The organism is Phyllobacterium sp. 628, assembly GCF_014189505.1.
In the GTDB taxonomy this organism is placed as follows: domain Bacteria; phylum Pseudomonadota; class Alphaproteobacteria; order Rhizobiales; family Rhizobiaceae; genus Phyllobacterium.
Genome location: NZ_CP050303.1, coordinates 173,015 through 403,700, shown reverse-complemented (window position 1 = coordinate 403,700; position 230,686 = coordinate 173,015). Strand labels below are relative to the sequence as shown.

Here is a 230,686-nt window from a genome sequence, read left to right as displayed (position 1 = left end):
CATTTCGCGCCAACGGTCTATCCGCGTCGCGTTCACGGGCTGTGCACTCCCGGGCATATGACCGATATCGTGATTTCCGGGCAGGCAAAGCACCTGTACTGAAAGTTGGTTCAGCAAATTGGCGGAGAATGCGAGGTCATCCTCAATATCCGCCCCGTCTACAGAAAGATCGCCGGTATGGATGACCAGATCCGGCTTTTGATCCGCGACCCATTGCGCCAAGGGCGACCAGTTCGCATTGAAATGCGGTTTGGACGGGCTGAGGTGAGTGTCAGTAATCTGGATGATCCGCACGGGATATCTCTCTTCAAAATCGAATTGTCGGGTCGCGGATTGCGGCAGACAAGCTGGTTTCAACCCAAGCTTGCGCGGGGTCTTCATAGGCTTGGTCTGTGACAGCTGCGTTTCATGCCGGTGACAATTCGATGAACGTCCGGGCAAACTGGACAACGATAAAGGAAGCCCGAATAGGGGCGGATGAATGATTGATGGATAATCGCTCGTTCACCATGATTGTTTACGCCTTATCAACCTGGGTTTAAGTAGCCTTAAGACTTCAGCCAGTTGCCGTTGATCTGACCCTTTGCATGTTTTCTCGATAGGAGAGCGGAATGCCGTTTCATTGTGTTCATCAAGGGTTTTTACGCTCTTTGAGAATGGTGCTGGTTGCATGCATTGGCAGCTTGGCAATCGGAGCTGCCGCGCATGCACAAGCTGTGGACCAGCCTTGGCTTGTACTCGACGTGCCAACTGGAAACGTGCTGGGTCAAAGCAATGCCAATGTTCCGCACGGCCCGGCGTCGCTGGCAAAGATGATGACACTGTATTTGACCTTTGAGGCTATCAAGAAGGGTAAGCTCAACTGGGACGATAGAATTAACGTGTCTGCCAATGCGGCCCGCAAGATTCCGGCAAAACTCTGGCTGCGTCCGGGAGACACTCTGAGCGTGCGCGAAGCGGTTGACGGTATGATCATTCTGTCCGCCAACGATGCCGCTGCGGCAATGGGCGAACATCTTGCCAAGACAGAAGCGGCTTTTGGGCAGCAAATGACTCAGCGTGCGCGCCAGCTTGGTCTGCGCGATACCGTGTTCCGCAATGCGTCGGGGTTGACGGAAAAAGGGCAGACGACGACAGCGCGGGATATGGCGGTTCTCGGCGTGGCCGTCATGCGGGATTTCCCCAAGGAGTATGGCCTGTTCTCGCAGCGGTCCTTCGTTTTCCGTGGCAAGCAGATCAATGGCCACAATAATTTGATGTACCGGTATGCGGGTGTGGATGGGATCAAAACCGGTTACACCGATGCTGCGGGCTTCAATCTGGTATCCTCATTTACCGATAACAATCGCCATATCGTCGGTGTCGTACTTGGAGGCAAAACCGGGAGGTCTCGTGATGACCGGATGGCACAACTTCTGACCCAGTACATGCCGATGGCGAGCAATGGTGTCCAGCCGGGTAGTGTACCTGTTGCGACGGCTGTTCCCGTTCCACAGTTTGCCGACAGGGTCACGAAGGCTGTCCAGCGCAAACCCGGTATCGCTGATATGATTGATGAATCAACCATCGAGCAGGGTGATGGCGGGCTGCAACCTCTCACAACGACGGGTCAATGGAACGTCCAGATTGGAGCCGTCGATACGCGCGCCGGTGCCAATCAATTGTTGAGCAAGGCCAAATCTTATGTTCAGTCGATTTTGCCTGACGCAAAGGGATATATTGAACCAGCTGCAAAACAGGGAAAGCAGTTTTACCGCGTGAGATTTGGTGGGTTTGGAGATGCACAAGCCGCGACGGCCGCCTGCTTGCAGTTGAAGCGCCACTCATTTTCGTGCGTCGCGGCGCGCATGTAGCGCGCGCTTATTTACCCTTGCCGAATTTAACCGGTTTGCCATCGGGGTCGGCGAGGGCGGTCTTGATCGCGTTGAGAAATGCTTCGGGATTGTCGATGGAGATATTGACGCTTTTAGCTTCCTTGAAGGGGTTCAAACCGGAAAGCTTGAGGTTTGCAGTCTCCTCTTCGTATCTGATTTCCTGAAGTTCTCTAAGGCGCATAGGGACATCCGATTGCTGGTTAATGTAAAACGTCCCGTCACATATTCGTAAAATATCTGTCATAATCAACAACAGAAAATCAATCCTGAAGCATTTCCTTTGTCCGGTGGTGGGTACGAAGGACAGAGGCGTCAGATATCGCCGACGGTTCCCGGCGTTACAAACCGCTCGAGTGTCCCAGCGGATTTCGAGAGTTGGTTCCACCTGTCAACATCGAAATCGATAACGGCAAGTGCTGCTGTCGGATATTTATTGGCAAGTCCGAGCAGGTCGGCTTGATGCCCTTTTTCAATGAGATAAAGGGCAAGATCCTGCAATCCGGGATTATGCCCTACAATCAGTAAAGTTTGAGCCGTCACGTCCGTTTCGTGAATGACATGAAGGATATCAGAGGCCGATGCCTCATAAATGCGTGGTTCGTCTTGTTGAGAAATATTGTGGGTGAAGGCAAGGCGGGTAATTTCCCACGTTTCTTGTGTCCGGCGCGCGGTAGAAACGATAGCTATGTTTGGCCGAAGTCTTTCCCGATTCATGTAAGCGCCCATCAACGGGCTTGCTTGCCTGCCACGCTTCGCGAGTGGGCGCTCGTGATCGTCGGTATTGTCAGGCCAATCGGATTTGGCATGACGGAGAAGTATCAGGCGAAGCATGGCGGGTCCTCGTATGTGGTGCAGACTTCTTCAGGTGTACCACAGAGGATGTGCTCGTAACCCGCCATATTCTCAAAGGGTACAGCCAGCGGCTGTGTTTTCACCGCTGGCTGCTACCTCTCATTATTTCGCTGCGAGGCCGGGGATCGTTACCTGATAGACCTGAAACATCGTGTCTACATCGGCGCCGCCATCACCCTTGTAACTCGCGCCAACCTGAAAACCATCCTGTGTCAGGAAGTCATTGTCATTGGCGAGGAACAGGAAATAATCATCAGGCAGTTTTGGATCGAGAACGCTGACCAGCGACATGGCTTCCCATTTTTCCGAAAGATTGTTGCGGTCGTTCGGTGCGCCATTGTGCAGGCCGAAACGTGCCAGACTTGCGCTGTCATTGATGTCGATGAACGGTGTCAATGTTGCCGGCGTTACGGATGGATCGAGTACACCTTTAGGAGCCACGGCTTTGTCGGCATCGAATGCGCCGCCGGCAATGTCCGTCGCAGCAGATGTATCGACGACCGTGATATTGCGATAAAGCGACGTGTCGCCCTCCAAGCCATAACCGTTGTTGCTGTCACGTGCCAGCATCAGAAACGAATGGTCAGAGAGCGCGACGATCTCGCTCTGTGCCGCAACAGCCTTCTTGCCCTTGGCATTGGTGAAAACTGGCAATGGCACGACATATTCATGCACCAGCTTGAGATGAGCTGGGTCAGCCGCATCGTAAATGAGCGCTCTTGTATTCTGGCGCGTCGAACTTGAGTCACCACCATCCTGCCGGGGAGCTGATTGCAGAACGGCAATGAGGAATTTGCCGTCAGGCGTCAGAGCCATGCCTTCAAGGCCCTGATTATTCTGGCGCCCGTTATCCGGGTCTTTTGGGTCAGGTGCCTGGGCCCCTGGACCAGGATTGTTTGATGCGAAGTTTGGTTTGCCGTGGCGCATGGGTACCAATGCTGCAGGCGGCTGGGTAGCGGACAACATGCGACCCTCGGCGGAAAAGCGATAGATATTCGGGCCATATTCGTCGCTGATCAACATTGAACCATCGCTAAGGCGAACGATCGCTTCATTATCAAGTGCGATCTTGCCGTTCTTCGCCTGTGGAAGGATCGGGAAATCGCCACTTGCTGCACGAACGTCGGACTCCGGGTCGAGACCGGTTGTATCGCCGCCCTTGTCATCGACGAGCAACATGGAATCGGTGAGCTTTGCATCTACGCCGGATTGCTGCTTGTCGGCTGAGGGAACGGCGCCGGGTGCAACGGGAGCAAACTGTATAGCAAGCGTATTGATACGCGGCCGGTAATCAGTGGTGCCGACGGAATTGTATCCACGGTCCGGCAGCAGCAGCATTGTGCCTTTGTAATTGTCTCCATCGCGAATCCATGTTGCCGGATCCATTGCCATGCCCGAGCCGGAGCCAAAGGTTTCGCCGAACTTGTCACGCTGGTTTGCGGGAATGCGTCCAACCCCCACTAAGCCTTTATTGACGAGTGTCGAACTTCCAACAGCAACTGAATTTTCAGCAATTGCCGCGACGGGTATGCTAGCGACCGAAGCGGCCAATGCGGCACCAAACAATCGCAAAGCGACTGAAGACAGACGATGCATGGAGGAATCCTTTGACACTATATTTAAGGGGTAGCCTCAATTTTGATGTTCGGGACGTATGAACTGTTCCGGAATCGTCCAAAGAGACCTTTCCAGAATGGCTTAAGGGTGAAATGTAATACTGACATGACAGAGCATGTCAGGGTAATGTTGCGCGAAAAGAGTTCCGTTGCGTTCAGTAGCGCGTGAAAGGCAGGAATGCTTGTGGTGGCAGTTTTGGCTCAGGGAAATGATAATGAAGCAATCCATGATAATTCTGTGGTTGCACCGATTGAAGTCGAACTAAAACTTCGTGCCTCTCCTGGCGCACTTGATCTTGTTCGAATGTCAGCTCCCGTTCAGTTGGCTGCCCGGAACAAGGGAATAATCCGCAAACTTGAAGCGACGTATTACGACACGGCAGATCACACGTTGTTCAATGCTGGTTTGTCGCTGCGTGTTCGCAAGGCGGGTAAACAATATGTTCAGACTGTCAAACGTGCGGCTGTTAATGGTTCGCTGTCGCGGCTTGAATGGGAAGCGGCTGTTGCAGGTATGGCACCGGACCTGACCGTAATGCCGGTTGCGGACATTGGTTCGCCATTCGACACAGTTGATGCCGCACAACTCATACCGGTGTTCATCACAAAAGTACGACGGCATCTGCTGATGATCGATTTGCCGGATGGACAAGTCGAAATGGCGTTTGACGATGGTTTCATAGAGGTGGACACGAACAAATCCACTCTGTCTGAAATTGAACTGGAACTGAAGAGCGGGAATACAGCGGCACTTTACCAATTTGGGTTGAGTCTGATGGACGTCTCACCCCTGTGTCTTGAAACGCAAACCAAATCCGCACGCGGCTACGCGCTGTCTCTGGGCAACCCTCAATTGCCGGTGAAGGCGGTTCCTTCAGGACTTGCGCGCGGTGATACCGTTGATGAGGGCATCACAAAGCTGCTGTTGAATTGCCAACAGCAGGTGCTGGGTAATCTGTTTGAGGCAAACGCCAGTTTTGGGCCCGAGAGCATTCACCAATTGCGTGTCGGCCTGCGGCGCCTGCGCACCGTATTGCATTTTCTACGGCATGAGTTGGATGCGGCATCTCTGCTGGCTTTGGACGCCCAGGCAAAACGGTTTGCACAATCATTGGGCCCCGCCCGCAATTGGGACGTTTTTATCAATTCCACGCTTTCAACAGTTGAAAGAGCCAATCTGCAAGATATTGAGATTGCCTCGTTGCGAACTGCAACCACGCTTTTGCAGGAGCAAAGCTACCGCGCCGTTCAGGATGCTGTTGCCGATCCGCAGACCAATCGGTTTTTATTGTCTTTGGGACTTGTCATCGAGAAGAAAAGCTGGCGCACCGATGTCACCAGCAACGATTTGAAAGTACTGACCGAGCCTGTGGCAAACCTGGCCGTCCGGATTCTTAATCGACTGGAACAAAAGGCCCTCAAGCGAGGGCGCGCTTTTCGTGATCTTCGCTCGGAGGAGCGTCATAAGCTACGGCTCACTCTGAAGAATTTGCGATATGCTTCCGAGTTTTTCCTGCCCATTTTCCCGGGCAGGAAAATGGCCGAAAAAATACCTCAAGAGATTGTCCAAATTGCAGGATCTGCTCGGCGAAGCCAATGACATCAGAAGCACACGAGCGCTTCTTCCATTGCTGCAGGAACAGGTGCAGGACGCTGCCGCACACCGGGCTATTGGAGCGGTAATCGGTTGGCAAGGGCATCTTGAGCAGAGCAGTGCTGAACCGCTTACACGGGAATGGCGAAAGTTCAAACGAACTGCTCCATTCTGGCCCGAGTAGGCCAGCTTTACACAACCAGTTTTTGCAGCGCGGCAGCGTCAGCTGGTTTTCCGCAAAGCCACCCCTGTCCATCAACACTGGTATCGAGTGTCGCAAAGTAATCCTGCTGTTGAGATGTTTCGATGCCTTCGACGACGATTGCAAGATTATGGGCAAGTGCCATATCGATGATTTGCGGTACGATAGAAACGGTGATCGAACGTGTTCCCACGGTCTGGGTGAAGGACTTGTCGAGCTTGATCCCATCGACGTTGAGTTCACCCAAATAGGCAAGACTGGAATAACCGGTTCCAAAATCGTCGATGTAGATTTTATGCCCTTGTGAGCGAAGTTGATGAATAGCCTGCACCGCAGGCCCGGCGTTTGCCGTGGATCGCTCGGTGATTTCAAGGCCGACTTGTTGGCTGCGTACACCCGCCTGCTTGAGGCGCGCCGCTAACAGAGAACTGAACCTTGGATCCATGAGATCATCGGCTGAAATATTGATATTGATGCGGAAATCCGGGTATTTCTTCAGAAAGTCACCCATTTCCAGCAGAACGCGATCTATCACGTAGAGGGTGAGCCGCCCGATTAATCCCTCTTTTTCCGCCACTGCTATGAATATATCCGGCGAGATAACCTCTTTGCCGTCGCGCCAACGGACGAGAGCCTCTGCACTGCGCGTTTCGCCGGTCTGCAAGTGAATAATCGGCTGGTATTCGACTTTGAGAAGGCGTTTGTCCAGCGCACGTGACAGGCGTGTTCCAAGCGATAGGCGCTTACGCAGCAACAGGAGTAAAATTACACCCAAAGCCCCGCCCAAGGCTCCTCCAAGCAACGCGATGCTTGCCTCAATTGGAAAAGCTGCTGCTTCAAGATCTTGCACATGCGCGTGTAGACTGACGCAAGCTTGGCCATGACACTGGTTTCGGTAGACGATATCCCCTTCTCGTCCGGCATTTTCGGTAAGCCCGTTTGTTTGCACGCCTTTGTGGATCGACCCAAATATCCCAATCGGGTTTTGTTCGTCGGAAGGAGAGAACATAATACCGAACGGATAGGCTGGGTCGTTGAATGCATCGAAGGCCGCCGGATCAAGCACGACGTTGGCATTTCCCCGGCCGATAATGGGTGCTGACAGGTTGGATATGGCCAAAGGTGTATCGGCGTAGATCAGCGCGCCGTTGACAGTCGTAATGTTGGGTTGTGCCAAAGGGGCGGGCTGTTCGGCTGCACCGAACACTGCCGAGCAATAAAATTTACCGTCTTTGACGCGCCCGATGTCCTTCAGATATTTCGTGGTGAAAAGAACATTGCGAAGATAGGCAAGTTCTTTGTCGGAACAGAAGGTCATGTCCGAAGCATTTACTTTTGACAGGATGACGTCGGCTTCGTTGAAAACAGCTTCCGCCCGTTTCAACAATTGGCTGGAAAGGGCATGCATGTGGCCGCGGTCACTGCGAATAATGACCAGTCTGCCAATCCACGAACCCGCCAGACTACCGAGGACAATGAGCGCAATAACCAGTGTAACATGGAGATAAATTCGCCATTGCAACGGCTGTATCACTCGCATCGGGCTGATCTCATCTGTGCTATAGCTTCGCGAACTATATTGAAGACAAGATAACAATTGGTAGAAAATTCAATTGAGTTTGAAACAGTACAATCCGCGCTGCCTGGCCGGTGAAATCTGTTTTCCCGGCTAGACAAAATATGGGCATTTCAGATGTGGTGGCGATGAAGCTTGGTTGCGATATGGTTTGATCTATCCGTAGGAGCGATCACAGAGAGGTCGCTCCATGGATCGGCCAGAAGGCACTCGTTTTCATCTGCACACCATACCGCGCCGGCAAGGTGATCGCTTTCAGCCGCAGCGAAATTCATAGCGGATTCCTTGTCGGCAAAGAGCCCGCCGACCAGACGTTTGCGGTCGCAGACGATCCAGCAGCCGTCCAGATTTCGTCCGACAAGAAACCGGTAATGGAGATTTGAATTGTCATGCTTATGAAGGGCGTAGAACATGATGTCTCACTTTCCGCTTCAAGCAAGTCTTGAAGCGATAGGAAATTGTTTGATGGGAATTGTTTTTCAAAGCCGCCACGCCAGCGGTGCCGAAAGCATCCGCGTCAGGCCATCAATTGTGTTTGTTCTTGGAACTTCGCGCATTGCTTGTTCGCATGCAGCCGGGCCGCCAAGGTCATCCAGCGCAATCCTGATTTGATCTGCTGTTTCCGGCGTGACAGGCACAAGCGGAAGACGAACTTCGTCACTCATTCCACGGCGGTGGTTCAGTGCATATTTAATTGGACACGGATTTGTGTCGAGATCGAATGCATTGATCAGCGGTTGTAGCCGTTGCTGGATGTAACGGGCCGTCGACCAGTCATTCTTTCGACAGGCATTCTGCAATGCGACACATACGTGCGGGATGACATTGGCCATAACTGATATTGTCCCGCTTCCGCCCATCAGGTTGAAGGCATGTGCGGTCGCGTCGTGACCAGACAAAAGTATAAACCGATCTTGAAATGTGTGCCTGATCTCGTCCACACGCTTCATGTCACCTGTCGCATCCTTGATACCGACGATGGATGGAATTTGTGCAAGCCGGTCAAGCGTTTGCAGCGAGAGATCAACGCCAGTTCTCGACGGAACATTATAGATGAAAATGGGTATCTGAACGCGTTGTGCGATAGCCTCGAAGTGTTGGGCAAGGCCGTTCTGACTGGGCTTGTTGTAATAGGGCGTGACGATAAGTGCGGCATCTGCACCACACGACTGGGCGGCTGATGTATGCGCAATCGTCAGGTCCGTGCTGTTCGTGCCTGTGCCGGCAATGACGGGTACTCTTCCGTTCGACGTTTTGATGCAGGTTCTGATGATTTTCAAACGTTCATCCCACGCGAGAGTGGGTGCTTCGCCGGTTGTTCCACAGGGCACGAGGCCTTCGATACCGGACTGGATCTGCCACTCGATGTGCGCAGCGAGTGCTGTGTAGTCAACGGCACCATTTTGAAAGGGCGTGACGAGCGCGGTCATCACGCCCCTTAATCGTGATGGCGTTTCTTGACTGGGGGTGGTCATGATTTTCCTCTTCGTAGCAATCCATGCCCAAACATGACGACGATACGGACGTGTCTGGGATAAGTGCTTGAGCACTTTTGTTTTACGGATCAGATGAAGTGATGGAGTGCAGCCCAGAATCTCAAACCTGCGGCACCGATGAGAAGTGCGGTAAGCACCACTAAGGCCATGACGGTAAGGCCGTGTGTGTTCGGAACGGTTGCTTCAATGACTGGATCATTGGCCGATGTCGTTTTGTTCGAAATTATCATCATATCCTTGCACTCCAATGTTTTGGGTACGAGGCAAAGATAGCCCACGGTCTGATAGGAATTCGATTGCAGGTTCGGGTGAATTACATCAAGAAATTATAAAGGCGGTATGGACCGTTCGCCCATTTTCTACGTCATATCTTGCCGCAGCAGTTTCGTTTCGACGAGGCTACCGCTTGTCCACGTTGCCTGAGCGGAAGGACAAACAAAAACGGCGAACCCTTGGGTTCACCGTTTCCTGCGGAGGATTTGACTGGAGATCGTATCAACTTCGCAATCTGGCGGTGTTCTTGATAAGAGCACCGCCAAATTTCTTGATCAGATATTAGAAGTTACGCTGGAAACGGATGACGCCGCCGAATGCATCGTCATTACCGCCGTGTGCAAGGGAGTAGTCCTTACGCGCGCCGTCGAACTTGGTGTAGTTGAGTTCCGGAGTGATCGTGAAACCGGGAACGATTTCATAGGCCACGTTCAGAGCAGCAGCATAGGTGCCTTCGGATTCGTAAGCGAGCTGGGCATTGATGGTTGCCTTGTCGGTAACCTTGGCAGCCAAACCGCCCCAGACAGCATAGTCGCCTTCCCATGTGCCGAACCAGTTGCGCTGGCCGAGCGGTGCATCGTCATAGTTTGTCTGATAACCGCCCATGACCCAGGCAGAAACGGTGTCCGTGAACTTCACGTCCAAACGCAGCTTGCCTGCCCATTCTTCAATCTTGGAGTCATAACCGACGATGCCGGAAATCTTGCCCCAGGACTGTTCAAACTTCGCACCAACGAGAACATGCGGCATGTAATCGTCGATACGATAATCGTAGTTGAAGTAGCTTGCAGTCTGCGATTGACCCTGTTCAGCACCGATGATGGCGGAGAAGCCATTGCCTGCATTGAACGTGTAGCTGACCTGGTTGCTGTAGCCGGACTGGTAGTTGATGACGTCATCGTTGACGACGTTGCCGGCGTCGCCTGTCCAGGTGCCGAAGATTTCGTCGACTGTACCGATGCGGAAACCACCAAGCTCAATGAAGGCCTGAGGAATGGATGAATCATTGGAACCGTTCTTGTAGTTGAAACGTGTTTCAATGAAGGAGCGCAGCGTGCCGAGTTCTGTTTCGCTGCGAGCGTCGAAACGAACTGTTGCACGGGTCAGAAAGCTGTATGTACCGTCGCCATCCGGATCGGAACCCTGGTTGACGTGACCGCCCTTATAAACACTGTCGCCGCCCTGTACATCAACGCGCAGGTAGCCGCCGATTTTCAGGCAGGTTTCGGTGCCGGGAATGTAGAAAAAGCCTTTGCCATATGTGTCGCAGACGCGGACATATTCTACGGCTTCCGGCTCAGCGACAACAACCGCATCCGCAGCACGCGCGCCAGTTACTGCGACGAGAGCCGCAGCGGAGCCCAGAAGAAAGCTCTTGATGTTCATTTGTGATCTCCACACATTTTTGGGAAAGTTGTTCAGCCATATGCATTACAACTGACAGTCGTATGCGCTGTCTGCCTGTTCCGTAATGACCTTTTGTAACGGTTTTATCACGCAACTGATGTGGTTGGTGCGAAGCACGATTTTTGCCTTCAAAACGAGTGCTTGATTGCACGTGTGTGGCTTTCAAGCCACATCCATTTGGCTGGCTGTTTGAGATCAGGCTCGTTTGAGCGGGCAGTGATTCTGCCCGCGCGCGGTTTGAAAATTGAACAAATCGCCTCTACCGGAACAAGCCAAGATCGATTGATTCCGCCATTGCTTTGTACCCGGCTGCGTTCGGGTGCAGCCGATCGCCAACGTCGAAATCTGCCCGGATGCGGGAGGGATGGGCAGGGTCGCGGACGGCTGTATCGAAATCGATAATTGCATCGCAATTACCTGCTGTTCGGATCCAGCTATTGACAGCCTGACGCTTCGTTTCACCTTCCGGTTTGAAATAATTGGCAAAAACCGTGCCTTCGTAGGGTGTCAGCGTGGCGCAGTAGGCTTTTGCTCCGTGTCCGCGCACACGGGAGACCAGTTGTTTCAGTCCGCCGATGAGTTCTTCAGGCGTAACCGCCTGCTCGGACAGTCCGGCAGACGTGGAATGGCCGATATCATTGATGCCTTCCATGATCACGACCCAACGCAAACCGGGAACAGAGAGAACATCCCGATCCAGCCGGGAAAGTGCGCTGGGGCCGAACATTGCTTCAGGCATATCGTGAAGAATGCGATTGCCGCTGATACCAGCATTCACAATGCCGACAGCTGCCCCTTTGTCTTTGTTAAGCCGCTCAGCCAGAATATCGGGCCAACGCTTGTTCGCATCGGTTCCTGAGCCATAGCCATCTGTGATTGAATCGCCCAGCGTCACGAGTGTGCCGCCATCAGCCTCTACCTCAACCCGTGACAGCATGAAGCGCATCGTCTGGGTGGTTGCTTCCGGCAAGGCCGGAGCATCGGTTACATCCCCGGCAGCTGAAAGATACGCCGTTTGCTCACCCAGCGGATGAACCACGGATGGACCAGTCCAGCGTGGCAGAAACAGGCTGACAGCCAACGTATCCAACGGAGAGACGGCAATGTCGATGGGATCTGAGAGGGCTGGCGCACCGGGTGATACCGTGATTGATGCGGCTCCCCCAAAGGTAACGGCCACGCTCGTGGCTGGATCAATCGAACCCGGGGCATTGCCGGGCCGGGCAACGCGCGCCGAGCCAATAACCAGTGGCTGGGTGCCGGTTTCATTTGAAAAGCGAAGTCGAACCTTTGACCCGCCTGCACTGAGACGGACAAATTGGCGAATGGTGGTGTTGCTCAGCTCAGGGCCAACTGCAAAAGCAGGGCTGGCGCCCCAGCTTCCCTGCCAGTTTTCTTGCGCAGACGCAGCATTCATTCCGCCTAGCGCTACCAAGCAGCTTGCGAGCAATGTGGCCCGCAATTTCATTCCGCACTTAATCATCAGGTTTCTCCTCACCTCTGGGCATCAAGGGGCGGGCGACGTAGCCCGTCGAAACAGCGGGAACAACATACACAGAAGAGTTGGCGTCTAACAACCAGGTACAATTTCCAGTAATTGTCCCGCAGCTAGTTCTGCCGCGTCAATTAACGCGGCGTTTTTCCAGCTTGCGGGCGAGCGTGCGCCGGTGCATGCCAAGCCGCCGCGCTGTTTCCGAGATGTTGAAATCGGTTTCCAGCAACGTCTGATGGATGCGTTCCCATTCCAGTGTTTTTATGGATGTTGGCCGCGCCGTGAGTGCCACCCCGGCGTCGCCTGCCGCCTTGCTGAATGCAGCTTCGATGTCGTCGGTGTTGGAGGGTTTTGCGAGGTAGTGACAGGCGCCGAGTTTAATCGCTTCAACAGCCGTAGCGATGCTGGCAAACCCCGTCAGCACGACGATCAGCATTGCAGGGTCGTGGGCGTGCAAGACTTCAACACAAGCAAGCCCCGACGCTCCAGCGAGCTTCAAATCCACAACCGCATAGCCGGGTGATTGGGTTTTCAGGATATCGCCGAGTTCCTCAATCCCGGCTGCGAGCACAACTGTATAATCCCGCCGCTCGAACGAACGCTTGAGTGTGCGGGCAAAGGCGGTGTCATCTTCGACGATGACGAGCAGGCGGTCATTGGACATGGCCGCGTGCTCCGATTGCAAGCGATGCCAGTGGCAGGTTCAAAGTTACTGCTGCGCCGCCCTGTGGCAGATTCCGGGCATTCACGGCCCCTCCGAGTTTACGCACTGCATTGACCACGAGAAACAATCCGAGGCCGCCGCCGAGCTTCCCCTTGCTTGACTGATACGGCTTGCCGAATTTGGCCAGCATTTCCGGTGCAAAGCCCGGCCCTGCATCGCTGATACGAAGCACGAGCATCTCGCCGTCCCGTTCGGCCACGAAGCCAATCCAGTTTGGCGATGCTTCAAACGCATTGTCGAGGACGGTAAAGATCACCTGTTTCAAGGCGGAGTCCGAAACGATTGCAAGGTTCAGTCCAAATGCATTGCCATAGGACAATGTTGTGGCGGATCTCGCCGCGCGCCATTCACTCACAAGTTCATCGAGAAAAGCATTCACAGTGGTCACGCTCGGAGCCTCACCGCGCGCCTCACCTGCGGACAAAAGAATGCCTGTGACGATGGCCTTGCAGCGTCCCACCTCGGCCTGCATTTCATCAATTTCCTGCAGCATGACGGGATCAGCCGCAAGTGAAGGCACACGGCGCCAATCGCCCAGAATAACCGAAAGCGAGGAGAGTGGAGTGCCAAGCTCATGTGCTGCACCCGAGGCCAGAAGCCCCATGCGGACAATATGATCTTCTTCTGCAGCATGTTGTTTGAGTGCAGCGAGATGCGCATCGCGTTCGCGAAGGTTGCGGGTGATCCGGGAAACGAAGACCACAAGGAGTGCGGCATCGAGAACAAAGCAGATGAACATGCCCACGATGTGCAGTTGGAAGAGTTCTTCTGCGGCATGACCCGGCAAGATAATCGGCTGGTAGTAGACAGTCAGCCCCGCGAAGCTGACGCATGCAATGGCAACGATGGCGGTTGTTAGCCGGGCATCGAGAAGGACAGCAGCCAGCGTTACCTGAAGCAGATAAAGGAAAATGAACGGGTTCGTCGCACCGCCGCTTAAATAGAGCTGCGCTGTCAATGCGGAGACATCAAGCACGAGCACCACAAACAGCGAGGCCGATGTGACGACCTTGTGTTCTTTCAACCAGAAGATGCTTCCAAGATTGAGCGCGATCAGGCCACAAAGAACGAGAAACATTGGTACCAGAGGCAGAGCAATGTTGAACCCGAGGCGTACCACGGCGATCGTCAATATCTGCCCAACCACGGCGATCCAGCGCAACTGGATCAGGAGCGCCATATTCTTCCAGCTGGCCATATAATCGGCCGGCGGCAGCGTGGGGGCGGCTATGTTATTGTCCGCAACTGCTGCGCTCGTCGTAGCGTCGGACATGGCAGGATTCAACAAATGGCTCAGCATATGGTCCTGGCGGCGTCCTGTGTGGTTTTGACGGGTTGTGATGTTGCCCGTTCAACTCTTGCCACATCACGTGCCGAGGTGGAAGCCGTGCGGCGGCGCCACTCGCTGCGCAGAACGAAGACTGATGCGCCTGCGAGCAGGATTGCCATGGCAAACCATGTCAGAGCGTACACCAAATGATTGTTCGGAAAGGCAATGATTGTCAGTCCGCCAATAGGCAATTTGTCCGTGTTGGCATTGGCGTCGGCATCGATGAAGTAGGGTGCGACTTGCGCGATGTTCCGGGCCGCGGCAATCGCGCCGACATCGCGGGAGTACCAGCGATCGGCTACCGGATCATTGCTGCGTAAAAAAGCGCCGCCCGGTTCTGTCAATCGCAATAGCCCGGTCAGGCTGGTCATGGCTCCAGCTTGAGCATCCGGTTTCCATCCATTTCGAACCGTCTCAGAGGGCACAAAACCGCGATTGACAAGAACAATAAAGCCTTCGGCTGTTTGCAACGGCGCAATCACCCAAAAACCATCGCCACGATTTGTAACCGCCTTTACCAGCGTGTCGCGATTGTCAAGAAAATGACCCTCAACGCGAACATGGCGATAGGCGTCATCGGCGCTGATGTCGGCCCACATGGCAGGTTCAGGCGCAGATACCGCTGCTGCGTGAATTCTCTGTTGGACGTGGTCAATCAGTTCCAGCTTCCACGTACGGCGTTCAATTTGCCAAATACCCAGTCCCGTCAGGATGATTACGCAGAAAAGCGCAAGGCTGCCAAGCAGAGCAAGCTTGAGCAGAGAACTTGGCATAGTATCCGAGGTCTCATCCGGGTTATGTACTTCGAAGTGATCAGTCTTGTCACCGCCGGGGCCAAGCCTGTTCTCACTTCGATCTTCTGTCATGGCAGCTGACTCATATCGTGGCCGGGCATCATGTTGGTATTAAGATGATACATGACCCAAAGTGACCCGGTCAGGGTAATGACGACAAGCACAAGCGTGAAGATCAGCGCCATCATCGTCCAGCCGTGTTCCGACCGCACATTCATATGCAGAAAGAACACCATGTGGACAACGATCTGCACCACAGCCAAAGCCATGATGGCGAGGCCAGTCGCCTGCTTGGAATCCAGAACGCCACTCATCACGAGCCAAAATGGAACGGCTGTCAGAACAACCGAAAGACCGAAGCCGATGAGATAGGAACGGAGCGAGCCATGTTCATGACCATCATCGTGGCCATGGGTATCGTGACCTGTTTTCACTTTCGAGCTCATCGTAACATTCCCATCAGATAAACGAAGGTGAAAACACCGATCCAGATGACGTCAAGGAAGTGCCAGAACATGCTCAGGCACATCAGACGGCGTGTGTTCGCTGGGATCAACCCGTAGCGGGCAACCTGCACCATCAGTGTCACCAGCCAGATCAAGCCAACAGTAACGTGCAGGCCATGTGTTCCCACCAGTGTGAAAAAGGAGGAAAGGAAGGCGCTTCGTTGCGGTGTAGCGCCTTCATGGATCATGTGGGCAAATTCGTAGAGTTCGATGCAGATGAAGGCAACGCCGAACAGGCCGGTCAAGGCGAGCCAGCCCTGTGTCGCGCCAACCTTGCCCTTGACCATCGTCAACATGGCAAAGCCATAGGTGATTGACGAGAACAGCAACATCGAGGTGTTGATGGCGACGAGTGGCAGATCGAACAGGTCTTTCGGTGCAGGACCCGCCGCATAATTGCCGCCCAGAACGCCGTAAGTTGCGAACAGAACCGCAAAGATGAGACAATCGCTCATCAGATAGATCCAGAAGCCGAACATGGTGCTGCCACCTTCGGCATGGTCATGTTCATCTTTCAGATAAAACACCGGCGTTTTGGTACTCTCGTGTGTAGCGGAAGCGGTTGTACTCATCGTGCCAATCCCGCCAGCATGGTTGTGCGTTCGTTTTCAGATTTGACAACCTCATCGAGCGGTATGTGGAAGTCACGGTTATAGTTGAACGTGTGGGCGATGGTCACAACCAGCAGAGCCACAAAACTGACCGCTGCAAGCCACCAGATGTACCAGATCATCGCAAAACCAAAGATGATGCTGAGAACCGCGAGTATCACGCCCGTGCCAGTGTTGCGCGGCATATGGATAGCGCGGAAGCCTTCTGTCGGTCTGACATAGCCACGCTTCTTCATGTCGTACCAGGCATCCAGATCATGGATGACAGGTGTATGGGCGAAATTATAAGCAGGCGGAGGCGATGCCGTTGCCCATTCCAGCGTACGGCCATCCCATGGATCACCTGTCAGATCGCGCAGTGCTTCGCGATTACGAATGCTGACATAAATCTGGACGAGGAAAGACAGGATGCCGAGAGCCACAAGGAACGCTCCAAAGCCGGCGATAATGAACCAGATTTGCAGTGAGGGGTCTTCGAATGTACGTAGGCGCCGTGTTACGCCCATCAGGCCGAGGACATAGAGCGGCATGAAGGCGAAGTAGAAGCCGATAACCCAGAACCAGAATGACATCTTGCCCCAGAACGGATCGAGCCGGAAACCGAACGCCTTGGGAAACCAGTAGTAAATACCGGCAAACAGGCCAAACAGCACGCCGCCGATAATCACGTTGTGGAAATGCGCAACCAGGAACAGGCTGTTGTGCAGTACGAAGTCTGCCGGAGGAACGGCGAGAAGCACACCGGTCATGCCGCCGATAACGAAGGTCAGCATGAAGGCAATCGTCCACATCATCGGCAGTTCGAAGCGGATGCGGCCGCGATACATGGTAAACAGCCAGTTGAATATTTTTGCACCTGTCGGGATCGAAATGATCATCGTAGTGATACCGAAGAACGAGTTCACGCTGGCACCCGAGCCCATGGTGAAGAAGTGGTGCAGCCAGACGAGATAGGCGAGAATGGTGATAACGATCGTGGCATAGACCATCGATGTATAACCAAACAGGCGCTTGCCAGCGAAGGTCGAGGTAACTTCGGAGAAGATACCAAAGGCGGGCAGAATGAGGATGTAAACTTCCGGGTGACCCCAAATCCAGATGAGGTTCACATACATCATCGGATTGCCGCCAAAGTCATTGGTGAAGAAGTTCGTGCCAATATAGCGGTCGAGGGTCAGCAGGGCCAGAACGGCCGTCAGAACCGGGAAGGCGGCGACAATCAACACGTTGGTGCACAGGGCAGTCCAGGTGAAGATCGGCAGCTTCATCATGGTCATGCCGGGTGCGCGCATCTTGACGATGGTCGCAACAAGATTGACGCCCGACAGCAATGTCCCGATACCGGCAATCTGCAATGCCCAGATATAGTAATCCATACCGGCATCTGGACTGTAGCCGATATTTGACAGCGGTGGGTAAGCCAGCCAGCCGGTCTTGGCGAACTCGCCGACAAACAGCGACATCATGACGAGGATGGCACCGGCCGTTGTCATCCAGAAGCTGAAATTGTTGAGGAACGGGAACGAAACGTCCCGCGCACCGATCTGCAGCGGTACCACAAAATTCATGAGGCCGGTAACAAGCGGCATCGCCACAAAGAAGATCATGATCACGCCATGCGCCGTGAATACCTGATCGAAATGGTGGGCAGGAAGATAGCCGTCTGAACCATTGAAGGCCATTGCCTGCTGCAGGCGTATCATGATGGCATCGGAGAAGCCGCGCAGCAGCATGACGATACCGAGCACCATATACATCACGCCGATCCGCTTGTGATCCACGCTGGTAAACCACTCGTGCCAGAGGTAGCCCCAGACACGATAGTAGGTCAGCAAGCCGACGAGCAATGCGCCACCGAGAGCAACGACGGCGAAGGTCGCTACCAGAATTGGCTCGTGATAGGGAAACGACTCCAGCGTAAGCCGTCCGAAAATGAGTTTTATAAGATCGGGATTATCAAACATATCGGGTTCGATCCGTTCAGGAATTCGACGGCCGGCGCTGTGGGCCGAACAATGGGGAGAAACAGGGCGAGGCAAACCTGCGCCGAGGACGGGTGATGTATTGAGCGGCGTTGTCAACTGCGCATTGATGCCTGACTGAAGCGCTTCCTCGGTGCTGCAGATGCCGGCTACAAACGTTGGTTCAGGCCCAAAAACAGCGCCGCGCCGTGTGTATTTGTCATATTCCAGCGCGCGAACATTGTAGATGCCTGCCATGCCAAGGCCGCCCTTGGCATCAATGGCGTCCATCTCGCTCATGCACATTTTGCCCCGTTCGACGCAGCGGTTGAGAACCGCACTGAACAGTTCCGGGTCAACACTGGCATAGTGTTGGACCGGCACGTTCTCGCTGGGCCGTTCGAGTTGCAGATAAGTCTCGCGATCAAGTGCACTGCCTTTGGCTTTGAGATCAGAAACCCATTTATCAAATTCCGCGTCCGGCAGTCCGTGGAATGCAAAACGCATCCCTGAAAAACCCGCGCCGCTATAATTGGCAGAGAAGCCTTGATACATGCCGGGATGGTTGATCACTGCGCTCAGCTTCGTCTGCATGCCTGGCATAGTGTAAATCTGACCAGCCAAGGCCGGAATGTAGAATGAGTTCATCACAGCCGAAGACGTCAGGCGGAAATTAATGGGACGGTCCACCGGCGCAGCCAGTTCATTGACTGTGGCGACGCCATATTCCGGATAGATAAACAGCCATTTCCAGTCGAGGGCGACCACTTCAACCTGCAGCGGTTTGACGTCTTGTGAAACAGCCTTCCCGGGAGAGATCCGTCCGAGCGGACGATAGGGATCAAGCAGATGCGTCGCCATCCATGTCACCGCACCCAAACAGATGATGATGAGCAACGGCGCGGCCCAGATGATCAATTCGAGCTGCGTCGAGTGATCCCATTCCGGATCGTAGGTGGCGCTGGTGTTTGATTGCCGGTATTTCCAGGCGAAGAAAACCGTCAGGAACATGACAGGTATGATGATGATGAGCATCAAGACCGTCGAGACGATCACAAGATCGCGTTGCTGCACGGCAACGTCGCCGGATGGACTCATAACCACGGCATTGCAAGCGGACAGCAATGCAAGGAGCGGAAGCAAGGCGATGGCGAGAAGACGGTTCAAGAGACTTCCTGTCAATGAAAACAGCGCGAAAGTCGGAAACTCAGGCCATCTGGTTGGTGAGTTCACAACTTAATTGCGCCATCACTAGCTGCACCATAGTCAGGGCGACATTGGACAATTTGCCCAATCCTCCCCTAGTGTGTCACAATGATAGGAGATACGCTAGCAGGAGCCACGAAAAGGCGCAGCTGCAGGGTTTCAACTATTATGCTCGAGGAGCGCAATCGGCCATGAGCGCGAAAACAGGGGCGGTACTAACCACGACGCTCGAACGGGATGCACGAAATTTGCATGCCGGACATGATGACGTCAATGTTGGTGAAATCGCCATCGGCGTTGTCATTGGCCGGACGTCCGAATTCTTCGACTTTTTCGTGTACGCGATCGCATCCGTTCTGGTTTTCCCGAAGCTGGTTTTCCCGCACCTCGATGCGCTCACCGGCACGGTCTATTCGTTTCTTATCTTTGCGCTGGCATTCATCGCCCGTCCGCTCGGTACTGTCATCTTCATGGCTATCGACCGCACTTACGGGCGCGGCGTGAAGCTGACCATCACGCTGTTCCTGCTTGGCAGTTCCACTGTGGCTATCGGCTTCCTGCCCGGTTACGAACAGGTCGGATGGGCATCGGCTGCACTCTTGGCGCTGTTCCGCATTGGTCAGGGTCTTGCGCTGGGCGGTGAGTGGGACGGTCTTGCCTCACTGCTCGCGCTCAATGCGCCGAAGCAGCGACGCGGCTGGTATGCGATGATCCCGCAGCTTGGCGCGCCGCTCGGCCTTATGGTTGCGGCAGGCCTGTTTGCGTTCTTTGTGGCCAATCTTTCTGCTGAAGATTTCCTGAGTTGGGGCTGGCGCTATCCGTTCTTCGTGGCCTTCGCCATCAATGTTGTGGCGCTTTTTGCGCGTCTTCGCATGGTGGTGACGCCGCAATATGCCAAGCTTTTTGAAAGCCGTGAATTGCAGCCGACGACTGTTACGAACACGCTGCAGAGCGAGGGCCGTCATGTCGTCATCGGCGCATTCGCTCCGCTCGCCAGCTTTGCATTGTTTCACATGGTCACGGTGTTCCCGTTGTCATGGGTGTTTCTTTATACGGATCAGGGCCCGGCGCGGTTTCTCCTGATTGAAGCCTTCGGTGCTGCCGTCGGCGTGATTGCAGTATTTGCATCCGGCAATATTGCAGACCGTATCGGGCGGCGTAATCTGCTTGGCGGTACAGCAATTGCCATCGCCGTGTTCAGTGGCTTCGCGCCTCAATTGCTTGATGGCGGAGATATCGGCGAACTGGTCTTCATGGTTCTCGGCTTTATATTGCTCGGCCTGTCATTCGGCCAATCCTCCGGCTCGGTAGCATCGCGGTTCTCCAAAAAGTTCCGCTATACGGGGTCTGCCTTGACAAGCGATCTCGCTTGGCTTTTTGGCGCGGGGTTTGCCCCCCGTGGTTGCGCTGATGCTTGCCAGCCACTTCGGTTTGATTGCAGCCGGGGCCTATCTGCTTTCGGGTGCTGTCTGTACCCTGATTGCATTGGCTATGAACCGCCAACCGGACGCGCAGGATCAATAAATACAACGATCGCTGGTTTGGGGATAAATGAATCCCACCCAACACTCCTGACAGTCCGATGTCAGGAGCACTTCTGTATGGTTTGAGACAGAGCGGCTTATTCCGCATCCATCCTGCACCAGACCGGAGTTATCTGAAGCACATGTCTGAGTTTGAAGTCAGCGATCTGCTCGATACAGGTATCGTATCGCTGCAAAATGTCCGGTGCAGCTGTACTTGCCGTCATCGCAGCGCCGAAGAGTGCACCTCGACCACCTATCTCGTGTTCCCCTATCGTGGCATCTACATTAGACATGTCGGTGGCGAACAGGCTGTCGCGGATGCCAATCACGTCCTGTTCTTCAATTCGGGTGAGGCCTATCAGGTTAGCCATCCCATCAATGGCGGGGATGCAAGCCTGTCCGTCGGGCTGTCGGAATCGGTGCTGCGCGAACTGGTCCCGCGTTCTCTCTTGAACAATCGCGCCGAGCTTGGTTTCCGTCTGCAAAGCCAGCGTATTGACCCGCGCGCCCAAGCTTTGGTTGCCCTCCTGCGGTATCATCTTGAGAACGGCACCATCGAGCCGCTTGAGGCGGAAAGCCTGTTGCTTACTCTGATATGCCGCAGTTTCGGACCGCGCACCTCACACGAGTCCCGCTCGACATTTGCCCGAAGCCGGCTGGCGGATCGCGTGAAAGTTTTGCTTGCCAGTGATCTCTCACGGCGCTGGACATTGAACGAGATTGCCGCGGAGATTGGCGGTTCGCCGGTTTATCTCACGCAGGTGTTCCAGCAGGTAGAGGGAATACCGCTTTACCGTTATCACCTGCGATTGCGCCTCGCGCGCGCCCTTGATCTGATCACGCACTATGATGATTTGTCAGCGCTGGCTCTGGAGCTGGGGTTTTCCAGTCATAGTCATTTCACCGCTGCATTCCGCCAGGCCTATGGCCGGTCGCCGACGGCTTTCACACAAACGCCCCGGCATTCTCAAAACAGCTAAAGATCTCGATAGCGGCGTTTGGCGCACGATGGTCTCCTGATCAGGCCCGATAGGCGGGCTGCCAAGGAGATAAATTATGGCTGAGAAAACGTGTGCCGTCTGCGATGACAAGCTTGATGCAACTGTCATTGAGGTCAAAATCGGCGATCAGACCGTCGAGGTCTGCTGCGAAGAATGTGCGCTGAAGCTGCGTGAAGCAAGGACAGCGTCATGAGCAGCAAGCAGTTTGAAGCTGCCAAGAAGTATGTGGATACGGCCTCCGGCCGTATCCATTATGCCGAGGCAGGCGTGGGGCCGGTTGCGCTTTTCGTGCACGGTATTCTCGTCAACAGCTATATCTGGCGACACCAGCTGTCAGCACTGTCTGACATCCGGCGCTGCATCGCAATCGATACGCTTGCGCATGGTGCAACGGCAGTTGCCGATGAGCAGGACGTATCGTCAACCGCGCAGGCGACGATGCTCGGGCAATTTCTTGACGGGCTCGGCATCGATAAAGTCGATCTCGTCGGGAATGATGGGGGCGGGGCCGTTTGCCAGATTTTTGCCGTCAACAATCCAGAACGGATTCGAACCCTGACACTGACGGACTGCGATACACATGACAATTGGCCGCCGGAAGCATTTCAGGGTTTTGTCGATATGTGTGCCGCCGGTGGTTTGCGCGACACGCTCACGGCGCTGGTGAATGACAAGGACATCTTTCGTTCTCCCGGAGCGCTCGGTCCCTGTTATGAAGATGCCGCCACGATCACTGACGATACAATTGACGTCTACCTGCAACCATACTTTTCAGGGCCCAATCGGGTGCGTGGTCTGGAGCGTTTTGTTGCGGCATTCGATTGCTCGCAAACGGTCGATATTGAACCGAACCTTCGCAAGTTTCATGCACCTACCCTGATCGTTTGGGGAACCGATGATGTCTATTTCGACAAGAAATGGGCGCATTGGCTGGCGGAACGCATACCCGGAACACGCCGCGTGGTTGAGGTTGAGAATGGGCGCTTGTTCTTCTTCGAAGAGCGGCCTGATGTTTTCAATCAGGAACTCCGGGCTCACTGGTCCTGACAATGGCTTTGAGCTGGTTCGGGACGGCGTGTTCTGAACCAGCTGAATCAAAAGGAGAGGTAGAAATGGCTCGCTGGAATTCGAATAATATAAGTAAACTCACGCGGTTGCTTTCAAACATTGCTAGACGCAGGCGCATGGCGCGGACTGAGCAACATATCAAAGAACTGCCCGAATATATCCTTCGGGACATTGGCTGGCCGGATGCCTATGCCGAGCGGTTGGAAACCGAGCCGGTGCGGATTGATCCTTACACCAAAAGAGCTTTCACCTTCTTTGCCGATCCCGACGGATTGCCCATTGAGATTTACGAAGTGAGCTAACGCCCAGCTTACTGCCGATACCAGCGTAACGTTGCGGGCTGTTCCATTGATGCAAACTCCAGCGCCGAGTACCCGCGTGTCTCATGAACCATCGTCGAAATCATATGTCGCGGACAGAACGGCCAATGCATGATTTCAGCCTATGGTGTGGGTGCTGTTCGTCGCGAACATGACGAACGGACCCAAGCTTTACAAGCCTGAGTACTGTTGAGGCGTTCAGTAACGGTTTCCTGATCGGGAGCCGGTTGGTTTGCACACAATCCACGGGAGGAGTTCGGAATGAGCAAAAACAGAGGCGTTGTCTACGTCGGACCGGGTAAAGTCGAAGTACAGGATATTCTTGATCCGAAGCTGGAAGCGCCGGATGGCCGCCGTATTGAACACGGTGTTGTTCTCAAAGTCATCTCGACCAATATTGCGGGTCCGACCAGCATATGGTGCGCGGCCGTACAACAGCGGAGCCGGGCCTTGTGCTGGGCCATGAAATCACCGGAGAGATCATCGAAAAAGGCCGCGATGTTGAAATGCTCTGTGTCGGCGACATTGTTTCGGTTCCGTTCAATGTTGCCTGTGGACGCTGCCGCACCTGCAAGTCACAGGACACCGGTGTCTGCCTGACGGTCAATCCGGCACGCGCCGGCGGTGCCTATGGTTATGTCGACATGGGTGGATGGATCGGTGGTCAGGCACGCTACGTCACCGTTCCCTACGCGGACTTCAATCTCCTGAAAATTCCGGATCGTGATCGTGCCATGGCCAAGATGCGCGATCTCACCATGTTATCGGATATCTTGCCGACAGGTTTTCATGGAGCGGTAAAAGCGGGTGTTGGTGTCGGTTCCGTCGTCTATGTCGCCGGTGCCGGTCCGGTTGGACTTGCCGCAGCGGCGTCAGCCCGCATTCTCGGTGCGGCGGTTGTCATGATCGGCGATTTCAACAAGGAACGGCTCGCCCATGCTGCGAAGGTTGGTTTCGAACCCATTGATTTATCAGCAAGTGACCGGCTTGGTGATATGATCGCTCAGGTGACAGGCAGCAACGAAGTGGACAGTGCGATTGATGCTGTCGGCTTTGAGGCACGCGGTCACAGCGGCGGCGAACAGCCCGCGATTGTGCTCAATCAGATGATGGAGATCACCCGCGCAGCCGGTTCAATCGGCATTCCTGGTTTGTATGTGACCGAAGATCCGGGCGCTGTCGACGGTGCCGCCAAACAGGGCAATCTGTCCCTGCGCTTCGGACTTGGCTGGGCCAAGGCTCAGTCTTTCCATACAGGTCAGACACCAGTGCTGAAGTACAACCGTCAGCTCATGCAGGCAATCCTTTATGACCGTCTGCCTATCGCGGATATCGTCAATGCAAGGGTTATTTCGCTTGAAGACGCAGCACAGGGCTATGAGAGCTTTGACAAAGGCGCAGCACAGAAGTTCGTGCTGGATCCGCATGGGGATCTGGCCAAGGCTGCGTAAGACTTTCCTTTCAACAAAAAATGCCAACGCTCGATGGTCGAGCGTTGGCCGCTCTGTCAGGCATTGATCCCGAGCGGATCTGCTTCCAGCGGTGCGCGCGCTTCGGCTTCACTGTTATCGACAGGTAGAAGCAGGCTGCATACGAAACTCGTCCCGGCAATGAAGATGAACAGGAACGCCAATGGCGCCCACTGCACGCCATATTTGTGCACGAGCCAAACACCGATCATTGGTGTCAAGCCGCTGAAAATCGCACCGCTCAAAGACGAGGATAGCGAGATACCTGTGTAACGCAGATGTACAGGGAAAGCGCGGGTCAGGAATGGTGCCATCACCGCATAGTGCGCAGCGAGGAACACTGTCGCTACGAGAATAGCGATATATATGTTCGTCAGATTGCCGGAGACGATGAGCATCATCATCGGAATGGCAAACAGCAAGGCTGCGCCTGCCATCAACACCAGCAGCAATGGCTCGCCATATTTGGTGGCGATGTAGGAGCCGGCCGGGAAGGCGAAGAGTTCAACGACGCCGACCCAGGAGATCAACTCGAGCATATCAGAACGGTTGATGCCAAGGGACGTTGTTGTGAATGTCATCATCAAAGTGGTGATGAAATAGAAGCCAGCCACACCCAGCAGACAAAGCCCCATGCCCAGAAGCAGTGACACCTTCTTGGTGCGGAATATCTCCTTCGCCGGGATGACATCTTGAACAGACTTTTCCTTCAGTCTTTCAAGCAATTCCGGGCTCTCGTTGATGCCTGCACGAATGATGAAGGCGAAGATAATCAGCACGCCACTGAGCAGGAATGGCACGCGCCAGCCCCAGCTCAAAAAATCTTCCTGTGGCAGGCCTGAAACCGAACGAAAAGCAAGAGCCGCAAGGATAAGCCCGATCGGGCTGCCATATTGCGGCGCCGAGGCAAGAAATGTGCGCCAGCGCGGCGGAGCGTGTTCCGCAGCGATAAGCACAGCACCGCCCCATTCACCGCCAACGGCCACGCCTTGTACCAGGCGTAGCAGCACCAGCAGCACTGCCGCCGTGACGCCGATGGAGTGAAAACTGGGCAACAGTCCGATCAGAACCGTCGCAACACCCATCAGCAACAGCGTGATGATCAACGACTTTTTGCGGCCGACCTTGTCGCCAAAATGGCCGAACAGCAAAGCGCCGAAAGGGCGCGCAACGAAGCCGATGGCAAACGTGCCGAGTGAGGCCAGAACACCCATGAGCGGGTCTGATGAAGCAAAGAATACATCGCCGAACACAAGCGCCGCCGCAGTGCCGTAAATATAGAAATCATACCATTCGATCATGGTGCCGACGAAGGCACCCAAAGCAGCCCTAATCGGTTGTCTTTTACTGGCAATATCCGTCATATGCTCATCCCCTTTGTATAGTGTCCGGCCTAAGCCTTGCGGCGCTGGCTCTGGTAGGCAGCGATAAAGCGCGGCGCTGCCTCTGCAACGGCGCTCAGCGAATAGCCACCTTCCTGAACGATCACTGTGGGAACATCGACAGCACCCCAGATTGCACCGATTTCGGCGTAAGCTTCTGTCGTGACTTTCAGCCGTGATAGCGGATCGTCATGGTGAGCGTCCCATCCTGCCGAGATCACCAGTGCTTGCGAGCCATGGCTGGCAACCGCTCTGGCAAGCTCGCGGTTGGCTTCGATAAAGGCCTCGTCGCCGCTGCCTTCTGCCAATGGCAGATTGAGCGTGGTGCCCCGGCCAGCGCCAGCACCCGTCTCGTCGGCGTAACCACTATAATGCGGGTAGTAATTTGACGGGTCCGTATGGGTCGAGCCAAAGAAAACATCGTCGCGTGTGTAGAAAATTGCTTGCGTTCCATCGCCATGATGCGTGTCGAAATCGATGATCGCAACGCGGTCATACTGCTTGCGCAGGTGTTGGGCGACTATGGCTGCATTGTTGAAATAGCAGAAGCCCGCTGCGCGATCGGCATAAGCGTGATGGCCCGGCGGGCGGCACAGGGCAAAAGCTTCACGCTCGCCCTTCAATACCGTATTCGCCGCGGCAATTGCTGTTTGTGCCGACGCGTATGCCGCTGCATATGTGTGCTCCATCATGGCGCAAGACAGGCCATTGATGTACCAGCCGGCTTGCCCGAGAACGCCGGTCGGCCGCGGGATGGCACGCGCCCCGTAATCCTGTCCGGCTCCCTGATAAGCACTGACATTCGGCAGGACTTCGGGCCCATGATTGGGCAATTGCATGAAGCGGTCATAGGCAGTCTGGAGGAAAGCCACATAGTGATCCGCGTGGACAGCAAGGATAGGATCAGGGCCGGTATCTTCCGGTTCATGCTGGGACAATCCCAGCTTTGTCAGCACATCGATCAGCGCATGGGCACGGGCGGGATTTTCAAGCGGATCGGTAATCCGGCCATTGATCATATATTGCTTGGGCTGATGAGCCATTTGCTGGCTGGAAAAGAACAATTTCATGGGAATCCGCTTCTCGATGAAAAGATTATGAGTCGTCAGCAAAGCTTATTCGCTGACGCCTTCAATGCAATCCGATAGACAACGAAACCATGGGTCTCATATGCAATAGGCAGATTATCGCCTCTGATCCTGATGGCAAATCGCGTGTTTCCATGCGCCCGATTGTTTATGCTGGATGGCAATGTCAGGATCGTGCTGTACGGCGCAAAACATATCTTTGTATCGGGCTCGAGAGTGATAGGAGCTGTAACCAAAGAACCACGTGCAGGCAAAAACAAACAAGGCAACGGGAGCAAGCCAGAGAAAAGTCCGGAAGGGGTCGCCTGGCGTCATGCTTACCTATGGTAGGATAATGGTTGTATGTCCCTCCCAACTTATTGTGGGTTTTGAAAACTAGTCAATCAAAGAGTCCATTATTATGGAAGAATTAGGCGGCAGATGTGGCGCGTCTTCCACATCCGTCTCATCAAATGCTTGATGATTATGCTTAACCGGAACTTAACGGCCTCAACCTAGAGTATACGCCAAGGGGATATTTCCCCACGGCGCTATTTCGGGGATTAGGGATGAATTTTACAAAAGTGGCTCTGTCAGCAACATCTTTGCTGATCATGTCCGGACCGCAGTTGCTGGCAGCTGATCTGGATCCAACACCCTATACGCGGGAGGTGCCGGAATATGCGCCGTTGCCAAGCGCTTCGGGCTGGTATCTACGCGGCGACGTCGCCTATAACTTTAAATCGACGGTCGATGCCCATGTCGATTATCCCAGCGGCACCAGCCCCAGCAATTACGATATGAAGCGCAGCTTCTCTCCGTTCATCGGCGTCGGTTATCAGTTCAACGAGTATCTGCGCGGTGATTTGACCGTTGGATATAATCAGCGCGATACGACCTACTTCGAGACGACCACCGATATCTGGGAAGCGATGGCCAATGCCTATGTCGATCTTGGCAATTATCATGGTCTGACGCCTTATGTCGGTGGCGGCATCGGCTTGGCGAATGTCAATTACGATTTCCAGGGACCGGTCTATCCGGGTCTTACATCGGGCAGTACCAATCGCTTCGAATGGGCGCTGATGGCCGGTGTTGCGGTCGATCTAACACCCAATCTCAAGCTGGATCTCGGTTATCGTTACGCCGATATTGCCGGAAAAGACCTGTATCGGAACGGTGACGTTACCGTTCGCGATGATGGCATTAAAACGCATCAACTGCGCGCCGGTATCCGCTTCAACACATGGTAACAATCTGAATTTGATCAACCGGGCTCGGGTCAGTCCGGTTGATTCTGCCGATTTGTCTAACACCGCGATATTAAAATCGGCTCAGGCGCCGCCGAGGCCAAGAGCTGCACGCAATTCCGCCTTGGCTGGTTCGTATTCCGCCTTGAAGTCATCATGCTTCATGATTGTAGCGGCAATAATGCTACCGGAAATACGCCCCATTTCCACATCGGAACGAAAGTGGATACCGCCCACGATACGGTTGTTGCCGTATTCCCAGGCGCGCGCCATGATCTCTGCTTTCTTCTCGGGAACCATATCTGACAATACAATGCCCATCAGCGTGCCAACCGTTGTATGGCCGGATGGCCAGGCACCTGAATTCGATAATTTTACCGCAGGTTTGACGAGATCACTCAACTGATGCGGGCGGGGACGCTTGAAAACGTCCTTCGCCGGATCAACGACAGCGCCTTCCGTTTCGACAATCCGGTCGAAAAAGGCCGCAAGTTTCGGCAGTTTTTCCTTGGTGAATTCGGGACCCATGACATCCGCAAAACGCCAGACGTTTTCTTCCGCATCCGCTTGAGCACGCGCGACCATTTCCGGTGTGCGCGCAACCTGCAGTGTCAGAACTTCACCAAGTTCTGCCTTGGTCTGCGCCGAGTCATTGGCTGGCGGTGGCGGCAAGATGGTAAGCAGATCGATTTCTTTGTTGTCGCTGAAAGGCTTGGCTTCTTCTGCGTAGGCGGCAGTGAGACCGACAAGAGCAAATGCTGCCAGCATGCTGAGAAAGGTGCGCATAATGATCCTCGTTACTATGGTGATTGCCAGTCAATCATGCGCTTTGCGGATGTCGCCTCTGTGACACGTTGTGCATGAGGCGGTGCTGAAGTGGCAAGAAGACGCATCAAAGCGCAAGCGCTTTCCGTTGTGTGACTCGCTTGTGAAATATAACTAGAAATCAAAGCTGCCAGATCGGACGCCATGTTTCGCACCATCGATAAAATCATCCAGCATCCGGCCATGCCCGGAAGAACGGCGTGGATATTTGCGTTGAGAACCAACGTAGCTGCGCTTGTCGCGCTGATGACTGCATTCGCGCTGAACTTGCAGCAGCCGCAATGGGCCATGATGACGGTTTTCATCGTATCCCAGCCGATTGCCGGTATGGTTATCAGCAAAGGCCTGTTTCGTCTGGCCGGGACGGTGGCAGGAGCACTGGCAGCCATCGCAATTACGGCGCTGACCAGTGATATTCAATGGCTGTTTGTAATCTCGATTGCGCTGTGGGTCGCGTTTTGCACCTATGCCGCTTCCATGCTGCGCAATCCTGAATCCTATGGCGCCGCTTTGGCCGGCTATACGGCCGTTATCATTGCGCTGCCCGCCTTCGGTCAGTCTCATTTGCTCACGGAAATTGCCTATGCCCGTTGCACTGAAATCATGCTCGGCATTGTCTTCGCCGGTATAGCCAGCCGCTTCTTCAGACCCCAACTTGCGCGCGCCGCCCTCGTTGAAGGTCTGGAAAACTGTATCGCCGATCTTGCGCGGTACACCAGCAGCGCCATTGCCGGACGCGATGCGAATGAGCTCAAAATTGCCCATAGGAAATTGATTGCCGATACGCAGGCTCTCGCAGCCATGCGGGCGCACGCCCGGCTTGAAGCGCCAAGTCTTGTCACGCACGGGCGTCATTCCCGCCACACTGTCGGGCACCTCATGTCCTGCCTGTCGATCGTGAACATCCTTGTTGCCCATAGGGCCTCGTCGGACGCCACATGGCAGGCTTTGCGCGATAAACTCGGCAGTCTGCTCGATGCTATGGCGCAGGATTTCAAGCTTGATGCAACCGGGCCCTGGCTGGAACGGCTGGAAGCGATCGCCGGTGAAATTACCGAACTCAAGGACAAGCCCTGGTCTGACGATCAGATCGGTATGATGGCGCGGTTGACTCTGCTTGGCGAATTTGTTGACGGCCTGAAGGCAACATTGAGTGGCTTGTCAGCTTTGCGCAGCCGCTCGCAGTATGGAACGGTAAACAAGAGGCCCCCGGCTTTGCCAGTTTATCGTGATCGTAGCACCGCATCTGTCAATGCCATCCGGGCTGTTGTTGCTACAGCTCTGATGACGGCTTACTGGATGCAAAGCAGGCATACGGATACTGCCGCTGCAGCAATCATCGTGGCAGTCGTCTGCAGCCTTTTTGCCTCGATGCCAAACCCGCTCCAGACCAGTTGGGGCTTTTTCAAGGGCACTCTCTATGCGGTGCCCTTTGCGTTTATACTCAGCCAGCTTGTCCTGCCGCATTTTCCCGGCCTCTTCTGGTTTACCGTCTTTGTCATCCCCATCCTTGTGCCGGTTGCCCTGTTGATGGCTGATCCGCGTCATGTTGGTCCGGCAACGGCTTTCGCCATCAATTTCATTGTCTTCTTGAAGCCGCATGAAACAATGGCTTTTGAACCCTATATATTCATGGAAACGTCCTTGTCGGTTCTGGCCGGCATACTTATCGGTCTTCTTGTTTTTATCGTCGTCCTGCCAAAGCGCCCTCAGGTAACGGTGAACAGAATGATGAATGCATTGCGAACGGATGTTGTGCGGCTCTGTTTGCGTGATCGCATTCCCAATTCTTCGGCTTTCAACAGTCTTGCATACGACCGTATCAATCAGCTGATGCCAATTTTGAGAAACATGAAAGAAGCTGGCGACGCGTTGCTCGAAGATGCCTTGTCCTCCGTCACCTTGGGAGCCGAAATCATCCGGCTGCGCAGGCTGCTGTTGTGGGGGCGTCTGGAAGAGAATGTTGCTGACCGTGTCTCGGAAAACCTCGCGCAACTGGCGCGAATGATGAGTTTGCAGACGCAGAATATTGGTTCGATCAGTGGCTTCGTCGCATCGGCACGCTTGTTGGCAAAGGAAATTACTGCGATCTCAGCTTCGCCACTGACCTTGCAGGCTGCCGCATCCCTGAGACTCATCGCAGTCATGGTCGAAGATCATCCGTCGCTGATCTCAGGTTCATCAACTGCTACCCGCCGTGGGAATACCGGTGCTTTTCATTGGCGGTCACTTTGAAAGGTGCGTGGAACCAAACTGTTTGCATCGTTCCCGATTGAAGAGTTTTCTTTTATGGACCGGGCAATAGCTTCACTTTCACTATTCCCTTATCATTATTTCAATGACTTATGATTCTACGGACTACTCACTCAAAGATCTGCTTCGCCCGGTTGTTGCTGCCGAAGATGCCTTGGCGCGGCTGGATGAGCGCGTAGCGCGCAAGGGTGACTTTGGTGAGTTGGGTAGCCGTCAATCAAAAGATGGACTCCTGCGTGAGAACGAGGGCTGGATTGCGCGTTCGCATTTTATGGAAGCCTGCAATTCGCTCTGGCTGTCGGGGGAACTTGTTCATGTCGAAGACCTCGTGCTGCATGATGCCCGGATGGACATCCGTACCCCAACGCACGAATTGACCCGGGCGCATGCCATCTTGCGAACGCGCCGGCAGATTTCTGCCAGTCCGGCGCAATGGGCACTCAGTCCCAAAGGTATTGCCAGTCTGCGTGGCCGCTGGGGTACTGACACGCTGCTCGCGCCCATTGTCAATGAACGCGTCATACGCCCGGAACCCGACAATGAGAGTGAACCAAGCTCCGAAGCTGAAAATGCTTTCGAGGAGGAGTTGGCGCGGCTCGATGCTTTGCTTGACCGGTCGGCGCGTCTGTTGAACCAGCCCTCGTCTGACGAGCAACCGGCGGAAGCCGGACACCCGGAAAAAGCATCCAGAAACAGAAAGGCTTCGGCCAGTGACGTGACGCCGGATGGCGACCCATTGGTCTATGATCCTGACTGGGACGAAGACAGACGATTGGAGCAATGGTACGCCGTGCTTGACCGGACCCGCGATTTGCCGCCGATGCTTGCGGCTGCGCTGCTCTGGGATGCATGGGAAGATATCGAGCCATTGCAACATCAGCATTGGCTTGGGCCCATGCTTGTCGCATCGATGCTGCGCGAACGGTCGAAAACGCGCGCCCATCTGGCGGCCTTCAATGCCGGTTTGCGAACAATCCCGCGTGACCGCCGCCGTGCGCGTGACCGTAACACGCGGCTATCGGCCTTTCTGGAAGCCGCACAAACATCGGCTATTGCCAATCTGAAGGAAATTGACCGCCTCAGTCTCGCGCGAGTGCAGATGGAGCGGAAATTGAAGGACCGGCGTTCCACCTCAAGTCTGCCGGGTATGATCGATTTGATTCTGTCGCGCCCCATGGTCTCGACTGCGCTGATCGCCAAAGAATTGAAGGTGACGTCACGCGGTGCGCTCAATCTTGTTGCGGAGCTGGGTGTACGCGAGATGACGGGCCGGGGCCGGTATCGCGCCTGGGGTATCGTTTAAGGTCACGCACCAATGCTGATATTTGTTAGCCGGTTGCCGAAATAAAGCTCTTAACCGGCAAAGATCGGTCTGCGTAATCCAGATATTTTGTGCTTTTTAATACCGCGCGCGGACGGGTGAGGTGTGAGGCCATCGCTGACCCGCGAGCCGGATATATTGCGATGATCCGCCATCTGATTGCACGGCTTCTCCCGGATCATTTGAGCACCCGATTTCAAGCGAAATAGACCCATTTTTATGCAAATTCCGATTGGCGAGCGTCGTAAAAATCGGCCAAGAATCATTAATTCTTGTCATATGCAAAGCATCCATACCATTTGTATTACTATAATATGTATCGTTATAATATTGCCGTTGGAGCGTGGATAATATTTGAATCTAGTTTATTCGTATTTGAATCACGGCAGATGATATATTTTTAATATATTAAAGATTAACCCGGATTTGCTCAGGCAAAACGCCTCGCTCGCGCGCAAAATTTCAAAAGTAAAATATTAGTAGAAATTTATACCGGAAATCGGTGCAAAATCCAATTTCCCCTTGACCCCTACTTCTTGGGTGCACTATTATCGTGACTCACAACTGCCGATTGCGCAGTTTGGGGCAGGGGTTGCGTATTTTTTTATGTTGCAGCGTTTTTGAGCGCGGCTTTTTTGCGTTTGATTGTTCAATCTACGGTTGAACAGTTTTTCCTGTTCAATTTTAAATAGTTTAATACGGGGTAGGATTAATTGGAATACGGCGGCGCAACCATCATTCAAAAACACCTTCTGCGTCTTCCATTTGTCTTTGCTTTTTTATTGCTTTTCTTTGCAGCAGCATTGCCCGAATTTGCTTACGGGCAGGTTCAGCGCAGTTTCATCAACCAAGGTTTTGAAAGCCCCAATCTGGGCGGAACAAACTGTATTGCGTTCTTCCCTGACAGCGAGGTTCCGGGTTGGGAAACAACACATCCATCTGCCGCAACGAGCAGCAGTTGCCCAACCAAGCCGGTTGCATCGACCGGGCGGTTGATGGAGTTTTGGGGCAGCGGGTTCCAAGGCGTGCCAGCGGCACAGGGGTCGCAGTTCGTTGAGTTGAATGCGAACGTCTCTTCGCGTCTGTACCAGAACGTTTGCCTTGTCAGTGGTGAACGCTTCAACTGGCAGTTTTCGCATCGCCGCCGGGCAACCAGTGGTACAGAAAGCATCTCGTTCAACATTGCTTCGACACCCACGGGGGCGACGACGCAGATCTCCAGATCGGATGCGAATGCAAGTTCGTGGTTCAACAGAAGTGGCACCTACACATATAACGGTGCCTCAGGTGTGCAGACGCTTGGATTTGAATCGCTTAATTCAGGCAGTGTCGGCAACTTTCTTGATAACATTCAGATTACCTTGTCGCCTTACGTGGAATTCCAGCCCGGAAGCGCGTCGGGTGCCGAAAGCATCCCGACCGCGAACCTGCCTGCCTTCCGCGTTGCGGGTACTCTGACCTCTGCAATAACAGTACAGGTAACACTTAGTGGTACAGCCGCACTGACGACCGATTACACCACGCCAAACGGGACGAACACATTTAACGTGACCATCCCTGCCGGTGATTACGACGGTACGCAAACCATTGCGACCGGCGTCTCAATCGTCAATGACACTGTCATCGAACCGAACAAAACAATCGTGTTTACGATGACGGCCAATCCAGGATCGTACACGATTGCCAGTGCGACGTCCTGTGGCGCCGCTGCCAACGGTACCTCGACCTACACGATCCTCGATGACGATGCGCGCCTTACCGTGAAGAAGGCATTGACCGGAACACGTGTCGCGGCAAGCGATCAGTTTGCGCTGACGATTGCAGGTGCCAATGGGCCGGTTTCCGTCGATACGACAGGCGCAGGTGCAGCGGCCAATGGTCAGGCTCAGCTTTCCAATATTTCGGTTGGCACGGCCTACACGCTTTCAGAAGCGATGGCGAGCGGCAGCTCCAGCCCTATCGCACTCTATGGCGGTACGATCGCCTGTACAAATGCCAAGTCCGGGGCAACGACGACATTGCCGTCGGGAGCCGGGACAAGTTTCTCTGTTACCCCAACAGCGGGTGACGACATCACGTGTACCTTTACCAACACGCCAAAACGCCCATCCATGACGATGGTAAAAAGCGCGGGTACGCCAACTGGAACAACAGCTGGATCGAAGATTACGTACAGCTTCACCATTACGAATACCGGCGACGTTCCGCTTACACCATCGTCGATCACCGATCCGAAGCTGGACGCAGCGGCTACCTGTCCGTCCGCGCCGCTGGCACCGGGTGCCAGCGCGGTTTGCACGGGCACGCACACGATCACACAGGCGGAAGTGGATGCGGGCACTGTCACAAACAGCGCGACCGCAACAGGCACACCGCCCGGTGGTGCGACACCAATCACAACGCCGCCAAGCACGACGACGACAACGATTGCGTCCACCCCTACAATAACAATTGCGAAGGCTGCAGGCGTGCCGAGTGGCAGTACGGCGGGCTCGACGATCAACTATAACTTTACCGTAACGAATACCGGCAATGTGACGCTGAAATCCATCGTGGTCACTGACCCCAAGATTCCCGCTCCAGGTCCGTTATGTCCCGTTACGCAGCTGGCCCCGAATGCCAACACGATCTGCACCGGTACGCATACGATCACTCAGGCTGAAGTGGACGCCGGTAAGGTTGATAATAGTGCAACGGTGCGTGGCACACCGCCAACCGGTGATCCCGTCAATGGCGGTCCCAGCACGACATCAACACCGCTCACCCGGACTGGTTCGGTTTCCATTGTGAAGACTGCGGGTGCGCCATCGGGCAATACCACAGGTTCAACCATTGCTTATTCCTTCCGGGTTCAAAACACCGGCAACACCACGCTGATCACTCTGGTTATTAACGACGCAAAGCTTGATGCGCCGGGTGCCACCTGCGCGCAGACGACACTGGCGCCAGGTGCAGTAACCACCTGTACCGGTACCCACACGATCACCCAGGCCGAAGTCGATGCCGGGACCTCCAACAATACGGCAAGTGCAACCACGACAGGTCCTGATGGCAGCCCGGTCAACAGCGGTACTTCAACTGTCAATACGCCGCTAACCCGCTCCGCATCGATGACCGTCAACAAGGTTGCGGGTACTGCAACTGGAGCAACAGCCGGATCGACGATCCCTTACACGTTCACGGTGAAAAACACAGGCAATGTCACCCTCACAGGGGTTGTCATCAACGATGCGAAATTGGATGCCGCCGCAACATGCGCTGCAACGACGCTTGTACCGAATGCCAGCACAACGTGTACCGGTACACATACGATTACGCAGGCGGAAGTAAACGCCGGAACATCGAACAACAGTGCCACTGCGAGTGGGACACCGCCAACCGGTGGCGCCATCACCAGCCCGCCAAGCACCACAGCCACCCCGCTTGCCAGCGCACCGGCGCTGACGATCGACAAGGCCGCAGGCACGCCAACTAGCAATGCAGCGGGCGGTACCATTGCCTACACGTTCACCGTGAAGAACACCGGCAACGTCACGTTAACATCCGTCGGCATCAATGATGCGAAACTGAGCAGTCCTGCCACCTGTCCGGCGACGACATTGCAGCCGGGCGACAGCACGATCTGCACTGGCTCGCATACGATCACGCAGGCTGAGGTTGATGCGGGAACTGCGGATAACAGCGCCACTGCCAATGGCACACCGCCGACCGGACCCAAGGCGATCAGCACCCCGGATGGCACAGCCACGCCATTGACACGTTCGTCATCAATCGCAATCGCGAAGTCCGCAGGTGCACCGACAGGCAACACCCCGGGATCAACGATCGCCTATTCGTTCACAGTAACAAACACCGGCAACGTGACATTGACCAATATTGCCGTGAACGATTCGAAGCTTCCGGCTGCGCCGGTTTGTACGGTAACGACGCTGGCACCGGGCGCAAACACCACCTGTACAGGCACTTATGCGCTGACCCAGGCCGATATTAATGCCGGTCAGGTCGCCAACTCGGCGACATCTACGGGCACATCGCCAACGGGCCCTGTTACAAGCACGCCGTCAACCACCACGACTCCGATCACCCAGTCGAAGTCAATCACCATCGACAAGGTTGCGGGAACACCGACGGGCAATACGGCGGGGTCGACAATTCCCTATACGTTTACGGTCAAGAACACTGGTAACGTAACGCTGACGACGATTGCAATCACGGATGCAAAGCTGGATGCGGCTGCGGTCTGCGCGGCAACCACACTTGCGCCCAATGCCAGCACGACATGCACGGGTACGCATACCATCACCCAGGCGGAAGTGAACGCCGGCAGGGCCAGCAACTCGGCAACGGTGAGCGGCACGCCGCCGTCCGGACCGGCCATTACTGGCGGCCCGTCCACGACAGATACAACACTTACGCGCGTACCTGCATTGACCATCGACAAGGTAGCGGGAACGCCGACCGGTAATGCTGCAGGCGCAACGATCAGCTATACATTCAACGTTGTTAATACGGGCAATGTGACGCTGACCGGACTTGTGATCAACGATGCGAAACTGGATGCAGTTGCTACCTGTCCTGTAACGACATTGGTTCCCGGTGCAAACACGACATGCACAGGCACCCATACGATTACACAGGGCGAAGTTAACGCCGGAACGGTGACTAACAGCGCAACGGCAACGGGAACGTCTCCGACCGGTGCTAGCGTGACAAGCACACCGGATACCACAGCGACGCCGATCACCCGCACGCCGAACCTGACCATCGTCAAGACCGCCGGAGCCCTCACAGGCAACCGGGTGGGCGACACGATTACCTATTCATTCCGGATCGAAAATACCGGCAACGTGACGTTGACAAACGTGAAAGTCGCGGATCTTTTGCCAAACATCATTCTGGCCGGTGGTCCGATCCCGACATTCGTGCCGGGTGCTGTTGATACGACCACATTCACGGCGACATACACCCTTGTCCAAGCGGACATTGAAGCGGGCGTTGTCAACAACAGCGCGACTGCGACAGGTACACCGCAGGGTGGCGGTGCTGATTTCACCAGCGCGCCATCGACAACATCAACGACGATCAGCGCGGCACCAGCTTTGTCGCTGGTCAAGCGCGCCGCTGCGCCGTCGGGCAATGCCGCAGGCTCAACGATTGTCTATACATTTGAAGTCACCAATACGGGTAACGTGCTTGTCACAAATATAGCGATCAATGATCCGAAATTGACGAGTGTTACATGCAATCCTACCTCGCTTGTGCCGGAAGCGGTAACGACCTGTACGGGCACTTACGCCATCACGCAGCCCGAGGTGAATGCCGGCAAGGTGGTGAACACGGCGACTGCAAGCGGCACGCCATCGCGCGGTACGTCACCCGTCAACAGTAATTCATCCGGCACGACAACGCCGATTGCAGCAGAGCCAAACATCAGTTTGGTCAAAACGGCTGGAACGCCATCCGGCAATACGGCTGGTTCAACCGTTGTTTATACGTTCACGGTTAAGAACACCGGCAACCTGCCATTGAGCAATGTCAATGTTACAGATCCGCTGGTAACGGTTCCAGGTGGACCTGTGGCTCTTGCGGTGGGTGATACACATGTATTCACGGCCACGTATATCCTGACCCAGGCGGATGTGAACAAGGGCGAGGTGGTAAACACTGCTTCAGCCGCTGGACAGACGGCCGCAGGCGCTTCCGTTGATGCCAGCGCCAGTGCGATTGTCGCCATTGCACAAACGCCGCAATTGACGCTGGTCAAGACCCATGGAACACCAACGGGCAGCACTGTCGGATCGACCATCCCTTACACATTTGCGGTTACAAATACGGGTAATCTGCCGCTCACAAACGTCACGGTAACAGAAAGCCTCGCCGGTGTTGTCCTTTCAGGCAACCCGATTGCCACATTGGCAGTGAATCAAACCAGCTCGGCAATAACCGGTGTTTACACAATCACGCAGGCTGACATTGATCGCGGCCATGTGACCAACAGCGCAACGGCATCGGGTACCGACACGAACGAAACAGCGGTTCCAAGCCTGCAAAGTTCAACCGATACGCTGCTTGAGCAAAAGCCTTCCTTGTCCATCGTCAAAGCGGTGGTTGCCGGGACACCTGCCCAAAACAGGGCTGGTTCGAAGATTGATTACACCTTTACGGTAAAGAATGACGGCAATCTGCCACTGACAAACATCGCTGTCAGCGATGGTAAGCTCGATGCGGCGGCTTCCTGTCCCGTGACGTCGCTTGCGCCGGGTGCGCAGACAGTCTGCACCGGTTCACATACGCTGACCCAGGCTGACGTCAATGCCGGCAAGGTCACAAATACTGCGACTGCTGCAGGTCAGACGGCGACCGGCAAGTCTGTGATCAGTCCGCCATCAACCGTTGAGAAGATCATCCCGGAAGAGGGTTCGCTGGTCATCGTCAAGACGGCGACTCCACCAACAGGCAATACGGCCGGATCGATTGTTCACTACACCTTTACAGTGACCAATACCGGCAATATCCCGCTGACGCTTGTCGATGTGGCCGACAACCGGATCAGTGTTGATGTCAGCGGTGGCCCGTACACCATGCAGCCGGGCGAGAGCAAAGTATTCACTGCGGATTACACCCTGACGCAGGCGGATATCGAAAACGGCACGATCACCAATACAGCGACGGCTTCCGGCTTTACGCCGACCAATCAAAAGATCACTAGCCCGCCTGACAGTTTTACCACAAACGTTCCGGCCGCTGCTGCCTTGTCTATAGTGAAGTCGGCAGGAACCTTGTCGGGACAAAGTCAGGGGTCGACAATTCCGTACACATTCACGGTTACCAATACCGGCAATGTGAGGGTCACCGCGATTGTCGTGCATGACGTCAAGATCGCATCGATCACGTGCGACAAGACTGCGCTTGATCCGAAAGACGTCGCACAGTGCACAGGCACCTACGCCATTACGCAGCCGGAAGTGAACGCCGGTGTTGTCAACAACACAGCCAATGCCACGGGTACGCCGTCGCGGGGCGCACCATCTGTAACCAGCAACAATTCAACCACATCGACTCCGGTGGCTTCAGCTCCCGGTATCTCGCTTCAGAAGTCTGCGGGTATACCAAGCGGCAGCGTCAAAGGTTCGACAATTCCCTACACCTTTACGGTGCAGAATATCGGCAATGTGACCCTCAAAGGAATAGCCATTACCGATACAAAACTGGCCGTTGCTCCGACATGCGCCGCGACGACACTAGAACCCGGCATAAGCACAACCTGTACCGGCAGCTATACGCTGGACCAGGGCGATGTGAATACCGGCAGTGTTGTTAATCAGGCTACGGTGAGCGGCACGCCGCCCACGGGGGCCGCTGTCTCAGCGGGAGATCAGGCGACCGTGCAGATTACCGCTGCACCCGCTCTGAAAGTAGAAAAGACCGCAGGCACGCCATCCGGCAATACCGTTGGTTCGACCATTGATTACACATTCCGGATTGAAAACACGGGCAATGTCACGCTGACACAGGTCATGCTCTCGGATCAGCTGGCGGGTGTCGTACTGTCCGGAAATGCGATCGCGACTTTGGAACCCGGAGCAGTGGACACGGCGACATTTACTGCGCGCTATACGCTCAAACAGGAAGATATCGATAAAGGCTTGGTCATCAACACTGTGACCGGCTCCGGCACAGCGCCGAATGGTATCGTGGTCAAGAACGATAGCACGGTGACATCGACGATTACTTCCGCTGCCGGAATCTCGCTGGTCAAAACGGCAGGCCCGCCATCGGGCAATACCGCAGGTTCGACGATCGTCTATACTTTCACGGTCAAGAACACCGGTAATGTGACGCTGAAGGCCATTGCCGTTACCGATACGAAACTTCCGACACCGCCAGTTTGCGCAGTGACGGAACTGGCGCCAAATGCAACAACAACCTGTACCGGTACCTACACGCTCAAACAGACGGATGATGTGGATGCTGGCAAGGTCGACAATGCGGCCAGTGTCAAAGGTACACCACCGACCGGGGCTGACGTAACTGGTACAAGCGGTACCTCAACGCCTATCGCATCTGCCGCTGCCATTACGGTGGTGAAGACTGCCGGTCCTCCTTCCGGTAATATTATCGACTCGACCATTGATTACACATTCACCGTCAAGAATACGGGCAACGTGACGCTGAAGGGCATCACGCTCACCGATACGCTGACTGATATTGTGCTGACCGGTGGTCCGATTGATCTGATCCCCGGTGCCGAGGATAGCACGACATTCAAAGCTAGTTATAAGCTTAAGCAGAGGGACATCGACGCGGGTAAAGTTGACAACGAAGTCACTGCCACTGGCAAACCCGCTAACAGCGCAGCGGTAACGGGCAATAGCAAAGTTTCGACGCCAATCACGTCGGCACCAGCGCTGACGATTGTGAAAACGGCAAGTGCGCCGACGGGCAACACTGTTGGGTCGAAGATCAGCTACACGTTCAAACTTGAGAATACCGGCAATGTGACGTTGAAAGATGTGATGCTTTCTGAACAGCTCGCTGGCGTTACGCTGAATGGTACGGCGATCAACACCTTCATTCCGAAGGCTGTGGACAGCACGACCTTCACTGCCGAATATACGCTCACTCAGGCTGACGTCGATCTTGGGTCAGTAAAGAACAAAGTTACCGCAACGGGCACTACGCTGGATGGCAAACTTGTCAGCGCGACTGGCAGCGTGACGTCAACTATCACGGCGGCTCCGGCGATCGTTCTCGTCAAGAGCATAACGTCAGGCAATCCCTATGCTGTGACGGGAGATGTGGTGACCTATGAATACGTGGTCACCAATAGCGGTAACGTCACCATCAAACAGCCGCTTTCGGTTAACGATGACAAGATCACAGCACCCAATGCTGTGCAGTGCCCATCATTACCCGCGGGCGGTCTTATCCCGAAGGGGACGCTGACCTGTACCGCAAGTTATAAGGTGACGCAGACAGACATTGATGCCGGTTCCGTCACCAATAAAGCAACAGCCACTGACGGAACAACGGTTTCGCCAGAGGTTGAAGCGAAGGCGCTGGCAACAAAAACGCCTGCACTAACGATGGTGAAGTCGATAACTGCTGGTGATCCTTATACGGCCGTGGGCAGTGTTGTCAGCTACCGCTATCTGGTGACCAACAGCGGTAATGTGACGATCACGCAGCCGATTTCCGTTGCGGACGACAAGATTGCCGCCGTAAATTGCCCCGCTCTACCGGTGGGCGGTCTCGCGCCAAAAGCTACCCTTACCTGCACAGGCACTTATACGGTCAAGCAGCCTGACCTTGATACTGGATCAGTCACCAACAAAGCCAAGGCGACCGATGGAACCACTACGTCGCCGGAAGTAACGGCTACAGCCAAGGCAACACTTTCCCCGGCGCTGACGGTTGAGAAAAAGGCTGGAACTCCATCCGGGAATACAGTTGGTTCGACGATCGATTACACCTTCATCGTCAAGAACACCGGTAATGTCACGATGAACGGTATCACGCTGAATGATAGCCTTGCGGGCATCGTGCTCACAGGCGGACCCATTGATCTGGCACCTGGTGCGCAGGATACCACGACGTTCAAGGCGCGTTACACGCTGACGCAGGCTGATCTGAACAAGGGCAAAGTCGAAAACTCGGCAACGGTATCTGGCACGCCCGCAACGGGTGGCAATCCGATTGTCAGTCCTCCTAGTCAGGTGACCACACCGGTGACCCCGGTTGCCACATTGACTGTCGTTAAAACCGGCGGAACGCCATCGGGAAGCACGGTCGGCTCGACGATTGATTACACATTTGTCGTGACCAACACGGGCAACGTGGATCTGACAAATGTCACGCTCGCCGACACATTGCCCAATGTGGTCGTCTCTGGCGGGCCTATCGCATTGCTTACGACGGGAACGACGGATAGCACGACCTTCACAGCTCGCTACAAGCTGACACAGCAGGATCTTGATGCGGGGCAAGTGGTGAATTCAGCCACGGCTTCGGGCACACCGTCCAGCGGCGGCGCCGCAATCACCAGTATGCCGAGTTCGGTCACTTCGCCGATCCAGCAGGATCCAAAAATCGAAGTTACAAAGACGGGGAAGGTCAGTGACGTCAATGGCAACGGATTTATCGATGCCGGCGATACAATCACTTACAATTTCGTGGTGACAAATGTCGGCAATGTGGTTGTCAACGACATTGCCCCGATCGATGCCGGTCCGACTTTTAACGGGAAAACAGCAGCCAACAAACTCGGTGCGTTCTCACCGGGGCTGACTGCTATCGCGCCCGGCCAAAACCATACCTTCACCGCGACATATACATTGGCTCAGTCCGATGTGGATGGTGCTGCAGGCGTCAAGGACGGCGTTCTGAATAAGGCGACAGCTCGCGGCTACTATCGTGGCGGTGCCAGCGGCGGAACGGCCATCGATGCGGCTGAAGCCAAGTCGCTCATCGATCTTCCCGCCGCGCAGCCTTCCGATGTGACGATTACCAAGCAGGCTGGCCTGCGTCAGATAAGGCGTGGTGAAAAGGCACCGTTCACCATCAAGGTCACCAACAAGACCAACAGCAATGTTGGCGGGGTGAATGTCGTTGATCGCATGCCTTCCGGTTTCCGCTATGTCGAGGGATCAGCATCGATTAACGGCGTGGCTGTCACGCCGGTTGTCAACGGTCTGAATGTCTTCTTTGAAAACATAGCTTTGGGACCGAAGGCTGAAGTGGTCATTCGTCTGCAGATGCTGGCATTGAGCACGGCCGGGCCGGGCAAGCATGTGAACAGGGCGCGTGTCACAGGACCGGGCGGTAATTCGCTTGCACCGGAGGCCAGCGCATCCGTTGAGATTATGGTTGAGCCTGTATTCGATTGCGGTGACATCGTCGGCAAAGTGTTCGATGACTTGAATGGCAATGGCTATCAGGACGATGGCGAGCCGGGCTTGCCGGGCGTGCGCGTTGCCACGGTGCGCGGCTTGCTTATTACAACGGACAAGTTCGGACGCTTCCACGTGGCCTGTGCCGATCTTCCGGATTCGCGCATCGGTTCCAACTTTATCATGAAGCTTGATCCACGTACGTTGCCGACCGGCTATCGCCTGACGACAGAAAATCCGCGTGTCATCCGTCTCACCGCAGGCAAGATGTCATCGCTGAATTTCGGTGCATCGCTTGGCCGTGTTGTGCGGCTCGACCTAAAGGATGAAGCGTTCCAGCCCGGAAATAGCGAGCTGAAGAATGAGTGGAGCAAGGGTGTTGATCAGCTCATCAGCGTGCTGAAGGAGAAACCATCAACCCTGCGGATCAGCTACGCCGCGAACTCGAACAAGGACCTCGCCAAACAGCGTATGGACGCGGTTCAGGAGGAAGTCGCAAAACGATGGAAAACGGTTGGAGGAGACTACGAACTGAACATTGAGACACGCGTGGAGGCAGGCCAATGAAAATGACCCGCGTTAACTCAAAGGTTCGTAACACATCCACTTTGGATATTGGTATGCGCCGCCGTTTGCTGCTCGCCGGTTGTGCCATTGTTGGTGCAAGTTTTGCCGCTGTTCCGGCGCGTGCACAGGAACAGGCTCCGAAGCAGGAGTGCCTCGACACGGCCTGCACATCTGCGCTGCGCGGCAAGGTTCTTGACAGCAGCGTCGCCGTCAAAGGCGCGCGCATTGCCCCCAATGTCGAACAGGAAAAACCCGGCGAAGCCGGAAATATTCCCTTCTCGATCAGTGTTGACGGCGAACCGGTTGTCGAAAGCAAGAAGCCGGAAAAACCCGGTGCAGCGCCAGCGAAGCCAGCTCAGGTATCTGCCGAGAAGACCCCGGACCGCCAGCGCAAAGCCGATGTGGGTTTGAGCGCTGTCGACATTCAGGTGAAGTTCGACGGTCTCGATACCAAACCGGTATTGAACGTCTCGACCACGCCGGTCAGGCGGTCTTATCGCGTGGGGGAACCGGTCCGGTTCCTCGCAACGTCCAACTATCCGGCCTTTATCACCCGCTCGGAAATCCGTATCTTTGAAGGGAAGGATCAGGTCACTGAAACGCCTGCCGCGGTCATTCCTGTTGCCGTCAATGGCGAAGCCGGATGGGTCATGCCGCAGACAAAGAACGACGAGACCCGTTTCAAATATGTCCTGCGCGTTTATGATGACAAGGGCCGCTACGATGAAACCATGGCGCGCCCGCTTGCGCGCACCGACCGGGAACTCCCGCCGGAAAATCAGGGCAAGGTTACCGATGCGGTAGCGCCCGGTATGGGTGAAGACAATACTGCGTTGCGCAACATCCAGATCTATGGTGGTGCGGTTACCGTTTATGGCCGCAACGTTCCCGAGGGGTATCAGGTCCGCGCGCTGAACGACACCATACCTATCGACCCTGACCATGCCTTTGTGATGCAGCGCATATTGCCGCCGGGCGATCACGATGTGGATGTTGCAGTGCTTGGCTCGTTGAAGGGCAGTGCGCTTGATTTCAAGCGTCAGATCAACATTCCCAAGAACGACTGGTTCTATGTTGCTCTCGCTGACCTGACTGTCGGAAAGCGGTTCGGCGACAAAAACATCGAAACTGTCCGCTCCGGTGAATATGACGATGTTTATACAAAGGGCAGGCTGGCCTTCTATCTGAAGGGCAAGATCAAAGGTCAGTATCTGCTGACTGCTGCCGGGGATACGGGCGAAGACAAACTCGGAAACCTCTTCCGCGGCTTGGATGCCAAGGACCCGCGTCAATTGTTGCGCCGGCTTGATCCGAATGAGTTTTATCCGATCTATGGCGACGACTCGACGGTTGTCGATGATGCACCGACCAATGGCAAGTTCTATGTCCGCCTCGATCGCGGCGACAGCCATGTGATGTGGGGCAATTACAAAGCCATTATCAAAGGCACGGAATTCATGCGGTCCGAACGGGCTCTGTATGGTGCAAGCGGTGTTTACCGATCGGAAGCCACCACGCCTTTTGGTGAGCGCAAGACCGAAGTAACGCTCTATGCCGCGCAGCCCGACACGCTGCCGCAGCGTGACGAATTTCTTGGTACAGGCGGATCGGCTTACTTCATGCGCCGGCAGGATATCACTGTCGGTTCGGAAACCGTGACTGTTGAAGTGCGTGATTCAACCACCAATCAGGTGATAGAGCGCCGTTCGCTGCGCTATGGCGAAGATTATTCGTTCGACTATCTGCAGGGCATGTTGATTTTGAAGCGGCCGCTGTCATCCTCAACGGTAACCGATAGTCCCGTGCGCGAAGGTGCCTTGGGCGGCAATAAGGTTTACCTCATCTCCCAGTATGAGTTTACACCGCTGGCAGGCGATCTTGACGGTTATGTCTATGGCGGCCGTGCGCAGCAATGGTTTGATGACAAGGTTCGTATCGGTGTCACCGGAATGAACGAAAACACGGGTCTTGCCAACCAGCAGGCCTATGGTGCCGACATCCAGATACGCCACTCGGAAAAAACCTTCCTTGAAGGAGAAATTTCTCATTCCAAGGGCCCCGGCTTTGGTTCATCGCGGTCCACGGATGGCGGCTTGACGCTGAGCGATATCGATACAACCGGAACGCGGAACCGTGCCGCTGTCGCCTGGAGAGCCAAGGGGCAGGTGGCTCTGGAGGATATTACCAAGAGCGGTATGAAGGGCACAGTCGGCGCTTACTACGAACAGAAGCAGGCCGGTTTCTCGACGCTGTCCGATCAGATCTCCGTTGATCAGCGCATCTGGGGTGCCCACGCGGATGTGGATGTGACCAAGGACGTCAAGCTGAACCTGACCTATGACGATTTTGTTGAATCCAATGCCCGGAGCGAATTTGACGGCCGTGAACTCGGCGGGCGCACCAAGCGCAAGGGAACAGCATCGGTCAGCAAGCAGTTGAACGAATACTGGAAAGCCTCGTTCGGTGTCAGCTATATCGACATATCCAATCCGCGTGCATCTTCGATCCGCAAGGACGGTTATAACGGCTCACGTGTGGATCTGGGTGTGCGGCTGGAATATGCGCCGGATGCGGATCACACCTATTACGGTTTTGGTCAGGCGACTGTTGCTTATTCGGGCGATCTCGATCGCGGTGACCGCATCGGTGTGGGGTCCAAATTCAAGCTCACCGACAAGATCGGTCTTGAAGGCGAAGTGTCCTATGGTGAAACCGGTGTAGGCGCGCTGGCGGCTATAACCTACAATCCCACGGCGGACGACAGTTACTATTTTGGCTATCGTCTCGATCCTGACAGGGCGTTTGATCTGGAGCGCTCCTATGATCTGTCTGGCGTTGACAAGGGTTCCATCGTCTTCGGCGCACGGCGCAAGTTTGACGAATATTGGTCGGCCTATGCCGAGAACAATTACGATCTGTTCGGTCAGCGCGACTCCATCACAAAATCCTACGGCGTCGTTTACACGCCCGACAAGCAATGGACGGTCGATGGCGGCTTTGAAGCCGGAACGATCCAGGACGATACGATCGATCCCAGCACCGGTCTTGACCGTTCCGACTTTGACCGCAAAGCTGTCTCCTTGTCGGTCGGATACAAAGACAATGACAAGATTACGGCGCGTGTCCGCGGTGAAGCCCGCTTCGAAGATTCCGATGACGGCACACGGGACAGAAACACCTATCTCTTCGCCACGGGTCTGAATTACAAGACCAATGATAACTGGCGTATGCTGGTCAATGTTGATGCTGTTCTTTCGGATTCAAGCTCGGAGAGCTCTTTCCGCGATGGCAACTATGTTGAGGCATCCTTTGGCTATGCCTATCGGCCTGTTGACAATGACCGGCTGAATGCCCTGTTCAAATATACCTGGCTGTATGATGCGCCGGGCGAAAATCAGGTCAGCGCAATAACCGGTGACGAGTATGGTCCGTCACAACGCAGCCACATCATGTCGGCAGACTTTACCTACGATCTGTTCCCGTGGCTTTCCGTCGGTGGCAAATACGGCTTCCGTTATGGCGAGGTGCGCCAGCGTCTGCTTGAAGGTGATCGTGACAAGTTTGACGAGTGGCAGACATCGTCAGCTCACCTTGGGATCATTCGCACCGACCTGCACATCGTCAAGAATTGGGATGGACTGCTGGAAGGGCGCGTGCTGCACATGCCGGAGGCCAAGACCACGGACTTTGGCGCACTTGTTGCTCTCTACCGGCATGTCGGTGAAAACTTCAAGGTCGGCGTTGGCTACAATTTCGGCTCGTTCTCCGATGATCTGAGAGATTTGACGCTCAATGATCAGGGTGTATTCCTCAACGTGGTCGGAAAGTTCTGAGTTTTTAGGAAAAGCGCGGGTTCTGCATAAGCGGCGCAGATTTGGCGGGCAGAATTTTTGTCTTAATACTTGACTAAATAAATCATATTTTACTAATGTCCCGGCATCACCGTTCTAAGAGTCTTAGGCTCATGCATCCGGTGAGAAATTGCCAGGAGAATGCCATGTCTGTCGTGCCTCATGTTCTGAGCAGCTCTGCTGCGGTTAAACTTCAGGCGCCGGTAGATATGCTCGACAAGCTTTGCGCGCTGTATGCCGAATATTCGCGAGTGGACCGTGATCCGCTGGAAGGCCGTATTGAAACACCTTACGGCAAGGCGCGGTTGCTGGTTGCGGGGGATGTGCTTTCCCTCGACGTTGAAGCGGATGATGAAACATCGCTCGCCTATGTCCGGATGATCCTCGCCGATAATATTCTTGATATTGCCGGTAGCGAGAAGCCGCATCTGTCATGGAATGGCGATGGGCTCTCGGGAACCACGCTGCCCTATTTCCGCGAGATGCGCGTGGTCTCCGCTCGTGACCTGACGCCGCATATGCGCCGCGTCACTTTGCGGGGCGATGATATTGCCCGGTTTGCAACGGGTGGCCTGCATATCCGGTTATTGTTTGCTCCAGAGGGAAGGGCACCGAAGTGGCCCAGCATGGGGCGGGATGGGCGTCCGGTCTGGCCGAATGGAGAGGATGCGTTGATTGCCCGGGTTTACACGATCCGCAACATCGATGTGGCGCACGGCGAAGTTGATATCGATATGGTTGTGCACCCCGGCGGCAACACACCCGGCGCGACATGGGCGCTGAATACCAAGCCTGGCGATATTGTCGGCATGACCGGCCCCGGTGGCGGCGGCGTGGAAGAAGCGCCGCAATATTTGCTTGTCGGTGATGAAACCGCGTTGCCCGCCATTGGACGAATTTTGGAAACGCTGCCTGCGCACGCCAAGGCAAAAGTCATTCTGGAAATAGACAGTCTGGCGGATCAGCAGGATTTCCCAACATCCGCGACTATAGATTACCGCTGGGAGTTTCGTAATGGAGCAGCGGCGGGAACGACCGGAAAGCTCGCTGAAATTGTTCGGGAACTTGATGCCGCAACATTGTCTCCCGACACGTTTGTCTGGGCCGGTTGTGAATTCAGCGACTTCAAGGCGATCCGCTCCTATCTGCGCAAAGAACGCAAACACGACCGCGAGAAACATCTGGTCGTCGCATACTGGCGTCGCGGCTTTGATGGCGACAATGCGCGCCGGGACGACTGAGTGTGAAATGTCTCCCGGTTAAAACAGGGGTTGCGGCAGTTAATAGTTGATTATTATACTCATAAATATTAAAGCCGCTCCATCCAGATAAAAGCGCCACTCCCAAGGTTCCATCGTCGCCGTGGCGACAGAAGTGAAAGATCGCAAGGCTATGCGCACAAGCAAATCAACGTTTCCGATAATGAACACCGTTGCAGCATATTTGCGGGTAGGCGCTCTTGGATCGGCGCTGCTGCTTCCTGGCCTTCTGTTGTCACCGGCTCTGGCTCAGGAGGCCGCTCCACAGCCAACTCAAGTGCAACCGGTTGCTCCTGTGCCTTCCGCACAAGTTGCCCCGATAACGCCAACACCCCAGACAATTCCGGCGACAGCGCCCATTGTACCCGCACCCGCACCTGCACAGCCTGCAGTTGCAGCGACACCGGCCTCTGGTGCGAAGCTGACTTTGCCGCACAATCTTTCACCATGGGGCATGTTCATGGCCGCCGACTGGGTGGTGAAAGGTGTAATGATCGGATTGGCTTTTGCGTCGCTCATCACCTGGACGGTCTGGCTCGCCAAGACGCTTGAGCTAGCCGGTGCACGTGTCCGCGCTTACCGCGCCCTCAATGCTATTGGCAATGCGCGCTCACTGCGTGATGCCGAGCAGGCTCTGGAGGGACGTGGCGGACCGGGTGCGCAGCTCGTTAATGCAGCACGTGAAGAAGTTCGCATGTCACATGAAGCGCAGCCCTATGCGGGCGCGGACGGATTGAAGGAGCGTGTGGCTTCGCGCCTTTCGCGTATCGAGGCGCAGGCCGGCCGTCGCATGAGCCGTGGAACGGGCGTGCTAGCAACCATCGGATCGACTGCACCGTTTGTCGGTTTGTTTGGCACCGTATGGGGCATCATGAATTCCTTCATCGGCATTTCGGAATCTCAGACAACCAACCTCGCTATCGTCGCACCGGGCATTGCTGAAGCGCTGCTGGCAACAGCCATTGGTCTCGTTGCAGCGATCCCCGCCGTCGTGATCTACAATGTCTTTGCCCGTTCCATCACTGGTTATCGGCAGCTTTTGGCAGATGCATCTGCCGGGGTTGAACGGCTTGTCAGCCGCGATGTCGATTATGCCCTCGTGCCGGTGGCTCATCAGCCACGGGCCGCAGCTGCAGAATAGGGGTAGCGATTATGGCTGGCGGCATCAGGCACAACGCATCCGACGATGATCTGCAGGAAAACCATGAAATCAACGTGACGCCTTTTATCGATGTCATGCTGGTTTTGCTGATCATCTTCATGGTGGCTGCCCCGCTGGCAACCGTCGATATCAATGTCGATTTGCCTGCATCAACGGCGCCACCGGCTACACGCCCTGAAACGCCGCTTTTTCTCACGTTGAAGGAAAATCACACGATTGCCATTGTCAATGACACGGTGACCAAGGAAACGATTGGCGCCTTTCTTGATCAGAAGACACAGGGCGACAAGGAAACCCGCGTTTTCCTGCGTGCAGACCGTGCCGTCGATTACGGCGCGCTGATGGATTTGATGAACACTCTGCGTGACAATGGCTATCTGAAGATTGCGCTGGTTGGTTTGGAGAGCGCTCCCGCCGCGCCGCGCGCTGCCCCTGCCGCTCAGCCAGTTGGAAGCGCGCAATAATGCCTGTCAGACCAATCGCTCCAAGGGTAGGACAGTTCAAACTGAGCTGGCGCGAAGTTGGCCTCTGGTCGGCTGCCGGGCTTGTGATGATTGGCGTTCATGCCGGGGCGGGATGGTACGGTTTCAATTATCAAGCCGATGCATCCGATGGCGAAGTTGCCGCCGCGGTGATGATCGATATGGAGCCATTGCCTGCGCCTGTCGTGCCGGAAGCCGTTGCGGAAACACCACCCGTCGAGCCTGAGAAAGTGACACCGGAACCTGTTCAGGAAGCCATGGCTCCCGAGATTCAGCCTGAAAAGCCGCTGGAGCCCGTCGAAGAGCCTGTACCTGAAGAACAGGCTATTCCGGAAGAAATTCAGCCGGAAAAAGTTGTCGAATTACCAAAGGTGGAGGTGCCTCTCCCGGTTGTACGACCCGAACAGAAGAACCCGGATCAGCCCAAGAAGGATGTTCCCAAGAAGGTTGTCCGTAAACCGGTCAAACCACAGGTTGCCACTGTGAAAGCTGAAGCGGTTCAGGAAGCAAAATCGCAGCCAAGTGTTTCCCGATCGGCCTCTGCTGCGGAGGCACAGCAATGGAATTCTAAGTTGAACCGGCATTTGGCGCGTTACAAAAGAACTGTAAAAATTGATGCACGGGGTAATATCAAACTTTCAGTTCGTCTCTTAATCGGTGCCGATGGAACCGTTCAATCTGCGACCATTGGGCAATCTTCTGGGAACGCTGAATATGATCAGGCGGCTATCGCAATGGTGCAGAGAGCTTCTCCTCTACCTGCGCCGCCTGAAGGAATAGGCAAAGGCGCTCAGTTAAAAATCCTGCCGTTCAGTTTTTAGAGCATGATCCCTCGCAGACGAAACTAGTCAATTTCGTCGAGTGATACACAACGTGCGGCCAGCTCTTTTGTTGCCTTATGATTGATGACCCGAAGCAGTCTTTCATCCGCAGTGACAAACCGACATTTTTGATGCTGGGCAAGCGCAATGTAGATGCAATCATAAGCAGGGTGGCCGAGTAAAATGGCCAGCATCGTCGCTTGCTCCATGAGCCCGCGCATGCCAATCAGTTCAATGTCCGCGCGCTGGAGCAAACGGGCGCCAAGATTTGCTTCATCCGCTACAAGCTCATTTCGCTGTACTTTCTTCCAAAGAATATTTGCGCATTCAGCAACGAGCAGTTCCGGAGCAGCAAATCTGTAACGGCCACGCAGTTTGAGTGCCTGATCCGTTCCATCTTCCTCAACGACCCATTTGATAGCAATACTGGCATCGATAATCAGGGTCTCCATCAGCGCTCGTCACGCCCTTCGCGTAACAGCACTTCTGAAGCAGTTTGTTTCCGTTTCGCTGTAAGCTTACGCAGCTGCTCGGCAAGTTCATCGAACGATGAGTCGACCTCAGTTTCCAAGGCTTGGCGTAAAATTTCTCGATGTTCTGCCTCGGCTGATCGGCCATGTCTGGCTGCCCGAAGCTTGAGTTTTATAATCAGATCGTCGTCAAGATTTCTGACGTGCAGGTTTCCGGCCATTTATGCCTCCATTGATCTCAATGATAGCAAAGAGATCACATAGGCTCAAGCACGAAGAAATTCAAACCTGCTCAATCATCTCCGCCGCTTTCTCTGCGATCATGATGGTTGGTGAGTTGGTATTGCCTGATGTGATCGATGGCATGATGGAAGCGTCGGCAACACGCAATCCTTTGATGCCCCGTACCCGCAATTGCGGATCGACAACCGACTCTGCATCAGCGCCCATGCGACAGGTGCCGACCGGATGAAAAATCGTCGTGCCGATGGCACCGGCAGCTTCGATCAACTCGGCTTCACTTTCGTATTGCGGGCCGGGTTTGAACTCTTCCGGCTTGTAACGCTGCAATGGCTTCTGAGCGATGATATTGCGGGTGATGCGGATCGAGTCGGCGGCTACACGCCGATCCGCTTCCGTCGTCAGATAGTTTGGTCTGATGGCAGGATGCGCGCGGTGATCCGGCGATTTGACATGCACAGAGCCCCGGCTCTCGGGGCGAAGATTGCAGACACTTGCGGTAAAGGCCGGGAAGGGATGGACGTTCTCGCCGAACTTTTCCAGCGAGAGCGGCTGCACATGATATTGCAGATTGGCGGTCGCGAAAGACGGATCCGAGCGTGTAAATACCCCCAGTTGACTGGGTGCCATCGACATGGGGCCAGACTGGTTGAACAGATATTCCAGTGCGATGGACGCCTTGCCGAGCAGACGGTTGGCTTTTTCGTTGAGGGTAGGAATGCCCGAGACCTTATAAGCACAGCGCAATTGCAAATGGTCCTGCAGATTTTCCCCAACGGAGCGGCGTTCGAGCACCGGCCTAATCCCGGCGCTCTGCAAAACATCGCCACGGCCAATACCGGAAAGTTCGAGAATCTGCGGTGAGCCAATGGCACCCGCAGCAAGAATGACTTCACGTCGGCATTGGACTGTGCGGATAGTGCCGGCCTGCTCAATTTCGACACCGGTGACTCTCAAATTATCGAGGATAAGCCTGCGCACATGGGCGCCCGTCTCAACTGTCAGATTGGATCGTTTCAGCGCCGGACGCAGAAAAGCTTTTGCCGTATTCCAGCGAATGCCACGCTTCTGGTTCACCTTGAAATAGGAACTGCCTTCATTGTCGCCGCGATTGAAATCATCGGTACGCGGGATGCCTGCTGCTTCCGCCGCGTCGCGGAAAGCATCGAGAATATCCCAATGCAGGCGGGCTTCTTCCACGCGCCATTCACCGCCTGATCCGTGAAATTCGCTTTTGCCCTGATAATAATCTTCTGACTTTTTGAAATAGGGCAGCACGTCGTCCCAGCCCCAGCCGGTGCAGCCATCTTGGCGCCAGAGGTCATAGTCGCGGGCCTGCCCGCGCATATAGATCATGCCATTGATTGAAGAGCAGCCACCCAGCACCTTGCCACGCGGATAATTCAGAATACGGCCATTCAAACCGGGCTCGGCCTCGGTGGAAAAGCACCAGTCGGTGCGCGGGTTGGAGATGCAATAGAGATAGCCGACCGGGATATGGATCCATGGATAGTTGTCCTTTCCGCCAGCTTCGAGCAGAAGCACGGAAACGTTCCTGTCCTCAGACAGGCGGTTGGCCAATGTGCAGCCAGCCGTGCCAGCGCCGACGATAATGTAATCGTAGCTGTCTGCCATGTCAGTGCCCGGAATTGCTCTCGAGTTTCTTGCCAAAACGTGAGGCGTAGAGTTCACCGATAACGCCGCGGCGGAACACTAGAACGCAGACCATGAAGGTGATGCCCGTGACCACTGTGACCGGGAATTCAGACGTGGCGAGATAGTTTTCCAGCGCGGAAATGAACCCGGCACCGATGATCGGCCCAACCAGAGTGCCGATGCCGCCGAGCAGGGTCATCAGGACAACTTCACCCGACATTTGCCAGCTGACATCGGTCAGGGTGGCGAACTGGAAGACGATGGCTTTCAGGCCGCCAGCCAAGCCGGTCAGCGCAGCAGACATGACAAAGGCCGCCAGTTTGTAGCGTGCCACCGAATAGCCAAGCGAGATTGCGCGGTTCTCATTCTCGCGGACGGATTTCAGGATCATGCCAAAGGGTGAATTGATAATGCGCCAGATGATGAACACGCCGATCAGAAACACGGCGAGAACGAAGAAGTACATGTTGAGTGGATCATTCAGATCGATGAAACCGAGAAGCTTGCCGCGCGGTACGCCCTGAATGCCATCTTCACCCTTAGTGAAAGAGGCCTGCAGGCAGAAGAAGAAAAACATCTGGGATAGGGCAAGCGTGATCATCGTCGAATAGATGCCCTGACGGCGGATGGCGAAGAAGCCAATGATCAACCCAAGCACTGCGGCGCCAAAGACGCCGAGCAAAATACCAAGCTCCGGCGGAAAGCCCCATTCCTTGACAGAATGTGCGGTGAAGTAGGCGGCACCGCCGAAGAATGCCGCATGACCGAAGGAAAGGATTCCCGTGTAGCCAAGCAGAAGGTTGAAAGCGCAGGCAAACAGCGCAAAGCACAAAACCTTCATCAGGAAGACCGGATAGAAATGGAAGGGCGCCAGGATCAGTGCGGCAACACCGATCAGGATCAGCACCATCTCCAGCGTGAAGAACTTGCTCTTTTGCACGGAAGCAACAGTTGTATCGGTCATCTCAGACCTCCCTTCCGAACAGGCCTGCTGGACGGACAAGCAGCACAATCGCCATGATGACGAAGATCACGATATTGGAAGCCTCCGGATAGAACACCTTGGTCAGGCCTTCGAAAATCCCGAGCATATAGCCTGTCACGATAGCGCCAAGAATGGATCCCATACCGCCGACAACGACAACGGCGAACACCACAATGATGAGATTTGACCCCATCAAGGGGCTCACCTGATAAATGGGGGCAGCCATGATCCCGGCGAGCCCGGCAAGCCCTGCACCGAGACCATAGGTGAAGGTCAGAAGCAGCGGGACATTGATGCCGAAGGCGCGGACAAGCGTGGGGTTCTCTGTGGCTGCACGCAGATAGGAACCGAGCCGGGTTTTTTCGATGAGAAGCCATGTGCCAAGGCAAATGACAAGCGATGCAAGGACAACCCAGGCGCGGTATTTCGGCAGGAACATGAAGCCGAGATTATATCCGCCTGCTAGCGCGCTTGGCACCGCATAAGGCTGTCCCGCCGCGCCGTAGTAATAACGGAATGTGCCCTCGATCACGAGTGCCAGCCCGAATGTGAAAAGCAGGCCATAGAGGTGATCGAGGTTATAGAGACGCGACAGTGCCACGCGCTCGACAATAGCGCCGGCGATGCCGACCACGATGGGCGCAAGGATCAGCGCAGGCCAATAGCCGATGCCAAGTTGTGCAAGCAGCAGATAGCCGATGAAGGCGCCCAGCATATATTGGGCGCCATGGGCGAAGTTGATCACACGCAACAGTCCGAAGATGATGGCAAGACCAAGACTGAGCATGGCGTAGAACGAGCCGTTGATCAGCCCGATCAACAACTGTCCGAACAGAGCTTGCATGGGTATTCCGAAAATCATGGTCAGACCCCCAGCGCTTCGTTGAGCATGGCCATGCGGTCAGGCAGCTCCTTGACATGAAAATTGTCGATGACCTTGCCGTGATCCACCACGTAAAAACGATCAGCAACCTTGCTGGCAAAGCGAAAATTCTGTTCAACCAGCAGAATGGTCATGCCCCGCTGTTTCAGCGTGACGAGCACTTCGCCGATACGCTGGACAATAACCGGGGCAAGTCCTTCGGTTGGCTCATCCAGCAACAGAAGCTTGACGCCAGTGCGCAGAATGCGGGCAATCGCCAGCATCTGCTGTTCACCGCCCGACAGCTTTGTACCCGGGCTGTTGCGGCGTTCTTTCAGATTGGGAAACAGCTCATAAATTTCGGCAATCGTCATGCCGCCTTTGGCAACGATTGGGGGCAGATTAAGGTTTTCATCGACGGAAAGTGTCGCGAAGATGCCGCGCTCTTCCGGCACGAAACCAATCCCGGCATGGGCGGTGCGATGCAGTGGCACCCGCATCATGTCCTTGCCGTTGAAGTTGATGCTGCCTGTGCGCTTGCGGATGATGCCCATGATCGAGCGCAAGGTTGTCGTCTTGCCGACACCGTTGCGGCCAAGAAGCGTAACCGTTTCGCCTTCGTGGATATCGAGATTGACGCCGTGCAGCGCATGGCCTTCGCCATACCAGGCATGCAGATCGCGGACACTGAGGAGGGGTTTCGGATCACTCATGGTCGGTCCCCATGTATGCCACGCGCACGCGCTCATCATTGCTGACGGTCTGATAGTCTCCGGAAATGAGGATTTCACCCCGTTGCAACACGGTGACCTGATCGCAGAGATCAGCGACAACTTTCAAATTATGTTCGACCATCAGGATCGCCCGGTCACGCGCAACTTCACGGATGATGTCGGAAACGATGTGAACATCCTCATGGCCCATGCCAGCCATTGGTTCATCCAGCAACAGGACCTTCGGATCGAGTGCCAATGTGGTTGCGATTTCCAGCACACGCTTGCGGCCGTATGACAGATCGGCGGCAAGTTTATTGCGCGCATCGTGCAGGCCGACTGCGGTGATCAACTCCATGGCGCGGTCATTCAGCCGGTTCAGTGCGCTGGTAGGCAGCCAGAATTGGGTTGAAAGTCCGCTCGGCCGCTGCAAGGCGACGCGGACATTATCGAGTACGGTCAGATGCGGGAAGACTGCCGAAATCTGGAAAGAGCGCACAAGCCCCATACGCGCAACCTTGGCAGGATCTGTCCGGGTTATATCGTGATCCAGCAGGGTAATGGTGCCTGCCGTGGGTTGCAGAAATTTAGTCAGAAGATTGAAAACCGTGGTTTTTCCGGCCCCGTTCGGACCGATCAATGCATGCACCTGAGCATGGTTGACATCCAGATCCACATTGTTGACGGCAATGAAGCCGCCAAAGTCACGGCGCAATCCACGCGCCGATAGCACTACCCGGGATTCGATTTTATCGGCGTGACCGGGGAAGGACTGTCCTTCCCCGGCTGCCGCATTGTTCTGTGAAACCGTCATACGGGTTACTTGGCCAAATCGCAGCCGCTTTCGGCTGGTTTGATATAGGCTTCAGCACCGGGAACTGTCGCGAGGACCTTGTAATAGTCCCAAGGCTCCTTGCTTTCCGACGGCTTCTTGACTTCCATCAGATAGACATCGCTGAGCAGGCGGCCATTGGCGCCGACTTTGGCACCGCGGGCGAAGACATCATCGACCGGCATTTCATGCATGGCGGCGGCGACCTTTACGGTATCGTCAGTTCCAGCTTTCTGAATGGCCTTGAGATACTGTGTCACGCCGGAATAGGTGGCGGCCTGGATCATATTGGGCATGCGGCCGGTGCGTTTGAAGAATTTGCGGCCAAACTCGCGCGACTGGTCATCGCGGTCCCAATAGAAGCTTTCAGTCAGCGTCAGCCCCTGCGCGGCTTCAAGACCAAGGCCATGCACTTCGGAAAGTGTGAAAAGCAAAGCCGCCAGACGCTGGCCACCCGCCACGATGCCGAATTCGGCAGCCTGCTTGATGGCATTTGCCGTATCAAGACCGGCATTGGCAAGGCCGATCACCTTGGCGCCGGATGATTGTGCCTGCAGCAGGAAGGATGAATAATCGCTGGTTGCCAGGGGATGGCGAACGGAACCGACGATCTTGCCGCCCTTTGAAGTGACATATTTGCTTGTCTGTTCTTCGAGGGAATAACCGAAAGCATAGTCAGCGGTGAGGAAGAACCATGTATCGCCGCCCTGTTTCACCAGCGCACCGCCGGTTCCGACAGCCAAGGCATGGGTGTCAAAGGCCCAGTGGAAACCGTAGGGCGAGCACTGTTTGCCGGTGAGCTCTGCCGTGGCCGCACCGGTGACAAGATCGATCTTCTTCTTTTCTTTGGAGATACCCTGTACGGCGAGCGCGACAGAAGACGTGGTCAACTCCATGATCGAGTCGACTTGTTCTGTGTCGTACCACTGACGGGCTATATTGGAGGCGATATCAGGCTTGTTCTGATGATCGGCAGTGATGATCTCGATTGGCGCGTCCAGAACCTTGCCGCCAAAGTCTTCCGCAGCCATCTTCGCAGCTTCATAGGACCACTTCCCGCCATAATCCGCGTAGACGCCGGACTGATCGTTCAGAATGCCGATCTTGACCTTGCCATCGGAGATTTCTGCACTTGCCGCAGGCATGACTGTTGCGGCCATCAGGGCTGCAGTTGCAATAGCGAGTAGTTTCATCCGGTTCTCCTCCCAAAGAATGCCGCTCACAGGATCATCGTATGATGGCCGTCGCGGACTTGCTCGTCTCGATTGAAAATGACCCAAAGCCGTGACGCAGATATGTCTGCATCCCAGGGTATTATTCTCCTCCTCAGTCCGGTCAGCCATTCTTCCTGCCGGATATTTCTTGCCCCTATGATTGTCCCGTTTCTTCCCGTGGGCAACCATCCTGTTGAAAAAACTGTAGCATTGACAAATAAGTACACAAACACCTATTTTTGCACATAATAAGTACAAAAATGTACAGATGGAGTGGTTATGAGGCAATATACGTGGGATGATCTGCAATATTTTCTCGCGGTCGCCCGCACCGGTCAATTGACCACAGCCGCACGCCGCTTGCGTACAAACCACGTCACGGTCTCCCGGCGCATTGACCGGCTGGAGGAAGCGCTTGCCGCACGCCTGTTTGAACGCAATCCGCGCGGCTACATCCTGACAGCGCTGGGCGAAAAACTGATTGAGTCAGCTGAAATCATGGAGCGCGAAGCGGAGCGGTTTCAGAACGAAGCATCAGGCGGAACGATCTCCCTGAGCGGTGTCGTGCGGCTGAGCATTCTGGAGGGCATTGCCAATTTCTTTCTGGCAGACCGGCTCCCGCTTATGGCACAGGCCTATCCCAGTCTTTCCGTTGAAATGGTAACAATCCAGCAGATCGTATCCTTGTCGCGCCGTGAAGCGGATCTCTCGATCACTTTGAATGCCACACGGACAGGGCCGTACCATCAGGAAAAGCTGATGCCCTATCGCCTGTTCATTTATGGCGCGAAGGATTATCTGGCGCGTCATCCGCCAATCCGGCAGAGATCTGATCTCTCCGCGCATCGGTTCATCGGCTATATCGAAGATATGATTTTTACGCCGGGGCTCGATTATATGCGCGAGATCCTGCCGGGCTTGCGCGCCTCCTATCAGAGCTCCAGCATTTTTGCCCAGCTGAGTGCAGGCCGGTCGGGTTTTGGACTATGCATCCTCCCGTATTTTATTGCCTGCAACTATCCGGAACTCGTCCCCGTGCTGCCTAAGGAGATGCATCTCAACCGCGATTACTGGCTGATCTGCCATGAGGATATCGTCAACACCCCGCGCATCCGGGTCCTCAGCAATTTCATCAAATCGGAGCTGGAAGGCCAGACAGCCATATTCGGCGGCTATCCGCTGCTGGACTAATGGAAGCGCTTTGGAGAAAGCCGGGATTCGATCTTGGCAAGCGCATCAGGCAATGATTGCTGGCGGATTAATGTGGCCGCAAATTGCGACAGGGCAGGGGCCGTCTGAATGCCATATCCGCCCTGTCCGGCCAGCCAGAAAAATCCTTCGAGTTCGCTGTCAAATCCGGCAACAGGCGTGCGGTCCGGCGCGAAAGTGCGCAGGCCAGCCCAACTGCGTTCAACCCGGTTGACCGGCACAGTGACGGCCTGTTCATAGCGGTAGAGACCCTCGGCAAGGATCATGTCATCCACATAGGCATCGTGCGGTTCGACCGGTGTTTCATCGCAGGGCGAAACAAAAATCCGGCCACCATCCGGCTTTAGATACCAACCCTGATTGGCGTCATCGAGAAGCGGCCAGCCCCTGGTGTCATATCCTTCCGGCGCTGGTAATACAGCTATGGTCCGTCGCATGGGTGTCAGGCCCACTGGTGTACCACCAAAAATCACGGCCAGGACATCAGCCCAGGCACCTGATGCATTCACAACAGTTTTCGCACGGAACGTCTGGCCCGGTGTTTCAACCAGCCATGTGCCATTCTCGCGCGTGGCACGGATCACCTCTGCCTTGGTGTGGAGCTGTGCACCCAGACCTGTTGCTTTGCGCAGCCAGCCCTGATGCAGGGCGTTGACGTCGATATCCTGCGCTTCGGCCTGAAAGCAGGCTGCCTTGATATAATCGCGGTTGAGGATCGGTATCATCTTCAAAGCGCGATCGACATCGACTTCTTCAACATTGACGCCGTTCTTGAGCAGCTCTTCCACATGCGCAATGCCGCTGTCATCGGCGACAGTCAGCGATCCGCGGGGGGTAAGAAGCGGCTCGGGAAAGAGCTTCGTGTCGCGCTGCTTGAACATTGGCGCGCTGGCATAGTTTAGTGCGCGAATGACATCATTGCCGTAGTTCGGCAGGAAGATTGCCGCTGAGCGTCCGGTAGAGTGATAGGCTGGCTGGCTCTCACGTTCGAGAATGATGACTTTGTGGGTGCTGGCAAGTTCCGCAGCTGCACCGACACCGGCAATACCCGCGCCGATGATGAGAACGTCCGTTTCAATCGTATCGGTCATGTGCGTTTCAGGTCTTTCAGGTAAGGATTGTTGTCGATTGACGCAGCGAAGATGTGCCGGTCGATATCCGCGAACAGCAAGTGTTCTTTGCTGTCGTCGCTTGCAGCAATCAGGCTGCCATCGGGCGCGGCGATACGCGAGAGCCCGGCAAAGACAAAACGCTCGTCCTTGCGGGCATGATTGACATAGGCAACGAATATCTGGTTCTCGAATGCCCGCACCTGGATCATATAGGCAGCAATGAAATCACCCGAGGGCCCTGCAGGTAGCGCCGTTGGCACCACGATTATCTGGGCACCCGCAAGTGCGAGGCGCCGGACATTTTCGGGGAATTCCACGTCATAACAGATCAGTATACCAAGCTTCAGTCCGGCGATCTGAACAATGCAATTGCCAGGCACTTCTGGCGTGAACAGGGCTCGTTCGTAGTCGCCATAGAGATGCGATTTGCGGTAGATGGCCGGAGCTGCGTCGCCGCAAACGAAAGCCGCACTGTTATAGACATGCTCGCGGTCACGCTCGGCAAAGCCCGCTACGATTGCAATCGCATTGGCTTTGGAAATGGCTTGCAATCGTTTGATCTGGCCGCCGTCGGCTCCCTCTGCAAGGCTGGCGATTTTATCACCGGCACCATAGCCGGTCAGAGCAAGTTCCGGTGCGATCAGGAGATCGGCACCGTCTTCTGCCGCGTCCTTTGCTGCCTGCTCAATGCGGGCAAGGTTTGCGGATACGTTACCGCAAATGGCCTGCATTTGAAGGGCTGCAATGCGCATCATTTGTCGTCCGCTGCCATGGCGCCGAGCAGTTTCGGCAGATCGCCGAACTTGGCGACAAGCGAGAAAATCACGGCGGCAGTTGCAACGAAGAGGATCGTTACAGAGGCCATTGTTGGCGTGTAACCATAACGCAGCGCGTTAAAGATTTTGATCGGCAATGTTTCCAGCGTGAAACCAACTGTCATATAGGCAACGATATATTCGTTGAGCGACAGTACGAAGGCAAAGGCATAGCCCGAGACCAGATAGGGTAGGATCAGCGGCAGGATAACCGTGCGAAAAATGGTGCGGTCACTTGCACCCATTGTGGCCGCCGCTTCGACAAAGGAGCGGTCAATCGCGGAAAATCCAAGTGACAGGGTGACAAGTGGCAAGGTGACAAAGAAGATCGCATGGCCGATCACCGCCGTCCAAGGCTGGCCGTAAAAGCCGGTTGTCGCCCAGAAAGTCAAAAGTCCCAGTGCCGTGATGACCGGTGGCAGCGTGAATGGCGCAATGCCAAGCACCTGAAAGATATTGGCCCAGGGTGCAATGCGCCGCCAAAGAAACCACGACAGCGGCAAAGCGATCAGCACGGCGAGCGCTGCTGACGTTGTTGCCAGAAGAACTGAGGCAACAAGCGCGCTGCGCCATTCCGGGTTGACGAAAATTTCGCTGTACCATGCCAGCGAGAATCCTTTTGGCGGAAAGGCAAGGGTCTGTTTCTCATTGACCGATACGCCCAAGACCACGATCAGCGGCAGCGCCAGAAAGAGCCCGATGGCGAAGAAGTAAAGCCGTCTGAGCCAGTTGGTCATGCTTTCTCTCCCTTGCGTCCGATGAGCAGTGTCAGTGCCACGAGACCGAGCGTCACAAGCACCAGAAACACTGCCATGGCCGCTGCAAACGGCATGTTGGACTGGTAGATCGCCTGATCGGTGATGAGGACGGAGAGTGTCCAGTGCTGTGGCCGGCCGAGAATCTGCGGCAGGAGATAGGAACCTAGCGCGAAGATGAAGACCATGATCAACGTCGCCATGATCGTATTGCGCAGTGCCGGAACCAGCACGTTGAAGAAGGCGCGCAGCGGCGACGAGCCGAGTGTACGCGCAGCTTCAACAAGTGTCGGATCAAGACGGACGATGGCCGGATAGAGCACGAGTACCGTATAGGGAAACGCCTGATAGACCATCCCTGTCAGGACAGCACCAAAGCTGGGTGAAAGCGCTACGGCCTGTTTCATCACTCCAAGCTCAACGAGGATGTTGGTAATCCCGGCTGTACGCGAGAACAAGGTCGACCAGGCAAAACCGATGATGACTTCCGACAGCGACAGCACCGAAAGCAAGGCAACAAGCCATACGACTTGCAAACGCCGCGCCATCTTGGACAAGAGGTAGGTAAAGGGCAGGGCAAGAACGACACAGCAGATGGCCACTGTGATTGCCAGCATCAGGGAGAAACCCAGAACGCCGCCAAAAAAGACGCTGAGAAAGCGTTCGTAATTGGAGAAGACGAATGCGGGCGTATAGAATCCGCCTTGCTGGCGCTGAAAGAAACTGACAGCGATCATAGTTCCAAAGGGCACGACGAAGAAGATCAGCAGCATCCCCGCCGGAAAGAACAGGGGGCCATAATCGGCAACGGATTGGGGCGGCTCGCGCTTCATTGTTTAAGTACCACGCAGACATCCGGAGCGAGCACGATTCCGACCTGCTGTCCGGCGATCACGTTGGGCCGAGCGCGCGGTGTCGACACGGCTACGATCTGCTTGCCACCGGCTTCGACAAAGGTTTCGATTGTGCCGCCAAGATCACGCACGAATGTGACGATGCCTGAGATCGCACCATTGCCCGGCGTTGTCAGATGTACATCTTCCGGGCGCACGGAAATTGTGGCTTTTTGCATGCCGCTTGGCAATGTCAGACCGGGAATCTTGTGGCCAAAAATCGTCGCATCGCCTGAACTGTCGGCGGATGTTTCGATGAGATTGGTCGAGCCGATGAAATCCGCAACAAAAGTGTCGGCGGGTTTCCGGTAAATCTCGATTGGTGACGCGGCCTGACGGATATGTCCGCCGTTCATGACCACCACCGTATCGGCCATGGTCATCGCTTCCCGCTGGTCGTGCGTGACAACGATGGTTGTAATACCCAGCTTCTGCTGCAACTGGCGTAGTTCCACCTGCATCGCCTCGCGCAGCTTGGCGTCGAGTGCGGAAAGCGGTTCATCCAGCAGGAAAAGCTTGGGCGAAAGCGCAAGGGCGCGGGCAATAGCAACGCGCTGGCGCTGGCCTCCGGATAGTTTCGAAACGGGCCTGTCGCCATAGCCGGACAGATGAATCAGAGAGAGCAGGTCATCCACCCGCTTCTTCTGGTCTTCACGGGACTTGCCGCGAATGCGCAGGGGATAGGCGATGTTCTCGCCAACACTCAGATGCGGGAAGAGGGCCAGCGACTGAAACACCATGCCGAGATTGCGTTTATGGGTGGGTACTTTGGTAATATCCTCGCCATCCAGCAGAATGGCGCCGCCTGTCGGATCATCCAGTCCGGCAATCATACGCAGCAGGGTAGTCTTGCCGCAGCCTGACGGTCCAAGCATGCACACGAACGTTCCATGCGGTACGGAGAGCTGCACGTTCTCCACGGCAGTGAATGAACCAAATTGCTTGGTTACATTGTTCAAGACCAGTCCGGACATTCAGCCCCCGTTTAATTCTGAATAAGTGAAAACCCGGATCCGCAATATGCCGGGTTTCCCTGCAACAATCTCATACTATGCAACCGGCCCGCCAGTGATCAACCCTGGCAAGCCCGTTGCTGGTTTGGTTCAGCCGACGATCAGCTCTGTCCACTTCTGGTTGAGGAAGTCGGCCTTGGTCGTCAACAGATCATAGCGTGGCAGGATCGGTTCGATATCAGACGATACCGCCGCAAATTCCTTGTCGGTAAGATCCAGCAGTTCACGTTTGACTGTTGGTGCAGTGCCGACCTTGCGGGACAACGTTGCCTGAATGGCTGGCTGGCTCATATAGTCGATGAAGATATGGGCTTCATCCACTTTCTTGGATGCGCGTGACAGGGCCCAGCAACCGGAATCCTGAATGCCGCCTTCTTTCGGGAAGGTTGAGCGTACGGGATGTCCTTCGGACGCGGCCAGTCCGGTCACATCGTGATAATACTGACCCATCGGGATTTCGCCGGATTTCAGTGCCTGTTCAAACTGTGCTTCATCGCGATACCAAAGGCGGACATTCGGCTTGACCTCGGCCAGTTTGTCGAACGCCTTGAGCAGACCTTCTTCGGTATCAAGTGCATTGGTGCCGCCGAAAAATGTCTTGGCCGTCACTTCCAGGAGGAACGAGTTGGAAACAAGCGCAAGCAGACCGAGTTTGTCGGCATTTGCCGGGTCCCAAAGCGCCTGCCACGAGGTTGGTGCTTCCTTGTAAACGTCCGTGTTGGTTACAAGAGTGATGTACCACGCAACGGCACCAATACCGGCGACACGTCCATCCGGGTATTTGTTGATGAACCGGTCAATCAGGTTCTTCGAGTTTGGCAGCTTTGCCACATCCAATGGTGTCCACAATTCTGTCGACTGTCCCTTGATCATCGAGACCTGTGACATCATCGAAACGTCAGCCGGAGCAGCGCTTGCCTTGGCGGCCTGTTCAAGCTGCACCAGCCAGGCTTCACCGGTCGGCTCCGCGACAGACTCCACGGCGATACCTGTCGCTTTGGTAAATTCAGGGAAAATATTCTTGTCGAACGAATTTTTGAAGTAGCCGCCATAAACGCCGACCTTCAATGACTTGTCTTGTGCCCTCAGTACGGAAGGCATGGCGAGCATCGCGGTACCGAGCGCACCTGCGCCGAGCACGGCGCGGCGGCTAACGCCTTTCCTCAGAATTGTATCCATTGTCAAATCTCCTTTTCTATTGCCAGTTTTCTGGCTGATTCCCACTCTTTTTACCCAAGATCCACGCAAGCTCTAGCGCTGAGCAGCGCGAAGTTCCAGTTTCTTTGTATAGCGCGTGAGCGGATAGCACAGAACAAAATAGATCAGCGCGACCAGCCCGTAGACGGTGAAAGGTTCAAATGTTGCATTGTTGATGGCGTTCGAGGTTCTCACCAATTCTTCGAACCCGATAATGGACGTCAGTGCGGTGCTCTTGATCAACTGAACCAGAAACCCGACCGTGGGTGCCCTTGTGATTGCAAAGGCTTGAGGCAGAATGATCAGCCGCAGTTGCGCGACATAGTGCAAGCCCAGACTGCTTCCCGCGTCCCATTGTCCGCTTGGCAGGGATTGAACGCCGCCGCGCCAGATTTCGGCGAGGAAAGCACTGGCGCAAAGCGTCAACCCGAGAACTGCCGCGGTCCACGCCTCGATACGGAAACCAAGCAGCGGCAGGCCGAAGAACAGGAGAAACAGCTGCATCAGCAGTGGCGTGCCCTGAAACAGGCCAATGTAATATTCCGCACTGCGTCGCAGCCATTTGCGCTTGGATATCCGTGCCAGCAGGATAGCCACACCAAAAATAGCGCCACCAGCAAAGGCAACAATGGACAGCAGCACGGTCCAACGGGCTGCAAGTAGCAAATTGCGCGCGATGTCCCAGAAGGTGAATTCGATCATGCCATGCCTCCGGCAATCGACCGCCTGCCAGCCGTATAAAGCAGTTTGCGCAAAGCGATGCTGAGCCCGAGATAGACAAGGGTCACGACAAAATAGGTCTCGAAGGCGCGGAAAGTGCGCGCCTGCAACATATCGGCTTCATAGGTCAGTTCGCGGACGGCGATCTGCGAGACCACAGCAGATTCCAGCATCATAATGACGATCTGGCTGGTCAAGGCAGGGAAGATGACCTTCAATGCCTGCGGCAGGATGATCTTGATAAAGATTGTCCGGGGGCGCAGACCAAGCGCCTTGGCCGCTTCACTCTGGCCTTTCGGCACCGCGTCGAGACCAGCGCCGACGATTTCAGTACTATAGGCCGCCATGTTCAGGGTCATGGCGAGGATAGCGGCCGTTACCGGATCAAGGCGGATGCCAAAGCGCGGCAGGCCGAAGAAGATGAAAAACAGCTGTACCAGAAATGGCGTGTTGCGAATAAGCTCGACATAACCGGCAACGAGCTTGCGCAAGATCGCATGGCGGCTGCGGCGCCCGATGGCGCCGAAGATGCTGAGCAGTGTGCCAGCGATGGATGTCACGACGATCAGAAAAACCGTCATGACAGCACCGCTGGCGATCATGCCGATCGCACCATTCAGCCAACCGAAATCGAGCGCATAGCCCACTGATCAATCCTTGAGGTTTGCAGGATTGAGCGGTGTCTTGAGCCAGGCTTCCGAACTCTTGTTGAGGCTGCCGTCCGCCAGCATCTTAGCCACAGCATCATTGATAGCCTGCTTGAGGCGATCTTCTTTCTTGTTGAGAGCGATGTGCGAAGGAGATGTCAGCAACTGGAATTTCTGCTCGGGAGCCAGCGCTTCCTGACGCGAGAGAACCTGCGCACCGACGTCATTGCCGACGACCATAAGCTGGGTCTGGCCTGAGATGAACGCTTGGATAACCGAATTATAATTGTCGAAGCGCTTTACATCGGCCGAAGCTGGCGCAGCAGCTGTCAGCGACGTGTCTTCAAGTGTGCCGCGATTAACGGCAATGCTCTTGCCAGCCAGATCATCCTTATTTTTGATCTCCAGTGCCTTCGGACCAATGACCGCGATATAGTAAGGCGCATAAGCTGCGGCGAAGTCGATAACCTGTTCGCGTTCCTTGCTGTAGCCGACGCTCATCAGAAGATCGACGCGATGTTCGGTCAGGTAGGGAATGCGGTTTTGACCGGTCACGCTGACCGTTTTGAGCTTCACCTTCAACGAATCTGCAAGCGCTTGCGCCACGTCGATATCATAGCCCTTCAAGGTCATATCGGCGCTGGCCGAGGAGAAGGGCGGGAAATCGGCAAAGACGCCAACATTGAGCACGCCTGCCTTGGTGATGTCGTCAATGGCATCGGCGCGCGCGTCGCTTGTCATGAAGCCAATGCCTGCACTGCCCAACAGCAAGAGTGCAGCAAAGGTTGATTTGAGAGTGGTTTTCAATGTCATGTCGGTCCCCTGTTTATTTTTGTTGGCCGATGCGGACTGTTTTCGCCGCACCGTTATTTCCAGATATTAGAATTTCTAGCCATGTTGCGCTGTGATGAACGGGCTGAAGACCATGAGGCTGAGGATTTCGAATAGAACCTGCGCACCCGCATGGGCAGTGTTGGTGGTTGCATCATATTGTGGAGCAACCTCCACCACATCACCGCCGACGATATTCATGCCTTTGAGACCGCGGATCAGTTCCAGCACTTCACGGGTGGTCAGGCCGCCCACTTCAGGTGTGCCGGTGCCCGGTGCGAAGCTTGGATCAACGCTGTCAATATCGAAGGAGAGATAGGTGGGGCCGTCACCAATAATTTTGCGGGCTTTCTCGATGATGGCAGGCATGCCAAGGCCGGTGACTTCCTCCGCGTGAACGACAGTCATTCCGGATTCGTACGAGAACTCCCACAAATATTCCGCCGAGCCGCGTATGCCGATCTGGATCGTACGCGTCGGGTCAAGAACGCCGTCCAGCACCGCATTGCGGAACGGTCCGCCGTGATGGAACTTTGTCTGGTCGAACGCACCGCTCGTATCACAATGCGCGTCGATATGGATCAGGCCCACAGGGCGTTTCTTGCCGACTGCCTTCAGGATGGGATGGGTGATCGAATGATCGCCGCCAACGGTCAGCGGAACAACGCCCGCATCGACAATCTGGTTGAAACGGCGCTCGATATCATCGTGGCTCTGTTCAAGCCGGTAGCGGCTGGCGAACGGCACGTCGCCGATGTCCGCGACGCGCAGATCAAACACTGGGGCGCATTCAAGGACATGATTGTAAGGGCCTATCCGTTCGATGGTGCGCAGTGCGCGTGGGCCAAAGCGCGAACCCGGGCGATTGGTAACGCCGAGATCCATTGGCACGCCTACAATGGCAACCTGCAGATTGCCAAAATCCGGATTGACGGCATCAACCGGCATGTAAGGGGCTGTCAGGAAGGTTGGAACGCCCGCATAAGGTGCAAGCCGCGTGCCGCTCTTGGAGAAAATCTTGTCGGCCACTTTGCGGAATGTCGGATCGAAAATGTCGCCGCCATGGCTCTCGCCATATTTCGCGCGCAGATCATTCAGCTTCTTCTCATCCCATAATGTCATGACAATGTCCCGCTATGTGTAAAGCCGGGGAGGACGGTTGCGGGCGTGCCGAAGCCGGAACCATGAAACCAATCCGCTATGCTCGTTCCCCTGGGCTTAAGCCTCTATTCCCGGCATTATCGGTACAAAAGTCTTGGAAAAGCAATTGACATTGTTGTAGGCTTTTATGTGAAAAAAACTCACATGACAAATGTGCGTTTGAGTTCTAATGGAGTCTTTCATGACACCCGGCCGGCTGCCCCCACTCAATCCTTTGCGTGCCTTTGAAGCGACGGCGCGGCATGGTTCCGTGACGGCTGCGGCACGTGAGCTTAATGTGACGCACGGTGCCATCAGCCACCAGATCAAGGCGCTGGAAACGACACTTGATGTGCAATTGTTCGAGCGCGGCGCGCAGCGGCTGAAACTCACCGCGCAGGGAGCGCTTCTGCTGCCCACCGTATCAAAAGCTTTTGAAGATATCGCCACGGCGACGGCGCTGATGAAGCGCCCAACGACGAAGGGTGAACTGACGGTTACCTGCGTCCCGGCGCTTCTGTCGCTCTGGCTCATTCCGCGCATGAACCAGTTCACAGAGCAGTATCCGGATATCCGGCTCACGTTGATTGCCACCAACGAGGCGGATCGTCTTTTGTCCACGGATGTGGATGTCTGTGTGCTTTACGGCGACGGCAAATGGTCCGATTGCTGGACGCGGCTATGGAGTACGTTGAAGCTGTTTCCAGTGGCCAGCCCGACGCTGCTCAACAGCAGGCCGCTGCGATCTGTCCGCGACTTGCGCAATCACGTGCTGCTGCATGGCGATGACGGACGCGAATGGGACACATGGCTGGCGGCGGCCGATGCCACCGATCTGGCACGTGGCGCACAGCATTTCATGAGCGATGCACGTCTGTCGACCGAAGCGGCGCTTTATGGTCAGGGCATATCGCTTGGCGATACAATCACCGCCAGCAACCTGATTGCCAAGGGCGAACTCATCGTGCCTTTTGATCTGACGGTGCCAGCCAATGATGCGTTTTATGTTGCCTGCCGCAACGAGGTGCGCAACGCACCTATCGTCAAAGTGTTTATCGACTGGCTGTTTGCCTCACTGGACGCCGATACCATCACCGAACCGCAGACGTCGGCACGCCGGATCATCCGCCGCCGCAGTGGCAAAGTCAGTGCTCCCGAGCTTTTGACCGCACCGCCATCCATCCCCGTCACACGCCCCAAACGAGTTGATCGCACGCAAAAGCGCCGCGTTAAAACCGATATCCGATAGGACTTGCCCATGACTGCCGCTGTGCTGAATTCGCTCGTCACCCGTCTGTCACCGCCGCCGATCCCGGCAGTGCAGGCCTGGGGCAGGTCGTATACGGGCACGCATGGGCCATTGATTGATCTATCGCAGGCGGTTCCAGGTTATCCGCCGCATCCGGACATGCTGAAATGGCTGGGCGAGGCGTCCTCATCCGTTGCCTATGCCAACTATGGCCCCATCGAGGGCGAAAGCGTGTTGCGTACGGCCTACGCGGCGCATGTGTCAGAGCTTTACCGTGCCGGAATTGCTGCTGAGAATATCCACATCACGTCGGGCTGCAATCAGGCCTTTATCTGCGCAGCGATGGCTGTTGCGGCGGCGGGTGACACGGTGCTGATGAGTGATCCGTTTTATTTCAATCACGAGACCACACTGTCCATGCTCGGTATCAAAACGGGCTTCGTCGCCTGTGATGCCGAAGACGGTTTTGTGCCGACGGTAGAAGCGGTCGAGCAGGCATTGGTGCCGGGCGTGCGGGGGCTGGCGCTGGTTACGCCGAACAATCCGACAGGCGCCGTGTATTCGCCGGAGCGTCTCAAGGCGATCTTCGATGTCTGCAAGCAGCATGGCATCTGGCTTATTCTTGACGAGACCTATCGCGACTTTCTGCTGGAAGGGGCCGGTGCACCGCATGGGCTTTTGAACGAGGCAGGCTGGGAAGACAATCTGATCCAGCTCTACAGCTTTTCCAAATCTTTCTGTATTCCGGGACACAGGCTGGGCGCGATCACAGCAGGCGAAACTGTTGTCACGGAAATTGCCAAGATCATGGACAATCTGCAAATATGTGCACCGCGCGCGCCGCAGATTGCGGTGGCCCAAGCGCTTCCGGCTTTGAGTGACTGGCGCTCCGGCAACCGGCATGAGATCGATACCCGGGCTCAGGCGTTGCGCGAAGTCATGACTGGCCTCGGCGGCTGGCGGCTTGAAGCGATCGGCGCATATTTTGCCTTCGTACGCCATCCGTTTGCAGAGAGATCATCGGTGGAAGTTGCTGAACATCTGGCCAAACAGGCAGGAATATTGGCCATTCCGGGCGAATATTTCGGAGCAGGCCATACTGAGTTTCTGCGTTTTGCCTTTGCCAATGCCGATGCTGCAACCATCCGGCAGCTGCGTGACCGGATGCTTGATTTCAGCTTGTGAGAAATGGGCTGGCAGTTTGCCGCCAGCCCGATTGATCCCGTCAGTAGCCCTTGGCCTCGCCGGAGCTCGCGCGGCTGTCAATCGCACCGTTGTAACGGGCGCCGTCACCCTTTTCGATGACTGAAAGGCTTTCACCACCGACGAGAATGCCGGCAGCCTGACCCCAGATTGACCAGTCCTTATCGATCTGGACTACGTGACCCATATCGCTCAGAACCTTGCGTGTGTCAGCCGACAGTGCGTAGGGCTCCATATAGACTTTGTCCGGGAGCCATTGATGATGAACGCGGGGCGCATCGATGGCTTCCTGAATATTCATGCCATGGTCGATCACATTGAGGATTGCTTCCAGCGTGATGGTAATGATGCGCGCACCGCCCGGACTGCCAATGACCATGAACGGCTTGCCGTCTTTCGAGATGATGGTCGGGCTCATGGATGATAGCGGTGTTTTCTTCGGAGCAATGGCATTGGCCTCGCCCTGCACAAGTCCGTAGAGATTGGGCACACCCGGCTTGGACGTGAAATCATCCATCTCATTGTTGAGGAGGATGCCGGTTCCCGCAGCCACGACGCCGGCGCCGAACGAACCATTCAACGTATAGGTTACCGCAACAGCGTTGCCCTCATCGTCAATGATGGAATAGTGCGTGGTTTCCTTGCTTTCGCCAAGGCCTTTGGGCATCAACTCCTGCGAAACACCAGCCTTGAACGGGCTGATCTTCTCGCGAATTTCCTTGGCATAGGCCTTGTCGAGCAGTTTCGAGACAGGATTATTGACGAAGTCCGGATCGCCAAGCGCTGAGTTGCGATCAACATAGGCATAGCGCATTGCTTCAACCATGGCATGTACAGTTTCGGCCGAGCCATAGCCGAGATAGGATAGCGGATAGCCCTCAAGTACATTCAGGATTTCGCAGATAATAACGCCGCCGGAACTGGGTGGTGGTGACGAAACGATATCATAGCCGCGGTAATTACACTTGACCGGCTCTAGTTCACGAACCGAATATTGCTCGAAATCCTGCTTTGCCAGAATGCCGCCCTTGTCCTGGCTCGCCTTGACAATCATGTCGGCAGTCGCGCCTTTGTAAAACGAATCCGGGCCTTTATCGGATATGCCGGAAAGTGTGGCGGCAAGATCAGTCTGAATCAGTGTTTCGCCAACCGCATAGGGTTTGCCATCCGGCTTCAGAAAGATGGCGGCTGCAGCCGGATCCTTCGCCAGTTTCTTGTTGCCGCTCTTTAGAGAATTGATATCGCCTTGTACCAGGGCAAAGCCATCACGGGCAAGGCGTATGGCTGGCCCGAGCAATTCCTCGCGTTTTTTGGTGCCGTATTTTGTGCGCGCAAGTTCGGATCCGGCAACGGACCCCGGCACGCCAACCGCCAGATACCCGTCGGTGCTCAGACCTTTGACGATATTGCCCTTGTCGTCGAGATACATGGTTTTGCTGGATGCAAGCGGAGCCCGCTCGCGAAAGTCGAGAAAGGTAGTCTTGCCGTCCTTGAGACGAATCGTCATGAAGCCGCCACCGCCGATATTACCCGCCGTCGGGTAAACAACAGCGAGCGCATAGCCCACCGCTACCGCTGCATCGACAGCATTGCCGCCGCTTTTCAGAACATCAACGCCGACTTCCGATGCAAGATGCTGCGCGGTCACAACCATGCCATGTTCGGCTTTTGCCGGTTCGGGCGATGCTGCAAAGGTAGTGGTGATGGGAATTGTAGATAGAGCGAGAGAGACGGCAAAAGAAACCACTGTGGTATAGCGGGGCTGCATAGGCTTTTCTCCTCCTGGCAATCACTGGTTTCATTAAAGGACCCTTTCGCAGGGCGCATGTCCAGCCCGAAAGAGCATGCCCGGCAAATTTACAAACGCGTTTTCCTTTCGTATAAACCTGAAGTATTATTGAGGTTAAGGCATAAGCAATGACAATCAAACCCGGCGAACGCAACAGGCAGTTAACAGTCGGAGAGGTGGCTTCCCGCAGTGGTGTCGCTGTTTCCACGCTGCATTTCTATGAGAGCAAAGGCCTCATCCAGAGCGAACGTAACCGGGGCAATCAGCGGCGCTACCCGCGCGAAATATTGCGGCGTGTTGCTATCATCAAGGTGGCGCAGCGCACTGGCATTCCCCTCGCATCCATTGCGGACGCGTTATCGACTTTGCCGCAAGGGCGTACGCCGACAGCTGAGGACTGGCGAAGGCTTTCGGTGGGCTGGAAGGCCGATCTGGATGAACGAATCAACAAGCTGATTGGTTTGCGAGACCAGCTCAGCACATGCATCGGCTGCGGCTGTTTATCGATGCAGGATTGTCCCTTGCGCAATCCGTGGGACGAACTGTCGGAACAGGGGCCGGGGCCGAGACTGCTCGATCCGGCAGCGGAGTAGAATAAGCGCTGCCCCTCTGCCTGAGGCAGAGGGGATGGTACACCTTGGGAGGGTGAACGCTTATTTCTTCTTGAGCAGGGATTTTGCTTCCTTGATGCCCAGAGCTTCCGGACGCGAGCACGTCGACTTGATGTCGATGAACTTCTTTTCCTCGCCGGAGCGCAGGATCGATACCATGACATCGACGCCGTGCAGTGCCCGCTCGAGGGAGCAGCGAATATCGCGGCCTTCGAGAATGGCCGCGGCCATGTCCGCAAGCCCGGCTGTCCGGTAATTGGCCATCATGCCGACCGAGTGCTTCTGGTTGGGAATGCCGAACGGATGCGACCAGTTCTTGAGCGACTTTGCCTTTTTGCCAGGCTTGGCCAGTTTGACATCGCCGCCGAAGAAATTCGGGTCGGGCAGAAACAGCGAGCCGTCAGTGCCATAGAGCTCCATGTTCGGATGGTGGTGCGCCCAGACATCCCAGCTCGCGGACAAGGTGATCGATGCGCCACTTTCAAATTCAAGCAGAGCCTGAATGGTGGTCGGTGTCGTCACATCAATTTTTTCACCCTTGCGCGGTTCACTGGAAATGGTGCGCGTGGGTGTTGCCATGGAGGTCAGAGCCGCAACCCGCCTGACCGGACCAATGAGGTTGACCAGATTGGCAATATAGTATGGGCCAAGATCAAGGATGGGGCCGCCACCCGGACGGAAGAAGAAGTCCGGGTTCGGGTGCCAGTGTTCCATGCCGTGGCTCATGACATGCGCTGTGCCTGATGTGATCGTGCCAACCTGTCCGTCATCAACAGCCTTGCGTGCCAGCTGATGTGCGCCGCCGAGGAACGTATCGGGCGCACAACCCGCTTTCAGGCCCTTCTTGTTGGCAAGTTTCTGCAGCTCCAGACCATCCTTGAGAGAGAGCGTCAGCGGCTTTTCCGAATAGAGGTGCTTGCCTGCTGAAAGGATTTGCTGCGACACGTCGAAATGCGCATCGGGAATGGTCAAATTGACGACAAGATCAATATCATCGCTGGCAAGCAGCTTGTCGATGCTGCGTGCCTCGATGCCAAATTCTTTTGCCCGTTCCTCTGCTGCCTTCTTGTTGAGATCGGCAACTGCGCGGATTTGGATGCCCTTGAACAACGGGGCCAGCTTGAGATAAGTGGCGGAAATATTGCCGGCACCGATAATGCCGATACCAAGTGTTTTGGCCATGATGCTGTCTTTCTTCAAAATGCCTTGACGGTAGCGATGGAGCGGCGGGCGAACCGCTCATCATCTGCCGGGTTGTCGTGTTCCATGACGAAATATTGAACCGGTGTGCCCTTCAGCGCGGCGAAGAGTGCCTTCCAGTCAACGGTGCCGTAGCCGACATCGGACCAGCCGTCTTCATTGGTGTTCTCGCCCGCAGGCGCGATGTCTTTCACATGGACGGCCGTAATGCGGGAGCCATAATCCTTGATCCACTGGAAAGGATCGGCGCCACCCCGGATAACCCACGCAATGTCCGCTTCCCAGGATATGCTGGGCGCTGCATCAAGGATGAGTTTTTGCGGGATAGATCCGTCAGGCAGAGCCTTGAATTCGAAATCATGGTTATGCCAGCCGAAAATGTATCCTGCATCGCTATAGGTTGCATTTGCCGCCTCAAGCCGCTTGCCGAAATCCGACCAGCCGGAAGCGGTCGCCGGACGTTCGTCTGCTGCAAGATGCGGACAGTAAATCACCTTCAGGCCAAGTGTTCCGGCGATGTCGAGAACCTTGTTCGGCTCCTTCTCCAGAAGATCGATGCTGAAGTGGCCGGACGCCATGGTCAAACCATAGGCATCAAGTGCGGCTCTGGTCGCTGCCGCATCCGTATAGACACCGCCATAACCTTCGACCTGCGCATAGCCATTTTTCTGCAGGATCGCGAGTATCTTCTCAAGCGGCGGAAAATTGCGGGAACTGTAGAGCTGGTAGGAAAAGTCAGTCACGGTCAGTACTCCATAAGGTTTGCTAGATACGGTCTTCGGTCTGGGGAGTCGAAGAGGGAGGCGAGGGCGGGATCGAAGGTAAGATGAACAATTTCGCCATTCTGGTAACGCCGTCCGGAATCGACGCGCACGGAGATGGCCTTGCCTGCAACTTTCAGCCAGACAAGGCTGTCGGCACCCATCGGCTCGTCAAGATCAACGACCGCCCGACAGGAACGTCCCGCCACGCCGGGCTGATCGCTGATGGCGATGTGCTCGGGGCGAAAACCGAAAATCACGGAACGGCCCGGTTGCAACGGTTCCTGCGCCACATAGTTTTCGAGCGAAATATCCAGGTCGGCAATGCGGAAAACCGGCTTGCCGTCTTTCTCGCCGATCTCACCTTTCAGAAAATTCATAGAGGGTGAACCGATGAAGCTGGCGACAAACAAATTGCGCGGCTTGTTGTAAATCGTCAGTGGCTCGTCCAACTGCTGAATCAGCCCGCCCTTCATCACGGCGATGCGATCCGCAAGCGTCAATGCCTCGATCTGATCGTGTGTGACATAGATCATTGTGTTGGCAAGCTTGTGATGCAGCCGTTTGATTTCCACGCGCAATTCGGAACGCAGCTTGGCGTCGAGATTGGAGAGCGGTTCATCGAAAAGGAACACGTCGACGTCACGCACCAGTGCCCGGCCGATAGCCACGCGCTGGCGCTGACCACCGGAAAGCGCTCCGGGCTTGCGCTGCAGAAGTGGGCCGATTTGCAGGATATCGGCAGCATTGGCAATGCGTTTGGCAATCTCCGCTTTCGGCAGTCCGGCAACACGCAACCCGAAGGAAAGATTTTTCTCAACCGTCATTTGCGGGTAAAGCGCATAGGACTGGAATACCATGCCGATGCCACGATCTTTCGGCTCTTTCCAGGTGACATTTTTGTCTTTGATGAAGATTTGCCCGTCGGAGATTTCCAGAAGCCCGGCAATGCAATTGAGCAAGGTGGATTTGCCGCAACCCGACGGGCCGAGCAGGACGAGAAACTCGCCATCGGCCACATCGATATTGAGGTCCTTCAACACACTTACTGAACCGTAATTGAGCGAAAGGTCTTTGATCGAAACACTGGAGCTCTTTTGGGTCATGCTGATCCGCTCCTTCTGGGTTGGAAAAATTTCCTGCATCCGCAATCATCCTTTGACAGCGCCAGCGGCAATGCCCCCTGACGAAATATTTGCCTGAAAAGAAGTAGACAAGCAGCGGCACCAGACCAGTGAGAATGGTGGCTGCCATGTTGACGTTGTATTCCTTGACGCCTTGCGTCGAGTTGACGATGTTGTTGAGCTGAACGGTCATCGGCACATTCTTCGTCCCGGCAAAGACGACGCCGAAGAGAAAATCGTTCCAGATACCTGTGACCTGCAGGATGATCGCCACGACAAAGATCGGCGCGGACATCGGCACCATGATCTGGAAGAAAATCCGCCAGAATCCCGCACCGTCCACCCGTGCGGCTTTGAACAGTTCAACCGGCAGCGACGCAAAATAGTTGCGAAACAACAGCGTGAGGATTGGCATGCCGAAAATCGTATGGATGACGATAACACCGGTAAGCGTGCCGAAGATGCCGAGATCGCGGGTGATGATCACCAGCGGATAAAGCATAACCTGATAGGGAATGAAGGCACCGAACAGCAGAATGCTGAAGAACACTTCCGAGCCCTTGAAGCGCCAGTTGGCAAGCGCATAGCCATTCACCGACGCGATCAGAATCGAGGCGATCACGCTTGGTATGGTTATCTTCACCGAATTCATGAAGCCGACCTTCAAGCCTTCGCAATAAAGTCCGGTACAGGCGCTGTCCCAAGCCGTGCTCCATGACTGAAACGTCACTTCGACGGGCGGCGAGAAGATGTTGCCAAGACGGATTTCCGGCATGCCTTTCAAGGATGTGACAATCATCACGTAAAGCGGCAGCAGATAATAAACGGCGGCGACGATTAGCACGCCATAAATCATGATGGTGGATGGTGCGAACCGCTGCGTGGGCCGCTTGCCGCGTGGTTCGTTGGTCTGGCTTGCAATGGTCATTTGCGTTTGCCCTCACGGAATTCCATCAAGGCCCACGGGATGAGGATGATGAGAACGGTTGTCAGCATGATCGTAGACGCAGCGAGGCCTTGTCCGAGATTGGCGCGGCGGAACATGAATTCGTAGACATACTTAGCGGGTACCTCACTGGCATTGCCAGGGCCGCCATCGGTCAACGCGACCACAAGATCGTAGACGCGGACAATACCGGCCGATGTCAAAACAATCGTCGTAATGAAAACCGGACGCATCATCGGGATGATGATGAAAAGGTAGGTCTTCCAGGTCGGAATGCCATCGACACGCGCCGCCTTCCAGATTTCCTCGTCAATATTGCGCAAGCCCGCAAGCATCAGCGCCATGACGAGGCCCGTGCCGTGCCACATGCCGGCGATAACGATGGCGTAGATTGCATAACGCTGATCATTGAGGATGGAGAAGGTGAAGTTCTCGAAGCCAAGATCGCGCACTACTTTCTGGATGCCGTAGGTCGGCGTCAATATCCATTGCCACACAAGGCCGGTGACGATGAAGGAAAGCGCGTAGGGATAGAGGAAGATGGTGCGGAATGTATTCTCGAAGCGAATTTTCTGGTCCATCAGCGCGGCAAGAATAAAGCCGACAATGGATGAGAAAAACAAAAGGCACACGCCAAATATGGCGAGGTTGACGGCGGAGATGTTCCAGCGGGGCGTATTAAACAGACGCACATACTGATCAAATCCGACAAAGGTCAATTCGGGCAAAGCCCGCGAAGCTGTGAAGGAATAAACAACGGTCCACAATGTGCAGCCGATGAAGACCACAAGGACGGTCGCTATCATCGGCAGCGCTGCAACCTTGGCATTCAAATTCTTGAAGAGCGTATTTGGACGTGCTGTGGAACCCATAATGTTCTCCGGCAGCCCTCTCGTAGCAGCCGGTTACTTCCGCAACCGGTAGCTACAAATGGGAAGGTAAGCTTTACTGAGCTTGCTTGATGATATCGACGAAACGCGCCTGCGCGGCATCGACACTGATGCTCGCATCGGCAAAGAATTCTTTCGTCAAATCCTCGATTTGCCCTTTGGTGTCGGCTGTCAGATTCTGATTGAGCGAAGGCAGGATATTCTCAGGGCTTTTGAGAATCTCGATGCCTTTCTTCATACAGGCATTGGCCGCTTCCAGATCCACATCACCGCGCACGGGTAATGAACCCTTGGCGAGGTTGAAGGCAACCTGCGTTTCTTTTGAAAGCAAAATGCTCGCCAGCTTGAGCTGCGCTTTGGTCACTTCAGGGTTCTGGTTCTTAGGGAAATAGAATGCATCGCCGCCCGTATCGAGGATGGCATTAACACCCAATCCGGGCAGGCAGTCGTAATCCTTGCCGGCAACTTTCTTGGCAAGTCCAAACTCACCCTGCGCCCAGTCGCCCATGACCTGCGCACCGGCTTTTCCGGTAATCACCAGATTGGTTGCCTCGTTCCATGATCGGCCCACATAACCTGGATCAACCAGATCGCGGGTCTGTGCGAAAGACTCCCAGATGGCTTTCATTTCCGGACTTGCAGCGGCTTCGGCATCCTTGTCCTGATAGACCTTCTTGAAAAGCTCCTTGCCACCAAGCGAAGGGATCATGACGTTAAAAATGGCGTTGACCTGCCATGCGTCACCCGTAGCCAAAGGAATGATACCTTTTTCCTTCAGTTTGGGCGCTGCTGCGACAAAATCCTTCCAGTTGGCAGGCACGGGCACGCCCGCATCCTTGAACGTCTCGGGATTAATCCACATCCACTGGGCTGAATGGATATTGACCGGAACGCAATAAATCTTGCCTTCATATTTGCAGGCATCGAGCAACTTTGCCGGGCGGATAAAACTCGTCCAGCCCTCCTTGGCTGCAAGTTCGGACAAGTCGGTCATCATACCGGCCTTGACCAGATCTTCGGCGTCGCGCCCGGTGTTGAGCTGTGTCGCGCCCATGGGGTTGCCGCCCAGAATACGGCTGACAATAATCGGGGTTGCGGTGGAGCCGCTACCGGCAATGGCGCCGTCGACCCATTTGTCGCCGCCCTGTTTGTCAAATGATTCTGCGAGAACCTTCGCAGCCGCTGCTTCGCCGCCTGATGTCCACCAATGGGTGACTTCGAGGTCGACAGCGCTGGCTATGCCAGTTGTCCAAAGAAATGTGGATGCAGCCAGAATGGCCATTGATGTACGGTAACGCATCGTATCCTCCCAAATCTGAAACGTTACAGGTACGGTAATTCAAAACTTTGAATGAGGCAATCGGCTGGTCTCTATTTTTTTCGATAATCGATATAATATGTGGAAGTTCGCATAAACTTCAATAAAATCATATAATTATCCGGATTTTGTAGAGAGGTGTCGCCGATTTATATGCAGGTTCTGTCGAGAGGAGCGACAGAAGTTGGCAGAAAAATTAGCTTGGACAATGATGGATCAAACCAAAATTATAAATAACTGAAACGTTACAGGTTTTCGAAAAAGGTATCTTGAAGATCAAGCTTTGCGGGTCCATACAGAGAAAAGACAGGGCTTTAACTGGTTGCAATGGCATGAACGACAAGCGGCATAATCCCAGCGATGGGGAAAGGGTGGCAGTTCTCGCGGACGGCGAGCGGCCGACGCTGAAGACGATCGCTTTCATGGCGGGGCTGGGTGTGACAACCGTATCACGCGCCCTGAAGGATGCGCCGGAGATTGGTCAGGCAACGAAGACCCGCGTAAAGCTTATAGCCAAACAGATTGGTTACCGGCCGAACCGGGCAGGTGTCCGTTTGCGCACCGGCAAAACCAATGTCATCAGTCTTGTTCTCAACGCGCAAAGCGAGATCATGGGGCTCACATCCAATCTCGTTTACGGCATTTCCGAAATTCTTGCGGAGACACCCTATCATCTGATCGTTACGCCCTATTCGCCGGAGCATGATCCGATGCATCCGATCCGCTACATCATTGAAACGGGCTCGGCGGACGGGATTATCATGTCCCAGACTGAACCATCGGATCCGCGCGTTCGTTATCTCACGGAACACGATTTTCCCTTCGCCACCCATGGACGGACCAAAATGGGGATTGAACATCCCTTTCACGACTTCGACAATGAAGCTTACGCCTATGCAGCAGTGAAAAGCCTTGTCGAACGCGGCCGGCGCAGGATTGCCATGGTTGCAGGACCGGGTCCTGCTCACACATATTATTGGCATCTCGATGACGGTTTCAAACGCGGGCTGCAGGAGTGCGGTGCAACCGGCGTGACCGTTGATCATTGGAATGGCAGTGTCTCGCTGAGCGATGTGCGCAACCGGACCGAAATGTTCATGCGCGAACCCAACCCGCCAGATGGCATTATCTGCTGTACAGGTGGGCTGGCCGTTGCCGTGGTTGCAGGTATCGAAGCTGTTGGCCTGAAACTCGGCCGTGACATCGATCTGGTGTCGAAACAGACAACAGATTTTCTGCAATGGTTTCGCCCCGAGATCATCGTGTTCAACGAGGATGTCCGTCACGCGGGGCGTGAGCTGGCCCTTGCTGTATTACGCCGGATCGAAGGACGTGATCCCACCGAATTGCAGAGCCTTAGCTATCCCGAATTGCATGAGACCGATTAGCCGATAAGCCCCCCAGCCGTGAACCCGCCATCGACGGCAAGGGTTTGGCCGGTCACATAACTTGAGCGGCTTTCATCCAGAAGAAAGGCGATTGTGCTGGCGATTTCTTCCGGTTGGCCGTAGCGACGTTGCGGTACTGTCCGGCTCCAGCCCTCGCGAATTTCCGGGGTGTGCAGCGCGGCAGCCATCGGTGTTTCGACGGGCCCAGGTGCAATAGCGTTGACGCGGATATTGTATGGGGCAAGTTCGACCGCCATCACCTTGGTGAGGTTGATGATGGCGCCCTTCGATGCGCCATAGGCAGAACGTCCGATATTGCCGCGCATGCCGGAAATCGACGCCAGATTGACGATTGCGCCGCCACCGCTTGCGGCCATGATCCGCGCACCGGATTGCGTCACCAGAAACGTACCGATGACATTGATTTCGTATATCTGCCGGAACATATCCGCGGTTGTGTCAAAGAAAGGTGTGTCGCGGCCTATTCCGGCCGAACAGACAACGCCTCGCAGCGGACCGAAGTCAGCCTCTGTCTCCGCCATGAGCGCTTCGACTGCGGTTTCGTCCGTCACATCAAGTTGTACAAGCCTGATGCGATGGGGATAGTCCCTCTCGAGTGCCGTCCGCAGACTTTCCTTCACGTCGCGGTCTGCTACCACGACCTTCCAGCCGTCACCAGCCAGCGCATGCACAGTGGCAAGGCCGATACCCGACGCACCGCCGGTAACCAGTGCTGTGCGCTCGCTCGTATCAAGTTCTGTCATCGTGAAGGTCCTCTCAATTCTCGAGGAAGAGGAACAGTCAGGCCTCTTCCAGACAAAGTTCGAAGGTGATGCAAACCGGGTTCTCGCCGCGAAGCAGTGCCCCATTGGTGATGCCGCCTTTGGTATCAACCATGGTAATTTCCAACTGTGTCCTGCTGGAGTTCGCTGAAACAAAACCTCCGGTGATGAAGACTTCAGTCGCAATGTCCCCAACTCGCGATCCGTTTGTATACCGAGCGCCTATCAGGCTGCCGACGCCGCCGCGCAGATGTGCGCCGGCCAATCCATGCTTGCGGCAGATCGCTTCGAGCGCTGTGATAATGTCTTCGTTAGGCCTGACGCGGGCGATGATTGTTCGCGGTCCTGTCGCATCCCCTGATGTTTTATCGAGAGGTACAGGATGAAAGATGGTGAAAGCGGTTTCCGCATCCGGCTCGGAAATCATGCGGATGTCTTCAACACCCCACGCCGTCGCCCGGACTGGTTGGCTGACCATGGTTTCATGTGGCAGGATATGGCCAGCACAACGCTTTCCATCCGGTTCGATCCACGTGGCATGGCAATGAATGAATGGCGCCCCATCGCGCTCACCGAAGGTCACGTTGCCGCGTTCCAGCTTCGTTTCGCCGGGTGGGGAGAATGTATCGCTGTACCACGCTGCGTGAAGATCATCTTTTGAAAGTGCGGGCATGAGATAGTGGAAGGGTTGGAACGCGCCACCTTCGATCACCAGAGCCGCCGCGCGAATATTGGCAGCAACGAGCGGCCCGGCTATGGCGTCGTTGATGCTGAGGCCGGGTTGCAAATCAAAGCTCAGCAACCGGCCAGTACCGGCAAAACTTTCAAAACGCTCTGCTGTTGCAGGGCCGGGTTGCTGCAAACGGCGGTCAGGCACCGACCACCGCCGAACAGCTTTGTCCGCCGTCAACAGGCAGGCAGACACCAGTAATGAATTTTGCTTCGTCGGAGGCAAGGAATACGGCCGCATTGGCAACGTCAAAAGCACTGCCCATCTGCCCCAGTGGCACAAGCCGGTTACGCGCTGCGATCATTTCGTCATTCGATGCATAATTGGCGGATATTTGCTTGTAGATTAGCGGGGTATCGATCATGCCCGGCATGATGCAATTGGCGCGAATACCATGCGGAGCATATTGCAGGGCGAGGGCGACCGTGGCCTGATTGACGGCTCCCTTGGCGGCGTAATAGGCGAAATAAGGATAGCCGGTCCAGCGAATGGCGGCCAGCGAAGATATGTTGATAATGGCGCCGGATTTGCGAGCCTTCATGTGCGGCAGCACGGCCTTTGCCGTGCGAAAAACGGAACCGACATTGATATCGAGTGATTTCCTGAATGTCTCATCATCCAGGTCTTCCGGACCGCCTGAAGTGGCGACGCCGACATTATTGTGCAGGATGTCGATACGGCCATAATGGTCAATCACAGTGTTCACTGCAGCGGTAACCGATTCAGTGCTTGTGACATCCGATTTGACAGCTATCGCCTTGAAGCCTTCGCTCAGAATGATCCCTGCGGTTTCTTGAGCCACATCCTCCTGCAGATCGATACAGACGACCGTTGCACCTTCCCGTGCATAGGAGACAGCAGCTGCTTTGCCATTGCTCCAGCCGGGACCCGAAGAACCCGCGCCAAAGATAACGGCGATTTTACCTTTCAGTCTGTGGGTCATTACAGGAAGCCAATCGAAATCCATGGGATTGCGGCAACAAGAATGATGCCGAGAATAAGCGCGGCAAGATAACCCCAGATCGGGCGCATGCCTTCGTCAGGGTTGACACGGCCAATGGCACAGGCGGCGTAGTAGCCGACGCCAAAGGGTGGAGCGAAAAGACCGATACCCATCGAAAGAATGACCACCATCGCATAATGCACCTCATGCACGCCGACCTGACGGGCAATCGGGAACAGCAGGGGGCCAAACAGCACGATGGCAGGAATGCCTTCGAGCACGCTGCCAAGGATGATGAAGGCGATGATCGACACTGCAAGGAACGTGATGGGTCCGCCTGGCAAGCCGGTCATGGCGGCGGCAAGATCGCGCGAGAAGCCGGACTGGGTCAATGCCCATGCCATGCCCGTTGCCGCGCCGATGATCAGCAGAATGGCGCCTGACAGCGAAGCAGTGTCAACCAGCATGGGCTTCAACCGTGCCCAGTCAAACTGGCGATAGATAAAAAGCCCGGCCAGCACGGAATAGACAATGCCTATAGTCGACACTTCCGTTGCCGTGGCCACGCCTTCAACCACAGATGCGCGAATGATGAAAGGCAGCGCAAGTGCAGGTAGAGCGATGATAAATGCCCGGCCGATCTGCCGCCCGGTTGCGCGCGTGACATGCGACAGGTCTTCGTTGCGATAGCGCCTATGGACGACGAAACACAACATCACCGCGAGAACGACGCCTGGCAGCAGCCCGCCGGTAAACAGCGCAGCAATGGAAACGCCTGTCACCGAACCAATGGTGATCAGAACGAGACTGGGTGGAATGGTTTCTGTCTGTGCGCCGGTAGCAGAGAGTAGGGCAACGAGATCACCCGGCTTGGCACCGCGCGCTTTCATTTCCGGAAAAAGCACTGGCGCGACAGCAGCCATATCCGCTGCCTTTGCACCTGAAATGCCGGATACAAGATACATGGCGCCGATCAGCACATAGGAAAGACCACCACGCACGTGTCCAAGCAGACTTGCCAGAAACTGCACCATGGCACGCGCCATGCCGGTCATCTCAATCAATACGCCAAGAAACACGAAGAGCGGCACGGCGAGCAGGATGAGATGGGACATGCCTTCATCCATGCGCCCAACGACGACAATCATCGGCACATTGGTAGTCAGCGCCAGATAGCCGAACGTGGCGAGGCCAAAGGAAAAGGCGATGGGTACCCCGCTGAGGACAAGTGCCGCAACGACACCGACAAAGAAGATCAGCAGATTGATGTTACCCAGCGGCTTCAAGGAAGGGCCCAGCAGCCAGAATATAAGGGTGAGGGCACCAATCAAAACAACGGCAGTTACCACATTGCGCAGGTTTGACACCTGAAACAGTTTGATAAATGCAGAGATGATCATCAGACCTGCGCCAACGGGCAAAGCGGCGGCGCGCCAAGCATTGGTGATCTCCAGTGCTGGCGTCGTAATGTAGGTTTCCTCGTGGGCATAGTCATAGGCGGGGTAGACGATGAACAGCAGAAATGCCAGCGCGCCGACTACGGCGACGACATCAAAGAAAGCCCGTCGCTGCGGGCTCATCATGCCGACCAGAGCTGTCATGCGCATATGCTCGCCGCGACGGAACGCAACAACGGCACCAAGCATGGCCAGCCAGAGAAAGAGGATCGATGCGAGTTCATCCGACCAGATCAGGGGCTGGTGCACAACATAGCGGGCGATGATGCCGGCAAACAGAATGACCACTTCGGCGACGACCAGAATAGCCACTGGAAATTCGATGATATGGCCGAGCATCCGGTCCAGTTTTGAAACCAATGAATGATCATTGCGTGGCGGGGGAGAAAGAATGCTCTCCCCATCCGCAGCGACAGCGCCTTCGGTCAGTCTGATCCCCGCCATCGATCCGGCCTTATGCCAATTGACCTACGACTTTTTCCAGCAGGCCCCAGGCTTCTTCGCCATATTTGCCCTTCCACTCGGAGTAGAAGCCCGCCTTGCGCAGGGCATCGCGGAATGGCACGGGGTCGGGCGTGTTGAATGTGAGGCCCTTGGCCTTCAAATCCGCCTGCAGCGTTCCCGTCAATTTTTCGACATCGTCGCGCTCTGCAAGCCCGGCCGCATTAATGTGTTTCGCTACGATGGTCTTGATATCGTCTGGCAGGGCTTCCCATGCGCGCCGGTTCGACAGGAACCAGAAGCCGTCCCACATATGGCTCGTCAGCGAGCAATATTTCTGCACTTCATAGAGCTTCGCCGTGGAGATGATAGCGAGCGGATTTTCCTGTCCTTCAACCACCTTGGTCTGCAACGATGAATAGACTTCGTTGAAATTGATGCTGGCGGGTGATGACTGGAACGCTGTGAACATGGATGTCCATAGCGGGCTGACCGGGACACGGATCTTGAAGTTTTTCAGATCATCCGGCGTCGCAATCGGCTTGGTGCTGGATGTGATATGGCGGAAGCCATTATCCCAGATTTTTTCCATGGCAACGAGATTGGATTTCTCAATCTGCTTGCGCACATGCGCGCCGAGTTCGCCATCCATGGCTTTCCAGACGGTTGCATTGTCAGGGAAGGCAAAGCCGATGCCGTTGATGGAGGCCGCTGGAACCAGCGTTGACAGGATAAGGCCGGAGAGCGTGAAGAATTCAACAGCGCCGGAGCGCAATTGGCTCAATGTGTCGGTATCGGAGCCGAGCTGGCTTGATGGGAAGATCGACAACTCGAAGCGTCCGCCCGTTTCTTCCTTGATCTTGTCTGCGGCTTCCTGCGCCCGGACATTCATCGGATGGGTGACTGGAAGGTTATTGGCATATTTGTAGGAGAATTCCGCGGCGGCAGCCGGGCGCCGCATAATAAATGGGCTGGCAACAAGGGTTACGGCAGTGCCGAGCAGCACCTGACGGCGTGACAAAGTGTTCATATGATTTCCTCCCGAACAGTGTAGCGCATTCCTTTGGAGCTCATTGGACAGACACGACCTCCATCGCGTCAATCAAAATCATAGGTCCATATTATAGAATGCAAATCCTCCTAAAGCCAGATAAAACCATAAACAAATGCTGGCATCTTGCAATAATTTTTATGGCATAGTTCAATAGTTACAGAAAATGATCCACAATATGGATCGATAAAACGTGCGGGGGAGCATGGAGGAACGCATTACGGCACCGGCCAGCCTCAATGGATCGCAAAGCGTTGACAGGGCGCTCGGCCTTTTGAGCCTTGTCAGCTATTTCGGCGATCAGGGCGGATCGCTCAGCGAGATCGTCGAGCAGGGCGGGCTGAACAAACCGACGACGCGGCGGCTGCTGCTGGCGCTTATCCGCTCGGGACTCATTGAGCAGGATAGCCAGACCCGCCGCTATTATCTGGGGCAGGAAGCCTATGTGCTGGGAACACTGGCCACCCGGCGGTACGGGCTGCTGCAGATCGCCCGTGACAGTCTGGGCATTCTCTCCGCGAAGACACAGGATACCAGCTTTCTGTCGATCCAGCGCGAGACCTATGCCGTCTGCCTGCACCGGGAAGAGGGCACTTACCCTATCCGCACGCACGCGTTGCAGGCGGGTTACCGGCATCCGCTCGGTGTTGGCGGCGGCTCGCTGGCCATTCTTGCGACAATGCCGGATGACGAGATTGATATCATTCTGGCAGCCAATGAATCTGTGCTTCTGGCGGATTATCCCAATCTCGCGCCGCCGCAGATCAAAGAAGATATCGCTATCACGCGCGAACGGGGCTTTGCGCTCAATCCCGGCCGTATTCTTGCCAATTCGTGGGGCATCGGTATTGCCATCCATTTTCCCGATGGCCGCGCAGCCGGTGCGCTGAGCATTGCTGCCATTGACAGCCGCATGCAGCCGGATCGGCAGTTGGAGCTCGCAGATCTGATGCGCATCGAGGCCAAAAAGATCGAGGCAAGATTGGCACATCTGCAGCCATTGAACGAACGGCCCAGACGGGTGCCAACGCCAGCCATGAAAGCCAGAGTTAAAGCGGAACGGATAAAAGCATGAGCAGTGGAGATGCGGCACTGATTACCGCCATGTCAAAACGTGTAATGAACCTCTCGGATTTTCTGGCGCAGACCGCCCGGCGGTTGCCGGATGAGATCGGCTTTGTCTGGGGGAAAAAAGCTGGACGTGGGATCAGCTGCAGCGGCGTGTCGATGCCATGGCTGCCGCGCTATACACCGAATTCGGAGTGGTCAAGGGCGACCGCATCCTGATCCAGTCGCAGAACTGCAACCAGATGTTTGAATCCATGTTCGCCTGCTTTCAGCTGGGCGCAGTATGGGTGCCAACCAATTTCCGCCAGACGCCAGACGAGGTCGCATATCTTGCCAAGGCAAGTGGCGCGAAGGGGATGATCTGTGGCCATCTTTTTCCCGACCATGTTGCCGCCTGCCGGAAGATCAATCCCGACCTTGCTTTCGTCATTGCTGTTGGCAAGGCAGAGTTCGGCGAGGACTATGATGACATTGTCGCACGGTTCGATGGTAAAAAGGTTGCAGTAGCGGCTGTTGAACACGACGATCCCTGCTGGTTTTTCTTCACGTCAGGCACCACAGGGCGGCCCAAGGCGGCGGTGTTGACCCATGGCCAGATGGCCTTTGTGATCACCAATCATTTGTGCGATCTTATGCCGGGAACAACCGAGAAAGATGCATCGCTGGTTGTGGCTCCGCTATCGCATGGCGCGGGCATTCATCAACTCACTCAGGTCGCGCGGGGCGCGAAAACCATCCTCTTGCCAACCGAGAAATTTGACGTGGCGGAAGCATGGCGGCTGGTCGAAAAATGGCAGGTGAGCAACATGTTCACGGTGCCGACAATCCTCAAAATGCTGACAGAGCACCCATCGGTAAATGAGCGCGATCATTCATCACTGCGCTATGTGATTTATGCCGGCGCCCCCATGTATCGTACGGATCAGATTCACGCTCTGAAGACATTAGGTCCGGTTCTGGTGCAATATTTCGGCCTTGGCGAAGTCACCGGCAATATCACCGTACTGCCACCAGCTTACCATGACGCTGGTAATGACACCCGTCTGGGCACATGCGGTTTTGCCCGCACCGGTATGCAGGTTGCCATTCAGGATGATACGGGCAAGGAAGTGGCCCCGGGCGCAACCGGCGAGATTTGCGTTATCGGCCCGGCTGTTTTTGCCGGTTATTACGACAACCCTGAAGCCAATGCGAAAGCATTTCGCGATGGCTGGTTCCGGACCGGCGATCTTGGCCATATGGACGAGGCGGGCTTCGTCTACATCACCGGCCGGGCTTCGGATATGTATATTTCCGGTGGTTCAAACGTCTATCCGCGCGAGATCGAGGAGAAGATCCTCACACATCCAGATATCAGCGAAGTGGCGGTGCTGGGCATACCCGATCCGGTGTGGGGTGAGGTCGGGTTGGCAGTTTGCGTTGCCCGCGTCGGCAGTACACCTGACGGCGATGCGATCATGGCTTGGCTGAATGGCAAAATGGCCCGTTACAAACTGCCGAAGCGGTTTGTCTTCTGGCCGGAAATGCCGAAATCCGCCTATGGCAAAATCGCCAAGAAACTCATCAAGGAAGAGCTGATCCGCCGCAACGAATTGGACCCTCCGGCGTAATCTCACTCGGCTATTTCTGCTGTTACCAGATAGCGCATCGGCCCTGACGTCGTGGCATTGAATGGCCAGCAGGTGGCAAGAACGAGGTTCTTACCTCTGGCATTGGTATCAATGCCCGATTGATCCCAACGCACCACTGATTTTCCGCTCACCCTATAGGTGAACGCCTTGCCGTCACGCCGTGTGATCCTGATTGTGTCGCCTATCTGTACCTGCTTGAGAAAGGCGAAATGCGTGTCGCGGTGCGCGGCATAAACCGCTGTTCCATTCTCACCCGCTTCGGCGCTGTGATCCACATGGCCAGGACCAAAAGCCAGAGCCTGACCGCTGGCACCGTGCAGTGCAATTGCGCTTTCGCCAATGCGTGGAAACTCGATGCGGGCAACCGGCCATGTATCAGCCCAAGACCAGGGTTTGACCGGTTCACCGGTCTGAATGCTCTGGGTGAATGCACGATCCAAAAGCACCTGTGCCAATATAGCTTTGGCATGGATCCAGATACCCTGACTGAAAAGCAGAAGACCGGCGAGAGCCATGACAGCCATTGCGGCCCGGACAGCAGGGCGGATAACCGCCCTGCCTTTCCACGATGCTGGAACAATTATCGCGCTCATGATGCTTTCCCTGTTTTGCGGGTGAAGAAGAACAGACCGGCACTTGCGAGCAGCATCAGCAGTCCGGCAATCATGCGCAGCTCCGCATCGGTTGCAGTCTGCGGCAGGGGAAATTGTTCTCCAGCAGGCTGTATTGTCACCGGCTTGTTGCTGTGAACAAGTTTGGCCAGGTGAACATCGGAACCGTTTTCTAGATCGGCCTTGCGCGTCGTCTGTTCGCCGAAGACTGTGTCGAAATCCCAACCCGCTGGCAGGTTCAAAGGCACGTCAGCGCGAGTAAGCGGCTTGTCCTGCGATCGGGACACATTCTTGTCAACAGCGACCAGACTTGTCAGGCGGGAGACGAGGCTGTTTTCGAGAGCGAGTTTAAGAATACGCTTGTCTGCTTCGTCGCGGCTGATCTTGCCCAGAGTGCTTTCAACTTCCGCATCGGAAATCTTGCGGCGTGCCCAGAGCTTTGACAGGCCTTCGCCTTTGGCGGCCTTGGCAACTGGCAGCGTGACTTCCCAAGGCTGGCTTCCGATCATGCCTTTGACTGTCAGCGTACCGGAGAGCGAGCTAAGCTTGGCGGCGATGACGAGTGGTTCACCGCGATAAAGGTCAGGCAGAATGGCTGGCGTCACATCGGCGTTGCCACTCGAGAACGTTGCGCTCAGATTGGTGATAACAGGGCTTTCAAGCTTGGCGAAGAGATTGCGCATGCGCTCGTCAACCTGATCGGTGGAACCAATGGAAGTGAACGTGCCACGGCCGAGTTCAGCTGCGCGGTTCATCAGATAGTTGTTTGGTGCAGAGCCGATGCCAACCATGAAGACACGTGAACGGCCAAGCTTGGCAGCGATCGTATCGAGCAGTTGCTGTTCGTTGCCAATGGCGCCGTCAGTAAGAAGAACAATCTGACGAACAAAGGCCTGATCATTCGGACGGCGATCATCAAGCGCAGCTTCAAGAGGGGCGAGCATTTCCGTGCCGCCTGCTGCTTCAAGGTTGCCAACAAACTCCCGGGCGGTGGAGATATTGTTCCGGTCTGCGGTCACAGTGTCCTGAAACAGCGAGGTCATCGTGTCGTCAAAGCGGATGACATTAAACCGGTCGGCTGGCTTGAGGCGGCTCAAGGCATAATCGAGGCTGGCTTTGGCCTGATTCATCGATGTACCGCCCATGGAGCCGGAATTATCGATGACAAAGACGATTTCACGGGGGCGCTCTTCCTGCTTCTGTTCGATAACGGGCGGTGTGATGTAGGCAAGAGCGTAATCATTGCTGCCGATTGTTTCGCGGAACAGGCCAACGGCAGGTGCCTTGGCACTTTGCGGCTTCCAGGTCAGTTCAAAGTCACGATCGGCATGATTGTCGCCAGCAAGCGAGATCAGCTGTGTCTGTGCATCAACGGTTTCGATGTTGACGGGATGGTGATGGCTTTTGACTTCGCCAAGGGCAAAGCCAGCCTGAAGACGAACTTTGATGCTGACAGGATTGACCGGAGCATTGACACGCGGATCAAGCACGGGCGAAGTAATCTTTTCGCGATCCGGAACCGGATCGGCAGTTGTGCCCCAGCCGGAACCATCGGCGGCAAGATCGGCTGTCTGGGTTACCGGTGCTGGATTGTAGCGCGGTGCAACAACCAATGGTACGCGCAGCGAAAACTCATCGCCGGAGAGACGAACCGGTTCCTGATAATCGATCTGTACGACAACCTGTTCATGCGGGCCGATATTGGCGACGGAGTTGGTGAAAAGGTTCGGGCGCTGCTGTTCGACAAGGCTGGCCTTTTGCCCGGATGCCTTTGCCGTTTCATAGATAGCCTTGGCTTCCTTCTTTTCCTTGATGTCACCGATGATGACGCGCTTGCCGACGACCATTTTTAGGGCGTGCACCGCGCTGTCTTCCGGCAGGGGATAGGCATAGACCGCCTCGACCCAGCCATTGGACGGGTTGGTGAAGATTTGTGTGATACGGGCACGGGCTGTCGGACCACTGACAACGATATCGACATCGGTGGCAACGCGTGGCGCTTCGATATAGCGGCCGGCATCTGAACTCTTCAGAAGCAATGTGCCCGATTTGACTTCATCGAGCGTGACAAGAGGCGACCGGGCGGTTTCGGCATGTGCATTTGCCAAACTGAAAAAGAACACCGCGAGCGCGACGAATGGCAAACCAACAATGTTGATCAGCCAGAGTGTCTGGCAGGTACGGCGCAGCCAGTGAGGCATTGTGTGTAGCGAAGAAGGTAAGGTGCAGGTTTCGGTTTTCATCGGGAAAGCTCCTGTTGGTGCTCCCATCGGGAAGCTTTCCCCATTTCATACACAGCCCCTTTTGCCGCCAGCGTAAGGTTCGGGAATGTTCCGCACGCTCCCGTCACAACATGTCTTGCCCAAGATGGCCTTGTGTGGATATGTGAAGGAATGTACGTGATTTGGCGGAAAGCGGGGGCGCATGACCGGGGATATCGACAGTCAGCTATCGGAACGGCAGAACCTTGCGGTCGCCACCAAGATCCGTGAGGAAATGGCGCGGCGCCGGGTCTCGCGGCAATATCTTGCCGATCAGGCGAAGATCAGCCTGTCCACATTGGAGAAGGCGCTGTCTGGTCACCGGCCTTTTACGCTGGCAACGACTATTCGGCTGGAAGAGGCACTTGGCATGCGGTTGCGCGCCGCTGAACATCCGGAAAGTGCAGCCCCAACGAGCAATAACCATGCGACCGAAGAATTCGGCGCTTATTCCCGTGCGGCGGTTGCATGGATTGAGGGCAAATATCTGACCCTGCGACCTTCCTTCGGTGATCCCAAGGCAATCTTCGCCTATTGCACCGAGATCGGCTGGAATGATGCTGCCGCCAACTTGCGTTTCCACGAGATGGAACGGCTTGATGCAGCTTTTACCCAGCGCGGTACAGTGTCTATTCCGAACCTGTCCGGCCATATTTATCTGGCGACAAACACATCCGGCCAGCACCGCCTGATCATCGTTTCGCGTCCCTCGATCACCGGCGAAATGTATGGAATTCTCACAACCCTGCAGGCAGGGCGCGGTGCACAATTGACGCCGGTTTCAGCGCCGATTGTTCTGATTCCGATGGCATCCACACCGAATGCCGAGTTCGGGCGCATCGCCCCGGATCACGCCAGTTATGCAGCCTATCTGGCCTATCTCAAACGGACGGTGGAAGAGCCCTTTGCAGTTTTTCTTCCCGGACCCAGTACCGTTTAGGTGCGCATCGATTTGCTGCGCACGTCGAGCCAGACAGCGAACAGAATGACAATACCTTTGAAGATCAGCTGGTAGAAGTAAGGCACGGCCAGCATGTTCATGCCATTGTTGATGACGCCGATGATCAATGCCCCAAGAATGGTGCCGACCATGGTTCCGACGCCGCCGGCAAGACTGGTACCGCCGAGCACAACAGCGGCGATAGCATCCAGCTCGTAACCCATGCCGGCATTGGTCTGTGCCGAAGACAGCCGCGACGACAGCAGGATACCGCTGACGGCTGCCATCACGCCGGAGATCATAAAAATGATGATCTTAAGCCTATCAACCCGAATGCCGGAATAGATCGCAGCTTCGCGGTTTCCGCCCGCCAGATAGGCGCGGCGGCCGAAGATCGTCCGGGAGAGGACGATATGGTTGATGGCAAAGAGTGCGATGACGATCCAGATGATGATCGGCAATCCGAGCCAGCTTTCGCTGCCGATGGCAAGCCAGGTTTCGTTCTCAATGGAAGCCGGAGCACCATTGGTCGGCAGGCTGACCGCACCGCGATAGATGCCCATGGTTGCTACGGTGACAATGAAAGACGGCAGCATGAGTTTCGCCGAAAGCACACCGTTCAGACCACCCATAATGGCACCGGCGGCCAGTGTGATCAGCACTGTCGGGACAAAGCCAAAGCCCATGGCAAAAGCCTGCGCCGCCACCATACCCGCCACGGCGATGATGGAGCCGACGGAAAGATCAATATCGCCGAGCAGGATGACATAGGTCATGCCGTAAGCAGCCACGGCAATCACCGCCACCTGCTGCATGATGTTCATGAAATTGTTGAACGCGAGAAACCGCGGACTTATCGACGAAAATACCACGCACAGGATAATCAGCGATATGACGATGCCGCCATATTGCCGGATGAGGGGGGAAGCCAGAAGCGCCTGCTTCGTCTCGGTGGAATTGGTCATTGGTGCATTCCTGCTGCATAGGTCATAACGGTTTCGGGGCTGACGCCCTGTGCATCCAGCGTCTTGGCAACACGCTTGTTGTGCATGATGACGAGGCGGTCGCTGAGGCCCAGCACCTCGGGCAATTCCGATGAAACCATCAGAATGGCGGTGCCTGCCGCCGCGAGTTCGCGGATAATGCGGTAGATTTCAAATTTTGCGCCCACATCGACGCCGCGGGTCGGCTCGTCGAGGATGAGGATTTTCGGTTGTGTCTGCAGCCATTTGGCAATGACGATTTTTTGCTGATTGCCACCGCTGAGTGATCCCGCAGGCGTTTCGATCGAGGCAGTCTTGATGGCAAGGCGCAGTACTTCGGCTTTTGCCGATGCCCGCTCACGTGCGGGTCGCGTAAAGCCAAATCCACCTGCGAGTCGTGAGAGCGCCACCATATTGATGTTGCGCTCGACACTGTGTTGCAGCACCAGACCTTCTTCCTTGCGGTTTTCGGTAACAAAAGCGATGCCGTTGCGGATGGCGTCGGCAGGCGAACGAAAATGCACCGGCTCGCCATTCAGGCGGATTGTACCTCTTGGTTGTCCAAAGCCAAACAGCGCCTTCATCACATCGGAACGGCCGGAGCCGATCAGGCCGAACAGCCCGACGACCTCACCCGGGCGTATATCAAGCGTCACATTGTCGAACTTGTTCGTCTCGGACAGGTTCTCGACCGACAGCACTGGCTTGACGGCAGAGGAGGGACGCTCAACGAGACGCGGCGGATAGATGTCTTTCATCTCGCGCCCGACCATAAGGGCAATCAGACCCTCGATGCTTGTGTTCTGTTTTTCCGTTGTCGCCACAAAGGAGCCATCGCGGATGACGGTTATGTCATCGGAAATGCGCATGATTTCTTCCATGCGGTGCGAAATATAGATGATGGCTGTGCCCTTGGCCTTCAGCCGTCCGATGATGGTGAAGAGGATTTCCGCTTCGCTGTCAGAGAGCGAGGATGTTGGCTCGTCGAGTATGACCACGTCCGCCGGACGGCTCAATCCCTTGGCAATTTCCACCAGCTGACGCTGTGCAATGGAGAGATCGCCCACTTTCGTGCGTACATTGACCGGCAGACCAAGTTCGGACACGATTTGCGCGGACTGCGCATTGAGGTCGCGGTCGCGAATAAAGCCGAACTTATTAGGCTCGTGCGTTGCGAGAATATTTTCGGCAACCGAGAGATTGCGGCAAAGGCTGAGTTCCTGAAATACGATGCTCAGGCCCAGCGCCTTGGCCTCGATCGGGTTTTTCGGTGCATAGGGTTTGCCATGCAGCGTGATCGCCCCTGAAGTCGGCTGGAACGGGCCGACAAGGATTTTCATCAAAGTGGATTTGCCCGCACCATTCTCACCGAGCAGCGTGTGCATGCGTCCCGGCCGGACGGAGAGGTTCATGCGCTTGAGCGCCGTCACCGGACCGAAGGTCTTGGCGACATCCTTGATTTCAAGCACGGGATCGTTTGGCCATACTGTCATGAATGACAATCCTGTCGAAAGTCTTTTTCAACAACCACCCGCGAGGTTACCCTGCGCGGGTGGTGTTATTCAGTGGCAGAAATATCGGCTGGTGAAGCCTTATTTCTCTTCGCCGTCCTTGGTGACAACACCGGGAACGATTGGTTGCTTGGCCTCGACGGTTTCGCCTTTGATGACCTTTCCAGCCGTTTCGACGGCAACTTTGCCCATCTGATCCGGATACTGAGCGATGACGCCGACCATGACCGGATCGTTTTTAACGGCGTTGCGGGCCTCTTCCATGCCATCAAAGCCGATAACCTTGACCTCATCCTGCAGCTTGGCCGATTTCACAGCCGAAGCAGCGGCAAGAGCAGCATCGTCACCGAAGCCGAAAATGCCGGCAACATCCGGGTTGGCCTGAAGAATGTTCTGCGCCGCAGCCAGGGCTTCCGGCCGGGTAATACCAGTCTGGATGGAAACGATCTTGATATCAGGATGGGCAGCAATGGCTTTCTTGAAGCCTTCGACGCGGTCCACCACCGATTGTACCGTTGGGTAATCAATAACGGCAACGTTACCTTTGTCGCCGATCTGCTTGGCCATCAGTTCGCCAGCCTTGACGCCGCCGGTGTAATTGTCGGTGCCGACATGCGATGTGACTTCAACGCCCTTGGCAGGAACATCAACGGTGATGACCTTGATGCCAGCCTTCTGCGCCTTGGTGATCGCAGATTTTACGCCGGTGCTGTCAACCGGCGAGATGATGATGACGCTGACGCCCTTGGTAATGAAGTCCTCAACATCGGCGAGCTGCTTGTTCAGATCCTGATTGGCGATCGCGATCTCGAGCGGCAGGTTTTCCGCCTTGGCTTCGGCGGACATGGCCGATGCGAGCGATATGTAGAACGGATGCTGCTGCGTCAGCAGCGAAGCACCGATACCTTCGGCAAAAGCACCGGTCGCTGCAAGAGTAGCTGCGCCAGCAAGAAGCAGTTTGGCAAAATGGGTACGGATCATTGTTCCCTCCAGAACAGTTGTTTTCTTGAAATCCGGCGGCGAGCACTGACTTATCGCATAGGAACGTCGCATGACCTTTCGATCATTCCTGAGTTCAGAGCGACGGCTGCGTACTCCTCCCGCCTTCGTCCGCAGCATGGATGTGCAATTTATGTTGCTATGTCAATATAAAAATTGTCGCGCGTAAATTTTCTTGTCGATTTGCACATGCGATGCCAATGCTATTCATTCGACGCGGGTGGCTTAATATCGGCATTTTCATCAGGCGCTTGTGAGCCAAACAGATAGTGCGAAGCCAGAAGGACCGGCTCAAGAATGACGATACCAAGCAGGATGCCCGCAAGCCGCTCCATACCCGGTTCCAGCGCCGCATTGGTGTAAGTGTCGGGGACGAGAACGACCAGAAAAGCGAGCACAAACTGTGTGCCGATATAGCTGATCGATGAATTGCTGTTCTCGATATGTCGCCCCACAAACACACCGATACAGACACCAAACGTCATAAGGACCGGTGAATGGTGACTGCTGAGCAAGATCGCCGTTGCGATTAAGCCACCGACACTGCAGCCAATAAATCGCAGCACCAGTCTTGAGGTAATCGGGTTAAGCGCGCTTGGTCCCAGAGTGGTCACTGGCACCATCATCACAGCCATAATGGTGATACTGGATTGGCTCAGAGAGGTGATGCCCGATAATATCCAGATAAACGGGATAAGCCCAAGAGCGACCGCCGCTTGCAGGGCGTGTAATGCTGCGCCTCGATGCCAGACTGCAGAACGGCGTAAGGCTTTCTGGGCTAACGTTTCTCCGGGGTTGCGGGCCAATCTGCGTCTTATCGTAAAGGTTGACCCGGCACTGACGAGAATGCAGGCGAGGGTGCCCGCCACAATCTCGATTAGCCTAGATTCAGCAAAGGGCAACACGGATTCCGTGGGATGCTTCATTCCGTCAATCAGCACCATGCAAAATGTCAGACCAGTGAAAAGCCAAGCGTAACTGCGCTTGCCGACAAGCGCAAAGTAAAGCGTGACGCCGCCGACGGTGACGAGTGACAAACTGAGAAGAAGCGGTGACTGCATGACATAGGGTGCGAGCATCAATGCCGTGCCGGCGCCTGCCGACGTTCCAATGATGCGCAGGATACCGCGCGTTAGGCTTTCCGATACATGCGAGCGCATAACCATGTAACCGCTGAACGCTGCCCAGCCGACATTCTGCGCGCCGAGAACGTGAGCGAAGACGATTGCAAGCAGCACGGATACAACGCATTCGCATTGGTCGATCATGCGTGGTCCGGACATTGCCAGTGATCGGAATTCCTGTACCGTAACGGTCCAGAGATCGCGAAGACTGCTGACGGAATGTCTGAAGTAATTCATCGTCCGGTTTTAGCAGAATTCAGCGCGAGTGCGATATTGCCATTCATCCGGCCCGTATCGGCCTGTCAGATCGTCTCCCTCCATTCAAAGAAATGGCCGTAGCATAAGTTCAAGTCCAAGCAGGAGAAGGCAGATCAGAAACCAGCGCCGGAAGGTGGCAGGGCTGATTGCGTTGCGGATCTTTTGACCGAACCACATGCCGAGCAGGGCGGGTGCAAGAGCAAGGGTGGACGTTCCGATACTATCCAGATGCAGCGTTCCGCTTGACGTCATGCCGATCGCCAGAGCGATCGTAGAAACCGTAAATGACAGGCCGAGTGCCTGAATCAGATCATCCTTGCTCAGACCAAGTGACTGGAGATATGGGACGGCTGGAATGACGAATACGCCTGTGCCACCGGTAATGACCCCGGTTATGAGGCCAATGACAGGTGAGAGCGCGCCTTCCAACCGGTTTGGAATGGATAATTGCGGTGCCAGAAGTCCCAGGACCGCATAGGTCACCAGCGCCGCACCCAGTCCGATTGTGGTCCATCCAGCCGCGTCGTTCGCCATCAGCCAGGAGCCTGCGACAGTTCCGGCAAGGATGGCCAGCATCATTGTCCAGAACCTGAACGCCAGGGCAGCGAAGCTTGGCCCGGCGAACAATTGCCAGTTATTGGTGACGAAAGACGGAACGAGCAGCAGCGCTGCGGCACCCGCTGGCGGCATGATCGCACCAAGAATACCCATGGCAACGGTGGGCAAGCCCATGCCGGTTACGCCCTTGACCATTCCGGCGAGAAAAAGGTCAGCGTAATGATGGAAATCGTAGAAATCGAAAGATTGGACATAGGGCAGGTTGGCCGGAAAATGCCATGTTCACAATGCGGAAGATACATATCCAGCCTTAGGCTAGAACGAAGGCACAATGAGTGCTACTGTCGTGCTCATGCGCTTTGATCTCGTCGATTTGCGGCTTTTTCTTCTCGTGGTTGAAGCGGGAAGTATCACCCATGGCGCAACGCGAGCGAATATGGCTCTGCCGTCCGCAAGTGCGCGTCTGCGCGGGATGGAGGAAGCCATTGGGCTGCCATTGCTTGAACGCGGCCGGCGCGGTGTTGAGCCAACGCCGGCAGGCGATGCGCTCGCACATCACGCCCGCATTGTTCTACGGCAAATCGAACAGATGCGCGGTGAACTTGGGGAGTTTTCCAGAGGCCTCAAGAGCCAAATTCGTTTGCTGGCAAATACGGCGTCTATGACCGAATTTCTGCCGGAAAAACTGGCGGCTTATCTCGCCAGCAGGCCCAATGTCGACATCGATTTGAAGGAGCGTCTCAGCACGGAGATCGTGAAGGCTGTTGCCAACGGTTCGGCAGATATCGGCATTATCACCGATGCGGTGGATCATGGAAATCTGGAGTTGCGGCCATTCGCCATTGACCGGCTTGTCCTGGTCACGCCGCGAGAAAGCCAATGGACAGACCGTCGACGCAGCGCATTTGCCGATGTGGCTGATCGAGAATTTATCGGACTTAGCGCAGGTAGCCCGCTGCAGGATTATCTCGGCGACCATGCGGCGCGAGCCGGACATCCTCTTTCCTATCGTATTCGCATGCGAACATTTGAAGGTATCTGCCAGATGGTTTCGCACGGTGTTGGCCTTGGCATCGTGCCGGAGACAGCTGCCAGGAAATATCGCAAACCGATGGCCATTCACTCGATCCGGTTGACGGACAATTGGGCGACACGCCGTCTCGCGGTATGCGTGCGTGCGTTCGAGCAATTACCTCCGCATGCCCGCGATCTGGTCAAACATTTGACAGGCAGCAGCTAGCCATTATGGACGCAATCGCGTTTCGGAATACCGCAGCCTTCCAGAAAAAAGCTGCGGCCATAGCGACGCGCTGCTCGATTTCACGATCTTGCGGCACGTCGGCGATACCAAGCGTAGCCATACGGAAAGGCTCGGCGGTGACCATGCTCATCAACATCGTCGCCGCAATATGCGTATCATCGAGTTTTATCAAACCCCGCTTTTGCTGCTGCTCAAGAAATCGCGCAACAGTGCCTGATGTTCGAGCTGGACCTTCCCGATAAAAGGCCTTTGCAATTTCCGGGAAATTCAATGCCTCCGCAGTGATAAGCCGATAGAACGCCACGGTGCTGTCAGAGAGAATCAAATGTGCGAATTCGCTCAGGATGTGTTCCAGCGCATGTTTCAGCCCCAGCCTGTCGAGCGTCTCCACGTTGATTGTATGCAGGAATTCATCAACCCGCCTGGCAATATTTTCGCTGCGTTCGGCGACGATGGCAGTGAGCAGTTCTGATTTGGTTGTCCAGAATCGATAGATCGTCCGTTTTGCTACCCCGGCATCCCGCGCGACGGTCTCCATTCTTGTTGCCGTATAGCCATTTTCCAGAAAGACGCGTGTCGCGGCTTCCAAAATAAGGTGCTGCGTTTCCGCATCAGAACGGCTTTGTGGACGTCCGCGAGAGCGCCTGATTTCACCAGCGTCTTCTCCTTGATCGGCGTGATCATCCCTCGGGATTTCAGTCGATTTCATAGTCACCATTCTGCTTTCGTTCTTCAAAAAATGTTGTTCGTTCATTTTCAGGCTTGCTTTCGGGAATGTCCAGACTTATTTTGGGAACTGCTTGGTTCCCTTATTAATCCCCCGACCCGAGTTCCCTTCCGGACCGCGCCGATCTCGTTCCTCAATCCAGAGCATTCGCCATGACTAAAAACACGACTCCACTTGAGCTAAAAATTGAAAAATCCGTCAGCGCCGATGAGGCGATGCCTGCTTCACAGCCAGCGGGCGAGCAATCGCAAGTGCAAAAGCCGCGGCCACGCAATGTGCGCAAGTTGCTGCTTATGGGCGCGGCGATTGTGGTCGTGGGATTGGCAATCGATTTTGGCTGGCATTACTGGACTGTTGGCCGGTTTCAGGAATCGACTGACGATGCCTATGTCAAAGCGGATTCGACGATTGTGGCACCAAAAGTCTCCGGTTATCTGCGCGAGGTTCTCGTAAACGATAACCAGCCGGTTCGGGCCAATGAGCCATTGGCAAAGATTGATGACCGCGACTATGTGGTTGCCTTGGAACAAGCCAAGGCCGATGTTGCTGCGGCTCAGGCTGATATCGACAATACATTGGCGAGCATCGACCAGCAGCAGGCTGCGATTGCGCAGGCGCAATCAACGGTCTCCGTGAATCAGGCCAGCCTCAAATTCGCGCAACAGGACAACGACCGCTACGGTGCCCTTGCCACGCAAGGTGCCGGTAGTGTGCAGAACGCCCAGCAGGCGGTTTCCAAGCTGGATATTGCCAAGGCTACGCTACAACGAGACGAAGGAGCAGTCCTTTCGGCGCAGAAACAGATTGGTGTATTGCAGGCATCGTTGGCCAAGGCCAATGCAACGCTCGCACACGACAAAGCCGTCCAGGATCAGGCCGAACTCAATCTCAGCTACACAACCATCGTTTCTCCCGTTGAAGGCGTGGTGGGCAACCGCACCCTGCGCGTTGGACAATACGTTCAGTCGGGCACACAGCTCATGGCCGTCGTTCCCGTAGACAATGTTTATGTGATCGCGAATTTCAAGGAAACCCAGCTGACCGACGTCAAGAAAGGACAACCCGTTGAGATTGCCGTTGATACATTTCCCGGTGTTGCTTTGAAAGGCCGCGTCGACAGCATTGCGCCGGCGAGCGGGCAGGAATTCGCCTTGCTGCCGCCCGATAATGCGACGGGCAACTTCACCAAGATTGTTCAGCGTATTCCAGTTCGGATCGTGCTCGATAGCGATAGCAAACTGACGGGCCTGCTTCGTCCCGGCATGTCTGTCACGCCGACCATCACCATCAAGAATACGGGCAGTGCAGCCACCTGTGACGGCGCAACCGCCTGTTACAAAGCCAGCAACTAACAAAATCCGAACAGGACGCATAAAATGTCCGCTGCCACCACACCTGTTTCCGATCGGGAACGTCCCGCCAGCCTCAAGACATGGATGACGGTCTTTGCCGGCTTGATCGGGGCGTTCATGGCTGTCCTCAACATCCAGATTACCAATGCCTCGCTCCTCAATATCGAAGGTGGCATTGGTACCGGCGTCGACAATGGCGCCTGGATTTCCACGGCGTATCTCATTGGCGAAATCATCGTCATTCCGCTCACTGACTATTTGAGCCGGGTCTTTTCCTTCCGGCGCTTTCTGCTGGTGAATTCCTTGCTGTTTCTGGCATTCTCCGTGGCCTGTGCCTTTGCGCGCAATCTTGAAGAAATGATCGTGCTGCGGGCAATCCAGGGGTTTACCGGCGGCGTGCTGATCCCTATGGCCTTCACCCTCATCCTCACAAGGCTGCCCAAGTATCAGCAATCGGTTGGCATGGCACTTTTTGCCATCACGGCGACATTTGCCCCTGCCATTGGGCCGACAATCGGCGGATATCTGACCGAGAATTATGGCTGGCAGTACATCTTCTTCATCAATCTTGTGCCCGGCGCATTCATGGTCACGGTGCTTTACCTCAACCTCGAACGTCAGCCAATGAATCTCGGTTTGCTGAGGGATGGAGACTGGTATGGCATCGCATGTATGGCAATCGGTCTCGCTGCACTTCAAACTGTGCTGGAAGAGGGCAACAAGAACGATTGGCTTGGCTCGCCGTTTATTGTTCGCCTGACGGTCATCGCCGTTGTGTTTCTAGCGTTGTTTGTCTGGATCGAACTGAAGGTGAAAAATCCCGCAGTCAATCTGCGTCTGTTGAAACGGCGAAATTTTGGGCTTGGAACGGCAGCCAATATGCTGGTTGGCTTCGGGCTCTACGGATCCGTCTATTTGCTCCCGCAATATCTCGGTCAGGTGCAGGGTTATAACTCGGAGCAGATCGGCTCGGTTATGGCCTGGACGGGCTTGCCGCAGCTCTTGATAATCCCCTTTGTACCCATGCTGATGGGCAGGTTTGATACGCGCATCATTGTCTTTCTTGGTCTGTGCGTGTTCGGGGGCAGCTGCTTCATGAACATTCATATGTCCGCTGATTATTCCGGGGACCAGTTGTGGCTGCCCAATATTGTGCGTGCCATCGGGCAGGCCGTTGTCATGGCTCCACTCACAGCGATTGCCATGGTTGGTGTTGCCCGCCACGAATCCGCTGCTGCTTCCGGTGTTTTCAATATGCTGCGAAATCTGGGCGGCGCGTTCGGAACGGCGATGCTGGCAACCATCGTTACCAAGCGGGAGCAATTTCATTCCAATACGATTGGCAACTCGGTCAATTTGTTCAGCGAAACCGTGCGCGGCAGGCTTGATCAGATGACCGGCTATTTTATGGCGCACGGCGTTTCTGATCCGAACGCGGCACGTGAACAAGCTATCATCGCATTGGGTAAGATGGTCAAACGGCAATCGTTGATCATGGGATACAGCGATACGTTCGTGGTGCTGGGCACCATGCTGATCATCGCGGCATTCTTCGTCATGTTGACCAAAAAGGGTCAGGCGAGCGGTGCACCCGCGCATTAGACGTTTTGGTGTCGAGAGTTTGAATATTCGAAAGCGCATCCGTAGACATACGGGTGCGCTTTCTTCTTTTAAACTTCATATAGAGGCGCATTTACTAGTTGGTACTACTGGTTGTGTCGCCACAATGGTTAATTTGCGTTAACTATAAAGTGCTTGACGCGACTCGGTTATTTCCGCAGTTTACTTACGGTTTTAAGGGGTAATCGGCAAAATAAGCGTTACATGACTGAGTAAATGTTAGCGCCGCTTGTTGGCGTTAAATCGTTCGCGAGCGTTACCCCTTTGGTTTTTCTATCGAATCGGCGCATGTTGACCCTGCGCTGAAGGATTCTATTGAACAGGCGCACAGGATTGCACGTGACTATGATGAACGCGGTACAGACAACTCCACCGGACAGCGTGCCACTGAACGCCGCACCGCAGCCGTCTGCTGCTTTGCCCGCTGACAGGGCTATAGCTGCTGATGCCGAGATGTTGTCTGCGCAGTTGCAGGCAATGCGTAATCGTCTGTTTCCGCCAACGGCGCAGAAAGTATTGCGCAAGTTCACCAGCGGCGAAGCGGCGAAACTCATCGGTGTTTCCGATGGTTATTTGCGCCAGCTTTCGATAGCCGGAGAAGGGCCGCAACCCGAAACCGGTGTGAACGGCCGCAGGCTTTATTCCCTGGCTGAGATCAACGCACTGCGGCATCATCTTGCCGATGCGGGCGGGCCAAAAGCGAAAACCTATCTGCCGCACCGTGATCCATCCGCCAACGAACACATGCAGGTCCTTGCGGTCACCAATTTCAAGGGTGGCTCGGGCAAAACCACGACGAGCGCCCATCTGGCACAGCATCTGGCCATGGCCGGCTTCCGGGTTCTCGCGGTTGATCTCGATCCGCAGGCATCCATGTCCGCGCTGTTCGGCTATCAGCCGGAACTCGACCTGAACGGTAATGACACGCTTTATGGTGCGATCCGCTATGACGGAGAGCGTCGTCTTCTGCGTGACATCATCCGCAAGACCTATTTCGATGGGCTCGATCTCATTCCGGGCAATCTGGAACTGCAGGAATTCGAGCATACGACACCGCAAATGCTCGCGGACCGCCAGCATGGTGCGCAGCAGAGTGTGGAACAGCAGCTCTTCTTTGCCCGCGTGCAAGCGGCATTGGATACAGTGTCCGATGATTATGACGTCGTTGTCATCGATTGTCCGCCGCAACTCGGCTTTCTGACGCTCTCGGCCCTGTGTGCCGCAACGTCTGTGCTGGTCACCGTGCACCCGCAAATGCTTGACGTTGCGTCCATGAGCCAGTTCCTGTTCATGACAGCCGATCTTCTCGCTGTCGTGCGTGAAGCTGGCGGCGATCTCAATTTCGATTTCATGCGCTATCTCATCACCCGTTTTGAGCCAAATGATGCGCCGCAGCAGCAGATTGCCGGCTTTTTGCGTTCGCTGTTCGGCGATCGTGTGCTGACATCTTCCGTGGTGAAATCAACGGCATTTTCTGACGCGGGTTTGACCAAGCAGACCCTGTATGAAGTTTCCCGCGACAGCTTCACCCGCGCGACCTACGACCGCGCAATTGAATCGCTTACCTCCGTCAATTCTGAAATCCAGAGCCTGATCTTCAAGGCCTGGAACCGGCCTGTGTGAGGTCGCTGATGACTGACAAGAACCGCAGGGATCAACTCAAGGCACTGTTTGGTACGGTCGAGACCGCTCCGCCGCTTGAAACGAAGTCATTCAATCCGGCTCCGGTTGAAAATGACGTTTCGCATGAACAGCCCAAACAACGGACAGCGTCGGGCGCTATCAAAGCCATGGGTCTATCGCTTGGCGGCATTTCCCGCGAGCTTGAAGACGCGCGCAAGATCAGGGAAAGTCTCGAAGGCGCGGAGCGCGTCATCGAGATCGATCCAAAACTTATCGAGCATTCCTTCGTACAGGACCGTCTTAGTCACTATTACGACCACGACGATACATTCAAGGAACTGGTCGAAAGCATCAAGACCAACGGCCAGCAGGTTCCGATCCTCGTGCGTCAGCACCCGGAACGCTCCGGATTTTACCAGACTGCCTATGGTCACAGGCGTTTGCGGGCGGCCCATCAGCTTGGCATTCCTGTACAGGCCATTGTCCGCGAACTGAGCGATATTCAGCTCGTCGTTGCCCAAGGCAAGGAAAATGCCGAGCGCCGGGATCTGTCGTTCATTGAGCGCGCGTTCTTTGCCCGTAATCTGATTGACCGCGGCTTCAGCCGGTCGGTCGTGCAAGATGCGCTGGCACTGCACAAGGCGGAAATGACCCGCTATCTGCAGGTGGTGGATGCTATTCCCAAAGATATTCTGGAGGCTATCGGGCCTGCGCCAAAAGTTGGCCGGCCGCGCTGGGTGAAACTGGCGGAAATGCTGAAGAATGCCGAAGACCGCAAGGCTGCTGGCAAGGTTATCGTTGCGGATAACTTCAGATTCAATGGCAGCGATGGCCGTTTTGATCGCGTGTTTGAGCATTTGCTGGCTCTCAACAAACCGGCTGAGCCATCAACGGTTAAAACAGATCAGATTGTCATCAAAGCGATCCATGACGATGAGCGTGCTCTCATTGCCCAGCTCTTTACCAGCAAGAAGGAACGAACGATCAGTTTCACCGGCCATGTGCCGGATGGATTTATTGAGTTTGTCGCCGATGAGTTGAATGGGCTTCTCCAGCGCTACAACAGCGAACGGAAAGCCTGACATCGATTGAGTTTGAGTATTGTGTAAGCGTTGAACTGAGAAACAGAGAGAAGGAAGACCGGCAAGAAAAAAGGCCTCCAGAACGTTACCGCCCCGGAAGCCCTCTTCAATGTAGCAATTTTAGAGAATCACTTCCTACCTGACTTGTCAAGAGTCGGACGCGTTCCGGCAACACCTTTCCCTTGCCTCAATTTGAGGTAGTGAAAATGACTGATCGTTTTGCAACGACGCCATTTGGCGGACGATCGCTGTCGCATGCCATGTTCGCAGTGCAGGAAAAAACCGCCCGCGCTCGCGAAAAACTGGCAGAAGGTGATGGCAATCGGCCGGAAAAATGGCCGCTATTACGGGAACTTACACAGGCTCGGGCAGCGTTCTTCCTGTCTGACCGAACAATCGCCGTGCTTGAAGCGCTTCTGAGCTTCTATCCGGAAACCATGCTTGATGGCAGTCAGCCCGTGGTGGTCTTTCCATCCAATGCAGAGCTGTCAATGCGCACGCGCGGCATGTCCTCTGCGACCATTCGCCGGCATCTGGCATCGCTGGTTGAGGCGGGCCTGATCATCCGGCGCGATAGCCCCAATGGCAAGCGCTATGCCAGGCGTGGGGAAGGCGGGGGAGATCGAGCACGCATTTGGCTTCGATTTGTCACCGCTGGCATTGCGTGCTGGTGAAATCGAGAGTCATGCGGCCGCTGCACGGGATATGGAGCGTGCTGTTCAGCGTGTGCGGAGTGAAATCACGATTCATTTGCGCGATGTTTCAAAGACCATCGATGCGGGTCTCAGCGAAGAGCGTGCCGGTGATTGGGAAACCTATGCGGACGAACTCGCGGCTCTTTCCGGACGCGTGAGCAGACATCTGCCATTGGAGACGCTCAAAGTGAGATGCGATGCCCTCGCAGGCCTTCGCAGTAAGGTGGAAAAAGCCTATCTGAATTCACTTTCAAACGAAGAAATGAGCGGCACTGACTCTTCTTTTGAGCACCATATTCAGAATTCAAATATAGACCACCAATTTGAAAGGGCCAAAGAAGAAGGCCGGAAACAAACGGCAGAGCCCGATGGACGGACCGATGCACCAGTTGAACCGGGAGTAAAACGGGAAGATGGACAAGGACGCGCTCAAGCGTTGACGAAAATGCGCCAGCGCCTGCTGGATGCCAAATTGAAACGTGGCCCACAGTCCGGTTCCGTTGGCGGAGAGACATCCGGCAACTCGCCGAAATCACCCGCCGTGCCGCTGGCGAGGGTGCTCGATGCCTGTCCGCAAATTCGAGATTATGCCCGCAACGGAATTGAAGACTGGCGTGACTTGATGCAGACGGCAGCTCTGGTCCGCTCAATGCTTGGCGTATCCCCGGATGCGTGGGAACGGGCCCGCGAGATGATGGGTGATATCAATGCCTCGATCACCATTGCAGCTATCCTTGAAAGGGCAGGGGAGATCCGTTCGCCGGGCGGTTATCTGCGCGCGCTGACTGACCGCGCCGAAATTGGCCAGTATTCGGTGCTTCCTGTGCTGAAAGCATTGGATGGCGAAAGAAGAGTGTGAGCAGAAAAGTGAAAAGGGGCGTATGCGCGCCCCTGATACATTGTGTTCGGAAATTGCCGTATCAACGTGAGGTCAGATCGTCCGGCAGATCGCGGTTATGGAATTCCTTGAAGACGGTCCGCAATGTTCCGTTGGCAAAGTTGGTTTTTACCCACGCGTTCAGCCAATCCTGCAATGGCTTTTCACCTTTTGGCAAGGCGATACCAAGATTGGTTTCCTTCTGGGTGAATTTCAGTTCCAGGGGATTTTTCGTCCGCTTTTTGTTGAGGCCGCCAAGAACCGCAGATTGGCTTGAGATAATATCGACCTGGCCTGATACGGCCGCAGTGATTAGCGTTGCGTCGTCTTCAAACCGGACGATCTGAGCGCCGGGCGCGTTCTGGGTGATGTCCATGTCATTGGTTGTAGCCCGGGTCACACCGATACGTTTACCCGCGAGGTCGGCATAGTTCTTGATCTCGACATCTTTGGGTGCGGCAACGATCAGGCTGAGGGTTGCGTAGGGAACGGAATAGTCGATGGCCTTTTTACGTTCTTCGGTAATTCCAAGAGCGGAGACCAGTAGATCAGCTTTACCAGTTTGAACGGTTGGAACACGGGCAGCATTGGTGATCTCGATGAGTTCGAGTTTGGCTCCAAGGTCTTTGGCAATAAGGCGGGCGGTTTCCACATCGGAGCCAGTCGCCTTGAGATCGCCGTCTACGTAGGAATATTCCGGGCTGCCCATCGCGACGGCAATGCGAACCTTTCCGGATTTCTTGATGTTTTCAAGGATATCGGCCTGCGCTGCAGTTGCAACGATCATCAATGCCGCTGTGGCCGCAATGGCCACTTTCATTATCGTGTTCATTTTCTCTCTCCCAGTTGATTTTAAGTCCCACCGGTCATCCCGGTTTGGCATTACAAGCCGTTCGCCAGAAACTCCTTCAGTTCCTGGGTTTCCGGCTTCATAAGCATGTCCCCCGTGCCGCTCTCCCAGACCCGGCCGGTGTACATGTAGATGACGCGGTTCGCGACTTTGCGTGCAAAGGCCATTTCGTGCGTGACAACGATCATGGTCATGCCGCCTTTGGCGAGATCTTCCATGACACGCAGGACTTCGCCGGTCAGTTGTGGATCGAGCGCCGAAGTCACCTCATCGAACAGCATGACCTTCGGTTGCATAGCCAGAGACCGGGCAATCGCTACGCGCTGCTGTTGTCCGCCTGACAGCTGTTCCGGATAAGCCTCGATTTTCTCGAGGAGACCAACCTTTGCCAAAACGGCTTTCGCGGTTTCCATGGCTTCGGCGCGGCCGATGCTCTTCACACGGCGCAGGGCCAGCATGATATTTTCAGCTACGTTCATGTGCGGAAACAGATTGTAACTCTGAAAGACCATTCCGACGTCTTGACGCAAGGCGCGAATATTCAGATCGGGTGAATCCACGCGGTGACCGCAGACATCGATCGATCCGCCCTGAATAGTTTCGAGCCGATTGATACAACGCAATGCCGTGCTTTTCCCCGACCCCGATTGACCGATCAGTGCCACGACTTCACCCGGAGCCACATCAAAGGACACACCTTTGAGAACCTCCACAGTTCCAAAGCGTTTGATCACGTCCTGGAGTTTAACGTCGGCCGACATTCAATTTCCTCTCAAGCGAGCGGCTCCAGAGCGACAGCGGATAGCAGACGCAGAAATAGAAAGCGGCGGCGATCCCGAAAATCAGGAATGGCTGGAACAGCGAATTGTTGATGACTTGCGCGGCGCGGGTAAGTTCGACAAAGCCGACAACCGAGGCAAGAGATGTGTTTTTGACAAGCTGCACCATGAAACCGACCGTAGGCGGGGTGGCGATGCGCAGCGCCTGGGGCAGGATAACATCGACGAGAATCTGCCAGCGGGTGAGGGCCAGACATTCGGCGGCTTCGAACTGGGTGCGCGGAACAGATTCGACGCAGCCGCGCCAGATTTCACCGAGATAGGCGCTGGAATAAATCATCATGCCAACGCCCGCAGCCATCAGTGGTGGCAACTCGACACCGACCACACCCAGGCCGAAATAGATGACGAACATCAGGATCAAAAGCGGTGTGCCCTGTATGATCTGCACGTAGATCAGAGACAAACGGCGAAGCCAGCGCATGTGAGATGTACGCGCCAGCATCACGAAGAAACCGGCTACACCGCCGAGCACAAAGGCAAGTGCGGAAAGCACGACTGTCCAGAGCAATCCGTTCAGCAAATAGATGAGATGATTAGTGCTAAAACCGTCCATCACGCCTCCTCACAGCGGTGTCCCGAGCCGGCGGCGGCGCGGAAAAATAGCGAGGGCAATCGCATGAAATCCGGCGCGCAGGAGATAGGTGATTGCAAGATAGATGAGCGCGATCACGATATAGGTTTCGAACGAGCGGAACGTATAAGACTGGATATTGTTGGCGACGCCAGTCAGTTCTTCAGCAGAAATCTGAGACGTAATCGACGTCGACAGCATCATCAGAATGAACTGGCTGGTCAGCGCCGGATAGACGCGCTCGATCGATGGCATGAGAATGATGTCGCGGTAAATCTGAAAGCGCGACAGTCCCAATGCTTCCGCCGCTTCGATCTGGCTGGGGTGTACGGCCTCCATGCCGGCGCGCACAATTTCGGCCGTATAGGCACCCACATTGATTACCATCGCAAAGACCGAGGCGAAAAACACCGGCATGGTAATGCCCATCGATGAGAGCCCGAAGAAAATGAAGAATATCTGGACGATAAACGGGGTATTGCGCACGATCTCGATGTAGATTCCGACGATCAGTCTGAGCCATGGATAGGCACTGCGCCGGGCGATGGCACAGAGAACGCCGATGACGAGGCCGATGGCAACTGCAACAACCGTCATCTGGATAGTCGTTGTGGCGCCTTGAAGAAAACTTTGCCAGTAGGGCAGAAGTGCCTCGAAATCGAACTGATAATTCATGGCGCCGTTCTCCTATCGCGCCAGCCAGCCGCCATCGACGGGCAGGACAGTGCCATGCACGTAATCCGATGCACGGGATGCGAGAAACACAGCGGCACCGCCGATATCCGACGAGCTGCCCCAGCGTCCGGCAGGAATGCGCGCAAGAATTTGCGCATTTCGGTCCTGATCTTCCCGGAGTGCGGTTGTATTATTGGTGACGAAATAGCCGGGCGCGATGGCGTTGACATTGACGCCTTTGGCCGCCCATTCACAGGCGAGTAACCGTGTGATGCCCGCAAGCCCGCTCTTGGACGCAGTGTAGGACGGAATGCGAATTCCGCCTTGAAACGACAAAAGCGAAGCAATGTTGATCATCTTGCCGTGACCGGCTTTGATCATGTGGCGTCCGGCTGCCTGCGAAAGAAAAAATGCTGATTTGAGATTGGTGTCTATTACCGCATCCCAATCCTCTTCGGTAAAATCAATCGCATCGTTGCGCCGGATGATACCGGCATTGTTGACGAGGATATCCAAACCGCCGAGGTTCTTGAGCGTTTCTTCAACAATGGTGCCGATAGGGGCGATGCTAGACAGATCAGCCTTGATTTCCAGAAACCGCACGCCGCATTTTTCAACCAAAGCGCGTGTTTCATCCATGGAAGAGCGGCCAACTGCTGCAATGGACGCACCAGCTTCGGCCAAAGCCACGGCGATGCCTTGACCGATGCCCGTATTGGCGCCGGTTACGACAGCAATCTTGGTGGAGAGATCAAACATATGGGTCACAATGATCACCGCAACGCGCTAATTGGGATCATATCCATGTCGGTAAAGCTCTTGTTATCTCCGCCCATTGCCCAAATGAACGCATAATTGGCTGTGCCAACGCCGGAATGAATCGACCAGCCGGGTGAAAGAATTGCCTGTTCGTTGGCAACGACAAGATGCCTTGTCTCGGATGGTTCGCCCATCATATGGAAAATGCGCTGATCGGCTGCGAGATCAAAGTAGAGATAAGCCTCGGAGCGCCGGTCATGTGTATGGGACGGCATGGTGTTCCACATATTGCCGGGTGCCAGCTGGGTCAGGCCCATTACGAGCTGGCAGCTCTCACATACATCAGGGTGAATATACTGGTAAATCGTGCGTTTATTCGATGTCAGTTGGTCACCTAACTGAACTTGATTGGCCTGTTCCGGCTTGATCAAAACGCTTAGATGCACCGCGTGAGCAGGTGTTGAAAGCAGGTAAAACTTTGCCGGATTGGATTTATCCGCGCTTTCGAACACGACATCAACAATTCCCTTGCCGATATAGAGACAGTCGCGCGTTGCCAGTTCATGCACCGCTCCATCGAGGGAGATACGGCCCTTCCCGCCAATATTGATGACGCCCAATTCACGCTGGGCCAGGAAAAACTCCTGCCCAATTGGCGTCGGAGCACTCAGTTTCAACGGTTTGGTCGCAGGGAGGGCGCCACCGATCACGAGGCGATCAATGTGGCTGTAGGTCAGAACGATTTCATCTGTTTCGAAAACGCTTTCGATCAGAAAATGGCGGCGCAGGTCATCAGTGCCGTAAGCGCGGACTGCGTCGGGATGGGAAACCTGTCTGACTTCGATTTTCATGTCTTACCTTCGTCCTGTTAGTATCTTTACCCGCCGATGCGGATCATTCGTCGTCGATGAAGTAGCTCGGGTTGATATCGCGCATTTCCTTCACCTCGTTCAGCATTTGACCGAGATGAGAGCCCATGGCTTCCACGGCATGAGCGACGTCGTGGCGGCGGATGCCATCGAGAATGGCTTCATGTTCAATGATTACGCGTGAGAGTCGGCCCTGCTGCGGCAGAGTCAGACGGCGGTAGCGGTCAATCTGCATTTTTACCTGCTGGATAACATTCCAAATGCCCGGAAAACCGGCAATTGCATTGATCTGCAGATGAAAGCTCGTGTCGGCCTGATGAAACAATTCGTTGTCGGGGACCGCCTCGGCCAGGGCAAGGGCATTGATACTGGCCTCGAGACGTTTGATATCGGCAGCGTCTGCCTGTTCAGCGGCCAGCTTTACAGTGGTTTCTTCCAAAGATTTGCGGATGAGAATGGCTTCATAGAGCGCCCGGCGCGGAATACGGGCAACAAATGTCCCGGATTGCGGGAAAATATCGATCAGCCCATCATCTGCAAGACGCAATACGGCCTGATGCACCGGGGTACGGCTGACGCCGAAATGCGCAGCGATGTCTTTTTCAGAAATTGGCTCCATGGGCTTGCGCCGCAGCGAAATAATGTCTTCGAGCAGTTCTTTATAAATATGTGTGGCTGCGCGGGGAGTTGCGGCGCGTTGCTGGACATAAGCGGTCTGTGACGAGGAAAGCGGATGTGTCCGGTCCCGCTTCTTATCGTTGTCAGTGTTCTTTGTATCATCGGTAAGCATGCCGGTGTGTCCTTTGACTTTGCGTTTGCCGCGTTACGGTTCTGGCAGTTCTATTGACCAGCATTCAACGGAGTTTTGCCAGCAGTTTGATCACAAAGTCGTTCTCTTGGAATACAAATATTCTAATATTTCAGTTTTGACAAGCGAGGAAAAAGTGATTATCCATAATGGGTGAGAGGGTAAGAGATTAGGTTTTTGGCGGATTATCGAGCCAAACGGCTGATATGAAATCAATATTTGGTATTGAAATCGGCCACAAAGCTCCATTTCTTTCAATATTTATTGTGGTGGAAAAAGCTATTGAATGAAACTTGCAATTTTGCGTTGTAGGGCCTACCGATTGTTTATTGTTATATTGAATTGATATGTTAGTGCGAAAACATCGCTGCGGATGTGGCTTCGGACGTTTGGATACTTGAATTATTGAATGTCGCAGCGAATTTTCGTCGCTGAATTGCATGCCAGAGTTTTGTTGAATAATTATTGTCGTACCGAACTCGAAATATACCTTTGGTGCATTTCACGGTTCAGCAGATATTTTATTATGGTGGGTATATCGTTTCATTCAATGGCCGATATTTCATAAATTTTGGGAATGGTTCCATGCGCGCTGTGGATGGGGAAATAGAGATCGAAGCGGTCAAACCATCAAGAATAGGGTACGACATACCAGTTGTCGTACTCGTCGGGGTTCCGTTGGTCACTCTTATGCTGTTGGCGTTTTTGAGCCTTGGGCTCATTTTGCAGCATGAACGCAATGCCTTGAGCGCGGAGTCATCCGAACGCGTGGCTGATCTTTTATCGCGGGATATGCAGGAGCGCATCGACGGACGGTTCGCCCCGGTGGCGAGCTTTGTCGATACGCTTGTGGCGAAAGCCGACCAGTCAGGATGCCATTCTACAAGTTGCATGTTTACTTTGATCGATGAAATGCGCGCTTCGCCCACGGATGTGCCCGAGGAAGTAGGGCTTATCGGCTTTGGCGATAATCAAGGGCAATTCAAAGCTGCGTTCAGGACAAAGGCAAGCGGTTTGTCTTTCGCGGGCAATATTCAATCAATGCCGGACGATCCCCACAAACGGGAAACGACGGTGCCGGGAATGCCGGACGCGTTCGAGACCTACGATATACGCGACCGGCAATGGTATCAAAGAGGAATACTGAGCAACGCGCCGGTCTGGACCGCTCCGTTCAAATCGATCTGGGATGGCAGCAAGAAAATTGGCGGCGACCGGCCATGGAATGTTACCCGCGTCACCAGGATTTCAGATGCGGATGGCAAGCCGCTCGGGGTTATCGCCGTCGATGTGGATATGGGAGAGATCGCGTCACTTATAGGGAAAATGGCCGGAAATACTCTGAAGAGCGTGTCCTTCATAAGTGATATGGGAAATGAGATTTCAGTCGTTGATAACCAGCTTGTTGTCACCTCTGAAAGCGCCAAAGCCAATCATCAATTCAGCCACATACGCAAGGAAGTTCCGCTCGGTGTAGAAGGCCTTGATGGATGGCGACTGGTCGTAACTTTGGGTGCAGAGCTGTCTCGTCCACTGGCACTGCAACCGATGACGTGGATACTGTTTCTCGGGGGCTTGCTGGCAAGCCTCTACGCAGCTGCGGTCACAGCGTCTCTTGTTGTTACTCCGGTCAAGCGCTTGTCTGGCGCGGCGGTGAACGTAAGCAATCTTGATTTTGATGCTCCGGTCGACGCCAATACCCATGTCAAGGAAATTGCCCTGCTTGCGCGGCTTATCGACAAGATGCGCGCAGCTTTGCATGTCAATCAGGAGCGGTTGGAGTTCCTTGCTTATCACGATCCCGTCACGGGCTTTCTCAATTATGCAGGCCTAAGCAATGCTTACAACAGCATGAAGGTGAGTGAGGAACGTATTGATTTAGTTCTCATCAAGATCGCGAACCATAACCACATCAGCAGTGTTCTGGGTGAAAACGCGCTCGCAAGAATTGTTGCGCGCAACATTGCTCTGATCAAAAGCGAAATTGCCGGCAGCACTGTCGGCTGTACCAATGAAAGTCAGATCGTTTGCCTGGTTGAAAGTGAAAAAGGCGTCGATGAGCAAAAGATCAATGAACTTCTTGCACGTCTACGCAAACCGCACGAGGAAGAGAACCTGCGGTGTTCAACGGATATATTGGCATCGGTCAGTTCCAGGCTGAGTGAAAGTGATAATTTTGATATCCTTTTGCAGCGAGCCAATGGCGCATTGTACCACGCGGAGGAAATGCAGAGCGAGACGGCAGTGTGGTATAACCCATTGCTGTTCCACGATCTGCGGGAAGCTTTGGAATTCAGCGGAAACGTTGTGCAGGTTATTGCGGACGGCGAGTTCCTGGTCGAATTCCAACCGATTATTGATCTGAAATCCGGCCATATTTCTGGTGCGCAAGCCAAAATATTCTGGCGTCATGCACAACTCGGTTTGATCGAACAGAGCAAGTTTGTCCCGATTTTTGAGAAAAACGGCTCCATTCGCCACGTGGGCCTCTACGCCATAAGCCAAACCTTCGAATTTCTGAATCATTTCAAGGCACGATACCGCGATAAGGAATTGGTTGTCAGTGTCAGCCTATCGCTCGTTCAATTGCTTGATCCGCTTTTCATCGAACGGGTAGCGGAGCTGCAAACGGAATGGCAGATCCGGTCGCGTGAGATTAAATTCGTCATTACGCAAAATGCTTCGGCGCTGGAAGATCCGCAGATTTTGCATTCGCTGCGTCAACTGCACAGATTGGGTTTCCAGCTCGCGGTTGACCGCTTTGGGATGGATAACGCATCACTGAATGGCCTCGTCGCCGTGCAATATAGCAGCATCCTTATCTGTCCGTCTCTGCAGCACAATATTGAGGTGATAGGTCCGGAACGGACGATTTTGGAATCCATCTGCGGCCTTGCCAACAAACTCAATATGGACAGTGTAGCGGTGGGAATAGAGAACAACGCGATCATTGAGCCTTTGATCGAATGTGGTTGCACACATGGTGTGGGACCGTGGTTCGGGTTGCCCATGGCGAAGCAGGGTTTTCTCGATAGCTACGCGCGTAACGCGACAATATTGAGCGTTACAGCCAATGCCGTGCCCCGGAAGCGTTCCCGTATCCGGGTCTGAACTCTCTACCAACAATCGATTTTTTTAGAGATGACGCGGTGTCACGCACGGCGCGGTGAGAACCCGTCAATAAAAATATGATGGCGCCCCTTTGACAGGACATATGTTTCGTGCTGAATTGGCACAATGGTCCAACCAATTAGGCGCATGAATTCGTGATCAATCCGATCCTCTCACCGGTGCACACATCATCCCGCGATGACGCGGTGTTGAACGCATTGGTGGATTTTGTTGCCAGTGAAGGGCTGAAGCCCGGCGACCGCCTGCCGACAGAACGGGTACTTTCCGAATATCTGAAAGTCAGCCGCACCACGGTACGCGAAGCCCTGACACGCTGGCAGGAACTTGGCCTTGTGGAGCGCAGGCAGGGCAGTGGCACCTACCTGCGCGCTGCCGTGACACGCAACATGCTGCATATGCCGTTGACGCTGCCATCGGGCAACGATTTCGGCAGTCTGATGCATACGCTGGAGATCCGCCGCGGCCTTGAAGCGGAAGCAGCGGTACTTTGTGCTGAGCGGGCAAGCGACGAAGATATAGCCTTTATCGAACAGAAGCTGATCCGCATGGAAGCGGCGTTTCACGAGCGTGAGGGCATGTCGTCCGAGGAGGATTGGGATTTCCACCTTGCCGTGTTCCGCACCTCAGGTAACCCGCTCTTCGAGCAGATCATTGCGGCCATGTATGAGATGTTCCACCGGTTTTGGGAGCATCCGCTTGGCGTGCGCGACTTTGGTCACGCCAGCTTCCCCTATCACCGCACATTGTTCAATTGCATCGCTGCCCGTGATCCCGTTGGAGCGCGCGCCGAGGCGTTGAAGCTGATTGCAACCGTCGAAGACGATCTTCGGCGCGGTGCCGCAAATCTTAAAAAGCAGAGCAAGACATGAGCGATAATCCCTTTTTATATGATCAGGACCTGATGGCGCAGGCTGCAACTATCCTCGTGCACGACGAGCCTTTTCCCGGTGGCTCGGTTGTGCCGCCCATCTATCAGACCTCGCTCTTCACCTTCGAAAACTATGCTGACATGGCAGATACGTTTGCTGGCCGCAAACGCCAGCCTATCTATTCGCGCGGCGACAATCCGACTGTCATGGAGTTTGAGAGCAAGATTGCAGCGCTCGAAGGTGCGGAAGCTGCCCGGGCATTTTCCAGCGGCATGGGAGCGATCAGCGCCACGGTGCTGGCCTTTGTCGGTGCAGGGGACCGCATCGTTGCCGTGCGCAATTGTTATGGCGATGCCTACCGCCTGTTTGAGCGGCTGCTGCCGCATCTTGGCATTAAGGTCGATTATGTCGACGGCTCTGATCCGGATGCGGTTGAGGCCGCGCTTCCCGGTGCAAAATTGCTTTATCTGGAAAGCCCGAGCTCGATGATGTTCGAGCTGCAGGATATTGCGCATTATGCGCGGCTCGCCAAGCAGCACGGTGTTGTCACGACGATCGACAATTCCTATGCAACGCCGTTGTTCCAGAAACCGATCAGCCACGGGATCGATCTGGTTTTGCATTCCGCATCCAAATATCTCGGCGGGCACAGCGATACCGTTGCCGGTGTCGTTGCCGGTTCGCGCGAAATGATCGACCGCATCAATGGCCGTACCTATTCCTATCTTGGCGCAAAGCTATCGCCATTTGAAGCGTGGCTGCTTTTGCGCGGGCTGCGCACATTGGCCTTGCGTCTGCCGCATCACATGAAAAGCGGCCTGACCATCGCCGAGCGGCTGAAGGGTCACGCCAGCGTCGAGCGGGTCATTCATCCCGCCTATTCCAACCATCCGGGTAAGGCGACGCTTACCGGCTATACCGGCCTATTTTCCTTTGAAGTTACCGAGGATATTGATGTGCCGGCATTTGTCGATGCGCTCAGGATGTTCCGTATCGGCGTGAGCTGGGGCGGACATGAAAGCCTCGTTGTACCGGCGCTCGCCTCATTGCAGCAGACGCCGGATGCCAATTCGATCGGGCGCTTCGGTGTCAGCCCGCGAACCATACGGCTGCATGTCGGACTTGAAAGTGTAGAGGAGCTCTGGGCCGATCTCGTCAACGCCCTGGATCAAGCAAAACGCTAAACAGAAAACTGGAAGTGGGAGCATAAAATGCAAAAAAGAATGGGACAATTTTTAAGCATCGCTATGGCCGCATTGGCCATGACCGTGTCATCGGCTTTCGCCGATACCACCATCAAGATGGTCGAAGTCATCACCAGTCCGCCGCGCACGGAACTGCTGAAGAAGCAGATCGCAAGTTTCGAACAGGCCAATCCCGGCACCAAGGTCGAGCTCGTCTCGCTGCCATGGGGACAGGCCTTTGAAAAGTTCCTAACCATGGTTCAGGCGGGTGATACGCCTGACATCGTTGAAATGCCGGAACGCTGGCTCGGACTCTATGCCAACAATGGCCAGCTCGAAGACCTTGGCGCCTATGTGGCCAAATGGGAAGACGGCGGAACTCTTGGTGAGCGCGCCAAGCAGTTCGGCTCCGTCGTTGATAACAAACAGTACATGATCCCTTACGGCTACTATGTACGTGCGATGTTCTGGAACAAGAAACTGTTTGCCGAAGCCGGGCTCAAGGAAGCACCGAAGACGCTCGACGAATTCATGGAAGCCAACAAGAAGATTTCCGCGATCAAGGGCAAGTACGGCTATTGCCTGCGCGGTGGTCCCGGCGGCTTCAATGGCGTGCAGATGTTCATGAACATTGCCAATGGCAAGGGTGCTTATTTCAATGCGGACGGCACTGCTACTTTGAACGAACCGGGATCGGTCAAGGGTCTCGAAATGCTCGCCGAGATCTACAAGAAGGGTTATGCGCCGAAGGACAGTGTCAGTTGGGGCTTCAATGAAATCGTCACCGGTTTCTATTCCGGCACCTGCGCCATGCTGGATCAGGACCCCGATGCGCTGATCGGTATTGCCGAGAAGATGAAGACCGAAGATTTTGGCGTTGCGCCAATGCCAACGGGACCCAACGGCAAGTCCTATCCGACTCTTGGTTACGCCGGCTGGGCAATGTTTGCCAATTCCAAGGTCAAGGATGATGCCTGGAAGCTGATGGGCACGCTGCTTGCGCCTGCCGACAACCTGGAATTTGCCAAGAATGTTGGGGTTCTGCCCATCCACAATGGCGCCGACAAGGATCCATATTTCGGCTCTGAAAGTTTCAAGGGCTGGTTCCAGGAGTTGAGCGATCCAAAAACGTTCGAATTTGTGACACCGCCAACCCATCTGGAAAACCTTGGCAATTTCTATGACTCCGTATCGGTCAAGAATTTCCAGGAAGTATTGCTCGGCCAAAAGACAGCCAAACAAGTTGCTGACGATTGGTCTGCGTTCCTCACCGAACAGCAGCAGGCCTGGATGGCCAAGAACAAGAAGTAACGAGACTGCAATGCTCCGGCGCCATTGGTGCCGGGGCATTTTTCTTTCGGCTTTCACCAACCCATCAACCGGGTGGTGAAGGGCTGGAGAGCCATTGGCAAAAGAGGGGCCAAGAATATGACAATGCAATCAACTGCGGCGGTGCCGCAACACAGTGACGGGAGAGGGGGGAAGCGCCGCTTCAGCGTTGCGTTTGAGCCGTGGTTCTATCTCAGCCCTGCGCTTGTCCTGTTGCTTGTCGTTCTGGTTGTGCCGCTGATCTTCGGTGTCAGCTATTCTTTCCGCAAATTCTCCGCCTTCAAGTCTGAATATGTCGGGCTCGGCCAGTACCAGGCTCTGTTGCATGACGCCAATCTTGGTCAGGCGCTGATGAATACGCTGTGGTGGACTGTTGCCAGTCTTGTGCTGCAGTTCTTTCTCGGCCTTGGCCTCGCTTTGCTGCTTGATCGTCCGTTTTTCGGCAAGAAGGTGGTGCAGGCGATTGTCTTTCTGCCATGGGCCGTGCCGTCCTTTCTCTCTGGTCTGACCTGGGCATGGCTGTTCAATCCGATTGTCGGGCCTCTGCCGCACTGGCTTGTCGCCCTCGGTCTGAAATCGGAACCAACCAATATCCTCTCTGATCCAGCCACTGCCATGTGGGGGCCGATCATTGCCAATGTCTGGTTCGGCGTGCCGTTCTTCGCCATCACTTTGCTGGCTGCGCTCAAATCCATTCCGTCGGAACTGCATGAGGCGGCAGCCATTGATGGCGCCAATCCATGGCAGCGCTTCGTCAAGGTCACCCTGCCTTTCCTTGCGCCGACAATCGCTATTACCGTCATGCTACGCACGATCTGGATCGCCACCTTTGCCGACCTCATCTACGTCATGACCGAAGGCGGTCCTGCGGGTTCGACCAACACCGTTGCGACCTATATCTATGTCAGCGCCTTCAAGACCCTGGACAAGGGTTATGCCTCGGCCGTCGCCGTGCTGCTTCTGGCGCTTCTTATCCTCTACGCGATTGTCCTCATCCGCATTCGCCGCTCGCTTGTGAGGTACTCATGATTGCCGGCCGTTCCCGTAAGGCGCGCATACTAGGCAGCATCGGCCTTTATGGTGCCGTCGCAGCCTATGTCATTTTCGCGCTGTTTCCGTTGTTCTGGACGCTGAAGATTTCGGTGACGCCGCAATCGTTGCTCTACTCGGAAGGCATCACGCTCTGGCCATCGTCGGCCACGTGGGAGAACTATAAAACCGTCCTTCAGGCCACGGATTTCCCGCGTTATTTTCTCAACAGCGTGATTGTTTCGGTGATCACAGCTGTGCTGGTCACGATCATTGCATCGGCAGCCGGTTATGCCATGTCGCGCTTCTCGTTCCGTGGCAAAACCACCGTCGCGGTGACGTTGCTCCTGACCCAGACATTCCCTCTGGTGATGGTCATTCCGCCGATCTACCGCATCATGGGTGAGCTTGGACTAACCAACAGCCTAACCGGGCTGATTATCATTTACACCGCGTTCAACATCGCGTTTGCCACCTTCCTGATGCAGTCATTCTTTGACGGCATTCCGAAAGATCTGGAAGAGGCGGCGATGATCGACGGTTGCAGCCGCAGTCAGGCGCTGCGCCGGGTCATCATTCCGCTGACACTGCCGGGCATGGGTGCAACACTCGGCTTTGTCTTTACCGCCGCATGGAGCGAATTGCTGTTCGCGCTGATGCTGATCAGCAGCGACAGCCAGAAAACCTTCGCCGTTGGTCTTTTGACCTTCATCGGCAAATTCGCCGTGGACTGGGGGCAGATGATGGCAGCTTCGGTGCTCGCGCTCATTCCCGCCTGCCTGTTCTTCGGCTTCTTGCAACGCTACCTCGTGACCGGTCTTACTGCCGGTGCCGTCAAGGGATAATCGAAAGAGATAAGCTCATGGCTTCCGTCACCATTACCAATGTCCAGAAAAACTATGGCGCCATGAACGTCCTGTCGGCTGTGGACCTTTCCATTGCCGATGGCGAGTTTGTGGTGCTTGTCGGCCCGTCCGGTTGCGGCAAGTCCACGCTGCTGCGGATGATTGCCGGGCTTGAAGAAATATCGGCCGGCGAAATCCGCATCGGCGAACGCGTCGTCAATGACGTGGCGCCGAAAGACCGCGATATCGCCATGGTGTTCCAGTCCTATGCGCTTTATCCGCATATGGACGTTGCGTCGAACATGGGTTTCAGCCTGATGTTGCGCAAAACGGCGAAAGAGTTGGTGTTGGACCGCGTTGGAGCCGCAGCCAAGCGCCTCGGGCTTGATGTTCTCTTGCAACGTCTGCCGCGGCAATTGTCGGGCGGCCAGCGTCAGCGTGTTGCCATGGGCCGCGCCATCGTGCGTGACCCCCAAGTGTTTCTGTTTGACGAGCCGCTGTCCAATCTGGATGCCAAGCTGCGCGTACACATGCGTACTGAAATCAAGGCGCTGCATCAGCAGTTGAAGACCACGTCCGTCTACGTCACCCATGATCAGGTGGAAGCCATGACCATGGCGGATCGTATCGTGGTGATGCATGATGGTGTGATCCAGCAGGTCGGTACGCCGCTTGAGCTTTATGATCACCCGGCCAATCTTTTCGTGGCCGGTTTCATTGGCTCGCCTGGCATGAATTTCCTGCCAGCTGTGGTCAATCGCATGGGCGCCAATGTTGGCGCGCAACTAACCGATGGGCAGACGATCGCCATCGATCCGGGGTTGCCCGTGGAAGATGGCGAGCGGATAACAATTGGTATTCGCCCGGAGAACATTGAGGTTGGCGGTACCGATACGTTGAAAGCAAGGATCGAGGTCATCGAGCCCTTGGGCCTTTCTACCCAGTTTTATACCAAGCTCGCCGATTTGCAGGTTTGTATCTATGCCATGGGCCGCACTGACCGTAAGCCGGGGGATACAATGGGCATTGGAATCAAGGCCAGCGATGTGCACGTCTTCAATCCGGCAACAGGCCAAAGGATCGAGCCGAAGGCCTGACCGGACAGCTGGTTTTCCACGCGCAAAGGCGAGGAATTATTTTTCTTTGTTCTGCCAGTTTATGGTATTAAATTCACAATTTCGCGTCTTATGACTGCGAATAGTGCCTATGCACGGTCAATACAAAGTGACATTTTCCAATCATTCGCCGAAAGGCTCAGAAACTCTGGATGGAAACAAACAAATGAACTGGCTCAAATCTCTTGTTGTTGTCGGCGCCCTGCAGGCTCTCGCTCTCTTACCCGTCCAAACCCAGGCGCAGGCGCAGTCGAATCTGGAACAGATCAAGACAGCTGGCGTGCTGAAGATTGGCACGGAAGGCACCTATGCGCCATTCACCTATCACGATACGGCGGGCAAGCTCGTCGGTTTCGATGTGGAAATTGGTGAGGCCGTTGCCAAGAACCTTGGCGTCAAGGCCGAGTTTCTTGAAGGCAAGTGGGATGGTCTGATCGCCGGTCTCGATGCCAAGCGCTATGACACTGTTATCAATCAGGTCGGCATCACCGATGCGCGCAAGGCGAAGTATGATTTCTCCGAGCCCTACATTGCGTCGAAGGCCGTGCTGATCACCAAGGGTGACAACGCCGATATCAAGTCTTTCGCGGACCTCAAGGGCAAAAAATCGGCCCAGTCACTGTCCAGCAATTTCGGCAAGATCGCCCAGAGCAATGGTGCGGAACTTGTCGGAACCGACGGCTTTGACCAGTCGATCCAGCTGCTGCTCAGCGGTCGCGCCGATGCGACTGTCAATGACAGCTTGTCGTTCCTTGATTTCAAGAAGCACAAGCCCGATGCCAATGTGAAGATCGCTGCGACGCAGGAGAATGCCGATTTCTCCGGTATCATTATCCGCAAGGGTGAGCCGGATCTGCTGGCTGCCATCAACAAGGCGCTGGAAAACATCAAGGCTGATGGAACGTACAAGCAGATCGCTGACAAGTATTTCGGTCAGGACGTATCGAAGTAAGACGGTTTACGCCCGGAAAAAAGTGCGCTCTAACAGGGCAGGGGGATCATGCTCCCTGCCTTTTCTTTTGAGGGAGATACAGCCTTGTCCCATTGGCTGGAACTTATGCTTGAATCGCTCGGGCCGCTTCTGTGGGCCGGGCTGATTTTCACCATTCCGCTGACATTGTTGTCCTTTGTGCTGGGGCTAGCGGTTGGGCTGATCGCGGCGCTCGTCCGGTTGTTTGCTGCGTGGCCCTTTGCTGCCGTCGTTAAGTTTTATGTGTGGATCATTCGCGGCACGCCGCTGCTGGTCCAGCTCTTCCTCATCTTTTACGGACTGCCCAGTGTCGGCATCGTCCTTGATGCGTTCACTGCTGCGCTGATTGGTTTCACCCTGAATATCGGCGCCTATACATCGGAAATCCTGCGCGCTGTTATTTCGTCGGTGCCGCGCGGGCAGTGGGAGGCAGCCTATTCCATCGGGATGACCTGGTCCCAGGCGATGCGCCGCACGATCCTGCCGCAGGCAGCGCGGGTTGCAGTGCCGCCCCTGTCAAACACCTTCATTTCACTGGTCAAGGATACATCACTGGCTGCAGCGATCACCGTGCCTGAAATGTTTCAGGCGGCGCAGCGCATTGTCGCGACAACCTATGAACCGCTGATCCTTTATGTGGAGGCTGCGATTATCTATCTGATCCTGAGTTCGGTGCTGTCGTCCTTGCAGGCACGGCTTGAAGTTCGTCTCAACCGGTATGGCGGTTTCCTGGAGGCACGGTCATGATGATTGAGCTGAAGAATATCGAGAAGCGCTTCGGCGATCTTACGGTCCTCAAAAATGTCTCGCTGAGCATTGCCGAGGGGTCCGTCATGGCGCTTGTCGGGCCATCGGGCGGCGGCAAGAGCACGCTGCTCCGCTGCATGAACCTGCTTGAAATTCCAACGGCCGGTTCTGTCGAGATTGACGGCGACAGGCTGGAGTTTCAGCCCGGCGTCAAGGTGACGACCAAAGCCATTCAATCGGTCCGCCGGCACAGCGGAATGGTGTTCCAGAACTTTCAGTTGTTTCCCCATCGCACCGTCATTGAGAATGTGACGGAAGGGCTGACCACTGTCCTGAAATGGCCGAAAGAAAAGGCACGGGAACGCGCCATGATGCTGCTTGACAAGGTGGGACTGGCGCACAAGGCGGAGGTTTGGCCATCAACGCTTTCCGGCGGTCAGCAGCAGCGCGTGGCGATTGCACGGGCATTGGCACCGTCGCCGAAAATCCTGCTTTGCGATGAACCGACATCGGCGCTTGATCCGGAACTCTCAGGCGAAGTCGTTGATGTGCTGGCACAGCTTGCGCGCGAAGGCACGACCATGGTCATGGCCACACACGATCTGCGGCTGGCATCGCGCATCGCCAATGAGGTCATTGTGTTGGACGGCGGTATCATCGTCGAAACCGGAACATCGCACGATATCTTCACGCAGCCGAAACAGGAGCGGACAAAACGCTTCATTGCGACCCTGACGCATGAAGGCCATACGCACGGTGAGGGGATTTGAAACCAGAGGGGCATTTTTCGGCCAGCCGGGAGACGTGTTGCACTTCGGAATAGAACCCACCCACCGGCGCCATAAAAGTTGCATAAGAGTAGTTATGGAACTGAGATATATCCTTCAAACCCCAGTAAAATGGGGATTTTGGCTTGAATTGCAGTGCCGTCCTCTTAGTTTGTCTCGCTTGGAACGGTACCTTTACGCCAGCCGTTTTCGCCGGTTGAATAGCGCAAGCGCTTGTCCTGATACATTGCCAGATCAGCGCGCTTGGCAACCGCTTCCAGCTTTTCTCCAACACCACTCGTGGCCCAGCCGACTGAGAAGCTCAGTGGAATGTTGGAGTAGTACTGGTTGTTGATCTCGATGAGGCTGGCGATCTCTTCCACGACAGTCATTGCGCCCGTCTCGTCCACAGCTGGCAGAAGAACGGCAAATTCGTCGCCGCCGATGCGCGCGGCATAGTGCGGCGGCTTGACCGCTTCGCTCAGTATTTCGCCCGCCCGGCGCAACAGGCTGTCGCCGACGCCATGGCCCCATTGATCATTGGTTGTCTTCAGCCCATTCAGGTCGAGTATGATGATGGACACTGGAAAGAATTCACGCCGTTCAAGCCGGTTCAATTCATCAACGTAAAAGGCGCGGTTGTGCAACCGTGTCAGCACATCATGTTTGCCAAGATATTCCAGATAGGCTTCGGCTTTTTTGCGTGCGGTAATATCCGTGAGGGATATCTGCACGAGTGACCAGTCGGCCTCATGTCCCGGCAGCACCGAGAACTGCAGCAGCACATGACGCTCCGAACCATCAAGCGCATAGTTGACCGTTTCGCGCTGATGAAACAGCTTGCCATTCCACAGATCGATCAGCTGCTCCCGGAAATGGATGTTCATTTCGTCTTTGAAAACATCAGGGAGCCGCCGCAGCAAGGTCATCTTATCAGGTGCATGAAACAGTTTCAGCGTTTCGCGGTTGATATCGATGACACGAATTTCGCTCGCGCACTGCCGGACGAATTCCGGATGAACGTCGGTGAAAACGCGAAAATCTTCAATACCGCGGTCTTTCAACCCATCCAGCAGCAGTTTGATTTTGCTGAAATCCTCAACCCAGAGCGAGACGGGCGAATGTTCAAAAAGCCCCTCCGCGTAACGCCGGCTTTCCGCCTGTTGACGCCGCGCGTCTTCACGCTCGGTGACGTCCTCGATGGAGATGAGGACTTTTTCCCATGAGCTTTCATATCCTGGCAGAATGGTGCCGCGCAGCTGGATATCCAGCCGTTTGCCGGTCAAAGTGTAATTGACGGTATTGCTTGAAAACTCGTTGCTGCCAGACCAAAGCTGCGCCAGTTCCTGAACATGGGTATGCAGCATGTCACCGCGAAAAATCTCTGCCAGATTGCTGATGAGCACATTGAAATCAGCCGCTTCGAACAGCGAAAGCGTCTTTTTGTTGACCTTGAGAACCCGGATCAACCGGGCGCATTCACGCACACGGTTCTCATCTTCCTGCAGATAGGCGGCGATGTCTTCAATTCCCGTTTGCCGTAAGGCATCAAAGAGCTTGCGGACTTCGCTGAAATCCTCCAGCCATAAGGAGATAGGAGCAAGATCAAAGGCGTCTGTTGCGTCGTGATGCAATTCCAACTTGTCCATCTGGCAAATCTTTCGATCAATTCAGAGTCGTGGTTATGCCACAGCCTGATTGGCCGCTTTACTGCCATTGTCAACTATCTCCGTCGTCATTCGTAGCATTTTGCCGCAATACGTATGGAGTGTTGCAAGATAGACATGAACTCGCCGGTCTTCATCTTAAGGTTGTAATATCCAATGAGACCAAGTGTGCATCATTGTGGCATTCTTCAAGAAATCCACTGCCCGTAAACTTCGACTGCCAACCAGACAAGAAAGGTGAGTCCGAGTGATACAATAAGCATGGCCAGAACCGGGTAACCGGTTTTGCCCTGTTTGGCGTCCTGCGCATCTATTCTTCTGGTCATTTCCACTCTCCTTTCAGAAAAGGCAAACCCCGCATCTGAGATACGGGGTTTGACGGAATTGCTTTATCAAGCGGCAGCGGCATTGACGCGCGTCTGTGCCATGCTTGTTAATGCCTTGTCGGTCTTCATTTCTTCCTGAAGGTTCTTTTCAAGCAGAGCTGCGCAATCGTTGCGGCCAAGCTGCTTTGCCCAGGCGATCAATGTGCCATAACGGGTAATTTCGTAGTGCTCGACAGCTTGCGCCGAAGCAATCAGTGCGGCATCGAGTACCTGATCATTGTCAACCTCGCCGCTGACTTCGTCCGCTTCCTCAAGAATACCGTCAATGGCCGGGCAGTTCACGCCTTTTACATCAACTCCATGCAGCTTGAAGACTTCTTCAAGTCTTTCAACCTGTACATGGGTTTCCTGCAGGTGGCGTTCAAAACCTTCTTTCAGGGCTTGATCGGTCGCCTTGTCGATCATCTCGGGCAAAGCTTTAACGATCTGGTTTTCCGCATAGTAAATGTCGCGCAGCGTATGGACGAACAGGTCGTCCATTGTCTTGATGTCCTTCGAAAAGAAACCCATGTCTGCCTCCTGATTTTGAATACGGTTACGCCTTCACCAGCAGGATGCCAGCGCAACAGACCGCTTCGTTGATGATGTCGTACGCCGCTCCAAGCGGCTGATCATTCGATCACAGAGGAATAACGGGAGCCTGGAAAAATGGTTCCTTAAAAACTACAATCTGACAGGCGGATCGAAACGCCCCTTCCCTGCCAGTTCGATCAGCAGGGTTTTGCCGGCATCGGCATCTGACAGATGCTCGGCTTCACTCATGTCGTGATAGGCGGTGGTAATGACCATATTGGCCGTGCCTTCATCGATAAAGGCAGGACAAGAAGGCTGTTTCACCGGCGTTTTGATGGAACGGATGCGTTTGCCATCCGGGGAATAGACATCGATATGCGAGCCCCCCAGCAAGCATTCCATAGATTGCCATCGGCATCGACAACCGAGCCATCAATGCCGCCAGCTTCCCGATGCTGATAGAACACAACCGGTTCACCGGCAGGCATACCGGTTTCTGGATCCGTCTCCACACGCCAGATGGTATTCTTGTGCGTATCGGCAAAGTAAGCGATACGCCCGTCGGGTGAAAAGCAGATCGAGTTGGTGATGGTGATGCCGGTGAAAAGCGTGCGCAACTGCCCTTCCCGGTACCAGTAAATTGAACCGGCTCCGGTTTGCGATGTTTTGCCCATCGTGCCGATCCAGAAAGCTCCAGCGGGATGAACGCGTGCATCGTTTGACCGGGTCAGAGGATTATCCGCTTCGATCGGCTGATGCATGATTGTATGGCCGGTCTTGCGGTTGCGAATGAACAAGCCTGTCTCGGTCGAGATCAGTTGCCGGTCCACATCAATAATTGCAAGAGCGCTGGCCATTTGCCCGAGCGGATGAATGGCAACATCGCCGCCCGCTCGCGGCTTTTCAAACAGCCTGCCTGTGATGATGTCGAACCACCAGACAGTTTTGGTCAGCGGATCATAGCCAGGCCCTTCACCAAGTTCGCACGGTACATCATGAAAGACGCTGAATTTCGGCTGGTCCATTATCAGGCTCCGGTTGCAAATACCCGGTCATAGGCCTCAACAGTCACCCTCGCCCGGTCGCCGACATAGGAGGCTGAGGCACCCACTTTGTAAAGGCTGGAACCGAGGCCAAACGTGCGAACGCCAACCTTTGAATAGGCGGCAAAGCCGTTTTCATCGACACCGCCCACCGCGCCAATTGCAGTGCCTTTCGGCAGGATGGCACTTATGGCTTTGATACCGTCAGGGCCAAGCACACTGGCCGGGAAGAACTTCAGGCCCGAGGCGCCAGCTTTCAGCGCGGCCAAGGCTTCGGTTGGAGTGAAAACTCCAGGCATGGCCACCATCTTTGCCGCCGCTGCTGCAGCAAGCACAGCCGCGTCCACATTCGGACTGATCATCAAGCGTCCGCCGGCCGCATCGAGCCGGGTGATATCCGAAGGTTCAAGCACTGTACCCGCACCAATCAACACATGTGACGGCAGTGATTTTGCCAATAGTTCGATGGATTTGAACGGCTCGGGGGAGTTCAGCGGCACTTCGATGACATCGATACCGGCACTGACCAGTTCTTCACCGATGCCAAGCACTTCGTCGGGTTTGACACCACGCAGGATAGCGATCAGGTCGCGCTTCAGTTTGGGCCAGGGAGTGGAGGATTGTGTCATTGCAAATGTCCTTATGCTGGCCGGAGTTTCGACGCGGCGACGAACAGCCCCTTGCGCACGGCTTCGTCGGCATCAACACTGTCAAAGCTTAGTCCCGCGAGCGTGAGTGCCTTGGTATAGAGGGTAGCCATGGCGCCTGATGCGACAAGTGTCACCTTGACGTCAGCGCCATAGCGTTCCTGCGCGCCGGCAATTTCGGTACCAATCAATAGTCCGGACAGGCGCGAGGCTGCTCCTTCCGGCGGCAAATTTTCGAGCAGCATCGCGGCGCGAATGCCGAAGAGTTCGCCAAGCATACGTCTGTTGCCGGCAAGCATGAGCTGTAGGCCCGCTGTAAATTCCGGATGTTCGGATGAGACCGTTTCTGCAGCAGCGCCGATCGAATGGCGCAGGATCGAATGTCCGGCAAGCAGCGCATAAAGCTCGCCGGTAAGATAGGTGGAGAATGACTTCGCCTTCCCGTCTTCCAGTTCCACCCATTTTGAATGGGTGCCCGGCATCGCCACGAGGCCGCTGCGTAGATTCCGGTCCAGCATTGCACCGAGCAACTGGGTTTCCTCGCCGCGCATGACATTGGGCGCGTTGCCCGACTGCGACAGACCGGGAATGATCCTCACATCCCGCTCTATACCTTCGATTTTTACCGCGCCGGAGAGAATGGCGGTGAGATCGGCGGGAACAGATACGTAATTGGCTTCCATCCAGCCCTGCCGTGAACCCGCCATGCCGCAGATAATAACGGGAAGGTCGGCAGGTGCGCGAAGACTGGCAAGATGATCTTCCAGCGTCTCGGCAAAACCGCGCGCTCGCGATGTATCAAGCCCGTCATCGGAGCGGCGCTCGGCGACGACAACGCCTTTATCGTCCAGCAACCAGAGACGGAAGCGGCTCGTTCCCCAGTCGGCGACAGCATAGCGTGCTGACGCGCTCACAGGTAACCTCCATCAACGATCAGAGTTTGCGCGCTGAGCATGCGGGCCGCATCGGATGCCAGGAACAGACAAGGGCCAACCATGTCGCCGGGCTGGATTTCTTCCCGCAGAGACTGTTTGTCGATGTGTGATTTCAGACCATCGTCGGTTACCCAAAGCTCACGCTGCCGCTCGGTGATAACCCAGCCCGGCGCGATGGCATTGACGCGGATATTTTCCGGTCCAAGACGTCCGGCAAGCCCCTTGGTCAGGCCAATAATCCCGGCCTTGGCTGCGGTATAGGCAGGCATGTTGCCCTGATTGATCATGAAGGACGTTGAGGTGAAATTAACGATAGAACCACCCCCAGACTGACGCATGCCTGGTACTACCGCTTGAATGGCGAAGAACTGCGGACGCAGATTGATGGATTGGTTCAAATCCCAATATTCAGGCGTTACATCATCGATATTGTGCCTGTCATCCCATGCCGCATTGTTCACCAGCACGGTAACCGGGCCATGCGCAGTGATGGCTTGAGCGGCGGCGGCACGCAGCGCCTCGATATCCCGCAAGTCCGTGTGCAGATAAAGCGGCTTGTTGCCGTACTCTTTGTCGAGACGCCCGGCGAGTGCCAGTGATGCCTCGTCAGCAATGTCAATGAACGCAACACGTGAGCCCTGCCGCACGAACCCTTCGGTCAGCGCCGCGCCAATGCCGGAGCCACCCCCGGTGATAAGGACGGAACGGCCTTTCAGATCAGGAAAAATAGCGGAGGGCATCATGGCAAAAATCTCGCTGCTTAGTTCCATTATTTGGAACTTAATTTGACTATATAGAATTGTCATTCTACGATGGCGAAAGTCAAGAGATGATCGATGGCAAAAACAACCGAAAATGCAACAGGAACGCTCGGCAAGGCAATCGAAGTTCTCGATATCATTGCTTCGTCGGCCGAACCACTGCGCTTTACCGATGTGCTCAAGCTGTCAGATCAACCACGTGGTACGCTGCACAGACAAATATCCAATCTGATTGAGGAAGGACTTATCAGCGTCAATCGTGATAATTCGTATGGTCTTGGTCTGCGCTTGTTGCAATTTGCATCGAAGGCCTGGGCCAGCAATCAGTTTCGCACCATTGCCGAACCACACCTGCAGAAACTGCATGAGCAAACTGGCGAAACCGTGCATCTTGGCGTTCTGCGCGGCACCGAGGTAATTTATCTCGACAAGGTCGAGAGCCGCCAGAGTGTGCGGATGTATTCGCAGATCGGCAATACGGCACCTGCCTATTGTACCGGCGTGGGGAAAGCTGCCCTCTCCGCCCTGCCCGACGATGAACTGGACGTTCGCCTTGCACAGGTTGAATTCAGATGTTTCACCCCCAACACCTTACTGGATGCCAAGACTCTTTCCGCTGAAATCCGGCAGATAAGACTGGAAGGCAATGCCTATGACCGCGAGGAACACGAAGCGGGTATTTGCTGCGTTGCAGCACCCATACATTCTTATAACCGACATTTCATCGCGGGGGTGTCTGTGACGGGGCCAGCCTATCGCATAACGCCTGACATATTGCAGTCGTGGGCGGGCATCACACGGGCTGCTGCCGGTGCAATTATGGCAAATATGGCAACGCAATTGTCGCCAAAAATGTAACCATTTGTTTTTACATAAAAATAAATGTCACATTCAATCGGTTTAGTTTTTCATATCTGCCACAATGTTCAAGAAATTAACACAAAAAATTCATAATCTGCATATGAGCGCTTGACCTCCGGCCAATTAAAATTTCAGTCTCCCGTACTTTCGTATTAGTTGGTCACTATACCGGGGGATTCCTATATGTCTTTTTGCGACATCCGCGCGGACCGTTCTGCGCAATACAATCGTCTTTCCACCTTCCGCAAACATCTCAAAACCACTGTTTTTACAACGCTACTCGTCTCTGCAGCAGCAATGGCGACAGGTGCCATTGCACAAGAGCTTCCGAAATATTTTAATGCTGACGGAACGCGAACAAACGATCTCGAAGCTGCCAAGCAAAGCTGGCTGAATGATCCTGAATTCAATGGCAATGTCGGGCTGAAGGCCATTCATGCCGAAACTGCCTATGCAATGGGCTTTACCGGCAAGGGCGGAAAACTCGGCGTCATCGATCAGCCGGTCTGGGCAGGTCATCCGGAATTTGCCGGCCCCGGCAAGCTGACCTTCATCACCACAACGGGCACGCGTCTTTATACGGATCCCAAGATCCCCGTTAAGGCCGGTGATCCTTTCGTTGCCGATGGCAAGCAGTTCGTCGATGGTTATGGCGAGATTTCATCACATGGAACCCATGTGGCAGGTATTGCCGCCGCCAATCGGGATGGCAAGGAGATGATGGGGGTCGCCTTTGATACCCAGATTTTTGCTGCCAATAACTATGATGCAGGTCCTGAAGACGGCGTTGTTGTCGGCAATGACGGTGCGGTCTATGGCAAGGCGTGGGATGCCATGATCAACAGTGGCGTCAACGTCATTACGGACAGTTGGGGTGTTGGCCTTTCAAATACATCCTGGTCTTACGGAGAGGCCTACAAGCAGTTCCAGGAGATCAATGCCATCCTCGGCAAGCCGGAAGGCGGCGCCTATAGCGGCGCGCTCAAGGCTGCCCGCAGCGGTATTGTCGTGGAGTTTTCCGCAGGCAACGATGCCGGTCTCGAACCGGATGCGCTGGCCGGACTGGCGGCCTTTGCGCCGGATGTCGAAAAGAACTGGCTGACGACAATGAGTGTCGAGGCCGACGATGAAAACCCTCAAGGTTTTTCGCGCAGCAGCTTTTCCAGCATTTGCGGATATTCCAAATATTTCTGCGTCGGTGCGCCGGGAACCCAAATCTACAGCAGCGTGCCTGTGGGAGATATTACAGATCTTAAACCGGGGGATATCATTGATGACAGCAAGCTGACGCCTGATTATACCGAGCTCAGCGGCACATCCATGGCGGGGCCATTCGCAGCAGGTGCCTTCACGGTCTTGAAGCAGCGGTTCTCCTATCTCGCCAATGGCGAGGTCAACGAAATCCTCAAGACGACTTCGACTGATCTGGGTGAAGCCGGTGTAGATAAGGTTTTCGGCTGGGGCCTGATCAATCTTGACAAGGCCATAAATGGGCCCGGCCAGTTCATGACCCGCTTCAATGCTACGCTCGGCGCAGGCATCACCGATACCTGGAGCAACAATATTTCCAGTGAAGCGCTGGCACAGCGTAAATTAGAAGACGAAAAAATGGCTCCGGATTGGGCAGCCAAAAAAATCCAGTTGGGTTGGCAGAACGGCGTTTCTCAAGCAAGCATACAGGGGGTCAATGATGAGGTCTTTAATCAGTATCCCACCGCAGGGGTTCCAGCCGCGATTGATCTCGTAACCAAGCGATACGCGGCACTTGATATTATTACGCTCAAGCAGAGATCCGCCCCTTACACCAGACCAGCTGAAAGCGGCCAATGATGCCTATAACGCAGCCAACGCTGCTATGCTGGCAAATCCAACAGCTACAGCCTTGTGGAATGCGTTTGTGAACACGGCGCCCAACACAAGCCTCCCGCGCGCGCCGCAATTTACTGCCTTCAAAGACACGCCCGCGGCCAGCATGGACACAATACGCGGAGCAATCATTCATGATAAAGTCTTCAGTCTCTTGGCTGAATATGACGCTAATGAAGCGCTTGTCCCGATCCTTGCTGCAAAGCTCAAGGATCCTGCTTCTTATGATGGCGGTCTGACCAAATCTGGGTCCGGTTCGTTGACGCTGACCGGCAAAAACACTTACACGGGTGATACGATCATCAACGGGGGCTTGCTCTCGATCTCCCGCACACAAAAGGCCGATGGAACATTTAATGACGATGGTTCCATCACCTCAAAGGTGATTGTCAACAACAGTGGCACGTTGGGTGGAAATGGTTCAGTCGGACATCTTGATCCGAACGATCCTGATGCAGGCTCGCTCGTTGTCAACAGTGGCGGTATTGTTGCGCCAGGCAATTCCGTCGGTAAGTTGACGGCGGTTGGCAATGCGACCTTCAACGCAGGCAGTGTTCTGCATATCGAAACGAACGGTAAAGCGGCTGATGAATTAATCGTCGGCGGGAAGACAAATCTTCTCGGCGGTATTGTGATGGTAACGCCGGAAAATACCCAAAGCCTCACGCCGCAGGAACGGCTGAACGCATTGGCCAATAACACCTATACCGTCCTTACTTCGTCCGGCGGCATCAATGGCAAGTTTGATCAGAAGCCAATCTATCTCTTTATCGATACAACATTGGCTTATGGATCGAATGACGTGCAGCTCAACCTCAAGGAGAACAACGTCAAGTTCTCCGATGTTGCCATTACCAAAAACCAGAAATCCGTTGCCGATGCCATTCAGGCCTTGGGACGGGGTAACACCCTGCATGATACCGTCGCCACGGCCACGGTATTCGATAATCTGACTGGGAGTTATAACTCGCTTTCAAGCGAAATCACCGCCACGCTTGGCGGCGTCCTCATCGAGGATGGCCATTTTATCAGTCAGGCAGCGGGTGACCGTTTGCGGGCTGCCTTTGATGGCGTCGCAGTCAAGCCGCAGGCGACGATCAATCCTCTGGGCTACGGACCGGAAACCAAGGCAAAGGGTAGTGATGCTTTTGCTGCTGTTGAACCGGCAGCCGCTACGACTGCGATCTGGGGTCAGGCCTATGGCGCGTGGGCCCATGCGGATGGCAATGGCAATGCCTCCGGCTACAGCCGCGATACCGGTGGTTTTGTCACGGGTCTCGACGGTGTGATCGCCGATGCATGGCGGTTCGGTATTCTGGCAGGCTATGGCAATACCTCGCTGCATAGCGGCGGGGCGAGTGCATCCGTCGACAGTTATCAGGTTGGTGTTTATGGCGGCAGGCAGTGGGATGCACTTGGCCTTCGCCTGGGTGTCACGCTTGCTCATCACGAGATCGATACCGACCGCAATACCCTTTTCGGCGGTGTCATTACCGGGCAAAACGCCTCTTATGATGCCAAGACCGTTCAGGTGTTTGGCGAACTCGGCTATCGTATCGATACGTCCTATGCGGCCTTGGAACCCTTTGCTGCTGCCCGTTACGTGCATCTGAAGTCCGGATCTTTCCAGGAGAATGGCGGCGACACCGGCCTCACAGGTCTGTCCGACTCCAGCGATGTAACCACAACAACCCTGGGCTTGCGCGTTTCGCGTGACTTTGCGGTGGGAGCGAGCACCATCATCACGGCGCGCGGCATGCTCGGCTGGGATCACGCTTTCGGCGATACAACACCGGAACAGACCCTCGCCTTCGCTGGTGGCCGTCCCTTCACCATTGAAGGTCTGCCGATCGCCGAGAATGCGCTGGCGGTGGAAGCCGGCTTTGATGTGGGCGTTGGCAAGAACACCACAGTCGGGCTGTCTTACACCGGGCGTTTCTCCGGGGAAGCCAACGACAATGCGGTCAAGGCTGATCTGACCGTCAAGTTCTAGATATCGCAAAAGGGGCCGGTTTTTCCGGCCCCTTTTATTTTCCCGCGAAGTGGTCGGTGGCGGTGACGATTGCATTGCTCATGCCGGGACTACCGGGTGAATGACCTGCATTGCCAACAATGACAAGTTCGCCATCCGGCCAAATCTTTGATAATTCCCATGCGGTAACAAGCGGGGCTTCAAGATCAAAACGGCCTTGAACCATCACACCCGCAATGCCTTTCAGACGGTGTGCCTGCCGCACCAGAATGCCATCGTCGAGCCAAGCGTTGTGATGAAAATAGTGGGTGATAATGCGGGCTCGTGCCAGCAGATAGCGGTCATCCGACCATTTGGGCGACAGTTTTGCTTCGGGATTAATCAGGATTGATGCGGCTTCCCAGTCATGCCAGTCACGTGCTGCCTTGAGGCGAATGGCCGGATCTGCATCATTCAATAAATGGTAATAAGCAGCAACGAGATCGCCATTCGATTCTGCCCCTGCCCGGAATTTCGCCCACTGTTCCGGAAACAGAGGTGCAATGTCACGGTACAGCCAGTCAATTTCCGCGCGTCTTGTTGTTGTGACCCCTGCGAACACCAATGCGCGAATGCGTTCAGCATGCCGTTGCGCGTAGGCCAGTCCGAGCGTGCAGCCCCAGGACATGCCGAAAACCAACCAGTCTTTTACGTCCAGATGGCGGCGCAGCCGCTCGATATCGCCAAGCAGATGTTCGGTTGTATTGACTGACAGATCCGAGTTCGGATCGCTCGCGTGAGGCGTGCTACGCCCGCAACCGCGCTGGTCAAACAGAATGATGCGATAGTGCTGCGGATCAAAGAAGCGGCGCGTTGTGGTCGAGTATCCTGATCCCGGCCCGCCATGCAGGACGAGCGCCGGAATGCCCTGCGGATTGCCGCACACCTCCCAATGAAGGCTGTTACCATCCCCGACATCAAGCATGCCTTCGTCGTGGGGTTCAATCTCTGGATAAAGCTCGCGCATCATATCTCGCTTCGATAATGGCAACCTCATTGCCGTTACCTGTCACACCCATATGACAAAGGCTGAGATTAATTAGTGACGGTATAGTCCGCCGGACGCGATGCGGACAGCACAAGTTCCGCATTGGGTATGTCGTTGGACTGCGCCCGCTGCTGGGCCGAGCCAACATTATAACCGAAGCCGAGCCAGCGTTGCACCAGCCGGTTTTCCATTTCAATGCGGTCCACTTGCAGAAACACTGTCATATCAAACAGCGGTGCCAGCCGGTCCCACGGATGTTCATTCAGCAGGAGATAATTGCCTTCGACCAGCAGGATGCGCTGATCACCGCGCACGATGCCGGCGCCGGCGCGTGCCAGATCAAGCTTGCGGTCAAACAACGGAATGACAACCTCATCCTCCCCTGCCCGCAGCCGCTTCAGCAAAATCTCGAGGCCAGCACAGTCAAATGTAGATGGTGAACCCTTGCGCTTGCGCTGGTCGCGGGCTTCAAGAATGGCATTGTCGAGATGGAATCCATCCATCGGCACCACAACGGCTGCATCGGCTTCTATAGTGTTGATTGCCTCGCAAAGCGCTGCAGAGACAGTCGATTTACCGGCCCCGGGAGGGCCGGCAATCGCCACGATCAGGCGCTTGGTTTCCGCAGCGCGAGCCAAAATGACCGGAACCAGATCCTCGATCGTTATATTCATTGCATGCTACTTGCTGTCAGAGTTTGGGCCGCCGCTCAGGCGAGCCATTTGTCATAGTCGGAGACGAGAAGATGCAAAGGTGCTTCGTCTTCATTGATTGAAGAGAAACGCCCGATCGGCTCGCGGAAAATATTGTCGGTCAGATCGTCGTTCACTGTGGAGACTTCGCCGATCAGCACGTCGCCGCCCTCACCCCAGAATGCATGCCAGTTGCCCGGCAGCAGGGTGACGCTTTCGCCCGGCTGCAGTTTGAGCAAGCCGCCGGCCTTCTGCCTGACGATACGCCCGTCCGTAGCCACTTCCACGTCGGTCTTCTCGTCAACGCTGCCATCGGCATTGGAGTTGAACAGTTCGAGTACGAGTGTGCCCCCGCCACGATTGATGATATCTTCGGCCTTGACGATATGACGATGCATCGGCGAAAGCTGCTTTTCGCGGGAAATCATGATCTTTTCCGCATAGAGCATGCCGCCGCCTTTTTCAGGTCTGCCTGATTGCCGTTGCGGGTGGTGAAGAGAAACAGGCCAAGTTCATCGAATTTGCCCTGTCCGTAATCGGTAATGTCCCAGCCGAGCCGGGCGTCGAGTATGGCTTTGGCATCGCTTGACGTGCGGGCCTTCATCTCTTCCGGCGACCAATATGCGAAGGGTGGCATGACATAGCCGAAAGAGCGGATGAACTTATCGCTTTCACGGATGATTTCGTTGACTTCAGACCGTTTCATTTTTCAATATTTTCCTTCATGCAATAAGGTTGGCAGGTGGCTCTTTGGCCCCCGTCATAAATGCCACGGCATCCGACATGGTGTATTCCTTGGGATTAATCACACAAAGACGTTTGCCAAGCCGGTGGATGTGGATGCGGTCCGCCACTTCGAAAACATGTGGCATATTGTGCGAGATCAGCACAATCGGCAATCCGCGCTTTTTCACATCTTGAATGAGCTCAAGCACGCGGCGGGACTCTTTCACGCCGAGCGCTGCCGTTGGCTCATCCATGATCACAACCTTGGAGCCGAAGGCCGCCGCACGGGCCACCGCAACACCCTGCCGCTGACCGCCGGATAGCGTTTCGACTGCCTGGCTGATGTTCTGGATGGTCATCAACCCGAGCTCGGTCAGCTTGTCGCGCGCCTGCTTTTCCATCGTCTTGCGGTCAAGCATGCGCATCCAGCTGCCAAGGAAACCCGGTTTACGGATTTCACGGCCAAGGAACATATTGTCGGCAATGGAAAGCGCCGGAGACAGGGCCAGGTTCTGGTACACGGTTTCGATCCCCGCATCGCGCGCTTCCATCGGCGAACGGAAATTGATCACCTTGCCATCCAGCTTGATTTCACCCTCATCAGGGTGGACAGCGCCGGAGATCGCCTTAATCAGCGAGGATTTGCCCGCTCCATTGTCGCCGATGACGGCCAGAACTTCGCCGGCATAAAGATCGAAATCCGCATGATCGAGCGCAGTGACGCGGCCGTAACGCTTGACCAGACCACGTGCGGTAAGGATAGGTTCCTGGGTCATCAGCTTGCTGCCTTTCTGATCCACTGATCAATTGCTACAGCCGAAATGATCAAAACGCCGATCATCAGATAGGTCCATTGCACGTCGGTGCCGTACATGCGCATGCCGAAGGAGAAGACGCCGACGATCAGCGCGCCGAACAGCATGCCGAGAATGGAGCCGCGTCCGCCAAACAGCGACATGCCGCCGATCACAACGGCTGTGATGGATTCGATATTGGCGAACTGGCCAACCTGTGGCGAAACCGAACCATTACGGCCGATCTGTGCCCAGCCTGCCAAAGCGCAGATGAAGCCAGCCAATACATAAACGGAAATGAGAACACGCTTGGTTCTGACACCCGCAAGTTCCGCTGCTTCGGGATCGTCACCGATCGCGTAGAGATGGCGGCCCCATGCGGTATGATTGAGGACGTACCAGAGGATGCCGATCAGCAGGATCATGGCAAACACGCCGTAGGTGAAGGTGGCGCCGCCAATCTGGACCTTTTCACCGAAGAACTGCAGCATGCGCGCGTTCGTTTCGATATCCTGCGCCCGGATCGTTTCATTGGCGGAATAGATATAAGTCGTCGCCAGAAAGATCTGCCATGTGCCGAGGGTGACAATGAAGGGCGGCAGTTTCACATAAGCGATAAGGATGCCGTTGATCAGACCGCACAGCCCGCCCAGTGCGACGCCGCACAGGATGGAGAGCTCCACCGGAAGGCCGTAGCGGAAGGTGAATTGTCCCATGACGACGGAGGTGAGAACCATGATCGCGCCGACCGAGAGGTCGATGCCAGCGGTCAGGATCACCAGTGTCTGTGCCGCGCCAACGATGCCGACAATCGCCACCTGTTGCAGAATGAGCGACAGGGCGAAGGGCGTGAAGAATCGCGACCCAACGATGACAGCGAAGATAATCAACGAAAGCACGAGCACGATCAGCGGAACGGCTGCGGGGCTCGAATGAAGGAAATGCCGCGTCTGTTCGATCAGGCTTTTCCGCTCGGTATCAAAATTGGCAACAGCTGTCGCGCTTTGCGTCAGCACATTCTCGAATTCCTGCTTGGGTTGTGTTCCCGGATTCGTTTCGGTCATGGGTTGGCTCCCCGAAAATTTGTGCAGTATGGAGAGGACGGTTTTACACCGTCCCCTCCCTGTCTGCTTGCTTTTCTCTTAGATCAGGCTGTGATCAGCCCCAGCACTTTGCAAGGCCAGTCTTCACGTCGATAGAGGGTACACCTTTGACCGGCTTGTCGGTAACAAGGGATACGCCAGTATCGAAGAAGCTCTTGCCTTCAGTCGGCTTCGGCTTTTCGCCAGTATCAGCGAACCTCTTGATCGCCTCAATGCCGAGCGAAGCCATCATCAGCGGATATTGCTGCGAAGTTGCGCCGATAACGCCAGCTTCAACATTCTTTACACCAGGGCAGCCGCCGTCGATGGAAACGATGAGGACATCTTTTTCCTTGCCGAAAGCTTTCAGGGCTTCATAGGCACCGGCTGCTGCCGGTTCGTTGATGGTGTGAACGACGTTGATGCCCGGATCCTTCTGCAGAAGGTTTTCCATGGCTTTGCGGCCGCCTTCTTCATTGCCATTGGTAATGTCGTGGCCGACGATACGCGGGTCCTTTTCGTCGCCGATCTTGTTGATATCGACAACGTCAATGCCAAAGCCTTTCATGAAGCCCTGATCGCGCAGTACGTCAACGGAAGGCTGTGATGGTGTGAGATCAAGGAATGCGACCTTTGCATCCTTGGCCTTGTCGCCCAAGGTGCCCAAAGCCCACTGGCCAATCAGTTCACCAGCCAGAAGATTGTCTGTTGCAAAGGTTGCATCTGCCGCATCGACCGGATCAAGCGGTGTATCGAGTGCGATCACGAGAACGCCCGCATCACGTGCCTGTTTAACCGATGAAACAATACCTGCTGTATCCGAAGCTGTGATCAGGATACCCTTGGCACCATCAGCAATGCAGGTTTCGATCGCTGCAACCTGGCTTTCGCTGTCGCCATCGATCTTGCCGGCATAGGTCTTCAGGTCAACGCCCAGTTCCTTGGCTTTGGCGACCGCGCCTTCCTTCATTTTGACGAAGAACGGGTTGGTATCAGTTTTGGTGATCAGGCAAGCGCCGACACCGGCAGCCTGTGCCGGGGCTGCGAAAGCAGCGATTGCCACAGCCGTGGCACCGAAAACGGTTGATTTCAGAAAAATGCTTTTGCGCATGTCATTACCTCCCAGAGTTTGATTCAAAACGCGTTAAATCCATAACGCGACGTGCCGCCACCCCGGCAGCCCGACTTCTCTCATGAACATCTCGGACAGTTATCCTCCCGGCCAAGTGCTGCCCTAGGAAATACCAGCCTCGCCGACCTGTCAACATTAATAAATCACTCTTATTTATTATTGACAGCTTTACCCAATCGCTCCATTGTCGCCCGATATGAGGGAGGACGTCCTTTTGGGCATCAGACTATCGGAGCGTCACGGTTCGGGAGGAACACGGCCGCCGCTCCATCAAGGTACAAATCAGAGCGGTATGCGCGACCACAATGAGCGGGTCGTGCTTTCCTTGTTGCGCCAGCATGGCAGCCTCGCCAAAACTGCCATTGCCCGGATGACCGGCCTTTCGGCGCAGACAATCTCGATCATCATGCGCATGCTTGAAGCCGACGAACTGTTGTCGCGCGAAGAACCGTTGCGCGGCCGGATCGGTCAGCCGCTGATCCCGATGTCGCTCAATCCCGAAGGAGCATTTTTCCTTGGCCTGAAGATCGGACGCCGCAGTGCCGATCTTGTCCTGATTGATTTCGTCGGCCGGATACGCTCGATGCTGCACCTCCCCTACCCCTATCCCACACCGGATTCTGTGGTTGCCTTTGCCCGGGATGGTATCGCAACCATGATGGCCGGGCTTGATGCAAAGCAGCGTTCCAAGGTAGCTGGACTTGGTATTGCCGCTCCGTTCGAACTGTGGAAATGGGCCGATACGGTTGGCGCACCGCAGGAAATCCTGGACCAGTGGCGGCAGACCGATATCAAGGCATCTATCGCAGCGATTTGTGATTTCCCTGTCTACCTGCAGAATGACATCACCGCTGCCTGCGGCGCTGAGCTTGTCTTTGGCGAAACCAAAGACCTCAACGATTTCGTTTATTTCTATATCGGTTCCTTCGTCGGCGGCGGCATTGTCATCAATGGCAATCTCTATTCCGGCCGTACGGGAAATGCTGGAGCGTTGGGCTCCATGCCGGTGCCAGGACCAGATGGTGAATCCCGGCAGCTCATTGATATTGCCTCAATCACGGCGCTGGAACGGATCGTGACAGGGCTTGGCCGTGACCCCTCCCCGCTTTGGACATCACCGGAGGACTGGGGCCCGATGGGCGAAGAACTCGACGGATGGATTGACCGTTCGGGCAAAGCAATTGCACATGCGGTGATTGCAGCTTCATCCATCGTTGATTTCGAAGCGGCCATTATTGATGGCTGGATGCCTGCCAGCGTGCGGGTGCGGATTGTCGATGCGGTGCGCAAGCATGTCGGCACATTTGATCTGGAGGGTATCGAACTGCCGTCCATCGTCGAAGGCTCGGTTGGCATTCATGCAAGGGCATTGGGCGCAGCCAGCCTTGCTTTGTCCGACCGCTTTCTCATCGGACAGAAAATATTCAGAAAGGGTGATTGAACGTGTTGATTGGTATTCCGCCTGTTCTCGGGCCGGAGCTGCTGGCGACTTTGCGCGCCATGGGACATGGCGACGAGATCGCATTGGTGGACGGCAATTATCCGGCGCTGGAACATGGCCGCCGATTGATCCGTGCTGATGGCCTGCCGCTGATCCCAATTCTCGACGCAATTCTGCAGGTCCTGCCTGTTGATGATTTCGTTCCGCAAGCTTTGTTTCGCGCGACGGTCAAGGGCAATCCGGGCTTGCTTGATTCGGTGCATCGGGAAATGATTGACGTCTGCGCACGCCGTGCTCCGGGCTTTCCAGTGGTGCCACTGGCAGGCGATGCCTTTTATACGCGCGTGAAGAATGCCCACACGATCATTGCAACGAGCGAACCAAGGCTTTACGGCAATATTATCGTCCGCAAGGGCGTCATCTATCCATCGAAAGAGACTGACCAATGATCCTATGCTGTGGTGAAGCCCTGATCGACATGCTGCCGCGTAAGAGCGACGCAGGTGAAGCAGCCTTTGCGCCCTATGTTGGCGGCGCGGTGTTCAATACGGCAATTGCTCTCGGGCGGCTTGGCGTGCCGACAGAATTTTACTCCGGCGTTTCATCGGATTTCTTCGGCCAGATGCTGCGTGACAGCCTTGCGGAAAACCATGTTGGCACGCGCTATGCGCATATCTCGCCGCAGCCGACGACACTCGCCTTCGTGCGGCTGACCGATGGCCAGGCCAGCTATATTTTCTACGACGAGAACAGTGCTGGACGTTCGCTGGCGATTGCCGATCTGCCGCAGCTTGACGACAATGTCACCACGCTGCAATTCGGCGCGATCAGCCTCATTCCGGAGCCCTGCGGTTCGACCTATGAAGCGCTGATGGCGCGGGAACATGAAAAGCGTGTGATTGTTCTCGATCCCAACATCCGCCCCGGCTTTATCCCGGACAAGGAAAAGCACCTCGCCCGTATGCGCCGTATGATTGCCATGAGCGATATCGTCAAGATTTCCGACGAGGACCTACGCTGGTTTGGCGAAAGCGGCACGATTGACGAAATCGCACGGCGCTGGATTGTTCCAGCGTCGCAGTTCGGGCCGAAGCTCATTCTGGTAACCCACGGCGCCGATGGTGTGACCGGCTATACATTGGAACTCACCGTGCAGGTTGCTGCACAAAAAGTGCCGGTGGTCGATACGGTCGGTGCGGGCGATACATTTACTGCCGGTGTTTTGACCTCGCTGCAGGAAGCGGGCCTTCTGGTGAAAACCGGGCTGACATCGCTGAGCGAAAGTCAGATCCGCGATGCTTTGCTGCTTGGCGTCAAAGCCGCAGCAGTGACGGTCTCGCGCGCTGGTGCGAACCCACCGTGGCGTTCGGAACTTTAACGAGAGCGGGCTGCTTTAAGCAACGCCATTCTATGACATCATGTCGATAGAATGGCGTTATTCATTCTACGTCTTATTAGTCCAAATCGAACGCTGCGCCGATCAGTGTCTTCGTATAATCGTGCTGTGGCGCGTCAAAAATGTCGTCGGTTTGGCCTTCCTCGACAATCTTTCCGCTTTTCATCACGATCACATAATCCGACATCGCCTTGATAACCGCGAGGTCGTGACTGATGAAAATATAGGACAGGTCGTGTTTGGCCTGCAGGTCGCGCAACAGCTCAATCACCTGCCCCTGCACGGAACGGTCAAGCGCCGATGTCGGCTCATCAAGAATAACGACTTTCGGCTTGAGGATCATCGCACGGGCAATGGCAATACGCTGCCGCTGGCCGCCGGAAAACTCATGCGGATAGCGGTTGCGTGCCGTGGGATCGAGGCCGACTTCCTTCAGTGCTGCGACAGCCCGCTTGTCGCGGTCTGAACGTGACAGTTGCGGCTCGTGAATGAGCAGGCCCTCTGTGATGATTTCGCCGACTGTCTGGCGTGGTGACAGCGATCCGTATGGATCCTGGAACACCAGCTGCAATTCCCGCCGCAATGGCCGCATCGCCGAGCGGTCAAAGTTGGAAATATTCTTGCTGCCAAAATGATACTGGCCACTGCTCGGCAGCAACCGCAGCAGTGCACGGCCAAGCGTTGATTTGCCGGAGCCGGATTCGCCGACAATGCCGATCGTCTGCCGCTGTTTCAGGCGAACTGTGACCCCGTCCACAGCGCGGAAACGCGTATGGGCGCTGGAGAAGAAGCCGCCGCCAATAGCGAAATCGACTGTGACATTGCGCCCTTCAAGCATCACGGGCGCCTTGTCTTCCGGCGCCGATTTGCTGCCGCTGGGTTCGGCCGCCAGCAGCATCTTGGTGTAGTCTTCCTGAGGATTTTCAAAGATATCCTTGATCGTCCCTTTCTCCACAACCTCGCCTCGCCGCATGACGACGACGCGTTCGGCAAAGTGTTTGACCACGCCCAGATCGTGCGTGATGAGAACAATGGCCATGCCGAAGCGCTTCTGCAGCTCCCGCAGCAGATCAAGAATTTGCGCCTGAATCGTCACATCGAGCGCAGTGGTCGGCTCATCGGCAATCAGAAGATCGGGCTCGTTGGCAAGCGCCATGGCGATCATGACGCGCTGCCGCTGACCGCCCGACATTTCATGCGGATAGCTGTTGATACGGCGCTCCGGCTCGGGAATACCGACGAGCTTCAGCAGCTCGAGCACGCGCACCTTGGCCTGCTTGAAGCTGACACCCTTGTGATGGACGATCGGCTCTGCGATCTGCCGCCCGATCGTATAGAGCGGATCAAGCGAGGTCATCGGCTCCTGGAAAATCATCGTGATTTTCGAACCACGCACATCATTGAGCGCTTTGGTGGAAAGCCCCACCAGTTCCTTGCCGCGATATTTTGCCGAACCAACCACACGGCCATTCTTGGCCAAAAGGCCCATAATGCCCATCATGGTCTGGCTCTTGCCGGAGCCGGATTCGCCCACTACGGCGAGCGTCTCGCCGGGCAGCACATCCAGATCGATGCCCTTGACGGCGTTCACATCGCCGTCGGGTGTGGTGAAGTCAACTTTCAGTCCGCGTACGGACAATACATAATCCTTGTTGTCCGTCATTTTAGCGGTCCTTAGGGTCGAGTGCATCACGCAGGCCATCACCAATGAAGTTCAGCGAGAACAGGGTGATGACAAAGAAAATTGCAGGGAAAATCAGCAACCAGGGTGCGGACTGCATCTTGTTTGCCCCTTCTGAAATCAGCGCGCCCCAGCTGGTCAGCGGTGCCTGAACACCAAGGCCAAGGAAGGAGAGGAAGCTTTCCAGAAGGATGACTTTCGGAACCACAACCGTGACGAAAACAATGACCGGGCCGATCGTATTGGGAATGATGTGCCGGCGGATAATCTGCCAGTCCGTCAATCCCAATGCCTGCGCCGCTCCGATAAATTCGCGGCGTTTGAGCGCCAGTGTCTGGCCGCGCACGATGCGGGCCATATCCAGCCACTCCACCGCGCCGATCACCAGAAAGATCAGGATAAAACTTCGCCCGAAAAACACGACGAGAACCACGACGAGAAAAACGAATGGCAGTGAGTATAGAATTTCGATGAGGCGCATCATCACATTGTCAACGCGCCCGCCGATGTAACCGGAGATAGCACCGTAGGTCACGCCAACTGCCAGTGAAACAAGGCTGGCCAGGAAACCCACGGCAAGCGAAATCTGTCCGCCGAGCATGATACGGGCCAGCATATCGCGGCCATTGGCATCCGTGCCGAAGAAGAAGTATTCGCGGTTGACATTGCCGGAGAGTTTCAGGGTTTTGCCGTCGTCTTCCGTGGCGGCAACCTGTGTGTTGTCAAACTCGTTTGCCCGGTCGAAATAGCGGGTCGTGCGCGGATCGATCGTCTGCTCCGAATGGATGGTTGCCGTAAACGTATTGCCGTCAACGGCGAACTCTTTCAGCTCGACTTTGGCGCGGCTTGCCACGCCGGCCATGACATCCCCAAGCGTATTGGTCTTGGGCAAGGCCTCAAGACTTGGCGGGATCGTTACATAGGACGGGAACACCTGATCGTAGGTATGATTGATGAAATACGGCCCGAAAAACGAGAAGACCGTGATCAGGACCAAGACAACACAGCCAGCCATGGCGGCGCGGTTGCGGCGAAAGCGAATGGTCGCCAGCTGGAACAGACTGCGTCCTTTGCTTTCCTCGGGCGGAATGATTGTTGCGGATATATCAGTCATGGCGAACCCTCGGATCAAGAAGGCCGTACAGAATATCGACCACAAGATTGAAAACGATGACGAAAATCGCCACGAGAACCACGGTTCCCATCACAAGCGTATAATCGCGGTTGATAGCGCCGAGCACGAAATAGCGGCCGACGCCGGGGATGGTGAAGATAGTCTCGACCACGGCCGATCCAGTCAGCAAGGCTGCGGCACACGGCGCGAGGTAAGACACGACGGGCAGAAGCGCGCCGCGCATCGCGTGCGTGATGATGACAGTGCGCGGTGGCAATCCGTAGGCGCGTGCCGTGCGGATATGGTCCGTATGCAGACCTTCAATCATGGAGCCACGTGTGAGGCGGGCAAACACGGCCAGCTGCGGCAATGCCAGCGCAATCATCGGCAGCAGAAGGAAGCGCCAGGAGCCATCCCCCCAGCCACCTGCAGGCAACAGTGACAACAATACGGCGAAGATCAGGGTGAGGACGGGCCCGACGACGAAGTTGGGCACGGTCACACCGATCGTTGCGACGGACATGATAAGGAAATCGAGGAAACTGTTCTGCCGGAGGGCTGCAATCGTTCCGACGGTAACCCCGCCGATAAGAGCAAGCAAAAGAGCATAGAAACCCAGTTCAACCGAGTAAGGTAAACCCTTGCCGATCAATTCGGCGATGGTGTTGTCCTTGTAGATGTAGCTCGGGCCGAAATCGCCGGTGACTGCATTCTTGAGATATTGCAGATACTGGTTCCAGAGCGGCTGATCCAGATGGTAGGCCTTCATCAGGTTCTCCATCGTCGCGGGTGGCAGCGGTCTTTCAAGGTTGAAGGGACCACCCGGTGCGAAGCGCATCAGGAAGAACGAAATCGTGACGACAATAAACAATGTCGGCACCGCGCTCGCCAATCGGCGAAGGACGAAATGAAACATGGAGATATACTCTCTCTTCTGTGCAGCTTCCGCAGCAGCTGCACCCACTCACTCAGTTAACCCTTGCGTTCAAGACAACATTATTCCGCAAGGCTCAGATATTTGCTCAGATGTTCGTTGGGTGCATTATCCACCCAGCCTTTGATTTTGCCGGCAATAAGCCAGAGATTGGCACTGTTCATCAGCGTGGTGACCGGTTGATCGCGCGCCAGCAAAGCTTCTGCCTGATGCATGATTTTCGAGCGGGCGACGGGATCGCGCTCGTCATAGGACTGCTTCATCAGCGCATCATATTCCGGGTTGCTGTAGTGCCCGTAATTGAAGGTCTTGTTGGAGCTCATGTTGAGGGCCAGGAAGGTTTCGGCATCGGCGTAATCGGCGATCCATCCGGCGCGGGCGACATTGAATTTGCCGCCCTCCTGCAGGTAGGCATAGTGGGACGACACATCGAGATTCATCAAGGTGACGTTGGCGCCGAATGTCTTCTTCCAATTGTCTGCGACGGCGGTGGCGATACGCTCATGATTGGCATTGGTGTTGTAGCGGATTTCGATGTTGAGCGGCTTGCCGCCCTCGCCGTATCCGGCCTCTTTCATCAGAGCGATGGCTTTGTCGTCGCGATCAAGCTGGGACATGCTGGCAAAAGCCGGCTTTTCTGGTTCGCCGTAGGTGGCGATACCGGGAGCGACGACTGAATAGGCTGGCAATTGAGCGCCGCTGTAGATTTCGTTGGCAAGGAAGTCCCGGTCGATTGCCATGGACAGCGCATTGCGTACACGCACATCGTTGAAGGGCTCGGTACGCGAGTCAAAGGCGTAATAGTAAGTGCCGAGACGGGGGGAGATGTGAACCTCGTCGCCAAAGGTTTTACGCAAACGCGCGATCTGATCGGCCGAGAAATTGAAGACAATATCCATTTCCTTGGCTTCAAAACGCCGGAGGGCTGCCGCATCATCCTCGGTTGGGTAGAAAATCACCTTGTCGAGCTTGACGCTGGCAGCATCCCAATATTCCGGGTTCTTTCCAGCCGTCAGGTGATCGTTCGGCACGTGTTCGAGCAGTTTGAAAGCGCCGTTGCTGACCAGCTTACCCGGCTTGACGAATTCAGCGCCATTCTTCTCGAGACTTGCCTTGTTCACGGGAAGCGCGGTCTGGTGTGCAAGCAGCTCAAGAAAGAAGGGTGTTGCACGTTCCAGTGTGACCTCAAGGGTCTTGGCATCCACTGCTTTCACGCCGAGCTGGTCGGTCGGGATTTCGCCCTTGTTGACCTTTTCGGCATTCTTGATCGGATACAGGATATTGGCATATTTGGCGGCCGTCTTCGGGTCTTCTATGCGGCGATACGAGAAGGCGAAATCTTCTGCGGTGACAGGCGTGCCATCGGACCAGTTGGCCTTGTCGCGCAGTTTGAATGTATAGACGGTGCCATCGTCCGATACTTTCCAGCTCTCCGCAGCGCCCGGCACGATCTTGCCGCTGGCGTCATAGATCGTCAGTCCCTCATACAGGTCCTTGACGATAAAGGCTTCGATATCAATGGATGTCTGGGATTGGTCCAGCGTATTGGGTTCGCCGGAATTGCCCCGGTGCAGAACCGCCTCCGCAAGGGCTGGACTGGCGGCAAGCATTAGCGTGCCAAGCAGGATTGCGGTGCGCAGATTAAACTTCACAGACATCATTTACCGTCCTTTCCCTATTGATCAAAGCGTGCGGCCCCTGACAGGGCAGCACGTGCGGTTACTGTTCGAGGCTCAGATATTTGCTCAGGTGATCGTTGGTGCCGTTGTCTTCCCAGCCCTTGACCCGATTGGAGACAAGCCAGAGCTGACCAAAATTCATCATGGGCGCGACAGGCTGTTCGCGCAGCACCAATGCCTCTGCCTGATGCAGGATCTTGGAGCGGGCTGCAGGATCTTTTTCGTCGTAAGATTTTTTCACCAGAGCATCGAATTCAGGATTGTTCCAGCGGCCATAGTTGAAGGTGGTGTTGGTGCTGAGATTGATGACCATGAAGTTTTCGGCGTCGGCATAGTCCGCAGTCCAGCCGGCGCGGGCGACGTTGAACTTGCCGCCCTCCTTCAGATAGGCGTAGTGCGCGCTGATATCGTTCTGCAGCAGCGTGACATTTGCTCCGAAGGCCTTTTTCCACATGTCGGCGACCGCGATGGCAACACGTTCGTGGTTGGGATTGGTGTTGTAGCGGATTTCGATGTTGAGCGGCTTGCCACCCTTGCCGTAGCCCGCTTCCTTCATCAGTTCGAGCGCCTTGTCTTCGCGGTCGAGCTGGGACATATCGGCGAAATCAGATTTTTCAGGTTCGCCGTAGCTGGCAATACCCAATGGTACGAGCGAATAGGTTGGCAGCTGTGCACCCTTGTAGATTTCCTTCGAGAGGAAATCACGGTCAATGGTCATGGACAGCGCCCGGCGCACGCGAACATCACTGAATGGCTCGACGCGCGTATCGAACGAATAGAAATAAGTGGAAAGGGCCGGGGTGATACGGACCTGATCGCCCATCGATGCTTTCAGCCGTTCGATCTGGTCTGCGGAGAAATTGTAGACGAGGTCCATTTCCTTGGCCTCGAAGCGCCGCACGGCCGCCGCCTGATCTTCGGTTGGATAGAAAATCACCTTGTCGAGTTTGACATCGGCCGCACCCCAGTAATCAGGGTTCTTTGCTGCGGTCAGATGATCGTTCTGGACGTGTTCGACCAGTTCGAAAGCGCCGTTGGAGACGAGCTTGCCCGGCTTGATGAACTCGGCGCCATTCTTTTCCAGGCTGGCCTTATTGACCGGCAGTGCAGTCTGGTGGGCCAATAGTTCCACGAAGAACGGGGTCGCACGCTCCAGCGTTATTTCTAGCGTCTTGGCGTCGATGGCTTTCATGCCCAATTGATCAACCGGCAGCGCGCCTTTGTTGATCTTTTCTGCGTTCTTGATGGGATAGAGCATGTTAGCATAGCCAGCGGCCGTCTTCGGCTCTTCCACCCGCTTGAACGAGAAAATGAAATCATTAGCTGTAACAGGCGATCCATCCGACCAGTTGGCCTTGTCGCGGATCTTGAATGTGTAAACCGTGCCGTCATCTGACACTGTCCAGCTCTCGGCCGCTCCCGGTACGATCTTGCCGGCGGGATTGTAGGAGGTAAGACCTTCGTAGAGATCTTTCAGGATGAAAGCTTCGATTTCGAGCGATGTCTGGGAAGGATCCAGCGTTTGCGGTTCACCGCTATTGCCGCGGTGCAGCACCGCTTCGGCCAAGGCCGGGCTCAAACCAAGCAAGAGAGAGCCTGCAAGCAAGGCAGCGGAAAAACTGAACTTCGCAAACGTCATTGGATTATTCCTCACCATTTTACTGATCGGCGACTGACACGAAATGGACAAAGCTTACCTGTGCGCTGCCCCGGTGAAACGGGAAAGCGTCAGGCAATTACGGATTGTAAACATGTGGTCGAAAGAGTGGCACATAGCGAGCCGGGCAAATGAGAGGCGCGCAACCTGCGGGTGCAGATTGCGCGCCAGACTTTGCTATTGAACGCTGAGATATTTGCTCAGATGCTCATTATTGGCATTGTCGCCCCAACCCTTGACCTTGTCGGCCACGAGCCAGAGGTTGGCGTCGTTCATCAACGGCGCGATGGGCTGATCACGCATGATCAAAGCTTCAGCTTCGTGCAGGATCTTGGCACGAGCGGCTGGATTGCGCTCTTCGTAGGACTTCTTCATCAGCGCATCAAATTCCGGATTTTCATAATGTCCGTAATTGAATGTCTTGTTGCTGCTGACATTGAGATTGAGGAAGTTTTCTGGATCAGCATAGTCAGCGGTCCAGCCGGCGCGTGCAACGTTGAACTTGCCGCCTTCCTGCAGGTAAGCGTAATGCGAGGAAATATCGAGATTCATCAGCGTTACATTGGCGCCGAAGGCCTTCTTCCACATATCGGCAACGGCCGTTGCAACACGCTCGTGGTTCGGGTTGGTGTTGTAACGGATTTCAATGTTCAGCGGCTTGCCGCCTTCGCCGTAGCCCGCTTCCTTCATCAGCTTGAGCGCATCGTCATCACGGTCAAGCTGAGATTTGTCGGCGAAATCTGCCTTTGACGGTTCGCCGTAATTTTCCATGCCTGGGGGAACCAGGGAATAGACCGGCAATTTCGTGCCGTTGTAGATATCCTTGGCAAGGAAGTCGCGATCAACCGCCATGGACAGAGCGCGGCGCACGCGAACGTCATTGAAAGGCTCAACGCGTGTATCGAAGGGGTAGTAATAAGTTGCCAGAGCCGGGGTCACATGGACCTGCTTGGCATTGGCAGCGCGCATGCGCTCGATCTGGTCGGAAGAGAAGTTGTAAACGAGGTCAAGTTCACCGGCTTCATAACGTCGGACAGCAGCGGCCTGATCTTCGAGCGGATAGAAAATCACCTTGTCGAGTTTGACGTTTGCTGCGTCCCAATAGTTTTCGTTCTTGGCGGCAGTCAGATGATCGTTTGGAACATGTTCAACCAGCTTGAATGCGCCGTTGCCGACGAGCTTGCCCGGTTTGACGAAGTCAGCGCCATTTTTTTCGAAGCTGGCTTTGTTGATCGGCAATGCGGTCTGGTGTGACAGCAGTTCGATAAAGAACGGGGTAGGACGTTCGAGCGTGATTTCCAGCGTCTTGGCGTCAATCGCCTTTACGCCGAGTTCTTCGATCTTGGCCTTGCCCTTGTTGACGGCTTCAGCGTTCTTGATCGGATAAAGAATGTTGGCGTAACCGGCTGCGGTCTTTGGATCTTCGACGCGGCGCATCGAGAAGACGAAATCTTCCGATGTTACAGGCGTGCCGTCAGACCAGTTGGCTTTATCGCGCAGCTTGAATGTGTAGACCGTGCCATCATCTGAAACTTTCCAGCTTTCGGCAGCGCCGGGAACGATCTTGCCATCGGCATCATAAACGGTCAGGCCTTCATAGAGGTCCTTGACGATGAAAGCTTCGATATCGATGGAGGTCTGAGCCTGGTCAAGGGTCTGCGGTTCACCGCTGTTGCCGCGATGCAGCACGGTCTCTGCCAGTGCAGGGCTTGCGCCTATCATCAGCGATCCAAGCAGCAGTGCCGCACGGAGGTTGAGTTTCATAAATGACATTTTTAAGTCCTTCCCCTTTTGTATTGGCCTTAAGTAATAGAAGGCATGAACAAAAGCCAAAATTTGACCAAACGCAAGCCGTCGATTCCGCAAAATTTGCGAAATATTCGGATCGACTGTGCTGGTCAAATTGCGCTAAGATGAGGATAGATCAGCATTTTCGGGCTGTTTTCTCTCAAAGCAAATTTTACGAAAACGTCAAAAAAATTGTGCACGATGTGGACCTTGAGGCCAATTCTCGCCATTTTTTGATCAAAAATCGACGTGCGAACCGCTTTGGAAGGTTCGTTTTTGCCTTTTCCACGGAAAATGGTTTTACAGCTAAATCGGTTCAGATGTTTTTCGCGTCTCGGCATAGGCGATCAATGCCTGCTGTCGCGCCGCCTGATGATCGACGATCGGCTGCGGATAGGTTTCGCCGAGGCTGACCTTGGCATCCTTCAAAACCGCTTCCGGAGCAAGCCATGGCGCATGCAGATATTTGTCGGGAAGATGTTTGAGTTCCGGCACAAATTCCCTGATGTAACCACCCCTCGGGTCGAACTTGTCGCCCTGCAGCATGGGGTTGAAAATCCGGAAATACGGCGCCGCATCGGCTCCTGATCCAGCGACCCATTGCCAGCTTGCGGCATTGCTGGCGGGGTCCGCATCGACAAGCGTATCCCAGAACCATTCCTCACCCCGGCGCCAGTCAACGCGCAGATGCTTGATCAGAAACGATGCCGTAATCATGCGGACACGGTTGTGCATCCAGCCGGTCTGCCAGAGCTGGCGCATCCCGGCATCGACGATGGGATAGCCGGTTTGACCTTGCTGCCACGCGGCAAGATGGTCTGGAGCGTTGCGCCATGTGAAATTGTCGAACGAAGCATTGTAGTTCTTCGTCGCCAATTGCGGATTGTTGAACAGCAGGTGGTAGGAGAATTCGCGCCAGCCGATCTCTCTGCGAAACTTCTCTACGCCCTCGCCCTCATCGGCAAGCTCGGGCGATTTCAGCGCGCGCCAAATCTGGAATGGTGTGATTTCACCATGGGCAAGATGGGGCGAAAGCCGTGATGTTGCTTCGATGGCAGGCTTGTCCCGGTCGTGTTTGTAGGCAGCAATGGCCCCGTCGAGGAAGTCGGCCAAACGTTGGTGCGCGCCTGCTTCTCCCGGTGTCCAGTCCTTCGCAAAGCCTTTTGCCCAATCCGGCCTGTTCGGCAACAGCCCCCAATTGTCCAGCCTGTCCGTGCTGGTTTTGCCTTGGTAAGGCCGCAGCTTTTTCGGAGCCGGGACCGGATCTCGCGGTTCGGGCCCTACAGTGAAAGCCCGCCAGAATGGCGAATATACCCGGTAAAAACCGCCCGAACCTGTCTTGAAAAGATAGGGTTCATGCAGGAGATGACCATCAAAGCTTTCCGCCGCGATGTCACGCTGCCCCAGTTCCGCTTTCAGGACTTTGTCTGTCTCGACACCTGGGGGATCATAGCGGCGGTTCCACAGAACCATGTCTGCGCCGGTTTCTTCGATCAGGGCATCAACGATATCCTGCGTTAAGCCCCGCTTCAAAAGCAGGTCAGCACCGATTGATCGCAAAGAAGTGTGGAGCCCTGTCAGTGAATGGTGCAGCCACCATTGACGGGCGCCGCCGATGGCGCGGGCCTGTTCGGCTTGTTCATCCCACAGAAATACCGGAATAACCGGCTTACCCGTCCCTGCCGCCGCATACAGCGCGCGATTGTCGCTGATCCGCAAATCGTGCCGGAACAGCACGATAACCGGTGCATCATTGCTCGTTGATCGCTGCTCAGCCATGCATGCCTGTCATTTTGAGAACTGCACATCCTGTTTTGCCGGTTGTGGAATGATGGTTCGGGTCTGCACCGGTGTTTGCGGGCGTGGTTTCAGACTGACGCCCTTCAGCCATATCCACAAAGCTTCCCAATGAATGCCTGCAATGACTTTCAATGTCAGCAGCGGATAGGCGAGAAACAGTTTCAACAATTGCCAATCGCTGAATGCCCGCCGCTTTCCGCTAAAGGCGGTGGCGATGATCAATCCTTCGGCGTCGCTGGCATTGATGACAACCGATGCGGTTTCGGATGGGCGGGTGATGGTAAAATCATAATCCAGTGCCATGTCCATGAAGGGCGAGACATAAAATTCCTTGCCGCATGCCTGATGCAGCGGCTTGCCGTCGTCTGAACCATCCAAAGGAAAGACGTAACTGTGGCGCTGGCCGAACGTGTTGTTGACCTCGTAGATCAGCGCGGTCAGCGCACCTTTGCTGTCATGGCAGAAATAGACGCTGAGAGGATTGAAAACGTAACCGAGTATCCGCGGCATCGTCATCAGTTTGATTGCGCCGCCCGCAGGCTTCATCCCCGCTTCGCGCAGATGGTTTTCCACATAGAGGCGCAGTTCGGGTGCCCCTGCTGCTGCATCGAACTTGGAGCCATGATCCCGGTCAAAGAAGCTGAAAAGATTGAACCTGTTGCGCGAGAAAAGCATATGCGAGGCCGCAATCCGGTCGATCTCGTCAATATCGAGCAACATGTAAAACATGCGGTAACGCAGAAAATGCTGCTTGGGCCGCAGCCGTTTGTGGGTCACCTTGCCCGCATAGATCGCGGAGAGAAATGCGCTCATGCGGCAACCTCTATCGTGTTCGGCAGCCCTTGGCGATAGATGCGATCGGATTCGCCCGCCACGCTCCAGGGCCTGCGTACACCGCCGAGATCTTCAGCGACGGCGAGACCGGCCTGCAGGCCATCCTCATGAAAACCCGAGCCGAAATAAGCGCCGCAATACCAGGTGTTGCGCTCGCCCTGCATTTGCCAAAGCTGTTTCTGCGCCTGCATGGCTGCGCCGTCAAAGAGCGGATGGGTGTACATCTCGGTATGATGGACTTTGCGCGGGTCCGGTTGATGCTTCGGGTTAAGGGTGACGAAGAATTGCCTGTCCGTGTAGAGCGGCTGCAGCTTGTTCATCCAGTAGGTTACGCAAAGCTGGTTGCCGGTGTCAGCTTCCTGTCGCTGTCCCAGATAATTCCAGCTGGACCAGACCGCACGGCGCTTCGGCATCAGAGTTATATCTTCATGCAGGACGGCTTGGTTCATTGAATAGCGGAACGCTGATAGAAGTTTTGTTTCCATGGGCGTCGGGTCAGACAGCAAAGCCAGCGATTCATCCGCATGGCTGGCGATCACCACATGATCGAAAACCCGCGTGACGCCATGCACATCCGTGACAGCGGCATGGCCAACACCGCGCTTTATGGACGCGGCCGCACAACTGGTTTGTATCCGGTCCTTGTAACGTGCCGTAAGACGCTCGACATAGGCGCGGCTGCCACCCTTCACCGTTCTCCACAGCGGCCGGTTGGCGAGTTTCAACAGGCCGTGATTGTCACAAAAACGAATGAAGGCTTCAGCCGGATAGTCAAGCAATGTGGATGCGGGCGCCGACCAGATGGCTGCCGCCATGGGGAGAAGATGATCATCGCGGAACGCGCGCCCATAGCCCTCGCGTTCAAGAAATTCGCCAAGCGCGAGAAGCCCGAGCTTGCCCGCATGCGCTGGTGTCTCGCGGTAGAATCGCAGGAGATCACGCAACATCATCCAGAAGCGCGGGTTGAACAGGTTTTTCTGCTGGGCAAAAAGTCCACTGAAGCCCGTGCCGGAATATTCAAGCTTCCCACCGTCCAGAGATACGGCAAATGACATATCGGACGCGGCCGTCTCGACACCGAGATGGTCGAACAGGGCAATCAGATTGGGGTAGGTATTTTCGTTGAAAACAATGAAGCCGGTATCGACGGGGATCGATGGTTTGCCGTTTTGCCCGACAAGGAAAGTATTGCTGTGGCCACCCACACGGCCTTCACGCTCATAAACCGTGACGTCGTGGGTTTGCGACAGAAGCCAGGCGGCCGACATGCCTGAAATACCGGATCCTATGACAGCAATTTTCAACGATATTCTCCCGCATTCATTGTGTGGAAACAGTGCTCGTGCCGGGCATCGGGCGTTGTTTCTTTCAACATCTGTGCATACGGTGGAAATACGAAGTTGGATCATGATTAGTTTCGGCACTGATCCGATTGCGGTGTGTCTGCGTACAGAGCGGTATGAATGACGTCCGAATCCTCGCCTTTGACAGTTTTGGTACGATGTGGCGGCTCGCCCGGCGCTCGCCGGTTCGTGTCGAACCAAAGGCTGCGGTCAGGCGTTCTATCCGTGCAATGACAGAGCAAATTGATTATTCCCTGAAGATCGCAGCCATTGCCCAATCAGGCGATAGGGCAGCCTTCGCTGCACTTTTCGCTTATTACGCACCGCGCATCAAAGGCTTCTTTATGCGCGGCGGCATGGCCCCGGGTCAGGCGGAAGAACTGGCGCAGGAAACCATGCTGACGGTCTGGCGCAAGGCCGGTCTTTTTGATGCGGGCAAGGCTTCTGCGTCCACATGGATTTTCACCATAGCCCGCAATCTGCGCATCGATATAATCCGGCGTGAGCGGTACCCGGCTGCCCATTTGATGGAGGAGCATGAACCGGAACTCGAACCATCGCCTGCCGATAATTTGCTGCATGTCGAAGATGAACAGCGCGTCCGCACCGCGATGCAATCGCTGTCACCCGAGCAGATAAATGTTATCCGCCTGCACTATTTTGATGACAAGCCCCATAGCGAGATTGCCCGGACGCTGGATTTGCCGCTCGGAACGGTCAAATCGCGGTTGCGGCTGGCGATGCAGCATCTGCGAAACCTGCTGGGCGAGGAATAACGATCATGACCCACCGCCCTTCCGATGATGTTCTGATGGCCTATGCCTCAGGCAATCTTGCCCAGGGACCAGCCCTTGTTGTCGCCGCCCATTTGACGCTCTGCGCCGAAAGCGCGCAGCGCGTGCGCCAGTTTGAAATCATGGGAGGCGTAGCGCTGGAAACCGCCCCGGTTGTAGACCTCGCGCCCGATGCGCTGGAGTCGATACTCGGCCGTCTTGACGCATCCTCTGCTGCGCAGGTTCTGCCACGCGGCAATCACCTTGCAGATATGCCCGGCGGCTTGGTTTTGCCTTCGCCGCTGGAGCAATACGATATCGGCAAATGGAAATTCCTGGCACCGGGCGTGCAATGGAGTTCGATCGGTAAAGGCGGGGCACGCCGCAACAGACCCATGCTGCTGCGCTCGAAACCCGGCATGGTTTTGCCGGAACATACCCATGCCGGTGTGGAATACACGCTTGTGCTCAAGGGAACCTTGCACGATTCCATGGGCGACTATTATCCGGGCGATCTTATTGTGGCGGATGCCAGCCTCGAACATGAACCCGCTGCCGGGCCGGACGAAGAGTGTGTCTGCCTCGCCGCTGTCGACGGGCGGTTGCAGCTGAAAAGCCTGCTTGGCCGTCTCGTACAGCCATTGCTTGGATTTTAGCGTGACGGCGCCGCTTCGCCTGCTGACCTTTCTGCTCGTGATTCTTGCCCTGCCGGCGTGCTCGGCCGGAACCGCGCTCAACATTGCCACCTCATCCGGTGGTGCATCCGTCGTTCACGATATCGCCTATGGTTCGGACAAGCGTCAGACGCTGGATGTCTATATGCCAAGAGATGCGCGTTCTGCACCGGTTGCCATATTCTTCTATGGCGGGACATGGCAGAGCGGCGACAAGGCAACCTATACGTTTGTGGCTTCTGCATTGGCCGCCAAGGGTATTGTCGTTCTGGTTCCTGATTACCGGCTTTATCCGCAGGTGCGTTATCCGGCCTTCCTTCAGGACGGAGCGGCAGTGGTGCGCTGGGCCAAAGATCACGCCCGAACCTATGGCGGTAATCCATCGAAGATTTATGTGGTTGGGCATTCCGCCGGTGCTTACAACGCTGCCATGCTGACACTGGACAAACAGTGGCTCGACCAGCAAAAACTGGCCCCCTCACGCGACATCAAAGGGTTTGTCGGTATTTCCGGCCCGTATGATTTTCTGCCATTCGACGATAAAAAGGTCGCCGACATTTTCAGCCCGGCAAGAACGCCTGAAACAACCCAGCCTATCAACCATGTGGGACCCGGCAATCCACCCGTTCTGCTGCTGCACGGTGAAAGCGATGATGTTGTCTACCCGCGCAACAGTACGGCGCTCGCAGCCAAATTGCGTGCTGCCGGTTCACCTGTGGCGTTAAAGCTTTATCCCGGCGTCGGCCATATCGGCATCATCGGGGCCATGGGATCGCCTCTGCGCTTCCTTGCGCCAACGCTCAACGACACAGCGGATTTCATACTCGGACGCCGGGATAAAAATGGTTCTTGAACGGGTTGTGATTTGCTGATTCAAAAAATCCTGTATGCTGTACACCCCGCCTTTTGGATAAGATCCAGCAATCCGCTTTGAACAGGTAACGTGCATGACAGCTTTGGTCATTCTCATAATAGCAGCCGTCGCTTTCTGTGTCGTTATGGCGCTCGCTTTTCTCGTCCAGCGCGGGACCGGTAACAATGGTTGGGCCGATACATTCTGGTCGTTCGGCGTCGGCGTCATCGGTATTGTCTCGATCCTTGTCTCAAACGACATGGTCTCGTCGTCACGTAAGTGGCTGGTCGTTGTTCTGTTGGCGCTTTGGTCACTGCGGCTCGGCGGTTATATTCTGCTGCGCACCCTTAGCCACGATGATGATCCACGCTACGCCCGGTTGCGCAAGGAATGGGGCAGTTCCGCCAATTCACGCATGTTCTTCTTTCTGCAGAGCCAGGCATTCGCCGGGGTTCTTCTGGTGATCAGTGTTTATATCGCGGCAGCCCGCCCCGATATCGAGCTTGAATTTCCCGATTATTTGGGTGCGCTTGTTATGATTGTCGCCCTGGCAGGTGAAGCGATTGCCGATTGGCAGCTCAAACAATTTTCCCGCAATCCCGCCAATCGCGGCAAAATCTGCGATACCGGCCTGTGGCGCTGGTCGCGTCATCCCAACTACTTCTTCGAGTGGCTTGGCTGGGTATCCTACGTACTGATCGCGGCAGATTTCGACGGCGATTACAACCATGGATGGCTGACGCTGGTTGCGCCGGTGCTGATGTATGTACTTCTGCGCCATGTGTCCGGCGTGCCGCCGCTGGAAGAACATATGCTGGCGTCCCGCGGTCAGGCATTTCGGGATTATCAGCGCCGGACAAGTATCTTCTTCCCCTCTCCACCTAAGGAGTAATGGAGAAAGAAATTACTGAAGTTTGGTCAAAAGCCAGCTGGTAAACAGAAAGCTCAATGTGGCTGACAGGCTGGACACAAATGTTCCCCATGCCATGTCCACGACTGTAACGGCTGTGGACCACTGCTTGAGTGTTGCCTGATTGGTCAGATCATAGGTCGCATAGGCCATGAAACCGAACAGCGCGCCGTAGATAAGTGCTGTCATCCAGCGGCCGCTTTCCAGCGCAGGGCTGACAGCAAAGATCACCACTCCGGCAACGAAGATCAGATAAAATGCCAGTGCTGCGGGATAATTGACTTCAGTTCCCATCACATCCGGGATGCGGGCGCGGTAAAAACTGGTGGCCATGGTGCTCAACCAGATGAAATCAATCAAAAGAAAGAGCACAGCGGTGGAGATATAGGCGATGGCATATTTGAGCATATTTATAGGTCCTGACCCTAAACCCTTCCATGCCTTATACGTCACCGCCTCCGTTGCGGATCATTCAACCGGATCGGAATCGCGCAGCAGCGCTTCGAGCGTTTCCAGCCGGTCCGCCTCAATCGGCGGCTTGTCCCAGCGCAGGCGCGAAATGCGGGGAAACCGCATGGCGACGCCTGATTTGTGCCGCTTGGAACGGTTCAGCCCTTCAAAGGCCACTTCAAGAACCAGCCCGTGATTGGGCTCCGCACGCACCGAACGCACGGGACCGAAACGTTCTGTCGTGTTGTTGCGCACATAGGCGTCGAGCTTTTTCAATTCCTCATCGGTAAACCCGAAATAGGCTTTGCCGACGGGTACGAGACGGGGCTCGTTTTCCGGACCGGTCCAGACAGCGAATGTATAGTCGGAATAGTAGCTGGAGCGCTTGCCGTGCCCGCGCTGCGCATAGACCAGCACTGCGTCAATAATGAAGGGATCGCGTTTCCATTTGAACCACGGGCCTTTCGGTCGTCCGGACACATAGGTCAGAATCCCGGCGTTTCAACATCAGCCCTTCAATGACCGGGTGCGGCGGGTTCGTCCGCAACTCGATGAGATCATCGAACGATGTGTATGGCACGAGCGGCGACAGATCGAAGCGCGCCGGATCAAGCTTGGAAACAAAGCTTTCCAATTTAAGCCGCCGCTCGGCAAAGGTCAGCGCACGGATGTCTTCGGTACCATCAAACAGCAGATCATAGAGCCGCACGAAAGCGGGATGGCTTTCGAGCTGCTTGGCCGAGACAGTCTTGCGATTCAGCCGCTGCTGCAAATCGCCGAATGCGCCGATTTCAACGGCATCTGTGACGGAGCGCGCCACCAGCAATTCGCCGTCCAGTGTGCCTTCAAAATCCATCGCATCGGCAATATCTGGGAAGGCATGGGAAATATCGTCGCCGGTACGCGAATAGATGCGGTGCTGGCCGGCCTCGGACGTCAATTGCACCCGAATGCCATCCCATTTCCATTCAGCAGCATAGAGTTCGGCGGTGATTTTGGGATAGTCCGCCTCTTCCAGTGGCGTTGACAGCATGACAGGGCGAAATGGGGCCGCCGCAAGGCTTGCCGGTTTTTCCGTTTTGCCTTCCAGCCAGGCAAACAGTGTTTCGTAAGGTGGCTTCAGCCCGTGCCAGAGTTCCTCGATCTCCGTAACATCGACCTTGCCGAAATCCGCCAGTGCCTGTTTGGCCAGCCGTGCCGATACGCCGATGCGCAATCCGCCGGTAACAAGTTTGAGCAGCGCGTAGCGGGCAGAGGCGTCGAGCTGGTCAAGCCATTTTTCCACCAGCCTGATGGCATCGCTGCGCGAGGCACGCGCCAGGGATGCGACGACATCGCCAAGCGTCGGTATCGCATTGACGCGCGGCGCTTCCTCTGTCTGCCAGACCAGTGAAATGGTTTCGGCGAGATCGCCGACATAATCATAGGAATAGGCAAAGAGCTGCTCGTCCATCTTTTCGGCAACCAGTGCCCGCAGCATCGCCGGTTTGACATTGGCGATGTCGAGATCGCGGGTGATGGCTGCAAGTGCGAGACCCCTGTCCGGATCTGGCGTCTGGCGGAAATAATCCACGAGCAGCGTGATCTTGCCATTGCGTTGCGGCGTCAGCACCAGCCTGTCGAGAAGCGCGGCGAATTCCTTCATCAGTCGCCCTCATCCTCATAGCCGACCAGATGCAGCGGCCGTGCCGCAAACCCGTTGAGATCGCACCACCGGACAAGCGCTTCTTCCCGTCCGTGGGTAACCCATACCTGCGATGGTGCAAGCTCGCTGATCGTGTCGGTGAGTTCATCCCAGTCGCAATGATCCGACAGAATGATCGGCAGCTCGATCCCCTGCTGGCGCGCACGCTGGCGAATGCGCATCCAGCCCGAGGCAAAACACGAAACCGGGTCGGGAAAGCGCCTTGCCCAACGGTCGAGAAAAGCCGACGGCGGGCCGACCACCACGCTGCCGGCAAAGTCCCTTGTTGATCCAGTCTCGACTGTCGCGGACGAGAGCGGACCGAGATCAATACCCTGCGACTGGTAGTATTCGCAGAGCTTGGCCAGTGCGCCATGAATGTAGATCGTCTTATCATATCCCGCATCGCGCATCATGCGGATGACGCGCTGGGCCTTGCCAAGCGCATAGGCGCCGACAAGATGGGAGCGCTCTGGAAACTGCGCGACGGATTTCAGCAGCTTGCCGATTTCATCGCGGCTGTCCGGGTGGCGAAACACCGGCAGCGCGAAGGTTGCCTCGGTGATGAACACGTCACAGGCTATTGGCTCGAAGCCGAGACAGGTTGGATCGGCACGGCGCTTGTAGTCGCCGGAGCAGACGATCCGCATACGGTCTTTCTCAACCGCAATCTGTGCCGATCCCAGCACATGGCCTGCCGGATGGAAACTGACTTTTACGCCATTGATGTCGCTGACCGCACCAAGCTCGGCCGCCTGCGTCTCGCCTGCAAAATTTTCGCCGTAGCGCAAACCCATAATGTCGAGTGTCTGGCGCGTGGCCATGACCTTCTGGTGGCCGGGCCGTGCATGGTCCGCATGGCCATGGGTGATCAGCGCCCGTTCCACCGGCTTTACCGGATCGATATAAAAATCACCCGCAGGCGAATAGAGGCCGGCCGGTGTTGATCGCAGAAGCTTTTCCGGGCGTGTCAGCATTTTCTCCCTTTATGCATCATAACGAAGATAGGGTGCATTTGGCTCCACGCAAATGCCTGTATTGTCTGAAAGAAAACTTGGCGCTTTCATAACGCGCCATTACATTCGCTCTTGTGAGCACCAAGACAAAGCCCCTTTCTTCTCCCGGCAGTTCTCTCCTGCCAGAACCTTTCCTGAACTGGTTTCAGGCCAAGGGGTGGACGCCGCGTGCGCATCAGCTGGAATTGCTTGAGGAGGCGGATGCGGGCCGCTCGGCATTGCTGATTGCACCAACCGGCGCAGGCAAGACGCTTGCCGGGTTTTTGCCCGCGCTGGTTGATCTGGCAACGCGCGGCAAGAGCAATGCGGGAATCCGCGGCATTCACACGCTCTATATTTCGCCGCTGAAGGCCCTGGCCGTGGATATCGAGCGCAACCTTGCCAAGCCGATTGAGGAAATCGGTCTGGATATTACGATCGAGACCCGCACCGGCGATACACCCGCGCACAAACGCCAGCGTCAAAAGCTGGTGCCGCCGGATATCCTTCTGACCACGCCGGAACAGCTTGCCCTGCTGATTGCCAACAAGGATGCCGGCCGCTTTTTCTCTGATCTTCGCTATGTGATCTTCGATGAGTTACATTCGCTGGTGACGTCGAAACGCGGCCATCTGCTGTCGCTTGGACTGGCACGGTTGCGGCGGCTGCAACCGGGCCTGCAAACCATCGGACTGTCCGCGACCGTTGCCGATCCGGATGAGTTGCGCCGCTGGTTGCTCCCCCAAATCGGCGCCGCGCCTATGGCCAGCCTTGTGAAGGTCGAAGGCGGCGCCAAGCCGCACATTACCATCCTTGAATCCTCGGACCGCATTCCCTGGGCCGGACATTCTGCTGTCTACGCCTTGCCCGGCATTTACGAAGCCATCAAACGGCATAAGACCACGCTGATCTTCGTCAACACCCGCAGTCAGGCGGAGCGGCTTTTCCACGATTTATGGATGGCCAATGACGACAATCTGCCGATAGCACTGCATCACGGCTCACTTGATGTCAGCAAACGCCGCAAGGTTGAGCAGGCTATGGCTGACAATGCCCTGCGCGCTGTTGTTGCGACCTCGACGCTCGACCTTGGTATTGACTGGGGAGATGTCGATCTCGTCATTCACGTTGGTGCTCCGAAAGGTGCAAGCCGTCTTGCCCAGCGTATTGGCCGTTCAAACCACCGGATGGACGAACCGTCCCGCGCCATTCTCGTCCCGGCCAACCGCTTCGAAGTGATGGAATGTCAGGCGGCGCTGGATGCCAATTATCTTGGCGCACAGGATACGCCTGCACTTGGCGAAGGCTCGCTTGATGTGCTCGCCCAGCATGTGCTTGGCATGGCCTGCGCGGAACCCTTCCGCATGGACGATCTCTACGCGGAAGTGACCACGGCCCTGCCCTATTCCGCCTTGCCGCGTGATACATTCGAGCGGATCGTCGATTTTGTGGCAACGGGCGGATACGCACTGAAAAGCTACGAGCGGTTTGCCAAAATACGCCAAACCGCTGATGGAACGTGGCGGGTGACCCATCCGCGCTTTGCCCAGCAATACCGGCTCAATGTTGGCACCATCATCGAAGCGCCCAGCCTCAATGTCCGTCTGACACGCCAGCGCGGCAAAGGTGGCAATGCCCGTGGCGGGCCGGTACTCGGCAAGGTTGAGGAGTCATTTCTCGAGGCATTGTCGCCGGGCGATACATTTTTCTTTTCCGGCCGGGTGCTGCGGTTCGAAGGCATTCGCGAGAACGAGTGTATCGTATCGAACGCCGAAGGCTTTGATGCCAAGATACCCGCCTATGCCGGTGGCAAATTTCCGCTCACGACCTATCTCGCCGATCAGGTCCGTTCCATGCTGGCTGATCCGGATCGCTGGGGCGCCCTGCCCGATCAGGTCAGTGACTGGTTGCGCATCCAGAAAGACAAATCGGTTATACCGGACCCCGGCAGTCTGCTGGTCGAAACCTTCCCGCGCGGCGAGCGCTATTACATGGTGATTTATCCGTTCGAAGGGCGTTTGGCCCATCAGACGCTCGGTATGCTGCTCACCCGGCGGCTGGAACGGGCCAAGGCGCGGCCCATGGGTTTTGTTGCCACGGATTATGCGCTTTCCATCTGGGGCATGCGCGATATGGGCCGCATGTTCAAAAATGGTGAACTGCCGCTTTCCCAGCTGTTTGATGAGGATATGCTCGGTGACGATCTCGAAGCATGGCTGGCGGAAAGCTGGATGCTCAAGCGCACATTCCGCAATTGCGCCCTGATTTCAGGCCTTGTTGAAAAACGCCATCCGGGCCAGGAAAAAACCGGGCGGCAGGTCACCGTGTCGACCGATCTGATCTACGATGTCCTGCGCACGCACGAGCCCGATCATATTCTCATTCAGGCCACGCGCGCTGATGCAGCCACCGGCCTTCTCGACATTCGCCGTCTTGCCGATATGCTGACACGAATCAAAGGGCATATCATTCACAAGAATCTCGACCGGATTTCGCCGCTCGCTGTTCCCGTGATGATGGAAATTGGCAAGGAACGTGTTCCCGGCGAGGCCCATGAAACGCTTCTGGAAGAGATTGCCGAGGAACTGACCCGCGAAATGATGGAATTGAAATGAATCTGGCGGTTCACGCAACACGGACAATGCTGCATGGCGCGGTCGAAACCGTCATTGCCGGGCACGCAGCTCTGTGTGATCCGTCCGGTGCGCTCTATCTGGAAGCCGACCGTATCCTGATCGTCTCAGACCTGCATTTCGAAAAGGGCTCGTCCTTTGCCAGGCGCGGTATGCTGCTGCCGCCCTATGACACAGCTTCCACCTTGAAGACTTTGGCCGCATGCATTGCCCGGTATCATCCCACCTGTGTAATCAGTCTTGGCGACAGCTTTCACGATAACGAAGCGGCGGCCCGTTTGCCCGCGATCTATGCCGAACAACTCGCCGCACTGATGCATGGCCGCGACTGGATCTGGATCACAGGCAATCACGATCCTGACCATCCGGCGGACCTGCCCGGTGAGACCTATTTCGAGTTGGCTTTTGGTTCGCTGGTATTCCGGCACGAGCCGTCAAAAACGTCGTCGCCCGGTGAAATTGCCGGCCATCTTCATCCGGCAGCCAAAGTTGTACGGCGCGGTCAGGCGGTGCAACGGCGTTGTTTCGTCAGCGACCACACGCGCATGATCATGCCGGCCTTTGGTGCTTATACGGGCGGGCTTAACGTTCTTGGCCGGGCTTTTCATGGAATTTTCGACGGCAACAGCCTCAAGGCCTATATGCTGGGGCATAACAAAGTCTATCCGATGCTGCGCAAGGCGCTTTATCCTTAAGTGGTCCTTCAAAAACGTTCTTGTAACTGGTAAGGAAATTCCTTACATTCTGCTTGTACAGGAGCGGAACATGATTACCAGTAAAATGACAAGCAAGGCTCAAACGACCATACCGCAGGCTGTGCGTGTGGCATTGAACCTGAAACCTGGCGATGAGATTGCCTACCAGATTGAAGATGGACGTGTGATCCTCATGCGGACAGAAACCGATGTCCAGGGCGATGATCCGTTTGCAACATTTTCGGAGTGGGACAGCCCGGCGGACAGAAAAGCTTATGCCAACCTTTAAAGCCGGCGATATTGTCCGCGTCCCGTTTCCTTATACGGATCGCAACACGCGCCAGCATCGGCCTGCACTTGTCGTTTCAGACGGTGCTATCGGCGACAATGGCGATCTTCTTTGGGTGTTGATGATCACCAGTGCTGAAAACAAGCGTTGGGCCGGTGACGTTTCAATCCCGCTTCACGAGGAGGCAGGTCTTCCAGTTGCCTCTGTCATTCGACCAGTCAAGGTTGCGACAATCGAAGTTTTACATGCCGATAGACTGGGACAAGTAACGCCCGCAATCCTTGAAAATGTCAGGCGGGAAATCCGCACCGTCTTAAAGAAATAAGTGGTGCTTTCTGTTCCCCATTCTTTCTGCGCAATCTCATCAAATCGGCAGCCGCCCGTCCTCTTTCAGTGTATCGAGCACAATTGCGGTTTTGACATTCTGCACGGATTCATGCGGCAGCAGCACTTCGTTGACGAAAGCCGAGAGCGAGCGCAGATCCGGTGTGACCACCTTGATAAAATAATCCATTTCACCAGTGAGAGCATGGGCCTCCATGACCTGCGGCAGTTTCGAGATCAATTCGGAAAAACGCCGGGCATTGTCCCGGTTGTGCGTCGCAAGCGTCACGGAAATGATGTTCACAATGCCAAGCCCGAGCTTTTCCCGGTCAATTTCCGCCCGGTAACCTCGAATGAACCCCTCTTCCTCCAGTCGCGACCGGCGGCGGGAACACTGCGACGGAGAAAGGTTGATCCGCTCGGAAAGCTCATTGTTGGTGAGTCTTCCGTCTTCCTGCAATGAGGACAGTATTTTGCGGTCAAATGGATCAAGGCGTTCCATTCATGCATTCCCTATCTTATTAGTGCACGAAACTTGCAAAATACTGCGCCTTCAAGCGTTGAAATGCAAGCACATTGCATGGGTTTTGCGGGATAATAGCGATAACCTCAGGAGGATGTTATGGGCCCATTTCCGCACGACGCACCGGTTGCGACCATCAGCAAGGATAATCCCGCCGGAACGGACGGTTTTGAGTTCGTCGAATTTGCGCATCCCGAGCCGGAAAAGCTCGAAGAGCTGTTTACTCGGATGGGTTACAAGCCAGTTGCCCGGCACAAGACCAAGAACATAACACTTTGGCGCCAGGGCGACATTAATTACATTCTCAATGCCGAGCCTGGTTCCCATGCAACCAAGTTTGTCGGAGAGCACGGCCCTTGCGCACCTTCGATGGCTTGGCGTGTGGTCGATGCCAAACACGCTTTTGATCATGCGGTTGCCAAGGGCGCCACACCCTATACCGGCAACGATAAAACCATCGATGTTCCGGCCATTGTCGGCATCGGCGGTTCGATGCTCTATTTCATCGAAAAGTATGGCGACAAGGGCTCTGTTTACGAGGATGAGTTTGAATGGCTGGGCGAGCGCGATCCAAAGCCAGAGGGTGTGGGTTTCTATTATCTCGATCACCTCACTCACAATGTTTATCGCGGCAATATGGACAAGTGGTGGGCATTCTACCGCGAACTCTTCGGCTTCAAGCAGATTCATTTCTTCGATATTGCCGGCAAGCTGACAGGTCTGGTCTCCCGTGCGATCACCTCGCCTTGCGGCAAGATCCGCATTCCGCTGAATGAATCCACCGACGACAAGAGCCAGATTGAAGAATATCTGCGCAAATACAAAGGCGAAGGCATCCAGCACATTGCTGTCGGGACGGAAGCCATTTACGACGCCACGGATAAGCTCGATGTTAATGGCCTCAAGTTCATGCCTGGCCCGCCGGAAACCTATTATGATCTCTCACACAACCGCGTGCATGGTCATGATGAGCCAATTGACCGGATGAAGAAGCACGGAATTCTCATTGACGGCGAAGGTGTCATCGATGGCGGCATGACCAAGATTTTGCTGCAAATTTTCTCCAAGACTGTGATTGGGCCGATCTTCTTCGAGTTCATCCAGCGCAAGGGTGATGAAGGCTTCGGCGAGGGCAATTTCCGCGCGCTCTTTGAATCCATTGAGGAAGATCAGATCCGGCGCGGCGTGATCAAGGTTGCTGCTGCGGAATAGGTCTATCGTTTGCCAATCAAGGCAGCAGCTTTGCTGCAAATCTCGGCGAGTTCGGTTGCCGAGATTTTTCCTTTGAATGTTGCGCGTCTGACGCGCCAATCCAGACTTTTTATCTGATCGGCGAGCACTGCGCCTGGGCGTTCTCCGGCGATTAGAACCTCGAACGGATATCCCTTGATCTGCGTCGTCATCGGGCAGCAAAGCATGAGGCTGGTCTTGCCGTTATAGCTGGTTGGGCTGAGCACCACGGCGGGGCGATGCCCCGCCTGTTCATGTCCGGCTTGCGGATTGAAATGCAGCCATACAATGTCGCCGGCATCGGGCACATAAGCCGCCATTAAAACGTTTCCTTGCCGATGGCTTCGCCAAAATCAGCCTCAGAATGGATGTTCTCCGGCGTCACGCCTTCAATCAATTGATCAAGATTATATTCTGTTTGGCGTACCGGCTCGATAATGATCAGGCCGTCTTGCTCGCGCACATCAACGGTCGTGTCCAGTTCCAGTTGTGCGGCAGCCATGATGGCCGCAGGAATACGCACCGAAGCGCTGTTTCCCCATTTTTTCACTGTCACACGCATCACAACCTCCACGTATCATCAATGTAGATACATTATGATTTCAACGGCCGTGTGTCAACAATGTCTATACAGAAAGCTTCGCTTTGTCAGGATGCGCGGCGGCAAACGCCTTCAGCTTTTCGCAGCGTTTGACAATGGCATTCACCCGCTTGAGCCCGGAAATATCCGCGCCCCAGCGCCGTGCATTATAGACCTGCGGGACAAGGCAAAAATCCGCCATGCCGGGTTTGTCACCATGGCAGAACTTGCCCGTATCCGCGTTGTCCAGCAGCCTTTCAAAGGCGGTGAGGCCTTCGCCGATAAATTTCTGCATCCAGGCGTTCCGCGCTGCATCACCGCCTTGAGTGATATCCATCACATGGGTCACCACGCCCGTATTGCATACGGGGTGTGTTTCCATGGCTATGGCATAGGACAGCGCGCGTACCCGCTGCCGCCCCGCCGGGTCAGGCGGCAGAAACCCGGCATCAGGATAGATTTCGTCGAGATATTCGATGATCGCCAGTGACTGGGTCATCATTCGCCCATCCATCGCCAGCGTCGGAACTAGACCCTGCGGATTGCGGCTCAGATTATCCGGTTCTTTTTGTTCGTTCTTCAGAATGTTCACCGGCACGGACTCGTAGTCGAGTTTCAGGCTGTGCAGCGCAATGCGCACCCGGTAACTCGCTGACGACCGCCAGTATTCAAAGAGAATGATCCCGCTCATGGCTCAATTCTCAGGTTCATAACGTGTGACCTGCTGTTCAATCGCGCCGAAGATCGAATGGCCTGCCTTGTCTTTCATCTCGATGCGCACGGTATCGCCAAATTTCATGAATTCAGTCTTTGGTGCACCGTGGCTAATCGTTTCGATCGTGCGGATTTCGGCAATGCAGGAATAACCGGCACCGCCTTCCGACACGGATTTGCCCGGTCCGCCGTCCAGCTTGTTGGAGACCGTCCCGGACCCGATGATCGCACCCGCCGAAAGCGGACGTGTCTTTGCTGCGTGGGCGATCAGCGCTGGAAAATCAAATGTCATATCAATGCCCGCATTGGTACGCCCGAACGGCTTGCCATTGTAATCAACGCTCAATGGCAGGTGCACTTTGCCGCCATCCCATGCATCGCCCAGTTCACCCGGGGTAACGGCGACAGGCGAGAAAGCGGAGGAAGGTTTCGACTGGAAAAAGCCGAATCCCTTGGCCAGTTCAGCCGGAATCAATCCGCGCAGGCTGACATCATTGACCAGCATGATCAACCGAATGGCATCGCGTGCCTGTTCAGCCGTTGCGCCCATTGGCACATCGTCGACAATCACCGCCACCTCGCCTTCCATGTCGATGCCATAGGCTTCATCGGCCATCGCAATCGGATCACGGGGCCCAAGGAAACTGTCGGAGCCACCTTGATAGATCAGCGGATCGGTCCAGAAACTTTCCGGCATTTCGGCACCGCGCGCCTTGCGTACCAGTTCGACGTGATTGACATAGGCCGAGCCATCGGCCCACTGGTAGGCGCGTGGCAGCGGTGACAATGCCTCATGCTCGTGAAAGCGCTCGGAGGGAACGGCGCTATGGCCCAGACTTTCCGCCAAGGCTTCCAGGTGCGGTGCTATCCGGGCCCAATTGTCGAGTGCCGATTGCAAGGTGGGTGTCAGAAACGACGCGTCCGTGAAGCGGGTCAAATCCTTCGATACGATGACGAGTTTGCCGTCCCGCGTTCCATTGTTCAAAGACGCAAGTTTCATTCCGACCAGTCTCCCTCGGGTGTGCCGTTGAACCGTTTCTTCAGGTCCGTCCAGCAATCAGCATAATTGTCCTGCAGTGATTCCAGTTCCGCCGCAAAGCGCGTTAGATGCTGTGGAAACCGCGTCTCAAACATGAAGGCCATGGTGTTTTCCAGCTTGTGCGGCTTGAGTTCCACTGTCGAGGCTTTGTTGAAACCCATCGTGTCTGGCCCATGCGGCAGCATCATATTGTGCAGACTTATGCCGCCGGGAACAAACCCCTCCTCCTTGGCGTCATACTGACCATAAACCAATCCCATGAATTCCGACATGATATTGCGATGGTACCATGGCGGACGGAAACTGTGCTCGGCCACCAGCCAGCGCGGCGGGAAAATGACGAAGTCGACATTGGCCGTTCCTTCTTCGCCCGAAGGCGCAGTCAGTACTGTAAAAATCGATGGATCGGGATGGTCGAACAGGATGGCGCCCACCGGGGAAAAGGTGCGCAGGTCATATTTGTACGGCGCATAATTGCCATGCCATGCCACCACATCCAGCGGTGAATGGCCAAGCCCGGTTTCATAAAACTTGCCGCACCATTTCACATGCAGACGGCAGGGCGTCTCCTTGTCTTCAAACGCGGCAACTGGCGTCTTGAAGTCGCGTGGATTGGCAAGGCAATTTGCGCCGATGGGACCACGATCCGGCAAGGCGAATTTTGCGCCATAATTCTCGCAGATATAGCCGCGGGCTTCCCCATCAAGCGCCGCAACCTTGAACACCATACCACGTGGAATGATGCAGATTTCCGAGGGTTCGATCTCGATGATGCCCATTTCGGTATGGATCTGCAGCCGTCCTTTTTCCGGCACCAGCAGCATTTCGCCGTCGGCGTTGAAGAAATAGTCATCCACCATATCGCGGTTGAACGCATAAACGTGCGCAGCCATCCCCACCTGACCATGCACATCGCCCGCCGTCGTCATGGTGCGGATACCGTCGATGAAATTGACCGGCTCTTTCGGCATCGGCGTCGGGTTCCAGCGCAACTGGCCGATGGGAAGTTCATGGTCATCGAGATTGGGCGCTGTCTTCCAGTCTTTGCGTATAGCCGGCGTAAACCGCCCGGAATGTTTGACCGAGGGGCGAATGCGATAAAGCCACGACCGCTCATTGATACCGCGCGGTGCGGTGAAGGGAGAGCCGGACAGCTGTTCGGCATAAAGGCCATAGGCGCAGCGTTGCGGCGAGTTCTGCCCCTGTGGCAGTGCGCCCGGAAGCGCCTCGGTTTCGAAATCATTGCCGAAGCCCGGCATATAGCGAAGCGTCATGATCAATCCTCCCGATCGTTCAAGTGGACCGGCCGCGAAGCAGACATATTCGCCAAGCGCCAATCTATTTGGTTGCATTTGTGACGATCTTTTTGTAACTATCAATGCAAGAGAGGATCAAATAGTGATGAAAGATGACGAGACAGGCAGACCGCCGCTCATTCTGGAAGATTTCATACCCTACCGGCTGAATAAGGCGGCGGAAGCCATCAGCCAGCGCTTCGCCAGCCAATATCGGGATCACTATGGATTGACGCGTCCGGAATGGCGCACGCTGGCAACGCTTGGCCAGTTCGGTGCCCTGTCGGCAACGGCCATCGGCGCTCACTCATCCATGCACAAGACCAAGGTCAGCCGCGCCGTGTTCGCGCTGGAGCAGCGGCACTGGCTGAAACGCAAGCGCGACGAAGCCGACCGCCGGACCGAACATCTGGAACTTACCCCTGCCGGTCGCAAGGCCTACCAGCACCTTGCGACGCTGGCGCATGGTTATGAGACCGAGCTGTTTGCCAGTCTTGGCGAACGGGGTGCCAAGGATTTGAAAGCCGGGCTCTCCGTCCTTGAAGCCTATTACCGCCGGTCCTGAATCAGAAAGGCATATCCACGCGCGGCCAGATTTCCCGTGACAGTTTGCGGTAATCTGTCTTCTTCGGGTTTGACGGATAGGGTGCACCCGCATCAATATAAATGATCTCCGCCGCGACAGGCTCGAAGCCCGCATGGAAGTGATTGGTCGATTTGACCAGCAGAATATCTTTCGCGCCGGGCTCAATGCCAAGGTTGGAGAAAATGTCCGGCTCAAAAGTCTGTGTGCGGTTGGTGTTGAGGATCACTTCAATATTGGTGCCTTCAAGACGGATAATTGCCGCCGGTCCGAGCGTCACCCGGCTTTTCCCAAAACTCTGCCATCCCTCCTGCACTGCCTTCAGGACCTCGACGCGTGCATCGATCGGTGCGCCGCCGTCCGGTCCCGCCTTGCCGCCAAAGCGCAGCTGAATGCGTGCGCCCTCGCCTGCCGCAAGACAGAAGGTGACGGCGATGGGGTCCCAGATCGTTGCGACAGCAACATTATCGATCCCACGCTCGATCATGCGGCGCAGGATCAGGGTGCCGTCACCGGCAACACCGCCGCCGGGATTGTCCCATACGTCGGCAACAACGACTGGCTTGCCGGTTTTTTGCGCGGCAAGTGCGACAGCCCTGTCGAGACCGGCCTCCGTGTCCAGCATCGGCATGGCGGTTCTGCCGCGCATGGCGAAAATTTCCATCCCGAGCGACTCGGCCAAGGCAGCGCCGCGCGGCGCGTCATTGTCGGTCACGACCATGACCTGCGTGCCAAGCTCCGGCACGTCACCGGCCATAAAGCCATGGATCAATGAAATGGAGAGGATGTTATGTTTGCCCTGCATCGCCTGAATGCGATCGATGAAGGAGCGCATCGGTTCGCGGCTGGTGGGATAAACGCCGATCATCCGGCAATCGAATGTCGAGATAACGGGTTTGATTTCACCGCGCAGTGTACGAAGGGCGAGGTCAACCACATGCTCGCCGCGCTCATAAAAATCCGTATGCGGGAACTCGAGAAATGCTGCCAGAATATTGGAATTTTCGACGCGCTTGCGGGTCAGGTGACTGTGCGGATCAAGTTCGGATGCAATCAGAATATCCGGACCAACGATGCCACGAATACGTTCCAGAAGATCGCCTTCGCAATCGTCATAGCCTTGAGCCACCATGGCCCCGTGCAAGCCGAGGATCACGCCATCCACCGGCATGGCTGCCCGCAACTGTCCAAGGATTTCGTCGCGCAGTTCTTCGTAGGCCTGTTGCTGCAGCAAACCGCCCGGCTCCGCCCAGGTTGCCGTTCCCTCGACAAGCTCGAAACCTTCCTCGCGCGCTCTCCGGCGCAGAACAACCATAGGCGCCGAGCACAAGGTCGGTGTTTCCGGATGTTCGCCCGGCCCCGCATAGAACGCCATTTCAAAGCTGGCGCGGTCAGTCGGAACCGGTGAAAACGTGTTGGTTTCCGTCGCGAAGGACGCGGTGAAAATGCGCATGGTGAACTCTCTTACTGGCAGACTGCAGTCTGATAACTGCGATATTCAATTGGCATTGCCATTGTGCGTGGTTCGACAAGCTCACCATGAGGAAGATTGGTGGCTGCAGTGATAATCACGAAGGTTGCTGAATGTGGCTCCCTGCAACACAACCCTCTCCCTCATGGTGAGCTTGTCGAACCACGAACCACGCACCACTGCTTAAACAGGCTTATAGGCGATGGCTTCGATTTCAATCTTGATGTCGATCATCAAACGCGATTCAATCGTGGTGCGGGCAGGCGGGTTCTGCGGAAAATAGGTGGCATAGGTTTTATTGAAGGCGGCGAATTCGCGGGCATCTTCGAGAATGACAAAGGTCTTCACGACATCGGAAAGCTCGGCACCGGCAAGGGCGAGCGCGGCCTTGATGTTTTCCATGACTTTGGCGGTCTGGGCTTCGATACCGCCGATGATCACCGTGCCGTCGGCTCCCACCGGAACCTGACCGGAAATATAGATGAAATCACCGGCACGTACGGCGGGTGACAGCGGCACATGGGCCGATCCGAAATGTTGTTTTGTCATCGTGTTCAGTTCCTATGCTTGATTATTTGACGGCGCCGATGGAAAGACCGCGCACCAGATAGCGCTGCAGCCAGGCAAAGAGAATGGCCACCGGCACTGAAGCCACAAATGCCGCAGCCATGACATAATGCCAGTCAACCGTGTAGCGCCCCGCGACGAGTGAGAGAACGCGGATCGGCAATGTGTAATTTTCTTCCCGGCGCAGCATGGTGAGCGCGATAACAAACTCATTCCAGGCATTGATGAAGGTGAAGATCGCCGTGACGACCATGGCGGGAACCGCGAGTGGCAGGAAAACGCTGCGCAGGGTGCGCCAGCGGCTCGCGCCTTCCATCCATGACGCCTCCTCAAGATCGCGCGGAATGGTGGAAAAATAGCTCTGCAGCATCCACACGCAAAAGGCGATGTTAAACCCGGTATAGATGATGATCAGCACATTCAAGTTGTCGATCATGCCCGCGCTGGTTGCCAGCCTGAACAGGCCGATGACCAGAACAATCGGCGACAGCATCTGCGAGATCAGGAGGAATTGCCGGTAGGCATTGCGCCCGGCAAACTGGTAGCGGCTGATCGCATAGGCGGCGGGGATGGACACGATGATTGTCAGTGCGGTCGATAGAATTGACACATAGAGCGAATTGGCCAGAGCCGATCCGATCCCTGACGTTTGCCACATTTCAGGGAAATTCTGCCAGTGAATTTCGTCCGGCCACCAGGTAGGATTCAGAACCTCGGTCGCGGATTTCATCGCTGTGATGGTCATGACCGCATAGGGGAACAGGATCACGACAACGATGGGTGAGAGAAAGAGCCAGAACAGGAGCGAGCGCTTGAGTTTGCTGTTCATCATGCTTTCTCCTCACGCATCGCCAGCCGCACATAGATGATGGTGAAGACAAGCAGGATGACAAACATGATCAGCGACACGGCGGCAGCTTCCCCCAGCCGGCCAAGCCGGAAGCCAAGCTCATAGAGATAGGTCACAAGGATATGGGTCGAGTTGGACGGCCCGCCCTGTGTGGTCACCCAGATGATGGGGAATGAATTGAAGACGTAGATGGTGTTGAGCACGAAGGCGATGTTGATGAAGGGCCGCAGCAGCGGCAGCGTGATCAGGCGAAACTGGTCCCAGCGCCCGGCGCCTTCTGTGGAAGCAGCTTCGTAAAGGTCATCGGGCACCGAAGACAAACCACCCAGAAAGATGGTGACCGTAAATGGCACCGAGACAAGAATGCCGATCAGGATTTGCATCGGAAAAGCGGTTGTCGCGTCGGCGAGCCATTGGATGTTGCTGCCGATGATGCCGAGATCCCGCAGCGCAGAATTCAGCATGCCGCTCTCGCCATTCAGTGCCCAGCGCCAGACGACGGCAGTCATGCTCAGGGAAATCGCCCAAGGCAGCATGATCAGGATGCGGGCAAAGCCGCGCCCGTAAAAATCTTCATTCAGAATGAGCGCGATAGGCACCGACACAATGAGCGTGCCTAATACCACGCAGACGGTCCAGACAAGCGTGCGCCACGTCGCGGCAATGAAATCCGGATCGGCAAACAGAACGCGGAAATGCTCAAGCCCGACGAATTCGCGCAGCATGCCGAAACGGTTCACGTCATGCAGCGACAGCGAAATGATCTCCTTCAGGGGCCAGAGAATGATGGCGGCCGCCAGAAGAAAACTCGGCAGGATCAGAAAATAGGGGGCGGTTGCCCGTTGCATAAGCGTGCGTTCCTTCATGGGTCTTTTTGACAGCTTGTAAAATACCCCCACCCCGGACCTTTGGTCCGACCCTCCCCACAAGGGGGAGGGTGGAGATAATCAGCAAAGTTGCCGCCGCGTTACCCTCCCCCTTGTGGGGAGGGTCGGAGCGAAGCGACGGGGTGGGGGTGAAACAACACTCCCCACCACCACCAGCCTATTTCAGCGTTGCATTGATCTTGGCTGCAGCCTCTTTCAACGTTGCTTCGGCCTCACCCTGTCCAAGGTAGATCTTCTGGATCGCATTGGAGGTTGTCTTGGCGATGTCTTCCCAGCCCGGAATAACCGGCGCAAACCGCGCATTGGGCAGAAGCGAGGTGAACACCTTCAGATCGGCATTATCGGCGAAATACGGGTCCTTGGCTTCTTCTGCATTCACCGGCAGGAAATTTTCAACCTTGTCAAACTTGGTGCGCTGTTCTGTGGTGAAGATGAAATCGAGGAATTTCCAGGCGGCTTCCTTGTTCTTGGAATTCTCGAACAGGACAATGGAGTCGGTCACGCCATAGGTGCCTTGGTCGCCGCTGGGGCCTGCGGGTATCGGTGCAACACCGTAGTTCAGTTTCGGTGCTTCGGTCTTGATCTGGCCGGACAGGAATGGCGCGGTGATAACCGTCGCGACCTTGCCCTGCTTGAACAGGTTCTGCACATCTTCGCGCGAATAGGATGTCACGCCCGGCTGGGTCAGACCCTCATCGATAAAGCTCTTGTAGAGTTTTGCCGTTTCCACAGCTGCCTTGGAATCAAGCCCCGACTTGCCGTCCTTGACGATCTCGCCGCCATTCGACCACATGCCGTAGTAGAAATAGACATCCGTCTCGATTTCCTTGCCCTGCAGGCCGAAACCATAAGTTTCGCCGTCAAGCTTCTTGATCTTTTCCGCGCTGGTCTTGAAGTCAGCCCATGTTGCAGGTGGCGTGGTGATGCCGGCCTTGGCAAAAATGTCCTTGTTGTAATACATGGCGCGGGCCGATGCAGCGATCGGCAGACCATAGACCTTGCCATTCATGACAGACGGCGTGAGGAACGTATCGATGAAGCGCGCCTTGAATTCCGGTTTGATGTGCTCGTCGAGCGGCGCAACAATACCCTCGGAGACAAAATCGAGCAGCCAGCGTGTGCCGATGATCGAAAGGTCGGCATTGGCACCGGCGGAAATATCGGTGGTGAGTTTCTGCTGCAGGCTATCCCACGGCACAACTTCGATCTGGACTTTAACATCAGGATTGGCGGCCTCGAAGGCTTTCGCCGCTTCCTGGAAATAAGGGCCGGTGCCCTTGCTGTATTCGGCGATGGTTACGCGCACGGTACTGGCAGCAAACGCACTGCTGCTGAAAGCCACGATGCTCGCTCCCGCAAGCAGGAAAAGTTTCTGTTTGAAAGTCATGGTTGGACCCCTTGTTGTCACCGCTTCAAGCGGCGTTCGTTCTTGTTCGCAAATCATTGTCACAGGAACGCTCCTGCGCTTCCTGGAAAATGCTCCTCTTAATCAACTCTGCTATCTTCAAATGTAATTTAATTTCATGCAAGCGAAATTTTTCATGTAATCCACGTATTATTATGTTGCTTTTTTTCATGCATAGCCATTAGCTGGACAACAAGCGGGCAGAATCCGCATGACTATCGTCCGCAACGGGCGCTGACACGGGAACCAACGAACAGACAATGACCCCACCCAATTTACATGACTTCTATGGTTTGAAGGACAAGCAGGTTTTGATCACCGGCGCCGGTGGCGGCATCGGACAGGCGCTGATTGCCGCTTTCACAGCTGCGGGCGCTATTGTCTCTGGTGCCGATCAGGACGCCGCCTTGCTCGAAGGCCTTCCGCTTGCCCATCGTCTGGTTTTTGAACTGACGGACCGCGCCGCAACGGCAAAGGTCATTGGCGATTTCATCAAGGCAGCGGGCGCCCCGGATGTTCTGATCAACAATGCCGGTTTCACGCGCGGTGAAACACTGGATCAGGTTGACGGTGACGTCTGGGATCGCGAGATTGCAGTCAATCTCAATGGCGCGTTCCATGTCACCACACCTGTGGTTGAGGCTATGGCGGCGCGTGGCAGTGGCAATATCGTCTTCATCTCTTCGGTCAATGCCATTCAGCATTATGGCAATCCTGCCTATTCGGCCGCCAAGGCCGGGCTTATTTCCTATGTGAAGGCATTGGCCGTGGAGCGCGGCAGCTCCGGCATTCGGGCCAATGCGGTCTGCCCTGGCTCGGTGCGCACGCCTGCGTGGGATCACCGGCTGGCGAAGCAGCCCGAGCTTCTGGCAAAAGTCTTGCCGCACTATCCGCTCGGACGCATGGTTACGCCGGAAGAAGTGGCAAACGCCACGCTGTTTCTGGCTTCATCGGCCGCATCGGGTATTACTGGCACAGCCCTTGCCGTGGATGCGGGATTGACCGCCGGAAACCTGCGTTTCATCAATGACGTTTTAGCTGGGAAAAATTGACATGGCCGGATTGCAGATCAAACAGCTCGTCAAATCCTATGGTGCCATGAGTGTCCTGCACGGCATTGACCTTGAAGTCCGCGACGGTGAGTTCCTCGTCCTGATCGGCCCGTCCGGTTGCGGCAAGTCCACGCTGCTGCGGATGATCGCCGGTCTCGATGATATTTCTTCGGGCGAGCTATGGATCGGTGACCGCCTGACCAATGGCCTTGCCCCGCAACAGCGCAATATTTCCATGGTCTTCCAGAGCTATGCGCTCTTCCCACACATGACCACGCGCAAGAATATCGGCTTTGGTCCGAAAATTCGCCGTGAGGCGGGCAAAGTCATTGATGCCAAGGTGAACAAGGCGGCTGAAACGCTGAACCTGCACGATTATCTTGACCGGCTGCCGCGTCAGCTTTCCGGTGGACAGCGCCAGCGCGTCGCCATGGGCCGCACCATTGTACGTGAACCAGACCTGTTCCTGTTTGACGAGCCACTATCCAATCTCGATGCCAAGCTGCGCGTACAAATGCGTACGGAAATTAAGGCCCTGCACCAGCAGTTGAAGACCACAATCGTCTATGTCACCCACGACCAGATCGAAGCCATGACCATGGCTGACCGTATTGTCGTGATGAATAGCGGCCGCATCGAACAGATCGGCTCGCCGCTTGAGCTTTACGACCGCCCAGCCAATAAATTTGTTGCCGGATTCCTCGGCTCCCCCGCCATGAGTTTCATTCCCGGCACTTTGGAGCGGGGTGATGGAACGCCGCGTATGCGCACGGCTGAAGGCTTCGCAATTCTGGTTGGTGACACGACAGCGGCTTCCGGCCAGCCCATTGAAGTCGGTATCCGCCCGGAACATTACCGTCTTGCCGCCAGCGGTCAGGGTTTCCCCTACAAGGTCGAAGTCATCGAGCCGACGGGTTCGGAAACCCACCTCTTCGGTACGATTGCTGGTATCGGGGTTCGCTGTGTTTTCCGCGACCGTATTGCGCCAGAGCCGGGCAGCCAGATGATGTTGACGGTTGATCCGGCAAAAGTTCACGTCTTTGACGGGAAAACTGGAAGCCGGATTTAATGGCAATGGGGTCGCCTCACTTCGACATTGTCGCCCGGCTCCAGGAAATCGCCGAGAACGGCCAGCGGTCCGATCAGCGGGTTGCGGCTGCGGTTTTGTCGGATGCCGAGTTTGCCACCCATGCATCCATTGAGCTTCTGGCGGAAAAGGCAGGAGTGAGTGAGCCGACGATTACACGCTTCTGCCGCATGCTTGGTTTCGATGGCACCCGTGATTTCAAGGTGGGTCTGGCACAGTCGCTGGCGATCGCAGGGCGATTCATATCGGTCAATCCGGCTGACGGCGCGACGGGCAATGCTGTGCCGTCGATTATCGCCAACAGCGCCATGAATGCTATCGAAACAGTTACAGGCCAGATCAGCCACGCGAATCTCGAAAGAGCCGCTACCATCGTCGCGGGTGCAGGTATGGTCCGCGCCTATGGTTCCGGCGGTGCCTCTTCCATGGCAGCGACGGAGCTGGAAAACCGCCTGTTCCGGCTTGGTCTGCCAGCATCGTCGCACATTGACGGTGAAATGCAGCAGATGACGGCGGCGACCAGCAACAAGGATACAGTGATCGTCGCCTATTCGCTTTCCGGGGAAGTCAAACCGGTCATCGATGCAGTGACCATCGCCGGCCGTTATGGGGCAAAGACGATTGCCTTCACGGCAGCCAATTCATCTTTGGCTGCGGCCGCGCAACTGGTCTTGCCTTTTCACATTGAAGAAGGCACCAATGTTTACCGTCCGTCCCCTGCCCGCTATGCCCTTCTCGCCCTGACCGACATGCTGGCCATGACTGTGGCCGAGAAGATCGGTGCACCTGCAGTGGAGCGGATGCGCCGGATCAAAAACCTTCAGGGCATGCAGAAAAGCGATGCACCCAACCTTCCGCTTGGAGATTGAGAATTGAAACTGTCCGACCTTGATACGCCTGCCGTCCTTATCGACGTGGACCGGGCTGATGCCAATCTGCAGCGTTTCCAGACCTATGCCGACGCTCACGGGCTTGCCGTGCGCCCGCACATCAAAACACACAAGCTGCCGCGCTTTGCCAAACGGCAGGTGGAACTGGGTGCAGTTGGGATCACCTGTCAGAAACTTGGCGAAGTCGAAGTCATGGCCGATGCGGGCCTGACCGATATTTTCATCCCCTACAATATTATCGGCAAAGCAAAACTGGACCGGCTTGCTGCCTTGCATGGCCGGATCAAGATTGCGGTTACCGCCGACAGCGAATTCACGGTGCGCGGTCTGGCCGAAGCGTTCAAGAATTCAGCCAAGCCGCTTGAGGTTCTGGTTGAGTGTGATACCGGAATGGGCCGCTGCGGCGTGCAGACACCGGATGAAGCTGTGGCGCTGGCCAAGATTATTGATGCCGCCGATGGCCTGACCTTTGCCGGGTTCATGACCTATCCCAAGGCGGGGGCGTGGCGGAAAATGAGGCCTGGCTCAAATCGGCGAAACAAAAGGCAATCGATGCGGGGCTTGATCCGCGCGTTATTTCGAATGGCGGTTCGCCCGATATGTGGCGCGCGCATGAAGTGACGAGTGCGACCGAACATCGGCCCGGAACCTACATTTATATGGACCGGTTTCAAGTGGCCAAAGGCGCTGGCACATGGGACGATTGTGCGCTGACTGTGTTTGCAACCGTGGTCAGCCGCCCGACAGAAAACCGTGCCGTCATTGATGCGGGATCGAAGTCGCTGACATCAGACACATTCGGAATGGAAGGTTTCGGACGGATTGTCGAGTATCCCGATGCGGTGATCACCTCGCTCAGCGAGGAGCACGGGACGATTGATATTTCCACCTGTCCGGTAAAGCCGAAGATCGGAGATCGCGTTCGGATTATCCCCAATCACGCTTGTGTGGTGTCAAATCTGTTTGACAGTGTGGTGCTGATTTCAGGCGACGAGGTTGTGGAAATAGCCCCCGTCGCCGCACGTGGCAGAGTCGGTTAGTTCCCGTAGATTGCAGCGCGCATCTTCTGTTGCGCTTCCTGCATCTGCTGGCTCTTGGCGTTGACCTGTTCCAGCAGCGTGTTGAGCTGCGTTTGCACCGCTGGGTCTGACACTTCGAACATCGAGCCTGAAATGGTGATCTTATCCTTGTGCTGGTCGACAAAGTCGACAACCTTCAAAAGAATGTCGAAGGTCTGGCTCGTGGCTGGAAAGATTTCCTTATAGGTATTGGCAAGATTGCTGACTGTCTTGTCATAGGCCTTGTCAAACACGGGCTTGAGGTCTTCCGGCTGCGTGAGCGCTGCATGGGCCTTATCCGCCGTTGATTGCTCTTCGTCCATGGTGATACGCAAAGCGCTCAATCCGTCATAGGCTGTCTGAATGTCTGCTTTACGGCTCATTGCATCGTTGATGGACGTGATTGCACCCTTGGCTGCCAGCGCTTCCATCGGCTTGCTGATCTTTTCGTTCATCGCGGAATGAAAATCGGTAATGATTTTGTACTGGGCGGCGTAACTGCCGAATGATTTGGTTTCGTCTGCGGTCAACTGGGGTACGCTGACCCCCTTCTTGTCGACAATGCGTGTTTGCAGAAAATCGATGAATGCCTTGCGCTGGGTGGCTTCGTCGTTCGAACAGGCTGAGATCGTCAGCGCCATGAACACGGTCATAACAGCCGCAATGGCAATACGGAATCCTGGCATTTCTTGCAGTCCTTTTCTTCTTCTTAGATCCGTACAGACGAATTGGGTCTGTCCGGTCGTGGTCTATTGACCATTCTGTTTGTCGTTTTGTTGGCACCGGGCTCGTATCGGTGGACAAAACGCCTGTATTCCCCCAAAGCTGAATGTGGTCGCGGTTAGGACCTAGTGCAGAACGCAGGTCAGTACAACCGCAGCATCGGTCGCATGGGCCCTTTTCCAAGACAAAGGCGGCTAGTGGCGGTTCAGGGTTTCATGATTTTGCTGTGGGCAACCTGCTCGATGAGCGTCTTGCGGAACAGCCGTGATGCTGGTCCCAAAGGTTCATCGGCGCGGTGTGCGAGGTAGCCGCGCAGGACGGTTTCGCCTTCCGGGCCGAACTCGGCGGCCGGGACGCGCATCAGCCGTCCTTCCCGGATATCCTGATCAACCAGCCAGATCGGCAGATTGCCCCAGCCGATTCCCGCCAGTATCAGGAGCCGCTTGGCATCATTGTCACTGACGCGCCATGTGCGCGGTGACAGGACCTGAAAATCGCGGCCCCGGGTGAGGTGCGATGGATCTTCAGTAACAATCTGAACATGGTCCGCCAGTTCCGAAGCGGTAAGCGGCCCAGCCATTGCTGCGCGTTCGGCCAAAGGATGACCCGGCGCGACGACGGCCATGCGCCAAAGAAAAGTCAGTTCTTCCCGTTCAATCATCGGGTCCGGCATATCGATTGCCATCACGGCCAGGGTACATCTGCGCTCCCGAAGGGCGGCAATCGGCACACCCATCGGCGCAATGGTCAGTCTTACACCGACCGACGGGTAGACATCCTGCATGATTTTCAAAGCGCGGGCTGCAAGGGGTCCGGGAAATTGCGGATCAAGCGCGATGGTGATGCCAAGCTCAAGCCCTTCACCAAGCCCGCGTGCCCGGGCGCGCATTGTATCGACCTTCAACAGGATTGCCCGGATATCGGCGAGCAGCGCCTGTCCTTCCGAAGTGAGGATCGGCTTGTGTCCCGACCGGTCGAACAGCGAAAGACCGAGCTGCGCCTCCATACTGCTGATGGAATGGCTGACAGCGGATTGAACGCGCGCCAGCCGCTGCGAGGCGGCGCGGAAGCTCCCCGTCTCGGTGATGGCCACGAACATGCGCATTTGATCAAGCGTGAGTGCATCCAACATGATCTATTCAATCGATCATGTTGGCGCGTATTTTGTCAATATCATCGATGATGTTCCCCATGTCATCATCACCGCATGACTGAATTCCGTGGACCAATCATGACCGATACCAAAACGATGGCACCTTCCATCCCTGAAACCGACCGGCTTTCTGCCGCCTTCGTCATCGCCAGTGGCGTTGTCGCAGCCCTGCAGGTCGGCAAAGCGACCATTGCCATTCCGCTGTTGCGTCAGGATTTTCAGCTTAACCTGCAACAGGCAGGCTGGGTGATGTCGATTTTTGCTTTGTTGGCTGTATTCGGCGGTATGGCCGTGGGAGCAGCCGTAGGCCGGTTCGGCGACAGAAACCTGATTGTCGCGGGTCTGCTGGCGATTGCCTTCGGCAGCACGGTGGGGGCATCGACGGAAACATTCAGCATTTTGCTCAGTGCCCGCGCCCTTGAGGGTGCTGGTTTGCTGTTTGTCATCATAGCCGGGTCAGCGATCCTCAACCGCCTTGCCGCACCGCAGGATCGCGATCTCGTTTTTTCGTTCTGGAGTTGCTACATGCCGTTCGGCATGGCGCTGGCGCTGCTGCTTGGGCTGGCCATCAACGGATGGCGGCCGTTCTGGTTCGCCAATGCGGGCGTTGCCGCGCTCTTTGCACTGCTGCTGCACGTTATCATACCACGGGAGAACCCGCGGAAAATCACCAGCACTTTGGCTGATATCGTTCGCGATAGCGGCAAGACCGTCACCTCAGGCGGACCGTTGCTGCTGGCACTCGGCTTTACCATGTATGGCCTGCAATTTTTTGCACTGTTCAGTTTTCTGCCAGTGCTGCTGGCTGAACAGATGGGAGTGTCGCGTGGGAATGCGGGTGTGCTGACTGCCTTTGCGATTGCTGCCAATATTATCGGGAATATCAGCGCAGGTATTGCGCTGCGGCGCGGCTTCGCACGCTGGCGGCTGATGGCCGGTGCAAGTCTGGTAATGACAGCCACCGGCGTTGCGGTGTTCCTTCTGCCAGCTCCGGCCTGGTTGATCTTTGGCCTTTGCGTTGTCTTTTCCGGCGTTGGCGGTTGTCTTCCGGCGTCGATGATGGGAGCGGCACCAAGGGTTGTGGCGGATCCGAAATTGGGTGCCATGTCGGTTGGCCTTGTCATGCAGGGCAGCAATCTCGGCCTGATGATTGGTCCAGTGGTGGTTGGCAGCCTTGTCGATATCGCCGGATGGAAGGCGGCAGCTGTCCCCGTAGCAATAGCCGGAGCAATTGGCCTGACACTTGCCTTTGCCCTGCGATCTGTCTTCCGGCGCTTTGCGCTTTAGGTTGTACACTCGTGCCATTTTAATCAGATTTATGAGCGGACGACCTGATATAGCGATAGAATATGGCAACATCTCTCGTTTGCAAAGGGGACGGTATGGAGGAAGACCCGATAGAGTTTGCCCATCATTTGAGGCAGCGTGCGATCACCTATGGTGTATTCACTTGCATCCTGATGGTCGCCACATCACTGATCGCCGATAAGGGCGGGGCACTCTTTGCCGGATTGTGGCCGCTGATGATGGTTGGCGGTCTCATCACCCTGTTCCTGACGGGTTATCTGTTTTTCGATGCGGCGCTGTTCCGCTATATCGCCTCGCATGAGGATGCCCTTGATGGCTGCAAGGCCGTGGACGATATTCTGGCGCGGATGCATCTGCGCGCCCGGCCGGACAAAACCCGGCCGCTGCATGTGCGCATATCAGGAACGAAAAGCACACTGTTGAAACTGCATATTGCCTTTGCCGTTTTCATTACGCTGTTCGTGGCGCTGGTTGTTTACGGCGTGTGGTCCCGCTGAACGAAAAGCGGGACTCGACTCCTTACGGGTTTTGCCGGCATGATCATCTCCGGTACCGCACGAGTGGGGAATGCGTATGGGTCCGGTGGGAAAGACAGTATCAAAGCATGGTCCGCTGAACAGGGACCGTCAAATGGCCGTTGCGGACCATCGGGGATCTTCTGCCCATCGCGCTCAAACCCGACGATATAGCCGTTGATTTTCTCGGCACCGAAGAGCGCAATCATACGAGCGATGATCGCGATCCGTTTCAGCGCTGGGAAGAGTAGGTTCAGCTCTTCAACCGATACCCCGTTTTGAACATCCAGCGCACGATAAAGATGCACACGACAAGGAACACCGCTGTCATGCCGAGGCTGGTGCCAATATGCACGTCTGACAGGCCATAGAAACTCCAGCGAAACCCGCTGACCAGATAGAGAACCGGATTGAACAGCGTGACCACGCGCCAGAATGGCGGAAGCATATCGATCGAATAGAAGCTGCCACCCAGGAACGTCAGCGGTGTCACGATCATCAGCGGCACGAGTTGTAGTTTCTCGAAGCCATCGGCCCAGATACCGATGATAAAACCGAACAGGCTGAACGTGACCGCAGTCAGCACCAGAAACAGCACCATGATGAATGGATGTTCGATCCTGAGGGGGACAAACAACGCCGCGGTGGCCAGAATGATGACGCCCAGAATAATGGACTTCGACGCCGCCGCTCCGACATAGGCGATGACAATCTCGAGATAGGAGACAGGCGCGGAAAGCAATTCGTAGATCGTGCCGGTGAATTTGGGGAAATAGATGCCGAAAGAAGCATTGGAAATGCTTTGCGTCAGCAGCGACAGCATCACCAGCCCCGGTACGATGAACGCGCCATAGGGTACGCCGCTGATTTCGGGAATACGTCCGCCGATTGCCGAGCCGAAGACGACGAAATACAGGCTGGTCGATATGACAGGCGAGATGATGCTCTGCATGATCGTGCGCCAGGTACGGTGCATTTCGAACAGGTAGATCGCCCGGATCGCATGCAGGTTCATGTGCGTTCCTTCACCAGATTGACGAAGATTTCCTCAAGCGAGCTTTGCTTCGTCTGAATGTCGTTGAAACCCATGCCCGCCTTTTCCAGGTCCTTGAGCAGCGCGGCAATGCCGGTCTTTTCCTCGTGCGCGTCGTAACTGTAAATCAGTTCGCCGCCGCTGGGTGCCAGCTCCAGCCCGTATTTGGCCAGTGCGGCAGGGATGGATTTGTGTTCTTCCTGCAGTTGCAGGCGCAGTTGCTTCTTGCCGAGCGAGCGCATCAGTTCACTCTTTTCCTCGACAAGGACGATTTCGCCCTTGCTGATGACACCGATGCGGTCTGCCATCTGCTCGGCTTCCTCGATATAATGGGTCGTCAAAATAATGGTGACGCCGGATTCCCGCAGTGCCCGCACCACGTTCCACATGTCGCGCCGCAGCTCCACGTCGACACCTGCCGTTGGTTCGTCAAGGAACAGGATTTCCGGTTCGTGCGACAATGCCTTGGCGATCATGACGCGGCGCTTCATACCGCCGGACAGCGTGATGATCTTGTTGTCTTTCTTGTCCCAGAGCGAGAGTTCTTTCAGAATTTTCTCGATATGGGCGGGGTTGAACGGCTTGCCGAACAGACCGCGGCTGAAGCTGACCGTGTTCCAGACAGTCTCAAACGCATCCGTGGTCAGCTCTTGCGGAACAAGCCCGATCTTGGTGCGCGCGGCGCGGTATTCCTTCTGGATGTCGTGGCCATCGGCAAGGATCGTCCCCGATGTTGGATTGACGATACCGCAGATCGTGCTGATGAGCGTCGTCTTGCCCGCGCCATTCGGCCCGAGCAGCGCGAAGATTTCACCGTGGCGAATGTCGAGATTGATATTCTTCAGCGCTTCAAACCCGGAACCGTAGGTCTTGAACAGACTGGAGACAGAAATGGCTGATGACATGAGATGTATCCGGAAGGAATTTCGGTCCGCCAGTCTTTACCAGAAAGAACAGCGGATACGAAACATAATTGGAAGAATGATTTTCCTTATATGGTGATCGAAAGAGGTTTTCAAACCACCCTCCTGACAAAAGAAGTCAGGAGCGCCGGGACAATGAAAACACCGGCAATGCGCTTGGCACCGGCGGTGCGGGTGATATTATCTCTACCTTACCATTTGGTATGGGCGGACAGTGTAAAGGTTCGGCCGTCACCGTAACCACAGACCGCCTCGCCGTCGCAGCCCTTCACATAGGCTTTATCGAAGAGGTTGGTCACGTTGAGTGCCATGCCCCAGCTGTCTTTCTCGTAGCGGATTGCCGCATCGAACAATGTGGCAGCCGGAACCTTCAGCTTGTTGTCTTTGGTGGCATAGGATTCGCCCTGATAGCGCACGCCGGCACCGAGGTTGAGACCTTCCAGCGCACCCTGATCGACGGTGTAATCGAGCCAGAACGCCGCTGACGTCTTGGGAACGATTGTCGGCCACTTGCCAACAAGATCCGGATCATTGTCCTTGCTGACTTCCATGTCGAGCACGGTCAACGATGCCAAAGCCTTCCAGTTCTGGTCGATATTGACCTTGCCTTCAAGTTCGAGGCCCGTCGATTTCACTTCACCCAACTGCGTGTCGATAAATGTGCCGGGAATGCGCGACAGGGCGTTCCGCTTGGTGATCTGAAACACCGAGGCGGTCAGCAGGCCATCGATGAAATCCGGTGCATATTTGACACCTGCTTCGAGCTGATAGCCTTCCTCCGGCACCAATGGCTTTTCACGGGTTGTCCCGATCACAGGATTGAAGAAGGTCGCAACACTTACATAGGGCGTTACGCCATTGTCGAACTCATAGCCAAGACCCGCACGACCGCTGAATGCACCCTTGTTGTAATCATAGGTCGGCCCAAGCGGGAAGAATGGGCCCACAGCCGAGTCGGATTTGATGTTCACATAGTGATACCGGCCGTTCAGCGTCACCAGCCAACCGTCGCCAAACCGCACCTGATCCTGTGCATAGACACCAATCTGGTTCATCTTCAGAACCTGATCGAGATAAACGCTGGTTGGTCCTTGGGGTGCTCCGTATACGGGGTTGTTGGCGCTGATCGGCGTTGCTCCGCCGGATGCCTGTGTCTGATCGATCTTGAAGTATTTGTAGTCCACACCAAACAGGAAATTATGCTCAAAAGCTCCGGTGGTGAATTCCTTCTCGGCACGATTGTCCAACAGGAATGTATCGACCTTGGTGTCGTGGTTGAAACCGATACGATAGAGTTGATTATCCGGTGTTGTCGGCTTCGGGCCGCCGCCATAGGGAAAGGCAGGGTCAACATAGCCATAGGGATAGGGCGAGGTTTCTTCCTTGTTCTGATGGCCGTATCGCATATTCTGGCTAAGCTTCCAGCCATTGTCGAACGTGTGTTCGGCTTCGTAGCCGATCAGATATTGCCGGTTTTCGCCATCATCAATGCTCGGCTCGGTGAAATTGGCTTTGCGGCTGATCTTGCCAAAAGACGCATTCTTGACGGTGCCATAATAAGGCAGGAACCCACCGCCTGCATGTGTCTGATCGAGGGCCGAGAACTGGCCAAAGACGCTGATTTTTGTATCAGCCGACGGCTCATAGGTGATCTGCGGCATAAGCGAGCCGCGAAAATCCTTGGCGAAATCCGTCTGCTGCTCGCCCCCGGCAATCCGGCCGGTGAAGCGGTAGGTCCAAACGCCGTTTTCATCGATCTTGTCGCCAAAATCGACGCCGAGATAGGCATTGCCATATTGGTTGATGCCGGTCTCGATACGGCCGAAACGGTCCTTCTGCGGACGCTTGCTCACCATATTAACGATGCCGCCGGGATTGGCACCGCCGTAGAGAACCGAGGCCGGGCCTTTCAGCACTTCCACACGTTCGAGCATGTAGGGATCGATCTGGAACCCGCCAAAGCCATAGCCGTAGAGCGGCAGACCATCGAGGAAAATGCCGGACTGGGTTGCTTGAAAGCCGCGGATGAAAATCCAGTCCGTATCCGGATCTTCGCCAAACGGCGATGCGGTGATACCTGCCGTATAGCGCAGGGCTTCATCAACTTTCTTCACGCCGCGATCGCGCAATTCGTCCTGACCGACGACGGAGATGGACTGCGGAATCGCGGTGATCGGCGTATCGGATTTGGAACCCGCCGTGGTTTTCTTGGCAACATAGCCTTTGACCGGACCTGTCGCAGTGCCGCCGCCGTCAATGACGATTTCCTTCAGAACCACATTTTCCTGTGCACCGGCAATGGCTGGCTGCAGAAGTGCGAGTGCGGTACTGGCAAGGAGAAAACCTGCCCAACGGACCGTGTTGTTATGTGTCATTCTATATTGCCCCAAATAGTCCAATAGCACTGCACGCCGCCCATCCGCGCAGGTATCGTCATGTCGCTCGAAAGATATTATGAATATTTAACTCAACTATATATACCGGTCTTGTCTGAAAACGCGGAATATTGAACATTTCTGGGCTAAACTCAGCCCCTTACAGAGACGCCCGTGCTATTTTTGCGAGCGCTGCCACGCTGCGGGCGTTAGCCCGGTATGCTGGCGGAAAACGCGGGTGAAATGGGCCTGATCGGCAAAGCCGGCAAGCTCGGCAATATGGTTCAGGCTATGGCGTGTGTGCAGCAGCATGTCTTCGATGCGCTGGATGCGGATGCTCATTTGCCACTGATGTGGCGGCATGCCGGTCGATGCCTTGAACGCATGACCGAAATGCGACTGGGACAGACCTGTCAATTCCGCCAGTTCCTGCAGGCGGATTGTCTGCATCCAGTGCTCTTCCATGTAATCGGTCGCACGGCGCAATTGCCATGGTGCCAGCTTGCTGCGCTTGCGTTCGGTCCTGGCCTTGATATCGAACAGCACCGAGAACACGGCAATGGCAAGGCTTTCGCCGTAAAGCTGATGCAGTGGTTCCGGGCTGGCACATTCGCCTGCCAGAAGATTGGCAAGCGACAGGATACGGGCATCGGAAAACATCAGGCGCGGCCGGGTAATGGCGGTCAGATCAATATCCTCACCGAAGCGTTTGACGAGGCTTTTCACATTGAAGTGCAGGTCGATATGGCGGATGTGTTTGACATTGTCGAGCCGCGCCCACAGCGGCATGCCCGCAGGGATATAGCACATGGGATTGGCAACGCCGTCGCCGGCAAGATCCTTGCTTTCCGCGCCAAGCCGGACATTGAATTTGCCTGTCTTCAGGCCATCAAGAACGATGAAAAGCCGCGGATCTCTGGCTTCATACTGGCCGCTTGCATCCGATGCGCAATCCACATTGAACAGATCAGCGACAACGCCATCCCAGGAGCGCTGTTGCAACCCTCCTACGACGGAAAAGCCATCGATCTTTGTGTTCATCTGCGGTTGAAACGTCATCCTCCCCCGCATACAGCCATCCAAAATAGCAGGCAACACCAATGATTTAGAACGTTTCCAGCGGATTTTCCGTCGATTTAAAAATATGAGAAAATAAATCAGCTTTAGTGGTTGAAATCATTGGACCAATTGAAGGAAGGCCCGAAACGTCGCCGTTCCGGGCCTTCATAGCTTTCAGTGCATTATCTCAATGACTGTCGCAGCTTCGCAACATTCCGGCTTAAGGCTTGTTGAGATTCAGGCTTCCGCATGAAGTTGGATTGTGATTCAAGCTTTGGATGGAACGATTCGTGCTGACGGACGCCCAATGGGCGAAGATGGAACCGCATTGTCTGGGTAAACCGGCCGATCCTGGACGAAGTGGCAGTGACAATCGCCTGTTCATCGAAGCGCTGCTTTGGATCGTGCGGACAGGCAGTCCGTGGCGCGACCTTCCAGCCTTCTTCGGGAGTTGGAACACCGTTTTCAAGCGATACCGCGATTGGGTCAAAGCTGATGTTTTCGTTCGGCTTTTCGATGCCTATTCGGATGAACCGGACATGGAGTACGCCATGGTTGATGCCATCATCGTCAAGGTCCACCGCCATGGACAGGGCGCAAAAGGGGGACTCAAAGCCAGGCCATAGGCCGCTCCAAGGGCGGCATGACAACCAAAATCCTGGCGCTCACCGATGCACTTGGCAATCTTGTGCGCTTTGTTCTTTTGCCCGGCCAGCGGTTCGATACGGTGGGTGTCGCACCGCTCATCGATGGGGTCTGTTTTGGTGGCTTGATCGCCGACAAAGCTTTCGACAGCAACACCATCATTGCCGACCTGAATGAGCGCGGTGCCAAGATCGTCATTTCTCAGCATTCACGTCGGACTTTTCCCCTGCCGCTCGACAAGGAACTCTATAAATGGCGCCATCTGATCGAGAATTACTTCTGCAAGCTCAAGGAATTCAAGCGTATCGCCATGCGCGCTGACAAAACCGACCAGAGCTTCGCAGCATTCATTAATCTCGCTGCTGCAGTCATAAACTCACGATGAATCTCAACAAGCCTTAGGCCGGAACCGCGATGCTCTCGCCTTTGAGCTCGCGCATGCTGGGCAGGAAGATGGTCAGCAAGCCAAGGAACGGCAGGTAGGAGCAGATCACGTAGACATAATCGATACCTTTCGCATCCGCCACAAAGCCCAGAATGGCGGCGGCTATGCCCGCCATGCCGAAGGCAAAGCCAAAAAAGATACCGGCAATCATACCCACCCGGCCCGGCACCAGTTCCTGCGCAAACACGACGATAGCCGGGAATGCTGAAGACAGAATGAGGCCAATGATCACCGTCAGGACACCGGTCCAGAAAAGGTTTGCATAAGGCATCAGCAGGGTGAAGGGCAGCACGCCAAGAATCGAGAACCAGATGACGGTCTTGACGCCGACCTTGTCACCGACCAGACCGCCGCCAATGATGCCGACAGCGGCTGCACCGAGGAAGAGGAAGAGCATCAACTGCGACTGCTGCACCGTGACACCGAACTTATGGATCACGTAGAACGTGTAGTAGCTGGATATGCTGGCAAGATAGATGTTCTTGCTGAACACCAGCAGTGTCAGGATCAGCAATGATGTAATCACCTTGCGGCGCGGCAGTTTCAAGGCCCGGCTCGCAGGTGGCTTCTTGGAGTTGGCGGCGCGATAGCGTTGATACCAGTTGCCGACCTGATAGAGCACGATCATGCCGATCAGGGCTGCTGCGGAAAACCACGCAATACTCTGCTGGCCGTGCGGCAGGATAATGAAGGCTGCCAGAAGCGGACCAAGCGCCGTACCGAAATTGCCGCCCACCTGAAACAGGGATTGAGCAAGGCCATGCCGTCCGCCGGATGCCAGACGGGCAACGCGCGATGACTCAGGATGAAAGATTGACGAGCCGATACCGATAAAGGCTGCGCCCAGCAACAGCATCGAATAATGCGTGGCAATGGAAAGCAGACCAAGGCCGACCAGCGAAAACGCCATGCCGACCGGCAGGGAGTAAGGCATTGGGCGCTTGTCGGTATAGGTGCCGACAATCGGCTGCAGCAGTGACGCGGTCACCTGAAAGGTCAGGGTCAGAAAGCCGATCTGCTTGAAATCGAGACCATAATTCGTCTTGAGCATGGGATAGATGGCCGAAAGCATCGATTGCATCATGTCATTGAGCAGATGACAGAAGCTGACGGCAAAGATGATGGTGAAGGCGGTCGCTTCGGCTGAAGAGCGCTGGGCGGGTAAGGTCGTATCGGTCATATCGGGCGTTCCATCGGAAATGAGGGCGTTGTCCACGTGCTTCGTGCCGCCCTTTTCACCTCTGATATACCTGTTGCAGAAAACCTGCCTTCGTGGTTTGGTCTATTTCTTTCGCAAGTGGGCCAAACCATGCTGTATTTGAAATTTCCCGAGATGAGTTTCCACGGCACTGAGCTGGGCCGTGTGCATCTGCAGCGGCTTGAATGGCTGGAGCAATCGAAGGGCGATGTTATTGCCGGACTGGCGCATTATCCCACGGGATGCCATGTCCCAGAGCACCGGCACAGCCTGTCGCAATTGCTGCATGCGATGACCGGCGTTGTCATGGTCACCACAAAGTTCGGCCGCTGGATGGTGCCGCCGCATCATGCCTTGTGGCTTCCGGCCGGGATCGGGCATGCAGTGGATATGCTGGGTGATGTCGCCATGCACTCGATCTATGTGCGTCCGGAAGCGGTCGAAGGATTGAAGAGCCATTTGCATGTGGTCGCCCTGACACCTCTCATGGACACATTGATCCGCGAAGTCGTGGCTTCGCCTGCCGAAGCGGAAACAAGCCCGCGCACGGTCTTCATGATGGGGCTGCTATTGCACGAAATCCCCAATCTGGAAGAGCGGCCGCTGGGCCTGCCTTTCCCCGAGGATACACGCCTTGCCGCACTGTGCCGGGGTTTTCTGAAAGACCCCTCGCCGCATACCAATATCGACGGTTGGGCTGACCAGTTGGGAATGAGCCGCCGCACCTTCACGCGGGTCTTTCGCAAGGAAACGGGCTTGAGCCTTTCGACGTGGCGGCAACAGGCTTGCCTGCTGTCAGCCCTGCCGCGTCTGACAGAGGGCGAACCGGTGACAAGCGTCGCGCTCGATCTTGGCTATAACAGCGTTCCCGCCTTTACCACCATGTTCAAGCGCATGCTCGGCGCACCGCCGCGCAACTATCTTCACTCGGCTGCTTGAGCTCTCGGTGCGGGCACATAGTTGAGGATCGGCCCAAGCCAGCGCTCGACCTCTTCGACCGGCATGGCCTTGCGTTCCGAATAATCCTCGACCTGATCGCGTTCCACCTTGGCAACGCCGAAATAGTAGGATTCGGGGTGGGCAAGATAGATGCCAGAAACCGATGAACCCGGCCACATGGCGTAGCTTTCGGTCAGCCGCACATTGATCTGCTTCTCTGCATCTAGCAGACGGAACAGCGTGTCCTTTTCCGTATGATCCGGTTGCGCCGGATAGCCGGGGGCCGGACGAATCCCGCGATAGGGTTCGCCGATCAGCTCATCCGGCTTCAGGGTTTCATCCGGTGCATAACCCCAGAATTCCTTGCGCACACGCTCGTGCATCAATTCGGCAAAGGCTTCGGCGAAACGGTCCGCCAGTGCCTTGACCAGAATGGACGAGTAATCGTCATTGGCCCGCTCGAACCGTTCAGCAATGGCGATTTCTTCAAATCCTGCGGTGACGACAAAGCCGCCGATATAATCCTGCTTGCCGCTCGCAACAGGTGCGATGAAATCCGAAAGCGCGACGTTCGGGCGACCATCGCGCTTCGACAGCTGCTGGCGCAGCGTGTACAGGGTGGCAAGTTCGCTCTTGCGTGTTTCGTCGGTGAACAGATGGACATCATCGCCAACGGTTCCGGCTGGCCAGAAGCCGATAATGGCTTTGGGATTGAACCACTTCTCGTCAATGATCTTGCCCAGCATGGCCTGTGCATCAGCAAACAATTGCCGCGCAGCCGGACCCTGATGCGCATCTTCAAGAATGGCGGGATAGCGCCCCTTCATCTCCCATGTCTGGAAGAATGGCGTCCAGTCTATATAGCGCGACAATTCCTCAAGATCGTAATTTTCGAAAACCCGTGTTCCAAGGAAGCTCGGCTTTGGCGGCTCATAGCCGGACCAGTCGATCTTGTGCGCATTTGCCCTCGCCTTTTCCAGCGGCAGGCGCTGCTTGTCGGCCTCATTACGGGCATGGGTTTCGGCAACCTTGACGTACTCGCTGCGGATATTGTCGATGAAGCCGCCCTTGGTATCCGGTGAGAGAAGTTGGGACACCACACCGACAGCGCGGCTAGCATCGGTCACATAGACCGTCTGCCCGCTGTGATAACGCGGGTTGATCTTCACTGCCGTATGCACACGGCTGGTCGTTGCTCCGCCGATCAGCAGCGGAATATTGAAACCTTCACGCTCCATCTCGGAAGCCACATGCACCATTTCGTCGAGCGAAGGGGTGATCAGCCCCGACAGACCGATAATGTCCACATTCAGCTCTTTTGCCGTCTGCAGGATTTTGGTGGCGGGCACCATGACGCCGAGATCGATAATCTCGTAATTGTTGCAGGCGAGAACCACACCGACAATGTTCTTGCCGATGTCGTGCACATCACCCTTTACCGTCGCCATCAGCACCTTGCCAGCGCTTTCGCGCTCGCCGGTTCCGCCATTGGCAAGCTTTTCCGCTTCCATATAGGGCAGCAGCAGCGCCACGGCCTGTTTCATCACGCGAGCCGATTTGACCACCTGCGGTAGGAACATCTTGCCGGCGCCGAACAGATCGCCGACGACATTCATGCCCGCCATCAGCGGACCTTCGATCACATGCAGCGGCCGTTCGGAAGCCAGCCGCGCCTCATCCGTGTCCGCATCGATGAATTCGGTGATGCCATTGACGAGGGCATGGGAAATACGGTCGGCCACGCTCCATTCACGCCACGCCAAATCGCGCTCGCGTGCTTCCTTGCCAGCCGATCCCTTGTAGCGTTCGGCCAGATCGAGCAGACGCTCCGTTCCGTCATCGCGGCGGTTGAGCACCACGTCTTCGCAGGCTTCGCGCAATTCCGGATCAATGGACTCGTAGACCGCCAGCTGTCCCGCATTGACAATACCCATATCCATGCCGACCTGAATCGCATGATAGAGAAACACCGCATGCATTGCCTCGCGCACCGGCTCATTGCCGCGGAACGAGAAGGACAGATTGGAAATACCACCTGAAATATGCACATGCGGTAGCGTTTCGGTGATCTGACGTGTTGCCTCGATAAAGGCGACGCCATAGCCATTGTGTTCCTCGATGCCTGTGGCAACGGCAAACACATTCGGATCGAAGATAATATCCTCAGGCGGGAAACCTGCTTCCTTGGTCAGGAGCTCATAGGCGCGGGTACAAATTTCGACCTTGCGTTCCAGCGTGTCGGCCTGCCCTGCCGTGTCGAACGCCATGACGACGACAGCAGCACCATAGGCTCGCACCCGCTTGGCATGATGCAGAAAAGCTTCCTCGCCTTCCTTCATGGAGATCGAATTGACCAGCGGCTTGCCCTGCACGCATTTCAGCCCGGCCTCGATCACATCCCATTTCGAGCTGTCGATCATGACGGGTACGCGGGCAATATCCGGCTCGGCCGCAATCAGGTTGAGGAACTCGACCATAGCCTTTTCACTGTCGATCAGGCCTTCATCCATATTGATGTCGATGATCTGCGCGCCATTGGCCACCTGATCACGCGCCACATCCAGCGCAGCGGCGAAATCGCCTGCGGTGATGAGTTTACGGAACTTTGCCGAACCGGTGATGTTGGTACGCTCGCCCACATTGACGAACGGAATATCTTTGGTCAGCGTGAACGGCTCCAGGCCGGACAGGCGCATATGGGTCGACACGTCAGGGATCTGACGCGGCGGATATTTGCTGACAGCCGCTGCAATCGCCCGGATGTGATCCGGTGTCGAGCCGCAGCAACCGCCGACAATATTGAGGAGACCTTCCTGAGCGAAGCCTTCCAGCTGTTCCGCCATGGCCTCGGGGCTTTCGTCATACTGGCCAAATTCATTCGGCAGGCCGGCATTCGGATAGGCGCAGACAAAAGTGTCGGCGACGCTGGAAATTTCCGCCAGATGAGCGCGCATCGCATTGGCGCCAAGGGCGCAGTTGAGGCCGATGGTGAAGGGTTCAGCATGGCGCACCGAATGCCAGAATGCCGTCGGGGTCTGACCGGACAATGTGCGGCCGGACAAATCGGTGATGGTGCCGGAGATCATGACCGGCAGGGTAATCCCCTTTTCCTCGAACACTTCCTGCGTGGCAAACACGGCGGCCTTGGCATTCAGTGTATCGAAGATGGTCTCGATCAGGATGATATCGGCGCCGCCATCCATGAGGCCGCGCACCTGATCTGCATAGGCAATGCGCAGATCGTCGAATGTGACGGCGCGATAGCCGGGATTGTTGACATCCGGCGAAATCGACGCCGTGCGGTTTGTCGGTCCAAGCGCACCGGCAACGAAGCGGCGCTTGCCATCCTTCTGCTCGGCTTTGATCGCCGCGCGACGGGCAAGCCGTGCACCGTCACGATTAAGCTCATACACAACCTCTTCCATGCTGTAATCAGCCTGGGCGATGGTTGTGGAGGAAAAGGTGTTGGTTTCGAGAATATCCGCACCCGCCATGGCATAGGCATAGTGAATATCTTCGATCGCCTGCGGCTGGGTCAGGATCAAAAGATCGTTGTTGCCCTGCAGGTGACAGGAGCAATCGGTAAAGCGATCACCGCGAAAATCGTCCTCATTCAGGCTCAGGCCCTGAATCTGCGTTCCCATGGCGCCGTCAAGAATCAGAATACGTTCCTGCGCCGCTTTGGTCAGCGCTTCAAAAACCTCCGAGCCGTCCCGTGGAGCGCCCATAGGACCGAACAGATTATCGACTGCAATATTCATAGCTCAAATGCCTCTTGACCATCTTGGGATGGAGAGACAAACTCACATAAAGATATCTTTATGTCAACAAATCAATTCTATTGGCGGCATGTTCTGTCGCACCTGCGGCGTCTTGTCATGCCACCTGAAATTCGGCTTTTGGGGCTATGTCCCTCCTGTCCGCTTGAGCAGATATGTATCCATGATCCAGCCCTTTTGCGCGCGCGCCACGTTGCGCAGCCGCTCGATTTCATCGGCCACATCGCGCAGACGGCCCGACATCAGGATTTCATCCTCGGTGCCGATATAGGCGCCCCAATAAATGTCCACATCTTCCTCGATCGTCTTGAACGCTCCCTCCTGGTCCAGCATGACGACAACACTGTCCGAATTGTTGGGAAAGCCCTCTTCCAGCTTGCGGCCGGTGGTGATGGTGATGGATTCGCCGATGCGGTTGAGCACGACCTTGTGTTTCGCGGTGAGCGCCTGAATGGCAGTGATGCCGGGGATCACATCATAGTCCAGCTCGAAACCACCCTTGGCGTTGAGGCGGTCGAGAATACGCAGTGTGCTGTCATAAAGCGACGGATCACCCCAGACGAGAAACGCCCCGCACTCGTCATCGCCAAGCTCTTCCATGAGCAGATGTTCATAGGTCGCCTCCACCTTGTCATGCCAGTCCTCGACACTGGCGCGATAGGTCGATGACGGCTTGTGACGCACCGGCGTTGCAAAATCGACCATGCGATACGCGCGATTGATGATGAAGCGCTCGCAGATTTCACGGCGGATGCGCGACAGCTGTTCTTTCTCGGCGCCCTTGTCCGGGATGAAAAACACATCCACCTGATTGAGCGCGTTGACAGCCTGTATGGTCACATAATCAGGGTTGCCCGCCCCGATGCCGATGATGAGAACCTTGCGTTTCATTGGCATGACTGCGAACTCTGCGGGCGAAGCGATGCTTCTTTTGCATTGATCAGCGCGCAGAACAATTCATGCAGACGCCGGGCGCCCGGATGGCTTTGGGCATGGCGCTGCAACCGTGCAACCTCTGCACTGGCGGCGGCTACGAGATCGGCATTGCGCGGCTGGTGCATCAACCAGGCGATGAACACATCCTCGGGAGGTGTCGTCGCGTTCATCAGTCCCATGCCAGCGCTCCACCGTTCTGATATTCGATAACGCGGGTTTCGAAGAAGTTTTTTTCCTTCTTCAGGTCCATCGCTTCAGACATCCACGGGAATGGATTGTCCGTGTCGGCAAACACCTGTGCAAGACCCAACTGGGCGCAGCGGCGGTTGGCGATGAAATGCATATAGGTCTCGCACAGCGCCGCATTCAGGCCAAGAAAACCGCGTGGCATCGTATCGCGTCCGTAGGAGGCTTCGAGTTCCGCTGCATCCCTGATCATTCCGCGCAGTTCTTCGGTGAAGGCTTTGGTCCACAGATGCGGGTTTTCGTGACGAATCTGGTTGATCACATCGATGCCGAAATTCATGTGAATGCTCTCGTCGCGCAGGATGTACTGATACTGTTCGGCAATGCCGACCATCTTGTTGCGTCGGCCGAGCGACAGGATCTGGGCAAATCCGGTATAGAACCACATGCCTTCGAAAATGACATAGAATGCCACGAGATCGCGCAGGAACTGCTGATCCATCTCCGGTGTCCCGGTCTTGAAGTCCGGATTGTCGAGATTCTGTGTGTGCTTGAGCGCCCATGCGGCCTTGTCGGTGATCGACGGCACTTCGCGGTACATATTGAAAAGCTCGCCCTCATCAAGACCGAGGCTTTCAACAATATATTGGAAGGTATGGGTATGCACTGCCTCTTCAAAGGCTTGGCGCAGCAGATATTGCCGGCATTCCGGGTTCGTCAGATGGCGGTAGATCGCAAGAACGATGTTGTTGGCGACCAGAGATTCGGATGCTGCAAAGAACCCGAGATTGCGCTTGATCATGCGCCGTTCATCGTCGGTTAGGCCATCCTTGGATTTCCACAGGGCGATATCCGCCTGCATCGACACTTCGGTTGGCATCCAGTGATTGTTGCAGCCATTGAGATATTTTTCCCACGCCCAATGATATTTGAGCGGCAGCAGCTGGTTCACATCGGCGCGTGAATTGATCATCGCCTTGTCATCGACGCGCACGCGCCCGCCGCCGCGAACAATATCGCCAGGGCCTGTGGCATCAGTGACGGGCGCCTGATCCGGTGCAAGGGCGGGGTGAATGGCGCGGGCCGCATTGGCGGCAGCTTCGGTGTTGGTCCAGTCAAGCATGGTTGTCAGTCCTTGTTATTGTCGATGTTGAGAACTGGAGCCCCCCTCTGGGCTGTCGCCCATCTCCCCCGCAAGGGGGAGATCAGCTTTCATCAATATTTCCATCACCTTGCACTGTTGCAAAACCAGGCGGGATGGCTGGTATCAATGTGATCTCCCCCCTTGCGGGGGAGATGCCCGACAGGGCAGAGGGGGGTGACACAATTCTACTGGCAGGCTTCACAGTCGGGATCATTGATGGAGCAGGCATTGCCTGCGGGCTCCGACAGAATAATCGGTTCGGCTATGGGTTTTGCGGCAACCGCGTTGAGCTTGCCATCCGTGCCTTTCAACGTGGACTTCTCTACGTGCGAGGCGGAACGGGAGCGCAGATAATAGGTGGTCTTGAGGCCGCTGTTCCATGCCAGACGATAGAGTTCGTCCAGCTTCTTGCCGCTCGGATTGGCAATATAGAGGTTGAGCGACTGTGCCTGATCGATCCACTTCTGCCGGCGTGAGGCGGCTTCGATCAGCCATGCGCTGTCGATTTCAAACGCCGTGGCATACAGTGCTTTGAGATCAGCCGGAATGCGGTCGATTTCACCCACCGAACCATCGAAATATTTGAGATCGGAGATCATCACTTCATCCCAGAGGCCGCGCTGCTTCAGGTCATGCACAAGGGCAGCGTTCACCACGGTGAAATCACCGGACATGTTGGATTTGACGAAGAGGTTCTGATAGGAGGGCTCGATGGACTGGGCGACGCCGCAAATGTTGGAAATTGTCGCCGTCGGTGCAATCGCCATAGTGTTGGAATTGCGCATACCGGTTTTCTTGACGCGCTTGCGCAAGGCTTCCCAGTCCAGTGTCGCGCTGCGATCCATGGAAAGCTTGCCGCCACTTGCCGTGCGGGCTTGATCCAGCAGCTCGATGGAGTCGATGGGCAGCACGCCCTTTGACCACAGCGAACCGGCGAAGCTCGGATAACTGCCGCGTTCGCTGGCCAGATCAACCGAGGCGGAAATCGCATGGTAGGAGATGGCTTCCATGCTGAAATCAGCAAAGATGACAGCTTCATTCGATGCATAGGGAATGCGCAGCGCCTGCAGTGCATCCTGAAAACCCATGAGGCCAAGACCAACCGGACGGTGACGCAGGTTGGAATGGCGGGCTTCCGGAATGGTGTAGAAGTTGATGTCGATGACGTTATCGAGCATGCGCATCGCCGTTTTGACGGTGCGGGCCAGACGTTCGAGGTCGAGACCCTCGGCAGCAATGTGGTTGGCGAGATTGATCGAGCCAAGATTGCAGACAGCGACTTCATCCTTGGATGTGTTCAGGGTGATTTCCGTGCACAGGTTCGAGGAATGCACGACCCCGGTATGGCTTTGCGGCGAGCGGATATTGCACGGATCCTTGAAGGTGACCCATGGGTGGCCGGTTTCAAACAGCATGGTCAATATGCGGCGCCATAGATCCAATGCCCGAACGGTGCGGGAGACGCGGATTTCGCCGCGTGCCGCCTTGGCTTCATAGGCCTCGTAAGCGGTCTTGAAGTCCGCACCGTAACGGTCATGCAGATCAGGCGTTTCATCCGGTGAGAACAATGTCCATGGCTCGTCTTTTTCGACGCGGCTCATGAACAGGTCCGGCACCCAGTTTGCAGTGTTCATGTCATGGGTGCGACGGCGGTCGTCGCCGGTGTTCTTGCGCAGGTCGAGGAATTCCTCGATATCGATGTGCCATGTCTCGAGATAGGCACAGACAGCGCCCTTGCGCTTGCCGCCCTGATTGACAGCGATCGCTGTATCGTTGGCTACTTTCAGGAATGGTACGACACCTTGGCTTTCGCCATTGGTGCCCTTGATATGCGCACCAAGTCCGCGCACCGGCGTCCAGTCATTGCCAAGACCACCGGAATATTTTGCCAGCAGTGCATTGTCCTTTACTGCTTTGAAGATGCCATCGAGATCATCGGCGACGGTGGTCAGGAAGCAGGAGGATAGTTGCGGGCGCAGCGTGCCCGAGTTGAACAAAGTGGGTGTCGACGCCATGAAATCGAACGATGACAGAAGATCGTAGAACTCAATGGCGCGGGCCTCGCGGTCGATCTCACGGATGGCAAGACCCATGGCAACGCGCATCAGGAAGGCTTGCGGCAATTCAAACCGGATACCGCGTGTTTGCTGCAGATAACGGTCATACAGCGTCTGCAGACCAAGATACTGGAATTGCAGATCGCGTTCCGGCTTCAGCGCAGAGGCGATCTTCTGCAAATCGAAACGGGCAAGTTCCGGATCGAGCAATTCGGCTTCGATACCGGCCTTCACATAGGCATGGAAATAACTGGCATAGCGCTCGGTCATTTCATGCTGGGTTGCCTGTTCCGAACGGCCGAAGACAAAGCTCAGGGCTTCGCGGCGCAGCTTGTCGAGAAGCAGCCGGGCGGTGACGAAGGAATAGTTCGGTTCAGTTTCGACCAATGTGCGGGCCGCCAGAATAGGCGCGAGCGACAGTTCATCGAGCGTGATGCCATCATAGAGATTGCGCTGGGTTTCGCTGAGGATCGGGGCAGCACTGACGCCTTCAAGACCCTCGCAGGCTTCATTGATAATGCGTGCCAGACGCACATCATCCAGCGGTGCCGTGGTTCCATCAAGCATGGTGACGCTGAGGGATGGACCGGTTTCAACCAAAGGCTCTGTCAGCTTGGCGCGTTCCCGTGTCCGCTCTTCGCGGTAGAGAACATAGGCGCGGGCAACCTTGTGGTTTTCGCTGCGCATCAGCGCCAGTTCAACCTGATCCTGCACGTCCTCGATGTGGAACAGGCGGCCTTCGCTGCTGCGGCGCTTCAGTGTGGTGACGATCTCTGATGTCAGCGCTTCGACAACATCATGCACGCGGCGCGAACCGGCAGCGACACTGCCTTCGACGGCAAGGAAAGCCTTGGTCAGCGCGACAGTGATCTTCAGAGGATCAAACGGCGTTACCGAGCCGTTGCGGCGGATAACACGATAACCCGGTTCATTGGATGACGCATGGAACTCGGCCGGACGAACAGGAGCGGCCTGACTATCGGTACGGGCGGTTTCAAGAGAAAGAGACATGTGCTTAACCCCAAAATGTTGGGGGCAAAGGTCGAGCGCACGCGTGCAAAGAAGGAGTCAGCTTGCGGCTGACCATTGCAAGCGACACACCGGGACACCCCGCCCGTGGACGTTCATCATGTTACGGCAGGTCTCCTGGCTCACAGGTCAATGCTGCTGTCTGGCCTTCCCGAAGTCATTGCACCTTGAGGGTGCGGCTTCAGTGGCATTGTCGACAGCAACTCGCTGTTTACAGTTGCGGGGGCAGCGCCGGCATTAATGTCAACGACACCGCACCGGCTTCCCTCTTAGCTTCCGGTCTTGCGACTCGAAAGAACCATAACATCTATATTTAGTATCAAATCGCCAACCACAGTCAATAGGTAGTTGGTGGCATCTTCTGCGCTTAGAGCATCGCCGATTGCGGAAGCACAAACGGCACCGACACCTCGGGCAATCCCCCAACCTTGAGCGCGCATTCATAAACACGCAGGATACGGTCATCCGTCAAGACTTCGGTGGGTGTTCCCACAGAATCAGCATGACCCCTGTGCATAACGATAATGCGGTCGGCAAACATGGAGGTCAGATTGAGATCGTGCAGGATTGCGATCACGCCGCCGCCCCGGTCGGCAAAATCCCGCGCGATCTGCATGATGATCAGCTGGTGCTTGATATCGAGGCTGGACACCGGCTCGTCGAGAAAAAGAAAGCGCGGGTGGCCATCCAGAACGGGTTGCCAGACCTGGCAGAGAACCCGTGCCAGTTGCACGCGCTGCTGCTCGCCGCCCGAGAGTTCCTGATAGAACCGCCCGCCAAAGCCCGCGAGATCGACCCGTGCCAGTGCTTCATCGGGCAGCGTCTCAGTGGCGTGGCGCGAAGCCCCTGAGTGGCCGCTGGTCATTCCCAGCTTGACGATCTCCCGCACGGTGAAGGGAAAGGACAGCGAGGTTGATTGCGGCAGGATCGCCCGCATCGATGCCATCTGCCATAATTTCATCTGGCTGATCGAAGTGCCGTTGATGCTGATCGTGCCTTCATAGGGCAGATCGCCCGAAAGCGCGCGCATCAGGGTGGTTTTGCCTGAACCATTGGGTCCGACAATGACGGTGAACGCGCCTGCCTCCGCTTCGAAAGACACGTCATCGACGATCTTGCTGTGGCCGAGATAGACGGAAAGGTTGGAAACGCCGATCATGGTCACAGATCCAGAATGCCGCGGCGGCGCAGCAATATCCACAGGAAGAACGGTGCGCCGACTGCAGCCGTGACGATGCCAATGGGCAACTCCGATGGCGCGACAATTGTCCGGCTCACCGCATCGGCGATCAGCAGCAGGCTTGCGCCAAGCAGCGCGGCGGCTGGCAGGAGATAACGGTGGTCGGGGCCAATCACGAGGCGCAGGAGATGCGGCACGACCACGCCGATAAAGCCGATGCCGCCGCTCACCGCAACGGACGCCCCGGTTGCAGCCGCAACCGTGACAATGGCGATGCGCTTGAAACGCTGCACCGGAATGCCGAGATGGTTTGCCGAAGCCTCACCCAATGCCAGACCGTTAAGGCCGCGCGCGAGGAAGGGTGAAATCACCAGTGCCAGCGCAATCAGCGGCCCTGATGCAAGAATTTTGACCCAGTTGGCGCCCGCCAATGACCCCAAGCTCCAGAATGTCAGGTCGCGTAGCTGCTTGTCGTCTGCAACATAGATCAGCACGCCCATATAGGCCGTTGCCATGGCTCCGAGCGCGATACCGGCAAGCAGCATGGTCGCGATGGATGTCTGCCCGCGCCGGGTCGCAACCCGGTAGAGAATAACCGTGAAGACGAGCGCACCGAAAAACGCCGCCAATGGCAAAGCGTAAAGCCCGAACAGTGCCAGCAATGGCGCCAGTACGGTGCCGCCGAGCACAATGATACTGACTGCGCCAAGCCCCGCACCGGCGGAGACGCCGACAATGCCGGGGTCAGCCAGCGGGTTGCGGAACAGGCCCTGCATGACAGCCCCGGACACTGCAAGCGACGCCCCGATCAGTGCGCCAAGGATAACGCGAGGCAGCCGGATATCATGAATGATGATGCGGTCCCGTACGGAGAGAGCGCTTTCCGTGCCGTCCGTTCCTGAAATCAGCGATTTTATGACCGAGACGACAGATGCATCGGAAGCGCCGAAGGCAAGACTGAAGATCACAGTCGCCACAAGAGCAACGCAGAGACAGGCAATGACCGTGCGGGCAATGGCCGAACGGTCGCCGTCAGGCCGTGCTTTTCGGCCGCCCCACACGGAGGCGAGGACGGCAGGTTTTCTCAAGACTGCCTCGCTCATTGGCTCAGTTCATTACCGTAGATAGCCACCGCCAGTTCATGGATGGCCTCGGGTGCGCGCGGACCGAAGCCGAGCAGATATTGGCCGCCCATGCGGATGATCTTCTTGTCCTTGCCCGCCGGTGTTGCGGCAATCGCGGCATTTGCCAGAAGATCGGCATTGTCGGCCGCATGGTCACCGCCGCGGTCCATCACCAGAATGACATCCGGCTTGGCGGTGATGATTGCTTCATCCGTCATGGGCTTGTAGCCCGGATATTCCGTGACGGCGTTCTCGGCTCCGGCCAGTGCGATGATACCATTGGCAGCGGTTTTGGTACCTGATGCCATGATCTTGCCGCCCTGCGCGCTCAGCACAAACAACACACGCTTGCGCGTCTTGATGTTCCTGGTTGCATCCTCAGCGGCCAGCAGATCCTTCTCGATCTGCGCTGCCAGCTTTTCCGCCTTGTCATCGACGCCAAGCGCCTTGCCAACAGCGCGGATTTTGGCCGGGATGCTTTTATCGGTGTAATCCTCAGGCACGAAAACAAACGGTACGCTGGCCTTTTTCAGGATATCGATGGTTTCCTTGGGTCCGCTGCCTTCAACAGCAATGATAGCCGTCGGGTTGATCGACAGGACACCCTCGGGTGAAAGCGCCCGCATATAGCCCACATCCGGCAGCTTGCGTGCCGCTTCCGGGTAGATGCTTGTCTGATCACGCGCAATAAGGTGGCCTTCTTCACCCAGGGCATAAACGATCTCGGTGATGGAATCGCCGATGGAGACCACGCGGCTGACATCGGGAAGCTTGCCGGTGACTTCTTCCGCCAAGGCAATACCTTGTATCGAAAACACAGTCAGCAAGCCGGCTAAAGATGCGGCGATGCGCAATTTCGTTGGCCTGCGCGTCTGGTTTGTTGAAATCATTGCCATGTCCTTACGCGGCCGAACGCATGATGCGCGGCAGGCCTTCAATCAACTGACGCCAGTCGTCGCGCTCACCTGAACCTTCGTACCGCTTGCCGAAGAACTGGATGATCATCTCACCTTCGGCGCCATAGGCTTCCAGCGATGTCACATGGCCGTCCTTGGTCGGCTTGCGCACCGCCCAGAGTTCGGCGATGTGATCGAGACGCAGATGCATGTGGAAGGTTTCATCGAGAATATTGAGCCACGAACCCATCGGCTTGATGTTTTCGATTGGCCCTGAATGGATCTGGATGCAGCCGCGATTGCCGACAAAACACATGATTGGAATGGCTTCCTGCGCCGCATGATGCATCATGGCGCTCAGCGCATCAGGGTCGAGCGCCCAGGCATAATCCTGCCCGATCACCTGCACCGCCTGATGACGGGTCATCTTGAGCGAGCGCAGGATGCCAAAGAACTCGTGCACATCCTTCATCTGGCTCCAGCGGTCACGCAGGCCATTGGTATCAAGCTCATGGATTTCTGCCTGCTTTTCTTCCGGCTTTGGTAAAGCCGTCAGTTCCAGCGCCTGTGACTGATCATCGAGACGAAGCTTGGCGACAAGCGCGTGATAGGCTTCAAGGTTCGATGCCGGGCGCAGATGGATTTTGTGGATCGCCTCGCCCGCCGCATCAAAGAACTGCAGACTGCGGCGGACAAATTCGCCGTCCTGTTTCTCGACAGCAAAGCCATGGGCCCAGGAGCCGGGGAAAATGCGCATATCGATCTGCTCGCCGAGCAGCATCGAAGCCTGTTTGCCGACGATCGGCTTGTCATAGACGCCGATCTTTTCGTGCACGGCGCTGTCGTTGCGCGTCAGCGCCATGACTTCGCCCAGAGTCTGGATTTCCGTCAGGAATGTCTCGATACGCGGCGTTATACGGATAACATTGAGACCGCAGAAAGCGGCTGCCAGATCAGCTTCGCTGATCCCCAGCTGCTGGGCAAGGTCGCGCTCGCGCATTTTCGGATTGTCTGCCCGTGCCTGCCGGATGTCCTGCGGTGCTGGCTTGTGCGTATCAGTCATGGTCTGTGGATGCCTATCAATGCGTTATTTGTTGAGAATGAGCTTGCCCTGGCGGGTGATTTTGAGCCGGTAAAGCGATCCCGCATGTTCGATCCCAACCTCGTTGGAACCGTCGAACAGGATTTCGCTGCCATACACGCGCATATCGCTCTGGGGTATCTGCATGATCTCGCGTGCGATGGGTGCCAGCCTTGGAAGGCGGACTTGAAGATCGATGATTTGGCGTCGTGACATGGTGGCCAGCCTTTTCGTGCTGTCGCTGCCGGAACAGTCCGGAAGCATGTATTTCAAACTTGACTCAGATAATCATATTTATTACTCAACATAAAGAGGAGTCAACGAGTCAAGTTAGTTGGCGACGGAAAAACATCACAAAATGTCTTCCAGCCAGCAACGCATTCTGGAATTCCGCAGTTCGGACATTTTCTAATCCGTCTCATTGAGCAGTACGGGTGGATTGGTGATTTTTGCAGCAGGAATTGGCCGTGGCATGACCGCTGCCGCAGCCTTGTTTATTCTTGCCGCAACAGGGTCGGCGTCGGGGCAAGAGTCCTCCCCGGCGCCAACCCTGACACTTGAGCTGAACGCTTTGCATCCTGTGCAGTTAGGCAGCTGATCTTTTAAATAAGTCCAAAGAAAAAGGCCCTTGCGGGCCTTTTCCATTTTCTATGGGGGTTCGTCTTAGAAAGGCGAATCCGGGAAGTAGAATTCCTTGGCATTTTCCTTGGTGACGAGTGTCGCATCCAGGATGTATTTGCCGCGCACCGGGACCTGATCGTAGAAATTGGCCACGGTAAGTTCGAGCGCTGTTGCGATCATGGATGGCGGATAAAGCACGTTGATCGGTGTCATGGCATCGCCATCGCCAACGCGCTTGATCATGTCCTTCATACCGGCACCGCCGATAACCATCTTGATATCGGTACGCTTGGCCTGGTTGATGGCTTCGAGCACGCCGACAGCCATGTCATCATCCTGACACCAGACAGCATCGATCTTCGGGAACTTGGTCAGGTAGTCCTGCATGACCTTGAACGCATCATCGCGTGACCAGTTGCCGAACTGCTTGTCGAGAACCTTGATACCGCTTCCGGCGATGGCTTCGTCAAAACCCTTCTGGCGCTCTTCGTCAATGACGATCGGCAGGCCGCGGATAACCACGACATCAGCTGTACCAAGCTTGTCCTTGAGGTACTTACCAGCCACACGGCCAAGTTCCGGATTGTTGCCGGCGACATAGAGATCCTGAATGGTCGGATCGGAAAGCGCGCGGTCAACCACGGTCACGAAGACGCCCTTGGATTTGACCTGACGGATCGGATCGGTCAACTCGTCGGAATTGTGCGGCAGGGTGACCAATGCATCGATACCCTGTGTGGTCAAATCTTCCAGCGCATTGGCCTGCGCAGCGCCGTCCGGCGAAGTCTTGATGATGATCTTGAGGCCCGGATGGTTGGCTTCAAGAATCTTGGCAGCACGTTCAGCGTGATAGACCACGCCGCCCGTCCAGCCATGGTCGGCAGCGGGGATGGAGACAGCAATGCTGACTTTCTTGTCCTCTGCATGAGCAAGGGTCATGCTCGACGCGAGCAGCGCCCCGGCAAGACCCAACATGAGTTTACGCATAATTCTCTCCCAAGTGTTGTGCGGGCCCTTGTTCCTCGGTCGGTGGGTGGCCCTTGTTCCCCCCTCCCAAACTTTTATCCCTTGCGCTGCAGCGTCCTCTGCACAAGCATCGCAATGATGATGATAACACCCTGCACCGCCCCGATCAGGTATTCGCTGACAAAGTTGGACAGGACCATGATGTTGCCGACGATCTCCAGCATGAATGCGCCGCAGATCGTGCCCCAAATGCGCCCGACGCCGCCCTTCAGCGCGGTTCCACCGATCACAACGGCAGTAATGGCCTGCAGCTCCCACAGCATGCCGGTCGTCGTGGTTGCCGCGCCAAGACGCGGCACGTAAACGATAACCGCGATGGCCACGCAGATGCCCTGAATGACGTAAGTCATGGCGCGCACGCGATTGACGTGGATACCGGAATAGCGTGCCACGTCCTCATTGGAACCAACCGCAATGACGTGGCGGCCAAATGACGTCTTGTAGAGAATGAAAGCGCCAAGCAACCCGACGGCAAGGATGATCCAGACCGGGATCGGCAGGCCAATGAAGGTCCCGGTATAAACCGGCCGGAACAGATTGCGCATTTCGCTGGATTTCATCGCGATCGAGCCGCCATTGGCCAGCCAGACAGTCACCGAGCGGTAAATCGCCATGGTTCCCAGTGTGACGATAAACGGCTCGATCCGCCCTATGGTCGTCACAGCGCCATTGACTAGCCCGGCACCTGCCCCGACGCCGATGGCGATGACAATACCGGCCGCCAGCATGGCATAATCTCCGTCAATGGCGGTAGAATTCAAAAACAGGATCATGATGCCTGCGACGAGCGCGGACATCGAGCCGACGGAAAGATCGAGCCCGCCAGCGGAGATAACGAATGTCGCGCCAACGGCGATAATGGCAATGAAGGACGAACGCGTCAGAACGTTCAGCAGATTGTCGATGCCGATGAAACTCGGATTGACCAGAGCGCCAAGAACAAACAGCGCGGCAAGCGCCAGGAACGGCGCAACCGCCGTCTTGTCGATATCCGCCAGTTTGCGGGCAAAGCCGCGCGTGTCGGTGTTAGGTTGCGTATCGCTCATGCGGTCCCCGTCGAGTAGAGTTCTGCTTCGTTTGTTTTGACGCCGGTGGCGTAGACGACGATTTCATCTTCGGTCATCGCGTCGCCTGTAACTTCGCCGACAATGCGCGCGGAGCGCATGACGAGTATGCGATGGCAGACGCCAATCAGCTCCTGCATTTCCGATGAGATGACGATCACCGATTTGCCTGCCTTGGCGAGATCAGCGATGAATTTGTAGATCTGTTCCTTGGTGCCGATGTCGATGCCGCGTGTCGGCTCGTCGATGATGACAATGCTCGGGTCCAGCAGCATCATCTTGGCCAGCAGCAGCTTTTGCTGGTTGCCACCGGAAAGCTGCCCCGCCAGCAGATCGCGGCGGCGGGCGCGGATATCAAATTCGGCAATGGCCTTGTCGAGACCCTGTTCCTCGCGCTTGCGCTCGATGAGCGGTCCCTTGGTGAATTTCTTCAGCGAGGCGAGCGTGAGATTCATCCGCAGGTTCTGTGCCAGCAGCAGGCCTTTGCCCTTGCGGTCTTCGCTAAGATAGACAATCCCGGCCGCCATACTGTCGCGTACGCTGTGAAACTTCACCGGCTTACCGTTCAGCTCAACATGGCCATGCGCGGCGCGCAGTCCGACAATGCCCTCCAGCAGTTCTGTGCGTCCGGCACCAATCAGTCCGGCAAAGCCGAGGATTTCTCCCTTGCGCAGGGTGAAGGACGCATCGCGGGCATAACCCGGAACATCAAAGTTGCTGACCTCAAGCATGGTCTCGCGTGTGGCAGTCTCTTCCCGTTCGGGGTAAAGCTTGGACATGTCGCGCCCGACCATCAGCTTCGCCATGTCGACAGGCTGCAATTCAGAGGCGTTACGAGTTGCAATCAGCTTACCATCGCGCAGCACTGTGATCCGGTCGGCAATGGCGCCGACCTCAGGCAGGCGGTGCGAGATATAAAGCACAGCCACATTCTGATCGCGCAAGTTGCGGATGACCTTGAGCAGCGCTTCCGTTTCATAAGGGGTAAGCGATGCCGTGGGTTCGTCGAAGATGACGACGCGGTGCGGCACCTGCAACGCGCGGGCGATCTGCACCAGTTGCCGCCGGGCGATTGAAAGCCGTGACACGGTCGTCGTCGGATCGATTTCGGCGCCAAGCTTGCGTACGGCTTCCGCTGCCAGCCGGTTCATCTCGCGATCATTGACCATGAGGCCGCGTTTGAGCTCGCGGCCCATGAAAATATTCTGCGCAACCGTCAGATGCGGCGCCAGCAGAATTTCCTGATGCACCAGCACAAGGCCGCGATGTTCCGCATCAACCGGCCCGGCCAGGGTGATGTCTTCGCCGTCCATGGCAACCGAACCGCGTGTCGGCTGCAGATGGCCACTGAGCAGCTTCATCAGCGTGGACTTGCCCGCACCGTTTTCGCCGATGATCGCATGCACCTCACCGGGCTGGATGGTGAGACTGATATCGGTCAGCACCTCCACCGGGCCGAAAGCCTTGGCGATATTGCGGGCTTCAAGCACCGGGAGCGAGGTTGGTTGTGTGGCCGCATGGGAGCTCATATTTGCAGACACCCCCCTCTGTCCTGTCGGACATCTCCCCCGCAAGGGGGGAGATCACATCGGCATTGATGATTTTGCGCAACTTTCAACGGTGCAAATTGCGAGTAATGGTCATGAAGGCTGATCTCCCCCCTTGCGGGGGAGATGGGCGACAGCCCAGAGGGGGGTAAAATCAACATCTTCATCACACCTTCGTCCAGACGCCGCCAGCCTTGGACGACTTCACAGCGGCTTCGATGAATTCCATGCCGATCAGACCATCCTCGACCGTTGGATAAATCACGTCCTTCGGCGTCTTCTTGCCCGTACGTGCCGCGATGATCGCCTGTGCAGCTTCCGTATAGATATTGGCAAACCCTTCGAGATAGCCTTCCGGGTGGCCGCCGGGCACACGCGTTACGCGTGCCGCCTCGGGTGATGCACCGGCTCCGCCGCGTGTCAGCAACTGCTTTGGCTTGCCGAAGGGCGTGTACCAGAGATAGTTCGGATCGGCCTGCGTCCATTCCAGTCCGCCCTTGGTGCCGTAGACACGCAGCTTCAGACCGTTCTCGTGGCCGGGCGCCACCTGACTGGCCCACAGCATGCCTTTGGCTCCGCCCTCGAAGCGCATCAGAATCTGCACATCGTCATCCAACTTGCGGCCCTCGACAAAACTGGTGAGTTCGGCGCAGAGCTGCTTCAAGGTCAGCCCGGAAACGAAACAGGCGAGATTATAGGCATGGGTGCCGATATCGCCGATGGCCCCGCCCGCACCGGAGCGCGCCGGGTCAGTGCGCCATTCCGCCTGTTTCGAGCCGCTGTCTTCGGCCTTTTCAGTGAGCCAGTCCTGCGGATACTCAGCCTGCACCAGCCGGATCGTGCCGAGCACGCCCTTTTCGACCATGGCGCGCGCCTGCCGGATCATCGGATAGCCGGTATAATTGTGCGTGACCGCAAAGACCTTGCCGGTCTTTTTCACCAGCGCCACCAATTCCTTGGCATCCTTGACCGTCGTCGTCAGCGGCTTGTCGCAGATCACATGGATACCCGCTTTCAGAAAAGCCTTGGCGGCGGGGGCATGCATATGGTTCGGCGTAACGATCGCCACCGCTTCAATGCCATCCGGGCGTTTGGCTTCCGCCTTCGCCATTTCCTCGAAAGACCCATAGGCGCGGTCTTCCGCGATGCCAAGGTCCTTCGCCGACGCTTTGGCACGTTCCGGGTTGGAAGAGAGCGCACCGGCGACGAGTTCGTACTGATCATCGATACGCATGGCGATACGGTGCACGGCACCGATGAAAGCGCCCTGTCCGCCTCCGACCATGCCGATACGGATACGCCGGGTTGCTGCTTTCTGCTTACTTGCTTCAATAGCCATTGCTGCTTCCTTCCGTTCTTATACCAGACCAAGGATACGGCGGTTGGCCGCGTCGTCGGTTCCTGCGCCAGCAAAGTCATCAAATGCCCTTTCGGTCACGCGGATCAGATGCGCGCTGATGAATTCCGCGCCTTCACGCGCGCCGTCTTCCGGATGTTTCAGCGCGCATTCCCATTCCAGCACTGCCCAGCCGTCGAAATCATAGGCGGTGAGCTTGGAGAAGATCGCACCGAAATCCACCTGCCCGTCGCCCAGCGAGCGGAAACGTCCGGCACGGTTCACCCACGACTGGAACCCGCCATAGACGCCTTGACGGCCGGTCGGATTGAACTCGGCGTCCTTGACGTGAAACGCCTTGATGCGCTCGTGATAGATGTCAATGTAGTCGAGATAATCCAGCTGCTGCAGCACGAAATGCGATGGATCGTAGAGCAGGTTTGCGCGGGGATGGTTGTTCACGCGCTCCAGAAACATCTCGTAGGTGATGCCGTCATGCAGATCTTCGCCCGGATGGATTTCATAGGCCGCGTCAACGTCATGCTCGTCGAGATAGTTGAGTATCGGCGTCCAGCGCTTGGCCAGCTCATCGAAGGCAGCTTCCACCAGACCGGCAGGGCGCTGCGGAAATGGATAGAGGAACGGCCAGGCTAGAGCGCCGGAAAATGTCGGCATAACCTTGAGGCCGAGATGCTGCGAAGCCCGCGCCGCACGTTTGACCTGATCGACGGCCCATTCCTGCCGCGCCTTCGGATTGCCATGCACTTCGGGCACGGCAAACCCATCCATCAATTCGTCATAAACCGGATGCACGGCAACAAGCTGACCCTGCAGATGGGTCGAGAGCTCGGTAATGGTCAGGCCGTGTGCAGCGGCAGTACCGGCAAGTTCATCACAATAGGTTTTGGAGTCGGAGGCTTTCTTCAAATCGATCAGGCGCGCATCCCATGTGGGAATCTGGATGCCTTGATAGCCTAGCGATGCGGCCCATTCGCAGATCGCGTTGAATGAATTGAACGGCGCAGTATCGCCCGCAAACTGTGCGAGAAAAATGGCCGGTCCCTTAATCGTTTTCATATCTCATCTCCTCAAATTCATTGGACACTCCGGGTGAGTGCCGCTCAGGTTCGTCGTCAGGGCATATTATCCCTGAGAAAAATATCGATGCGAATGTGTTCCTGCCCCGGCACGATGGGGCGGCCTTCGCGCAAGGCGGTGAGAATGCGCGCGGTGCTGCGGGCCATATGGCCGACATCCTGATTAAGCAGCGCATCAACGGTGCCGCGCACCAGATGGCGCCGTGTCGAGGCGGTCAATTCATGTGCCACGAAAATCACATCGGAAACACGGTTGGCCGCTTCCAGCGCGGCGATCACGCCCGCCTGCCCGCCACCGGCATTATAGATGGCGACGAGATCGGAATGATCGCGGAGCAGCGAGCGGGCAACGGCTTCCACCCGCGCATTCTCATCGCGTGCCTCGCGCACCGGCAAAACTTCCAGATCGGGGTATTCGCGGGCAATAATCTGCTCAAAGCCAAATTGCCGTTCAATATGGTCACGCAAGGCGAGTGAACCGGCAATCATGCCAACCTTGCCTTTGCGCGGCCCGACAAAACGGCCGATCAGCGAAGCGGCGGTGCGGCCGGCTGCGTAATTATCGATGCCGACGAAATGTGCCCGGCGTGAGTTCGGCACGTCGGAGACAAGGGTCAGCACCACGACGCCGGCATCGGCAAGCGCGTTGATGGCCTCTGTTACCGCCGGATGATCGAGCGCGACAACCGCTACCCCGTCAATATCCGAGGGCAGACCCTCCAAGGCAGTGGCCAGAGCCTCACCGTCGAAAGTATCGACATATTGAATGGAGAGCCGCACCCGTTCCGGCAATTGCCGTTCACGCGTGGCACGGAATTCGGCATCCAGTGCCTGCATGAATTCATTCTCGCCGGTCGGCAGGATGATACGGAAATCGTAATCGCGGATACGGGCGAGGCGCGATGCATGCGGGTCGGGATGAAATCCGAGCATTTTAATAGCCGCGTTGACGCGTTCGATGGTGCGCGCATGCACACCATTCCGCCCGTTCACAACACGATCAACCGTTGCAAGACTAACACCGGCTTCTCGGGCGACGTCTTCCAGCGTCATCTTTACCACGAGAAATCTCCTCCGCTTGATATACTAGTTCGGCGAAATGAGGTGTGCAACTCTTTTTGACGGGTTTTGATGGGAATTTTGACGGGCGTACGTCAACGTTCAGCAACCAGCACATGATGTCCTTGGTTGTAGGCAGGAGATCAAAATGGAAAGTGATCCGGCGACCTGCGACGGGATCCTATTCTCCGCTCGTTGCAGCAAGGACGCGCTCGGCACCATCATCAATAACCCCGCGCATGGCCTTTTTCGCAGCGCTCACATTGCGATCCCGGATCGCATCGGCAATCGCCCGATGCCGCGCGACCGAATAACTGTGCCGCTCGGGATTGGGTATCGGCGAGCTGATGGTAAAGGTGGTCACCAAAGCCACTTCGATGAGCGCACTGATCGACCGCATGAATGGATTGCGGGACGCTTCGGCAATCGCCATATGAAATTGCAGATCGCTGTCAACGAAGCTCTGGGCGGACTGGCCGGCCTCGCCCATTTTCCCGACCCATTCATAGAGTTTTTCGAGTTGAGCGTCGGTTCTGCGGCGGGCGGCCAGACCCGCTGCTTCAGGCTCGAGCGCCAACCGCATTTCGAGAAGGCTCGACAGGAATTCCGGAGTGGGACCGGCCTCGAAGTGCCAGACAAGAATGTCCGGATCGAACAGGTTCCAATGGGAGCGCTCCAGCACCCGCGTGCCAATCTTGGCACGGGGCTGAATCAATCCCTTGGCCGCCAATGTCTTTAGTGCTTCACGCAGAACCGTTCGCGACACGCCGAATCGGTCAAACAGCTCGGTGTCTCCCGGCAGAATGCTGTTCTCGGCGTAGTCGCCGCTGACGATGCGCAACCCGAGAGCCCGCATGACATGGCCGTGATGCGTGTGTGAATACCCGGCCGTTCGAAAATCGTAGTTTGAAAGATCGTTGCGTGGCAATTCATCCCCCATCGGTCGCCATTGTTCTTTTCAATGACAGGGACACCAATATGCGTTGCAGGGCAATGAATGAGAAAAGCAGGACACCGACAACTATTTTTGTCCACCAGCTCGACAGCGTTCCGTCAAAGACAATGTATGTCTGGATGATACCTTGGATAATCACGCCGATGAATGTGCCCGCGACATAGCCAACGCCTCCGGTCAGCAATGTGCCGCCGATCACGACAGCAGCGATGGTATCAAGTTCAACACCAACGGCTGCGAGCGAATAGCCCGCCGAGGTGTAGAGCGAGAAAACAATACCGGCAAGACCGGACAGGAAGCCCGACATTGCGTAAATGCCAATTGTTGTTCTGGCAACGGGTACACCCATCAATTCAGCCGATGTGCGGTTTCCCCCACGGCATAGATGTAGGAGCCGAATTTGCTGAAATGCGCCACGATGATCCCGACCACAAATACCAGCACCATCAGACAGCCGATAAAGGTCAGCCTGCCGCCGCCCGGCAACCGGTAAAACAGATTCTGCAATGTCGTATAGAATGCATGATCAATCGGAATTGAATCCGTTGTCATTACAAAACACATGCCGCGCGCCAGAAACATACCGGCCAAGGTGACGATAAATGCAGGCACTTCGAGGTAATGGATGATTGCGCCCATGCTTGCCCCGAAAGTGGTGGTGATCAGGAGCGCAATTGCAAAGGCAGCCAAGGGATGGACACCATAACGTGTGATGAGGACTGCAAGCAGCACACCCGTAAAGGCAATGACTGAACCCACGGACAGATCAATGCCGCCTGAGAGAATGACAAAGGTCATACCGACCGCGGCAATTCCCAGAAACGCATTATCCGTCAGCAAATTACCTGCCACGCGTGTTGAGAACATCGTAGGGAATTGGAGTACACAGGCGGCATACGCGATAATGCAGATGAGCAATGTGGCATAAAGGGGCAGAAGGCGCGTGTTCATTGTCCGTTTGTCCCCTTCGAGCGGAATTCTGCCTTGAGAAATGCCCATCCACCCAGAGACGTAAACGACTGGGCAAGCAGGATCACGATGATGACCAGAGCTTTCAGGATGAGATTGTATTCGGGTGGAAAACCCGACAGCAATATTCCGGTGTTCATGGCCTGGATTATGATTGCCCCCAATGCTGACATCAGAATGGAAAAACGCCCGCCGAAGAGCGATGTACCACCGATAACGACCGCCAGAATTGCGTCCAGTTCCAGCCAAAGACCTGCATTGTTGGCATCGGCCCCGCGAATATCGGCCGCGATGATGATCCCGGCCAATGCGGCACAGAAACCGCAGAACCCGTAAATGACGAGCAACAGCATTTTGCTGTTCAGTCCGGCATAGCTGCTTGCACTTCGATTGACACCGATGGACTCGATTAGCAGTCCCAGTGCAGTCCGGCGGACAACGGCAATGGCCGCGACCAGCAGCAATGCTGCGATCAATATGGGCATGGGAATGCCGGCAAATGATCCGGTCCCGAAATAAATCAAACCGGGTTCATTGAAGGTAACAATGGACCCTTCCGTGATCAATTGGGCGACGCCGCGTCCGGCAACCATAAGGATCAACGTTGCAACGATTGGCTGCAAATCGAAATAGGCAACGAGAAGGCCGTTCCACAACCCGCACACCAAACCAGCGCCAAGGGCTGTAAGGATGACGATCGGCAAGGGATAGCCGGAAACGGTCATTGTGGCAGCCAGCGCGCCTGAGACCGCCATAACCGCGCCAACGGAAAGATCGACACCCCGGCTGGCGATGACGGCGGTCATGCCGATGGCAAGGATGATGACCGGGGCACCGCGGTTGAGCACGTCTATCAGGCTGCCGAACAGCCGCCCGTCCTGAAGGCGTATTTCAAAGAAGCCGGGAAATGCCAGATAGTTGAGAAACAATATAATCAGCAGCGAAAGCAGCTGCGGCAGTGCTTTCGTCAAACTAGCGGTATTGAGGCGCTTCATGCCGGGGCCCCTTGGGGTTCAGCGGCTATCATCCGCATGATATTGGACGTTGTGATATCGTCGCCGGAAAGCTCACCGCGATGGGCCCGGTCGCGTAAAACAACAACGCGTGTGCTGTAAGCGACAATCTCATCAATCTCCGATGAAATGACGAGAAGCGCCATGCCATCGTCGCAAAGCTGGTTGATCAAGGTGATGATTTCCGCATGCGCGCCCACATCAATGCCGCGCGTTGGTTCATCAAGAATGAGAAAACGCGGATTGGTCGCCAGCCAGCGGGCAAGAATGACCTTCTGCTGATTGCCGCCAGACAGAAATTTAATCGGCTTTTCAATATCCGTGGTTCGGATGTCGAGGGCTTTGACGAATTTGTCGGCCAAAGCAACCTGTTCGCGGCTTGACAGCCGCTTGAGCCAGCCTCGCTGCGCTTGCAACGCCAGGGCAATATTCTCACGCACCGAAAGGTCGCCGATAATTCCATCGGACTTTCGATCTTCCGGACACAGTCCGAAGCCGTTGGCAACGGCTTCCTGTGGCGTTCGAATAACCACCGGATTGCCGTTTATGCGGATTTGCCCGGTGTCGGCGGGATCGATCCCGAACAGGACTTTGGCGGTCTCCGTGCGTCCTGAACCCAAAAGACCGGCCATGCCGATGACTTCGCCTTCGCCGATCTCAAGATCGAATGGCGCAATGCTGCGGCTGCGTCCAAGCTTGTCGAATGAGAATTGTTTGATTTGGGCGGGCGGCCGGTCGCGGCGTGTATTGTGTGTGGCGACTGCCAATGTCCGCCCGAGCATCAGTGAAACGAGCTCAAGTTTTGGAAGTTCGGTTGTCAGTGCACTGCCTGCCAGTTTTCCATTGCGCAGAACGGTTACCCGGTCGCAGATTTCATAGACCTGATCAAGGAAATGCGTGATGAAAACGATCCCGAGACCACGGGCACGCAACCGGCGCAATATGGCAAACAGAATTTCGGTCTCGTGTCGGTCAAGACTGGCAGTCGGTTCATCAAGCACAAGAATACGGCCGGACATATCGACGGCGCGTGCAATCGCTACAAGCTGCTGGACAGCAACAGAATAGCGCGACAAATCCGATGAAACATCGAGGTGCAGGTCATACTGAGCCAGCAATTCCCGCGCCTGTTTTTCCATCCGTTTCCGGTCGATGAAACCAAAGCGCATTGGCTGGCGCCCGATGTAAAGATTATCCGCAACCGACATATCAGGCAGCAGATTCACTTCCTGATAGACAGTGCCAATTCCCAGATGCTGTGCATGCTGCGTATCGCGCACGTGGACAGCCTGTCCATCGATTTTTATAGTGCCGGCGTCCGGCTGGTGCACACCTGTCAGCACCTTGATGAGTGTGGATTTTCCTGCACCGTTTTCACCGAGAAGCGCATGAACCTCGCCCGGTCTGATGGTGAAATCAACGCCATCCAGTGCCTTGAAACCAATGAATGATTTGCAGATGCCTTCTACGGTCAAAAGACCGGGTTCGTCCGACATTGCGCCGTCTCCCGCGAGCGAATTACCGTTGGTAGCCAGCCGCCCGGAACAGGACGGCTGGCACTTCGCGTTTGATCAGTATCCGAGACCTTTTTTCTCCTCGTAGACCTTCTTGGGATCATCAGCCTGGGTATAAAGCTTTGATTCCGTCTGGATCCACTTGGGCGGGGCCTTTCCGCTGTCTTTGAATGCCTTCAATGCATCAAATGCAGGGCCAGCCATATTCGGCGTCAGTTCAACCGTCGCATTCGATTCACCCTCAGACATTGCCTTGAAGATATCCGGCACGGCATCGACCGAGACGACAAGGATGTCTTTACCAGGCTTCAAACCAGCTTCCTTGATTGCTTGAATGGCGCCAACGGCCATGTCATCATTATGCGCATAGAGGGCGCAGATGCCCTTGCCGCCATTTTCTGCCTTGAGAAAGCCTTCCATGACTTCCTTACCCTTGGACCGGGTGAAGTCGCCAGTCTGGCTGCGGGTAATCTTGATGTTGGAGGCCGATGCGATGCCTTCTTCAAAGCCCTTCTTGCGGTTGATAGCGGGGCTTGAGCCGACGGTACCCTGCAATTCGACGACCTTGCAGTCCTTGCCTGCTACGGTTTTCGCAAGCCATTCGCCAGCAACCTTGCCTTCGTGCACGGTGTCGGACGTCACGGCCGTCAGGTAGAGGTCGGCGTTTGATGTATCGATGGTGCGGTCGAGCAGAATAACCGGTATTTTGGCTTCTTTGGCTTCCGCAAGAACGGTATCCCAGCCTGTGGCGACGACCGGTGCAATGAAGATCGCATCCACGCCCTGAGCGATGAAGCCGCGGATCGCCTTGATCTGGTTTTCCTGCTTCTGTTGCGCGTCAGCTATTTTGAGATCAACACCACGCTTCTTGGCTTCAATCTTCGATACGGATGTCTCTGCTGCCCGCCAGCCGGACTCCGAGCCGATCTGCGAAAACCCAACTGTCAAACCCGCAGCATTTGCAGTTCCGGCGCACGCTAGGGCGACGGCACTGGTAAGCAGAATTCTCTTCATGGAAATCATGACTTCTCCTCCCAAAATTGGCCAAAAGTATAAGATCCTCCCAGACCTCGGGATACTACTATAATATAGTAATACAAATAACAAGCGTAAACGGAAACGCCCCGCGAAAACACTGGGGTGATCCGCAGGCTGTTGAATAATATGGAGTTTCGGTGGAACGAGGGCTGCATAAGCGCCCAGCATTGCCGAGTGCAGACGGCTTTTTCGTCCCCTCGCCGATATGTAGTAAACGCGTGTTCCTCACATCGACTGCGAGAGGCGTTCACTCACGGAAAGGAAATAATCTCGATCCAGTTTGCCCCGGCGTCAACCGGGTAACGGCCAACCGTTGTTAATGTGCCGTCAGTCTGTTTGATGGCGTAGACCGCCACCTTGTCCGACGTCTCACCGCTGGCAATCAGGAACCGGCCGGAGGCATCGATCCGGATGCCACGCGGCTGTTTTTCGGTGGGAAAATTCGTGATGTAGGTGAGTTTGCCCGTGCCGGATGCCACTGAAAACAGCGCGATCGTGCTGGTCTTGCGCTCTGTTGTGTAGAGAAATTTGCCGTCCGGAGTGATGCCAATGTCGGCAGCCCATATTCTGGGTTCAGTATCAGTGGGCGCTTTTTGAACTGCCGATGCCAACGGAGCGTTGAACGGAAGCGGCGACGGGGGTGCAATCCCCGGAACGAGCCCGGCACTGGCAGGCACTGATGCAATGCTTTCCATCTCACTGAGCGTGCCCTTGGCATTGTCGAGAGTGTAATGGATCACGTGGCCAGTCAGTTCCGTGATGACGTAAACCGACTTATTGTCTGGAGAAATCGCAATGTGGCGGGGACCGAAACCGGATGTGGTCTTGACGCTCGGGGGATCGTTCGGCTCCAGCATTCCTGTCTGTGGATTGAGGACAAACTGCAGGATCACATCCGAGCCAAGATTGGTGGCAAACACATATTTGCCGGAACGGTCGTTCACAATCGAATGCGCATTGCGGCCGGTGGCGATCACCTGCCGGGCGCCGTCCACGACCAGACCCTCTGCATTGATCGGCAGCACAGCCAGTTTGTTTCCGCCATAAGAGGATGTGAACAGCAAGCGCCCTGTTATATCCGTCGAGACATAGGGCATGCTGTCGGGCAATGCAGCCACGGCATCCTGTTTCAACCCGCCTGTTGCCGGATCAATCGCCAGTGACAATACACGATAGGGCTGCGAGCGAATAATTGCATAAAGGTGCTTCTTGTCGGGACTGACCGTCATTGGCATGACCATCTTGCCCGCATCAAACTTGGACGTGGGTGTCAGTTCCCCGGTCTTGTCATCCATCGCATAGGCATCGATCATCCCATCTGTCGCTGCCGAGACGTAAACAAACGTTTTCGCCCCAGCGGGTCCCGGAACGAATGCGGTGAGAATTGCCATCGCAGTTGTGATCCCCAAAGTCATTTTGATCAACGGACTCTCCCATACCAATGTGCGGCTACAAGACCTAAAGAAAGCTTGTTTCAAAAAGCTGGCGCGAATAATCCGCATGTGTGGTGCCAGCACGCAGATCATTCTTGCTCAGTTCATCAACGAACCCGCCATTCTGCATGACCAGCACCCGGTCGCACATATGGGCGATGACCGCGAGATCGTGACTGACAAGGACGAAAGTCAGCCCCCTTTCGTCGCGCAGATCGCACAGAAGATTGAGAATTTCGGCCTGAATCGACACGTCCAGCGCCGATGTGGGCTCGTCGAGCAGCAGAATTTGCGGCGACAGGGTCAGAGCCCGGGCAATGGCGACGCGCTGCCTTTGTCCGCCAGATAGTTCATGCGGAAAACGGCTGGCGAAAATCTCAGGCAAACCAACCTGTTTAAGCGCGGTGGGAACATTGGACCAGCCATCGCCAAGGCCCATCGCGTGGATCGGCTCGGCCAGTGCCGTGCCAATGCGATGACGCGGATGCAATGACCCGTAGGGATCCTGAAACACCATCTGCGACAGTTTCAATTCATCCCGCGAGCGCGATTTGCCGATCGGGTGTCCGTCCATTTCGATCGAGCCGGTCCAGCCTTGTTCAATGCCGGCCAATGAGCGCAGCACTGTGGATTTGCCGCAGCCGGATTCTCCGACAATGCCCAGCGTCTCGCCTTTCGCAACGGAGAAGCTGACATCGCGAACCACATAATTCCGGTTTTCCTTGTGGCCGTAGACCACATCGAGATGTTCGACCTTGATCATTGCGCTGTTTCCAGAGTGGCGCGGTCGAGCACTTTCAACCGGTCTACCGGATTGCGCGGATCAGGCAGGGCGGCGATCAGCCCGCGTGTATAGGGATGTTGGGCATCGTCCAGCCTGGTCAGGCTCTCAACCACCCGTCCGGCATACATCACCAGAATACGTTCGCAAAAGGCGGCAACCATCCGGATGTCGTGACTGATCAGGATAAGGCCGGAATTGTTCTCGCGGATCAGTTCATCGAGCAGAACCAGCACATCCCTGCGCACGCTGACATCAAGTGCCGAAGTCGGCTCGTCGGCAATGACCAGTTTGGGTTTGGCAAGAAGCATCATGGCGATCATGACACGCTGCCCCATACCGCCGGAAATCTGATGCGGATAGAGTTTCATGACCCGGACAGGATCGGTGATCCGCACGCGTTCCAGCATGGCGCGTGCAGTCTCCAGTGCAGCGGTTCTGGAAAGTCCCAGATGAAGCCGGGCTGCTTCCGCCACTTGTCTGCCGATGTTCAGCACCGGATTGAGGGAATAACGCGGGTCCTGCATAATGAGCGCTATGTCCTTGCCGCGCAGCCCTCCCATCTGCCGTTCGGACTTATCCAGCAAAGGGCTTCCGCAGAAATCCATCTGGCTGGCTTCAATATGGGCACTGGGAGGTAATAGCCGCATGATCGCGCGCCCCGTCGTTGACTTGCCGGAGCCGGACTCGCCAACAATGCCAATCCGTTCCTGACGCAGATCAAAGCTGACATTTGAAACGGCGGCGATGGAGTTTTTGCCAAAGCGCACATTCAGGTCGCGTACGGACAGGATGGGGGGAGGATTATGATCGGGCATGGCGGGGATCCAAAAGGTCGCGCAGCGTGTCGCCGACAATGTTGAAAGCGAGACTGGTAAGAAGGATCGCAATGCCGGGCATGACGGCGACCCACCAATAATCGAGCATGAACTTGCGGCCGCTGGAAATCATCGCACCCCATTCCGGCGCGGGCGGCTGCGCACCGAGGCCAAGAAATCCAAGCGATGCCGCCGTCAGGATGATGCCAGCCATATTGAGTGTCAGCCGGACAATGACGGAAGGAATGCACATGGGCGCAATATAGAACAGCAGGATGCGCAACGGCGAAGCGCCATAGAGACGGGCTGCTGCCACATAGTCCGCATTGCGTACCACGAGCGCTTCCGCCCGCGCCAATCGGGCTATTGGCGGCCATGCCGTCAGGGAGATCGCGATGATCGCCGTATTGAGCCCTGCTCCCAAGGCTGCGGCGAGCGACAGGGCCAGAATAAGTGCCGGAAAAGACAAAACGATATCGGTTGCACGCATGAGGATAGCGTCAGTCCGCCCGCCAGTGAAACCCGCGATGATCCCAATCAGCAGCCCAATCGGGCCAACAATCACCGAGATCGAAAGCACGGTCTGGATGGTGATGCGCGTACCGTAGATCAAGCGGCTCAGGATATCGCGGCCAAACTCATCCGTACCTGCAAGATGAACAAGGCTCGGCGGCTTGAGCGCATTCTCAAGGCTCTGGATGCTGGGATCATACGGCGCAAGCCACGGGGCAAGAATTGCGACGATGACCAAAACAGCCAGCACAATGAAGCCCGCCATGCCGAGTGGTTCGTCAGCCAACTTTTTGACAAAGCGATGAAGGGACGAGACAACGCGAGTACCAATACCGGGTGGACGTATCGTGATTGCGTGGTCGTGTGCCTGGCTCATCGGACAGCCTCCCGGGTACGTGGGTCAAGAACCGCATAGGCGATATCGGCCAGAAAATTGAGGACCATGAAAACCAGACCTATGATGATTGTCGCTGCGAGTATGGCGTTCATGTCACCGATCATCAGCGCGTTGGTCATGTATTGGCCAATGCCCGGCCAGGAGAACACAATTTCCGTCACCACAGCACCTTCAAGGAGATTGCCGTAGGAAATGGCAAGGACCGTGATGAGCTGCACGGCAATATTCGGCAGGACATGGCCGATAACCGTGCGCGACGGACTGACACCCTTGGCGCGTGCGGCAATGACATAATCCTGACTCAGCTGTTCCAGCGTGAAGCTGCGCGTCATGCGCGTGATGTAAGCCATCGCCGAATAGGCAAGGATACAAGCGGGCAGGATAATGTGTGAAAGCGCATTCCAGAAGACTTCGATTTCGCCTGCGAGCAGACTGTCCAGCAGAAGCAATCCGCTTTTCGGCGGGATAAGCCCTTCATAAAAAACATCGACGCGTCCCGGCCCTCCAACCCAGTTGAGAGTGGCGTAGAAAATGACCAGACCGACAATGCCGAACCAGAATACCGGGATGGAATGGCCAACCAGTGATATGACCCGCGCGAACTTATCAACAAACGTATCGCGGAAGAGCGCAGCAGCAAGTCCCAGCGGTACGCCGATGAATGTGGAAATCAGGACAGCGAGAGTTGCCAGTTCCAGGGTTGCCGGAAAGGCCTGCGCCAAATCCTGCGCCACCGAGTTTCCCGTCAGGATGGCCGTGCCGAAGTCTCCGCGCAGAACCCCGCCCAGATAGATAAAGAATTGCTGATAAAGCGGCAGGTCGAGCCCGAGACGTGTTCGCATTGCCTCGTAAGCCGCCGGATCGGCGAGTTCGCCGACGACCGCACCAACGGGGTCGACCGGGAGCACCCGGCCAATCACAAAGGTGACGCAGAGCAGGATAAACAAGCTGACGAGCAGATGCGATATGCGCCGTCCGACTTCTTTAGCGGAAAGTTCCTTCATGACTGATGTCGGCTCCGCTATTCTGAAGCTTTGGTCACACCTTCAAGGCGCGTCGTCTGGTTCGGGTGCCCGACATAGTTTTTTACCCGGCTGCTGAGAACAATCGGTTCATAGCGCTCAAACAATGGCAAAACCGCAGGCTTTAGCTTCACAAATAGTTCCTGCATCTGGACGTAGAGTTCGCCGCGCTTTTTGGCGTCTGGCTCCATGGCAGACTTCGCTGTCAGTGCCGTCAGTTCGGGAATGTCCCAGCCGGACCGCCAGACGAAATTACCGGCATTGTTGGCTTCACGCGAATTATCCGGATTGCTGGAAAACTGCTCCATTGCCCCCAGAACATTCGGCATATAGGCGCCGGTTTGCGGAATCAGCAGATCGAAATCGCGGGCACGGTGCGCGGCGATAATTTCTGAACCGTTACCCTGCCGGATCTCCACCTTGATGCCGATTTGCGCCAGAGATGCCTGAATGGCCGTTGCAAGATCAATGCGCGGCGTCTGGGCAATGGTCTTCAGGGTCAGTGTGAACCCATCTTTATAGCCGGCATCCGCCATCAGCGCCTTGGCCTTGTCGACGTTCAGCTGCCAATCTGGGCTTGGAATGGCATATTCAAAGTTCTCCGGTACCGGCACGGTTCGGACCCGGCCATACGGCCCCATGATTGCTTTTTCCATGCCCTTGTAGTCGATGCCGTAGGCGATAGCTTCGCGCACCCGTGGGTCCGAGAGTTCCTTCTTTCCGGCATTCATCGCCAGGACATAGAAACCTCCGGTTGGAACGCGCTGGATTTCAAAACCTTTCTTGCCGTTGAATGTGGCAAGATCGGAAGCGGTCAATGCGCTCGCGATGTCGATATCACCGCGATCAAGCATCAGACGCTCGACCTGACTCTCAGGCACATGGCGAATGACAACCCGGCGCATCTTGGGCGCTCCGCTCAAATAAGTTGCGTTTGCATCCAGTATGACAAGATCATTCGGCGTCCAGCGGCTGAGCTTGAAGGGACCGGAACCAGCTGAATTGGTCCGCAGCCAGGCATTGCCATAATCATTATCGACCGTATGCTTCATCAGCTCTTTGCTGTCGACAACGCTGGCAATCACCATCGCAAGCCGGTAGAGCAGCATCTCCGGCGTGACAGACCCGGACAGATCGATGCGAACGGTCTTTTCATCGCGCGCTGTCACAAGCTTTTCGACATTATCCCCTGTATAGCCAACGCGCTTCAGATTGGCGGCGGCAGCCTGGTCCAGTTTCAGCAGGCGGGCCAGTGAATAAACCACATCGGCAGACGTGACCGGATTGCCCGAGGTGAAGTGCGCGTCGCGCAAATGAAAGGTGATGCCTTTGTCATCGATCTCCCAGCTCGCAGCGAGCTGCGGCAAAATCTTGCCGGAGGCGTCGGTGGCAACCAGCCGGTCATACAGGTTGGACATGATTTCATTGGCTTTGGCTTCTGTAGCCTGATGCGGATCAAGCGACAGAACCTGCGCAAGCGACGTGGCAATGACCAATTGATTATCCGGTGTTGCAGCTTTTACGGCAGGGGATCCAAGCGATAAAACGCCAAAAGCGACGCCAACGGCCAGCAGCTTACAAAAATGCTTCATAAAATCTCCTCCCTCGTTTAATATGAAAAACATATGATGTCTTCCGTATGTCGTATTATGAATATAGAACTCCATCATTATTGGCAAGAGCCCGCCGGAAAGATCAGAGCAGACCGACTATGACGAATGGAATGGGGACAACACCGCGCGGAAGGCAGCGCTTGGCACAGCAGCTGATAGACCATCTGCGCAGTCAGATCGAAACCGGCATGCTGAAAAAGGGCGACCAGCTGCCCACTGAACCGCAACTGGAATCAAGTTTTGGCGTGAGCCGCACAGTCGTGCGTGAAGCAATCGCTGATTTGCGCGCGGCAGGTTATGTCAAGCCGGTGCAGGGCAAGGGTGTTTTTGTCAGCGAACCAAATCACCACCAAACCTTCAACCTGACGCCTGTTGAAATCAACAGCATACCGGAAACCCTGGAAATGCTGGAGTTTCGCATGGCAACTGAGGGCGAAGCTGCTGCGATTGCCGCGTACCGCCGGACGGCTGAACAGGAATCTGCCATGCGCTCCGCCAACCGCAGAATGGCTCTGCTGATTGATGAAGGCAAGCCGACAGCGGAGGCGGACTACGAGTTCCACATGGCCATCGCGGCCGCCACCAACAACCGCTTCTACATCGAGGCTTTGCGGCATTTTGGCCCTCGTGCCATCCCGCGCAGCCAGTTTCCCAACCTTCCTGACGCCAGTGATACGCACTATCTGACGAAGGTTCATTTGGAACATGTGGAAATCCTGTCCGCTATTGTTGAACAGGACCCGGACCGTGCGCGTCAGGCGATGCGTTCCCATCTCATGGCCAGCCAGAAGCGCTACCGGATATTGGCAGAAAGTCAGTAACCCTCTCGACAGCACCCGAAATTCATATTATGTCATATGAGTTGGCATACTATTTGGAGGAAGCTGCGGTGTATTTGGGAACGCAGGTCGGTGCGCGGGATGACGATGATTACCGGGTTTTTGCCCAGCTCGGCGTGAAGCATATTTCTGCCGATCCGCCCGGCCGTCCGAAAGACTGGACACTGGAAGATTTGGAGCGCCATCGCGACAAGGTGGAGAGCTTCGGGCTGATCCTCGATATGGTTCAGCTGCCCCTGCCCTCGCAGCCAATCGAAAAGGCCTCTTACCCCGACATTCTGCTGGCCGGTCCTGACCGCGATCGCCAGATAGATGCTGTCTGCGGGATGATCGAAAATTGTGCCAAGGCGGGCATACCGGCGGCAAAATACAATCTCAACCTGATCGGTATTCCCCGTACGGAAATGGAACCCGGCCGTGGCGGATCGCGAAACGAAGCTTTCCGCTGGGATAAGGCAGATCAGGAGGCGGAGCCTGGTCTTGCTGGCGTGTTGTCGGAAGACGACAATTGGGAGCGGATCGATTATTTCCTCGAGCGGGTTGTGCCTGTCGCAGAGAGCAACCGGGTGCGCCTCGCCTGCCATCCGCACGATCCCTATACGCCGCCAGGCTACAGGGGTGTCACACGCGTTCTGGGCACTGTCGAGGGATTGAAAAAATTCGTGCTGATGCGTGAAAGCGCCTATCACGGCCTGAATTTCTGCCAGGGCTCCGTCGGTGAGATGCTTGACAATCCGCGGAAGGAAATCGGCGATATCATCCGCTGGTTCGGCACGCGGGGAAAACTTTTCAACGTGCATTACCGCAACATCAGCGGCGGCAAACTGTCCTTCATGGAAACCTTCCCGGATGAGGGCGACATGGACATGGTCGAGTCACTGAAGATCTACAAAGAGGTCGGATACAAATACATGGTTATGCCTGACCATGTACCGCACATCAGTGGCCGCGATCCGCAGGGCACCGCCTTTGCTTTCTGCTACGGCTACATTGCTGCCCTCATTCAAGCTCTCGAGACATCGCAGATTTGATGCGCAAGTCTCCTTCGAATGGTTCAACACAAAGGATTTCATATGGAACCGATAGAACTCAAGCAAGCGGTCGGCAGTGGCCTGCTCTCCTTTCCTGTCACGCATTTTGATGAGAATCTCAAATTCGACACGGCGGCCTATAGAAGCCACGTGGAGTGGTTGGCGGGCTATGACGCTTCGGTTCTGTTTGCCGCCGGCGGTACCGGCGAATTCTTTTCGCTGAGTCCGGCCGAG

General features: G+C 55.6%; 193 protein-coding genes, 11 pseudogenes and 1 riboswitch (2 of these 205 cut by a window edge). Of the genes and pseudogenes, 70 read left to right on the top strand and 134 right to left on the bottom strand.

Translation table 11 applies throughout. From position 1 onward, the window contains the following. Positions 1-294, bottom strand: partial view of a metallophosphoesterase gene (locus HB779_RS24400; protein WP_188346487.1) — the 5' end (the start) only. The gene continues 543 nt to the left of window position 1, outside the view; the window shows 294 of its 837 coding nt (coding positions 1-294); it begins with the start codon at positions 292-294; the stop codon falls past the left edge of the window. Positions 295-611: 317 nt separating this feature from the next. Between HB779_RS24400 and HB779_RS24395 the strand changes: the two genes are divergently transcribed. Further along, entirely contained in the window at positions 612-1,853 is a 1,242-nt protein-coding gene (locus HB779_RS24395) for a D-alanyl-D-alanine carboxypeptidase (RefSeq protein WP_188346486.1), read from the top strand. A 7-nt stretch (positions 1,854-1,860) separates the two neighbouring features. Here HB779_RS24395 and HB779_RS24390 read toward each other — a convergent pair whose 3' ends face one another. The 3 genes from HB779_RS24390 to HB779_RS24380 form a co-directional block, all read right to left on the bottom strand. After that, entirely contained in the window at positions 1,861-2,055 is a 195-nt protein-coding gene (locus HB779_RS24390) for a hypothetical protein (protein ID WP_188346485.1), read from the bottom strand. Between the two features lie 131 nt (positions 2,056-2,186). Continuing rightward, positions 2,187-2,705 (bottom strand): histidine phosphatase family protein, encoded by a 519-nt coding sequence (locus HB779_RS24385; RefSeq protein ID WP_188346484.1) that lies wholly within the window; start codon positions 2,703-2,705, stop codon positions 2,187-2,189. Between the two features lie 123 nt (positions 2,706-2,828). Continuing rightward, on the bottom strand, positions 2,829-4,322 hold the full coding sequence (locus HB779_RS24380) for an esterase-like activity of phytase family protein (RefSeq protein ID WP_188346483.1): 1,494 nt from the start codon (positions 4,320-4,322) through the stop codon (positions 2,829-2,831). Positions 4,323-4,529: 207 nt separating this feature from the next. Here HB779_RS24380 and HB779_RS24375 point away from each other — a divergent pair, with 207 nt between their 5' ends. Continuing rightward, positions 4,530-5,942, top strand: coding sequence for a CYTH and CHAD domain-containing protein (locus tag HB779_RS24375; RefSeq protein ID WP_188346482.1), 1,413 nt, complete (start codon positions 4,530-4,532; stop codon positions 5,940-5,942). Positions 5,943-6,127: 185 nt separating this feature from the next. On the opposite strand, the gene HB779_RS24370 is transcribed toward HB779_RS24375, so the two are convergent. From HB779_RS24370 to cyoA, 12 genes and pseudogenes are all read right to left on the bottom strand, one after another. After that, positions 6,128-7,546 carry an EAL domain-containing protein gene (locus HB779_RS24370; protein ID WP_188346481.1) on the bottom strand — a complete coding sequence of 473 codons (1,419 nt, stop codon included), beginning with the start codon at positions 7,544-7,546 and terminating at the stop codon, positions 6,128-6,130. A gap of 281 nt (positions 7,547-7,827) precedes the next feature. Continuing rightward, positions 7,828-8,127 (bottom strand): hypothetical protein, encoded by a 300-nt coding sequence (locus HB779_RS24365; RefSeq protein ID WP_188346480.1) that lies wholly within the window; start codon positions 8,125-8,127, stop codon positions 7,828-7,830. Between the two features lie 66 nt (positions 8,128-8,193). Beyond that, complete coding sequence (dapA, locus tag HB779_RS24360) at positions 8,194-9,144, bottom strand: 4-hydroxy-tetrahydrodipicolinate synthase (RefSeq protein ID WP_244642886.1); 951 nt, start codon at positions 9,142-9,144, stop codon at positions 8,194-8,196. Between the two features lie 621 nt (positions 9,145-9,765). Next, a complete protein-coding gene (locus tag HB779_RS24355; RefSeq protein ID WP_188346478.1) occupies positions 9,766-10,869 on the bottom strand; it encodes a porin in 1,104 nt (367 codons plus the stop codon). Between the two features lie 280 nt (positions 10,870-11,149). Continuing rightward, positions 11,150-12,373 (bottom strand): SGNH/GDSL hydrolase family protein, encoded by a 1,224-nt coding sequence (locus HB779_RS24350; protein ID WP_244642882.1) that lies wholly within the window; start codon positions 12,371-12,373, stop codon positions 11,150-11,152. Between the two features lie 139 nt (positions 12,374-12,512). Further along, a complete protein-coding gene (locus HB779_RS24345; RefSeq protein ID WP_188346477.1) occupies positions 12,513-13,046 on the bottom strand; it encodes a response regulator transcription factor in 534 nt (177 codons plus the stop codon). Next, positions 13,036-14,379, bottom strand: a complete 1,344-nt coding sequence (locus tag HB779_RS24340) for an ATP-binding protein (RefSeq protein WP_244642879.1) — start codon at positions 14,377-14,379, stop codon at positions 13,036-13,038. Before HB779_RS24340 ends, HB779_RS24345 begins: the two co-directional genes overlap by 11 nt. 20 nt (positions 14,380-14,399) lie before the next feature. Further along, positions 14,400-15,302: an SURF1 family protein gene (locus HB779_RS24335; RefSeq protein WP_244642877.1), complete on the bottom strand. Its 903-nt coding sequence runs from the start codon at positions 15,300-15,302 to the stop codon at positions 14,400-14,402. After that, complete coding sequence (cyoD, locus tag HB779_RS24330; protein WP_188346476.1) at positions 15,299-15,676, bottom strand: cytochrome o ubiquinol oxidase subunit IV; 378 nt, start codon at positions 15,674-15,676, stop codon at positions 15,299-15,301. Before cyoD ends, HB779_RS24335 begins: the two co-directional genes overlap by 4 nt. After that, positions 15,673-16,308, bottom strand: coding sequence for a cytochrome o ubiquinol oxidase subunit III (gene cyoC, locus HB779_RS24325; protein ID WP_188346475.1), 636 nt, complete (start codon positions 16,306-16,308; stop codon positions 15,673-15,675). Before cyoC ends, cyoD begins: the two co-directional genes overlap by 4 nt. Beyond that, on the bottom strand, positions 16,305-18,311 hold the full coding sequence (gene cyoB, locus HB779_RS25540) for a cytochrome o ubiquinol oxidase subunit I (RefSeq protein WP_244642942.1): 2,007 nt from the start codon (positions 18,309-18,311) through the stop codon (positions 16,305-16,307). The genes cyoC and cyoB overlap by 4 nt, the downstream gene beginning before the upstream one ends. A gap of 324 nt (positions 18,312-18,635) precedes the next feature. Further along, positions 18,636-19,541, bottom strand: a pseudogene (cyoA, locus tag HB779_RS25535) (ubiquinol oxidase subunit II); the annotation flags it as partial. Between the two features lie 164 nt (positions 19,542-19,705). Between cyoA and HB779_RS24315 the strand changes: the two are divergent. The 6 genes and pseudogenes from HB779_RS24315 to fdhA all read left to right on the top strand — a co-directional run bounded on the left by HB779_RS24315 (position 19,706) and on the right by fdhA (position 24,880). After that, a pseudogene (locus tag HB779_RS24315) lies at positions 19,706-21,038 on the top strand (MFS transporter). 142 nt (positions 21,039-21,180) lie between these two features. Next, positions 21,181-22,020, top strand: coding sequence for an AraC family transcriptional regulator (locus HB779_RS24310; RefSeq protein WP_188346473.1), 840 nt, complete (start codon positions 21,181-21,183; stop codon positions 22,018-22,020). Positions 22,021-22,096: 76 nt separating this feature from the next. After that, positions 22,097-22,234, top strand: a complete 138-nt coding sequence (locus HB779_RS24305; protein ID WP_188346472.1) for a hypothetical protein — start codon at positions 22,097-22,099, stop codon at positions 22,232-22,234. Further along, positions 22,231-23,088, top strand: a complete 858-nt coding sequence (locus HB779_RS24300; RefSeq protein WP_188346471.1) for an alpha/beta fold hydrolase — start codon at positions 22,231-22,233, stop codon at positions 23,086-23,088. The genes HB779_RS24305 and HB779_RS24300 overlap by 4 nt, the downstream gene beginning before the upstream one ends. A gap of 65 nt (positions 23,089-23,153) precedes the next feature. After that, entirely contained in the window at positions 23,154-23,411 is a 258-nt protein-coding gene (locus tag HB779_RS24295) for a hypothetical protein (RefSeq protein WP_188346931.1), read from the top strand. Between the two features lie 279 nt (positions 23,412-23,690). Further along, positions 23,691-24,880 (top strand): annotated as a pseudogene (fdhA, locus tag HB779_RS24290) (formaldehyde dehydrogenase, glutathione-independent). Between the two features lie 56 nt (positions 24,881-24,936). Here fdhA and HB779_RS24285 read toward each other — a convergent pair. Further along, a complete protein-coding gene (locus HB779_RS24285) occupies positions 24,937-26,262 on the bottom strand; it encodes an MFS transporter (protein ID WP_188346470.1) in 1,326 nt (441 codons plus the stop codon). Between the two features lie 29 nt (positions 26,263-26,291). Then, the gene (locus tag HB779_RS24280) at positions 26,292-27,350 is read right to left on the bottom strand and encodes a histone deacetylase family protein (RefSeq protein ID WP_188346469.1); all 1,059 of its coding nucleotides are present in this window, start codon (positions 27,348-27,350) and stop codon (positions 26,292-26,294) included. A gap of 566 nt (positions 27,351-27,916) precedes the next feature. On the opposite strand from HB779_RS24280, the gene HB779_RS24275 reads away from it, so the two are divergent. Continuing rightward, positions 27,917-28,600, top strand: coding sequence for an outer membrane protein (locus tag HB779_RS24275; RefSeq protein WP_188346468.1), 684 nt, complete (start codon positions 27,917-27,919; stop codon positions 28,598-28,600). An 81-nt stretch (positions 28,601-28,681) separates the two neighbouring features. Here the strand turns inward: HB779_RS24275 and HB779_RS24270 are convergent, their stop codons facing one another. Next, positions 28,682-29,383, bottom strand: a complete 702-nt coding sequence (locus HB779_RS24270) for a phosphatase PAP2 family protein (RefSeq protein WP_188346467.1) — start codon at positions 29,381-29,383, stop codon at positions 28,682-28,684. 183 nt (positions 29,384-29,566) lie between these two features. Here HB779_RS24270 and HB779_RS24265 point away from each other — a divergent pair, with 183 nt between their 5' ends. From HB779_RS24265 to HB779_RS24230, 8 genes are all read left to right on the top strand, one after another. Next, positions 29,567-31,657 (top strand): FUSC family protein, encoded by a 2,091-nt coding sequence (locus HB779_RS24265; protein ID WP_371823960.1) that lies wholly within the window; start codon positions 29,567-29,569, stop codon positions 31,655-31,657. 103 nt (positions 31,658-31,760) lie between these two features. Further along, on the top strand, positions 31,761-32,978 hold the full coding sequence (locus tag HB779_RS24260; protein WP_188346466.1) for an RHE_PE00001 family protein: 1,218 nt from the start codon (positions 31,761-31,763) through the stop codon (positions 32,976-32,978). A gap of 821 nt (positions 32,979-33,799) precedes the next feature. Further along, the gene (locus HB779_RS24255) at positions 33,800-44,452 is read left to right on the top strand and encodes a DUF11 domain-containing protein (protein WP_188346465.1); all 10,653 of its coding nucleotides are present in this window, start codon (positions 33,800-33,802) and stop codon (positions 44,450-44,452) included. Further along, entirely contained in the window at positions 44,449-48,285 is a 3,837-nt protein-coding gene (locus tag HB779_RS24250) for a TonB-dependent receptor (protein WP_244642871.1), read from the top strand. The genes HB779_RS24255 and HB779_RS24250 overlap by 4 nt, the downstream gene beginning before the upstream one ends. Before the next feature lie 164 nt (positions 48,286-48,449). Further along, entirely contained in the window at positions 48,450-49,544 is a 1,095-nt protein-coding gene (locus tag HB779_RS24245; RefSeq protein WP_188346464.1) for a siderophore-interacting protein, read from the top strand. Between the two features lie 181 nt (positions 49,545-49,725). Further along, entirely contained in the window at positions 49,726-50,703 is a 978-nt protein-coding gene (exbB, locus tag HB779_RS24240; RefSeq protein WP_244642868.1) for a tonB-system energizer ExbB, read from the top strand. 11 nt (positions 50,704-50,714) lie between these two features. Then, a complete protein-coding gene (exbD, locus tag HB779_RS24235; protein WP_188346463.1) occupies positions 50,715-51,188 on the top strand; it encodes a TonB system transport protein ExbD in 474 nt (157 codons plus the stop codon). Beyond that, positions 51,188-52,027 carry a TonB family protein gene (locus HB779_RS24230; protein WP_188346462.1) on the top strand — a complete coding sequence of 280 codons (840 nt, stop codon included), beginning with the start codon at positions 51,188-51,190 and terminating at the stop codon, positions 52,025-52,027. The genes exbD and HB779_RS24230 overlap by 1 nt, the downstream gene beginning before the upstream one ends. Positions 52,028-52,050: 23 nt before the next feature. Here the strand turns inward: HB779_RS24230 and HB779_RS24225 are convergent, their stop codons facing one another. From HB779_RS24225 to HB779_RS24190, 8 genes are all read right to left on the bottom strand, one after another. Continuing rightward, complete coding sequence (locus tag HB779_RS24225; RefSeq protein WP_188346461.1) at positions 52,051-52,479, bottom strand: type II toxin-antitoxin system VapC family toxin; 429 nt, start codon at positions 52,477-52,479, stop codon at positions 52,051-52,053. After that, positions 52,479-52,718 (bottom strand): hypothetical protein, encoded by a 240-nt coding sequence (locus tag HB779_RS24220; protein ID WP_188346460.1) that lies wholly within the window; start codon positions 52,716-52,718, stop codon positions 52,479-52,481. Before HB779_RS24220 ends, HB779_RS24225 begins: the two co-directional genes overlap by 1 nt. A gap of 61 nt (positions 52,719-52,779) precedes the next feature. Next, positions 52,780-54,372, bottom strand: a complete 1,593-nt coding sequence (locus HB779_RS24215) for a GMC family oxidoreductase (RefSeq protein WP_188346459.1) — start codon at positions 54,370-54,372, stop codon at positions 52,780-52,782. Position 54,373: 1 nt separating this feature from the next. After that, a complete protein-coding gene (locus HB779_RS24210) occupies positions 54,374-55,303 on the bottom strand; it encodes a branched-chain amino acid ABC transporter permease (protein ID WP_371823979.1) in 930 nt (309 codons plus the stop codon). Positions 55,304-55,358: 55 nt separating this feature from the next. Next, the gene (locus HB779_RS24205) at positions 55,359-56,246 is read right to left on the bottom strand and encodes a branched-chain amino acid ABC transporter permease (RefSeq protein ID WP_188346912.1); all 888 of its coding nucleotides are present in this window, start codon (positions 56,244-56,246) and stop codon (positions 55,359-55,361) included. Next, positions 56,243-56,953, bottom strand: coding sequence for an ABC transporter ATP-binding protein (locus tag HB779_RS24200; RefSeq protein ID WP_188346457.1), 711 nt, complete (start codon positions 56,951-56,953; stop codon positions 56,243-56,245). Before HB779_RS24200 ends, HB779_RS24205 begins: the two co-directional genes overlap by 4 nt. Then, positions 56,946-57,767, bottom strand: coding sequence for an ABC transporter ATP-binding protein (locus HB779_RS24195; RefSeq protein ID WP_244642866.1), 822 nt, complete (start codon positions 57,765-57,767; stop codon positions 56,946-56,948). The genes HB779_RS24200 and HB779_RS24195 overlap by 8 nt, the downstream gene beginning before the upstream one ends. A 5-nt stretch (positions 57,768-57,772) precedes the next feature. After that, positions 57,773-58,978 (bottom strand): ABC transporter substrate-binding protein, encoded by a 1,206-nt coding sequence (locus HB779_RS24190; protein ID WP_188346456.1) that lies wholly within the window; start codon positions 58,976-58,978, stop codon positions 57,773-57,775. A 300-nt stretch (positions 58,979-59,278) separates the two neighbouring features. Between HB779_RS24190 and HB779_RS24185 the strand changes: the two genes are divergently transcribed. Further along, positions 59,279-60,190 carry a LysR family transcriptional regulator gene (locus tag HB779_RS24185; protein WP_188346455.1) on the top strand — a complete coding sequence of 304 codons (912 nt, stop codon included), beginning with the start codon at positions 59,279-59,281 and terminating at the stop codon, positions 60,188-60,190. Here HB779_RS24185 and HB779_RS24180 read toward each other — a convergent pair. The 10 genes from HB779_RS24180 to speB form a co-directional block, all read right to left on the bottom strand. After that, a complete protein-coding gene (locus HB779_RS24180; protein WP_188346454.1) occupies positions 60,187-61,299 on the bottom strand; it encodes an FAD-binding oxidoreductase in 1,113 nt (370 codons plus the stop codon). The genes HB779_RS24185 and HB779_RS24180 overlap by 4 nt on opposite strands. Then, positions 61,296-62,075: a carbon-nitrogen hydrolase family protein gene (locus HB779_RS24175; protein ID WP_188346453.1), complete on the bottom strand. Its 780-nt coding sequence runs from the start codon at positions 62,073-62,075 to the stop codon at positions 61,296-61,298. The genes HB779_RS24180 and HB779_RS24175 overlap by 4 nt, the downstream gene beginning before the upstream one ends. Then, positions 62,072-62,872 (bottom strand): ABC transporter permease, encoded by an 801-nt coding sequence (locus HB779_RS24170; protein ID WP_188346452.1) that lies wholly within the window; start codon positions 62,870-62,872, stop codon positions 62,072-62,074. Before HB779_RS24170 ends, HB779_RS24175 begins: the two co-directional genes overlap by 4 nt. After that, complete coding sequence (locus HB779_RS24165) at positions 62,869-63,723, bottom strand: ABC transporter permease (RefSeq protein WP_188346451.1); 855 nt, start codon at positions 63,721-63,723, stop codon at positions 62,869-62,871. Before HB779_RS24165 ends, HB779_RS24170 begins: the two co-directional genes overlap by 4 nt. Beyond that, the gene (locus HB779_RS24160; RefSeq protein ID WP_188346450.1) at positions 63,720-64,757 is read right to left on the bottom strand and encodes an ABC transporter ATP-binding protein; all 1,038 of its coding nucleotides are present in this window, start codon (positions 64,755-64,757) and stop codon (positions 63,720-63,722) included. Before HB779_RS24160 ends, HB779_RS24165 begins: the two co-directional genes overlap by 4 nt. A gap of 129 nt (positions 64,758-64,886) precedes the next feature. After that, positions 64,887-65,975, bottom strand: coding sequence for a PotD/PotF family extracellular solute-binding protein (locus HB779_RS24155; protein WP_188346449.1), 1,089 nt, complete (start codon positions 65,973-65,975; stop codon positions 64,887-64,889). 72 nt (positions 65,976-66,047) lie between these two features. After that, positions 66,048-66,695 carry an amino acid ABC transporter permease gene (locus HB779_RS24150; protein ID WP_188346448.1) on the bottom strand — a complete coding sequence of 216 codons (648 nt, stop codon included), beginning with the start codon at positions 66,693-66,695 and terminating at the stop codon, positions 66,048-66,050. Continuing rightward, on the bottom strand, positions 66,692-67,360 hold the full coding sequence (locus HB779_RS24145; protein WP_188346447.1) for an amino acid ABC transporter permease: 669 nt from the start codon (positions 67,358-67,360) through the stop codon (positions 66,692-66,694). The genes HB779_RS24150 and HB779_RS24145 overlap by 4 nt, the downstream gene beginning before the upstream one ends. A 3-nt stretch (positions 67,361-67,363) precedes the next feature. Next, positions 67,364-68,173, bottom strand: coding sequence for a transporter substrate-binding domain-containing protein (locus HB779_RS24140; protein WP_188346446.1), 810 nt, complete (start codon positions 68,171-68,173; stop codon positions 67,364-67,366). A gap of 75 nt (positions 68,174-68,248) precedes the next feature. After that, the gene (gene speB / locus HB779_RS24135; RefSeq protein ID WP_188346445.1) at positions 68,249-69,313 is read right to left on the bottom strand and encodes an agmatinase; all 1,065 of its coding nucleotides are present in this window, start codon (positions 69,311-69,313) and stop codon (positions 68,249-68,251) included. A 220-nt stretch (positions 69,314-69,533) separates the two neighbouring features. Here speB and gcvA point away from each other — a divergent pair, with 220 nt between their 5' ends. Then, entirely contained in the window at positions 69,534-70,580 is a 1,047-nt protein-coding gene (gcvA, locus tag HB779_RS24130; RefSeq protein ID WP_188346444.1) for a transcriptional regulator GcvA, read from the top strand. 9 nt (positions 70,581-70,589) lie between these two features. Then, complete coding sequence (locus HB779_RS24125; RefSeq protein WP_188346443.1) at positions 70,590-71,765, top strand: aminotransferase; 1,176 nt, start codon at positions 70,590-70,592, stop codon at positions 71,763-71,765. 40 nt (positions 71,766-71,805) lie between these two features. Here HB779_RS24125 and ggt read toward each other — a convergent pair whose 3' ends face one another. Continuing rightward, complete coding sequence (gene ggt / locus HB779_RS24120; protein WP_188346442.1) at positions 71,806-73,551, bottom strand: gamma-glutamyltransferase; 1,746 nt, start codon at positions 73,549-73,551, stop codon at positions 71,806-71,808. Positions 73,552-73,700: 149 nt separating this feature from the next. Between ggt and soxR the strand changes: the two genes are divergently transcribed. Beyond that, positions 73,701-74,165 carry a redox-sensitive transcriptional activator SoxR gene (gene soxR / locus HB779_RS24115; RefSeq protein WP_188346441.1) on the top strand — a complete coding sequence of 155 codons (465 nt, stop codon included), beginning with the start codon at positions 73,701-73,703 and terminating at the stop codon, positions 74,163-74,165. Positions 74,166-74,225: 60 nt separating this feature from the next. Here soxR and HB779_RS24110 read toward each other — a convergent pair whose 3' ends face one another. The 6 genes and pseudogenes from HB779_RS24110 to HB779_RS24085 all read right to left on the bottom strand — a co-directional run bounded on the left by HB779_RS24110 (position 74,226) and on the right by HB779_RS24085 (position 80,404). After that, entirely contained in the window at positions 74,226-75,365 is a 1,140-nt protein-coding gene (locus HB779_RS24110) for a Gfo/Idh/MocA family protein (RefSeq protein ID WP_188346440.1), read from the bottom strand. A gap of 14 nt (positions 75,366-75,379) precedes the next feature. Beyond that, positions 75,380-76,126, bottom strand: coding sequence for a sugar phosphate isomerase/epimerase (locus HB779_RS24105; RefSeq protein ID WP_188346439.1), 747 nt, complete (start codon positions 76,124-76,126; stop codon positions 75,380-75,382). Between the two features lie 22 nt (positions 76,127-76,148). After that, positions 76,149-77,250 (bottom strand): annotated as a pseudogene (locus HB779_RS24100) (ABC transporter ATP-binding protein). 45 nt (positions 77,251-77,295) lie between these two features. Further along, positions 77,296-78,196 (bottom strand): annotated as a pseudogene (locus HB779_RS24095) (carbohydrate ABC transporter permease). Further along, positions 78,193-79,086 (bottom strand): carbohydrate ABC transporter permease, encoded by an 894-nt coding sequence (locus HB779_RS24090; protein WP_188346437.1) that lies wholly within the window; start codon positions 79,084-79,086, stop codon positions 78,193-78,195. Before HB779_RS24090 ends, HB779_RS24095 begins: the two are co-directional and overlap by 4 nt. A 73-nt stretch (positions 79,087-79,159) precedes the next feature. Then, positions 79,160-80,404, bottom strand: a complete 1,245-nt coding sequence (locus tag HB779_RS24085) for an ABC transporter substrate-binding protein (RefSeq protein WP_188346436.1) — start codon at positions 80,402-80,404, stop codon at positions 79,160-79,162. Positions 80,405-80,754: 350 nt separating this feature from the next. On the opposite strand from HB779_RS24085, the gene HB779_RS24080 reads away from it, so the two are divergent. After that, positions 80,755-81,810 carry a LacI family transcriptional regulator gene (locus HB779_RS24080; protein ID WP_188346435.1) on the top strand — a complete coding sequence of 352 codons (1,056 nt, stop codon included), beginning with the start codon at positions 80,755-80,757 and terminating at the stop codon, positions 81,808-81,810. On the opposite strand, the gene HB779_RS24075 is transcribed toward HB779_RS24080, so the two are convergent. Genes HB779_RS24075 through HB779_RS24055 form a run of 5 tightly spaced genes read right to left on the bottom strand, consistent with a single transcriptional unit; the run spans position 81,807 to position 87,193 of the window. Continuing rightward, positions 81,807-82,574 (bottom strand): SDR family NAD(P)-dependent oxidoreductase, encoded by a 768-nt coding sequence (locus HB779_RS24075; RefSeq protein ID WP_188346434.1) that lies wholly within the window; start codon positions 82,572-82,574, stop codon positions 81,807-81,809. The two genes, HB779_RS24080 and HB779_RS24075, sit on opposite strands and share 4 nt — an antisense overlap. 37 nt (positions 82,575-82,611) lie before the next feature. Beyond that, positions 82,612-83,469, bottom strand: a complete 858-nt coding sequence (locus HB779_RS24070; RefSeq protein WP_244642864.1) for a PCC domain-containing protein — start codon at positions 83,467-83,469, stop codon at positions 82,612-82,614. Beyond that, on the bottom strand, positions 83,462-84,265 hold the full coding sequence (locus HB779_RS24065) for an SDR family NAD(P)-dependent oxidoreductase (protein WP_188346432.1): 804 nt from the start codon (positions 84,263-84,265) through the stop codon (positions 83,462-83,464). Before HB779_RS24065 ends, HB779_RS24070 begins: the two co-directional genes overlap by 8 nt. Further along, positions 84,265-86,166 carry a TRAP transporter large permease subunit gene (locus tag HB779_RS24060; protein ID WP_188346431.1) on the bottom strand — a complete coding sequence of 634 codons (1,902 nt, stop codon included), beginning with the start codon at positions 86,164-86,166 and terminating at the stop codon, positions 84,265-84,267. The genes HB779_RS24065 and HB779_RS24060 overlap by 1 nt, the downstream gene beginning before the upstream one ends. A 10-nt stretch (positions 86,167-86,176) precedes the next feature. Beyond that, positions 86,177-87,193: a TRAP transporter substrate-binding protein gene (locus HB779_RS24055; RefSeq protein WP_188346430.1), complete on the bottom strand. Its 1,017-nt coding sequence runs from the start codon at positions 87,191-87,193 to the stop codon at positions 86,177-86,179. A gap of 226 nt (positions 87,194-87,419) precedes the next feature. On the opposite strand from HB779_RS24055, the gene HB779_RS24050 reads away from it, so the two are divergent. Both HB779_RS24050 and HB779_RS24045 read left to right on the top strand, forming a co-directional pair. Beyond that, positions 87,420-88,289 (top strand): IclR family transcriptional regulator, encoded by an 870-nt coding sequence (locus HB779_RS24050; protein ID WP_188346429.1) that lies wholly within the window; start codon positions 87,420-87,422, stop codon positions 88,287-88,289. Next, positions 88,286-89,892: pseudogene (locus HB779_RS24045) on the top strand (acyl-CoA synthetase). The gene HB779_RS24050 and the pseudogene HB779_RS24045 overlap by 4 nt, the downstream one beginning before the upstream one ends. A 2-nt stretch (positions 89,893-89,894) precedes the next feature. Here HB779_RS24045 and HB779_RS24040 read toward each other — a convergent pair. Together HB779_RS24040 and HB779_RS24035 are read right to left on the bottom strand one after the other, a co-directional pair. Beyond that, the gene (locus tag HB779_RS24040) at positions 89,895-90,506 is read right to left on the bottom strand and encodes a class GN sortase (protein ID WP_188346428.1); all 612 of its coding nucleotides are present in this window, start codon (positions 90,504-90,506) and stop codon (positions 89,895-89,897) included. Beyond that, positions 90,503-92,725, bottom strand: a complete 2,223-nt coding sequence (locus HB779_RS24035) for a marine proteobacterial sortase target protein (RefSeq protein WP_371823978.1) — start codon at positions 92,723-92,725, stop codon at positions 90,503-90,505. Before HB779_RS24035 ends, HB779_RS24040 begins: the two co-directional genes overlap by 4 nt. 223 nt (positions 92,726-92,948) lie before the next feature. Between HB779_RS24035 and HB779_RS24030 the strand changes: the two genes are divergently transcribed. Continuing rightward, positions 92,949-93,725 carry a helix-turn-helix transcriptional regulator gene (locus tag HB779_RS24030; protein WP_188346426.1) on the top strand — a complete coding sequence of 259 codons (777 nt, stop codon included), beginning with the start codon at positions 92,949-92,951 and terminating at the stop codon, positions 93,723-93,725. Here the strand turns inward: HB779_RS24030 and HB779_RS24025 are convergent. From HB779_RS24025 to HB779_RS24005, 5 genes are all read right to left on the bottom strand, one after another. After that, the gene (locus tag HB779_RS24025; protein ID WP_188346425.1) at positions 93,722-94,690 is read right to left on the bottom strand and encodes an ABC transporter permease; all 969 of its coding nucleotides are present in this window, start codon (positions 94,688-94,690) and stop codon (positions 93,722-93,724) included. The two genes, HB779_RS24030 and HB779_RS24025, sit on opposite strands and share 4 nt — an antisense overlap. Beyond that, positions 94,687-96,201 (bottom strand): sugar ABC transporter ATP-binding protein, encoded by a 1,515-nt coding sequence (locus tag HB779_RS24020; RefSeq protein WP_188346424.1) that lies wholly within the window; start codon positions 96,199-96,201, stop codon positions 94,687-94,689. The genes HB779_RS24025 and HB779_RS24020 overlap by 4 nt, the downstream gene beginning before the upstream one ends. Positions 96,202-96,300: 99 nt before the next feature. Then, positions 96,301-97,200: a substrate-binding domain-containing protein gene (locus tag HB779_RS24015; protein WP_188346423.1), complete on the bottom strand. Its 900-nt coding sequence runs from the start codon at positions 97,198-97,200 to the stop codon at positions 96,301-96,303. A 221-nt stretch (positions 97,201-97,421) separates the two neighbouring features. After that, a complete protein-coding gene (locus HB779_RS24010) occupies positions 97,422-98,579 on the bottom strand; it encodes an FUSC family protein (RefSeq protein WP_188346886.1) in 1,158 nt (385 codons plus the stop codon). A gap of 84 nt (positions 98,580-98,663) precedes the next feature. Continuing rightward, positions 98,664-99,332: a sulfite exporter TauE/SafE family protein gene (locus tag HB779_RS24005; RefSeq protein ID WP_371823975.1), complete on the bottom strand. Its 669-nt coding sequence runs from the start codon at positions 99,330-99,332 to the stop codon at positions 98,664-98,666. 178 nt (positions 99,333-99,510) lie between these two features. Between HB779_RS24005 and HB779_RS24000 the strand changes: the two genes are divergently transcribed. Continuing rightward, positions 99,511-100,398: a LysR family transcriptional regulator gene (locus HB779_RS24000; protein ID WP_188346910.1), complete on the top strand. Its 888-nt coding sequence runs from the start codon at positions 99,511-99,513 to the stop codon at positions 100,396-100,398. Here the strand turns inward: HB779_RS24000 and HB779_RS23995 are convergent. Continuing rightward, positions 100,373-101,173, bottom strand: a complete 801-nt coding sequence (locus tag HB779_RS23995; RefSeq protein ID WP_188346884.1) for a TetR/AcrR family transcriptional regulator — start codon at positions 101,171-101,173, stop codon at positions 100,373-100,375. The two genes, HB779_RS24000 and HB779_RS23995, sit on opposite strands and share 26 nt — an antisense overlap. Positions 101,174-101,298: 125 nt before the next feature. Here HB779_RS23995 and HB779_RS23990 point away from each other — a divergent pair, with 125 nt between their 5' ends. From HB779_RS23990 to repC (HB779_RS23970), 6 genes are all read left to right on the top strand, one after another. Further along, the gene (locus tag HB779_RS23990; RefSeq protein WP_188346883.1) at positions 101,299-102,498 is read left to right on the top strand and encodes an HlyD family secretion protein; all 1,200 of its coding nucleotides are present in this window, start codon (positions 101,299-101,301) and stop codon (positions 102,496-102,498) included. Positions 102,499-102,522: 24 nt separating this feature from the next. Continuing rightward, a complete protein-coding gene (locus HB779_RS23985) occupies positions 102,523-104,100 on the top strand; it encodes a DHA2 family efflux MFS transporter permease subunit (protein ID WP_188346882.1) in 1,578 nt (525 codons plus the stop codon). Positions 104,101-104,463: 363 nt separating this feature from the next. Continuing rightward, positions 104,464-105,741 carry a plasmid partitioning protein RepA gene (gene repA / locus HB779_RS23980; RefSeq protein WP_371823977.1) on the top strand — a complete coding sequence of 426 codons (1,278 nt, stop codon included), beginning with the start codon at positions 104,464-104,466 and terminating at the stop codon, positions 105,739-105,741. Positions 105,742-105,749: 8 nt separating this feature from the next. After that, positions 105,750-106,823: a plasmid partitioning protein RepB gene (repB, locus tag HB779_RS23975; RefSeq protein ID WP_188346881.1), complete on the top strand. Its 1,074-nt coding sequence runs from the start codon at positions 105,750-105,752 to the stop codon at positions 106,821-106,823. Positions 106,824-107,029: 206 nt separating this feature from the next. Beyond that, positions 107,030-107,497 carry a plasmid replication protein RepC gene (gene repC / locus HB779_RS25530; protein WP_244642933.1) on the top strand — a complete coding sequence of 156 codons (468 nt, stop codon included), beginning with the start codon at positions 107,030-107,032 and terminating at the stop codon, positions 107,495-107,497. Continuing rightward, positions 107,406-108,377: a plasmid replication protein RepC gene (repC, locus tag HB779_RS23970; protein WP_244642931.1), complete on the top strand. Its 972-nt coding sequence runs from the start codon at positions 107,406-107,408 to the stop codon at positions 108,375-108,377. The genes repC (HB779_RS25530) and repC (HB779_RS23970) overlap by 92 nt, the downstream gene beginning before the upstream one ends. A gap of 61 nt (positions 108,378-108,438) precedes the next feature. Here the strand turns inward: repC (HB779_RS23970) and HB779_RS23965 are convergent, their stop codons facing one another. From HB779_RS23965 to HB779_RS23935, 7 genes are read right to left on the bottom strand one after another with little or no spacing between them, the layout of a single operon-like run. Next, the gene (locus HB779_RS23965; RefSeq protein ID WP_188346880.1) at positions 108,439-109,227 is read right to left on the bottom strand and encodes a transporter substrate-binding domain-containing protein; all 789 of its coding nucleotides are present in this window, start codon (positions 109,225-109,227) and stop codon (positions 108,439-108,441) included. Between the two features lie 50 nt (positions 109,228-109,277). Next, positions 109,278-110,006 carry an amino acid ABC transporter ATP-binding protein gene (locus HB779_RS23960; protein ID WP_188346879.1) on the bottom strand — a complete coding sequence of 243 codons (729 nt, stop codon included), beginning with the start codon at positions 110,004-110,006 and terminating at the stop codon, positions 109,278-109,280. Then, entirely contained in the window at positions 109,990-110,640 is a 651-nt protein-coding gene (locus tag HB779_RS23955) for an amino acid ABC transporter permease (protein WP_188346878.1), read from the bottom strand. Before HB779_RS23955 ends, HB779_RS23960 begins: the two co-directional genes overlap by 17 nt. 9 nt (positions 110,641-110,649) lie before the next feature. Further along, positions 110,650-111,333: an amino acid ABC transporter permease gene (locus HB779_RS23950; RefSeq protein ID WP_188346877.1), complete on the bottom strand. Its 684-nt coding sequence runs from the start codon at positions 111,331-111,333 to the stop codon at positions 110,650-110,652. A gap of 12 nt (positions 111,334-111,345) precedes the next feature. Next, entirely contained in the window at positions 111,346-112,092 is a 747-nt protein-coding gene (gene kduD / locus HB779_RS23945) for a 2-dehydro-3-deoxy-D-gluconate 5-dehydrogenase KduD (protein WP_371823976.1), read from the bottom strand. Positions 112,093-112,106: 14 nt separating this feature from the next. Next, on the bottom strand, positions 112,107-112,943 hold the full coding sequence (kduI, locus tag HB779_RS23940; RefSeq protein WP_188346875.1) for a 5-dehydro-4-deoxy-D-glucuronate isomerase: 837 nt from the start codon (positions 112,941-112,943) through the stop codon (positions 112,107-112,109). 43 nt (positions 112,944-112,986) lie between these two features. Continuing rightward, complete coding sequence (locus HB779_RS23935; RefSeq protein WP_188346874.1) at positions 112,987-113,751, bottom strand: GntR family transcriptional regulator; 765 nt, start codon at positions 113,749-113,751, stop codon at positions 112,987-112,989. A 603-nt stretch (positions 113,752-114,354) separates the two neighbouring features. Here HB779_RS23935 and HB779_RS23930 point away from each other — a divergent pair. The 10 genes from HB779_RS23930 (at position 114,355) to HB779_RS23885 (ending at position 125,759) form a co-directional block, all read left to right on the top strand. Then, a complete protein-coding gene (locus HB779_RS23930) occupies positions 114,355-116,880 on the top strand; it encodes an EAL domain-containing protein (protein WP_188346873.1) in 2,526 nt (841 codons plus the stop codon). Positions 116,881-117,035: 155 nt separating this feature from the next. Beyond that, entirely contained in the window at positions 117,036-117,770 is a 735-nt protein-coding gene (locus HB779_RS23925) for a FadR/GntR family transcriptional regulator (RefSeq protein WP_371823974.1), read from the top strand. Continuing rightward, positions 117,767-118,954 carry a PLP-dependent transferase gene (locus HB779_RS23920; protein ID WP_188346872.1) on the top strand — a complete coding sequence of 396 codons (1,188 nt, stop codon included), beginning with the start codon at positions 117,767-117,769 and terminating at the stop codon, positions 118,952-118,954. The genes HB779_RS23925 and HB779_RS23920 overlap by 4 nt, the downstream gene beginning before the upstream one ends. 39 nt (positions 118,955-118,993) lie before the next feature. After that, positions 118,994-120,265: a sugar ABC transporter substrate-binding protein gene (locus HB779_RS23915; RefSeq protein ID WP_188346871.1), complete on the top strand. Its 1,272-nt coding sequence runs from the start codon at positions 118,994-118,996 to the stop codon at positions 120,263-120,265. Positions 120,266-120,382: 117 nt separating this feature from the next. Next, the gene (locus HB779_RS23910; RefSeq protein WP_188346870.1) at positions 120,383-121,312 is read left to right on the top strand and encodes a carbohydrate ABC transporter permease; all 930 of its coding nucleotides are present in this window, start codon (positions 120,383-120,385) and stop codon (positions 121,310-121,312) included. Further along, the gene (locus tag HB779_RS23905; RefSeq protein ID WP_188346869.1) at positions 121,309-122,157 is read left to right on the top strand and encodes a carbohydrate ABC transporter permease; all 849 of its coding nucleotides are present in this window, start codon (positions 121,309-121,311) and stop codon (positions 122,155-122,157) included. The genes HB779_RS23910 and HB779_RS23905 overlap by 4 nt, the downstream gene beginning before the upstream one ends. Positions 122,158-122,174: 17 nt before the next feature. Continuing rightward, positions 122,175-123,254: an ABC transporter ATP-binding protein gene (locus HB779_RS23900; RefSeq protein WP_188346868.1), complete on the top strand. Its 1,080-nt coding sequence runs from the start codon at positions 122,175-122,177 to the stop codon at positions 123,252-123,254. 184 nt (positions 123,255-123,438) lie between these two features. Next, complete coding sequence (locus HB779_RS23895) at positions 123,439-124,224, top strand: amino acid ABC transporter substrate-binding protein (protein WP_188346867.1); 786 nt, start codon at positions 123,439-123,441, stop codon at positions 124,222-124,224. Positions 124,225-124,308: 84 nt separating this feature from the next. Next, a complete protein-coding gene (locus tag HB779_RS23890) occupies positions 124,309-124,989 on the top strand; it encodes an ABC transporter permease subunit (RefSeq protein ID WP_188346866.1) in 681 nt (226 codons plus the stop codon). Beyond that, positions 124,989-125,759 carry an amino acid ABC transporter ATP-binding protein gene (locus HB779_RS23885; protein WP_188346907.1) on the top strand — a complete coding sequence of 257 codons (771 nt, stop codon included), beginning with the start codon at positions 124,989-124,991 and terminating at the stop codon, positions 125,757-125,759. The genes HB779_RS23890 and HB779_RS23885 overlap by 1 nt, the downstream gene beginning before the upstream one ends. A gap of 164 nt (positions 125,760-125,923) precedes the next feature. On the opposite strand, the gene HB779_RS23880 is transcribed toward HB779_RS23885, so the two are convergent. The 7 genes and pseudogenes from HB779_RS23880 to HB779_RS23850 all read right to left on the bottom strand — a co-directional run bounded on the left by HB779_RS23880 (position 125,924) and on the right by HB779_RS23850 (position 131,690). Beyond that, entirely contained in the window at positions 125,924-127,405 is a 1,482-nt protein-coding gene (locus HB779_RS23880) for a GGDEF domain-containing protein (RefSeq protein WP_188346865.1), read from the bottom strand. 206 nt (positions 127,406-127,611) lie between these two features. Continuing rightward, entirely contained in the window at positions 127,612-127,749 is a 138-nt protein-coding gene (locus HB779_RS23875) for a hypothetical protein (RefSeq protein ID WP_188346864.1), read from the bottom strand. Positions 127,750-127,815: 66 nt separating this feature from the next. Next, the gene (locus HB779_RS23870) at positions 127,816-128,319 is read right to left on the bottom strand and encodes a ferritin-like domain-containing protein (protein ID WP_188346863.1); all 504 of its coding nucleotides are present in this window, start codon (positions 128,317-128,319) and stop codon (positions 127,816-127,818) included. 153 nt (positions 128,320-128,472) lie between these two features. Continuing rightward, positions 128,473-129,347 (bottom strand): annotated as a pseudogene (locus tag HB779_RS23865) (SMP-30/gluconolactonase/LRE family protein). A gap of 2 nt (positions 129,348-129,349) precedes the next feature. Next, positions 129,350-129,994 carry a 2-dehydro-3-deoxy-6-phosphogalactonate aldolase gene (locus HB779_RS23860; RefSeq protein ID WP_188346862.1) on the bottom strand — a complete coding sequence of 215 codons (645 nt, stop codon included), beginning with the start codon at positions 129,992-129,994 and terminating at the stop codon, positions 129,350-129,352. An 11-nt stretch (positions 129,995-130,005) separates the two neighbouring features. Further along, complete coding sequence (locus tag HB779_RS23855) at positions 130,006-130,926, bottom strand: 2-dehydro-3-deoxygalactonokinase (RefSeq protein WP_188346861.1); 921 nt, start codon at positions 130,924-130,926, stop codon at positions 130,006-130,008. After that, positions 130,923-131,690 carry an SDR family NAD(P)-dependent oxidoreductase gene (locus tag HB779_RS23850; protein ID WP_188346860.1) on the bottom strand — a complete coding sequence of 256 codons (768 nt, stop codon included), beginning with the start codon at positions 131,688-131,690 and terminating at the stop codon, positions 130,923-130,925. Before HB779_RS23850 ends, HB779_RS23855 begins: the two co-directional genes overlap by 4 nt. Positions 131,691-131,783: 93 nt before the next feature. Here HB779_RS23850 and HB779_RS23845 point away from each other — a divergent pair, with 93 nt between their 5' ends. The 3 genes from HB779_RS23845 (at position 131,784) to HB779_RS23835 (ending at position 136,428) form a co-directional block, all read left to right on the top strand. Further along, complete coding sequence (locus tag HB779_RS23845; protein WP_188346859.1) at positions 131,784-132,566, top strand: IclR family transcriptional regulator; 783 nt, start codon at positions 131,784-131,786, stop codon at positions 132,564-132,566. 186 nt (positions 132,567-132,752) lie between these two features. Then, on the top strand, positions 132,753-134,399 hold the full coding sequence (locus HB779_RS23840) for a S8 family peptidase (protein ID WP_188346858.1): 1,647 nt from the start codon (positions 132,753-132,755) through the stop codon (positions 134,397-134,399). A gap of 142 nt (positions 134,400-134,541) precedes the next feature. Next, complete coding sequence (locus tag HB779_RS23835) at positions 134,542-136,428, top strand: autotransporter domain-containing protein (RefSeq protein ID WP_188346857.1); 1,887 nt, start codon at positions 134,542-134,544, stop codon at positions 136,426-136,428. Between the two features lie 34 nt (positions 136,429-136,462). Here HB779_RS23835 and pip read toward each other — a convergent pair whose 3' ends face one another. From pip to HB779_RS23805, 6 genes and pseudogenes are all read right to left on the bottom strand, one after another. After that, complete coding sequence (gene pip, locus HB779_RS23830) at positions 136,463-137,413, bottom strand: prolyl aminopeptidase (RefSeq protein WP_188346906.1); 951 nt, start codon at positions 137,411-137,413, stop codon at positions 136,463-136,465. A gap of 68 nt (positions 137,414-137,481) precedes the next feature. Then, positions 137,482-138,108, bottom strand: a complete 627-nt coding sequence (locus HB779_RS23825; RefSeq protein WP_188346856.1) for a nucleoside triphosphate hydrolase — start codon at positions 138,106-138,108, stop codon at positions 137,482-137,484. 35 nt (positions 138,109-138,143) lie between these two features. Continuing rightward, positions 138,144-138,832, bottom strand: a pseudogene (locus tag HB779_RS23820) (D-lyxose/D-mannose family sugar isomerase). Between the two features lie 16 nt (positions 138,833-138,848). Continuing rightward, complete coding sequence (locus HB779_RS23815; protein WP_188346855.1) at positions 138,849-139,628, bottom strand: ATP-binding cassette domain-containing protein; 780 nt, start codon at positions 139,626-139,628, stop codon at positions 138,849-138,851. Next, the gene (locus HB779_RS23810; RefSeq protein ID WP_188346854.1) at positions 139,628-140,710 is read right to left on the bottom strand and encodes an ABC transporter permease; all 1,083 of its coding nucleotides are present in this window, start codon (positions 140,708-140,710) and stop codon (positions 139,628-139,630) included. Before HB779_RS23810 ends, HB779_RS23815 begins: the two co-directional genes overlap by 1 nt. A 94-nt stretch (positions 140,711-140,804) precedes the next feature. Further along, the gene (locus tag HB779_RS23805; RefSeq protein WP_188346853.1) at positions 140,805-141,839 is read right to left on the bottom strand and encodes a sugar ABC transporter substrate-binding protein; all 1,035 of its coding nucleotides are present in this window, start codon (positions 141,837-141,839) and stop codon (positions 140,805-140,807) included. Positions 141,840-142,152: 313 nt separating this feature from the next. Here HB779_RS23805 and HB779_RS23800 point away from each other — a divergent pair, with 313 nt between their 5' ends. Genes HB779_RS23800 through HB779_RS23790 form a run of 3 tightly spaced genes read left to right on the top strand, consistent with a single transcriptional unit; the run spans position 142,153 to position 144,679 of the window. After that, the gene (locus HB779_RS23800) at positions 142,153-143,301 is read left to right on the top strand and encodes an ROK family transcriptional regulator (protein ID WP_188346852.1); all 1,149 of its coding nucleotides are present in this window, start codon (positions 142,153-142,155) and stop codon (positions 143,299-143,301) included. Between the two features lie 2 nt (positions 143,302-143,303). Beyond that, complete coding sequence (locus HB779_RS23795) at positions 143,304-143,750, top strand: RbsD/FucU family protein (protein ID WP_188346905.1); 447 nt, start codon at positions 143,304-143,306, stop codon at positions 143,748-143,750. Continuing rightward, a complete protein-coding gene (locus tag HB779_RS23790) occupies positions 143,747-144,679 on the top strand; it encodes a carbohydrate kinase (RefSeq protein ID WP_188346851.1) in 933 nt (310 codons plus the stop codon). The genes HB779_RS23795 and HB779_RS23790 overlap by 4 nt, the downstream gene beginning before the upstream one ends. A gap of 76 nt (positions 144,680-144,755) precedes the next feature. Here HB779_RS23790 and HB779_RS23785 read toward each other — a convergent pair whose 3' ends face one another. The 9 genes from HB779_RS23785 to HB779_RS23745 all read right to left on the bottom strand — a co-directional run bounded on the left by HB779_RS23785 (position 144,756) and on the right by HB779_RS23745 (position 157,488). After that, positions 144,756-146,360 (bottom strand): ABC transporter ATP-binding protein, encoded by a 1,605-nt coding sequence (locus HB779_RS23785; protein ID WP_188346850.1) that lies wholly within the window; start codon positions 146,358-146,360, stop codon positions 144,756-144,758. A 1-nt stretch (position 146,361) separates the two neighbouring features. Continuing rightward, the gene (locus HB779_RS23780; RefSeq protein ID WP_188346849.1) at positions 146,362-147,492 is read right to left on the bottom strand and encodes an ABC transporter permease; all 1,131 of its coding nucleotides are present in this window, start codon (positions 147,490-147,492) and stop codon (positions 146,362-146,364) included. Further along, positions 147,485-148,408, bottom strand: a complete 924-nt coding sequence (gene oppB / locus HB779_RS23775; protein ID WP_188346848.1) for an oligopeptide ABC transporter permease OppB — start codon at positions 148,406-148,408, stop codon at positions 147,485-147,487. The genes HB779_RS23780 and oppB overlap by 8 nt, the downstream gene beginning before the upstream one ends. Before the next feature lie 80 nt (positions 148,409-148,488). Beyond that, on the bottom strand, positions 148,489-150,087 hold the full coding sequence (locus HB779_RS23770) for a peptide ABC transporter substrate-binding protein (protein ID WP_188346847.1): 1,599 nt from the start codon (positions 150,085-150,087) through the stop codon (positions 148,489-148,491). A gap of 58 nt (positions 150,088-150,145) precedes the next feature. Then, entirely contained in the window at positions 150,146-151,744 is a 1,599-nt protein-coding gene (locus tag HB779_RS23765) for a peptide ABC transporter substrate-binding protein (RefSeq protein WP_188346846.1), read from the bottom strand. Between the two features lie 195 nt (positions 151,745-151,939). After that, complete coding sequence (locus HB779_RS23760; RefSeq protein ID WP_188346845.1) at positions 151,940-153,535, bottom strand: peptide ABC transporter substrate-binding protein; 1,596 nt, start codon at positions 153,533-153,535, stop codon at positions 151,940-151,942. A gap of 321 nt (positions 153,536-153,856) precedes the next feature. After that, positions 153,857-155,329 (bottom strand): deoxyribodipyrimidine photo-lyase, encoded by a 1,473-nt coding sequence (locus tag HB779_RS23755; protein ID WP_188346844.1) that lies wholly within the window; start codon positions 155,327-155,329, stop codon positions 153,857-153,859. A gap of 9 nt (positions 155,330-155,338) precedes the next feature. Continuing rightward, positions 155,339-156,163: a DUF1365 domain-containing protein gene (locus HB779_RS23750; protein WP_188346843.1), complete on the bottom strand. Its 825-nt coding sequence runs from the start codon at positions 156,161-156,163 to the stop codon at positions 155,339-155,341. Then, a complete protein-coding gene (locus tag HB779_RS23745; RefSeq protein ID WP_244642928.1) occupies positions 156,160-157,488 on the bottom strand; it encodes an NAD(P)/FAD-dependent oxidoreductase in 1,329 nt (442 codons plus the stop codon). The genes HB779_RS23750 and HB779_RS23745 overlap by 4 nt, the downstream gene beginning before the upstream one ends. Positions 157,489-157,643: 155 nt before the next feature. Between HB779_RS23745 and HB779_RS23740 the strand changes: the two genes are divergently transcribed. From HB779_RS23740 to HB779_RS23725, 4 genes are all read left to right on the top strand, one after another. Further along, the gene (locus HB779_RS23740) at positions 157,644-158,303 is read left to right on the top strand and encodes a sigma-70 family RNA polymerase sigma factor (RefSeq protein ID WP_244642925.1); all 660 of its coding nucleotides are present in this window, start codon (positions 157,644-157,646) and stop codon (positions 158,301-158,303) included. Between the two features lie 5 nt (positions 158,304-158,308). Beyond that, complete coding sequence (locus HB779_RS23735) at positions 158,309-158,956, top strand: ChrR family anti-sigma-E factor (RefSeq protein WP_188346841.1); 648 nt, start codon at positions 158,309-158,311, stop codon at positions 158,954-158,956. A 1-nt stretch (position 158,957) separates the two neighbouring features. Then, the gene (locus tag HB779_RS23730) at positions 158,958-159,827 is read left to right on the top strand and encodes an alpha/beta hydrolase (RefSeq protein ID WP_188346840.1); all 870 of its coding nucleotides are present in this window, start codon (positions 158,958-158,960) and stop codon (positions 159,825-159,827) included. A gap of 94 nt (positions 159,828-159,921) precedes the next feature. Further along, positions 159,922-160,719, top strand: a complete 798-nt coding sequence (locus tag HB779_RS23725; RefSeq protein ID WP_188346839.1) for a DUF1295 domain-containing protein — start codon at positions 159,922-159,924, stop codon at positions 160,717-160,719. A gap of 12 nt (positions 160,720-160,731) precedes the next feature. Here the strand turns inward: HB779_RS23725 and HB779_RS23720 are convergent, their stop codons facing one another. From HB779_RS23720 to HB779_RS23710, 3 genes and pseudogenes are all read right to left on the bottom strand, one after another. Next, positions 160,732-161,145 (bottom strand): DUF2177 family protein, encoded by a 414-nt coding sequence (locus tag HB779_RS23720; protein WP_188346838.1) that lies wholly within the window; start codon positions 161,143-161,145, stop codon positions 160,732-160,734. Positions 161,146-161,205: 60 nt separating this feature from the next. After that, positions 161,206-162,832 (bottom strand): annotated as a pseudogene (locus HB779_RS23715) (cisplatin damage response ATP-dependent DNA ligase). Then, positions 162,832-163,848 carry a ligase-associated DNA damage response exonuclease gene (locus tag HB779_RS23710; protein ID WP_188346837.1) on the bottom strand — a complete coding sequence of 339 codons (1,017 nt, stop codon included), beginning with the start codon at positions 163,846-163,848 and terminating at the stop codon, positions 162,832-162,834. Before HB779_RS23710 ends, HB779_RS23715 begins: the two are co-directional and overlap by 1 nt. A gap of 113 nt (positions 163,849-163,961) precedes the next feature. Between HB779_RS23710 and HB779_RS23705 the strand changes: the two genes are divergently transcribed. The 4 genes from HB779_RS23705 to HB779_RS23690 all read left to right on the top strand — a co-directional run bounded on the left by HB779_RS23705 (position 163,962) and on the right by HB779_RS23690 (position 167,808). Then, positions 163,962-166,481 (top strand): ligase-associated DNA damage response DEXH box helicase, encoded by a 2,520-nt coding sequence (locus tag HB779_RS23705; protein ID WP_188346836.1) that lies wholly within the window; start codon positions 163,962-163,964, stop codon positions 166,479-166,481. 26 nt (positions 166,482-166,507) lie between these two features. Further along, positions 166,508-167,194: a ligase-associated DNA damage response endonuclease PdeM gene (pdeM, locus tag HB779_RS23700; RefSeq protein WP_244642935.1), complete on the top strand. Its 687-nt coding sequence runs from the start codon at positions 166,508-166,510 to the stop codon at positions 167,192-167,194. A 70-nt stretch (positions 167,195-167,264) separates the two neighbouring features. Continuing rightward, a complete protein-coding gene (locus HB779_RS23695; RefSeq protein WP_188346834.1) occupies positions 167,265-167,483 on the top strand; it encodes a type II toxin-antitoxin system PrlF family antitoxin in 219 nt (72 codons plus the stop codon). Continuing rightward, on the top strand, positions 167,470-167,808 hold the full coding sequence (locus HB779_RS23690) for a type II toxin-antitoxin system PemK/MazF family toxin (protein WP_188346833.1): 339 nt from the start codon (positions 167,470-167,472) through the stop codon (positions 167,806-167,808). Before HB779_RS23695 ends, HB779_RS23690 begins: the two co-directional genes overlap by 14 nt. 39 nt (positions 167,809-167,847) lie before the next feature. Here HB779_RS23690 and HB779_RS23685 read toward each other — a convergent pair whose 3' ends face one another. After that, entirely contained in the window at positions 167,848-168,309 is a 462-nt protein-coding gene (locus HB779_RS23685) for an Lrp/AsnC family transcriptional regulator (RefSeq protein WP_188346832.1), read from the bottom strand. 120 nt (positions 168,310-168,429) lie between these two features. On the opposite strand from HB779_RS23685, the gene hppD reads away from it, so the two are divergent. After that, positions 168,430-169,542: a 4-hydroxyphenylpyruvate dioxygenase gene (gene hppD / locus HB779_RS23680; RefSeq protein WP_188346831.1), complete on the top strand. Its 1,113-nt coding sequence runs from the start codon at positions 168,430-168,432 to the stop codon at positions 169,540-169,542. 2 nt (positions 169,543-169,544) lie between these two features. Here the strand turns inward: hppD and mazF are convergent, their stop codons facing one another. The 5 genes from mazF to hmgA form a co-directional block, all read right to left on the bottom strand. Beyond that, the gene (gene mazF, locus HB779_RS23675) at positions 169,545-169,880 is read right to left on the bottom strand and encodes an endoribonuclease MazF (RefSeq protein ID WP_188346830.1); all 336 of its coding nucleotides are present in this window, start codon (positions 169,878-169,880) and stop codon (positions 169,545-169,547) included. Then, a complete protein-coding gene (locus tag HB779_RS23670) occupies positions 169,880-170,122 on the bottom strand; it encodes an AbrB/MazE/SpoVT family DNA-binding domain-containing protein (protein ID WP_188346829.1) in 243 nt (80 codons plus the stop codon). Before HB779_RS23670 ends, mazF begins: the two co-directional genes overlap by 1 nt. A gap of 64 nt (positions 170,123-170,186) precedes the next feature. Further along, positions 170,187-170,831: a maleylacetoacetate isomerase gene (gene maiA, locus HB779_RS23665; RefSeq protein WP_188346828.1), complete on the bottom strand. Its 645-nt coding sequence runs from the start codon at positions 170,829-170,831 to the stop codon at positions 170,187-170,189. Between the two features lie 3 nt (positions 170,832-170,834). Next, a complete protein-coding gene (locus HB779_RS23660) occupies positions 170,835-171,854 on the bottom strand; it encodes a fumarylacetoacetate hydrolase family protein (protein ID WP_188346827.1) in 1,020 nt (339 codons plus the stop codon). Then, a complete protein-coding gene (gene hmgA / locus HB779_RS23655; RefSeq protein ID WP_188346826.1) occupies positions 171,851-173,167 on the bottom strand; it encodes a homogentisate 1,2-dioxygenase in 1,317 nt (438 codons plus the stop codon). Before hmgA ends, HB779_RS23660 begins: the two co-directional genes overlap by 4 nt. A gap of 127 nt (positions 173,168-173,294) precedes the next feature. Here hmgA and HB779_RS23650 point away from each other — a divergent pair, with 127 nt between their 5' ends. Beyond that, complete coding sequence (locus tag HB779_RS23650; RefSeq protein WP_188346903.1) at positions 173,295-173,753, top strand: MarR family winged helix-turn-helix transcriptional regulator; 459 nt, start codon at positions 173,295-173,297, stop codon at positions 173,751-173,753. Between the two features lies 1 nt (position 173,754). Here HB779_RS23650 and HB779_RS23645 read toward each other — a convergent pair whose 3' ends face one another. The 5 genes from HB779_RS23645 to HB779_RS23625 all read right to left on the bottom strand — a co-directional run bounded on the left by HB779_RS23645 (position 173,755) and on the right by HB779_RS23625 (position 178,933). Then, the gene (locus HB779_RS23645; RefSeq protein ID WP_188346825.1) at positions 173,755-175,224 is read right to left on the bottom strand and encodes a M81 family metallopeptidase; all 1,470 of its coding nucleotides are present in this window, start codon (positions 175,222-175,224) and stop codon (positions 173,755-173,757) included. A 201-nt stretch (positions 175,225-175,425) separates the two neighbouring features. After that, complete coding sequence (locus HB779_RS23640) at positions 175,426-175,791, bottom strand: RidA family protein (RefSeq protein ID WP_188346824.1); 366 nt, start codon at positions 175,789-175,791, stop codon at positions 175,426-175,428. Between the two features lie 22 nt (positions 175,792-175,813). Beyond that, positions 175,814-176,641: a carbohydrate ABC transporter permease gene (locus tag HB779_RS23635; protein ID WP_188346823.1), complete on the bottom strand. Its 828-nt coding sequence runs from the start codon at positions 176,639-176,641 to the stop codon at positions 175,814-175,816. After that, entirely contained in the window at positions 176,638-177,507 is an 870-nt protein-coding gene (locus tag HB779_RS23630) for a carbohydrate ABC transporter permease (protein ID WP_188346822.1), read from the bottom strand. The genes HB779_RS23635 and HB779_RS23630 overlap by 4 nt, the downstream gene beginning before the upstream one ends. 196 nt (positions 177,508-177,703) lie before the next feature. Next, on the bottom strand, positions 177,704-178,933 hold the full coding sequence (locus HB779_RS23625) for a sugar ABC transporter substrate-binding protein (RefSeq protein WP_188346821.1): 1,230 nt from the start codon (positions 178,931-178,933) through the stop codon (positions 177,704-177,706). A gap of 278 nt (positions 178,934-179,211) precedes the next feature. Between HB779_RS23625 and HB779_RS23620 the strand changes: the two genes are divergently transcribed. The 4 genes and pseudogenes from HB779_RS23620 (at position 179,212) to HB779_RS23605 (ending at position 183,020) form a co-directional block, all read left to right on the top strand. Beyond that, entirely contained in the window at positions 179,212-180,003 is a 792-nt protein-coding gene (locus tag HB779_RS23620) for an SDR family oxidoreductase (RefSeq protein WP_188346820.1), read from the top strand. Between the two features lies 1 nt (position 180,004). Further along, on the top strand, positions 180,005-181,072 hold the full coding sequence (locus HB779_RS23615) for an ABC transporter ATP-binding protein (RefSeq protein WP_188346819.1): 1,068 nt from the start codon (positions 180,005-180,007) through the stop codon (positions 181,070-181,072). Between the two features lie 5 nt (positions 181,073-181,077). Further along, positions 181,078-181,959, top strand: a complete 882-nt coding sequence (locus HB779_RS23610; RefSeq protein ID WP_188346818.1) for a MurR/RpiR family transcriptional regulator — start codon at positions 181,078-181,080, stop codon at positions 181,957-181,959. 3 nt (positions 181,960-181,962) lie between these two features. Further along, positions 181,963-183,020 (top strand): annotated as a pseudogene (locus HB779_RS23605) (D-TA family PLP-dependent enzyme). On the opposite strand, the gene HB779_RS23600 reads toward HB779_RS23605, so the two are convergent. Both HB779_RS23600 and HB779_RS23595 read right to left on the bottom strand, forming a co-directional pair. Next, on the bottom strand, positions 183,017-183,724 hold the full coding sequence (locus tag HB779_RS23600; RefSeq protein ID WP_188346817.1) for a DUF3053 family protein: 708 nt from the start codon (positions 183,722-183,724) through the stop codon (positions 183,017-183,019). The pseudogene HB779_RS23605 and the gene HB779_RS23600 sit on opposite strands and share 4 nt — an antisense overlap. A gap of 242 nt (positions 183,725-183,966) precedes the next feature. Then, entirely contained in the window at positions 183,967-184,893 is a 927-nt protein-coding gene (locus HB779_RS23595; RefSeq protein ID WP_188346816.1) for a LysR family transcriptional regulator, read from the bottom strand. Positions 184,894-184,992: 99 nt separating this feature from the next. On the opposite strand from HB779_RS23595, the gene HB779_RS23590 reads away from it, so the two are divergent. The 3 genes from HB779_RS23590 (at position 184,993) to HB779_RS25640 (ending at position 186,988) form a co-directional block, all read left to right on the top strand. Continuing rightward, complete coding sequence (locus HB779_RS23590) at positions 184,993-186,201, top strand: CynX/NimT family MFS transporter (RefSeq protein WP_188346815.1); 1,209 nt, start codon at positions 184,993-184,995, stop codon at positions 186,199-186,201. Positions 186,202-186,296: 95 nt separating this feature from the next. Then, entirely contained in the window at positions 186,297-186,719 is a 423-nt protein-coding gene (locus HB779_RS23585; protein WP_188346814.1) for a hypothetical protein, read from the top strand. Positions 186,720-186,859: 140 nt separating this feature from the next. After that, the gene (locus HB779_RS25640; RefSeq protein WP_256440684.1) at positions 186,860-186,988 is read left to right on the top strand and encodes a hypothetical protein; all 129 of its coding nucleotides are present in this window, start codon (positions 186,860-186,862) and stop codon (positions 186,986-186,988) included. A gap of 2 nt (positions 186,989-186,990) precedes the next feature. Here HB779_RS25640 and HB779_RS23580 read toward each other — a convergent pair whose 3' ends face one another. The 4 genes from HB779_RS23580 to HB779_RS23565 all read right to left on the bottom strand — a co-directional run bounded on the left by HB779_RS23580 (position 186,991) and on the right by HB779_RS23565 (position 192,127). Beyond that, a complete protein-coding gene (locus HB779_RS23580) occupies positions 186,991-187,752 on the bottom strand; it encodes an ABC transporter permease (protein WP_188346813.1) in 762 nt (253 codons plus the stop codon). After that, positions 187,749-188,675 (bottom strand): ABC transporter ATP-binding protein, encoded by a 927-nt coding sequence (locus tag HB779_RS23575; RefSeq protein WP_188346812.1) that lies wholly within the window; start codon positions 188,673-188,675, stop codon positions 187,749-187,751. Before HB779_RS23575 ends, HB779_RS23580 begins: the two co-directional genes overlap by 4 nt. Before the next feature lie 209 nt (positions 188,676-188,884). Next, positions 188,885-191,068, bottom strand: coding sequence for a TonB-dependent siderophore receptor (locus HB779_RS23570; RefSeq protein ID WP_188346811.1), 2,184 nt, complete (start codon positions 191,066-191,068; stop codon positions 188,885-188,887). Positions 191,069-191,245: 177 nt separating this feature from the next. Next, positions 191,246-192,127, bottom strand: coding sequence for an AraC family transcriptional regulator (locus HB779_RS23565; protein WP_188346810.1), 882 nt, complete (start codon positions 192,125-192,127; stop codon positions 191,246-191,248). Positions 192,128-192,405: 278 nt separating this feature from the next. On the opposite strand from HB779_RS23565, the gene HB779_RS23560 reads away from it, so the two are divergent. Further along, positions 192,406-193,157, top strand: a protein-coding gene (locus tag HB779_RS23560; RefSeq protein ID WP_188346809.1) for an IS5 family transposase whose coding sequence is annotated in 2 segments (ribosomal slippage) — positions 192,406-192,736 and positions 192,736-193,157 — 753 coding nt in all. Because the reading frame shifts where the segments join, the coding sequence is not laid out codon by codon here. 13 nt (positions 193,158-193,170) lie between these two features. On the opposite strand, the gene HB779_RS23555 is transcribed toward HB779_RS23560, so the two are convergent. Beyond that, complete coding sequence (locus tag HB779_RS23555) at positions 193,171-194,397, bottom strand: MFS transporter (protein WP_188346808.1); 1,227 nt, start codon at positions 194,395-194,397, stop codon at positions 193,171-193,173. 129 nt (positions 194,398-194,526) lie between these two features. Between HB779_RS23555 and HB779_RS23550 the strand changes: the two genes are divergently transcribed. After that, a complete protein-coding gene (locus HB779_RS23550) occupies positions 194,527-195,354 on the top strand; it encodes a helix-turn-helix domain-containing protein (RefSeq protein ID WP_244642923.1) in 828 nt (275 codons plus the stop codon). Here HB779_RS23550 and metH read toward each other — a convergent pair. From metH to HB779_RS23415, 27 genes and pseudogenes are all read right to left on the bottom strand, one after another. After that, on the bottom strand, positions 195,339-199,115 hold the full coding sequence (gene metH / locus HB779_RS23545; RefSeq protein ID WP_188346807.1) for a methionine synthase: 3,777 nt from the start codon (positions 199,113-199,115) through the stop codon (positions 195,339-195,341). The genes HB779_RS23550 and metH overlap by 16 nt on opposite strands. Positions 199,116-199,259: 144 nt before the next feature. After that, complete coding sequence (gene cobF / locus HB779_RS23540; protein WP_188346901.1) at positions 199,260-200,024, bottom strand: precorrin-6A synthase (deacetylating); 765 nt, start codon at positions 200,022-200,024, stop codon at positions 199,260-199,262. Beyond that, on the bottom strand, positions 200,021-200,248 hold the full coding sequence (locus HB779_RS23535) for a hypothetical protein (RefSeq protein ID WP_188346806.1): 228 nt from the start codon (positions 200,246-200,248) through the stop codon (positions 200,021-200,023). Before HB779_RS23535 ends, cobF begins: the two co-directional genes overlap by 4 nt. Then, positions 200,239-201,378 (bottom strand): ribonucleotide-diphosphate reductase subunit beta, encoded by a 1,140-nt coding sequence (locus HB779_RS23530; protein ID WP_188346805.1) that lies wholly within the window; start codon positions 201,376-201,378, stop codon positions 200,239-200,241. The genes HB779_RS23535 and HB779_RS23530 overlap by 10 nt, the downstream gene beginning before the upstream one ends. A 206-nt stretch (positions 201,379-201,584) precedes the next feature. Next, positions 201,585-204,467, bottom strand: coding sequence for a ribonucleoside-diphosphate reductase subunit alpha (locus tag HB779_RS23525; protein WP_188346804.1), 2,883 nt, complete (start codon positions 204,465-204,467; stop codon positions 201,585-201,587). Between the two features lie 107 nt (positions 204,468-204,574). Then, a riboswitch (cobalamin riboswitch) is annotated at positions 204,575-204,803 on the bottom strand. A 49-nt stretch (positions 204,804-204,852) separates the two neighbouring features. Then, the gene (locus HB779_RS23520) at positions 204,853-205,644 is read right to left on the bottom strand and encodes a heme ABC transporter ATP-binding protein (RefSeq protein WP_188346803.1); all 792 of its coding nucleotides are present in this window, start codon (positions 205,642-205,644) and stop codon (positions 204,853-204,855) included. A gap of 2 nt (positions 205,645-205,646) precedes the next feature. Then, on the bottom strand, positions 205,647-206,768 hold the full coding sequence (locus HB779_RS23515; protein WP_188346802.1) for an iron ABC transporter permease: 1,122 nt from the start codon (positions 206,766-206,768) through the stop codon (positions 205,647-205,649). Beyond that, positions 206,765-207,685 (bottom strand): hemin ABC transporter substrate-binding protein, encoded by a 921-nt coding sequence (locus HB779_RS23510; RefSeq protein ID WP_188346801.1) that lies wholly within the window; start codon positions 207,683-207,685, stop codon positions 206,765-206,767. Before HB779_RS23510 ends, HB779_RS23515 begins: the two co-directional genes overlap by 4 nt. A 4-nt stretch (positions 207,686-207,689) precedes the next feature. Then, the gene (locus HB779_RS23505; protein ID WP_188346800.1) at positions 207,690-208,748 is read right to left on the bottom strand and encodes a hemin-degrading factor; all 1,059 of its coding nucleotides are present in this window, start codon (positions 208,746-208,748) and stop codon (positions 207,690-207,692) included. A gap of 24 nt (positions 208,749-208,772) precedes the next feature. Then, the gene (hemP, locus tag HB779_RS23500) at positions 208,773-208,913 is read right to left on the bottom strand and encodes a hemin uptake protein HemP (RefSeq protein WP_371823980.1); all 141 of its coding nucleotides are present in this window, start codon (positions 208,911-208,913) and stop codon (positions 208,773-208,775) included. Between the two features lie 516 nt (positions 208,914-209,429). Continuing rightward, entirely contained in the window at positions 209,430-210,374 is a 945-nt protein-coding gene (locus HB779_RS23495; protein WP_188346798.1) for a substrate-binding domain-containing protein, read from the bottom strand. A 74-nt stretch (positions 210,375-210,448) separates the two neighbouring features. Further along, on the bottom strand, positions 210,449-211,459 hold the full coding sequence (locus HB779_RS23490) for an ABC transporter permease (RefSeq protein WP_188346797.1): 1,011 nt from the start codon (positions 211,457-211,459) through the stop codon (positions 210,449-210,451). After that, positions 211,456-213,006 carry a sugar ABC transporter ATP-binding protein gene (locus HB779_RS23485; RefSeq protein ID WP_188346796.1) on the bottom strand — a complete coding sequence of 517 codons (1,551 nt, stop codon included), beginning with the start codon at positions 213,004-213,006 and terminating at the stop codon, positions 211,456-211,458. The genes HB779_RS23490 and HB779_RS23485 overlap by 4 nt, the downstream gene beginning before the upstream one ends. Before the next feature lie 184 nt (positions 213,007-213,190). Then, the gene (locus HB779_RS23480; RefSeq protein WP_188346795.1) at positions 213,191-214,363 is read right to left on the bottom strand and encodes a Gfo/Idh/MocA family protein; all 1,173 of its coding nucleotides are present in this window, start codon (positions 214,361-214,363) and stop codon (positions 213,191-213,193) included. Positions 214,364-214,381: 18 nt separating this feature from the next. Then, positions 214,382-215,437 (bottom strand): sugar phosphate isomerase/epimerase, encoded by a 1,056-nt coding sequence (locus HB779_RS23475; protein WP_188346794.1) that lies wholly within the window; start codon positions 215,435-215,437, stop codon positions 214,382-214,384. 56 nt (positions 215,438-215,493) lie between these two features. Next, positions 215,494-216,510 (bottom strand): LacI family DNA-binding transcriptional regulator, encoded by a 1,017-nt coding sequence (locus HB779_RS23470; RefSeq protein ID WP_188346900.1) that lies wholly within the window; start codon positions 216,508-216,510, stop codon positions 215,494-215,496. A 187-nt stretch (positions 216,511-216,697) separates the two neighbouring features. After that, the gene (locus HB779_RS23465) at positions 216,698-217,444 is read right to left on the bottom strand and encodes a FadR/GntR family transcriptional regulator (protein WP_244642922.1); all 747 of its coding nucleotides are present in this window, start codon (positions 217,442-217,444) and stop codon (positions 216,698-216,700) included. Between the two features lies 1 nt (position 217,445). Then, positions 217,446-218,422: pseudogene (gene yjfF, locus HB779_RS23460) on the bottom strand (galactofuranose ABC transporter, permease protein YjfF). Further along, on the bottom strand, positions 218,419-219,435 hold the full coding sequence (locus HB779_RS23455) for an ABC transporter permease (RefSeq protein ID WP_188346792.1): 1,017 nt from the start codon (positions 219,433-219,435) through the stop codon (positions 218,419-218,421). The pseudogene yjfF and the gene HB779_RS23455 overlap by 4 nt, the downstream one beginning before the upstream one ends. Beyond that, positions 219,432-220,949 carry a galactofuranose ABC transporter, ATP-binding protein YtfR gene (gene ytfR / locus HB779_RS23450; RefSeq protein ID WP_188346791.1) on the bottom strand — a complete coding sequence of 506 codons (1,518 nt, stop codon included), beginning with the start codon at positions 220,947-220,949 and terminating at the stop codon, positions 219,432-219,434. The genes HB779_RS23455 and ytfR overlap by 4 nt, the downstream gene beginning before the upstream one ends. 75 nt (positions 220,950-221,024) lie before the next feature. Next, positions 221,025-221,981 carry a galactofuranose ABC transporter, galactofuranose-binding protein YtfQ gene (gene ytfQ, locus HB779_RS23445; protein ID WP_188346899.1) on the bottom strand — a complete coding sequence of 319 codons (957 nt, stop codon included), beginning with the start codon at positions 221,979-221,981 and terminating at the stop codon, positions 221,025-221,027. A 275-nt stretch (positions 221,982-222,256) separates the two neighbouring features. Further along, positions 222,257-223,396 (bottom strand): beta-propeller fold lactonase family protein, encoded by a 1,140-nt coding sequence (locus tag HB779_RS23440; protein WP_244642921.1) that lies wholly within the window; start codon positions 223,394-223,396, stop codon positions 222,257-222,259. A gap of 67 nt (positions 223,397-223,463) precedes the next feature. Further along, on the bottom strand, positions 223,464-224,201 hold the full coding sequence (locus HB779_RS23435) for an ABC transporter ATP-binding protein (protein ID WP_188346789.1): 738 nt from the start codon (positions 224,199-224,201) through the stop codon (positions 223,464-223,466). Then, complete coding sequence (locus HB779_RS23430) at positions 224,198-225,037, bottom strand: ABC transporter ATP-binding protein (RefSeq protein WP_188346788.1); 840 nt, start codon at positions 225,035-225,037, stop codon at positions 224,198-224,200. Before HB779_RS23430 ends, HB779_RS23435 begins: the two co-directional genes overlap by 4 nt. Continuing rightward, on the bottom strand, positions 225,024-225,926 hold the full coding sequence (locus tag HB779_RS23425) for an ABC transporter permease (protein ID WP_188346787.1): 903 nt from the start codon (positions 225,924-225,926) through the stop codon (positions 225,024-225,026). The genes HB779_RS23430 and HB779_RS23425 overlap by 14 nt, the downstream gene beginning before the upstream one ends. Continuing rightward, the gene (locus HB779_RS23420; RefSeq protein WP_188346786.1) at positions 225,923-226,951 is read right to left on the bottom strand and encodes an ABC transporter permease; all 1,029 of its coding nucleotides are present in this window, start codon (positions 226,949-226,951) and stop codon (positions 225,923-225,925) included. Before HB779_RS23420 ends, HB779_RS23425 begins: the two co-directional genes overlap by 4 nt. A gap of 17 nt (positions 226,952-226,968) precedes the next feature. Further along, on the bottom strand, positions 226,969-228,561 hold the full coding sequence (locus tag HB779_RS23415; protein WP_188346785.1) for an ABC transporter substrate-binding protein: 1,593 nt from the start codon (positions 228,559-228,561) through the stop codon (positions 226,969-226,971). 131 nt (positions 228,562-228,692) lie between these two features. On the opposite strand from HB779_RS23415, the gene HB779_RS23410 reads away from it, so the two are divergent. From HB779_RS23410 to kdgD, 3 genes are all read left to right on the top strand, one after another. Beyond that, entirely contained in the window at positions 228,693-229,403 is a 711-nt protein-coding gene (locus tag HB779_RS23410) for a FadR/GntR family transcriptional regulator (protein ID WP_188346898.1), read from the top strand. Positions 229,404-229,471: 68 nt separating this feature from the next. Next, complete coding sequence (locus tag HB779_RS23405) at positions 229,472-230,452, top strand: mannonate dehydratase (protein WP_188346784.1); 981 nt, start codon at positions 229,472-229,474, stop codon at positions 230,450-230,452. A 42-nt stretch (positions 230,453-230,494) separates the two neighbouring features. Then, positions 230,495-230,686: the start of a 5-dehydro-4-deoxyglucarate dehydratase gene (gene kdgD / locus HB779_RS23400; RefSeq protein WP_188346783.1), read on the top strand. Its footprint extends 729 nt past the window's final position; only the first 192 of its 921 coding nucleotides appear in the window; it begins with the start codon at positions 230,495-230,497; its stop codon lies off the right edge, out of view.

Bases quoted from the DNA above. Each gene is read 5' to 3' on its own strand.
- HB779_RS24350 (WP_244642882.1), bottom strand. From the start codon at position 12,373: ATGATTAAGTGCGGAATGAAATTGCGGGCCACATTGCTCGCAAGCTGC.
- HB779_RS24140 (WP_188346446.1), bottom strand. From the start codon at position 68,173: ATGACATTGAAAACCACTCTCAAATCAACCTTTGCTGCACTCTTGCTG.
- HB779_RS24310 (WP_188346473.1), top strand. From the start codon at position 21,181: ATGTCTGAGTTTGAAGTCAGCGATCTGCTCGATACAGGTATCGTATCG.
- HB779_RS24030 (WP_188346426.1), top strand. From the start codon at position 92,949: ATGACCGGGGATATCGACAGTCAGCTATCGGAACGGCAGAACCTTGCG.
- HB779_RS24340 (WP_244642879.1), bottom strand. From the start codon at position 14,379: ATGTCCGACGCTACGACGAGCGCAGCAGTTGCGGACAATAACATAGCC.
- HB779_RS23815 (WP_188346855.1), bottom strand. From the start codon at position 139,628: ATGACCCAGGAACCTATCCTTACCGCACGTGGTCTGGTCAAGCGTTAC.
- HB779_RS23950 (WP_188346877.1), bottom strand. From the start codon at position 111,333: ATGAATTATCAGTTCGATTTCGAGGCACTTCTGCCCTACTGGCAAAGT.
- HB779_RS23635 (WP_188346823.1), bottom strand. From the start codon at position 176,641: ATGATGAACAGCAAACTCAAGCGCTCGCTCCTGTTCTGGCTCTTTCTC.
- cyoB (WP_244642942.1), bottom strand. From the start codon at position 18,311: ATGTTTGATAATCCCGATCTTATAAAACTCATTTTCGGACGGCTTACG.
- HB779_RS24160 (WP_188346450.1), bottom strand. From the start codon at position 64,757: ATGTCCGGACTGGTCTTGAACAATGTAACCAAGCAATTTGGTTCATTC.
- speB (WP_188346445.1), bottom strand. From the start codon at position 69,313: ATGACATTATGGGATGAGAAGAAGCTGAATGATCTGCGCGCGAAATAT.
- HB779_RS23630 (WP_188346822.1), bottom strand. From the start codon at position 177,507: ATGCAACGGGCAACCGCCCCCTATTTTCTGATCCTGCCGAGTTTTCTT.
- HB779_RS24110 (WP_188346440.1), bottom strand. From the start codon at position 75,365: ATGGCCAAAACACTTGGTATCGGCATTATCGGTGCCGGCAATATTTCC.
- kduI (WP_188346875.1), bottom strand. From the start codon at position 112,943: ATGAAAATCGAAGTCAGACAGGTTTCCCATCCCGACGCAGTCCGCGCT.
- HB779_RS24345 (WP_188346477.1), bottom strand. From the start codon at position 13,046: ATGTCCAATGACCGCCTGCTCGTCATCGTCGAAGATGACACCGCCTTT.
- HB779_RS24395 (WP_188346486.1), top strand. From the start codon at position 612: ATGCCGTTTCATTGTGTTCATCAAGGGTTTTTACGCTCTTTGAGAATG.
- HB779_RS23660 (WP_188346827.1), bottom strand. From the start codon at position 171,854: ATGAAACTTGCGTCTTTGAACAATGGAACGCGGGACGGCAAACTCGTC.
- repB (WP_188346881.1), top strand. From the start codon at position 105,750: ATGACTGACAAGAACCGCAGGGATCAACTCAAGGCACTGTTTGGTACG.
- HB779_RS24190 (WP_188346456.1), bottom strand. From the start codon at position 58,978: ATGAAACTACTCGCTATTGCAACTGCAGCCCTGATGGCCGCAACAGTC.
- HB779_RS23805 (WP_188346853.1), bottom strand. From the start codon at position 141,839: ATGCGCAAAAGCATTTTTCTGAAATCAACCGTTTTCGGTGCCACGGCT.
- HB779_RS24180 (WP_188346454.1), bottom strand. From the start codon at position 61,299: ATGACCGATACGATTGAAACGGACGTTCTCATCATCGGCGCGGGTATT.
- HB779_RS24020 (WP_188346424.1), bottom strand. From the start codon at position 96,201: ATGACAGTATGGCCAAACGATCCCGTGCTTGAAATCAAGGATGTCGCC.
- HB779_RS24355 (WP_188346478.1), bottom strand. From the start codon at position 10,869: ATGAACATCAAGAGCTTTCTTCTGGGCTCCGCTGCGGCTCTCGTCGCA.
- HB779_RS23780 (WP_188346849.1), bottom strand. From the start codon at position 147,492: ATGACTGATATATCCGCAACAATCATTCCGCCCGAGGAAAGCAAAGGA.
- HB779_RS23435 (WP_188346789.1), bottom strand. From the start codon at position 224,201: ATGATCAAGGTCGAACATCTCGATGTGGTCTACGGCCACAAGGAAAAC.
- HB779_RS23530 (WP_188346805.1), bottom strand. From the start codon at position 201,378: ATGCTTGACTGGACCAACACCGAAGCTGCCGCCAATGCGGCCCGCGCC.
- HB779_RS24245 (WP_188346464.1), top strand. From the start codon at position 48,450: ATGTCTGTCGTGCCTCATGTTCTGAGCAGCTCTGCTGCGGTTAAACTT.
- HB779_RS23580 (WP_188346813.1), bottom strand. From the start codon at position 187,752: ATGAACCTGCATGCGATCCGGGCGATCTACCTGTTCGAAATGCACCGT.
- HB779_RS23720 (WP_188346838.1), bottom strand. From the start codon at position 161,145: ATGCTCAAATATGCCATCGCCTATATCTCCACCGCTGTGCTCTTTCTT.
- HB779_RS24295 (WP_188346931.1), top strand. From the start codon at position 23,154: ATGGCTCGCTGGAATTCGAATAATATAAGTAAACTCACGCGGTTGCTT.
- HB779_RS23555 (WP_188346808.1), bottom strand. From the start codon at position 194,397: ATGACCGATACGACCTTACCCGCCCAGCGCTCTTCAGCCGAAGCGACC.
- maiA (WP_188346828.1), bottom strand. From the start codon at position 170,831: ATGAGCGGGATCATTCTCTTTGAATACTGGCGGTCGTCAGCGAGTTAC.
- HB779_RS23790 (WP_188346851.1), top strand. From the start codon at position 143,747: ATGATCCTATGCTGTGGTGAAGCCCTGATCGACATGCTGCCGCGTAAG.
- cyoC (WP_188346475.1), bottom strand. From the start codon at position 16,308: ATGAGTACAACCGCTTCCGCTACACACGAGAGTACCAAAACGCCGGTG.
- HB779_RS23965 (WP_188346880.1), bottom strand. From the start codon at position 109,227: ATGAACACGATAATGAAAGTGGCCATTGCGGCCACAGCGGCATTGATG.
- HB779_RS23410 (WP_188346898.1), top strand. From the start codon at position 228,693: ATGGGGACAACACCGCGCGGAAGGCAGCGCTTGGCACAGCAGCTGATA.
- HB779_RS24170 (WP_188346452.1), bottom strand. From the start codon at position 62,872: ATGACCAACTGGCTCAGACGGCTTTACTTCTTCGCCATCGGGCTCTTT.
- HB779_RS24200 (WP_188346457.1), bottom strand. From the start codon at position 56,953: ATGAGTGATCCGAAACCCCTCCTCAGTGTCCGCGATCTGCATGCCTGG.
- ytfQ (WP_188346899.1), bottom strand. From the start codon at position 221,981: ATGAAGAGAATTCTGCTTACCAGTGCCGTCGCCCTAGCGTGCGCCGGA.
- HB779_RS23590 (WP_188346815.1), top strand. From the start codon at position 184,993: ATGACCGATACCAAAACGATGGCACCTTCCATCCCTGAAACCGACCGG.
- HB779_RS23990 (WP_188346883.1), top strand. From the start codon at position 101,299: ATGACTAAAAACACGACTCCACTTGAGCTAAAAATTGAAAAATCCGTC.
- HB779_RS23685 (WP_188346832.1), bottom strand. From the start codon at position 168,309: ATGGAACGCCTTGATCCATTTGACCGCAAAATACTGTCCTCATTGCAG.
- HB779_RS24035 (WP_371823978.1), bottom strand. From the start codon at position 92,725: ATGCCTCACTGGCTGCGCCGTACCTGCCAGACACTCTGGCTGATCAAC.
- HB779_RS24085 (WP_188346436.1), bottom strand. From the start codon at position 80,404: ATGCGTTACCGTACATCAATGGCCATTCTGGCTGCATCCACATTTCTT.
- HB779_RS23430 (WP_188346788.1), bottom strand. From the start codon at position 225,037: ATGCCCGATCATAATCCTCCCCCCATCCTGTCCGTACGCGACCTGAAT.
- HB779_RS24155 (WP_188346449.1), bottom strand. From the start codon at position 65,975: ATGGATACAATTCTGAGGAAAGGCGTTAGCCGCCGCGCCGTGCTCGGC.
- HB779_RS23620 (WP_188346820.1), top strand. From the start codon at position 179,212: ATGACCCCACCCAATTTACATGACTTCTATGGTTTGAAGGACAAGCAG.
- repC (WP_244642933.1), top strand. From the start codon at position 107,030: ATGACTGATCGTTTTGCAACGACGCCATTTGGCGGACGATCGCTGTCG.
- HB779_RS23480 (WP_188346795.1), bottom strand. From the start codon at position 214,363: ATGGCTATTGAAGCAAGTAAGCAGAAAGCAGCAACCCGGCGTATCCGT.
- HB779_RS23695 (WP_188346834.1), top strand. From the start codon at position 167,265: ATGATTACCAGTAAAATGACAAGCAAGGCTCAAACGACCATACCGCAG.
- exbB (WP_244642868.1), top strand. From the start codon at position 49,726: ATGAACACCGTTGCAGCATATTTGCGGGTAGGCGCTCTTGGATCGGCG.
- HB779_RS24060 (WP_188346431.1), bottom strand. From the start codon at position 86,166: ATGGCGGGGATCAGACTGACCGAAGGCGCTGTCGCTGCGGATGGGGAG.
- HB779_RS24335 (WP_244642877.1), bottom strand. From the start codon at position 15,302: ATGACAGAAGATCGAAGTGAGAACAGGCTTGGCCCCGGCGGTGACAAG.
- HB779_RS23750 (WP_188346843.1), bottom strand. From the start codon at position 156,163: ATGAGCGCATTTCTCTCCGCGATCTATGCGGGCAAGGTGACCCACAAA.
- HB779_RS23875 (WP_188346864.1), bottom strand. From the start codon at position 127,749: ATGACCAGAAGAATAGATGCGCAGGACGCCAAACAGGGCAAAACCGGT.
- dapA (WP_244642886.1), bottom strand. From the start codon at position 9,144: ATGACCGCGCTCGTCACGCCCTTTCAAAATGGTGCCGTTGACTACACA.
- HB779_RS24080 (WP_188346435.1), top strand. From the start codon at position 80,755: ATGAACGACAAGCGGCATAATCCCAGCGATGGGGAAAGGGTGGCAGTT.
- HB779_RS23585 (WP_188346814.1), top strand. From the start codon at position 186,297: ATGGAGGAAGACCCGATAGAGTTTGCCCATCATTTGAGGCAGCGTGCG.
- HB779_RS23765 (WP_188346846.1), bottom strand. From the start codon at position 151,744: ATGACGTTTGCGAAGTTCAGTTTTTCCGCTGCCTTGCTTGCAGGCTCT.
- HB779_RS23515 (WP_188346802.1), bottom strand. From the start codon at position 206,768: ATGAGCGAGGCAGTCTTGAGAAAACCTGCCGTCCTCGCCTCCGTGTGG.
- HB779_RS24050 (WP_188346429.1), top strand. From the start codon at position 87,420: ATGGAGGAACGCATTACGGCACCGGCCAGCCTCAATGGATCGCAAAGC.
- HB779_RS23520 (WP_188346803.1), bottom strand. From the start codon at position 205,644: ATGATCGGCGTTTCCAACCTTTCCGTCTATCTCGGCCACAGCAAGATC.
- HB779_RS24195 (WP_244642866.1), bottom strand. From the start codon at position 57,767: ATGACGGTTTCACAGAACAATGCGGCAGCCGGGGAAGGACAGTCCTTC.
- HB779_RS24165 (WP_188346451.1), bottom strand. From the start codon at position 63,723: ATGAAGCGCGAGCCGCCCCAATCCGTTGCCGATTATGGCCCCCTGTTC.
- HB779_RS23645 (WP_188346825.1), bottom strand. From the start codon at position 175,224: ATGCGCATTTTCACCGCGTCCTTCGCGACGGAAACCAACACGTTTTCA.
- metH (WP_188346807.1), bottom strand. From the start codon at position 199,115: ATGAATATTGCAGTCGATAATCTGTTCGGTCCTATGGGCGCTCCACGG.
- HB779_RS23930 (WP_188346873.1), top strand. From the start codon at position 114,355: ATGCGCGCTGTGGATGGGGAAATAGAGATCGAAGCGGTCAAACCATCA.
- repA (WP_371823977.1), top strand. From the start codon at position 104,464: ATGATGAACGCGGTACAGACAACTCCACCGGACAGCGTGCCACTGAAC.
- cyoD (WP_188346476.1), bottom strand. From the start codon at position 15,676: ATGAGCTCGAAAGTGAAAACAGGTCACGATACCCATGGCCACGATGAT.
- HB779_RS24185 (WP_188346455.1), top strand. From the start codon at position 59,279: ATGAGGCAATATACGTGGGATGATCTGCAATATTTTCTCGCGGTCGCC.
- HB779_RS24370 (WP_188346481.1), bottom strand. From the start codon at position 7,546: ATGCATGCCCTTTCCAGCCAATTGTTGAAACGGGCGGAAGCTGTTTTC.
- HB779_RS23490 (WP_188346797.1), bottom strand. From the start codon at position 211,459: ATGAGCGATACGCAACCTAACACCGACACGCGCGGCTTTGCCCGCAAA.
- HB779_RS23550 (WP_244642923.1), top strand. From the start codon at position 194,527: ATGCTGTATTTGAAATTTCCCGAGATGAGTTTCCACGGCACTGAGCTG.
- ytfR (WP_188346791.1), bottom strand. From the start codon at position 220,949: ATGTCGGACGAACCCGGTCTTTTGACCGTAGAAGGCATCTGCAAATCA.
- HB779_RS23985 (WP_188346882.1), top strand. From the start codon at position 102,523: ATGTCCGCTGCCACCACACCTGTTTCCGATCGGGAACGTCCCGCCAGC.
- HB779_RS24000 (WP_188346910.1), top strand. From the start codon at position 99,511: ATGCGCTTTGATCTCGTCGATTTGCGGCTTTTTCTTCTCGTGGTTGAA.
- HB779_RS23735 (WP_188346841.1), top strand. From the start codon at position 158,309: ATGACCCACCGCCCTTCCGATGATGTTCTGATGGCCTATGCCTCAGGC.
- HB779_RS23650 (WP_188346903.1), top strand. From the start codon at position 173,295: ATGAAAGATGACGAGACAGGCAGACCGCCGCTCATTCTGGAAGATTTC.
- cobF (WP_188346901.1), bottom strand. From the start codon at position 200,024: ATGAAACGCAAGGTTCTCATCATCGGCATCGGGGCGGGCAACCCTGAT.
- HB779_RS23770 (WP_188346847.1), bottom strand. From the start codon at position 150,087: ATGATGTCTGTGAAGTTTAATCTGCGCACCGCAATCCTGCTTGGCACG.
- HB779_RS23485 (WP_188346796.1), bottom strand. From the start codon at position 213,006: ATGAGCTCCCATGCGGCCACACAACCAACCTCGCTCCCGGTGCTTGAA.
- HB779_RS23440 (WP_244642921.1), bottom strand. From the start codon at position 223,396: ATGGCAATTCTCACCGCATTCGTTCCGGGACCCGCTGGGGCGAAAACG.
- HB779_RS23690 (WP_188346833.1), top strand. From the start codon at position 167,470: ATGCCAACCTTTAAAGCCGGCGATATTGTCCGCGTCCCGTTTCCTTAT.
- HB779_RS23960 (WP_188346879.1), bottom strand. From the start codon at position 110,006: ATGTCGGCCGACGTTAAACTCCAGGACGTGATCAAACGCTTTGGAACT.
- HB779_RS23915 (WP_188346871.1), top strand. From the start codon at position 118,994: ATGGGACAATTTTTAAGCATCGCTATGGCCGCATTGGCCATGACCGTG.
- HB779_RS23625 (WP_188346821.1), bottom strand. From the start codon at position 178,933: ATGACTTTCAAACAGAAACTTTTCCTGCTTGCGGGAGCGAGCATCGTG.
- exbD (WP_188346463.1), top strand. From the start codon at position 50,715: ATGGCTGGCGGCATCAGGCACAACGCATCCGACGATGATCTGCAGGAA.
- HB779_RS23535 (WP_188346806.1), bottom strand. From the start codon at position 200,248: ATGGGACTGATGAACGCGACGACACCTCCCGAGGATGTGTTCATCGCC.
- HB779_RS23425 (WP_188346787.1), bottom strand. From the start codon at position 225,926: ATGAGCCAGGCACACGACCACGCAATCACGATACGTCCACCCGGTATT.
- HB779_RS24090 (WP_188346437.1), bottom strand. From the start codon at position 79,086: ATGGGTTCCACAGCACGTCCAAATACGCTCTTCAAGAATTTGAATGCC.
- HB779_RS24125 (WP_188346443.1), top strand. From the start codon at position 70,590: ATGACTGCCGCTGTGCTGAATTCGCTCGTCACCCGTCTGTCACCGCCG.
- HB779_RS23420 (WP_188346786.1), bottom strand. From the start codon at position 226,951: ATGAAGGAACTTTCCGCTAAAGAAGTCGGACGGCGCATATCGCATCTG.
- HB779_RS23995 (WP_188346884.1), bottom strand. From the start codon at position 101,173: ATGAACGAACAACATTTTTTGAAGAACGAAAGCAGAATGGTGACTATG.
- HB779_RS24270 (WP_188346467.1), bottom strand. From the start codon at position 29,383: ATGCGCACCTTTCTCAGCATGCTGGCAGCATTTGCTCTTGTCGGTCTC.
- HB779_RS23495 (WP_188346798.1), bottom strand. From the start codon at position 210,374: ATGCGTAAACTCATGTTGGGTCTTGCCGGGGCGCTGCTCGCGTCGAGC.
- HB779_RS23525 (WP_188346804.1), bottom strand. From the start codon at position 204,467: ATGTCTCTTTCTCTTGAAACCGCCCGTACCGATAGTCAGGCCGCTCCT.
- HB779_RS23870 (WP_188346863.1), bottom strand. From the start codon at position 128,319: ATGGGTTTCTTTTCGAAGGACATCAAGACAATGGACGACCTGTTCGTC.
- HB779_RS23810 (WP_188346854.1), bottom strand. From the start codon at position 140,710: ATGACCGAAACGAATCCGGGAACACAACCCAAGCAGGAATTCGAGAAT.
- HB779_RS23710 (WP_188346837.1), bottom strand. From the start codon at position 163,848: ATGCTGACACGCCCGGAAAAGCTTCTGCGATCAACACCGGCCGGCCTC.
- HB779_RS24210 (WP_371823979.1), bottom strand. From the start codon at position 55,303: ATGGTGCTGATCCTGATCGGTGTTGCCGCACTGATCCTGGCGCCCTTC.
- HB779_RS24250 (WP_244642871.1), top strand. From the start codon at position 44,449: ATGAAAATGACCCGCGTTAACTCAAAGGTTCGTAACACATCCACTTTG.
- HB779_RS24260 (WP_188346466.1), top strand. From the start codon at position 31,761: ATGACTTATGATTCTACGGACTACTCACTCAAAGATCTGCTTCGCCCG.
- HB779_RS23935 (WP_188346874.1), bottom strand. From the start codon at position 113,751: ATGCTTACCGATGATACAAAGAACACTGACAACGATAAGAAGCGGGAC.
- pip (WP_188346906.1), bottom strand. From the start codon at position 137,413: ATGCGCGAGCTTTATCCAGAGATTGAACCCCACGACGAAGGCATGCTT.
- hemP (WP_371823980.1), bottom strand. From the start codon at position 208,913: ATGCAGATACCCCAGAGCGATATGCGCGTGTATGGCAGCGAAATCCTG.
- HB779_RS23575 (WP_188346812.1), bottom strand. From the start codon at position 188,675: ATGTCATCAGCCATTTCTGTCTCCAGTCTGTTCAAGACCTACGGTTCC.
- HB779_RS23415 (WP_188346785.1), bottom strand. From the start codon at position 228,561: ATGAAGCATTTTTGTAAGCTGCTGGCCGTTGGCGTCGCTTTTGGCGTT.
- HB779_RS23510 (WP_188346801.1), bottom strand. From the start codon at position 207,685: ATGGCAATGATTTCAACAAACCAGACGCGCAGGCCAACGAAATTGCGC.
- HB779_RS24150 (WP_188346448.1), bottom strand. From the start codon at position 66,695: ATGATCGAATTCACCTTCTGGGACATCGCGCGCAATTTGCTACTTGCA.
- gcvA (WP_188346444.1), top strand. From the start codon at position 69,534: ATGACACCCGGCCGGCTGCCCCCACTCAATCCTTTGCGTGCCTTTGAA.
- HB779_RS24380 (WP_188346483.1), bottom strand. From the start codon at position 4,322: ATGCATCGTCTGTCTTCAGTCGCTTTGCGATTGTTTGGTGCCGCATTG.
- HB779_RS23755 (WP_188346844.1), bottom strand. From the start codon at position 155,329: ATGGCTGAGCAGCGATCAACGAGCAATGATGCACCGGTTATCGTGCTG.
- oppB (WP_188346848.1), bottom strand. From the start codon at position 148,408: ATGTTTCATTTCGTCCTTCGCCGATTGGCGAGCGCGGTGCCGACATTG.
- HB779_RS23455 (WP_188346792.1), bottom strand. From the start codon at position 219,435: ATGAAGCGCCTCAATACCGCTAGTTTGACGAAAGCACTGCCGCAGCTG.
- HB779_RS24305 (WP_188346472.1), top strand. From the start codon at position 22,097: ATGGCTGAGAAAACGTGTGCCGTCTGCGATGACAAGCTTGATGCAACT.
- HB779_RS23615 (WP_188346819.1), top strand. From the start codon at position 180,005: ATGGCCGGATTGCAGATCAAACAGCTCGTCAAATCCTATGGTGCCATG.
- HB779_RS24225 (WP_188346461.1), bottom strand. From the start codon at position 52,479: ATGGAGACCCTGATTATCGATGCCAGTATTGCTATCAAATGGGTCGTT.
- pdeM (WP_244642935.1), top strand. From the start codon at position 166,508: ATGCTGCATGGCGCGGTCGAAACCGTCATTGCCGGGCACGCAGCTCTG.
- HB779_RS23670 (WP_188346829.1), bottom strand. From the start codon at position 170,122: ATGCGTGTGACAGTGAAAAAATGGGGAAACAGCGCTTCGGTGCGTATT.
- hmgA (WP_188346826.1), bottom strand. From the start codon at position 173,167: ATGACGCTTCGCTATATGCCGGGCTTCGGCAATGATTTCGAAACCGAG.
- HB779_RS24005 (WP_371823975.1), bottom strand. From the start codon at position 99,332: ATGGGCTTGCCCACCGTTGCCATGGGTATTCTTGGTGCGATCATGCCG.
- HB779_RS23640 (WP_188346824.1), bottom strand. From the start codon at position 175,791: ATGACAAAACAACATTTCGGATCGGCCCATGTGCCGCTGTCACCCGCC.
- HB779_RS23880 (WP_188346865.1), bottom strand. From the start codon at position 127,405: ATGGACAAGTTGGAATTGCATCACGACGCAACAGACGCCTTTGATCTT.
- HB779_RS23505 (WP_188346800.1), bottom strand. From the start codon at position 208,748: ATGACTGATACGCACAAGCCAGCACCGCAGGACATCCGGCAGGCACGG.
- HB779_RS23860 (WP_188346862.1), bottom strand. From the start codon at position 129,994: ATGACACAATCCTCCACTCCCTGGCCCAAACTGAAGCGCGACCTGATC.
- HB779_RS23600 (WP_188346817.1), bottom strand. From the start codon at position 183,724: ATGCCAGGATTCCGTATTGCCATTGCGGCTGTTATGACCGTGTTCATG.
- HB779_RS24285 (WP_188346470.1), bottom strand. From the start codon at position 26,262: ATGACGGATATTGCCAGTAAAAGACAACCGATTAGGGCTGCTTTGGGT.
- HB779_RS23825 (WP_188346856.1), bottom strand. From the start codon at position 138,108: ATGAATATAACGATCGAGGATCTGGTTCCGGTCATTTTGGCTCGCGCT.
- HB779_RS23885 (WP_188346907.1), top strand. From the start codon at position 124,989: ATGATTGAGCTGAAGAATATCGAGAAGCGCTTCGGCGATCTTACGGTC.
- HB779_RS24265 (WP_371823960.1), top strand. From the start codon at position 29,567: ATGTTTCGCACCATCGATAAAATCATCCAGCATCCGGCCATGCCCGGA.
- HB779_RS23610 (WP_188346818.1), top strand. From the start codon at position 181,078: ATGGGGTCGCCTCACTTCGACATTGTCGCCCGGCTCCAGGAAATCGCC.
- HB779_RS24230 (WP_188346462.1), top strand. From the start codon at position 51,188: ATGCCTGTCAGACCAATCGCTCCAAGGGTAGGACAGTTCAAACTGAGC.
- HB779_RS24015 (WP_188346423.1), bottom strand. From the start codon at position 97,200: ATGATCCGTACCCATTTTGCCAAACTGCTTCTTGCTGGCGCAGCTACT.
- HB779_RS23760 (WP_188346845.1), bottom strand. From the start codon at position 153,535: ATGTCATTTATGAAACTCAACCTCCGTGCGGCACTGCTGCTTGGATCG.
- HB779_RS24055 (WP_188346430.1), bottom strand. From the start codon at position 87,193: ATGAACACTTTGTCACGCCGTCAGGTGCTGCTCGGCACTGCCGTAACC.
- ggt (WP_188346442.1), bottom strand. From the start codon at position 73,551: ATGCAGCCCCGCTATACCACAGTGGTTTCTTTTGCCGTCTCTCTCGCT.
- HB779_RS23800 (WP_188346852.1), top strand. From the start codon at position 142,153: ATGCGCGACCACAATGAGCGGGTCGTGCTTTCCTTGTTGCGCCAGCAT.
- mazF (WP_188346830.1), bottom strand. From the start codon at position 169,880: ATGGCGGCTTATGTGCCCGATGCCGGCGACATTGTATGGCTGCATTTC.
- HB779_RS23905 (WP_188346869.1), top strand. From the start codon at position 121,309: ATGATTGCCGGCCGTTCCCGTAAGGCGCGCATACTAGGCAGCATCGGC.
- kduD (WP_371823976.1), bottom strand. From the start codon at position 112,092: ATGTTTGATCTCTCCACCAAGATTGCTGTCGTAACCGGCGCCAATACG.
- HB779_RS24390 (WP_188346485.1), bottom strand. From the start codon at position 2,055: ATGCGCCTTAGAGAACTTCAGGAAATCAGATACGAAGAGGAGACTGCA.
- HB779_RS23910 (WP_188346870.1), top strand. From the start codon at position 120,383: ATGACAATGCAATCAACTGCGGCGGTGCCGCAACACAGTGACGGGAGA.
- repC (WP_244642931.1), top strand. From the start codon at position 107,406: ATGGCAAGCGCTATGCCAGGCGTGGGGAAGGCGGGGGAGATCGAGCAC.
- HB779_RS24010 (WP_188346886.1), bottom strand. From the start codon at position 98,579: ATGAATTACTTCAGACATTCCGTCAGCAGTCTTCGCGATCTCTGGACC.
- HB779_RS24220 (WP_188346460.1), bottom strand. From the start codon at position 52,718: ATGGCCGGAAACCTGCACGTCAGAAATCTTGACGACGATCTGATTATA.
- HB779_RS24025 (WP_188346425.1), bottom strand. From the start codon at position 94,690: ATGACCAATTCCACCGAGACGAAGCAGGCGCTTCTGGCTTCCCCCCTC.
- HB779_RS23920 (WP_188346872.1), top strand. From the start codon at position 117,767: ATGAGCGATAATCCCTTTTTATATGATCAGGACCTGATGGCGCAGGCT.
- HB779_RS24215 (WP_188346459.1), bottom strand. From the start codon at position 54,372: ATGGCAGACAGCTACGATTACATTATCGTCGGCGCTGGCACGGCTGGC.
- HB779_RS23725 (WP_188346839.1), top strand. From the start codon at position 159,922: ATGACAGCTTTGGTCATTCTCATAATAGCAGCCGTCGCTTTCTGTGTC.
- HB779_RS24300 (WP_188346471.1), top strand. From the start codon at position 22,231: ATGAGCAGCAAGCAGTTTGAAGCTGCCAAGAAGTATGTGGATACGGCC.
- HB779_RS23570 (WP_188346811.1), bottom strand. From the start codon at position 191,068: ATGACACATAACAACACGGTCCGTTGGGCAGGTTTTCTCCTTGCCAGT.
- HB779_RS24075 (WP_188346434.1), bottom strand. From the start codon at position 82,574: ATGACAGAACTTGATACGAGCGAGCGCACAGCACTGGTTACCGGCGGT.
- hppD (WP_188346831.1), top strand. From the start codon at position 168,430: ATGGGCCCATTTCCGCACGACGCACCGGTTGCGACCATCAGCAAGGAT.
- HB779_RS23835 (WP_188346857.1), top strand. From the start codon at position 134,542: ATGGACACAATACGCGGAGCAATCATTCATGATAAAGTCTTCAGTCTC.
- HB779_RS23470 (WP_188346900.1), bottom strand. From the start codon at position 216,510: ATGACGCTGGAAGACGTCGCCCGAGAAGCCGGTGTTAGTCTTGCAACG.
- HB779_RS23785 (WP_188346850.1), bottom strand. From the start codon at position 146,360: ATGACGGACAACAAGGATTATGTATTGTCCGTACGCGGACTGAAAGTT.
- HB779_RS23900 (WP_188346868.1), top strand. From the start codon at position 122,175: ATGGCTTCCGTCACCATTACCAATGTCCAGAAAAACTATGGCGCCATG.
- HB779_RS23895 (WP_188346867.1), top strand. From the start codon at position 123,439: ATGAACTGGCTCAAATCTCTTGTTGTTGTCGGCGCCCTGCAGGCTCTC.
- HB779_RS24065 (WP_188346432.1), bottom strand. From the start codon at position 84,265: ATGACCCACAGACTGAAAGGTAAAATCGCCGTTATCTTTGGCGCGGGT.
- soxR (WP_188346441.1), top strand. From the start codon at position 73,701: ATGACAATCAAACCCGGCGAACGCAACAGGCAGTTAACAGTCGGAGAG.
- HB779_RS23740 (WP_244642925.1), top strand. From the start codon at position 157,644: ATGAATGACGTCCGAATCCTCGCCTTTGACAGTTTTGGTACGATGTGG.
- HB779_RS23955 (WP_188346878.1), bottom strand. From the start codon at position 110,640: ATGGACGGTTTTAGCACTAATCATCTCATCTATTTGCTGAACGGATTG.
- HB779_RS23595 (WP_188346816.1), bottom strand. From the start codon at position 184,893: ATGTTGGATGCACTCACGCTTGATCAAATGCGCATGTTCGTGGCCATC.
- HB779_RS24280 (WP_188346469.1), bottom strand. From the start codon at position 27,350: ATGAAATTGTTCTTTTCCAGCCAGCAAATGGCTCATCAGCCCAAGCAA.
- HB779_RS24275 (WP_188346468.1), top strand. From the start codon at position 27,917: ATGAATTTTACAAAAGTGGCTCTGTCAGCAACATCTTTGCTGATCATG.
- HB779_RS24040 (WP_188346428.1), bottom strand. From the start codon at position 90,506: ATGAGCGCGATAATTGTTCCAGCATCGTGGAAAGGCAGGGCGGTTATC.
- HB779_RS24365 (WP_188346480.1), bottom strand. From the start codon at position 8,127: ATGTTCTACGCCCTTCATAAGCATGACAATTCAAATCTCCATTACCGG.
- HB779_RS23840 (WP_188346858.1), top strand. From the start codon at position 132,753: ATGTCTTTTTGCGACATCCGCGCGGACCGTTCTGCGCAATACAATCGT.
- HB779_RS23565 (WP_188346810.1), bottom strand. From the start codon at position 192,127: ATGACGTTTCAACCGCAGATGAACACAAAGATCGATGGCTTTTCCGTC.
- HB779_RS23475 (WP_188346794.1), bottom strand. From the start codon at position 215,437: ATGAAAACGATTAAGGGACCGGCCATTTTTCTCGCACAGTTTGCGGGC.
- HB779_RS23850 (WP_188346860.1), bottom strand. From the start codon at position 131,690: ATGATGCCCTCCGCTATTTTTCCTGATCTGAAAGGCCGTTCCGTCCTT.
- HB779_RS24385 (WP_188346484.1), bottom strand. From the start codon at position 2,705: ATGCTTCGCCTGATACTTCTCCGTCATGCCAAATCCGATTGGCCTGAC.
- HB779_RS23845 (WP_188346859.1), top strand. From the start codon at position 131,784: ATGGCAAAAACAACCGAAAATGCAACAGGAACGCTCGGCAAGGCAATC.
- HB779_RS24175 (WP_188346453.1), bottom strand. From the start codon at position 62,075: ATGATGCGCATTGCAGCCCTTCAAATGCAGGCCATTTGCGGTAACGTA.